The organism is Blautia sp. HCP3S3_B11, from assembly GCF_052064435.1.
Taxonomy (GTDB): domain Bacteria; phylum Bacillota; class Clostridia; order Lachnospirales; family Lachnospiraceae; genus Blautia_A.
Genome location: NZ_JBQHVP010000006.1, coordinates 1 through 192944, shown reverse-complemented (window position 1 = coordinate 192944; position 192944 = coordinate 1). Strand labels below are relative to the sequence as shown.

164 protein-coding genes, 8 tRNA genes, 6 pseudogenes and 3 riboswitches are annotated in these 192944 nt (G+C 42.5%); of the genes and pseudogenes, 41 read left to right on the top strand and 137 right to left on the bottom strand.

Going from position 1 to position 192944, the window contains the following annotated elements; all coding sequences use genetic code 11:
- Positions 1–137: 137 nt before the first annotated feature.
- From rpsI to ACTNC0_RS06500, 13 genes and pseudogenes are all read right to left on the bottom strand, one after another.
- Positions 138–530: a 30S ribosomal protein S9 gene (gene rpsI, locus ACTNC0_RS06560; RefSeq protein ID WP_008705974.1), complete on the bottom strand. Its 393-nt coding sequence runs from the start codon at positions 528–530 to the stop codon at positions 138–140.
- 17 nt (positions 531–547) lie between these two features.
- Positions 548–976 carry a 50S ribosomal protein L13 gene (rplM, locus tag ACTNC0_RS06555; protein WP_008705976.1) on the bottom strand — a complete coding sequence of 143 codons (429 nt, stop codon included), beginning with the start codon at positions 974–976 and terminating at the stop codon, positions 548–550.
- A 326-nt stretch (positions 977–1302) separates the two neighbouring features.
- Positions 1303–2043: a tRNA pseudouridine(38-40) synthase TruA gene (truA, locus tag ACTNC0_RS06550; RefSeq protein ID WP_008705977.1), complete on the bottom strand. Its 741-nt coding sequence runs from the start codon at positions 2041–2043 to the stop codon at positions 1303–1305.
- 111 nt (positions 2044–2154) lie between these two features.
- Positions 2155–2958, bottom strand: a complete 804-nt coding sequence (locus ACTNC0_RS06545) for an energy-coupling factor transporter transmembrane component T family protein (RefSeq protein ID WP_441086765.1) — start codon at positions 2956–2958, stop codon at positions 2155–2157.
- 227 nt (positions 2959–3185) lie between these two features.
- Positions 3186–4031 (bottom strand): annotated as a pseudogene (locus ACTNC0_RS06540) (energy-coupling factor transporter ATPase); the annotation flags it as partial.
- The gene (locus ACTNC0_RS06535) at positions 4022–4867 is read right to left on the bottom strand and encodes an energy-coupling factor transporter ATPase (protein WP_117677277.1); all 846 of its coding nucleotides are present in this window, start codon (positions 4865–4867) and stop codon (positions 4022–4024) included. The pseudogene ACTNC0_RS06540 and the gene ACTNC0_RS06535, both read right to left, overlap by 10 nt.
- Before the next feature lie 125 nt (positions 4868–4992).
- Positions 4993–5598 (bottom strand): ribosome biogenesis GTP-binding protein YihA/YsxC, encoded by a 606-nt coding sequence (gene yihA / locus ACTNC0_RS06530; protein WP_441086764.1) that lies wholly within the window; start codon positions 5596–5598, stop codon positions 4993–4995.
- Positions 5599–5708: 110 nt separating this feature from the next.
- Positions 5709–8024 carry an endopeptidase La gene (gene lon / locus ACTNC0_RS06525; RefSeq protein ID WP_441086762.1) on the bottom strand — a complete coding sequence of 772 codons (2316 nt, stop codon included), beginning with the start codon at positions 8022–8024 and terminating at the stop codon, positions 5709–5711.
- A 20-nt stretch (positions 8025–8044) separates the two neighbouring features.
- On the bottom strand, positions 8045–9364 hold the full coding sequence (gene clpX / locus ACTNC0_RS06520) for an ATP-dependent Clp protease ATP-binding subunit ClpX (protein WP_441086761.1): 1320 nt from the start codon (positions 9362–9364) through the stop codon (positions 8045–8047).
- 214 nt (positions 9365–9578) lie between these two features.
- Positions 9579–10160 carry an ATP-dependent Clp endopeptidase proteolytic subunit ClpP gene (clpP, locus tag ACTNC0_RS06515; RefSeq protein ID WP_008705991.1) on the bottom strand — a complete coding sequence of 194 codons (582 nt, stop codon included), beginning with the start codon at positions 10158–10160 and terminating at the stop codon, positions 9579–9581.
- Positions 10161–10414: 254 nt separating this feature from the next.
- A complete protein-coding gene (tig, locus tag ACTNC0_RS06510) occupies positions 10415–11701 on the bottom strand; it encodes a trigger factor (protein WP_441086760.1) in 1287 nt (428 codons plus the stop codon).
- Positions 11702–12107: 406 nt separating this feature from the next.
- A complete protein-coding gene (locus ACTNC0_RS06505) occupies positions 12108–12668 on the bottom strand; it encodes a DJ-1 family glyoxalase III (RefSeq protein ID WP_117677253.1) in 561 nt (186 codons plus the stop codon).
- Positions 12669–13143: 475 nt separating this feature from the next.
- Positions 13144–14688 carry a M20 family metallopeptidase gene (locus ACTNC0_RS06500; RefSeq protein ID WP_441086757.1) on the bottom strand — a complete coding sequence of 515 codons (1545 nt, stop codon included), beginning with the start codon at positions 14686–14688 and terminating at the stop codon, positions 13144–13146.
- Positions 14689–14990: 302 nt separating this feature from the next.
- Between ACTNC0_RS06500 and ACTNC0_RS06495 the strand changes: the two genes are divergently transcribed.
- Positions 14991–15446 carry a CYTH domain-containing protein gene (locus ACTNC0_RS06495; RefSeq protein ID WP_441086756.1) on the top strand — a complete coding sequence of 152 codons (456 nt, stop codon included), beginning with the start codon at positions 14991–14993 and terminating at the stop codon, positions 15444–15446.
- Between the two features lie 132 nt (positions 15447–15578).
- On the opposite strand, the gene ACTNC0_RS06490 is transcribed toward ACTNC0_RS06495, so the two are convergent.
- The 4 genes from ACTNC0_RS06490 to ACTNC0_RS06475 all read right to left on the bottom strand — a co-directional run bounded on the left by ACTNC0_RS06490 (position 15579) and on the right by ACTNC0_RS06475 (position 19523).
- Positions 15579–16484 carry an ATP-binding protein gene (locus tag ACTNC0_RS06490; protein WP_441086770.1) on the bottom strand — a complete coding sequence of 302 codons (906 nt, stop codon included), beginning with the start codon at positions 16482–16484 and terminating at the stop codon, positions 15579–15581.
- Positions 16485–16650: 166 nt separating this feature from the next.
- The gene (gene proC / locus ACTNC0_RS06485) at positions 16651–17445 is read right to left on the bottom strand and encodes a pyrroline-5-carboxylate reductase (RefSeq protein WP_441086755.1); all 795 of its coding nucleotides are present in this window, start codon (positions 17443–17445) and stop codon (positions 16651–16653) included.
- Positions 17446–17591: 146 nt separating this feature from the next.
- On the bottom strand, positions 17592–18038 hold the full coding sequence (gene dtd / locus ACTNC0_RS06480) for a D-aminoacyl-tRNA deacylase (protein ID WP_441086754.1): 447 nt from the start codon (positions 18036–18038) through the stop codon (positions 17592–17594).
- Positions 18039–18176: 138 nt separating this feature from the next.
- Positions 18177–19523 carry an MATE family efflux transporter gene (locus ACTNC0_RS06475; protein ID WP_441086753.1) on the bottom strand — a complete coding sequence of 449 codons (1347 nt, stop codon included), beginning with the start codon at positions 19521–19523 and terminating at the stop codon, positions 18177–18179.
- A 169-nt stretch (positions 19524–19692) separates the two neighbouring features.
- On the opposite strand from ACTNC0_RS06475, the gene ACTNC0_RS06470 reads away from it, so the two are divergent.
- Positions 19693–20598, top strand: a complete 906-nt coding sequence (locus ACTNC0_RS06470; protein ID WP_441086752.1) for an AraC family transcriptional regulator — start codon at positions 19693–19695, stop codon at positions 20596–20598.
- 224 nt (positions 20599–20822) lie between these two features.
- Here the strand turns inward: ACTNC0_RS06470 and ACTNC0_RS06465 are convergent, their stop codons facing one another.
- Positions 20823–21449 (bottom strand): lactate utilization protein, encoded by a 627-nt coding sequence (locus ACTNC0_RS06465; RefSeq protein WP_173679576.1) that lies wholly within the window; start codon positions 21447–21449, stop codon positions 20823–20825.
- Between the two features lie 362 nt (positions 21450–21811).
- Here ACTNC0_RS06465 and ACTNC0_RS06460 point away from each other — a divergent pair, with 362 nt between their 5' ends.
- Positions 21812–22627, top strand: a complete 816-nt coding sequence (locus ACTNC0_RS06460; protein ID WP_441086751.1) for a hypothetical protein — start codon at positions 21812–21814, stop codon at positions 22625–22627.
- Positions 22628–22703: 76 nt separating this feature from the next.
- Here ACTNC0_RS06460 and ACTNC0_RS06455 read toward each other — a convergent pair whose 3' ends face one another.
- The 4 genes from ACTNC0_RS06455 to ACTNC0_RS06440 all read right to left on the bottom strand — a co-directional run bounded on the left by ACTNC0_RS06455 (position 22704) and on the right by ACTNC0_RS06440 (position 25885).
- Positions 22704–24236: an FtsW/RodA/SpoVE family cell cycle protein gene (locus tag ACTNC0_RS06455; protein ID WP_441086749.1), complete on the bottom strand. Its 1533-nt coding sequence runs from the start codon at positions 24234–24236 to the stop codon at positions 22704–22706.
- A gap of 3 nt (positions 24237–24239) precedes the next feature.
- Positions 24240–24569 (bottom strand): PadR family transcriptional regulator, encoded by a 330-nt coding sequence (locus ACTNC0_RS06450; RefSeq protein ID WP_019160773.1) that lies wholly within the window; start codon positions 24567–24569, stop codon positions 24240–24242.
- A 201-nt stretch (positions 24570–24770) separates the two neighbouring features.
- A complete protein-coding gene (locus ACTNC0_RS06445) occupies positions 24771–25670 on the bottom strand; it encodes a hypothetical protein (RefSeq protein WP_441086747.1) in 900 nt (299 codons plus the stop codon).
- Entirely contained in the window at positions 25670–25885 is a 216-nt protein-coding gene (locus ACTNC0_RS06440; RefSeq protein ID WP_022379879.1) for a hypothetical protein, read from the bottom strand. Before ACTNC0_RS06440 ends, ACTNC0_RS06445 begins: the two co-directional genes overlap by 1 nt.
- Before the next feature lie 157 nt (positions 25886–26042).
- Here ACTNC0_RS06440 and ACTNC0_RS06435 point away from each other — a divergent pair, with 157 nt between their 5' ends.
- Positions 26043–26216, top strand: coding sequence for a hypothetical protein (locus ACTNC0_RS06435; RefSeq protein ID WP_008706056.1), 174 nt, complete (start codon positions 26043–26045; stop codon positions 26214–26216).
- Between the two features lie 106 nt (positions 26217–26322).
- Here the strand turns inward: ACTNC0_RS06435 and ACTNC0_RS06430 are convergent, their stop codons facing one another.
- The 7 genes from ACTNC0_RS06430 to ACTNC0_RS06400 form a co-directional block, all read right to left on the bottom strand.
- Entirely contained in the window at positions 26323–27144 is an 822-nt protein-coding gene (locus ACTNC0_RS06430) for a hypothetical protein (RefSeq protein ID WP_441033952.1), read from the bottom strand.
- Between the two features lie 6 nt (positions 27145–27150).
- The gene (locus tag ACTNC0_RS06425) at positions 27151–27774 is read right to left on the bottom strand and encodes a helix-turn-helix domain-containing protein (protein ID WP_441086746.1); all 624 of its coding nucleotides are present in this window, start codon (positions 27772–27774) and stop codon (positions 27151–27153) included.
- A 156-nt stretch (positions 27775–27930) separates the two neighbouring features.
- On the bottom strand, positions 27931–28485 hold the full coding sequence (locus tag ACTNC0_RS06420) for an alpha/beta hydrolase (RefSeq protein ID WP_441043838.1): 555 nt from the start codon (positions 28483–28485) through the stop codon (positions 27931–27933).
- A 39-nt stretch (positions 28486–28524) separates the two neighbouring features.
- Complete coding sequence (locus ACTNC0_RS06415; RefSeq protein ID WP_441043840.1) at positions 28525–29883, bottom strand: M20 family metallopeptidase; 1359 nt, start codon at positions 29881–29883, stop codon at positions 28525–28527.
- Between the two features lie 136 nt (positions 29884–30019).
- Positions 30020–30670, bottom strand: a complete 651-nt coding sequence (locus tag ACTNC0_RS06410) for an SDR family NAD(P)-dependent oxidoreductase (RefSeq protein ID WP_441043841.1) — start codon at positions 30668–30670, stop codon at positions 30020–30022.
- Positions 30670–31227: an ECF transporter S component gene (locus ACTNC0_RS06405; protein ID WP_008706068.1), complete on the bottom strand. Its 558-nt coding sequence runs from the start codon at positions 31225–31227 to the stop codon at positions 30670–30672. The genes ACTNC0_RS06410 and ACTNC0_RS06405 overlap by 1 nt, the downstream gene beginning before the upstream one ends.
- Positions 31224–32213, bottom strand: a complete 990-nt coding sequence (locus ACTNC0_RS06400) for a nucleoside hydrolase (RefSeq protein ID WP_118411159.1) — start codon at positions 32211–32213, stop codon at positions 31224–31226. Before ACTNC0_RS06400 ends, ACTNC0_RS06405 begins: the two co-directional genes overlap by 4 nt.
- Positions 32214–32325: 112 nt before the next feature.
- Positions 32326–32370: riboswitch (PreQ1 riboswitch) on the bottom strand.
- A gap of 266 nt (positions 32371–32636) precedes the next feature.
- Here ACTNC0_RS06400 and ACTNC0_RS06395 point away from each other — a divergent pair.
- The 3 genes from ACTNC0_RS06395 (at position 32637) to ACTNC0_RS06385 (ending at position 36411) form a co-directional block, all read left to right on the top strand.
- A complete protein-coding gene (locus tag ACTNC0_RS06395) occupies positions 32637–33656 on the top strand; it encodes an ABC transporter substrate-binding protein (protein ID WP_441086745.1) in 1020 nt (339 codons plus the stop codon).
- 404 nt (positions 33657–34060) lie between these two features.
- On the top strand, positions 34061–35173 hold the full coding sequence (locus tag ACTNC0_RS06390) for an ABC transporter ATP-binding protein (protein ID WP_291817702.1): 1113 nt from the start codon (positions 34061–34063) through the stop codon (positions 35171–35173).
- 149 nt (positions 35174–35322) lie between these two features.
- Complete coding sequence (locus ACTNC0_RS06385) at positions 35323–36411, top strand: PucR family transcriptional regulator (RefSeq protein ID WP_118571965.1); 1089 nt, start codon at positions 35323–35325, stop codon at positions 36409–36411.
- 189 nt (positions 36412–36600) lie between these two features.
- On the opposite strand, the gene ACTNC0_RS06380 is transcribed toward ACTNC0_RS06385, so the two are convergent.
- From ACTNC0_RS06380 to modA, 3 genes are read right to left on the bottom strand one after another with little or no spacing between them, the layout of a single operon-like run.
- A complete protein-coding gene (locus ACTNC0_RS06380) occupies positions 36601–37659 on the bottom strand; it encodes a sulfate/molybdate ABC transporter ATP-binding protein (RefSeq protein WP_368197065.1) in 1059 nt (352 codons plus the stop codon).
- On the bottom strand, positions 37659–38354 hold the full coding sequence (modB, locus tag ACTNC0_RS06375; protein ID WP_441086744.1) for a molybdate ABC transporter permease subunit: 696 nt from the start codon (positions 38352–38354) through the stop codon (positions 37659–37661). The genes ACTNC0_RS06380 and modB overlap by 1 nt, the downstream gene beginning before the upstream one ends.
- Before the next feature lie 2 nt (positions 38355–38356).
- Positions 38357–39256, bottom strand: coding sequence for a molybdate ABC transporter substrate-binding protein (modA, locus tag ACTNC0_RS06370; RefSeq protein WP_441086743.1), 900 nt, complete (start codon positions 39254–39256; stop codon positions 38357–38359).
- A 378-nt stretch (positions 39257–39634) separates the two neighbouring features.
- Here modA and ACTNC0_RS06365 point away from each other — a divergent pair, with 378 nt between their 5' ends.
- Entirely contained in the window at positions 39635–39847 is a 213-nt protein-coding gene (locus ACTNC0_RS06365; protein WP_008706085.1) for a TOBE domain-containing protein, read from the top strand.
- Complete coding sequence (locus ACTNC0_RS06360) at positions 39840–40778, top strand: substrate-binding domain-containing protein (RefSeq protein ID WP_441086742.1); 939 nt, start codon at positions 39840–39842, stop codon at positions 40776–40778. Before ACTNC0_RS06365 ends, ACTNC0_RS06360 begins: the two co-directional genes overlap by 8 nt.
- Before the next feature lie 280 nt (positions 40779–41058).
- On the opposite strand, the gene ACTNC0_RS06355 is transcribed toward ACTNC0_RS06360, so the two are convergent.
- The 3 genes from ACTNC0_RS06355 to ACTNC0_RS06345 all read right to left on the bottom strand — a co-directional run bounded on the left by ACTNC0_RS06355 (position 41059) and on the right by ACTNC0_RS06345 (position 46465).
- Entirely contained in the window at positions 41059–41961 is a 903-nt protein-coding gene (locus ACTNC0_RS06355) for an undecaprenyl-diphosphate phosphatase (protein WP_118330630.1), read from the bottom strand.
- A gap of 212 nt (positions 41962–42173) precedes the next feature.
- Positions 42174–45389 (bottom strand): carbamoyl-phosphate synthase large subunit, encoded by a 3216-nt coding sequence (gene carB, locus ACTNC0_RS06350; RefSeq protein ID WP_118136944.1) that lies wholly within the window; start codon positions 45387–45389, stop codon positions 42174–42176.
- Positions 45389–46465 (bottom strand): carbamoyl phosphate synthase small subunit, encoded by a 1077-nt coding sequence (locus ACTNC0_RS06345; protein WP_441086741.1) that lies wholly within the window; start codon positions 46463–46465, stop codon positions 45389–45391. Before ACTNC0_RS06345 ends, carB begins: the two co-directional genes overlap by 1 nt.
- Positions 46466–46874: 409 nt before the next feature.
- Here ACTNC0_RS06345 and ACTNC0_RS06340 point away from each other — a divergent pair.
- Positions 46875–46958 (top strand) — tRNA-Leu (locus ACTNC0_RS06340).
- 193 nt (positions 46959–47151) lie between these two features.
- On the opposite strand, the gene ACTNC0_RS06335 is transcribed toward ACTNC0_RS06340, so the two are convergent.
- The 10 genes from ACTNC0_RS06335 to ACTNC0_RS06290 form a co-directional block, all read right to left on the bottom strand.
- Positions 47152–48291, bottom strand: a complete 1140-nt coding sequence (locus tag ACTNC0_RS06335; RefSeq protein WP_441086740.1) for a hypothetical protein — start codon at positions 48289–48291, stop codon at positions 47152–47154.
- A gap of 193 nt (positions 48292–48484) precedes the next feature.
- Positions 48485–49978: a hypothetical protein gene (locus ACTNC0_RS06330; protein WP_441086739.1), complete on the bottom strand. Its 1494-nt coding sequence runs from the start codon at positions 49976–49978 to the stop codon at positions 48485–48487.
- 307 nt (positions 49979–50285) lie between these two features.
- A complete protein-coding gene (locus ACTNC0_RS06325) occupies positions 50286–50912 on the bottom strand; it encodes a DUF7575 domain-containing protein (RefSeq protein ID WP_441086738.1) in 627 nt (208 codons plus the stop codon).
- A 91-nt stretch (positions 50913–51003) separates the two neighbouring features.
- Positions 51004–52425, bottom strand: coding sequence for an ATP-dependent Clp protease ATP-binding subunit ClpX (gene clpX, locus ACTNC0_RS06320; RefSeq protein WP_441086737.1), 1422 nt, complete (start codon positions 52423–52425; stop codon positions 51004–51006).
- Between the two features lie 212 nt (positions 52426–52637).
- Positions 52638–54053 (bottom strand): S1C family serine protease, encoded by a 1416-nt coding sequence (locus ACTNC0_RS06315; protein WP_441086735.1) that lies wholly within the window; start codon positions 54051–54053, stop codon positions 52638–52640.
- 328 nt (positions 54054–54381) lie between these two features.
- Positions 54382–55302, bottom strand: a complete 921-nt coding sequence (locus tag ACTNC0_RS06310) for a glycosyltransferase family 2 protein (protein ID WP_118609607.1) — start codon at positions 55300–55302, stop codon at positions 54382–54384.
- A gap of 197 nt (positions 55303–55499) precedes the next feature.
- On the bottom strand, positions 55500–56957 hold the full coding sequence (locus tag ACTNC0_RS06305; RefSeq protein ID WP_441086734.1) for an LCP family protein: 1458 nt from the start codon (positions 56955–56957) through the stop codon (positions 55500–55502).
- A 16-nt stretch (positions 56958–56973) separates the two neighbouring features.
- Positions 56974–58377 (bottom strand): undecaprenyl-phosphate glucose phosphotransferase, encoded by a 1404-nt coding sequence (locus tag ACTNC0_RS06300; RefSeq protein WP_441086733.1) that lies wholly within the window; start codon positions 58375–58377, stop codon positions 56974–56976.
- A gap of 163 nt (positions 58378–58540) precedes the next feature.
- On the bottom strand, positions 58541–59497 hold the full coding sequence (locus tag ACTNC0_RS06295) for a glycosyltransferase family 2 protein (RefSeq protein WP_441086732.1): 957 nt from the start codon (positions 59495–59497) through the stop codon (positions 58541–58543).
- The gene (locus ACTNC0_RS06290; protein WP_441086731.1) at positions 59479–61395 is read right to left on the bottom strand and encodes a glycosyltransferase family 2 protein; all 1917 of its coding nucleotides are present in this window, start codon (positions 61393–61395) and stop codon (positions 59479–59481) included. The genes ACTNC0_RS06295 and ACTNC0_RS06290 overlap by 19 nt, the downstream gene beginning before the upstream one ends.
- Positions 61396–61607: 212 nt before the next feature.
- Between ACTNC0_RS06290 and ACTNC0_RS06285 the strand changes: the two genes are divergently transcribed.
- The gene (locus ACTNC0_RS06285; RefSeq protein WP_441086730.1) at positions 61608–62888 is read left to right on the top strand and encodes a D-alanyl-D-alanine carboxypeptidase family protein; all 1281 of its coding nucleotides are present in this window, start codon (positions 61608–61610) and stop codon (positions 62886–62888) included.
- 400 nt (positions 62889–63288) lie between these two features.
- Here the strand turns inward: ACTNC0_RS06285 and ACTNC0_RS06280 are convergent, their stop codons facing one another.
- From ACTNC0_RS06280 to ACTNC0_RS06225, 12 genes are all read right to left on the bottom strand, one after another.
- On the bottom strand, positions 63289–64746 hold the full coding sequence (locus ACTNC0_RS06280; RefSeq protein ID WP_441086729.1) for a hypothetical protein: 1458 nt from the start codon (positions 64744–64746) through the stop codon (positions 63289–63291).
- Between the two features lie 91 nt (positions 64747–64837).
- The gene (locus ACTNC0_RS06275) at positions 64838–67282 is read right to left on the bottom strand and encodes a glycosyltransferase family 2 protein (protein ID WP_441086728.1); all 2445 of its coding nucleotides are present in this window, start codon (positions 67280–67282) and stop codon (positions 64838–64840) included.
- A gap of 1 nt (position 67283) precedes the next feature.
- Positions 67284–69788 carry a glycosyltransferase family 2 protein gene (locus tag ACTNC0_RS06270; protein WP_441086727.1) on the bottom strand — a complete coding sequence of 835 codons (2505 nt, stop codon included), beginning with the start codon at positions 69786–69788 and terminating at the stop codon, positions 67284–67286.
- 2 nt (positions 69789–69790) lie between these two features.
- On the bottom strand, positions 69791–71983 hold the full coding sequence (locus ACTNC0_RS06265) for a class I SAM-dependent methyltransferase (protein WP_441086726.1): 2193 nt from the start codon (positions 71981–71983) through the stop codon (positions 69791–69793).
- Positions 71984–72081: 98 nt separating this feature from the next.
- Positions 72082–73356: an ABC transporter ATP-binding protein gene (locus tag ACTNC0_RS06260; protein WP_441086725.1), complete on the bottom strand. Its 1275-nt coding sequence runs from the start codon at positions 73354–73356 to the stop codon at positions 72082–72084.
- Between the two features lie 120 nt (positions 73357–73476).
- Positions 73477–74292 (bottom strand): ABC transporter permease, encoded by an 816-nt coding sequence (locus tag ACTNC0_RS06255; RefSeq protein ID WP_441086724.1) that lies wholly within the window; start codon positions 74290–74292, stop codon positions 73477–73479.
- Between the two features lie 12 nt (positions 74293–74304).
- Positions 74305–74859 (bottom strand): dTDP-4-dehydrorhamnose 3,5-epimerase, encoded by a 555-nt coding sequence (rfbC, locus tag ACTNC0_RS06250; protein WP_441086723.1) that lies wholly within the window; start codon positions 74857–74859, stop codon positions 74305–74307.
- 20 nt (positions 74860–74879) lie between these two features.
- Positions 74880–76244 carry a D-alanyl-D-alanine carboxypeptidase family protein gene (locus ACTNC0_RS06245; protein ID WP_441086722.1) on the bottom strand — a complete coding sequence of 455 codons (1365 nt, stop codon included), beginning with the start codon at positions 76242–76244 and terminating at the stop codon, positions 74880–74882.
- Between the two features lie 24 nt (positions 76245–76268).
- Complete coding sequence (rffA, locus tag ACTNC0_RS06240; RefSeq protein ID WP_441086721.1) at positions 76269–77399, bottom strand: dTDP-4-amino-4,6-dideoxygalactose transaminase; 1131 nt, start codon at positions 77397–77399, stop codon at positions 76269–76271.
- On the bottom strand, positions 77396–78691 hold the full coding sequence (locus ACTNC0_RS06235; RefSeq protein ID WP_441086720.1) for an ATP-grasp domain-containing protein: 1296 nt from the start codon (positions 78689–78691) through the stop codon (positions 77396–77398). Before ACTNC0_RS06235 ends, rffA begins: the two co-directional genes overlap by 4 nt.
- Positions 78688–79653 carry a hypothetical protein gene (locus ACTNC0_RS06230; RefSeq protein ID WP_441086719.1) on the bottom strand — a complete coding sequence of 322 codons (966 nt, stop codon included), beginning with the start codon at positions 79651–79653 and terminating at the stop codon, positions 78688–78690. The genes ACTNC0_RS06235 and ACTNC0_RS06230 overlap by 4 nt, the downstream gene beginning before the upstream one ends.
- The gene (locus ACTNC0_RS06225; RefSeq protein WP_117676173.1) at positions 79653–80588 is read right to left on the bottom strand and encodes a glycosyltransferase family 2 protein; all 936 of its coding nucleotides are present in this window, start codon (positions 80586–80588) and stop codon (positions 79653–79655) included. The genes ACTNC0_RS06230 and ACTNC0_RS06225 overlap by 1 nt, the downstream gene beginning before the upstream one ends.
- Positions 80589–80869: 281 nt before the next feature.
- Between ACTNC0_RS06225 and ACTNC0_RS06220 the strand changes: the two genes are divergently transcribed.
- Entirely contained in the window at positions 80870–81220 is a 351-nt protein-coding gene (locus ACTNC0_RS06220) for an EamA-like transporter family protein (RefSeq protein WP_441086718.1), read from the top strand.
- Positions 81213–81551: an EamA family transporter gene (locus ACTNC0_RS06215; protein WP_441086717.1), complete on the top strand. Its 339-nt coding sequence runs from the start codon at positions 81213–81215 to the stop codon at positions 81549–81551. The genes ACTNC0_RS06220 and ACTNC0_RS06215 overlap by 8 nt, the downstream gene beginning before the upstream one ends.
- Positions 81552–82009: 458 nt before the next feature.
- Here the strand turns inward: ACTNC0_RS06215 and ACTNC0_RS06210 are convergent, their stop codons facing one another.
- The 13 genes and pseudogenes from ACTNC0_RS06210 to ACTNC0_RS06150 form a co-directional block, all read right to left on the bottom strand.
- Positions 82010–84622, bottom strand: a complete 2613-nt coding sequence (locus ACTNC0_RS06210; protein WP_441086716.1) for a L,D-transpeptidase family protein — start codon at positions 84620–84622, stop codon at positions 82010–82012.
- 89 nt (positions 84623–84711) lie between these two features.
- Positions 84712–84975 carry an HPr family phosphocarrier protein gene (locus tag ACTNC0_RS06205; RefSeq protein WP_441086715.1) on the bottom strand — a complete coding sequence of 88 codons (264 nt, stop codon included), beginning with the start codon at positions 84973–84975 and terminating at the stop codon, positions 84712–84714.
- Positions 84976–85020: 45 nt separating this feature from the next.
- Complete coding sequence (locus ACTNC0_RS06200) at positions 85021–86334, bottom strand: CdaR family protein (protein WP_441086714.1); 1314 nt, start codon at positions 86332–86334, stop codon at positions 85021–85023.
- The gene (cdaA, locus tag ACTNC0_RS06195; protein WP_117676179.1) at positions 86309–87199 is read right to left on the bottom strand and encodes a diadenylate cyclase CdaA; all 891 of its coding nucleotides are present in this window, start codon (positions 87197–87199) and stop codon (positions 86309–86311) included. The genes ACTNC0_RS06200 and cdaA overlap by 26 nt, the downstream gene beginning before the upstream one ends.
- Before the next feature lie 110 nt (positions 87200–87309).
- A complete protein-coding gene (locus tag ACTNC0_RS06190) occupies positions 87310–88407 on the bottom strand; it encodes a hypothetical protein (protein ID WP_441086712.1) in 1098 nt (365 codons plus the stop codon).
- Positions 88404–88838: a hypothetical protein gene (locus ACTNC0_RS06185; protein ID WP_441086711.1), complete on the bottom strand. Its 435-nt coding sequence runs from the start codon at positions 88836–88838 to the stop codon at positions 88404–88406. Before ACTNC0_RS06185 ends, ACTNC0_RS06190 begins: the two co-directional genes overlap by 4 nt.
- 222 nt (positions 88839–89060) lie before the next feature.
- Positions 89061–89756, bottom strand: a complete 696-nt coding sequence (locus ACTNC0_RS06180) for a ComF family protein (protein ID WP_441086710.1) — start codon at positions 89754–89756, stop codon at positions 89061–89063.
- A gap of 79 nt (positions 89757–89835) precedes the next feature.
- Positions 89836–92103, bottom strand: coding sequence for an SF1B family DNA helicase RecD2 (recD2, locus tag ACTNC0_RS06175; RefSeq protein WP_441086709.1), 2268 nt, complete (start codon positions 92101–92103; stop codon positions 89836–89838).
- Positions 92104–92235: 132 nt separating this feature from the next.
- Positions 92236–93225 carry a rod shape-determining protein gene (locus ACTNC0_RS06170; protein ID WP_117676183.1) on the bottom strand — a complete coding sequence of 330 codons (990 nt, stop codon included), beginning with the start codon at positions 93223–93225 and terminating at the stop codon, positions 92236–92238.
- 151 nt (positions 93226–93376) lie between these two features.
- Positions 93377–96220: an excinuclease ABC subunit UvrA gene (uvrA, locus tag ACTNC0_RS06165; RefSeq protein ID WP_441086708.1), complete on the bottom strand. Its 2844-nt coding sequence runs from the start codon at positions 96218–96220 to the stop codon at positions 93377–93379.
- A gap of 234 nt (positions 96221–96454) precedes the next feature.
- The gene (gene hemW, locus ACTNC0_RS06160) at positions 96455–97597 is read right to left on the bottom strand and encodes a radical SAM family heme chaperone HemW (RefSeq protein WP_441086707.1); all 1143 of its coding nucleotides are present in this window, start codon (positions 97595–97597) and stop codon (positions 96455–96457) included.
- Between the two features lie 238 nt (positions 97598–97835).
- The gene (locus tag ACTNC0_RS06155) at positions 97836–98201 is read right to left on the bottom strand and encodes a hypothetical protein (RefSeq protein ID WP_441086771.1); all 366 of its coding nucleotides are present in this window, start codon (positions 98199–98201) and stop codon (positions 97836–97838) included.
- A 69-nt stretch (positions 98202–98270) separates the two neighbouring features.
- Positions 98271–98324 (bottom strand): annotated as a pseudogene (locus ACTNC0_RS06150) (DUF6783 domain-containing protein); the annotation flags it as partial.
- Between ACTNC0_RS06150 and ACTNC0_RS06145 the strand changes: the two are divergent.
- Positions 98301–98483, top strand: a pseudogene (locus ACTNC0_RS06145) (DUF6783 domain-containing protein); the annotation flags it as partial. The pseudogenes ACTNC0_RS06150 and ACTNC0_RS06145 overlap by 24 nt on opposite strands.
- Positions 98484–98501: 18 nt before the next feature.
- On the opposite strand, the gene lepA reads toward ACTNC0_RS06145, so the two are convergent.
- The 3 genes from lepA to gpr form a co-directional block, all read right to left on the bottom strand.
- Positions 98502–100310, bottom strand: a complete 1809-nt coding sequence (gene lepA, locus ACTNC0_RS06140; RefSeq protein WP_117676187.1) for a translation elongation factor 4 — start codon at positions 100308–100310, stop codon at positions 98502–98504.
- A 154-nt stretch (positions 100311–100464) separates the two neighbouring features.
- Positions 100465–101775 carry a stage II sporulation protein P gene (locus tag ACTNC0_RS06135; protein ID WP_441086706.1) on the bottom strand — a complete coding sequence of 437 codons (1311 nt, stop codon included), beginning with the start codon at positions 101773–101775 and terminating at the stop codon, positions 100465–100467.
- A 56-nt stretch (positions 101776–101831) separates the two neighbouring features.
- A complete protein-coding gene (gene gpr, locus ACTNC0_RS06130; RefSeq protein ID WP_441086705.1) occupies positions 101832–102746 on the bottom strand; it encodes a GPR endopeptidase in 915 nt (304 codons plus the stop codon).
- Between the two features lie 338 nt (positions 102747–103084).
- Between gpr and rpsT the strand changes: the two genes are divergently transcribed.
- The gene (rpsT, locus tag ACTNC0_RS06125; RefSeq protein WP_117676189.1) at positions 103085–103363 is read left to right on the top strand and encodes a 30S ribosomal protein S20; all 279 of its coding nucleotides are present in this window, start codon (positions 103085–103087) and stop codon (positions 103361–103363) included.
- A gap of 85 nt (positions 103364–103448) precedes the next feature.
- Here the strand turns inward: rpsT and holA are convergent, their stop codons facing one another.
- From holA to moaA, 10 genes are all read right to left on the bottom strand, one after another.
- Positions 103449–104444 (bottom strand): DNA polymerase III subunit delta, encoded by a 996-nt coding sequence (gene holA / locus ACTNC0_RS06120; protein WP_441086704.1) that lies wholly within the window; start codon positions 104442–104444, stop codon positions 103449–103451.
- Positions 104445–104678: 234 nt separating this feature from the next.
- Positions 104679–105596 carry a quinolinate synthase NadA gene (nadA, locus tag ACTNC0_RS06115; RefSeq protein WP_441086703.1) on the bottom strand — a complete coding sequence of 306 codons (918 nt, stop codon included), beginning with the start codon at positions 105594–105596 and terminating at the stop codon, positions 104679–104681.
- 124 nt (positions 105597–105720) lie between these two features.
- Positions 105721–106263: a transcription repressor NadR gene (locus tag ACTNC0_RS06110; RefSeq protein ID WP_441086702.1), complete on the bottom strand. Its 543-nt coding sequence runs from the start codon at positions 106261–106263 to the stop codon at positions 105721–105723.
- A 4-nt stretch (positions 106264–106267) separates the two neighbouring features.
- A complete protein-coding gene (gene nadC / locus ACTNC0_RS06105) occupies positions 106268–107125 on the bottom strand; it encodes a carboxylating nicotinate-nucleotide diphosphorylase (protein ID WP_441086701.1) in 858 nt (285 codons plus the stop codon).
- On the bottom strand, positions 107118–108407 hold the full coding sequence (locus ACTNC0_RS06100; protein WP_441086699.1) for an L-aspartate oxidase: 1290 nt from the start codon (positions 108405–108407) through the stop codon (positions 107118–107120). Before ACTNC0_RS06100 ends, nadC begins: the two co-directional genes overlap by 8 nt.
- 121 nt (positions 108408–108528) lie before the next feature.
- Positions 108529–110856, bottom strand: a complete 2328-nt coding sequence (locus ACTNC0_RS06095) for a DNA internalization-related competence protein ComEC/Rec2 (RefSeq protein ID WP_441086698.1) — start codon at positions 110854–110856, stop codon at positions 108529–108531.
- Positions 110857–110950: 94 nt separating this feature from the next.
- Positions 110951–111886 (bottom strand): GerMN domain-containing protein, encoded by a 936-nt coding sequence (locus ACTNC0_RS06090; RefSeq protein WP_441086697.1) that lies wholly within the window; start codon positions 111884–111886, stop codon positions 110951–110953.
- Positions 111887–111897: 11 nt separating this feature from the next.
- Positions 111898–113322 (bottom strand): sensor histidine kinase, encoded by a 1425-nt coding sequence (locus tag ACTNC0_RS06085; RefSeq protein WP_441086696.1) that lies wholly within the window; start codon positions 113320–113322, stop codon positions 111898–111900.
- A gap of 198 nt (positions 113323–113520) precedes the next feature.
- A complete protein-coding gene (gene mobA, locus ACTNC0_RS06080) occupies positions 113521–114102 on the bottom strand; it encodes a molybdenum cofactor guanylyltransferase (RefSeq protein ID WP_441086695.1) in 582 nt (193 codons plus the stop codon).
- Positions 114103–114127: 25 nt separating this feature from the next.
- Positions 114128–115102, bottom strand: a complete 975-nt coding sequence (gene moaA, locus ACTNC0_RS06075; RefSeq protein ID WP_441086693.1) for a GTP 3',8-cyclase MoaA — start codon at positions 115100–115102, stop codon at positions 114128–114130.
- A gap of 210 nt (positions 115103–115312) precedes the next feature.
- On the opposite strand from moaA, the gene fdhD reads away from it, so the two are divergent.
- Positions 115313–116131, top strand: coding sequence for a formate dehydrogenase accessory sulfurtransferase FdhD (gene fdhD, locus ACTNC0_RS06070; protein ID WP_441086691.1), 819 nt, complete (start codon positions 115313–115315; stop codon positions 116129–116131).
- Here the strand turns inward: fdhD and mobB are convergent.
- From mobB to ACTNC0_RS06010, 12 genes are all read right to left on the bottom strand, one after another.
- On the bottom strand, positions 116106–116618 hold the full coding sequence (mobB, locus tag ACTNC0_RS06065; protein WP_008706182.1) for a molybdopterin-guanine dinucleotide biosynthesis protein B: 513 nt from the start codon (positions 116616–116618) through the stop codon (positions 116106–116108). The two genes, fdhD and mobB, sit on opposite strands and share 26 nt — an antisense overlap.
- 16 nt (positions 116619–116634) lie before the next feature.
- A complete protein-coding gene (locus ACTNC0_RS06060; RefSeq protein WP_329283296.1) occupies positions 116635–117897 on the bottom strand; it encodes a molybdopterin molybdotransferase MoeA in 1263 nt (420 codons plus the stop codon).
- 228 nt (positions 117898–118125) lie between these two features.
- Entirely contained in the window at positions 118126–118560 is a 435-nt protein-coding gene (locus ACTNC0_RS06055; RefSeq protein WP_020993504.1) for an MOSC domain-containing protein, read from the bottom strand.
- A gap of 63 nt (positions 118561–118623) precedes the next feature.
- Entirely contained in the window at positions 118624–119826 is a 1203-nt protein-coding gene (locus ACTNC0_RS06050) for a PP2C family protein-serine/threonine phosphatase (RefSeq protein ID WP_441086688.1), read from the bottom strand.
- The gene (locus tag ACTNC0_RS06045) at positions 119813–121543 is read right to left on the bottom strand and encodes a [Fe-Fe] hydrogenase large subunit C-terminal domain-containing protein (RefSeq protein WP_441086686.1); all 1731 of its coding nucleotides are present in this window, start codon (positions 121541–121543) and stop codon (positions 119813–119815) included. Before ACTNC0_RS06045 ends, ACTNC0_RS06050 begins: the two co-directional genes overlap by 14 nt.
- Positions 121544–121685: 142 nt before the next feature.
- Complete coding sequence (gene fdhF, locus ACTNC0_RS06040; protein ID WP_441086684.1) at positions 121686–124394, bottom strand: formate dehydrogenase subunit alpha; 2709 nt, start codon at positions 124392–124394, stop codon at positions 121686–121688.
- Positions 124395–124407: 13 nt separating this feature from the next.
- A complete protein-coding gene (locus ACTNC0_RS06035; RefSeq protein WP_441086683.1) occupies positions 124408–126285 on the bottom strand; it encodes an NADH-ubiquinone oxidoreductase-F iron-sulfur binding region domain-containing protein in 1878 nt (625 codons plus the stop codon).
- Positions 126282–126764: a complex I 24 kDa subunit family protein gene (locus ACTNC0_RS06030; protein ID WP_117676206.1), complete on the bottom strand. Its 483-nt coding sequence runs from the start codon at positions 126762–126764 to the stop codon at positions 126282–126284. The genes ACTNC0_RS06035 and ACTNC0_RS06030 overlap by 4 nt, the downstream gene beginning before the upstream one ends.
- A gap of 485 nt (positions 126765–127249) precedes the next feature.
- Entirely contained in the window at positions 127250–127942 is a 693-nt protein-coding gene (locus ACTNC0_RS06025) for a response regulator transcription factor (protein ID WP_117676207.1), read from the bottom strand.
- A gap of 10 nt (positions 127943–127952) precedes the next feature.
- Positions 127953–128783: a helix-hairpin-helix domain-containing protein gene (locus tag ACTNC0_RS06020; RefSeq protein WP_441086682.1), complete on the bottom strand. Its 831-nt coding sequence runs from the start codon at positions 128781–128783 to the stop codon at positions 127953–127955.
- Positions 128784–128879: 96 nt separating this feature from the next.
- Positions 128880–129314: a DMT family transporter gene (locus tag ACTNC0_RS06015; protein WP_055152683.1), complete on the bottom strand. Its 435-nt coding sequence runs from the start codon at positions 129312–129314 to the stop codon at positions 128880–128882.
- 335 nt (positions 129315–129649) lie between these two features.
- Positions 129650–129838, bottom strand: a complete 189-nt coding sequence (locus ACTNC0_RS06010) for a hypothetical protein (protein ID WP_441086681.1) — start codon at positions 129836–129838, stop codon at positions 129650–129652.
- On the opposite strand from ACTNC0_RS06010, the gene ACTNC0_RS06005 reads away from it, so the two are divergent.
- Positions 129823–130302: an ATP-binding protein gene (locus tag ACTNC0_RS06005; protein ID WP_441086680.1), complete on the top strand. Its 480-nt coding sequence runs from the start codon at positions 129823–129825 to the stop codon at positions 130300–130302. The genes ACTNC0_RS06010 and ACTNC0_RS06005 overlap by 16 nt on opposite strands.
- A 226-nt stretch (positions 130303–130528) precedes the next feature.
- Here ACTNC0_RS06005 and ACTNC0_RS06000 read toward each other — a convergent pair whose 3' ends face one another.
- The 4 genes from ACTNC0_RS06000 to argC all read right to left on the bottom strand — a co-directional run bounded on the left by ACTNC0_RS06000 (position 130529) and on the right by argC (position 135065).
- Complete coding sequence (locus tag ACTNC0_RS06000) at positions 130529–131719, bottom strand: aspartate aminotransferase family protein (RefSeq protein ID WP_441086678.1); 1191 nt, start codon at positions 131717–131719, stop codon at positions 130529–130531.
- On the bottom strand, positions 131706–132602 hold the full coding sequence (gene argB / locus ACTNC0_RS05995) for an acetylglutamate kinase (protein WP_020993510.1): 897 nt from the start codon (positions 132600–132602) through the stop codon (positions 131706–131708). The genes ACTNC0_RS06000 and argB overlap by 14 nt, the downstream gene beginning before the upstream one ends.
- Positions 132603–132617: 15 nt before the next feature.
- On the bottom strand, positions 132618–133841 hold the full coding sequence (gene argJ, locus ACTNC0_RS05990; RefSeq protein WP_441086677.1) for a bifunctional glutamate N-acetyltransferase/amino-acid acetyltransferase ArgJ: 1224 nt from the start codon (positions 133839–133841) through the stop codon (positions 132618–132620).
- Positions 133842–134024: 183 nt separating this feature from the next.
- The gene (gene argC / locus ACTNC0_RS05985) at positions 134025–135065 is read right to left on the bottom strand and encodes an N-acetyl-gamma-glutamyl-phosphate reductase (RefSeq protein WP_441086676.1); all 1041 of its coding nucleotides are present in this window, start codon (positions 135063–135065) and stop codon (positions 134025–134027) included.
- A 460-nt stretch (positions 135066–135525) separates the two neighbouring features.
- Here argC and ACTNC0_RS05980 point away from each other — a divergent pair, with 460 nt between their 5' ends.
- The 6 genes from ACTNC0_RS05980 (at position 135526) to ACTNC0_RS05955 (ending at position 141932) form a co-directional block, all read left to right on the top strand.
- Positions 135526–136752: an argininosuccinate synthase gene (locus ACTNC0_RS05980; protein WP_008706208.1), complete on the top strand. Its 1227-nt coding sequence runs from the start codon at positions 135526–135528 to the stop codon at positions 136750–136752.
- A gap of 125 nt (positions 136753–136877) precedes the next feature.
- The gene (locus ACTNC0_RS05975) at positions 136878–137234 is read left to right on the top strand and encodes a hypothetical protein (protein ID WP_441086675.1); all 357 of its coding nucleotides are present in this window, start codon (positions 136878–136880) and stop codon (positions 137232–137234) included.
- A 110-nt stretch (positions 137235–137344) separates the two neighbouring features.
- Positions 137345–137719 carry a BlaI/MecI/CopY family transcriptional regulator gene (locus ACTNC0_RS05970; protein ID WP_441086674.1) on the top strand — a complete coding sequence of 125 codons (375 nt, stop codon included), beginning with the start codon at positions 137345–137347 and terminating at the stop codon, positions 137717–137719.
- 120 nt (positions 137720–137839) lie between these two features.
- Positions 137840–137935: riboswitch (purine riboswitch) on the top strand.
- A 65-nt stretch (positions 137936–138000) separates the two neighbouring features.
- Positions 138001–139284 (top strand): amidohydrolase family protein, encoded by a 1284-nt coding sequence (locus tag ACTNC0_RS05965; RefSeq protein ID WP_441086673.1) that lies wholly within the window; start codon positions 138001–138003, stop codon positions 139282–139284.
- 54 nt (positions 139285–139338) lie between these two features.
- Positions 139339–140715: an NCS2 family permease gene (locus ACTNC0_RS05960; RefSeq protein WP_441086672.1), complete on the top strand. Its 1377-nt coding sequence runs from the start codon at positions 139339–139341 to the stop codon at positions 140713–140715.
- A 290-nt stretch (positions 140716–141005) separates the two neighbouring features.
- Positions 141006–141932 carry a DMT family transporter gene (locus ACTNC0_RS05955; RefSeq protein ID WP_441086769.1) on the top strand — a complete coding sequence of 309 codons (927 nt, stop codon included), beginning with the start codon at positions 141006–141008 and terminating at the stop codon, positions 141930–141932.
- Positions 141933–142119: 187 nt separating this feature from the next.
- Here ACTNC0_RS05955 and ACTNC0_RS05950 read toward each other — a convergent pair whose 3' ends face one another.
- From ACTNC0_RS05950 to ACTNC0_RS05940, 3 genes are all read right to left on the bottom strand, one after another.
- The gene (locus ACTNC0_RS05950) at positions 142120–142500 is read right to left on the bottom strand and encodes a metal-dependent transcriptional regulator (protein WP_441086671.1); all 381 of its coding nucleotides are present in this window, start codon (positions 142498–142500) and stop codon (positions 142120–142122) included.
- Positions 142501–142598: 98 nt separating this feature from the next.
- Positions 142599–143303 (bottom strand): purine-nucleoside phosphorylase, encoded by a 705-nt coding sequence (gene deoD / locus ACTNC0_RS05945; RefSeq protein WP_117677456.1) that lies wholly within the window; start codon positions 143301–143303, stop codon positions 142599–142601.
- A gap of 125 nt (positions 143304–143428) precedes the next feature.
- Positions 143429–144733, bottom strand: a complete 1305-nt coding sequence (locus tag ACTNC0_RS05940; RefSeq protein WP_441086670.1) for an amidohydrolase family protein — start codon at positions 144731–144733, stop codon at positions 143429–143431.
- Positions 144734–144815: 82 nt separating this feature from the next.
- On the opposite strand from ACTNC0_RS05940, the gene ACTNC0_RS05935 reads away from it, so the two are divergent.
- Positions 144816–145715, top strand: coding sequence for a PfkB family carbohydrate kinase (locus ACTNC0_RS05935; RefSeq protein ID WP_441086668.1), 900 nt, complete (start codon positions 144816–144818; stop codon positions 145713–145715).
- Between the two features lie 245 nt (positions 145716–145960).
- Here ACTNC0_RS05935 and ACTNC0_RS05930 read toward each other — a convergent pair whose 3' ends face one another.
- From ACTNC0_RS05930 to ACTNC0_RS05910, 5 genes are all read right to left on the bottom strand, one after another.
- Complete coding sequence (locus ACTNC0_RS05930) at positions 145961–146881, bottom strand: ABC transporter permease (RefSeq protein WP_441086666.1); 921 nt, start codon at positions 146879–146881, stop codon at positions 145961–145963.
- Between the two features lie 2 nt (positions 146882–146883).
- Entirely contained in the window at positions 146884–147948 is a 1065-nt protein-coding gene (locus ACTNC0_RS05925; RefSeq protein ID WP_117677453.1) for an ABC transporter permease, read from the bottom strand.
- A complete protein-coding gene (locus ACTNC0_RS05920) occupies positions 147941–149470 on the bottom strand; it encodes an ABC transporter ATP-binding protein (protein ID WP_441086768.1) in 1530 nt (509 codons plus the stop codon). The genes ACTNC0_RS05925 and ACTNC0_RS05920 overlap by 8 nt, the downstream gene beginning before the upstream one ends.
- 375 nt (positions 149471–149845) lie before the next feature.
- A complete protein-coding gene (locus ACTNC0_RS05915) occupies positions 149846–150976 on the bottom strand; it encodes a BMP family lipoprotein (protein ID WP_441086665.1) in 1131 nt (376 codons plus the stop codon).
- Positions 150976–152394, bottom strand: a complete 1419-nt coding sequence (locus ACTNC0_RS05910) for an ADP-ribosylglycohydrolase family protein (protein WP_441086664.1) — start codon at positions 152392–152394, stop codon at positions 150976–150978. The genes ACTNC0_RS05915 and ACTNC0_RS05910 overlap by 1 nt, the downstream gene beginning before the upstream one ends.
- A 400-nt stretch (positions 152395–152794) precedes the next feature.
- Between ACTNC0_RS05910 and ACTNC0_RS05905 the strand changes: the two genes are divergently transcribed.
- Entirely contained in the window at positions 152795–153217 is a 423-nt protein-coding gene (locus ACTNC0_RS05905; protein ID WP_117677449.1) for a DMT family transporter, read from the top strand.
- A 13-nt stretch (positions 153218–153230) separates the two neighbouring features.
- Positions 153231–153671, top strand: coding sequence for a DMT family transporter (locus ACTNC0_RS05900; RefSeq protein WP_117677448.1), 441 nt, complete (start codon positions 153231–153233; stop codon positions 153669–153671).
- Here the strand turns inward: ACTNC0_RS05900 and udp are convergent.
- The 20 genes from udp to ACTNC0_RS05800 form a co-directional block, all read right to left on the bottom strand.
- The gene (gene udp, locus ACTNC0_RS05895; RefSeq protein WP_441086663.1) at positions 153631–154419 is read right to left on the bottom strand and encodes a uridine phosphorylase; all 789 of its coding nucleotides are present in this window, start codon (positions 154417–154419) and stop codon (positions 153631–153633) included. The genes ACTNC0_RS05900 and udp overlap by 41 nt on opposite strands.
- A 164-nt stretch (positions 154420–154583) precedes the next feature.
- Positions 154584–155189, bottom strand: a complete 606-nt coding sequence (locus ACTNC0_RS05890; RefSeq protein WP_441086661.1) for an NAD(P)H-dependent oxidoreductase — start codon at positions 155187–155189, stop codon at positions 154584–154586.
- Positions 155190–155352: 163 nt separating this feature from the next.
- Positions 155353–156117 (bottom strand): hypothetical protein, encoded by a 765-nt coding sequence (locus ACTNC0_RS05885; RefSeq protein WP_441086660.1) that lies wholly within the window; start codon positions 156115–156117, stop codon positions 155353–155355.
- Between the two features lie 164 nt (positions 156118–156281).
- Positions 156282–156362 (bottom strand) — tRNA-Leu (locus ACTNC0_RS05880).
- Positions 156363–156483: 121 nt separating this feature from the next.
- Positions 156484–156556, bottom strand: a tRNA-Lys gene (locus tag ACTNC0_RS05875).
- A 9-nt stretch (positions 156557–156565) separates the two neighbouring features.
- A tRNA-Gln gene (locus ACTNC0_RS05870) sits at positions 156566–156637 on the bottom strand.
- A gap of 9 nt (positions 156638–156646) precedes the next feature.
- Positions 156647–156720 (bottom strand) — tRNA-His (locus tag ACTNC0_RS05865).
- Positions 156721–156725: 5 nt separating this feature from the next.
- A tRNA-Arg gene (locus tag ACTNC0_RS05860) sits at positions 156726–156799 on the bottom strand.
- A gap of 21 nt (positions 156800–156820) precedes the next feature.
- A tRNA-Gly gene (locus tag ACTNC0_RS05855) sits at positions 156821–156891 on the bottom strand.
- Between the two features lie 35 nt (positions 156892–156926).
- A tRNA-Pro gene (locus ACTNC0_RS05850) sits at positions 156927–157001 on the bottom strand.
- Positions 157002–157085: 84 nt separating this feature from the next.
- Complete coding sequence (locus ACTNC0_RS05845) at positions 157086–157268, bottom strand: hypothetical protein (protein WP_441086659.1); 183 nt, start codon at positions 157266–157268, stop codon at positions 157086–157088.
- A gap of 101 nt (positions 157269–157369) precedes the next feature.
- Complete coding sequence (locus ACTNC0_RS05840; RefSeq protein ID WP_441086658.1) at positions 157370–157849, bottom strand: metallophosphoesterase family protein; 480 nt, start codon at positions 157847–157849, stop codon at positions 157370–157372.
- Positions 157846–158430 carry an XTP/dITP diphosphatase gene (locus ACTNC0_RS05835; protein ID WP_441086657.1) on the bottom strand — a complete coding sequence of 195 codons (585 nt, stop codon included), beginning with the start codon at positions 158428–158430 and terminating at the stop codon, positions 157846–157848. Before ACTNC0_RS05835 ends, ACTNC0_RS05840 begins: the two co-directional genes overlap by 4 nt.
- A 111-nt stretch (positions 158431–158541) precedes the next feature.
- Entirely contained in the window at positions 158542–159690 is a 1149-nt protein-coding gene (locus ACTNC0_RS05830; protein WP_117676758.1) for a THUMP domain-containing class I SAM-dependent RNA methyltransferase, read from the bottom strand.
- Between the two features lie 41 nt (positions 159691–159731).
- Positions 159732–160274 (bottom strand): phosphodiesterase, encoded by a 543-nt coding sequence (yfcE, locus tag ACTNC0_RS05825; protein WP_117845203.1) that lies wholly within the window; start codon positions 160272–160274, stop codon positions 159732–159734.
- A 170-nt stretch (positions 160275–160444) separates the two neighbouring features.
- On the bottom strand, positions 160445–160756 hold the full coding sequence (locus tag ACTNC0_RS05820; RefSeq protein ID WP_118629861.1) for a rhodanese-like domain-containing protein: 312 nt from the start codon (positions 160754–160756) through the stop codon (positions 160445–160447).
- A 516-nt stretch (positions 160757–161272) separates the two neighbouring features.
- Positions 161273–161470, bottom strand: a complete 198-nt coding sequence (locus ACTNC0_RS05815) for a hypothetical protein (protein WP_117676755.1) — start codon at positions 161468–161470, stop codon at positions 161273–161275.
- A gap of 283 nt (positions 161471–161753) precedes the next feature.
- On the bottom strand, positions 161754–161948 hold the full coding sequence (locus tag ACTNC0_RS05810) for a tyrosine-type recombinase/integrase (RefSeq protein ID WP_441086767.1): 195 nt from the start codon (positions 161946–161948) through the stop codon (positions 161754–161756).
- Positions 161949–161982: 34 nt separating this feature from the next.
- Complete coding sequence (locus ACTNC0_RS05805; protein ID WP_441033559.1) at positions 161983–162105, bottom strand: hypothetical protein; 123 nt, start codon at positions 162103–162105, stop codon at positions 161983–161985.
- A 151-nt stretch (positions 162106–162256) separates the two neighbouring features.
- On the bottom strand, positions 162257–166564 hold the full coding sequence (locus tag ACTNC0_RS05800; RefSeq protein WP_441086656.1) for an InlB B-repeat-containing protein: 4308 nt from the start codon (positions 166562–166564) through the stop codon (positions 162257–162259).
- A 1070-nt stretch (positions 166565–167634) separates the two neighbouring features.
- Here ACTNC0_RS05800 and ACTNC0_RS05795 point away from each other — a divergent pair.
- Genes ACTNC0_RS05795 through ACTNC0_RS05780 form a run of 4 tightly spaced genes read left to right on the top strand, consistent with a single transcriptional unit; the run spans position 167635 to position 170740 of the window.
- The gene (locus tag ACTNC0_RS05795) at positions 167635–168381 is read left to right on the top strand and encodes an SDR family NAD(P)-dependent oxidoreductase (protein WP_441086655.1); all 747 of its coding nucleotides are present in this window, start codon (positions 167635–167637) and stop codon (positions 168379–168381) included.
- Between the two features lie 24 nt (positions 168382–168405).
- Positions 168406–168711 (top strand): thioredoxin, encoded by a 306-nt coding sequence (trxA, locus tag ACTNC0_RS05790; RefSeq protein WP_118718022.1) that lies wholly within the window; start codon positions 168406–168408, stop codon positions 168709–168711.
- Between the two features lie 12 nt (positions 168712–168723).
- A complete protein-coding gene (locus ACTNC0_RS05785; RefSeq protein ID WP_154433133.1) occupies positions 168724–169044 on the top strand; it encodes a rhodanese-like domain-containing protein in 321 nt (106 codons plus the stop codon).
- 1 nt (position 169045) lies between these two features.
- On the top strand, positions 169046–170740 hold the full coding sequence (locus ACTNC0_RS05780; protein ID WP_441086654.1) for an FAD-dependent oxidoreductase: 1695 nt from the start codon (positions 169046–169048) through the stop codon (positions 170738–170740).
- 48 nt (positions 170741–170788) lie between these two features.
- Here the strand turns inward: ACTNC0_RS05780 and ACTNC0_RS05775 are convergent, their stop codons facing one another.
- Positions 170789–171448: a Crp/Fnr family transcriptional regulator gene (locus ACTNC0_RS05775; RefSeq protein ID WP_441033547.1), complete on the bottom strand. Its 660-nt coding sequence runs from the start codon at positions 171446–171448 to the stop codon at positions 170789–170791.
- Positions 171449–171583: 135 nt separating this feature from the next.
- On the opposite strand from ACTNC0_RS05775, the gene ACTNC0_RS05770 reads away from it, so the two are divergent.
- The 10 genes and pseudogenes from ACTNC0_RS05770 to ACTNC0_RS05725 all read left to right on the top strand — a co-directional run bounded on the left by ACTNC0_RS05770 (position 171584) and on the right by ACTNC0_RS05725 (position 177659).
- A complete protein-coding gene (locus ACTNC0_RS05770; RefSeq protein ID WP_235254956.1) occupies positions 171584–172354 on the top strand; it encodes a NifB/NifX family molybdenum-iron cluster-binding protein in 771 nt (256 codons plus the stop codon).
- 70 nt (positions 172355–172424) lie between these two features.
- Complete coding sequence (locus tag ACTNC0_RS05765; RefSeq protein ID WP_235249357.1) at positions 172425–173054, top strand: rubredoxin-like domain-containing protein; 630 nt, start codon at positions 172425–172427, stop codon at positions 173052–173054.
- Positions 173055–173056: 2 nt separating this feature from the next.
- Positions 173057–173626, top strand: a pseudogene (locus tag ACTNC0_RS05760) (4Fe-4S binding protein); the annotation flags it as partial.
- Between the two features lie 18 nt (positions 173627–173644).
- Positions 173645–174205 (top strand): rubrerythrin, encoded by a 561-nt coding sequence (gene rbr / locus ACTNC0_RS05755; RefSeq protein WP_441086766.1) that lies wholly within the window; start codon positions 173645–173647, stop codon positions 174203–174205.
- 20 nt (positions 174206–174225) lie between these two features.
- Positions 174226–174315 (top strand): annotated as a pseudogene (locus tag ACTNC0_RS05750) (ferritin); the annotation flags it as partial.
- An 88-nt stretch (positions 174316–174403) separates the two neighbouring features.
- Complete coding sequence (locus ACTNC0_RS05745; protein WP_441086652.1) at positions 174404–175123, top strand: hypothetical protein; 720 nt, start codon at positions 174404–174406, stop codon at positions 175121–175123.
- 5 nt (positions 175124–175128) lie between these two features.
- On the top strand, positions 175129–175440 hold the full coding sequence (locus tag ACTNC0_RS05740; RefSeq protein ID WP_235249360.1) for a hypothetical protein: 312 nt from the start codon (positions 175129–175131) through the stop codon (positions 175438–175440).
- Positions 175441–175538: 98 nt separating this feature from the next.
- Positions 175539–175835 (top strand): annotated as a pseudogene (locus ACTNC0_RS05735) (thioredoxin family protein); the annotation flags it as partial.
- Between the two features lie 63 nt (positions 175836–175898).
- Positions 175899–176804, top strand: coding sequence for a thioredoxin-disulfide reductase (gene trxB, locus ACTNC0_RS05730; protein WP_235249370.1), 906 nt, complete (start codon positions 175899–175901; stop codon positions 176802–176804).
- Between the two features lie 201 nt (positions 176805–177005).
- A complete protein-coding gene (locus tag ACTNC0_RS05725) occupies positions 177006–177659 on the top strand; it encodes a cytochrome c biogenesis CcdA family protein (RefSeq protein ID WP_441086651.1) in 654 nt (217 codons plus the stop codon).
- 28 nt (positions 177660–177687) lie between these two features.
- Here the strand turns inward: ACTNC0_RS05725 and ACTNC0_RS05720 are convergent, their stop codons facing one another.
- The 9 genes from ACTNC0_RS05720 to ACTNC0_RS05680 form a co-directional block, all read right to left on the bottom strand.
- A complete protein-coding gene (locus tag ACTNC0_RS05720) occupies positions 177688–178152 on the bottom strand; it encodes a hypothetical protein (RefSeq protein WP_441033531.1) in 465 nt (154 codons plus the stop codon).
- Positions 178149–178613, bottom strand: coding sequence for a DUF3990 domain-containing protein (locus ACTNC0_RS05715; RefSeq protein ID WP_441086650.1), 465 nt, complete (start codon positions 178611–178613; stop codon positions 178149–178151). Before ACTNC0_RS05715 ends, ACTNC0_RS05720 begins: the two co-directional genes overlap by 4 nt.
- 149 nt (positions 178614–178762) lie before the next feature.
- On the bottom strand, positions 178763–178945 hold the full coding sequence (locus ACTNC0_RS05710) for a hypothetical protein (protein ID WP_441033526.1): 183 nt from the start codon (positions 178943–178945) through the stop codon (positions 178763–178765).
- Between the two features lie 1423 nt (positions 178946–180368).
- Positions 180369–181973 (bottom strand): xylulokinase, encoded by a 1605-nt coding sequence (locus ACTNC0_RS05705; RefSeq protein WP_441086649.1) that lies wholly within the window; start codon positions 181971–181973, stop codon positions 180369–180371.
- Between the two features lie 207 nt (positions 181974–182180).
- Positions 182181–183680: an L-arabinose isomerase gene (gene araA / locus ACTNC0_RS05700; RefSeq protein WP_441086648.1), complete on the bottom strand. Its 1500-nt coding sequence runs from the start codon at positions 183678–183680 to the stop codon at positions 182181–182183.
- Positions 183681–183881: 201 nt separating this feature from the next.
- Positions 183882–184970: a GntR family transcriptional regulator gene (locus tag ACTNC0_RS05695; RefSeq protein WP_441086647.1), complete on the bottom strand. Its 1089-nt coding sequence runs from the start codon at positions 184968–184970 to the stop codon at positions 183882–183884.
- 119 nt (positions 184971–185089) lie between these two features.
- Entirely contained in the window at positions 185090–185992 is a 903-nt protein-coding gene (gene srtB / locus ACTNC0_RS05690) for a class B sortase (RefSeq protein ID WP_441086646.1), read from the bottom strand.
- Positions 185989–190719: an isopeptide-forming domain-containing fimbrial protein gene (locus tag ACTNC0_RS05685; protein WP_441086645.1), complete on the bottom strand. Its 4731-nt coding sequence runs from the start codon at positions 190717–190719 to the stop codon at positions 185989–185991. Before ACTNC0_RS05685 ends, srtB begins: the two co-directional genes overlap by 4 nt.
- 533 nt (positions 190720–191252) lie before the next feature.
- Entirely contained in the window at positions 191253–191714 is a 462-nt protein-coding gene (locus ACTNC0_RS05680; RefSeq protein WP_118630971.1) for a DUF1700 domain-containing protein, read from the bottom strand.
- A gap of 435 nt (positions 191715–192149) precedes the next feature.
- A riboswitch (ZMP/ZTP riboswitch) is annotated at positions 192150–192235 on the top strand.
- Between the two features lie 168 nt (positions 192236–192403).
- Here ACTNC0_RS05680 and ACTNC0_RS05675 point away from each other — a divergent pair.
- Positions 192404–192944, top strand: a 541-nt coding sequence (locus tag ACTNC0_RS05675) for a formate--tetrahydrofolate ligase (protein ID WP_441086644.1), incomplete at its 3' end; no start/stop codon positions are given.

Sequence of the window (192944 nt, the reverse complement as noted above, 5' to 3'; positions counted from 1 at the left end):
AAGTATGCCCATACAAAAAAACAAAAAGCAGGAATCGTAGTTTTATAAATGCTTACGATTTCTGCTTTTTGCTAAAGTTAATGACATTGTGATTTTCCAGGGTTTTGTAAACCTTTTGATATAGTCTGAGCAGTCGATTATCGCTTGCTGAACTGTGGTGCACGACGAGCTGCTTTGAGACCGTATTTCTTACGTTCTTTCATACGTGGGTCACGAGTTAAGAATCCAGCAGCTTTCAGAACTGGTCTGTAGTCGTTGTCTGCCTGAAGAAGGGCTCTTGCAACACCATGTCTGATGGCACCAGCCTGTCCTGTGTATCCACCGCCATGAACGTTAACTAATACGTCAAATTTGCCTTCTGTTTCTGTTGCAGCTAAAGGCTGACGAACGATAACTTTCAGTGTATCTAATCCAAAATATTCATCGATATCTCTTTTATTGATTGTGATCTTACCGGTTCCAGGTACAAGATAAACTCTTGCGATTGATTTTTTTCTTCTTCCTGTTCCGTAGAATTTTGCGCTAGCCAATGTTTTCTACCTCCTAATTAAAATGTTAAAGCTTCTGGTTTCTGAGCTTCATGTTTGTGTTCCGGTCCTGCATATACGAAAAGTTTTGTGTACATGCTTCTTCCTAAAGGTCCTTTTGGAAGCATACCTTTAACTGCGAGCTCGATAACTCTCTCAGGTTTCTTTGCTAACATTTCTTTTAACGTGGTTTCTCTCATTCCACCTACATAATCGGAGTGATTGTAGTAGATTTTCTGCTCTAATTTCTTACCTGTAACTTTGATCTTGTCAGCGTTTACGATGATTACATAATCACCTGTGTCTACGTGTGGTGTAAACTGTGGTTTATTTTTTCCTCTTAAAACGCTTGCTACTCCGGATGCCAGACGGCCAAGAGTACATCCATCAGCGTCAACTACATACCATTTTCTTTCGATTTTATCTGGATTAGCCATATAAGTCTGCATGGTTTTACCTCCTGTTATTTATCAACGATAGTTTAATTAACCGCGGAATTTCCCGCGAATATAAGTTATTGGAAACGCCGGTGCTAAAAATGCGGAAATGTCCGAAACCGCTGATAAATACTTTCGCCTGGGCTATTTGGCTTAAGCATCTCGCACTACGTCACATTTGGTTATTATATTATAAGGGTTCTGTTCTGTCAATAGGTTTTGTGTCGTTTTTTCAACTTTTTTCGTTACTCCCCCGTTTTTTGTTTTTCATCAAAAAAACTGTTGATCAGTTATCCCACCGGCAATTATCGAAACGGATGATTTTCTCCTCCTGACTATCAATCAAAAAATTCAATCCCCATCAGTGTCAGTCCCTGTGCCGGAGCAGTTGGGCCTGCCATTTCGCGGTTGCAGGCTTCCAGAATTGTCTTTACTCTCTCAGGCGGATACTGTCCGTTTCCTACTTCGATCAGAGTTCCGGAGATGATTCGTACCATGTTGTAGAGGAATCCTGTTCCTGTTACACGTATGGTTACGATATCTCCGTCACGCCATACATCAATTCCTGTCACTGTACGGATAGTTGTTTTTACCTGCGCTTTTGCACCGCAAAAAGAAGCAAAATCATGCTGTCCGATCAGGTATGAGGTTGCTGCTTTCATCTTATCTACATCCAGTTTGTAGTGGTAGAAATAGGTGTATAAGCGCTCTGTCGGAACCGGGAATTTGCGATTCAGGATGCGGTATTCGTATGTTTTCTCGCTGTCGCAATAACGGGGATGGAAATCCGGTTCTACTTCTTCAGAGAGCTGAATGCGGATATCTTCCGGAAGACGCTGGTTCAGTGCATAGGAAATCTTTTCCCCGGGAATGCGTGTGTTGGTGTCAAATACTGCCACGTTTCCCATGGCATGAACCCCTGCGTCTGTACGGCTTGCACCGATCGTTTCTATCTTCTCGCCAAGAAGCTCGGACAATGTATCATTTAATACCCCCTGTACAGTAATCCCGTTTGGCTGTGTCTGCCAGCCGCAATAGTTTGTGCCGTCATATGCAACTACAAGACCAATTCTTTTCATCTGTTTTCCTCCATAAAAATTGAAAACTTTTGTTATAACAAAATAAACAATATGCTGTAATCCTTTCCTACCGGATTACAGCATATAAAATATCTTTATAAATTATATTTCTCAGATTCCCACAATTCTGAAAACAATGGCGATTCCCAGATAAGCCCACATCACCACATAGGAAATATAGTCTCTGAACTCATAACGCAATGGCTTCATCTGGGTTCTGTTATCCCCTCCATGATAGCACCTTGCTTCCATGGCCATGGCCAGATCATTTGCTCTTCTGAACGCAGAAATAAACAGCGGAACCAGAAGCGGAATCATATTTTTTGCCTTCTGAATTATATTTCCGGTTTCAAAATCTGCGCCACGTGCAATCTGTGCTTTCATGATCTTATCGGTTTCCTCCATAAGGATTGGGATAAAACGCAGCGCAATAGACATCATCATGGCAATCTCGTGGATTGGCACATGAAGTTTATTTAACGGCCTGAGAAGTCGTTCCAGACCATCTGTAAGTTGATTGGGTGTGGTAGTCAGCGTCATAAGAGAAGAACCGATCACCAGATACGTCAGGCGGATGGCCATTCTTCCGGCCAGCTTCAGGCCCTCCTCTGTCACATGCAGGATTCCCCACTGCCAGAGAACCTTTCCGGGTGTCAGAAATATATTAAATACCACTGTGATCATAAGAAGCATCACGATTGCCTTCAGTCCCTTGAACATAAATTTCACAGGAACTTTGGAAAGAATGATCATCGCTGCCAGAAATATAGTTGCCACTGCATATCCCGGAAATGTATGGAATACAAAGACAGAGATGATGAACACCAGCGTACCCACCAGCTTTGCTCTCGGATCCATTTTGTGCAGAACGGAATCTGCAGGATAATACTGTCCTATTGTAATGTCTCGGATCATACTTCCTGCCCTCCCTCATTCTCTTCTTGTTCTGCAGACTTTTTATCCATTGTTGCCTTCTGAATGCTTAAATCTTCATCAGGCGCATCTGAATGAGACTCTTTCGTCCCATCCTCAGTCAGATCAGCTTCCATCTCACTAATTAAGGTTTCTGCTTTGGCATTTTCTTTTTTCGACTGACTGTCTGAAACAGATTGTCTGTCACCGGACAATTTCCCGGGATTACATTTTCTTAAAACTGCAAGGATATTCTCTTTTGCCTCATCCACCGTTGTAGCAGTTACATCTACATCCAGGCCTTTTTCCTTCAACGCATGCATGATATAAGTAATCTGCGGTGCTGCAAGTCCCATGGCTTCCAGCTCTCTGTAATGAGCAAATACAGCTTTGGGAGCATCGTCATATGCGATTTCTCCGTCATTGACTACGATCAGTCTCTCCGCATATTTTGCAATATCCTCCATGCTGTGGGATACAAGGATAATAGTAATCCCTCTTACTTTATGAAGCTCTGCGATCTGGTCAAGGATATCATCGCGTCCTTTCGGATCAAGACCTGCTGTTGGCTCATCCAGAATAAGAATCTTCGGGTTCATAGCCAGAACTCCGGCGATTGCAACTCGTTTCTTCTGTCCTCCGGAAAGTTCAAACGGAGATTTGCTGTAATTTTTCTCTTTAAATCCTACATGCTGCAAAGCTTTCTTAGCTTCCACTTCTGCTTCTTCTCTGGATAACCCCTGATTCATCGGACCAAAGCAGACATCAGAGAGTACATCATTCTCGAAAAGCTGGTGCTCCGGATACTGAAATACCAAGCCTACCTCACTTCGCAGTGCACGGCGGTCGTATTTCTCTCCCCAGATATCCTCTCCATTGTATGTGATCGTACCGGAAGTCGGACGGATCAGTGCATTAAAATGCTGGATCAGGGTAGACTTTCCGCTTCCTGTATGCCCGATAATTCCAATAAACTGTCCATCCGGAATAGAAAGATTTACATCTTTTAACGCATGGATTTCATAAGCAGTTCCCGGACTGTAAGTGTATGTTACATTCTTTAATTCTATAGACATAAGGCATTCACCAGCTCCTCTGTAGTCAGTATTCCCTCCGGAATATCCACTCCGGCTTTATGAAGTTCATGTGCCAGAAGTGTTACCTGTGGCACATCCAGTCTGTATTCCTTCAGAGTTTCCACCTGAGAAAAAATCTCCTTCGGTGTTCCCTGCATCACCACTTCTCCGCTGTCCATCACATATACTTTGTCTGCGCGTACAACCTCTTCCATATAGTGTGTGATCAGAATTACAGTCACTCCCTCCTGCTTATTAAGATCACTGACTGCCTCCAGAACTTCCTTTCGTCCATTCGGATCAAGCATCGCAGTTGGCTCATCCAGAATGATGCATTTCGGGCGCATTGCCATCACACCGGCAATAGCAACTCTCTGCTTCTGACCTCCGGAAAGCTTATTCGGAGAATGATAACGATAAGAGGTCATGCCTGTCTTTTTCAGGCTCTCATCTACTCGCTCCCAGATTTTCTCTGTCGGCACTCCCATGTTCTCCGGTCCGAAACCTACATCTTCTTCTACCACAGTTCCTATGATCTGATTGTCAGGATTCTGAAAAACCATGCCCGCTTTCTGGCGGACTTTCCATAATTCCGGCTCTTTAGACGTGTCAATCCCATCTACCCATAACGTCCCTTCCGTCGGAATGAGAAGCGCATTCAAATGCTTTGCAAGAGTAGATTTTCCAGAACCATTATGTCCCAGAATAGCCACGAATTGTCCGGCTTCAATGTCCAGGTTTACATCATTGACAGCACGCTGCGTGTCCTGCACGTTACCATCTTCATCATACTTGAGATAGTCAAATCCCAGCTTGAACGCCTTGATAATTCCCATAATATTTTTGTCCTCGTATTTGTATTCACTGTCCATTTTATTCTCAGAAAATGTACTCTGCAATCAACGGACAGCAACTATTTTTTATTACTGTTTCCTTTTTGTTTCAGTAACATTTTATTTTCTCAGGCTTCTTCAGTAGCTGCCAGTCCGGTCAACTCATCGATCAGAGCCCAGATTTCATCTCTTCCCTGCTTTGTTTCAGCGGAAAAAGGAATGATGATGCCATCTTTGCTCAGCTTCAGCCCTTCTTTGATTGCTTTGATATTCTTCTGAACCTGGCTTCGTTTGAGCTTGTCAAGCTTGGTCGCTATAATAATCGGCTCATAACCATTATTCAGGATCCAGTCATACATCATCTTGTCATTTGCAGATGGATCATGACGGATGTCAATGAGAAGAAAAACAGCTTTGAGATCTTTGGATGTATGAAGATATCTCTCGATCATCTTGCCCCATTTTTCTTTCTCAGACTGTGAAACCTTTGCATATCCATAGCCAGGCAGGTCTACCAGATACATAGTTTCATTGATATTGTAAAAGTTAATGGTCTGTGTTTTTCCCGGCTGCGCACTTGTTCTGGCAAGAGATTTCCGATTCATCAGTCCGTTGATCAGAGATGATTTTCCTACATTTGATTTTCCTGCAAATGCAACCTCCGGTCTGTTGGTATCCGGAAGCTTACTGGTGATACCGCAGACGATATCTAATGATACATTCTTAATAACCATTGATTTCCTCGCTTTTATTTTCACAGCAAAGAGTCAGTCATTTCCCAGACTGGCTCTTTGTTTGCTGTTCACTTCGATTCTCAGTAATGCTCTTTATCATTACTGTGTTATCAGGATACAAGTGCTTTATTCAGTACTTCTTTCATAGAACTTACAAATGTGATAGTAAGTCCATCTGTGATTTCTTTATCTAATTCCTGAATATCCGGCTTATTCTCTGCCGGTACTAATACTTCTTTGATCTTCGCATATTTTGCGGCAAGAAGTTTCTCTTTTAAACCACCGATTGGAAGTACTCTTCCTCTCAGTGTAATCTCACCGGTCATGGCAAGGTCTGCTCTTACCGGCTTCTTGATAATAGCGGAAAGAATGGCAGTTGCCATGGTAATACCCGCGGATGGTCCGTCTTTTGGCACTGCTCCCTCCGGAATGTGCACATGAATATCGTTTTCCTGGAAAAATTCCGGTTCTACTTTATAATCTGAAGCAATGGAGCGAATGTAAGTGATTCCCGCCTGTGCAGACTCCTTCATCACATCGCCAAGCTGTCCGGTAAGCATCAGCTCACCTTTTCCTGGCATTACATTGACCTCGATCTGAAGTGTATCTCCACCTACCTGTGTCCATGCAAGACCACGGGAAATACCAATCTCATCTTTCTTATTTGCCATAAGATAATTGAAATGTTCTTTTCCAAGAAAATCTGACAGGTTCTTAGAAGTAACTGTGACTTTTTTCTTATCTTCTTCCATGATCAATCGTGCAGTTTTTCTGCAGATCTGACCAATGGTTCTCTCCAGATTTCGAACTCCGGCTTCTTTTGTATAATTATTGATGATCTTCTTAAGGGCTGCTGTCTGAATCGTCAACTTTCCTTTCTCAATACCATTCTCTTCCATCTGTTTTGGAACCAGATGTTCTTTTGCAATGTGCTCTTTCTCATTCTCTGTGTAGCCCGCGATCTCGATCAGTTCCATACGGTCGAGAAGAGGTCTCGGGATTCCCTGAACATCATTTGCAGTGGCAATAAACAGTACCTCTGAGAGATCCTGTGGAACTTCTATATAATGATCCAGAAATCTGCTGTTCTGCTCCGGATCAAGTACCTCAAGAAGCGCTGCGGAGGTATCTCCTTTGTAATCACTGCTGGTCTTATCGATTTCATCAAGAAGCATCAGCGGATTACTTACGCCTGCCTGCTGTAATGCAGCTGTGATTCTACCTGGCATAGCACCTACATAAGTTTTTCTGTGACCACGGATCTCTGCCTCATCTCGTATACCGCCCAGACAGATGCGTACATATTTCTTATGCATTGCTTCTGCAATGGACTTGGCAATAGATGTCTTACCTGTTCCCGGAGGTCCCACGAGACAGAGAATCGGGCTCTTCCCTTTATGTGTCAGTTTACGGACAGAAAGGAATTCCATCACGCGCTCTTTCACATCTTTTAATCCGTAATGACCATCCTGAAGTACTTTCCAGGCTTCTTTCAGATCATCGGAATCCACAGATTTCTTATCCCATGGAAGAGACAGCATTGTCTCAATATAACCACGGAGTACCGCATTCTCAGAAACATTGGTGTTGGTATTCTTAAATCTCTCGATCTCCTTGCTGATCTTCTCTTTTACTTCATCACTGGCCTGAAGCTCCTGAAGCTTCTTCTTAAACTCCTCTGCATCATCTGCAGTATTGTCTTCTCCCAGTTCTTCACGGATCAGTTTCAGCTGTTCTCTCAGAATATATTCTCTCTGATTCTTATCGACTCTGGCTTTCACTTTTTTCTGAAGATCTCTGCCAATCTGCATGATCTCAATCTCATTACTTAAGATCGCACCCAGAACTTCATAGCGTTCTTCCAGTGTCAGTGCTTCCAGAATCTTCTGTTTATTCTGATAAGACAGCGGAATATTTACCGCGATCTGCTCAACAAGTTCCTCTATATTCTCTATATTTAAAATCTGTGCTACCAGCTCTTTGCTGACTTTTCCATTCTCCATGCAGTATCTGTAAAATAATTCTTTCAGACTCCTGTGCATGGCTTCCATCACTGGCTCAGGCATCTGCATTTCTTCTTCATCAACCGGTATGATCTCTGTTTTAATAAATGGAAATTCCTGCTCAAATTTCACAAGTGTGGCGCGTCCTGTTCCTTCTACAAGTACGCGTAGAAGGTTCTGAGGAAGTTTCACAACCTGCTTGATATAAGCGATAGTTCCTACGCGGTACACACCTGCCAGATCCGGTGTCTCCACCTCAGGATCAATCTGTGTTACCAGAAAAATCTTCTGGTCATGAAGCATGGCTGCTTCAATCGCCTTGACAGAGCGTTCCCTGCTTACGTCAAAATGAACGATCATCCCCGGAAGAATCGTTGTTCCCCTGAGGGCGATCGCCGGCAGCACCATATTCTGATTTGTCATTTATTGTTCAGTCCCTTTCATCAGGCTGTTTCCGGTTTGTCTTTCTTATGTGTCCGGGACGATCTTCTGCTTCCGGCTGTCTTCGCCTTTGCAGGAGCTTCTCCGCGGACGATCTCCGGCTCACCGGTGCCTTCTACTACATCTTTTGTAATTGTGCACTTACGAATTGTATCATCTGACGGAATCTTGTACATCAGATCCATCAGTGAACCTTCCATGATCGCACGAAGTCCTCTGGCTCCGGTCCTACGTTCCAGAGATTTCTTCGCAACAAGCTGCAGTGCATCATCTTCGAAATTAAGTTCAACGCCATCCAGTTCAAATAATTTATGATACTGTTTGGTAAGTGAGTTCTTCGGCTCTTTCAGAATACTGATCAGTGCATTCTCATCAAGCGCATCCAGAGTTACAACTACCGGCACACGTCCGATAAACTCAGGAATCAGACCGAATTTGATGAAGTCTTCCGGCATTACATCCTTCAGAACTTCTCCTACATTTCTCTCTTCTTTTACGGAAACTTCTGCTCCGAAACCGATAGACTTGGTGTCCTGTCTGGACTCAATGATCTTCTCGATTCCGTCAAAAGCACCGCCACAGATGAACAGAATATTGGTCGTATCAATCTGGATGAATTCCTGATGCGGATGCTTACGTCCACCCTGCGGAGGAACGCTTGCAACTGTTCCCTCAAGGATTTTTAAGAGAGCCTGCTGTACACCTTCTCCTGAAACATCACGTGTAATAGATGCATTTTCAGATTTTCTCGTGATCTTATCAATCTCGTCGATATAGATAATTCCATACTGTGCACGCTCAATGTCGTAATCTGCCGCCTGAATGATCTTGAGAAGAATATTCTCAACATCTTCACCTACATAACCGGCCTCTGTCAGTGTTGTGGCATCTGCGATAGCAAATGGTACATTCAGAAGTCTTGCAAGTGTCTGGGCGAGTAATGTCTTACCGGAACCTGTTGGGCCAAGCATCAGAATATTACTCTTCTGAAGCTCTACTTCGGAATTTCTGGATGCAAGAATTCTCTTGTAGTGATTATAAACAGCAACGGCAAGAGCTTTCTTCGCAGCGTCCTGTCCGATTACATAATCATCCAGAACTGCATGGATTTCTTCCGGTTTCAGAAGATTGATATCAGAGTTCATGATTTCACTGTCATCATAAGGATTTAATTCCTCTTCCATGATTTCTGAACAGATTCCAATACATTCATCACAAATGAATGCTTTACCATCCGGACCTGCGATCAGTTTTCTTACCTGGTCTTCTGTCTTCTGGCAAAAGGAACATCTTATTTTTCCTTCTCTCATCTTTTCTGCCATGAATTTATGTCTATCCTTTCTAAATTTGATTTAAAAAAAGAATCCTGCTTTGCAGGATTCTCCGCCTGCGGCGGGTCGCTTTAGCGACATAATTTCTCTCCGCCGCAGTACGATCCTGCCCGGAGGGCTTATTATATCACAGGAACATTACAGAGTAATTTCCTGTGATATAATAAGACTCCTGTGATGATTCACAGGAGTCTTATCTTTCGCATTATTTATGCATGACTACACCGTCAATCAGTCCATATGCCTTTGCTTCTTCAGCAGTCATATAGTTGTCCCGATCTGTATCACGCTCAACAACTTCTATCGGCTGACCGGTATTTGCAGCCAATAATTCATTTAAAGTTCTCTTTGTCTGTGCGATATGATCCGCCACGATCTGGATCTCTGTTGCCTGACCCTGTGCACCACCGGATGGCTGATGGATCATGATTGTAGAATGCGGAAGAGCAAATCTCTTGCCCTTTGCACCTCCTGCCAGAAGAAATGCTCCCATACTGGCAGCCATTCCAAGACAAATGGTAGAAACATCGCATTTGATATACTGCATGGTATCATAAATTGCCATGCCGGCTGTTACGGAACCGCCCGGGCTGTTGATATACAGCTGGATATCTTTACCAGGATCTTCTGCTTCCAGGAAAAGAAGCTGTGATACGATCAGTCCTGCACTCACATCATTTACTTCCTCACCCAGAAAAATAATTCTGTCTTTCAGAAGCCTTGAATAGATGTCGTAGCTTCTCTCTCCCCTGCTTGTCTGTTCAATGACATAAGGTACTAAACTCATATAAACGCCTCCATTTTTCGCGGCTGACTTTTTCCGGGAAGAGAAAACAGCTAAGTCTGTCTCTCTCCAGATAGTCAATCGGATATTCGCAATCCGCTTTCGCTACTTGCTCATAACCGAATAACTGCTTCGCAGTTTATCAGGAGGGGCTTGTACCCCTCCTGATACAAGTAAGTCCCCACCTACTGCTTATTGCTCTTCGCAATTGAAGCAGGGGACTTACTTGATTCGGTAAAAATTCGATTACTATAAAATTAAACTTCCTTAGCAGCGTCAGCAATAACAGTAACTGCTTTCTGAACAGCCATGTCTTTCTTCATCTGCTCAAGTTCACGCTCTCCAAGTAATTCTTTTAACTTGTCAGCTTCCATTTTGTATGCTTCAGCCATCTTGGAGATCTCTTCATTTACTTCTTCCTCTGTTGGCTGAATGTTCTCAACTTCTGCAACTTTCTCAAGAACCAGTCTTGTCTGGATTCTCTTTAATGCCTGTGGTTTCATGTCTTCCATCATCTTCTCAGCTGTCATGCCTGTGAACTGGAAGTACTGATCCATGGATAATCCCTGAGACTGCATTCTTCTGCTGAAGTCATCAAGCATCTGACGGCACTGTGTCTGAAGCATAGCTTCCGGAATATCCATCTGTGCATTTTCGATTGCTTTATCTACTGCTGCATCTTCTTTTGCACGTTTTGCTTCGTTTTCTTTTCTATCTACAAGGTTTGTCTTAACGTGTTCTTTGTACTCTGCAAGTGTATCGAACTCAGAAACATCTTTTGCAAAATCGTCATCCAGTTCCGGAAGTTCTTTTGCTTCGATTTTCTTAACCGCGCATTTGAAGATCGCTTCTTTGCCAGCAAGTTCTTTTGCCTGATATTCTTCAGGGAATGTAACTTTAACATCTACATCATCGCCAACTTTAGCGCCAACAAGCTGATCCTCGAATCCCGGGATGAATGTGTTGGAACCAAGTGTCAGAGGATATTCTGTAGCCTGTCCGCCGTCAAATGGTACTCCGTCTACGGATCCTTCGAAGTCGATTGTTACAACATCCTGTAACTGAGCTCCGCGGTCTTCTACGTTGATTGTTCTGGAGTTTTTCTCCTGCTCTTTCTTGATCTCAGCATCTACGTCTTCATCTGTTACTGTAATCTCTGTCTTCGGTACTTCTACACCTTTGTAGTCACCTAATGTAACTTCCGGTTTAGTAGCTACTTCTGCTGTGAAGATAAATGCTTTTCCTGGCTCAGCCTGTGTGATGTCGATTGTTGGCTGGGAAACGATCTCAAGTTCGCATTCAGCTAAAGCTTTGCTGTAGTGTTCCGGAATCAGAGCGTTAACAGCATCTTCAAGGAATACTCCTTTTCCATACATCTGCTCGATCATTTTTCTTGGAGCTTTTCCTTTACGGAATCCAGGAATGGAGATTCTTCCTTTTGCTTTCTGATATGCGTTCTGCATAGCTTTCTCTAAATCTTCAGCGGCAACTTCGATAGTAAGTTTCGCCATGTTTTTTTCCATTTTTTCCACCTGTAAACTCATGTTACGTGTTCCTCCTTAATTTTCAGGTTATAATTTGCGACTGGTTTTTTCAGCTGCGTTATATCATTCACAGTTTTTACCTATTTCTATATATTCAAGTCTAAGCTCCGCTCCCACCATTTACAGAAGCGGGAGAGTCACTGTTCACTCCGTGCCCAGTAACACGCTTCGCGATGCACAGAATTTATGCTATCGCATAAATTCGCGCGGTATGTCTCGGGTTTTCCGTGAACTCCGTTCACAAAAAACACCTCGCGGAATATTCCCCGTGGACAGTAACGCAAAAGGCCTGTCTATAACTTAATTATATATTTACAGTCATTGTAGCAGTATAGCACAAAAAAACAAAAAGTGCTAGTGTTTTTTCGCAGAAAATTCGCGGAAATACAAGGTTTCTGCGGATTCTTCAGCGTTTGTATACTATGGACTCTGCGATTTCGTCTGCTTTTTCTTTGCTTTCAAGCTGTTCGATGATGGAAAGTGCGAAATCTATGGCTGTTCCAAGACCTCGGCTGGTAGTGATATTTCCATCTGTTACTACACTGTCTTCACTGGTCTGGGCGCCATCTTTGGCAATGACTTCCATGAATGACGGGTAGGATGTGGCTTTTTTGTCTTTGAGGAAACCAAGTCCTGAGAATACGCTTGGAGCTGCGCAGATGGCTGCGATTTTTTTGCCTTTGTTGTTGAAATCTGTCAGGAGGTCGGTGAGTGGTTTGTATGCTGCAAGGTATTTTGTTCCCGGCATTCCACCTGGGAGAACGAGTATATCAGCATCAGTGAAGCTGGTTTCTGTAAATGTTGTGTCGGTGAGCATGGTGATGCCGTGGGATGTCTGGATCTGGGTGGTTTCTTTGATGGATACGGTTTTGATGTCGATTCCGGCGCGGCGGAGAAGGTCTACTACGGTGAGGCCTTCGATGTCTTCGAATCCGTCGGCCAGGAAGATGTATGCTTTTTTGCTCATTTTTTGAGGTACCTCCTGGGTGATTTTTATTGGATTGTTTTATAGCATTTCCTATTTTGTTTCTGAAAGGGATTATAGCATCTTTTATGAAGAGTTACAACGTGGGAATGGAACAGATGAAAAGATATGACTAAGAGACGCGCGAAGCTCTTTGTCTCCTGGGGTTCAGTTTCGTAAGCTTAAGTAACTCTAAGGTCTGGAAAATCTGCTAAAAGCATGAAAAAGAATGCAAAACTCGCTCCGTTGCAAACTTCGCTCAAACACGTTGCTATTCTTTTCCATAACGCAGATTCCCCAGACCTAAGAGTTACTAAGACTCGTCAAATTCACCCCAGGAGACAAAGAGCTTCGCGCTGAGTATATGATCATGTGTTACTTCTGCTGTATGTTTTAGTTTTTTTATTTTTGCATTACAAATTCATTTTCTTTTTATATATTTCATTTTTTGCTTATTCTTCCATAATAATTTTAAAATCTACCAGATTTCTGGATTTAAATCTTTAGGTAAGGGGTTGGGGTATGTTTCGCCATCCAGGGTTTCTACCAGCTCTTTTTTAGCATCTTCTACTAGTTTTGGAGTTTGCAAGAAATCCATAGCGGTGAGAGCCATGATTTTGGCGGCATAGAGCATTCCTTTGTGGGCAATGGTGGATCTGCCCTGGGCGACTGCCTGCCAGGAGTGGAGGGCGGTTCCGGCGGCGAATGTGGGGATGTTAAGGTGGACGGTTGGGACAATCCAGCTTACGTCACCTACGTCGGTGGAGTATTTGAGGTCGCTGTATAAGTTTTGATACGCGATTGGCTCAAAGATTGTTTTTTTCATTGCTTCGGTTGCATTCGGGCCGAAATAATCCCGGGCGATGGCCGGGAGTTGTTTTTTGTCCTGATCTGAGAGGGCTTGCTGGAAATTTTGGGCGTAGGTATATTCTTGTTCGGTATAAGTGATTGGGCCGAGTTTTTCGAGGTATGTGTTCATGTGGTCTGCCAGGATTTTGTTGGAGATCAGGTTGGAATATGCAGCTACCTGGCGGATTTCTACGGTGGTTTCGGTCATGAGGGCGGCACCTTTGGCTATGTTGCAGACACGGTTGTAGAGTTCTTTTACCTGGGTAATCTTTGGGGCACGGATAGCGTAGAGTACCTGGGCTCTGGACTGGACTACGTTTGGCGCGTCTCCACCTGTGTCGGTGATGGCGTAGTGGATTCTGGCTTCGTCTATCATGTGTTCGCGCATGTAGTTTACGCCTACGTCCATCAGCTCTACTGCATCCAATGCGGAACGGCCGAGTTCCGGGCACATGGAGGCGTGAGCGGGGGTTCCGTGGAATGTGAAGAATACCCGGAAGTTTGCTTTGGTGCTTCCGTAGCATGCTCTCCGGCCCTGTTCCGGGTGCCAGCAAAGGGCAAGATCGCAGTCGTTGAAATAACCGTCGCGGACAAGAAATGCTTTGCCGCCGGCGTTTTCTTCTGCGGGACAGCCGTAGTAGCGGATTGTGCCTTTTAAGTTGTGTTTCTGCATGAAATTTTTCAGTGCTATGGCAGATGCAAGGGTTCCGGTACCAATGAGCTGATGACCGCAGCCATGGCCACAATTATTAATGTGAGCATGTACGTTGTTACTAATTTTGTCCGGCCTCTTATGCTTATCATTGGATTCCATGTTCTGAAATTCGTTTTCAGCTTCACAAGATAGCTGTTCTGCCTGCATTCTTTCGGTTGCATCTGCTTTCTGTGAAAGTCCCGGCAGTGCATCGAACTCTCCCAATAATCCTATAACTGGTTTTCCAGATCCGTATTCTGCAATAAATGCAGTTTCCTCACCTGCCAAATTGGATTTGACGGAAAATCCTTCTTTTTTCAGTGCATGTTGTAGTAATTCTGAGGATTTGTATTCCTGAAATCTTGGCTCGGCAAACTCCCAGATTTTGTTGCTGATTTCGGCATAGTATTCTTTTCGGCCGTCGATTTCTTCTGAAATTTCTTTTATATATTCATCTGTATATTTGTCTTCCTGCTCCATTTTATCTCCTGCTTTCTTAGTGAAATACTTCCTGCCGTTACTGTACACTCTATTCTCAGTAATGCATACAAAATTGATTCCAGATTGTCTGCGGCAATGGAATTTTGGCTTGTATGTCTCGGGATTTGTTATATACATACCCGAACATCCCATAAAACAATGACCTGCGAACAGCAATAATGTCATCATTTAGTGTTCTATAAAAGCATATATGATTCTTTCCATATTTTCCTATTTATGCTATCATCAATTATAGCACAAAATAAAATATGACACCATTTTACTCATTGGAGGAACCTGAAATGGAAATCGAACGTAAATTTTTAATTTCTAAAGAAAATCTACCAAAAAACCTTGACTCTTATCCACACCACAAACTGGAACAGGGATACTTATCCACTGCACCGGTGGTTCGTATCCGCAAAGAGGATGATAACTACTATCTCACTTATAAATCTAAGGGACTTATGACTCGTGAGGAATACAATCTTCCTCTTACCAAAGAATCCTATGAACATATGCGTCCCAAAGCCGACGGCATTCTTATCTCAAAAACACGCTATCTGGTTCCTGAAAAAGATGGACTTACCATTGAGCTGGATGTATTTGATGCTCCGTATAAAGGGCTTTATCTTGCAGAAGTGGAGTTTTCTTCTGAAGAGGAAGCACTTAGCTATGCACCACCGGCATGGTTCGGAGAAGATGTCACAAATTCCGGCAAATACCATAACAGCCGTTTAAGTCAGGGAAATCTGTAATTTTTAATTGCCTGGCATATTGAATTTTACAATAATACTTCTTTCCAAAGTAAGGAGACTGCAGTTTTACAAAACACAGTCTCCTCACCTTTTAGCCAAATAAAGTAAGTCATCTATTTTAATTGCGATAATTCACCATTCTTCCATGGTTAAAAACTTTCTGATATTTTTATGTTTAATCCCATTCTGACTCATATCGATTTCATCCATTGTGACAACATATTTAGGAAAATTATCACGTACATAATCATACACGCCAAATTCTCTTTGAATCGTTTCCGGAGCAGCTAACAGATAAGCAACTTGTATATAAATTTTCTGTTCCTGTTTCTGACAGATAAAGTCAATCTCCTTATCTCCCGCTTTTCCCACCGTAACAGAATATCCTCTGCGTAAGCTTTCCATAAACACAATGTTTTCAAGAATCAGATTTATATCCTTCATATTCCCGCCAAAAACAGCTTCCCTCAAGCCATGATCAGCCATATAATATTTTTCATTGGTTGCCAGAATCTGCTTTCCCTGAATATCCTGACGTTTTACCTGGTAAAACAGATATGCATTCATACAGTATTTTATATAATTCATAACTGTATCCGCAGCAACCGCTCTGTGCTCACTCTTCAAAAATTTAACAATAGCATTGGCAGAAAAAGTTGTCCCTACATTACCGATAATATAAGATACTATCCGTCCCAGAAGATCTACATCTCGGATTTTATTTCTCCTTACCACATCTGTCAAAACTACGGAATTGTAAATATCCTTCAGATATTGCTTTCCTGGTTCTTCCATATAACGCAAATTTCCCAGATACGGCATTCCTCCCAGTATCAGATATTTTTGAAACATTTCAACATCTGAAGCCTCAGGAAATACAGAACTATATAATTCTTTAAATTCAGAAAACGAAAATGGATAAATCGTAAATTCGACATATCTGCCTCCAAGAACCGTTGCAAGTTCTCCTGACAACAACTTTGCATTAGAACCCGTAATATAAATATCGCAGTCAAATTCCACACGAAAAGAATTTATACATTTTTCAGCAAACTATATTTCCAATCATCCCAATCAAACTATATCATACAAAAATAAAACAGCTCCGAAATATTATTCTGTTTGTATGCATTTGCAGGAATCGCAGATTCCGAAACCGCATACAAACAGAATAATATTTCGGAGCGTCCCTTTTGAAAGAAATCTACATTTTTTTCCCTTTTTCAGCCGCCCCATTCAAAGCTTCAAAAACAGCGCTTCTAAACCCATTCTTCTCCAGAATCCGTACACCTTCAATAGTCGTACCAGCCGGTGAACATACCATATCTTTCAGTTCTCCCGGATGCATCCCTGTCTCCAGCACCATCCTTGCACTTCCAAGTACAGACTGCGCCGCAAACTGATATGCCTGTTTTCTTGGCATTCCCTGCGCTACCGCAGCATCTGCCATTGCTTCTATAAACATAAAAACATATGCAGGTGAACATCCGCTTACAGCTCCAACCGCATCCATCAGACGTTCCGGAACTACCTCTGTACGTCCAAAGCTGTTGGTAATCTCACAGATCTGTGCCAGCTCTTCTGCAGACACTTTCTCATTGGCACATACGCCTGTCATACCTTCCCCAACCTGAGCTGGAGTATTCGGCATTATTCTCACTACTTTCAAAGGTTGTCCACACTTCTCCTCTAACCATGCGAGAGTTTTCCCCGGTGCAATACCTACGACTGTGTGTTCCGGTGTCAGTTCACCTTTTACTTCATTCAACACTTCTTCATAAAACTGTGGTTTCACTGCCAAGAAAACCAGTTTTGTGTTTTTTACCACCTCATGGTTATCCAGAGTTGTAACCACTCCCAGTTTTTCTTTGCTTCGTTTGCTTCCTTCTTCTGAAAGATTGGAAACAATAATCTCATCTTTTTTATAAAGTCCTTTTTTCAGCATACCACTGATCATGGCAGAAGCCATATTTCCGCATCCGATAAATCCGATTTTCATAAATCTGCTCCTCTCTTGCAATTCCTGTTGCTTTCTGATAATTTATAACTGCTTTTTTCATATCTATATTCATTATCTTTTTCTTGTTATAGATAATGATGACCATCCTGCAATCTGTTGTAAAAATACTGAACCGTTACAGGTGATTATAATTCATTACTGTCCAATATGACTGTAAAAGGACCGTCATTCAAAAGCTCTACTTTCATATCTGCCCCAAATTCTCCCTGCTCAACAACATCAATGTGTTCTTTGCATTTGGCAATTATGTATTTGTACAGATTTTCAGCCATATCAGGGGCTCCTGCTCTTATAAAGGAAGGTCTGTTTCCTCTTTTACAGTCAGCATATAATGTGAACTGGGAAATAAGCAGAAGACTTCCGCCCACCTCCTTCAGACCAAGATTCGTCTTACCGTTTTCATCTTCGAAAATACGCATATTAACCATTTTATGAATCATTTTATCTGCGATTTCAACGGTATCTTCCTCTCCTACTCCGATAAGAACCATAAAGCCCTTGCCTATCTGGCCTCGTACTTCACCATTAATTGTCACTTTTGAACGTGTTACCCTCTGAATTACAAAACGCATAATTCACTCTCCTTAATCAATGAATTTCTGTCTATGGATAGATAGCATAGCACATTTTTATCCATTTTTCCATTGTAAAGTGTCACCTTGCAGCTGTTATCTCAAAATCTTGTGTTACTTGCACTCGTCACTCCATTCTCAGTAATACTGCACAATTCCCTTCATCATTTTATAATAAACCGGGATCAGAAGTGCACAGGCTCCGATCCATGCCATTGGACTGGCAATACATACAGATGTATATCCGATAATTCCGGAAAGACCTACTGTTGCAGCGATTCGCATAACCAGTTCAATCATACAAGCAGCAAAAGGTGCTTTGCCATTCTGCATACTCTGGATGGATGTACGGTATACTGCCAGCAGTCCAAGCACAAAGTAAAAGGGAGCTACAATCGTCAGGTACATATCTGAATAGTGATAGATTTCTTTTGTGGGATCTGAGAGAAACATTCTTACGATCGGATGTCTCAGCAGCAGAATTCCAATACACATGATCAGGTTAAATGCTTCTGTCTGGATCAGACAGGCGCGCACGCCCTGACGGATCCGATCCCATCTGCCTGCACCAAAGTTCTGAGCCACATAATTGGAAATTGCGGTCATCATTGCATTGTTTACCAGTACAGAAAGCTGATCTGCTTTCGATGCTGCGGTATATCCTGCAACTGCTGCAGTACCCAGTGAGTTTACCACTGCCTGCATGGCAAGCTGTCCGATACACATGACAGACATCTGGAATCCCATAGGAAATCCGGTCTTCAGGTGCAGGACTGCCGTGTCTTTTAAATCTGTAAAATCTTCTCTGTGCAGATGCAGAATCGGAAAATTCTTCAGTCCTACAACCAGACTCAGCACTGCGGAAAGGAACTGTGACAGAATAGTCGCCCATGCAGCACCAGCCACCCCCATATGAAACGGTACAATAAACAGAATATCAAGAAAAATATTTAATACAGATGAAAATACCAGGAAATACAATGGTGTTTTACTGTCTCCCAGTGCACGGAGCATATTGGAGATCATGTTATAGAAAACAGTAGCACCTGTACCAAGTAAAACTACAAACATATAGTCATATGCTTCACCGGAAATATCAGATGGGATTTGCATCCAACGCAGGATCTGGTGAGCAAGCAGACAGCAGATCAGTGTCAGAACTACTGTAAATGCAATACTCAGCAATGTGGAAACTGCGACGCTCTTGCGCATTCCTTTTTCATCTTTTGCCCCGCATTTCTGTCCGAGACAGATACCAAAGCCACCGGTGAATCCATTGATAAAGCAGAATACAAAATAGATAATAATACTGGTGGACCCTACTGCTGCCAGGGAAGTTGCCCCCAGTGTTTTACCTACGATCACGGAATCCGCCAGTGTGTAGAAAAGCTGAAACAGATTTCCCAGGATTACAGGAATTGCAAATTTCAGCAGTGACCAGAACGGATTTCCTGTAGTCAGATCCATCTCTTTTGATCTTGCCATGTTTCTTACTCCTCTCCTTGCACGATGTGCACACCAACGTTATAATTGTGGTTATAACAAGCATTGTAAATGAATATATCCTGTGATAAATTGTCAGATCGTATTGATGCTCATACTTCTGTAAGCAATTCATCACAGCGTACATATAATAAAATCGGAGAACTGTAATATGGCTATGCGTAAAATTCTTGTAGATGAAACCAATCGCGAACTTTGTGAACATGGAACTGTCGGTTTTCCCATGACCGTTAATCATGATGATCTGTGGGCATTTGAGGGAAAAAGTGTACCTATCCACTGGCACAATGACCTGGAGATCAGTCTTCCCAGAGAAGGAGAAGCTATCTATCAGGTGTACCGGAAAAGCTACACTGTCAGACCTGGAGATGTTCTTCTTCTGAACCGAAATGTACCTCATAGCTGTCACTCACCTAATAACAGTCATGCCAGATACAGTACCTTTCTGACACGTCCGGATTTCATATACGGCGAATACGGAAGTGATGTGGAACGCAGATGTTTTCGCCCTTTTCTCCAGAATTCTGCTGTCCCTTGCATCCTTCTTACTTCCGGAAACTCATGTACCCGGACTGTGATTCAAAAGCTCAATGAAACAGAAGCACTCTTTGATCAGAAGACCTTCTGTTATGAGTTGAAGATTAAGGGGCTTCTCTGTGAAATTTTCGGTATGATTCTCTGCGAACACCAGAATGATCTTGCAAAATTTATTCCGGCCAACCAGCTGGAACTGGAAAGGCTGGAACAAATGCTGGATTATCTTAATACGCATTTTGAATCCGTAATCTCTCTGCAGGAACTGGCAGACCAGGTTCATCTGTCCAGAGAGGTCTGCTGCCGCCTGTTCAAAAAAATGACCGGCAAGACAATTACCGGCTATCTGGAAGAATATCGTGTCAACCAAAGTCTGCCTCTGGTTCAGAGCTGTCAATATTCTATGATCCAGATTGCAGATATGACAGGCTTCAGCAACGCCAGCCGTTTTGCCCGGGCATTCCGCCGACAATTCGGATGCAATCCCGGTGAATACAATTCTCTTAAGCTGCAAAAGTGCTAACCTGTATCTGCTCTTTTATATGGTTATCCCTCTGCCGCATGGATATTATATTAGAATTCTATGTCAGAAACCATTCTGCTATTGATTTACATGATACAGATATTGATTTTTCAGGACCTATTATTCTCAAAAAAAGAACAGCCCCTCTGACTTATTATGCGTCAATGAGACTGTCCTTTTTTATTATTTGTGTTCAATCGAAGCCGGGGACTTACTTGATTTGGTTACATCCCAAGTGTGTCATTTACCAGAATCACATGGATTCTGTCTTTATGTCTGGAATATCTGGTGATCAGGAACTGACAGCAGATGGTATCCGGGGATTTGCAGTTAAAGCATTTTCCGGTTTCCTTACATGGAGTTTTGATATCAAATCTCTGTGCATTAGCTGTAGCTGCTACATTTCTGGCACGCTTCATTGCGCTGTCAAGATCCGGACAGACTTTGTTTATACCTACAATAAAGATTACTTTTTTCGGGCCCTGGGCAATGCAGGATACACGGTTGGAATTGCCGTCAATATTGACAAGGACGCCATCATCCGTGACTGCATTGGCACTGGATAAAAAGAAATCTGCATCATAGGCTGCCATAAGTCCCTCACGAGGTTCAAGCTTTGCGCGGTCAATATAATTATAATCTCCATCCTGCAAAGCTTTGACCAGACCGATCTCATGTGCACTCATGCATCCGCCCATGGCGATTGTGCTTCCGTTTGGAATCAGTTCCAGTGCCTGCTTTAATGCCGCTTCTTTATCTTGTGCATAATACCCGGACATATTGCGGGATTCCAGTCCCTTGATCACTGTTTTTGCCAAAAGTTCGTTTCTTTTTTTCATGTTTGCATCCATTGTTGTGTCCTCCTTAAACCAGATTTTTATCTACTAACAGGAGCATAACACATCTTCATCTATTTTTCTATTATTATAAATGAACATATCTTTTGTGTAAGTTATCCATATTATTAACTGTCACTTCGCAGTCAGGATATAGACTTATATCTTCCACTTTTTTCAGAGTAGACAATACACTGTCGAAAAGTCAACACGTCTTTTCACAATTTCTGACTGGAGAAATGGAGTGTATTCTGATAAAATAGGCATATAAAGGAGGACAAACGTAAATCCTTACAAATAATAAAAGCAAAAAGAACAGCCGAAGACATTTTCAAGGCACGAATGAGGACTATACTTAACGAATAAGGGAGTACCTTATGGCAAATGCTAAACACGAAGATGCTGTTATGAAGATGGGCTTCGACTATTTTCGGAATACGATTCTTAAGACTCTGGGAATTGATTACCAGTATGAAGAAATCGGACCAACAGAGCTGGTGGAACTGACAATTCAGTCTTTGTATATGGACTTTACCTTTCTGACTACGGGTGGTTTCTATATACATACAGAGTTTCAGACTACAGATAAAAAAGAAGCGGATTTGCGAAGATTCCATGCATATGATGCAGTATATTCCAATAAGACAGGGAAGAAAGTTATTACTTACGTCATTTATTCCGGCGGGATTACGAATGTGAAATCTGAACTGGACTGTGGGTTATATACTTACAGAGTGCAACCGATTTATCTGAAAAATAAGAATGCAGATGAAGTATTCCGGAAATTAAAGCAGAAGCAGGATAACGGTGAAGCTTTTACTGAAGATGATTACGCTGCTCTTTCCCTGACACCATTGATGTCCGGAAAAATGAGCCGCAAGGATATGTTTAAAGAAGCTATTTGTCTGGCAAAGCCCAATATTGAGCTGAGTGCTGAAAAGGCAACCGCCATGTTGTATACACTGGCTGACAAGTTCTTAGATAGAACTGAGTTAGACGAAATTAAGGAGGTAATCAGAATGACCAGACTTGGACAGATGTTAATGGATGAGGGAATGGAACTTAAAGAAACCGACTCCATTAAAAAACTTATGAAAAATATGAACTGGACCATTGACCAGGCAATGAACGCTTTGGAAGTTCCAGAAGATAAACGTGAAAAATATCGCAAGGCAATCATTCCTGACAATTAACAGATAAAAGTACCGCCATATTGACTTATCACAATCAATATGGCGGTATCTTTCTTAATACAGTTTCTTACATTTTCTATCTGTTCATTTCATTGTACTGCACGATCTTTCTCATATTTCCAACCAGAAGCAATGTCAGTACAATGGTTACGATTTTAAACGGAATATTCATATAACTCTTACACAAATCCCAATATATGGCAATGCATATAACAGCAACAGTGCCTCCTGTCCATATGCACATGGACATTTTTGAGACATACAGGGCTTTTCTCGCTTTGGTTTTATCGAATTTGAAACCTATTTTCAGATGCCGTGGATAGATATTTTTATATCTGTATGTACTCAGTACAATCCCCATCAGTCCATAGGAAACTATAATGCAGCTTCCTCCTGCTGATAAAAAGGGAAGAAATGTTACTGATTGTGGAAATACACCCAGATTTTCCAGGATATTTATGAAAAAGTTTATAAGAAATACGATTCCGCATCCACATCCCATCATCATTCCAAGCTGATTCTTCTGTCTCATGGCAGTGTTAAAAACTGCGAAAATCAAAACTGCCAGAACACAGCATAAAAGCACGGCTGCAATTGTTCCATATACAGATGACAGATAGGTCAAAATATAATCCGCATTAAAAGCCGGCAGATTTCCCATTACATCTGATCCACTTTTCCCTATCCATTTATTCTGCTGCCAGAATGAATGTAGCATTCCGGTGAAATAATCTTCCTCTCCACCACCTGAAAAAATAGCCTGTAAACGTGCAATCTGATATTCTGTCAGGCTGCTGCTCAGATACCTGATCAGAAAAGCTGCCACAGGCATAGCCAGAAAACCAGCCCAGATTCCGCAGATGGCTTTCTTTTTTCTCACAGTAAACCAGTTCTTTTGAATTGCAACTGTCAGCATAACCAGCATAGATACCAACATCACACAAGCTGTCATAAGCGCAGGCATGGTATAGACCAATATAACCGGTGCAATCATCCATATGATTGCTCTCATCAAGCCCTTATATCCCCAGCCGTGATATTTATACAAAATTGCTCCATATACGGGAACATAAAACAGCATCAGAGTCTGCATGGATATTCCTCTTCCACCTGGCAGCACAATAAAATATCTTGCTCCATTTAACCGGCAGCCACCCAACAAGGTAACCAGACAGGCAAACAGTAAAATGACGGCAATTATTTTCGAAAATCTTGCCAGTACAGTGTAATCCAGAAGATATAAAATCATCATAACTGCAAGTCCGATCGCAACATGGAACACATATCTGTCCGAACCGGCCGTAGCGTTTTCACTGATTTTTCCGGCAATCCCTGCATGTATCAAAACGCCTGCAATGCTGATAAGAATGATTATTCCCAGAAGTTTCCATGCAACCTGAGGCCTGTGGACACTGTCAAGAGAGATTCCTGTTTCCACAGGATCTCCCATATCCCGGACGGCTTCCCTCTCTGCCTGTTCACGATCCATGCCTGCATGCATATTTGCCTCGATCTGATCTTCTATATGATCCTGAAATTCCTTTTTTACATAAGGCCGCGCTTTCTTACAGCGAATCTGTTCCAGTAATGTTTTCAGATATTCGTCCATAGATCACACCTCCATTACAAGCACGTTGGTCACTGCTGCAGAATACTCTTTCCATTCTTCTACTTTCTTTTCCAGAAATCCCCTTCCCTGTCTGGTCAGGCTGTAATACTTTCTGGTCTTTCCGGCTGCCTCCTGTTCGTATACTGTCAGAAATCCCTTATCCTCCAGACTGTGCAGTAACGGATACAGAGTTCCTGCTTTCAGTTCAAACACGTTCTGAGATTTCTGTCGCAGGGTATCGATCATCTCATATCCATACATATCCTTTTCTGACAGCAATTTCAGTATAAGCATTGTCATACTCCCGGAAACCAGTGATTTTTCAATGGCCATAGTATTCACCTCCTATTGTATAGATTGTCTATATATCGGTTATCTATATAATAAAGGAACCTGTATACTATGTCAACTGTTTCCGGAATAATTTTGACAACTTCACTGCTACGGCAACCGAGTTCTGGTATCTACATACTTTTTCGGACAGAAAAACCACCACATTGTCATATAGTAACACAATGCGGTGGTATAAATCTCTCAAAACAGATCCAGCATACTGTCCAGATAGATTTTTTCTCTGACATGTATCTGGTATTCCGGTCTGGTCATGTAATAGAGCAGAAATTCCAGTATCAGAGCACTTCCGAGTCCTCTTCCTTCTATTTTAAAATTTGAAAATCCCATTGGCAGATAGATATCCCGGATATCATTGATTCCAATGAACCCCGGATTCTCCATAGCTTTTGAAAAAAGATAGCCTCTCGACCCGTCCGGTGCCTTGCAGTAATGCTCCGGGCAGTTTTCACCCAGATTCTTGCGGCTGACCGTTTCATAGCAGGCTTTTCTGTCCCTGCAGCCAAACCAACAGCATTCATTGCAGAGAAATTCTACTTTGTCCTTCTCAGCCTGAGACAATGTATTTAACTTATCAAAAGCCTTGTTTAGCCGGAAATCCGGCACAACATAACGAAAATCTTTTCTCCGGATCTCTTCCTCAAGCTGTGTAAAATCTGTCAGAACCTTGGTAGTGGAGGAAACAAAATAGAGTCCCGGATACTGCTCCTTAAGATATTCCAAAAGCAATTCTGAATAAATGATCACGCCGTTTTGCGGTTCTCTGTTTCTCTCAAACAACCGGCACAGTGCATTGCATTTTCTGTCTGAAAGGTGTTCCTGGCGAAGCAGGGAATTGCTGAAAGTCAGTCGGGCAGAAATCCCATATTCCTGCATCAGTTCAAGAACCTCCTCCGGATCATTCTCTCCGAAGCCTGCCCTGCCTCCACCCCAGACACAGTCTGCCGGAGCACCATATACGGAACCTATTTCGCACCAGTCATAAAAATATTCCCTGTGTTCCCGGAATAAAGTCAGGAACATCCGGTACAGCTCATAAAACTCAAACAGCCCAGGCAGGTGAAAATATGCTTTCTCCCTCATTAATTTTCCAGCACATCCTCTATGGTTTCCGAAGCATCCTCAAGAGCATCCAGGGCTTCGATCAGTTCATCTGCTTTTCCTGTATGTGTCTCCTCTTCTTCATACTCATCAATCAGTGCTGTCAGCTGATCTTTTATCTCTTCCAGACCTTCATAGATTTCCTTTAATTTTTCTTCCCTTTCCATTACGGATGAAAGTTTTACAACTTTAGACATTGTGATACCTCCCATATGCATTTTCTTTAGGAAAAATTATAACACTGCTCTCTTTTTATGTCTATATAATCTGAAGGCACTTGTGATACCCGTTTTCTCTGTGGTATTCTATAGATATGATCATTGCGTTACGCAAAATATAAAGTGGAGGATTTTTATGTTAGTTTGTGATTATATTGTAGAATCTATTGACGGTGACTATGCACATCTTCGCAGAACAGATCTGCCTGAAGAGGAATTAAAGCTCGTAGCGCGGGCACTTCTGCCCTTTGACATCACAGAAGGATGCAGATTACATTATGAAATGATGCAGTATAGTATCATTGACTGATTGGGCAGTCTCCGACTCACAGCTGTTACAAAAATTTACCAGAAAAGGCAGGTAAATGACTTTTTTAACCTTTACCTGCCTGTAACTTCACACACTCTCTGTAATATCATTTTTTCATCAGATACCCATATTTACGCATCTGCCTTCTTAACAGCTGCTCCACACGTCTTATTACTTCCCTGGGATAATTTTCCGAATTTTTCTGTAAGTATATCTGAATATCTTTGAACGTAAATTGGAAACCAATCTGAATGCCATACAGTTCTTCTGCTGCATCCAACTGTATATCAAAATCCGAGCTAAATGGCTTCGCCTCAATTTTTTCCAGACAATATTCCAATGACTGATCAATAGGATAATCCTGATTTATGTCGGCAAACATACAAAGTCCCTGATCAAAAAAAGGACTCAGTTCATATTTCTGTGTTTTTTCATTATAAATGACCGCAATATTGTTGGTATGTCTGTCCTCATTCATGAAAAATGCATCTATTTCCAGCATTGCAGTCAGATATGCTCCAAAATTATCTATTTTTGTAATTTCTTCCACCTGAGTTACCAGGTACTGAATGCGTTCCGAAACATCTGCAAAATATGAGAGCTTTACTGCCAGACTTTCACCTGTATATCGACGATACAATTTTTCCAGCGGAATCAGAATCTGATCTGCTTTCAGAAAATCCAAACTGGAACAGCCCTGAAATATTTTCCCATTATACTCAATTACAGCTGATTCATACTCAACAAAAGGAAAAGGACAAGTACTCTTCTGCAAAAGGTCAGATACAAGAACTTCAGATAAACCTTCATATCCCATATAATCAGCCTTATACCACCTGTCATCAATTTTCCATTTAAGCTGATCTCCCTTGGAAGTATGACCGCTCTTATGCAAGGGAGAATATGCATCAAAATTGCGAATTTCCATTTTTGATCAGCCCTCCTTTTTCAGAATCATAATCCATTGATGATCATCTGACATGCGCCCCTGTGTTTTTTCAATAATTAATAACGGATCATAAAATGGAAGCCCCATCTCTCTCAGAATATCTTTCCTGTGATCGCGTGTTCTGGGAAAACAGCGTTCTTCCAGAAAATATTCAAAATCAGCCCAATCCGGATCAGTTACAACTCCAAATGCCCGGAAAATAATCTGATCTGTGTAGTTTTTAATCTTGATTTTTTCATGCCTGAAATCAATATCTATCGTTGTACACAGATCATCATGATTCATAAAATTCATGCGCATTTTCACATCCGGATCATCAGAAAAATTATAGGCTCGCTTTATCTGACTGTAAATCGTCTGGCGGGAAACATGGTACTGTCTGGCAATATCTGTAATTTTTTCTCCTCGGTTCTGCAATGCCAAAATATGTGCCAGCTGTTCTTCTGTAAACGAATTTTTTCTTCCGGTATTTTTTTTCTTTTCAGAAATAATGCTGTTATTCATATCAGCATTCAAGCATCTGTAATTGTCGGCATCTCTGGATATCTGCTTCAGTTCATGAATATCTGTTGTTCCAAAAATCTGCTGTATCTGGTCTTTAAAATTCATATTAATATCACCACCTTCAAAGAGACATTATGGAAAACACTTTCACACAGAACAGTTTGTGTAATCGAGTATAGCATGGAGCAAAAAGAAGTGTCAAGAAATAGTTTCTTGACACTTCTCTGCACGCATCTACTCAATATGATTATATGCTTTTTCTTATTTCCGCTTCAAAAATCCTTTAGTTTTCCCCATAACATCCTGGAGAATTTTCAGATTTTCCAGTGTATCTGTTGTTTCCAGTGAATGGTTTGCATTTTCATAAGTATACATTGGCACCTGCTGTTTTTGTGAAAGAGCCTGTACTTCAGAAACAATACTCCATGGATCTGAAGTTCCGATAAAGGCAATGGCATCTCTATGAACAAAATTATATGTGTATTTCAATGGTGTGTATAGTATCTGCCGGCATCTGATGCTGTGTTTCTCTGCATATGCGGATGCTATGATCGTGCCTACGCTTTTTGCGACAAATAATATTTCATCATATTTGTCAAAGTCAATGGCAGAAAGACTTTTCTCTGCCTGTTCATAAAGGCTTTCGAATGCCTGCTGCATTTTTTCTTCATTTCCCCGGATATTTCCGCCATCATAAGTATAGCTTAATGCAATTGTTTCTTCATAGCCACATTCCTGCGCCAGCTTTCGTGAATAATATAAAAGCGGCTTGTCACAATGATACCCGATACCAGGGAAAAATACTGCTGACTTCATGTTCTGCTCTCCATTTAATAACTGCTCTATCATTTTTCATCAGATTGCCAGAAGATTCTTGATTGCTTCCATATAAACCAGAACTGCCTCTTCCATGCCGGATACGAGGATAAATTCATCTGCACTATGGATACGATAATCGATTCCAGGTTTCTCAGGTCCAAATGCAATGATATTCTTAAGAGATTTTGCATAAGTTCCACCGCCGATCACCATCGGCTTGTTCTCTGTATCGCCTGTTACATCTGTATAAGCTTTGTATAAAGCATTTACCAGTGGGGATTCTCTTGGGAAGAATAAGGCATCACCAATTCCCAGAATCTCTATACGTCCATTCTCATCCTCAAGTCTGTTCTCACACATCCTGCGGACTTCATCTGATTTCAGTGTTACAGGTACTCTGATATCAATTGTACAGGAGATCACATCATTCTCTGTTTTAATCATACCGTTGCAAAGAGTAAGTTCGCCATACTCATCTGCAAATTTCAGTCCAATGCCTTCACCATCGCAGGATGTGCCGATATGTGTATTATAGAATTCCACAAAATCGTCCTTAAATCCTGCTTTCTCGAGACATTCAAAAGTAACACCTATTGCATTGACGCCAAGAGTCGGAGTGCTGGCATGTGCCGGAACTCCCTTTGCATAAATACTGATCTGTCCATTTTCCTCTGTTAACTTATATTCCTGAAGCTTTGTCTCTGCAAGTACAGCTTCCAGTCTCTCCTTCAGTCCCTCTTCGGCAGGAACAACTATTGTGGAGGAATCACATACTGCGTTAAAAACAAAACCACCATCTGCAGAGATGATTTTCGTGTTCTTGGAATAAGCCATCATCTGCAGAAGTCCCTTTTCGCCATGAATACACGGAAAACTGGCATCCGGGGTAAAGCCACAGGATAATTCTTCTGCCACTTCATTATAATGTTCCATACATTTGGAACCTGTTTCCTCGTTACATCCCATAATGAGACGTACTCTCTTGTTCAGCTTCACACCTGAATCTCGGAGAAGCTTCATTGCATAAAGAGCTTCCAGAACAGGTCCCTTATCATCTGTTGTTCCACGACCGTAAACATAATCACCCTCGCGTGTCAGTTTAAAAGGATCATAACTCCAGTCCCCGCCTACAGGTACGATATCCAGATGTCCGGCAATACCAACAATCTCATCACCCTCGCCCATCTCTGCGTAACCACAGTAATTGTCCAGATTGACTGTCTTAAATCCAAGCTCCTGTGCAATCTTAAGACCTTCCTCTAATGCTTTGGCAGGTCCTTCTCCAAAAGGTTTCCCCTCTGCGGGAGTGCCAAGCTGAGAATCAATGGCAACCAGCCTTCCCAGATTGGTAAGCATCTCCTCTGTTAATCCATGAATCTGTTCTTTGATATCCATAATTTTTGTGCCTCCAGTTAAATACTTTCTCTATCTTTGAAATTTCTTTATCATTATTTTTTCATTTTATCATATTCAGGCACAAAATAACAGCAGATTGCAGGAATGATTTTTTAGATAATTTTTCAGACCCACTCTATGGCCAGATAAAATTACAGTTTCCGGCCTCCAGACCGTCAATGAGAATGTTCTGGCCTGTACAGAAACGGTTTTTTACCGCCATAAAGTAAATCCACTCTGCTGCCTCTTCCACAGACATCCATCGTTTCAGAGGTGTAAGTTCCATGATCTGATCCCAGAGCTTTTCATCCTCCATCACCGGCCGGTTCAGTTCAGTCATTACCCCACCGAAATCCAGACTGTTGCATGTAGCCTGATACGGAGCTATCCTCATGGCCACATTTTTCGTATAGGCAAGGACTCCTCCTTTACTTGCTGCATACTCCGGAAATTCAGAACCTGTATGCCCGCTTGCTGATCCGATCATAATAACAGAATAAATATTAGGATGAATGCCGTAATGTTCTGTAACAGAAATCGTCCCTTTCAAATTTACATCAATATCATCGTCATTCTGAACCCCTGCATTATTGATCAGAATATCTACCGGTCCGATTTCCGGATAAGAGCTTTTGTCTCTGATATCCAGACAGAAATGAGTATATTTCGGATGTTGGATCGAGGATATATTTTTATCAAATCCATAGACTTCATGATTTTCTTTCAGGAAAAATTCTGCACAGCCTTTTCCGATCCCGGATGCTGTGCCTGTGATCAGAACTTTCATCAGGCAAAATTCTCCTTCATACTTTTACGCAACGCTGTAATAAGAACTGCTGCTACTGCAATACACAGAACCCTGTCAATATAATCTGTGATAAACTGAACCACAAAGCAGCTTCCTACCATTCCAAGAGGTGTTTTTGCCAGAAGCTGTACAAGAACGGTGGATCCGGAAGAAGTGATTCCTCCAAATAAAAACGCCGTAATACAGGAACTGATTATGGTAGATGGAAGTGTGATCACAAGAGCAGCCGGAAATATCTGCCACTTTTTCGGCTGGAATTTTCTGTACACCAGACCTGTCACAAAACCAAGAAGAATTCCTACCGGAGCATAATACAGGGAATAAATATCTACAGTCATTCCCATCAGCAGACCGCTGAGCAGATTAGGAAGCATTCCATAAAAGGGTCCCAGGACAGCAGCCACAAATACAGTTCCAATACTGTCCAGATAAATAGGAAGTTTCAGAAATAAAGCAATCTGTCCTCCCACAAAATTAATGCAGATAGCAAAAGCGATCATACAGATCTTCTGTACACTTATTTTTTCAGTTTTCATTTTAAATCTCCTCGTATTAAATCTTGTAAAATATCCAGTTCTTCCGGTTTCTGATCAAGGATCCTTGAAAGAAACATCTGAAAGAATCCATACACATCTACCTCAGTCAGCACCCTTGCATTTGATGCTTTCCGGTAGAAATTCATAGAATCCACAACAGACTGTCCAAGAGAAATCCCCTCTGTTTCAATCTGTACATAGGAATCAAAGCCTTTACAGAGTTCCGGATTGATAAAATATGCCACTGCCAGGGGATCATTGATCACGCAGCCAATGATATGCTCCCATTCCCAGTGGAAATCAAAATAGAATTTCGTAATCTTCTTTACAAATTCCCCTGTTTCCTTGTTCAGACGGCACATATACTCCAGCAGATCAGGCGTGAGTACAATCTTTCTCGTCACATCCAGTCCCACCATATGGATTTTCTGACCATTCTGATGGAGTGTCTCATACACCAGGGAAGCGCCGTCCGGGTCACACCAGTAATTGTATTCTGCAACAGGTGAACAGTTTCCATGACTTTTAAAGCTGCCGCCCATGGAAACAATCTCCTCAATACAGGAAAATGCTTCTTTATCCTTCTGGATCAGTCTGGCAAGATTGGTCATAGGTGCCAGTTCGATTATGGATACTTTCTCTTTTTTCAATACATCAGCAAGAAAATCCACAGCACTGATCTGCTGCTGATAACCGATTACTTCCGGCAGAAAGCTCTCTCCAAGCCCGTCTTCTCCATGAGTGTCCAGAGCATTCACGTAATCCCGCCTTAAGGGAGTGCTTTCCCCAATGTATACGGGAACATCCAGACGATTCATCTGCTTCAGGATTTTCTTTGCATTTCCAAATCCCATCTCCACCGGTGAATTTCCGCACACAATGGTGATTCCGATCACTTCGATTTCCGGTGATTTCAGTGCCAGCATAATCGCAAGACTGTCATCAATCCCCGGATCACAATCAATAATTACTTTTCTTTTTTTCATTTAATTCCTTTCTGTCAAAGTAAAAAATGCTTTTGTTTATCCCTCCAATAAACAAAAGCATCAGAAAACAGACCGCTTATGATAGCTCATAAACGACCGCAATATTTTTTTACTTTGCCTAGTTTTTTATACTGGGAGGGTTTCGAACCAGTTTCGGTGGTTATTTTAACACATATTTTTATGCATGACAACAGCTAGTGTGCCAACAAGTTGATTTCTCGAACAATCTTGCGTCTAAATTTCTTATTTCCGCGTTGTCGTCGGTCGCCGTAGCCACCGCTACGCCTCCTTCCTCCGCCTTGAAATAAAAAAATTTATCCTGCAAGATTGTTTCAAGAATCAACTTGTCGGCACACTAGCGCATACACCATTTGAGATTTGCAGCATATTCTAAGAGCAGAAATCTCTTAAAGGAGTATCTGCATGAAAAATAAAAAGTGGATCGCGCTGGCAGCTGCTGTTGTGCTTGCTGTAACTGCACTTCCTGTGACAGCATTTGCAGAGAAAAAAGACAGCACAGATGATAAGATGCTTACAAAAATCACTTTGAACGAAGTAGCACATTCTATTTTCTATGCTCCGCAGTATGTGGCAATTGAAAAAGGATATTTTAAAGATGAGGGGCTTGATCTGACGCTTATAACTGGATTTGGGGCAGATAAAACTATGACCGCAGTCATATCTGGTGAGGCAGATATCGGATTTATGGGCGCAGAAGCATCTATCTATGCCTATCAGGAAGGAGCTACTGATCCTGTTGTAAACTTTGCACAGCTTACCCAGCGGGCCGGGAATTTTCTTGTGGCAAGAGAAGAAATGCCTGATTTTAAATGGGAAGATCTGAAGGGCAGAAAAGTTCTTGGCGGCCGAAAAGGCGGCATGCCGGAAATGGTATTTGAATATATTCTGAAGCAGAATGGCCTTGACCCTCAGAAAGATCTGTCTATTGACCAGAGCATTGACTTCGGCGCTACTGCGGCTGCTTTTACAGGAGATGATTCGGCAGATTTCACCGTAGAATTTGAGCCGTCTGCTACTGCTCTTGAAAAACAGGGCGCAGGATATGTTGTTGCGTCTCTTGGCGTTGATTCCGGTTATGTGCCTTATACTTCTTACAGCGCCAAAACCAGCTATATGGAAAAAAATCCTGATATCATGCAGAAATTCACCAATGCTCTGCAGAAAGGTATGGACTACGTTCAGAGCCATACTCCAGATGAGATTGCAGAAGTAATCGAGCCTCAGTTCCCTGAAACAGATCTGGATACCATCACAGCCATTGTAAAACGTTATTACGATCAGGACACCTGGAAAGAGAATCTGGTGTTCGGGCAGGATGGTTTTGAACTGCTGCAGAATATCCTGGAAGATGCAGGTGAACTGAAAGAACGTACACCGTATGCAGAACTGGTCAACACAGAATTTGCGCAAAATGCTTCCTGATGATTTGCTTTCTCTGATCCTCCTGTAATTTTAGCCCGATATTCGTGTCTTCTCATCCGTTCCTTCATATTGTCAGAGATTTTTGACTTGATTCAGTCAAACCATAATCTTATATATACTTTGAGTAACAGGTAGTAAAAAGAACCATATTTTAACTCCAATTTTGAGAAACGCAGACAGAATTTCGTCATTTTGTCCTGCGTTTTTCTTATGTCTTTTGACAGTTTGACGGAATCCCCGGATACTGGTTACGGCTTTTCGTCAGAATGTCAAAAAACCAAAAAAATCTTTGTACGATTCTTCCCTAGCCATCCCCCCTCCTTTTCGCTATACTGTCTACAGATGAAAAAACGAGTAATCAATCAGCAAAAACAATATGAAATAATTTTGGAGGAATAATAATCATGGCAAGCTTATCATTACAGCACATTAACAAAACTTACCCAAATGGTTTCCAGGCAGTTAAAGATTTCAATCTGGAGATCGAAGATAAAGAATTCATCATTTTCGTAGGACCTTCAGGATGTGGTAAATCTACTACACTTCGTATGGTTGCCGGTCTGGAAGAAATTTCCAGCGGTACATTAAAGATTGGTGACAAAGTTATGAACGATGTAGAGCCTAAAGACCGTGATATCGCAATGGTATTCCAGAACTACGCTCTGTATCCTCATATGACAGTATATGATAACATGGCATTCGGACTTAAACTTCGTAAAGTTCCGAAAGACCAGATTGACAAAGCAGTTCGTGAAGCTGCAAGAATCCTTGACCTTGAGAAACTTCTTGATCGTAAACCGAAGGCTCTTTCCGGTGGTCAGAGACAGCGTGTTGCTATGGGACGTGCTATCGTACGTAATCCTAAGGTATTCCTTATGGATGAGCCTCTTTCCAACCTGGATGCTAAACTTCGTGTACAGATGCGTATCGAGATTTCCAAGATCCACCAGAGACTGGGTGCTACAATCATCTATGTAACACATGACCAGACAGAGGCTATGACTCTTGGTACCAGAATCGTTGTTATGAAAGACGGTGTTGTTCAGCAGGTAGATACACCTCAGAACCTGTATCAGAAACCAGGCAACTTATTCGTTGCAGGATTCATGGGATCTCCGCAGATGAACTTCCTTGACGCTGTTATCTCCGAAAAAGGTGGCAACCTTATCGCTAAAGTTGGCGAGCATGAACTGGTTATCCCAGCTGCTAAAGCAAAAGCTCTTAAAGATGGCGGCTATGTAGGTAAAACAGTTGTTCTCGGTATCCGTCCGGAAGATATCCATGATTCTCAGATGTTCATCGAAGCTTCTCCAAGCGCACCGATGACATCCGTAGTTAAAGTTTACGAGCTTCTCGGAGCTGAAGTATTCTTATACTTCGATGTAAACGGAACTCAGGTTACAGCACGAGTTGATCCTCGTACAACAGCTAAAACTGGAGATCCGATCAAATTCGCATTTGATATGGAAAAATCTCATTTCTTTGATAAAGAAACAGAACTTACAATCTGCAACTAATTTTAGGAATCTTTTAATAAACCCGGGGAGTTTTCCCCGGGTTTTTATGTTATAATATAGAATTGAATTGGTTGCCTGATTACCTCAATCAGACAATTTACGAGGATTGCTATAAGCTGACTCATACCCCAAAAGAAAGGACTGACCTAATGAAAATACAACAGATTTTACAGAAATGCCTGACAGACTGGAAAAATATCAGCCAGCTTGATTTCTGTCTGCTGGATTCTGATAACCATATCTTTCTCTCTACCTGTGATAAAAAACTTCCTGCAGAATCAAAACTGGAAGAATTTCGCCAAAGCAGTGCCCTGTGTGTTTCCAATACAAGCTGCTGCCTGTATAAGATCATGGAGAACCATTCCATCTCCTATATTCTGATCGTATGGGGAAAAGCAGAAAGTACTGCTACCATCGGAGAGCTGGCCGTATGCCAGGTACAGAGTCTCCTGGCTGCCTATGCAGAGAAAAGCGACAAGAATACCTTTATGCAGAATCTTCTCCTTGGTAGTTATTCTGATGTAGATGCCTTTAACCGCGCCAAGAAACTGCACATTGCAACTTCTGTTCAGCGTGCCGTATTTCTTGTGGAAACCAAACAGACCAAGGATGAGAACGCTCTCGCTACGATCCGGAATATTTTCTCTGCCCGTACCAGAGATTTCATCACAGCTATTGATGATACAGGGATTATCATCATCAGAGAATTACAGTCTACAGAAACTTATGAGGATCTGGAATCAATTGCATATATGCTTGTAGATATGTTAAATACAGAAGCAATGACTTCCGCATGGGTTGCCTACAGTAATCTGGCAGAGGATATTTCCAGGCTTCCAGACGCATACAAGGAAGCACATACAGCCCTTGAAGTAGGCAAGATTTTCTACGCAGATAAAAATGTATTCGGATATAACCAGCTTGGAATCGGCAGACTGATCTACCAGCTTCCTGTTTCCATATGTGAAATGTTTATCGACGAGATCTTCAAAGAGGAAACTCTGGATTCTATTGACGAAGAAACCCTGATCACCATCCGTACCTTCTTTGAAAATAACCTGAATCTCTCCGAAACCTCCAGACAGCTTTATGTACACAGAAATACTCTGGTGTACCGTTTCGAAAAACTCCAGAGAAAATTCGGACTGGATATCCGCGCGTTTGAAGATGCACTGACATTTAAACTGGCGATGATGGTTGTGGACTACATAAAATATTCTAAGAATCATCCGTCATAGATTTCTCAGACAATTTGATAACATCCATCCGCGTGATCAAACCGGCAGACTCTTACAGCTACGTGGCTACGCGATTCTACACCGAATAACTGCTCCGCAGGGACTTACTTGATTCTGTTAAAAAAGCGTTATATCTTCACCAGAAATCTCTGTTGAAAATACAACGCTTTTTATTATTTCTTATATATTCTATTTCGCTTCTTTCAGCAGCATCAGATGCTCTTCCGGAAAATGAATATATTTCGGAACTTTTGCATGCGGATCTTCCTCAAAATTTCCTTTGGGACACATCCACCAGACCGGCTGACAGTCTCCGCCTTTCTTGTTCTTCAGTAAATACTGATGTTCAAAGGTCGTTTCAATATATTCCACAACTTCCACTTCCATGTGGTTCTCTCCGCCTTCAGATGCACCTTTCATCCAGTGACCGCGGATTCCCACATGCGTAACATCATCCGGCACCACATCTTTGGTCTGCAGCATCAGATCCCAGTCCACTGCATAAATACTGTGTTTTCCCATTTTCTGTACAGTTGAGAAATTTTTACACCCTGTCAGTCTGGCTGCCTGCAGAATACCGGGTCGTTCAAAGAGTTTCTTGGTTTCTCCTGTAGTAAGTGCCTGACCGCTGTCCAGAATTGTCAGATGTCCGCAGAACTTGTAAGCCTCATCACGGCTGTGAGTGACCAGAATCATATCACCTGTGTACTCATTAAGAAAGTTCTGCATATCACGCTGCATGATATCTTTCAGATATCCATCCAGTGCTGAGAACGGTTCATCCAGAAGGATGACTTCCGGTTCTCCGATCATCATTCGCGCCAGTGCGACACGCTGCTGCTGACCTCCGGAAAGCTGGCCCGGATAACGCTTCTCCAGCCCGTTAAGCTGATAACGCTCTATGTAATCTGCCACTTTTGCCTTAAGCTGTTTCTTATCCCCTCTGTATCCGCATGCGATATTCTTCTCTACAGTCATGGTAGGAAAAAGTGCATAGTTCTGAAAAAGATAGCCGACCTTCCTCTCCTGCGGTTTAAGATTGATTTTCTTTTCTGAATCAAAAAGAACTTTATCATTTACAACAATTCTTCCTGAGTCCGGTGTCTGGATTCCTGCAATACAGCGCAGAGTCATACTTTTTCCGCTTCCGGATGCTCCAAGGATCCCCATTGGAGAACCATCACTCTCCAGCTTTACTTTCAGAGTGAAGCCATGAAGTTTCTTCTCAATATCCACACTGACTGCCATTACATCCACCTGCCCATCTTCATTCCCTTACCGGAAACGATATTGATCGCCACAACGATCACAAATGAAATGATCAAGATCACAACTACCCAGAAACCGGCCATGCCATAATTTCCTGCCGCAGTCTCCGAAGCAATGGCAACGGAAACGGTTCTGGTCTTGCCAAGAATGTTTCCTGCGAGCATGGATGTAGCACCGTATTCTCCGATTGCTCTGGCAAAGGCAAGGACTGTACCGGATGCGATTCCGGGTCCTGCTGTCGGCATGACAACTGTCCAGAAGATTCTTCTGTCACTCATGCCAAGTGTCTTGCCTGCTGCGATCAGATTCACATCCACCTGTTCAAATGCAGCGCGTGCATTTCGATACATCAGTGGAAACGCAATTACAGATGCTGCGATCACGCAGCCCTTCCAGGTCTGTACGATCTTAATGTCAAAATTATCCAGCAGAAATGCCCCGAACGGACGTCTCAGACTGAACAGCAGAAGCAGAATGAAACCGGCCACTGTTGGGGGAAGTACCAGAGGCATGGTCAGGATACCATCCAGTATGCCTCTGGAAACAGGTTTCATCTTCATCACCAGTCTCGCAAAGAATATTCCCAGAAAGAACGCGATCACAGTAGCCGCGAAACCTGTTTTCAGAGAAATCCATAAAGGACTCCAGTTTATTTCTGCCAGAAATTCACTCATTCTTATTTAGCTTCCTCTGTTGTCTCTGTCTCAGCATTTGTTTCTGTGTCATCTGTTTCTTCTGTTGTTTCTGCATCTTTATCATCTGTTTCGGAAGCATCATCTGCTTTGTATGCTGTAAAGCCATATTTCTCAAACACTTTCATAGCGTCATCAGATTTGATGTACTCAAGAAATGCTTCTGCAGCTGCTGTATCATCTTCAGATGCCTCTTTGTCTTCGATAAGGCCTACCGGATAGCGAACACGTGTCTTCAGTGCATCTGCCGGAGCTTCTGCGATAACGTCTACTTTATCTGCAACGGAAGCTGCATCTGTAGCATAAACGATACCGATCTCATTACTTCCTTCACTTACTGCAGCAAGAACTTCAGATACATTTTTACCTTCATTGATTTCCATCTTATTTACTTCATCTGTAATTCCAAGATTGTCGAAAATTTCTCTGGAATACTGTCCAACAGGAACGCTGTCACCTGCAAGTGCGATGTTGGCTGCATCTGTTATGTTTTCGAATCCTGTAACTTTTGTTTCTCCATCCTTAGGTTTGATCAGAACGACTTTGTTCTCAAGGATATCTTCTACAGTATCTTTCTTAGCCAGATCTTCGTCTACCAGAGCGTCCATCTGCTTGTCAGCTGCTGAAAAGAAGATATCACAGCGTGCGCCTTCTTCGATCTGTGTCTGTAATGTACCTGAGCTGTCTGCATTGTAGAGGATTTCAACATCAGGATATGTCTCATTGAAATCTTTCTGGATTTCCTCCATTGCATTGCTTAAGCTTGCTGCGATGAATGTGTTGACTTCACCTTTTAAGTCTGTATCTGCTGCGAAAACTCCTGTGCTGAACATTCCTGCACTCAGTACTCCTGCCATCATTGCTGCAATTAATTTCTTTCTCATATTTTTACCGCCTTTCATTTAGTTTCGTTTTGTTTTATTCAGTTTTGTTTCCTTTTGTATCTATTGTACAGAACTTTTGTATTCTTGTCAATTTTATTTGTATATGTTATCATGTAAATGATAGCAGATTGAAAGCCTTATTTTTATCGGCAAAAACAACTTTCCGGCCTTTGATCGGGTATCAGATAAATCGTTACTGTTCACTCCGTTCTCAGTAACGCAGCCAAAATTCATTCCAGATTGCCTGTGGCAATGGAATTTTGGCTTGTATGTCTCGGGATTTTGGCATATCCATGCCAAAACACCTCGCGGGATAGTGGAGTGTGAACAGTAACGATAAATCTATAGAAAAAAATAATAAACAGTGAGGTAATTATCATGAAATTAAGCGCACGTAATCAGTTAAAGGGTAAAGTAGTAAGTATTAATAACGGAGCTGTAAACTCCATCGTTTCAATTGATATCGGCGGCGGAAACATTATCACAGCAACCATCTCCTGTGCAGCAGTTGAAGAATTAAACCTGAAAGTAGGTTCTGATGCTTATGCAGTGATCAAGGCTACTAATGTCATGGTAGGTATTGATGAATAAACTTTACACAGCTCAGGAGGTCGCAGATCGTCTGAAGATCAAAAAGACGACGGTCTATGAACTTATCAAGCGCGGTGAGCTGGAATCTTCCAAAATCGGAAAACAACTCAGGGTCAGCGAAGAGCAGTTGACACAGTATCTTAACAGAAGCAGTTCCGGCAATTCCGGAAGCGGGCATGATATTCCATACACTTCTGTTAATTTTGAACCTGAGAGCTCTCTGCTGAAGAGAGATTATCTGCTTCATTCCAGTGGTATCATTTTAGGCGGCCAGACTTCTGCCGCCCTGGAGCTTCTTCTCGGCAAAATGTCCGCTCATCCCGATGGACTTCCTGTCCTGCAGTCTCATATGAATGACTATAACGGACTTTATTCCCTGTATTTCGAAAAGGCACATATCGCTGCTACCAGTCTGGATATAGATGATATCCGTCACCTGGTTCCCGGAATCCCGCTGATACTTCTTTCTTTATATAAATACTCTGTCGGCTTCTATGTACAGGCCGGAAATCCTGAAAAGATTTCTTCTGTGGAGGACCTGACGGATCCGAAAGTTGTTTTTATGAATCGTGAAAAGGGAAGTGCCCGCAGGGTTTATCTGGACCGTCTGTTGAAAGAACGGGGAATCTCTTCTGAAAAAATCAGCGGATACAGAAATGAAGCTGTCTCTGATATGTCATCTGCATCTGCTGTTTTTGAGCACAGAGCGAATGTTGCTTTTGGAGAAGAAATGATCGCACGTTACTTTCCGGGACTTGATTTCGTCCCTGTGACTGATATGCAGATGTATCTGGCAATTCCTGCGGAATCTGTGAGAAAGCCGGGGTTCTCTGCTCTTGTGGAAATTGTACAGTCTGAAGATTTCAAAACTGAGATTCATCATCTGACAGGTTATGATACCTCTTATACCGGCGAAATGATCTGCATATAGGAAACCTGTAACATAATAAAAAGCCCTGCTGTCCGGGATATACGCTTATGACGTACATGCCGCTTATACAGTAAGGCTTTTCTTATGCATTATTTACGAGGACTGCTATAAAAAGGTTACTGTTCACTCCGTTCACAGTAACGTAGCCAAAATTCATTCCAGATTGCCTGCGGCAATGGAATTTTGGCTTGTATGTCTCGGGATTTTGGCATATTCATGCCAAAACACCTCGCGGGATAGTGGTGTGTGAACAGTAACATAAAAAGTTCTTTTTATAACATTAACCAAGAAGTGTTTTTCCGATAAAGTATCCAAGCACCAGAATGCCAAGTGCGATTCTGTACCATCCGAATACCTTGAAGTCATGTTTCTTTATGTATCCCATCAGGAATTTGATCGCGATAATGGAAACTACAAATGCTACTACCATTCCCACAATCAGGATCATTACCTCTGTTCCCGTGAAAGAGAAACCGAATTTCAGGATTTTCAGCAGACTGGCTCCGAACATGACCGGGATTCCCAGGAAGAAGGTAAATTCTGCTGCTACTGTACGGGAGGTTCCTGCAAGAATACCTCCGATAATGGTGGAACCTGAACGGGATGTACCCGGAACTACGGAGAGTACCTGGAATAGACCGATGATGAGTGCAGTCTTAAATGACAGATTTTCCAGATTTGTACAGGTTGGTCTTCTTCTCTTGTTATAATTCTCAATGACAATGAAGAGGATACCATATACGATCAGTGCAATGGCAACTACTACATAGTTATTAAATTTCTCTTCAATGACATCATTAAACGGAAGCGCAATAACAATCGTCGGTATACAGGCTACTATAATTTTAAACCAGAGTACCCATTTCTCTTTATCACAGAACTTCTCCACAAAAGCAAGAATTCCTCTGGACACTGCACCATGCCTGTTAAGCACTGCCTGCTGTTTCTTTGAAATTGGTCTGATATAAAACGGCCACAATTTGTTCCAGTAGAGAACTACAACCGCAAGGATCGCACCAAGCTGGATCACTACGAAAAACAGATTTTTAAAATCCTCTGTCACATTCAGTTTCAGAAACTCATCCACCAGGATCATATGTCCGGTACTGCTGATTGGGAGCCATTCTGTGATTCCCTCCACAATCCCAAGGAAAATGACCTTTAACAGTTCAATAAAATCCATAATCTTTCCTTTCTTACAGCATTCATCTATTTTCTTTTATCTGCTTATATGATTATATTACACACCATGATGCCAGCACAACTGTAATTTGCAATTTTCGTACAATAGCAATTCTCATATAAGATAAAATATGACAGCAGCTGCCATCTTCCACAAAGAAAATGCAACTGCTGTCTTTTCATTTTATACTATATCATTTATCTGCTTTAAAATTATCTTCTTGCGATCGTAGCAATATCAATAAGAGATAAATTATTCAGGTCTGTGTTCTCAAGACTGGTTGCCAGTGCTTCTGCTGTATCCAGAGAAGTAAGGACATTGACACCTGTCTCGATGGCGTTACGTCTGATGACGAAACCATCTTTCTGATGTTCTACACCCTGTGGTGGAGTATCAATGACAACGTCGATCTTATGACCAAGGATAAGGTCCATAAGGTTCGGTGCAGGCTGCTCCAGCTTATTTGTACGGATGACTTTGATTCCGTTTTCTTTGAGGACTTTTGCAGTTCCCAGTGTAGCATAGATTCTGTATCCAAGTGCTTCGAATCTTCTTGCGATAGGGATGATATCCTGTTTGTCTTCGTCTTTAACAGTGATGATCATGTTTTTGTGTTTCGGAAGACGGATACCAGCTCCGATAAATGCTTTGTAAAGCGCTTCATTGAATGTCTCAGCAATACCAAGGCACTCACCTGTTGACTTCATTTCCGGTCCAAGGCTGATATCAGCGCCGCGGATCTTCTCAAATGAGAATACAGGCATCTTGATCGCATAGTGTTTTGCTTCCGGCTGAAGTCCCGGTTCATAGCCCATATCTTTCAGCTTGTATCCAAGGATTACTTTTGTTGCAAGCGGAACGATCGGAATACCGGTTACCTTACTGATGTACGGTACAGTACGGCTGGAACGCGGGTTAACCTCGATTACATATACATCATCTCCAAGAACGATGAACTGGATGTTGATCATACCGATTACATGAAGAGCTCTGGCAAGACGTCTGGTATATTCTGCAATTGTCTCTTTTGCTTTCTCACTGATGGTCTTTGCCGGGTATACAGAGATACTGTCACCGGAATGGATTCCGGCACGTTCGATATGCTCCATGATACCAGGAATCAGGATATCCTCGCCGTCGCATACTGCATCGACTTCGATTTCCTTACCCATCAGATATTTATCAACAAGGATCGGGTGCTCCTGTGCGATCTGGTTGATCACACCGATATACTCTTCTACGTCCTCATCGCTTACAGCGATTCTCATGCCCTGACCACCAAGTACATAGGAAGGACGAACCAGAACAGGATAGCCCAGCTCATTTGCTGCTTTCTTAGCTTCCTCAGCAGTAAATACTGTCTGTCCCTTTGGTCTCGGGATTTCGCATTTCTCAAGGATCTCATCAAAGAGTTCTCTGTCTTCTGCTGCATCTACGTTCTCAGCAGATGTTCCGAGAATCTTAACACCCATCTTTGTAAGTGCTTCTGTAAGCTTGATAGCTGTCTGTCCACCGAACTGTACGACTGCTCCGTCCGGTTTCTCGATATTTACAACGTTCTCAACATCTTCCGGTGTCAGAGGCTCGAAATACAGTTTGTCTGCGATATCAAAGTCTGTACTTACTGTTTCCGGGTTGTTGTTGATGATGATCGTCTCATAGCCTTCTTTTGCAAATGCCCATGTACAGTGTACGGAACAGAAGTCGAACTCGATACCCTGACCGATACGAATCGGACCGGAACCAAGTACCAGGATTTTTTTCTTATCCGGTGTTGCTACCGCTTCATTCTCTGTACCTTCATCACCGTATACTGAGTAATAATATGGTGTTGCTGCTGCAAACTCTGCTGCACAGGTATCAACCATCTTGTATGCTGCCTTGATCTGGTATTCTTCACGAAGAGCTTTAATCTCTTCTTCTGTTTTACCTGTCAGGCGGGCAACGATGTAATCCGGGAATTCCATGCGTTTTGCTTCAAGCAGAAGCTCTTTTGTAAGCTTTCTTGTCTTGAGGGCATTTTCCATTCCGACGAGGATTGCAATCTTATCAATGAACCAGATGTCAATCTGAGTAATGTCATGAAGCATGGACTGTGGCATGCCACGGCGGATTGCTTCTGCAATCTTCCAGATTCTGCGGTCATCTACGATTTCCAGCTCTGCAAGAAGTTCCTCGTCTGTAAGCTGTGTAAAATCGTAGGACATCAGGCTGTCTACGTGCTGCTCAAGAGAACGGATGGCCTTCATCAGGGCACCTTCGAAGTTATGGCAGATACTCATAACCTCACCTGTTGCCTTCATCTGAGTAGTAAGGGTTCTCTTTGCAGTAATAAATTTATCAAATGGAAGTCTCGGGATCTTAACTACGCAGTAGTCAAGCATTGGCTCGAAACTTGCATATGTTTTTCCTGTGATCGCATTCGGAATCTCATCCAGTGTGTAGCCCAGGGCTATCTTTGCTGCAACCTTTGCGATTGGGTAACCGGTTGCTTTACTTGCAAGTGCGGAAGAACGGCTTACACGTGGGTTAACCTCGATTACACAGTATTCAAAGCTGTCCGGTTTCAGAGCGTACTGAACATTACATCCACCTGTGATTCCAAGTTCTGTGATGATGTTCAGGGCTGAAGTACGGAGCATCTGATATTCTTTATCTCCCAGTGTCTGAGATGGAGCAACTACGATAGAGTCACCTGTGTGGACACCAACCGGATCAATGTTCTCCATGTTGCAGACTGTGATGCAGTTTCCTGCGCTGTCACGCATTACTTCATATTCAATCTCTTTCCATCCTGCGATGCAGCGCTCTACCAGAACTTCACCTACACGTGAAAGACGGAGACCGTTTTCCAGAATTTCACGAAGTTCATATTCATTATGAGCGATACCGCCGCCGCTTCCGCCGAGTGTGTAAGCAGGACGGAGAACTACCGGATAACCGATGGTATTCGTAAATGCAAGACCATCTTCTACTGTTGTAACAACCTTGGATGCTGCAATCGGCTCACCGATCTTCTCCATGGTATCTTTAAATTCCTGACGGTCCTCTGCCTTCTTGATGGTCAGAGCTGTGGTACCGATCAGTCTTATATTGTGTTCTTTCAGGAAACCTTTCTCATCCAGCTCCATGGCAAGGTTTAATCCCGCCTGGCCGCCCAGTGTAGGAAGGACGCTGTCCGGTTTCTCTTTCAGGATAAGCTGTTCTACTACTTCTACTGTCAGAGGCTCGATATAAACTCTGTCAGCGATATCTTTATCTGTCATGATGGTTGCAGGGTTGGAGTTAAGAAGAACAACCTCAATGCCTTCTTCTTTAAGGGAACGGCATGCCTGTGTTCCTGCATAGTCAAACTCTGCTGCCTGGCCGATGATAATCGGGCCGGAACCAATTACAAGTACTTTTTTAATGTCTTTATTTCTTGGCATTATTTATTTCCTCCCATCATATCCATAAATCTGTCAAACAGGTAGCTGGAATCCTGCGGTCCCGGGCATGCTTCCGGATGGAACTGTACAGTAAAGATGTTCTTTCCTTCGTATGCCATACCTTCGTTTGTTCCGTCGTTTACATTGATAAATGCAGGTTTTGCAATATTCTTCTCCTCAAGTCCCTTGGCATCTACTACATATCCATGGTTCTGGGAAGAGATATAAACGCGTCCTGTCGCAAGGTCTTTGACCGGATGGTTTCCGCCTCTGTGTCCGTATTTCATCTTATGGGTATCTCCGCCTGTTGCAAGTGCCATCAACTGATGTCCAAGACAGATTGCAAAGATCGGAACATCGGAATCATATAATTTCTTGATTTCTTTAATAATAGAAGTACATTCCTTCGGATCTCCAGGACCGTTACTTAACATAATGCCGTCCGGATTTGCTGCAAGAATCTCTTCTGCCGGTGTCAGTGCCGGATAAATGGTGACTTCGCATCCTCTCTTATTCAGGGAACGTGCGATGTTTCTCTTTGCTCCAAGATCAAGAAGGGCTACTTTCGGACCATCACCTTTTAAGATTTCTTTCTCACGGCATGTTACCTTCTCTACTACCTTACCTGTTGTATATGCTTTTAACTGGGGGATAATTGTATCTAAATCGTAATTTTCATTGACGGTGATCATACCGTTCATGGTACCTTTCTCACGAAGGATCTTCGTTAAGGCTCTGGTATCAATTCCGGCAATACCTGGAATATCATGCTTTGTTAAGAAATGCTGAATCGTGTCCACGCTTCTGAAATTACTTGGGACACGGGATAATTCGCGGACAATAAAGCCGTCCACCCATGGTTTTGATGACTCCTGGTCATCATAACAGATTCCGTAGTTCCCAATGAGGGGATAGGTCATACATACTGCCTGTCCTGCATAGGAAGGGTCGGTCATTACCTCCAGATAACCGGTCATGGAAGTATTAAAGACGATTTCGCTGATAACGTCTCTTGTCGAACCAATGCTTGTACCTTTAAACACATGGCCATCTTCTAATATCAGAAATGCTTTCATACAATCTCCCTTTCTTATCTTTATATTGTGTCTATCACTTATTTTTTCCTAAATCTTCAAGATTGTATCACAGCAAAGTGCTTTTTTCAACCTTATAAGATACTAAAAATAATTAAGTTGATATCAAAAACTTTTTTGTAATTTCAGGCAGATCCGATCACATACATTCACTGCTTTCTCATATCCAACTACCTCTATAATTTAAATCATCCTCTTCTCTGTGCAGCTCTACACCGAATAACAGCTCCGCAGTTTATCAGAAGAAGCTTGCACTTCTACGTAACAAATTGTGCGTTTTGAGGATACTGTAAAAAAAATTAAAAAAATTTTAAAAAAACTATTGACTTTTATCCATACATCGGTTATTATAAATGAGCAGTCGCGAGAGAGCGATTGATAAATAAGAAATGCAGAAGTGGCGGAATTGGCAGACGCGCAGGCTTCAGGTGCCTGTGGTAGCAATATCGTGTGGGTTCAAGTCCCATCTTCTGCATTGTTTTTTATTTATGGGAAGTCTTTTAACAAGACTTCCCATTTTTCTTTTATATACCAGAATATGTTTAAAAAATCATTTCTGCAATCTGTATACTATCTACACCAGAGCATGCCTGAAAAAAGACTTTCTGTAAGATATGCGTCACATTTGCAACAGGTTTGTCTGAATGAAGGCAATATAACAGGTTCTCTCATGATACAAAAGACATCAGATATCTGTATGTCTTCCATGTAGTCTCGTTATCGTAATGCGTTCCATCTGTCGTTCGATATCCATTTTTCTTTAAATAAGAATAGAGATCCAGATATTTCACATTGGCAACTTCATTTTTCATCCTGGAATTAAATTCTTCGATTTCTTCATTTGTCACATAAGGATCCTTAGTCACCTGTCCCACTGCCACAATATACACATTCGCTCCTTTTGCTTTCCACTTTGGTACCTCTTCATTTAGCAGGCTGATATAGTTTGAAATATTATATACATCATTTACACCAAGCCAGATAAAAATGTCCTCATTTCCTTTCATCTGTTCCTGTAGTTCTTTCAGTGCTGTATCTCTGAGCCATTTATATCCCATACCAACTTCACAGATCCATGTGATCTTATCATTCTCAACAACATCTTTCATCATATCTGTTCTTGAATCTCCGATCATGACCGTTGTTCGCTGAACCGCTTTTGCAGAATCACTTGATTCAGAGCATACTACATTTCCCTGATTTTTTACATATGCCCGTATTTTGTAATAATAAGTCTTTCCACAGACAGCTTCTGTGTCAAGATAACTAAATGTACTATTACCGGAAATCACTTTGATTCTCTTATATCCACCATTCATTTTTTCTGATCTGAACACCTGGTATCCCTGTGCTGAATTGATTTTTTTCCACCGCACAGAAACTCCTTCTTCTTTTACTTGTGTCCGGGTAATAACTGGTTTTCCGGGTGCTGTTTTTATCTCTAATATTTTTGAAAACGGGCTATACAAAGTTTCACTGCCCGATTTCAGATAGGAACGTATTTTATATGTATATATTTTATCTGTAGAACCTGTCAGTTTAAAACTCGTGATATTCTTGTCTTTAATTCTGCCCACGCATTTATACTTTCCATAGGCTTTATAGTATAAAAAAATATGATATCCGGAAGCCCGCTTTACTTTATTCCATGTAAGCATTACTTCATTTCCACTGGCCTTTCCACTCAGCACAGGGGTTTCCGGTTTTTTGGCAGCACCATATACTGCTGTTATCATTCCTGTCTGCAGTATCAGCATCATTACAAAACAAATGGTTATTTTATACCCGAATTTAAAAAGTTTCTTCAAAAATATCCCTCCTATTCCCTTCAGCCGGATATCAGTGCTCCGCTTTCGCCGGCTGTCTGAGAGCAGTGTAAGAAACAATCCTGCCCGGAGGGCTTTTTATATCATGGAAATTACTCCGTAATGTTCCTGTGATACAAAAAGCCGGCTCTGTAAAAGATATCTGCTTTCACATCTGCCGGCTCTTAAATGTCATTTATTTAATTTTTATTTTCTTTACAGAACTGTAGTCTGTATATACTTTCTTTCCATTTACAGTTTTGTAAGCGCGTGCTCTGAAATAATAAGTCTTTCCACTTGTAAGTCTCTTGGATGCACTCTTTTTAGTTGTTCCTTTCGCTAATTCTTTTTTAATAGAAGTTTTTGATGTTCCATAATATACATCGTATCCTTCTACATCCGCAGCACTCCAGCTGGCAGTTACATATCCTTTTTTAGATGATTTCACAGTAACTGTTGGTTTCGCTGATGCAGCTTTTGCTTTCACCTCTACTGAGTTAGACCAGGATTTGTCATTTTTATTCTTATCCTGAATCTTTACAGTCGCTGTAAGTTTATATGTATAACTTGTTCCTGCAGTAACTGTTGTGTCATCATAGGTCTCGCCGAATTCAGGATCGTCAAGTTCTCCTTCGCCCCATGTTTTAATCGTTGTATATGCGCCATTTCCTGCTTTTCTCTCAAGCTTATAAGTAGCATCCTCAGAGCTGGAGCCAATACTTAATGATATCTGGTTCCATGATGTGCCTGCTGAAGCTTTCGCCTTAACCATCTTTACTTTAGATGCCACTTTTGAATCACAGCTGAACTGCTGTGGCTCACTGATCCATTCCGGTGTGAAATCTACGGAAGATGTTTTGCTTAATGTATTTCCATCAAGGAAAAGTGATGTTGCCTGACATCCTTCTGTCGCATTGGATAATGCCAATGTAGTGATCTTATTATTTCGCAGATCCAGGATTCCTTTAAATCCGGCACAGTTAAAGGAAGTAATCGCATTGTGAGATGCATCAACCTCTGACAGATTCGGAAGTGCCTCGCTGTCTCCGATATTCAGTCCTGCATTTGCCTGAGTTTTAAATTTGTTGTAACTTGCATCAACATAATCTAAGTTCTTCAGATATTTCTTTGATGGCATTGTTACTTTTGTCAGACTGTTGTTAGAATATCTTACTGTCTGCAGGCTTGTACATTTGCTGAGGTCTAATGTTCCGCTTAAGCTGTTCTTACTCAGATTTATGGCAGTCAGTTTGGTATTCTTTGTCAGACTTACCGTTTTTAACTTATTGCCGGAAGCATACAGTTCTGTAAGAGCTGTAAATCTCTCAATGCCTTTCAGATTCGCAACGCCTAATCCTGTTATATCGATTTTGGTAACAGCGCTGATTTCTGAAGCAGCAAGTTTTTTATCTTTGTTAGTATCAATATTGTCTAAAATATACTGACGGAATTTCGCATCTGGAAAATTTGTAGAATTGACAGCTACTGCGGCAGTTGCCTCTGCTGCATCTGACTGAAATTCAGAAGTATCATCTACATCCGGAGTCTCTTCTCCTGCATCAGTTGTCTGTTCTGCCACTGCAGATGTATTGTCATCAAAATCAGCTGCATTGACACAAACACCTGAAGTCATCATTGTTGCACTGATCACACTTGCGACAAATAACTGATATAATTTTCTGTTTTTCATCTTTACCTCTCCTGTTCCTGATTTTTAGGTTACTGTTTACTTCGTTCCCAGTAACGGTTTTTGTACCCTCTGATACGATATAAGGTTATCATATACCCCTGTCTTTTGCAATACATTTTTAATTATAATGTAATTTTTTTACAATTTTGTAAAATTCAGGTTACTGTGCATTGCGAAGTGTGTTGCCGGACACGGAATGAGCAATAACAGACTCAGGTTACTTAATATTCGCTGTACTTAGGGCACATACGGGAAGCCGCTGTATCGAAATTAATAAATGCATTTCTCTGGCAGCGGCTTTCTTCTGTTATTTATCTGTATCTTCTTCTGTTACTTTTTCTGCTTCCGGTTCTTCCACTGTCTCTTCTTCCACTGTTGATTCTTCCACTGGCTGTTCCTGTGCTGAACCTGCTTCTGCAGACTCTTCTGTTTTTGGCTCTTCTGGCTGTACTTCTTCTGCCTGCGCTTTCTCAGTCCCACAACTCCCATCTTCAGAGTCTTCCTCAGAAGATACCGTGTCACCCTCTACATCCTTTGCCGGTTCCGGAGTCGGACATGGAGTTCCGCAATATGGACAAAAGCTTACATTGATATCAACTTCCCGCTCGCAGGAAGGACAGATCTTCTGCCCTTTTATATTGGCAGCACTGTCTTTGTATTCTCTGACTTTCAGATAGTGCTGGTCGATTTCCTGGCACAAAGCGCTCAGTTCACTGTCAATTCCATCACCCTGAGAGTGTCTTCTGTAAATGACATCACCGATATCCACCTTAATCTTCTCAATAATGCGTTCTTCACCGGCAATCTTATTTCTGATTTTCTGTGCTTCGATGCCCTGTTCTGCGCGGGCGCCTAATTCTTTGGTGGCCTTTCCGATTTCTTTGGTTGTTTTTGAAAGTGTTTTAACCAATCCGTCAATAATTTCTGCTGCCATAATATCTGCCCCTTTCCAAATTAATTTACAGTTGCTTATTCATCTATAATTACCCGTTGTTTCGCGGCTACAGCCAAACGGATATTTACAATCAGTGAACGCCCTCCAGCAGTACAGGTCCCTGACCACGAAGAAGGATTCTCGGACCCCCATTTCCTTCTATGTATTCTTTCGTGATCACTACCTCACCTATGCTGTCATCCTTTGGAATCTCATACATGATATCAAGCATGTATTCCTCCAGAATCGCGCGAAGTGCTCTGGCACCTGTATCTTTCTTTAATGCCTTTGCTGCAATCGCGTGAAGTGCTCCGTCTTCAAACTCCAGTTTTACTTCATCCAGTGCCAGAAGCTTCTGATACTGCTTAAGTATCGCATTCTTAGGCTCTTTCAGAATCTTCACCAGCATATCCTCAGTCAGGCCATCCAGAGTGAAAATAATCGGAAGTCGTCCAATAAATTCCGGTATCATTCCAAAGTTACGGATATCCTCCACGGTTACTTTCTGAAGAATATGTGGATCATTGTCATATTTGTCTTTAAGATCTGCATAGAAGCCAATGGATGCCTGTTTATTCAGTCTTTCCTTGATGATGTTCTCCAGATCCGGGAAAGCGCCGCCACAGATAAACAGAATATTACGTGTATTTACCGTTACAAGCGGCACCATCGCATTTTTGCTGTTTGCTCCTACCGGGACTTCCACTTCACTTCCCTCAAGAAGTTTCAGCATTCCCTGCTGCACAGCCTCACCACTGACATCTCGCTGATTGGTATTCTTTTTCTTCGCGATCTTATCGATCTCATCAATGAAAATAATGCCATGTTCTGCACGCTCCACATCATTGTCTGCCGCCGCCAGCAGCTTGGAAACAACACTCTCTATATCATCACCGATATATCCGGCTTCTGTAAGAGACGTTGCATCAGCGATAGCAAGCGGTACATCAAGAAGTTTCGCGAGTGTCTTTACAAGATAGGTCTTACCGCATCCGGTAGGTCCGATCATCAGCATGTTGGACTTCTCGATTTCGATCTCATCCATAGTGTCCGTCGCCACACGCTTATAATGATTGTAAACAGCCACAGACATTACTTTCTTAGCCTTGTCCTGACCGATCACATACTGGTCAAGAGTTTCTTTGATTTTATGCGGAGCCGGAATATTCTTAAGATCCAGAACCGGCTTCTCCTCTTTCTTTTTTTTCCTGGCCTTCTTCGGCTGCTGAACAGGATTCTGGAAACTGCTCAGATCGATCATACTTACATTAGGCATATTCAGAAGATCTGAATAATTAAATTTTCCGTCATTGAACTGCTGATTCATAGAATTAAAGCTCTTCTGCATACAATCTGTGCAGACGTGGATATTATTCGGCAGTTCAATCATCGGGCCAGCCTTACTCTCCGGTCTGCGGCAAAGGAAACAGAATTTCTCTGCTTTATCTTTCTTCTCTTCTCCATCATCTGTATCGTTATCTATTATTTCATCATCATTATAGTTCTCGCTCATAATGACTCCTTTCTATGCTTATTCACATTCAAAAGCAAATTATACCCAGTTCATTAATAGACACCTGTCCGTGGTTTTGATTTGCTTATATAGGATTATACCATACTCTGTCTCCATCACAAAATAAAACTTTTATAAATAACCAAATTCAGAAAAAGGCACCACCATACGGCGATGCCTTTTTGAATTTTTATATGGATACCATATATTTTTTATTCGTTATCCGGTCTGGTTCCGAGAGTCAGCTCTATTGTACTTTCCTTATACTCTACATTATCCGATCTTGCCACAACAGCTTCTATTTTCTCACCGGATTTATAGTATTGTAATTTATCCAGCAAATCATCACCATCGCTGACTTTCTGGCCATCAAATTTCACAATGATGTCGCCCTTGCAAATACCACTTTCCTCTGCCGGTGAACCTTCTTCTACACCTCTTATGAAAGCACCTGTAGGCATATTATACATCTGAATTGCTTCTGTCGTCAGGTTTGCGAGTACAACTCCCAGATACCCTTTCTCGCTGGTATCAACCTTCTCTCTGGTCTCACGGTTCATCAGATCCTCCAAAATTGGTTTCGCCTTGGAAATTGGAATGGCATATCCCATGCCTTCTACGGAACTGTCTGCATATTTTGCGGAATTGATTCCAATCAGCTGCCCTTTCATATCAAGCAGTGCGCCTCCGCTGTTTCCGGGATTGATTGCTGCATCGGTCTGGATCAGTCCTGTACTGTCTGTTCCATCTTCTGTAGAAATTGTTCTGTTCAATGCACTTACCCATCCGGATGTAACAGACTGTCCATACCCTAATGCATTACCAATAGCAACCACCTGCTGTCCAACTACTAAATCATCCGAACTTCCTATCTGCGCTATCTTAATCTGATTCAGAGTATCCTCCGGAATGTCAGCTTTCTGTACTGCAACTACAGCCAGATCGTTGTCCGCATCGGTACCTTTAATCTTGGCACTGACCGCATCTTCCACATTCAGATCTCCATTATCACCGGCATTCACTGTCTCTGTCTCCGCACTTGACACATCATCTCCGATAAAGCAGACGCTTAACGTTGTCGCACCCTCTACCACATGATTGTTCGTAGCGATCAGGAGTTCATCATCATTATCCCCGACGATAATTCCTGAACCACTTGCTGCGCTTTTATACTGACGTGAACCATACCCAAAGAAACTTGGTATCTCCTGAACACTTACTGTAGTAATCGCAACTACTGAGGGCATGGAAGCCTGTGCTACTGCTGCCACATTTCCGTTCTCAGAAGCAGCTGTCGCAGTCTCATCTGCACTGTCTGTTGTTGCCTCCTGCTGATCTACACTCTCCGTGGTTTTTATCTGGACATCAGATTTGCCTGCATTGAAAAGTCTGTCCGCTGTAAAGTTTGCCGCCTGAAATACTACCGATGCCACCAGCCCGAAAATCACAGCCAGTGCGATCGTGGTTCCTGCTTTTTTCTGAAAAGAATTTCGATTCTTTTTATGATCAGAGGGATCTGGTGCTGTCAACGCCGTCCGGGATTCTGCATGAAATTGATAATGCTGATATCTGGGTGGTTGTTGTCCGGGATTATTCTGCTCTTCACCCCAGTTTGTCTCATCATTCATATAATCCGCTCCCTTCTGTCCCTTTCTATATTACTGTCCGTCAATAAGAACTCCCCAAAATATGTCCGAATATTTTTCCATTCGGCATTTAAAAATCTGAAAAGTAATACTCATAAAATGGTTATCGTTCATTCCGTTCTCAATAATATAAAACAGACAATAATCGTATTTAGATGATACCAGCATCAAAAAGCCATTCATGTTTGCACGATAAAATTTTTGACCCTAACATCATTTAAATTATGGGTTCAGTATAGCAACTAATTGTGTTCAAAATGTGACAATAATCGTAAATTGGCGTGTTCTGCAAGACTATGAATCTCTCCTGTTATTCACTGTCTTTTTTCTTCCAGTAATACGGACTCATCGTACATGCCAGAATCACTTTTTGTGGCAGTTTTTTATATCTTTTTCCCAGAAAATATCCCGCATATTTCATTCCGCTCTGCCAGATCAGCTGTGGAATCAGCCAGATATGTCCTGTTCTGAGCAGATAATTCAGACTCTTTTTAACCAGACGGATTCCCTCTCCTTCGGAAGGTACGCCTTCAAAAATCTCCGGATGTTCTGCCTGAGATACACCAAGATCAAAGTTTCTGTGAAACTGCTGCTTTCCTGAATAATTATGAGAATGATAGACTTTCGCATCTGCCGTATAGGCCACAGAATAACCCTGCTGCACCATTGTTCCGGCATAGATCATATCCTCGTTAAAAATCGCCCGGTTTACAAATCCACCGATTTTTTGATAAATCTCTCTGTCATAGGCTGCGCATACATTGGAGCAAAAGTAAGTTTTGATTCCATACGTTTCAACATCCGACAGCGATTTGACTGAAGACTGTTCCGGATAATTAAACGAACGGGTATAACGTTCCAGAAAACGGCAGTCTGCTTTTGGTAATTGTCTCGCATAGGCCGCACCCGTACCTGAATTCCTGCTGACTGCGCGAACCAGATTTCCGATCATTTTCCGGTCTGCCGGAAGTGCATCCTGTGTCATAAAAACCATAATATCCGCTGTCGAAAGCTCTGCAGCTCTCTTTCTGGTTCCTCCGTGGTCAAAATCTTTCTGATCAAGATGATGAACTTCAAGAAGTGGATAGTTCTCCCATTCACTGTTCCAATATTCTTTTCCTGTATTCATGACAAGAATTCTATTCGGACGGTATTCCTGTTTCTCCAGTCGGTGAAGCAGTTCTCCAAATTCCTTTGCCGGACGATATGTTGGAATGATCACATCTACCATCTTTCTCTCGTTGTCTTCAATATTATTCTCTAAGTTATCCGTTTTATCAGATTTCTGACCATCTGCCCCATTCTTAACTGTCGTATTACCTTTGTTATATTTATCAATATTATCCGTCATCGCTGCTCCTTATCTGAAAAAGAGGACCATCCTCACCGATGGATGGTCCTCTTTTGTAATCTTATTCAGTTTCCTGGTTACTCTTCTGAACTTGTTCCTGAATCTGCGCCTCCGCCGTCATCAAACCCGGTATCGCCACTGGTGTCATCTCCGCCGGTATAATCGCCGCCGCCATCATCACCGCCGCCATCATCACCGCCGGTATTATCACCGCCGGTATTATTATCACCACCGCCATTATCGTAGTCTCCGCCGCCGGTGTTATCGTCATAACCGCCGCCATTATCATAATCTCCACCGCCGGTGTTATCATCATAGCTGCCGCCATTATCATAACTATCATCATAGTCATTATCATAGCTGTAATCGCCACTATAATCTGTACCTCCGGAACTGTTATCGCCAGACCATACAAAGGTATCTGCTGTATTAGTGGTATCCGTCTGCTGGGATGTAGCTGTTGAAGCATCATCCAGCTTACTCTCTCCACCAACGATCTCCAGAATCTTATTACTGCGCGCAACTACCTCTGAAGATGGAGTATAATCCTGATCATTGTACAGAAACTTATGAATTTCAACTACGTTGTTCTCAAGATCTGTAGGAACGATAATACTTCCTTTGATATTTGAGAATTTATACTTCTGCGGGAAACCTGTACTGTCAGTAAATTTATATCCAACCAAAGTAGGAATCAGTCCCAGAATATCCTGCTTGGAAAGAGAAGTCGTTACCATAGGGAACACATCATCCATGATCTTAAAGATAGAAGAAAGACCTGCTATCTTTGCCTTATCAAAAAGCATTCCCAGTACACGTCTCTGACGTTCTGTACGTCCCATATCCAGACTTGCGGTATAACGGATACGGCAGTAAGAAGTTACCTGTACACCATTCAGATGATAAGTTCCAACTGTAGCTTCCTGATCTTCCGGTTTTGGTTCTGGTTTCTCAATCGGTGTGTAATCTTTTCCTGTCAGTTTGGAAGTTTCTACACAATAGTTATTCATATGCTCGATCTCAGCATAAGATAACGGAATATCAAGACCGCCAAGGTCATCTACTACTTCTACAAGCGCAGAGAAATCAGCTGTAGCATAATCAGAGATATCCAGATCCAGGTTTGTATTTAACATGGAAATCGCCTGTTCCGGTCCGCCATATGCATAAGCCGCATTTGCCTTTGTATATGTGTCATCTCCAATATTCAGAAGTGTATCTCTGTATATGGATACCATTCGTACTTCTTTCGTATCATTATTTACACTTACAATGATCATTGTATCACTGTTCTGTGCAGAATACTGAGACCCCCCTCCTCTGGTATCAATACCAAACAGTACATAGGTCTTATATCCTGTCATCTTCGGTGCTTCCTGGTTTACGATTACTTTTTCCTGATCCAGTTCCGGCTGTTCGATCTTATCCAGTCTGGAGGAAATCTGTCCATATACATATAATCCGCCAATGAACAGCAACAGTACGATAATCTCAAGCACAAACAGTACTTTTCTCTTTTTTCCTGGTTTAGCCATACTCTTTCCCCTTATCTTAATATGCATTCTTGTTTATAAATCCCTTGAAAAATGTAAGGAATATGATCTTGATATCCAGTCCGATACTCCAGTTTTCAATATAATAAAGGTCACATTCTATTCTTTTCCTTATGGAAGTATCTCCACGGTACCCATTTACCTGCGCCCATCCGGTAAGTCCCGGACGCACCTGATGTTTGACCATATATCTTGGAATTTCTTCTCTGAATTTCTCCACAAAAAATGGTCGCTCCGGACGTGGTCCCACGAGACTCATATTACCTTTCAGTATATTAAAAAGCTGTGGAAGCTCATCAATGCTTGTGTGACGCATAAACTTTCCGATTGGTGTTACTCTTGGATCATTCTTTACTGTCCATGCCTTCTTCTCTTCCGACTCCGGCTGTACTTCCATAGAACGGAATTTATACATCCAGAAAGTCTGATTGTGAAGTCCGACTCTCTCCTGTTTATAAATCAATGGCCCCGGCGAAGTCAGTTTGATAATCAGACACATCAGAAGCATCAATGGTGAAGTCACAATAATTCCCACGATTGAACCAACAATATCCATAGCGCGCTTGACCAATGCATTGAATGTATTGTTTAACGGCACATAACGGATGTTGATGACCGGAAGTCCCAGAATATCCTCTGTATATGGTTTCGTCGGAATAATCTTATTATAGTCCGGAATAAACTTCGTGTGTACTCCTGACTTTTCACACAATGCCACAATCTCTTCCAGGCGATAATACTCGCTTAACCCCAGAGTGATCGCGATCTCATCCAAACGGTTTTCCGGAAGTATCACATTCAAATTGGCAATTCTTCCAAGAACCTTAATACCTTTGTATTCTGTGCCTGCCGGTATGTTGTCATCAAGTATTCCGCGTATCACGTATCCCCACTGAGGATTTGCAAGAACACGATCAATATATTCCTCTGCTGCACGGCTGTATCCTACACATATCATCTGTTTCTGATTAAGTCCCTTCTCACGCATATCCCGGAGAACGGTAAATATCAGCATTCGGGCACACCACTGAAGTATGATATTAATCACATAGAACATAATATATGTGGAACGTGAGTAATCACTTTCATCAATCATATAAAATGTAAACATGAGAATAAGGAGCCCGAGTGAATTGGCCTTTATAATATTGGCCAGCACAAGTCGGCGCCCCTGCATCCGCATAGGAATGTACAATGTAAATGCCTGATACAGCAACAAATATACAGGTACAATGAGAACCAGCATCAGCATGTACTGCTTAAAACTTCTTGTACGGACTGCCGTTGCCGCCATAGGTCCCACAAAACGAATCAGCCACGCAAGAAAGTAAGATAATACCAGTACGATCGCATCAACAAGCATATGGAGACGACTGAAATTCTTTTCATTGTCTTTTAACAATCTTTTGTCACCTCATTTTTATCAATTCGTAGCCATATCCTCTTTGTCACAGTTGCTATCGCTTCTATATTATAATAGTTGATTTACAAAAGCAATAAAATCTTCTTCTTAATTTTATAAAATTTCTATGAAGCTATTTGTTATTTTTTACTGCTTTTTCTTATCATCCGCGAAAGCGCCGGAAGATATTCACCCATAATTCAAGCTGTATCTTTAAATAGTTCGGTAAATTCCGAAGTTTAAAAGATACTTTTTGATTTTTTCTGCTGATCTGAAAACCGTTTTTAATTCCCGCTATATATTCTCTGCCAAATCCTTTTAATGCGAAAAACAGAATTTTAATTCCAAATCCCACCACAAGGAACGGAAGATTTATAATGATCTGCAAAACCGGCATGTTCTTATAGATCAGGTAAATATTATTTCTGGAAGAATAGCGGATCTTAAATTGATTATACCTGGAACCGCTTGTCCCGCTTCCCACATGATATACCATCGCATCCGGTGCATACCAGTTTTCATATCCGTGGATCCTTGCTCTGTATCCTACATCCATATCTTCGAGATATGCAAAATGTTCTTCATCAAAGTATCCGATCTTATCAAAAATCTTCTTTCTGTAAATAGCCGCACCTGCGCAGGATGCAAAGATCTTCTCTTCTTTCTCGTAAGTATGAATATCTTTTCCCTTTCCTCTGGCATAGGCCCAGCCAAGCGCACAGTAATAATTTCCTGCATCATCCAGTTTGTCTCTGTCATGGAACTGAATCATTCTGGCTGCACATGAGAAAGCCTTCGGGTGTCTTTTAATGGCAAAGATCATTTCCTCTATAAAATTCTCAGTTACTTCTATATCATTATTCAACAGCAGCACATACGGTGCCCTGGATGCCTTTATCCCTTTATTGACCGCTTTACAAAAGCCAAAATTCTCCGGCAGTTCGATCAGATGAACCCATGGATACCTCGCTGCAACAAATGCGCAGCTTCCGTCACTTGATCCATTATCCACCAGAATCACTTCAAAATTATTCACTGACTGGCACTCCAGGCCTGCAAGTACGCCATCCAGATAAGCCATCCCGTTAAAGTTCGGAATAATCACTGATACTTCCTGCATGATTTCCTCCCTGTATTCTCTTTCTTCTGTCCATTTCTTGTTTCGGCAGTCTCCATTCCGGGAATCGGCTTCAGAGAGTAATTCCATTTGGTAAGGGACAGGTTTTTATTATAATAGGGATCTCCGTTTTTAAGGATGTCCATCCAATGACATCGCATATATTCAATTTCCGTCTGAAAACGACGTACTTTCTCTTTACTGTCCTCGGCTCCTCTTGTTTTTGATTCCATATGATAAAGCTTTGCATATGGATCGTATACGATCAGATGATTATTCTTTCGTACTTTCAGACACAGATCAACATCATTAAATGCAACTGCGAGTTCTTCTGTAAATCCTCCGGCCTGCTCAAATACTTCTTTCTTCATCATCAGGCATGCTGCGGTAACTGCACTCATATCCTGAAGCAGAGATGCCTTGTGAAGGTATCCCGTACGGTCTGCCGGCATATCAACAAACATATGCCCTGCGATCCCGCCCATTCCAATCACGCATCCCGCATGCTGAATCGTATTGTCAGGATAAATCAGCTTCGCTCCGACACCGCCGACTTCCGGTCTCTGGCATACGCCAAGCATCTCTTCCATCCAGTCCGGCTCAATAGATTTCACATCATTGTTCAAAAAAAGCAGATATTCTCCTCTGGCATGCGCTACACCAAAGTTATTAATAGCAGAATAATTAAATTCTTTTCCCCAGCGCAGAAGATGTATCTGCTGATCTCTGGAAAGTTCTTTATAGTATTTGAAAATCTCTCCTGTCGTACTGTTATTCTCTATGATTATGATTTCAAAGTTCTGATAGGATGTATTCTTCTTTAATGACTCCAGACAGGTCTGCAGGGTCTCTTTCTCATCTTTATTCGGAATGATCACAGAAACCAGTGGTTCTCCCTGTACCGGATATTTCACCCGGTAAAACCCCAGATCCTGTGTATGGCTTACAGTACCTTTCGTACCCGTTCTCTCAAGATGAGCCTCTATTGCCCTCTTTCCCGCTTCAAAAGCGTACATCTTGCTGGCCGGATTATCTGCTGTGGACGCTTTATGCGTTCTCCAGTGATACAAAATCTCCGGAACATGCAGCACTTCTCTGGCATTCTCTGTGCAGCGGAAAATAAAATCATAATCCTGTGCCCCATCAAACTCTTTTCGGAAACCTCCTGCTTTCTCTACTATGCTTTTGCGTACTACAAAGAAATGGCAGATATAGTTATTTGAACGCAGCAGATCCAGATTAAAGTCCGGCTTCAGATGCGGCTGAAAATGCTCGTCCAGATCTGTCGTTACCTTATCCTCATCTGTATAAAGTGCATCTGCCTGCGGATGATCCTGCAGTGTATTCACGATCTCATACAATGCATTTGGAGCCAACAAGTCATCATGGTCGAGAAGTCCTATAAATTCGCCCTTTGCCATGGCAAAAGCACGGTTTGTATTCTCCGCAATGCCAAGATTTTCTTTCAGGCTACAAAACCTTACCCGGACATCCTTTGCCGAATAATCTGCCAGAACTCTCTGCATCTCTTCATTATCCGGACTTGCATTCGCAATACACAATTCCCATCCTGTGTAAGTCTGGCTGATCAGTGATTCTATCATCTGCTTTAGAAATTCTACGGGAGTCTGATAGGCAGGCACCGCGATACTGATCAGTGGTGCATAGTTGAATTTATGTTTCCTTTGTTTCTCAAGTGCTTCTTCATCCGGAACATAAGCCGCATACCATGGACCATACGGCACTTCTTCCGGTTCAAAGCGTTCATGCAGCCTGATCCAGAATTCTTTCGGACCATAATGCTTCAGATAACGAAACCCTTTCTGAATCGTATACGGAGAAAGTTTCTTCAGCATTTTTGACCACTGGATCTTTCCTCCTGCCGATTGTTTTTTGCTCATATATTAACCTCGATTTTTACTATGATTTTTTATTTTAACATTGTATGATATTTTTTGCAAGAAACACGCTAAATGTGTTATACTGTTACTGTTCACATGCCACCTATCCCGCGAGGTGTTTTGGCATGTATATGCCAAAATCCGAGACATACAAGCCAAAATTCCATTGCCGCAGGCAATCTGGAACTAAAAAACAGGAGTTTTAATATACCATGAAGAAAAAAAGAATTACCGCAGCGCTTCTGGCTCTGGGACTTAGTGCAGTCACTATATGTTCCCAGCTTCCGGTCTTTGCTGCTGAAGAAACAGCACAAGCCACGGATACTGCCGCGCAGCCACAGACCGCCGACCCATCTGTTGTCACTACCAACGGTATTGACGGATGGCCACAGGCTTCCGATATTTCATCCACTGCTGCTATTGTAATGGAAACCTCAACCAATACAGTTCTCTATTCCAAGAACGCCGACCAGGCTCTTTATCCTGCCAGCGCAGTCAAAGTTATGACCTGTCTGGTCGCCCTTGAGAACAGCAGTCTGGATGATCAGGTAACTATGACTGCAACCGGCGTATCCGGTGTTACGGATGGTGGAGCGAATATTTCCTCACAGCTTGATGAAGTTTTCACTGTGGAGCAATGTTTATATGCAATTATGGTCGCATCTGCAAATGATATCGCATTGCAGGTAGCAGAGCACGTCGGAGGTTCTGTAGATGCCTTCGTACAGACAATGAACACACGCGCCCAGGAACTTGGATGTACCAATACAGTCTTTACCAACCCGACCGGGCTTCCTGATGAAAATCAGCATACAACGGCGCATGACATGGCTCTGATCATGGAGGCAGCCATGGCAAACGAGACTTTCAGAACCATTGCCGCAACTACTTCCTATACACTCCCAGCAACCAACGTATCCGGCGGTGAACGTGTACTTACAAACAGTTTTACCATGATCAATAATGCCAGTGACGGTTATTATGAACCATGTATCGGTGGAAAAGAAGGCTATACCGAAGCTTCCGGAAGTACGCTTGTCTGCGAGGCAGCCAAGAATAATATGAAGCTTGTCTGCGTAGTCTTAAATGGCGCATCCGGTGTTACGGACGACGAGGCGATTGCGCTCCTTAATTACGGATTTGACAATTTCTCTCCGTTAACGATTGCTGACACTGACTTCAACCGTCTTTCCGGCGGTACTGTTATTGCTCCTAACGGTGCAACAGAAAATAACCTGACTACAGAGGATACCTCTTCTGACGGACAGATCACACGCCAGTACTACTTTGGCGGAACCCCTGTCGGAACCGCGATCCTTGAAGATACTGAGCAACAGTCAAATGATGCTGCTGTTACCGGCCAGAAGAATATGGAAGCAGCACAGAATTACTCTGCTTCTCATACAACAACACCGTATTATATCATCGGTGCGATCGGAGCTGCATTCCTGTTATTCTTTTTATTCCTGCTGGTCAAAGTAATCCGGTCCTGATTTACAATTCTTATTATCTGACAAAACCTGCCGGTCATTACAAGTCAATCGGATATTCGCAATCCGCTTTCGCTACTTGCTCATAACCGAATAACTGCTCCGCAGTTTATCAGAAGGGGCTTGTACCCCTCCTGATACAAGCAAGTCCCACCCACTGCTTATTGCTCTTCGCAATTGAAGCAGGGGACTTACTTGATTCGGTTAAAACAGGCAAACGTGCAGATAATCGTAACCAAAAAGAGACATAAAAAACAAGGCAGAACTTATTCTTTGTAAAATAACTCCTACCTTGTTTTATGTCTCTTTTTTATTCTAATATATTATAATATCAGGGTCAAAAAGTCATTCGTGCCTGCACGATAAAGTTGTTGAAACGGAACGCCAAATAAACTTTCATCCTTTATTTCGCATAAAACGGTACTATAAGAAATGCCCAGCATGCAAACGGTGAAATGACGAGTAAAGCAGTGATTGCTTTATATATCCAGCCCCTCACTTTTTCATTTTTTATTACCTTAGTCAGAATCTTGTTCCAGCCCAGTGTAACAAAATACATCAGCGGATATAACGCTGGCATCAGATATCTTCCCTGTGCCTGATTATCATTGTAATACACATAATCCATAAATAAAATCACCGGAATAACGATCAGCAAGATCATCATCCAATGGAAGATTCCCTCTACATTACACTTTCCCGACGTCACTTTTGCTTTGATCTTCCAGGTATCACCTGCTACCGTTTTCTTCTGTCGGATATACATTTTCTTTCGGAGGTTAAATATCCCTCTTGTCAGAAAAGCACTTAATATTCCAACTGCAAAAAATACAATGTACATTTTGCTCACAGCATATGGCATATAAATCTCCATCAGCCCAAATGTACCAATAAAGCTTACGCACACAGTCAATGCCCAGTTATGATACCATCCCGGATCCTGATAAAAAATAATGTCTTTCCAGCTCCATTTCAGCTTCTCCGGTGTAGGATAAAGAGATGGTCTGTAGTCCTTCTGCGCATATTTCTCAGCACATTCCGCGCAGGATCTTCTTCCAAGAAAATCACCATTATACAAAACTGCATTACGGATAAACCACCAGCCGCAAAGCAGTATTGTTACTCCTGCAATCACGATTCCCCGGCTAAAAAGGAAACGGATTCTCTGTGGGAAAGGCTCCTCCCTGCCAAGCAGTATTGTAAGGCAGAAAAAGAAAAAACTACAAAGTATCCAGCCATATGCATTGTAATAAGATAACGCACAAACTGCCATTCCCACAGCAAGGACGATGCAGTTCTTCCATGTCCAGTCCTCCCGAAGATAAGAAGCCCACGCGTACAGAATCATTGCTGCTGCCAAAAGTGCCAGAGAATCTGTATTTACATAAGTTCCCAGAAAAATTGCCTGCGGCATAAATCCGGCAAGCGCTGCAAACATCCATCTGACCTCCGGAGAATATTTTTCCTTTGGAAATAATTTGCCGGAAGCTTTTACTACAAAATATACCGCTCCTGTGACAAATAATACATCTGCCATACGCGCGATCTTAAACATAGAATATCCCGGATTTGTAAAAAGTCTGGCTATCCTCATAAATACCGCAGAAACCATATATGACACGATCGGATAATACGCATAGGAAATGCCCCAGACCTTATTTCTGACTTCCGGATCATCGCCCCGCGGGAGTGCTCCATGATACTTGTATATATAATCTGCAACAAGATATCTCATATGCTCATCCGGTCCTGCATCAAATGGCTGCGTCATCGCCCAGACAGTCAAAAGTACAAATGCAAGGAGCACAAAGACCAGTGTCATCGTCTTTTCATTTATCTCTGTTTTCTTTTTCTTTAACATATCTTCTTTCACATTCAATTATTTTTTGAGCGTTACTGTTCCCTTCCATCTCAGAATAACGGCACGTGAACAGCAATTTTTGAGTACTGCCTCAAATTCTTTTTAAAGAAAAGTCCTGGCTTTTCAATGTAAGATTCGGATTATAATACGGATCTCCATTTTTTAAAATATCCGGCCATTTTTTCTCAAAAGCAGCGATTTCCTTATTGAAACGCGCTACCTTCTCCGGAGTATCTTCCAAACCTCTGGACTTGGATTCATAATGATATAACTCCGCATATGGATTATACACGATCAGATATCCTGCCTGTCTCAGTTTCATACAGAAATCAATATCATTAAATGCAACTGCCAGTTCTTCTGAAAGTCCGCCTACTGCATCAAAAGCAGATTTCTTTACCATCATGCAGGCAGCTGTGACCGCACTGTAATCCTGTGCGCAAATAATTCTGTGGCAATATCCTGTCGTACCTCTCTTCTGCTGGACGAAGCAATGGCCTGCGATTCCGCCAAAACCGATCACAACACCGGCATGCTGAATCGTATCATCCTCATAATAAAGTCTGGCGCCTACTGCTCCGACATCTTCACGCATACAATATCCCAGAAGCTCTTCCAGACAATCTGAATTGATGATCTCTGTATCATTATTTAAAAGAAGCAGGTACTCTCCTTTCGCAAAGGATGCTCCGTAATTATTGATTGCAGAATAATTAAAGACTCCATCCCAATATACCATATGCACTTTCGGATTCTCTGCCTCCAGTTTCTTATAATACTCAAAGGTCGCAGGATCTGTGCTGTTATTTTCTACGATAATATATTCATAATTTTTGTAAGTAGAGTTCTTCTCGATTGAATCCATACATCTTTTCAGATCATCAATGTGATCTTTATTTGGAATAATAACAGAGATCAGAGGATCATAATCTCTGATAAACTTCGTTCTGTATAATCCCAGATATTCTCCCTTGAAAACCTCTGCCTTGACACCAATTCTGTTATAGTGCTCCTGAACCGCACGTTTTCCTGCCTCAAAAGCATAAAGCTTACTCTCCGGATTCTCCGCGGTAGAATCCTCATGACAGCGCCAGTGATACAAGATCTTTGGAATATGGCAGATTTCTTCTGGTTTTACTGTTTCCACACAGCGGAACACAAAATCATAATCCTGTGCACCGTCAAACTCGCTTCTGAGCCCACCTGTCTTTTCAATCACTTTATGTGATACTACAAACAGATGGCAGATATAATTTACCGTGCACAAAAGATCCGGGTTGTAATCCGGTTTAAAATGTGGCTGGAAGAATTTATGTCCATCCATTGACATCTTATCTTCATCTGTGTAGATCACCAGTGTTTCCGGTTTGTCATTCAAGGCCTTAACACATTCAAACAGGGCATTCGGTGTCAGCTCATCATCGTGATCTGCAAAGGCAATAAAATCACCTGTGGCAAGTTCTATTGCGCTGTTGGTATTCTCTGATATCTGAAGTGCCTCCTCATGAGAAACATATTTGATTCTCTTCTCTTTCGCAGTCAGCTCTTTTAACAGACCTGTCAGAGGTGACTGTGCACCACTTCCGTCAGAGAAACAAAGTTCCCAGTTTGAATAGGTCTGCTCCTGAAGCGATTCGACCAGCCTTCGCAAATATTTCTCCGGAGTTTTATATAGCGGCACTACAAAAGAAATCTTCGGATTATATGCAAACGTTGTTTTCCTTTGTTTCTCAAGCTCACTCCTGTCCGGCAGATGATGCCTGATCCACTTCTGGTAAACCGGCGGACCCTGACGTACATTTTTGATTTTGGTGACTACTTTCTCAGCTAAAGCCGTTGCTCCCTGAGATTTCCAGTAACGAATACCTTTTTCTACGTATTTGTCTATTTTTTTCGCCAGAATATCTGCTTTTCTCAGTGGAACGACATGTACGGTTTTTTTGTCTCCGGCATAAAAAACTACATACAGGCATTTTCCGGAAACATTCGTAATCTCAGCAAAGAATCCTGTTTTTCCCGGGTTTTTGGCTTCTTCAAACAGCTGGTTTACATCCACTCTGTCTGTTCTCTGAATCTCAGCCGTAACCGGCTTCTTATCTGCGTCAAAAATCCGGATCATTACCGGCTTCTGCGCGATCGCCCATCCTCTGATGCGTACAGTTCCCTGTTCTGCTTTCTCCTCTTCGAAATAAACCTGTGGCCTGTCCCTTTTTTTCCCCAGCTCATGCGTTGTAACAGAAAACCAGGCTGTTTTTTTATCCGCAAATTTCTCATAGATTACCAGTTTATGAAAACTGTTTAAGTCTTCCGGTATCCGGATTTCTGCCGTTACCTGCATTCCTTCCATCTTCTCAGGATCCTGGAAACGCTCCAGCGCACTTACATTATTATTTTCTTTTACAGATACTTCCAGCTTCTTATTGTCCAGATAAACCTCCATGGAAGCTTCTTTGGGCCAGTGTCCCTGAACGATATATAAATTTTTATCAGATAAATGAAATCTCTCTCTTACTACTTCAAATATTTCCTTAGGCATATCAATCTCCATTTCTCTCCAGTTTTCTCAGAGAGCAGTCTGTATTATTCAATGTCAGATTTGGGTTGTAATAAGGATCCCCTTTTAACAGTTCTCTTTCCCATTTTCTGCGGAAACAATTTACCTCTCTGGAGAAACGCAACTGCTTCTCCGGTGTATCTTCCATTCCCCTGGACTTGGATTCATAATGATACAGTTCTGCATACGGCGTAAACAGGATCTTCTCTCCTTTATCTCTTACTTTCATGCAAAGATCAATGTCATTAAACGCCACTTTCAATTCTTCATCAAATCCGCCAACTGCTTTAAAAACAGAAGTCTTTACCATCATGCAGGCGGCTGTAACTGCGCTCATTTCCTGCACGCAGCGCAGTCGTCCCATATATCCTTCTGCATCCCCTGGAAGTTTACATAAAACATGAGCTGCAACACCGCCAAGACCTATCACAACACCGGCATGCTGAATCGTATCATCCGGATAGTACAGTTTCGCACCAACCATTCCGACGCCTTTTAGCTGGCAAAACTGTAACATTTCCTCAAGCCATGAATCCGTGATGATCTCAACATCATTATTGAGGAATAGCAGGTATTCTCCCTGTGCCTCTCTTACGGCAAAATTATTGATTGCTGAGTAATTGAATTCCTTTTTCCACGTAAGAATCCTGACATTTGGATATCTGCTTTTCAGCGTTTCGTAATATACAAATGTCTCCTTCTCTACACTGTTATTCTCTACGATGATAATCTCATAATTTTTCCAGGTCGTTTTTTCTTCTATGGAAGAAACACATAAATCCAGATCATTAATATGATCTTTACTCGGAATAATAATAGAGATCATCGGCTCTGACTGAATTGCCAGATGAGTTCTGTACCATCCTGCTTTATCTGCTGGCTCTGCAACTGCCGGAAGCTGTGTTCTGTTATAATGATCTTCCAGTGCTCTTCTTCCTGCCTCCCAGGCTTTCTGCTGTTTGTGAGATTCTCCGTTTTCATTTTCCATGCAGTGGCAGAGGACTCTTGGAATATGCACGATTTTTTTTACCTGTTCACAGCATCTTAAAATCATGTCAAAATTCTGAGCCCCGTCATATTCCGGACGAAACTTCCCGCTTTGTTCCAGCACGTCCCTCCGGATTGCCCAGAACTGCCCGATGTAATTATTCTCTCTTAATCGGAACAGATTAAAATCCGGTTTGAATTTCGGATCGTAATGATGTTTTCCATCTGTACTTACTTCATCCTCATCTGTATAGATCATATCTGCTTTCTTCTCAGTAACTGCCTTGATCATCCAGAAAAGAGCATCCGGTGCCGGTACTGTTTTCTGATCAGAGAATAAAATATAATCTCCCATTGCGAGTTTCAGCGCTGCATTCAGATTCTCAGAAGCGCCTTTATCTTCTGTGATTTTTTTATAAGATAACCGGATTTCTTTTTTGTACTTCTTCCGCAAAAAGTCTCCGGTTTCTTCTCCCTGATTTACATCCACCAGACACAGCTGCCAGTTACTGTACGTCTGATCCATGTATGCATCGATCACACTGCTCAGAGATTTTACATCTGTATCTGACAGAACGATCACGACGCTCACTAAAGGCATATAAGAAAATATCGCATTTCTCTGTCTTTTCAATTCTTTTCTAAACGCTTCATGGTCTTTCAGCCAGTCCTCGTATTCCTGCTCTCCATCCTTAAGCTGAGAGTTTTTCACATATCGGAAAAATCTTCCAATTCCGTTTTCTTTTATATACGCACAGTTTTTCTGTCTGTTTTCCAGGGACAGAAGTTTCATCTGCTGATAAAAACCTGTATTTTCTCTCTTTAGCTTCTTTACATCTATCTTATATATTTTTTGTATGTCCTGACCACGGAAACAAATGCAGATATTCTGGCTGTGTATATTCTCCAGATTCACTGTGATACAAAAACCGAGATTTCTTTTTTCCGCCTCTGAAATTTCCTTTACCTCTTCCACATCCGGCCGTCTTTGTCTGGTGATCGTACATTCCAGGACTTTTCCATCCGAATTCTGAACAAATACATCATCAGAATCCATCTGATTTACGACCCATCCTTTGATCGTCAGGATATTTCCCTGTGTGATCTGCTCTTCGTCGATATGATACTCGATAAGACTTTCTGTACAAAACTTCTTTATTTCCTGCGCAGATGCTTCCCAGATAACTTCCTTTTCATTTCCTGCCTGCAGTACAAGCTGTAAGCTTTCATGCTCCTGTGCAAGCTGCAGAATCTCCGGTATCTTTATTGTGAAACCTGCGTTTTTTATTTCTTTTATCCCTTTTGTTTCTTTTAGATTATCAGCCACATCTGTTCTTTCATAGCGCGAAAGTTCAGGAAAAGAAATTTCTTTTCCTGAACCATAAAGAGAAAAATTACATATTTTCTGTTCTCTGGCTACGGCCCAGCCGGTAATAGTCAGAGTATGATTTTCTTTATCACTGTATATTCTTTTGTCTACACTCCAAAGTATATTTCCCATAACTAAACCCTTTTTACCGTACGATACAGTTTCCATGCCTTACTGCGTTCTACCTGATCCACCAATGCTTTCTTCTGCTCAAGTTCCTGTCTCAGCTGATCCACTGCTCTTTTCTGTTCTGTATAGATCTTCCAGAATTTCTTTTCTGTTTTCTTCTCATCCAGAATTTCCATTTCAATCTTCATGGATTTTTTGTTTTCAGGAACAGATGGCACGATAATCTGCGGATCATCCCCTCCGAAATAAAATTCTCCATTTTCTACCTCACAGCCATCTGTGTGGAAATCAACAAAATTTCCATCTTCCCAGGTAAGCCTGCTGATTTTGAGTCCTTTCGCCAGTTCTCCCGGATCAAGGCGAAGCATTTTTGTATTTTCAGGAAGTTTAAATTCCACACAAACTTTCCTGTTTTTAAACAGATATCTTACAGAATCTGTCTCATTAAAACTCTTTCCGTTATCCCAGAAAATCTGAAGATTCTCCAGAGTTTCATCCTTCTTCTCTCTGTAGTAATCCTCAATCTCTGCTCTTCCCGGGGAAATCTGAGTATACATATTCCGCATTGCTGTATGTTTTCCCAGAATATATGCCTGTAAATTGTGTTCCATTTCAACATATATTTCTATATCTTCAGGAGTAATTCCTGCTTTTTCATAAAAGTTCAGGTTTCTTAACACTCTGCGTTTATCATTCAGTTCCAGATAATAAAAGATCATGCGGTAAACCAGATACTGAGATGGCACAGGGAATGCAAATGTCCATTCATAGTCAATAACAGATACTTTATCATCTGACAGAATAATGTTTGCAGGGACGAAATCAATGTTGGAAATTTCTGCGCATTTCAAATCAGAACGCAGATTTACATCTCCAAACACCCTGACAAAGCCTTTCGTTTTCACAAAAGGTTTCTTTTCATGAATGTTCTTTACTTTTCCTATATAAGTAAAGAATAATTTCTCAAGCTCCTCTGTTCTGCCCTCTTCCAGAAGATGATCCAGCTTATCTTCCAGTGTGATTCCTGTCAGGTATTCCAGCTCTGCACAGTTATCTTTTAACGAACACTGATTGACCTCAATTCCCTCTTCTTTATACATCTCCGTCAGAGTCTCATAAATGATTCTCAGATTCCTGATATGCTCTACGGCTTTCTTGTGTGCAGGCGCTTTCTTTACAGTCAGTTTTCCGTCTGCTGTTTGATCGATCTTCGTATAAATGGACAGCTTCTGATCTCTTTCGTTGGAAAATTTCACATAAACCGGCGACATCTCCGGCTGTTCTTTTCCGATCACAAGAAGAAATGAATTGGCAAACTGTGGATACATATCATTGCTCAGAAGTGTATCATAGACCCGGGATTCCTGGAAAAGTCCCAGCCGCAGTCTGTCAAAATTGTAATCTTTCATGTGCAGTTCACCACCAGCCGGGAGATGCCTGTCTGAATGAATCATCATTGGAAATTTATAGTCCGGATATGGATAATACCAATCTGCCTTTAAGTTTCCGGCATCCTGCAAAATCCCGTTAAATTCTTTTCTTGAAAAAGTTTTGACACCTTTTGTATTCGGATATCCCTGAATTCCCTCGAACAGAGTTCCGAAATGATCTTCCGTACATCCGGCCCAGTATTTCAGTCCCAGTCTGTTCTCGATGGCCAGAATAATCTTTCCATCCGGTTTCAGATGTCTGGATATGATCTTAAGAAAATCCACATATGGGTTCTCACTCCGGATATAAGATTCCCCATATTCAAACACGCCGATCAGAGTAATATAATCATATTTTTCTGTCAGATTCTTCTCTATCTCCTGAAAGTTTCCCACAAGAATCCGAAGGTTGTCCTGATCCTGATGTCGGTATGCATTGATCTTGCTTCTCTTCATAGAAAGCTCAATACAGGTAACTTCTTTCGCTTTCTCACACAGAGCACCTGTGACGGCCCCACATCCGGAACCGATCTCCAGGACCTTTTCCTCTCCGGTAAATGGAAGCCAGCTTAAAATATTCTCTCTGATATGAGAGAAATGATAAAGAATCGGCCAGCTCTCCCGTTCACTGATCACTCTGTTAAATTCTTCCGGTGCAAAATCTCTGGAAATTGCAAGCATTTCATCTTCTATCGCACCATCACTATATAAATCCTTTCCCGGATAGCACGTAGTATCCAGAATTACTTTTCCGATTTTTTCTTCCATATATTTTCCTCGCGCTGATTTTTATTCACTGCATCGTCCTGAAACGTGTTTCAAACACGCTTTCCTATATCCTGTCACCGGCATCAAAAAGTTACAGGCTATTCCCCACACCGAACTTCCACTTTAGAATCCATGTCATAAAAACCAACTGTATTCTTGCTGGAGATCACCGTAATATTACATGCATCATAAAGTCTGTGGAACACTGTGAAGTCTCCATTCTTATATCCGGTGCAGCCAAATGACAAAAGATATTCGCCACCCTGAAGGTTCATCGTCTGGGTAAATGTTACCGTACATGTATCACCCTTACCAGAACGCTCAACTTTAGCATTCTCATACATGGTATTCGTGCCTGTGATTTCTGTACCCTGGATGTTTTTGAATGTATATGCCATGATCGGTTCCTGAATATCCTCATTGAACCGGACTTTCATGCGGATTTTGAATTCGCTGCCCTTCTCTATCGTATTGGAGCACATTCCCTTGTCATCAATTACTCTGAAATCTGTGATCTCTGCGATACGGCTTCCATATTCCAGCATATTCGGATTCATCTGGAAATCTCCCAACTCCTCGCTGTTCTCCGCCGGAATCTGTTCCTCACTTCCGGATTCATTCTGCTTTACAGGGCTCTGACCTACGAGAAGCTGTTTATAAAGATCGACCATCTGCTTCGGTGAACCTTCATCCAATTTCACGCCTTTGTTCAAAAGCACAACTCTATCACAATATTTTGAAACACTACTGAGGTCATGACTTACAAAGAGGATCGTCTTGCCCTGTTTCTTAAATTCTTCAAATTTATGATAACACTTTGCCTGGAAGAATACATCACCTACTGATAATGCCTCGTCTACGACCAGAATCTCAGGATCAATATTGATTGCAACAGCAAAAGCCAGACGCACGAACATACCGCTGGAATATGTCTTGACAGGCTGATGAATAAAATCTCCAATATCTGCAAATTCCAGAATATCATCCAGTCTGGCATCTATCTCTTCTTTTGAAAAACCGATCATCGTTCCATTCAGATATACGTTCTCAAGTCCGGAATATTCCATATTAAATCCGGCACCTAACTCCAGCAGGGCAGAAATTCTTCCATCTACCTTCACCTCCCCCGAAGTAGGAGTCAGAACACCTGTGATGATCTTTAAGATCGTTGATTTACCGGAACCATTGGTTCCGATAATTCCCACACATTCGCCCTCATAAATATCAAAATTCACATCATGAAGTGCATAATGCTCTTTATAGAGTTTCTTTCTGGTAAGCCCAAGCGCTTCTTTCAATCTGTCTGAAGGCTTATCATATAATTTATACATCTTGGTGAGATCTTTCACCTGAATTACTTTCTTGTTCTCCACATTATTTCCTTTCCGGTCAGGCGGATCATCATCCGCTTCGTTACTTACTTATAACCAAATGGGCACCTGACAGCCTTTTACAGACAAATCAGCTGACAGGTATTCCGGATTTTCAGGTCATTACAAAACATCCGCAAAATGAATGCGCAGACGTTTAAATACCCATCCTCCGAATAAGAAACACAAAATCGTAAACACCCAGAAATAAATGGTCCAGCCTGCATGTTCCCAGAACCAGTTCTTCATCAGAAATGTGTCTCTGTATCCGGAAACAATATAATACATTGGATTCAATTTCAGAATCTTCATAATAATCGGATGTCCCTGTAAAGGAGTGTTCTCAACGATCCACATGATTGGTGTCAGCCAGACACCTACCTGAAGCACAATATTGATAATCTGTGTCAGATCCCTGAAAAAGATTACAATTGCGCTGGTAGCATAGGATAATCCAAGCACCAGAAGGAATACACATCCACTGTAATAAATAATCTGCAGATAATAAAGATCCGGAAACTTCCCGTAAGCTGCATACAGAATAATCGTAAACAATACAAAGAATGCATGTACAAACATCGCAGAAATAATCTTGACCACCGGGAGCACACTGATATTAAAAACTACTTTTTTTACCAGATAATTATATTCCAGCAGAGAGTTCGTTCCGCCGATCAGTGCATCCTGGAAAAAGAACCATGGCACGATACCGGCAACCAGATAGAGAACAAACGGAACTCCCAGATCTCCGGTTCCTGAACGAAAGCCTACAGAGAATACAAACCAATATACAAGAATCGTGATCACAGGCTGAATAAATGCCCATACGATTCCCAGATAAGAACCTGCATATCTTGTCTTAAAATCATTCTTTGCCAGCTTTGCCACAAGCCGTCTGTTTTTATAAATATCCTTTGGTAAAGAAAAAATCGTATCCAATCTCTCGTTCTCCTATTTGCGGTAATCCTTAAAGCTTCCCCATTTTGTATCTTTGTCAGAAAAGCTTAATTCCATTCCTTCCGGAATTGGCCATTCTACTCCGATATCCGGATCATTCCAGATCAGTCCGCCTTCATCGTTTGGATGATAGAAATCAGAGCATTTGTAAACAAACTCCGCATGATCAGAAAGTACAAGGAATCCATGTGCAAATCCCTTAGGAATGAAGAACTGTTTCTTATTCTCAGCAGAAAGTACAACGCCAAACCATTTTCCATAGGTTTCGGAACCCTCACGAAGGTCTACAGCCACATCAAATACTTCTCCATTTACTACACGTACGAGTTTATCCTGTGGGTAATTGATCTGGAAGTGAAGTCCACGGAGCACGCCTTTGTGGGAACTGGACTGATTGTCCTGCACAAATTCAACAGCGATTCCCGCTTCTTTAAAGTCATTGTAGTTGTAAGTTTCCATGAAATATCCTCTGGTATCTCCGAAAACTGTAGGCTCTACTACTTTTAATCCCTTGATTCCACCACATTCTGTTACTTTAATTTTTCCCATTTTGTTTTCCTCTTTTCTGTTTATCTATAATATTTTTTCTCTTTCTTCGACAATGCGATCAGAAGAATAATCAGAAGCAGGATCATCGCAGCACCTATTCCCAGCAGTATTTTTCGCAGCTGCGGTATCCCTGCAGAACTTTTTGAATTCTGAGAACTCTCCTGAACTTCTTCATCTGTACTTTCGGACGTATCCGTTCCCACTGACTGGCCGGCATCAGACGAATCCGCTGTTCCATTCTCCGAAACAGTATCTGCCGCCGGCTCTGGTGTCGGTGTTGCCTCAGGAACCGTTACACTTCCTACCATATAATCTCCATAATAATAATTATCTATGGTTTCTCCATCTGACAGTTCCTCTCTAACAGTCAGGTTATCCACAGTCACGCCATTCGGGACAAGTACTTCTCCACCATTTACCTGAAGCTTTGTGAAATTCTGGTATCCATAATTAAACATCGCTGTGGAATCTGTGCTGGCGATTGCAAGATCTGCCGCCTTCATGGTGACCGCAATATAAGTAGTTCCATTCTTCTCAACAGCCGTTACAAGAGTATTGCCCGCCTCGCTGGTATATCCTGTTTTGCCTCCAATGCATCCGTCATAATAATAGCTGCTCTCCGGTGCAAGCATCGGGTGATGTGTATGCAGCACCCTTGACTCGCTGTTCATGTTTGTCGGTTTGATCGTATAATCTGTAATGCCGATGATCTTGCGGAATTTCTTATTCTTAAGACCTTCCCGCATAATCAGTGCCATATCGTGTGCTGTAGAATAATGATTTGGATCCGGAAGACCGCTTGCATTTGCAAAATGCGTATTCGTGCATCCAATCTCTGCCGCACGCTGATTCATCATATCAATAAAATTCTGTTCCGTACCGCCTACATGTTCCGCGATCTGAGCTGCAACCTCATTTGCCGATCGGATAATAAGTGCGCAAAGGCATGCTTTCATGCTCATTACTTCCCCAACCTGCATTCCGATATTTCCTGAATCCCAGCTGATGTCGCGTGTTCCTGTTTCGGTGAAGACCACATCTTCTTTCATTGAGCAATTCTCCACAGCAAGCAGCAGCGTCATAATCTTCGTGATACTTGCAGGATAACGAATCTCATCTCCGCCTTTGCTATACAGAAGGACTCCGCTGTCCGCATCCATCAGCACGCCTGTCTCTGATGTGATCTCCGGACCTGTCGGCCAGCCGGAAATTTCATTTGTTGAAATAGTTGCCGGAGCTGTTGCCACATCAGCACTCTGTACGCCTGCTTCAGATGTTGTATCCGTCTGTGTCGTTACCTCCGCAGCACTACAGATCTGTACAGATGTCATTGCGATCACACCTGCGAGAATTGCAGCCTTACATAAATGTTTCCATTTTTTCATAATATATCCTCTTGTTGAATAAAATCAAAACTCATCGAATGAAGCAATCGTATCTGTGATATATTTCACATCTTCCATATCCAGATTATAAAACATCGGCAGTCTCAGCAGACGTTCACTCTCTTTTGTAGTATAAATATCTTCCCCGGAAAATCTGCCAAATTTCTGTCCGGCAGGAGCAGAATGAAGCGGTACATAATGGAATACGCTGCAGACTCCTTTTTCCTTCAGATACTTGATCAGACGTGTTCTTACCTGGATATCGCGAACTTTAATATAATACATATGTGCATTATGGCTACATTGTTCCGGCACATATGGCTGTTCAATCTTGCCCTCAGCTGCAAGATGCGCCAGGTTTTTATTATAATAATTGTAGATTTCCATTCTTTTATTGAAAATCTTTTCACGCTCCTCCAGCTGTGCGTACAGATATGCTGCATTCAGTTCACTTGGAAGGTAAGAAGAACCATAGTCCATCCACCGGTATTTATCTACCTGTCCCCGGAAAAATTTACTTCTGTCAGTGCCTTTTTCCCTCAAAATTTCTGCTTTTTCCTGATATTCATCATTATTAAAGAGGATTGCTCCGCCCTCTCCCATGGTATAATTCTTTGTCTCATGGAAACTGTAACAGCCGAAATCTCCAATCGTACCAAGCGCTTTGCCTTTATAAAAGGCGTCCACTCCCTGGGCCGCATCTTCAACAACTTTAAGATTATATTTCTTTGCAATTGCCATGATCGTATCCATCTCACAGGCAACTCCGGCGTAATGAACCGGCACGATCACCTTGGTTTTCTCCGTGACTGCTGCCTCGATCAGTTTCTCATCAATATTCATTGTATCCGGTCTGATATCAACAAATACGATCTTCGCTCCCTTTAATACAAATGCATCCGCCGTTGACACAAATGTATAAGACGGCATGATCACCTCATCTCCCGGTTTGATATCACAAAGATGTGCTGCCATTTCCAGTGCATGTGTACATGATGTTGTTAACATGACATGCTTTATATTAAAATGCTCCATCATCCACTGAGAGCATCTTTTCGTATATTCTCCGTCTCCGCAGAGCATTCCTCTCTGCACTGCATCACGAATGTAGTCAAATTCCCTGCCGGTAAAAGCAGGTCTGTTAAAATCAATCATCTGTTTTCTTTTTCCTTCTCATATTCAGGTATCTTATTTCTGTAGGCTACTTCTTGCCCTTTTGGATCCCGGATACTCATTTCACTGAAAAATTTCCTGGTTTCTTTCTCCAGCTGTCCCCGGGTATCTGCTTCTATATAATATAACGCAAGATACGGATTTGGTCCGTATTCTATCACGTTTTCTCCCTCTTTATAAAAGATCCATGGTTTTACAACGCATCTCTCCTGTGCCAGCTGATGTGCTGCTTTCTGATCGGCAATCTGAAGCTGTCTTCCCTGAAAATACAGCACAGCCCCATATTTCGAAGGAGCGCAAATATCATGCCGTGCAAACATTGTCTGTATCTTATCTTTCTCATAAAGATAATTCAGCAGAAGTTCTTCTATCGAAAATCCATATACCATATCTGTCAGTTCATGCTCATAACCAAAGAAACGCCCCGCAATCTCGCAGACCTGAATTCCTTTATCCGGTTTCCAGAAAAACTGCATAGACAATGCTCCCTCCATCTGTCCTGTATGCCGGATATATTTTTGCAGAACATCTGTGGCATTCTTTTCAACCTCTGACAAAAACCTGGATGGATAGACATTCCGGGTGCTGATTGGAAGCATTCCCTCTTCCACTTCCGTTTTCTCACGGTCTGCAATGCTGATTACATTTACTTCTCCATCCATGACCCATGTCATCATATTAAATTCAAATCCATCATTGTATTCTTCGATCAGAATCTCCTGACAGTTTGTATATTCTGCTGTCTGCAATGCTTTGGTAACAATTTCACCCTGGTCGTGAATGATAAATATTCCCCTTGAGCCATATTTATCCAGTGGTTTACTGATAAGTGGATATTGCAGACCTGAAACAGATTTCTGTATCTCCTCCTCAGAGCCTTGTTTCAGTAAATCTACCGGCACTTTGCGAAATCCCGGTGTCGGCAGCCCAAGCTTATCCAGCACTTCTCTGCACGCAGATTTATCTCTGTACCATGGAAGCTGTTCAGATTTCAGATAACAAGGCAGCCCGGTCTTTGCCGCGATCTTTACCATACATTCTAAAAGCAAATCTGAAAATGATGTAATGATCCCATCTATCTTTTCTTCTCTGCACATCTGAGCAATAGAGTCAATGTCCGTCACAGGGATCGTATAATCCTTATCTGCATATTTCCTCGCAATACCATCCGGATAGCCATCACATACAACAACCTCATAACCTCTTTTTTTCGCTTTCTGAACCAGTTCTGTAAACTCTCCGAGCGTACCCAGAATCAGTACTTTATGTTTCATTCCAATTCCTCACATTCTCTGACAACAGCCGCCATATATTTCATATCCTCTGCATCATAGCGCTGGTCGCATGGCAATGGCAGAATATTGGCCGCCCAGGTATATTCCAGACTGTTTTTCCCACAGTTCTCAATAATATTTTTCCAGTAAGTAGGTACAAATATCTTCTTTGCTGCAAGGCGCCTGCGAAGTTCAGGACCATTCGTATGAAAATATGGATAGGCAAAAGGTCCTTCCGGTATGATTTCATTGAATATATTCTCTGATGGAAGCAATTCTCTCAGAATCTGATAATTCTGCTCTCTTCTTTCTTTCGCACTGTCATAATCCACCGCTTTTAGCAGGTTTTGTGTAAGTCTGGACATCTGCCTGATTTCCATTCCGTCATACTTCGCTGCATTCGCAAGCATATCTTTATAATATGTTCCCGCATCCTGCTCATAGCGTCCCAGAATATGTTTCATACGCTCTGCAGAATAATCCGGTATGTTGTTCTCCGTCAGCTGTGCTTCTGTTGACAGATAAGCCCCGTCACTGACACCCCAGAATTTCCTGCATGAATAAAGCGTATCAATTCCATCTAACGGTTTCTGGAAAAATGCATGGGTGTGATCCACAATAATATTTTCATAAATTCTTTTATATTCCAGAATCTTAGAATCTGTCAGCTGTCCATAATAGTTTACCAGATACAGATACTCCCCGTTCGTAAGCTGCTTCTTGGGATAGATAACCTCCATTTTCTCATTCAGATGATAAAATTCTGTCTGTATCTGATTCTCCTGGCAGGTATGCACTACAGATTCACACAGAAAATAAGGAAGAATAACTTTCTTGCATCTGCGGCTCTGTAACAGCCATAACAAAGCCGTTCTTCCGAGGTTCACCCTATATAAATCAGAATAGTATTCCTTACCCGGCATTTCTTCCAGTTGAAAATATCCACCAATTTCCTTCGCCATTATTCGTCTGTATCCTCCTGACGTATTACATAATGCGGCATTTTCTTTGCTTCGTTAAGAATATTCATCAAGTAAATTCCCATAATTCCGATTGATAACAGGATTAGGCCAAAAAATGCCAACATAACCAGCATTAATGAAGTCCATCCCTGTACAGACACTCCCATGGTAAAATACCTTACCAGATAATAAATCGCCATTATTACACTTGCCAGAAAGCTGACAATTCCGATATTTCTAACCAACAAAAGTGGAAATGCGGTATGTGCAGTGATATCATAAATCAGATCCTTTACCAGTCTCTTAAAAGAATAGCCGCTCTTGCCATAAGCTCTGTCTGCATGCTGAACCGGAACATTGATAATACGGTTCGAGCTTAAGATCAGAAGATTTCCAATCTGCGGAAGGTATGTATTTGTCTTGATCATCGCATCTACAAGAAATCTGCGGATCAGTCGATAGCTGGTGATCTGAAGATCGGGATCTTTCCCAAGCATTTTAGATGTTGCCCATACCGAGAACTTTGTTCCAAGCTTGCGGATCGGACCATGTTTTCTGCCCTCATAGCTTGCGATGATAACGTCCACATCCGGTCTCTCCTGCATGGTTCTTACCATCTTTGGCAGTTCCTCCGGCTGATGTTGAAGGTCATCATCCATAGTTACTACAAATTCTCCCCTTACATGTGCAAATCCGCATAAAAGTGCCGGATGCTGTCCGAAGTTTCGTGCCATCTGTATAATACGGACTCTGTGGTCTTTCTCCCTTAATTCTTTCATTATCTCATAGGATCTGTCCTTAGATCCGTCATCCACAAGAATCAGTTCAAAATCTTCTTTCAGAGTTTCCCGAAATACTTTCTCCAAACGAGTATATAGTTCTCCCAGTGTATGTTCAGAATTATATACAGGAACAACCACTGAATATAAGCTCATATGCATTTCCTCTTTCTTTTTTTCATCTTTTTGCAATCATTTTTATCATATCATTTTCACCATGCCTTTTCAAGTTTCATCCGGTACAAACCTTGACTTCCCGATGTTTTTATGTAAAATAGACTACATATGCAAATTAACCGGTGGTTTATTGGTTTTATTGCTTATTTATAGTATGGTCATATGTATTTACAAATATATTTTGTATATAAGAACACTGATATTAATCGAATCAGAGAAATTCTTTTCTTCAAATTTTATAATTTTATCATGGAGGTATCATGTCAAAGGTAAAAGATTACATACAGCTACATTTAAATATTCTGTTGTTTTCACTGACAAGTGTTTTTTCCAAATTTGCTTCTATTCAATATAACAGGCATGGTCTGAACAGTCCTCTGCTTTATCTTTTTTTATTTCTGATGGTTGCCAACTGTGGAATCTATGCGATCACCTGGCAACAGGTAATCAAGAAATTTTCCTTGTCCACCGCCTATGCAAATAAGAGCGTATATCTTTTATGGTCACAGATCTGGGCAGTTGTGATCTTTCACGAAAATCTTTCTATCCAGAATATTATTGGTATCCTGGTAGTTTTATTCGGAGTATGGACGGTGCAAAGATATGAATAGAACATTTATTTTAATTATGCTGGGAGGAACTTTTTTCTCCGCAGTCTCTCAGCTACTTCTAAAACAAAGCGCAAATATCAAATATGAAAACCGAATCCGGGAATATCTCAATTTCCGGGTAATTCTCTCCTATGCCATATTTATGCTGATCCTTCTGCTGAATACCTGGTGCTATACAAAAGTAGATATGCGCTATGGTCCTGTTATCGATACAGCGGCATATGTGTTTGTTCTTCTTCTCTCTCATTTCATTCTGAAGGAAAAGATTACAAAAGGAAAGATCATCGGAAATCTGATCATCATTGCCGGAATTCTAATCTATACGCTTTAAATTGTTTGTAACTGTTCAGTACCTTCACAGTTACGGGTCAAAATCCAGTCAATCGGATATTCGCAATCCGCTTTCGCTACTTGCTCATAACCGAATAACTGCTCCGCAGTTTATCAGAAGGGGCTTGTACCCCTCCTGATACAAGCAAGTCCCACCCACTGCTTATTGCTCTTCGCAATTGAAGCAGGGGACTTACTTGATTCGGTTAAAAACCGCCTTCGGCGATGGGATTTTGAATTGTATGTCTCGGGATTTTGGCATGTTCATGCCAAAACACCTCGCGGGATAGTAGACTGCTGAATAGTTACAATTGTTTAACAAATATTGCCAGATAAATAGCCCCTTGCTTATTGCTTTTTGCAATTGAAGCAAGGGGCTTATTTAATAACTATCGTAACTGTTCAGTATCTCGCAGGAAGCAGGCTGCCGAATAGTTACTGGCTATTTATATTCTTTTATTATACTGCCGGATCTGTAGGGTCGAAGTTAGCTGCTCCTCTTAATGGTGTCAGTGCCTTCTTTCCAAGCGGTCCCTTTAGTGCATCATCTGCTTTATAGGCTCCATCAAAAATATAAATCCTTGATCCATTACAATTATCATATACCCACTTTGCATCAGCAACACACGCTCTGATACATCCATGAGATGCCGGTGAACCAAGTTTATTATATTCGCCTGCCGGAAGATTATAAGAGTTTGCCTGTCCACACGCTACGGAATGAACAAAGATTCCACCCTGTCCAGCTCCATCTACATGTGTTCCATACTGTCCCCATGATGGTCCCATTAACGGCTGCCATCTGGCACTTCTGCTCAAAGTATAGGAACCCGTAGGAGTTGGGGTACCCGCTAATCCTACAGATACACGAATTGTTTTCACCGGAATTGTTCTTGCCGAGTCAGCAAAAACTGTCATAACTCCATTTACTCTGTCTACCTGTACTGTATACGGACCTCTATATCTGCTGGTAAGATCTGTAATACGATATCCATTCTTATCAAAGTAATACAGGATACCATTCACTCTCATGCTCTTATTTGTTGCAAATCCGTTTCCGGTTGGATCTATGTATCTGACAAGGTTTTTTGTATTACTTACAACTACCCAGCCTGTTGTGTATTTACCATTTGCGTCCAGATAACCATTTACTCCGTTCTTTTTCATAAACTGGTTCGTCTGAACAACATAGTCTTTCAAATAGTAATAATTTCCACTATATTTTTTCCATCCACTTCTATACAGACTTCCTGTAGAAGATGCAATATACCATTTCTTTTTATAGCGCACCATTGTGCTCTTATATAATTTACCTTTATGCTCTGTGGAAGAAGATACTTCAAACAGATATTTCTTTCCATTAACTTCTGTTAAACCACTGGCAAGTTTTCCTGATGATCTGAAATAATATCCTGTGGAAGTCCATTTGTCTGTGTAATGATTTCCATTCGCATCAAAATACAGCCATCCAACATATTTGCCGCTGGCAGTAACCAGTTTCTGCCATCCGTGTTTCTCAACTACACGTCCCGGTGTACTTCCGAAATAATAGTAATGATTTCCTACTTTTGCCCATCTCTTGGTCCATGTAGCTCTCTTTCCGGTTGACTCAAAATAGTATCTGTAGTTCCCGTATTTTACAAGTTTATCTTTATAGATCGCACCATTCTTATCTGTACAATAATAGGAACCATTTGATGCTTTCTTCATAGTTGATTTAAGGACATATCCATTTGCATCCAGCAAATATGTACCTGTTCCCTTTTCAGGAATAACTGTGGCAACTATACCTCTTTTATAATACTTACCAATATCTGCAAGATTTCCGCCCTTTTTGAAATACAGCCAACGCTCTCCATTCGTGGTGTCTGAACGAAGCCATCCATTATGGAACATCTCTCCCGGAATTGTACTTGCCGGATCAAAGTAATATAAATTTGTTTCACCATTAGCTGTAATGGTAATCTCACCTGTCTTTGGCTTACCATTTGCATCAAGGCAATAATATTTTCCATTAATTTCAAAATATCCGGTATATGTACCTGCGGCCTTTTCTTTCTCCTCAAGATAGCTTACTGTCACCAGCTTGCCATTCTCATCATAATACTGGAACTGTGTTCCTGTCCATTTCCAAATGTTCTTCTCCTGCTGACCTACTGTAGATGTGTACGGAGTCACAGATTCTCCCTCACAGCCTGCGTAAACGACAGCTTCCTCTGCTGTTGTAAAATAAGACTGGGAGATTTCTTCCTTAATAATGTTTGGCACATCTTTATCTTCACCCTGAGCTGCTGTATCTGTAACATCCTGATGTACTTCAGCCTGTCCGGTTACAAGGATTCCATTCTCATCAAACAGATAATATCCTGTGTGAGTTTCTCCTTTATACTCAGTGCTGACCTTTACAATTCCATCAGCAGCGCTATAAAACTCATCAGCTGTCACATCCGTTGTATCTGCTGTGGAAGCCGGTTCAGTATCAGAAACATTAACAGCATCTGTGTTATCTGGTGTTTCAGTTCCATCAGCATCCATTTCTGCAGTATCCTGAGATAACTCCTCTGTTTCTCCCTGTACAACTTCTGCGGACTGTCCGCAGTCTGTATAAGATGCAGAAGCATCTTCTGATGCTGTGCTTGAAACTGTAGTCTGGGTTTTTGCAGGTTTTCGAAGTTTAAATCCGTTTTCTGTATTTACCCAGTCTTCTGCCTTTACAACAACAGCATCTGAACTGTCTGTTGTATCTGTTGTTACTGATGGTGTCTCCTCCGGCTGCGATATCACATCGCTTCCTGCTGAGAATACATCTTCTGTCTGATCCTGAGATGGCACATCTGTCGTCTCGTCTCCGGCTGAAAAAATATCTTCTTCTGAGGAAGCCTCCGGATCAGACTGCGCATCTACAGTCTCTGTGTCTGTTTCTGTTTCTGTTTCTGTCTCTGTTTCTGTCTCTGCCTGCACTGCAACAACGGAATTGCCATCAGGTGAAGTAAATGTAGCGGCACCCGCTTCACTGACAGTTGCCATCGTCATTACAAGACTTAATGTAACTGCAACTAATCTTCTTTTCACAATAATGTCCTCCTTTTTTTATTCATGCTACTTTATGATGTTAGGACAAAAATATTTTGTTCCCAACAAGACATTGAACTGATAAATTATCACTCACCAAGTCCGCTGTCAATAGCTGCCACAAGATTCTCAAGAGCTTCCTGCTCGTCAATTCCCTCACAGGCAAGTTCTATTTCATCTCCGCATTTCACACATGCCCCAAGTACACTCAGTACACTCTTGGCATTTGCCATGCCTCCTTCATACGCAAATGTTATCTGCGACTGATATTTCATTGCCTCATTGCACAAAATCCCCGCAGGTCTCAGATGAAGACCTGTGGGATTCTTAACTGTCACTTTCTTACTAACCATTGCATTGTTCCTCTTACTGCTGTCTGTCAGACAAGCAGTGTTTTCCTACTCTTTACTGTCGTCGACTGCTGTTCCTGAGGAGATCACTACTTCTGTAGTCACATCCTCAACTGTCTCATATCCATCTGGCAGAACGACTTTAACAGGGACTTCATAATTTCCCTCTTTCTTACCATCCAGATCTATAGAGAGCTTTATATCTTTCTGCGCATCCAGATCATCCATATTCTTCGTATCTGACTTGATTCGAAGCTCTATCTGTGCTGTCTCAAATGTCACCTGAAGATCATCCGGTTTATTCTTAACCTCTATATTCTTGGTAGGAATATCAAACTCTTTACTTCCGACAGGCAGGATATTTACCGTTACCCATACATCCTCACTGGAGTCACTGGTAAGCTTCACATTATCCGGAAGAAGATTGTTAAGACTGATCTTCTTCTCCACATCTTGCGATTCTCCTGAAATGTCAATGCTGTCTGCTGGTATTGTAATTACGTTATTATTCTCAGCAAGGCTCTCCAGTCCTTCTGTACTGCCAGCAACACTGATAGTATCCGGTACTGTTTTAACAGAACCTACCTCATATCCATCTGCAGGTGTTCCTACATAGCTTGCTGAAATCCCTACTCCCTGACGGATTTTCCATAATCTTGCAGTCACTACAACTTTTGCATTATTTTCGATTCTCAGTGAATTCATTTCAGAATCAGAAAGTGCTTCCTGATTTTTATCAATGATCGTAAGATTTACATCCTGTGTGAAATCCTGTGTATTTCCATCCAGTTCAATCGTAGCATTTACTTTATCTATTTTATTCACCAGAGTCTTAGGACCTGTAATCCTTACTTTTTCCGGATTAGCTGTCAGGCTTCCCACTTCGTAATCTTTGCCGGGTTTTGTGTCGCCTCTGCTGACGTTGACCACAAATTCCTGTGTCTCCTTCTCATCAAGATTTACACTCAGATTCTGTGGGGTAACCTTGATATCATTTGAAGATACTCCCGGAACTGAACAGGTAACTGTAATAGGCACCATGACAGGATCCGTATCCAGGCTTACAGCCTGCTGTAAATCTGCCACTGCTGAGATATCTGTCACCTTGATCTTGTCCCTGATTTTCTTACTCGCCGTAATAGCAATCTTAACCGAATCCTGATTCTGCTCCGGCATACACATCTTTCCGATCGTATCGGAAGATTCCACATATTCTTTGTTGATCAGTTCCACATCATTGATCGTGTAATAATTAGTACCTATCGGATTGTCTATATTTACAACGATCAGCCATAGCACAACAGCTACTGCAACAGACATGATTTTCAGAGGTATATTATCTGTTATTTTTCTCTTCTTCATGCTTCACTCTTCCTTTCAGTAAATGACGAAGTTTGCTGTTGTCTACAATCTGTTTGTTCTGTGCTTTCACAAGAATCTCTCTGAGTCTGGCACTGTTCACTCCCCGAATCAGTCTTCCTCCCTGAGCTACAGATACCTGTCCTGTCTCTTCTGATACAATGATCGTAACAGAATCGGTCTGCTCACTGATTCCAACACCGGCTCTGTGTCTCGTTCCCAGCTGTTTACTCAGTTCCATATTGTCAGACAATGGAAGATAGCACGTTGCTGCTACGATTCTGTTTTCTCTTACAATAACAGCTCCATCGTGAAGGGGTGTATTATGTTCAAATATATTAATGAGAAGCTGACTTGTAAGAATCGCATCCAGATTAATACCAGTTCTGATATAATCGGTCAACAGCTCGTTCTGTTCAATTACGATCAGCGCCCCGGTCTTGACCTCTCCCATATCAAAACACGCCTTTACCAGTTCACTGATTGTTTTATCTGTAAATCGTTCCTTCACTTCTTTACCCGCATCAAACGGTATCAATGAAGCCATGATTCGCTTCTGCCCAAGCTGCTCCAGAACTTTTCTAAGCTCCGGCTGAAAAATAACGATCACGCCAACGATCAGCGTACTCGCCAGATTTGAAAAAATCCAGAGGATCGTATTCATTTTAAAAATATACGCTATCAAAATAAAGAGGAGAACAACCAGTATACCCTTTAACAGTGTATACGCATGGGTATATTTGATCCACACCATAAACTGATATACAAAAAATGCAATCAGTGCAATCTGTATAATATCAATGATCCCGATCTTCGGAAATGCCAGCCTTGATAAGATTTCTATCAGATTTCCTGAGATATTCTGCATACAGTTCTCCTTTCCTTATCATTCTGTGCCGGAGTGATAATTGCTGCTCTTCACTCCATTCTCAGTAACTTAAATTTATAAATTTTTGTAACTGTAAAGCTGCTGAACCGTTACAGATTTTTTAATGACTCTTCCAGTTTCTTTTCAAAGTCAACACTGTCAATATCTTTTTTGCGCTCTACAGGTGCCGCATCTTCTGATGTCTGCACCACTTTCTCCTCACCATGAAAAATAGGATTGGCATAAGACACGATATTATCCTGTGACTGTTTCTCACTTTTTGCAGAATCACCGTTAATTTTCTTTATGCTTCTCTCAGAAGTTGTAACTGTCGCCTTCGGAACAGCCTTCACATAATAGTAGTACTCGTCATCTTCATATTCCAGTCTCTCTGTGCGGGTATAGTCACCGCCAAACACAAAGAATTCCAGCACCAGTCCGACTACTACAGAAATCACAGTATAAATAATCAGTGTGATCACATCAATGCTCACTTCAAAATAAAATCCGCCGGCAAGAACCACCAGAACATATACAACGCCTCCCGCAACAATAGCAACTCTCCATGCATAATCAAAAGAGCGGGTACGGATAAGGTTCACCAGTAAAACCACAGCAACAAAAGCAACAACTGTGATCCACATTCCCCAGTTCTGTACAATTCCATCTGCCAGGAGTTTTAATTTGTCAGCCATGACAATATCTGCATTCTCCAGAATCTTATGCTGCACACGTATAAAACGGATAAAATAATATATGATAACACCACAGCCTGCCGGAAGCGCGGAAAATGCACTGCACAGAAGCCCGCTTCCGATAGGAAGGAGTGCAGGAATACCTATGCCAAAAGAAAGAGGGGTAAATACAAGTACCAGATTATTGCCTGCGCTGAATCTCAGGAACAAAATTGTCATAAACAAAATCAGAACCAGCATAAATCCGGCCACTTCTATTCCAACAGCATAACTATGCGCGATCATTAATAAAAATCCGGCAAAAATCATCACTCCGGAAGGTAATATCGAACAGATCAGTGCAAGGATCAGTACAATAAATATATTATTAAGCTGTGTCATATATCCCATGTTCATATTGATCCATGTAAAATAAACAAATGCCAGAACAAAGCGCAAAACAGGCAGGATATAAATCTCATACTGACTGTACAAATTCTTTATTTTCTGTTTTAATTCAAGTAATGCTGTCATTTCTTATATCCTCCTGAAACTCCTCGGGCTGAGGATTTTTTCTCTTCGCGGCTGTATATTTTATTTAACTGAGTGAGTTCTTCATAATAATTCTTCACACTCTTCTTTGCCTTGTGGTATTTCACAGTATATTGGATGTATGTCAGAACTGAAAAAAATATCAGTACTACTACATAACCCAGAATTGCCTCTACGCCCACTGAGACAAGGTTCATCTTATGGATATTATCTATCAGATATTCTCCAAAATATGCTGCAATACCAGCCAGAACCAGACAATATCCAATCGTAACCAGAAAAAAGTTCTTAATCATGGCAAGTCCGATATAATCACTTCTATAGTACTTGCTGACCGGAAGATACTTTTTTCCCTCACCCTGTTCATACATAGCAAGTTTGTTCATGATTCTTATCTTCTCTTCATTTAACATAAATTACTCCTTACTGTACGCTTTCCCTTTTATTACATATCCTGATACCTGATGATCACTGTTATTGTATCTATCCGCATTGCACGCTGATCCGTATTGGTATCATTATATAATCATACAGATTAATTGTAACATATCTCATTATGTATGAAAAGCATTTTTTCGGTTAGCAGTCGCTCCTGTTTAGCAGCCGCTCCATACCAGTAACTTTTGTTACTATTCTCACGCACGTCCTATACAGACTGTAAGAAAATAAATATTTTTTGCGCCTCTTTTTCGAAGGCATCCTGCCATGGCATCTATAGTACTTCCTGTCGTGTATACATCATCTATCACCAGAATATCTTTCCCTCTGATATTCTTTGTTACGAGAAAAGCTTTCTCCAGATTTTTTCTTCTCTGCATGGCATTCAGCTTCTTCTGCGATTTTGTTTTTACAACTTTCTGTACCAGATCCGTATCCACTGGAATCCCTGTATAGCAGCTAAGTCTCTCTGCCAGATATGCAGCCTGATTAAATCCTCTTAAACGTTCTTTTGACTTATGTATGGGAACCGGCACGATTAGATCCGGCTTCCACTGATTCAGATTTTTCCAGGCATATCGATACATTGCTTTCGCATAAAAATATCCATATTCCCGGCATCCATAATATTTATATCTGGTAACAGACCTTCTCATTATGCCATCATAAACAAAAATACCTCTTCCCTGGTCAAATATATGTGTATGTTTTTGGCAGTCTTTACAGTATTCTCCCTCTTCTATGGGTTTTCCGCATTTGTAACATCTCGGATGTCCAATCGGTTGAAGCTTCTTTTCACATTCAGGACAAATCATCCTTCTCTGATCCTTCAGAATTTTCTGACAGACCGGACAGCATCTCGGGTAAAAAATATCAAGAATTTTTCTCAGCAATCACTTTACTCCTGTTTTTTACTTCTATTTTTCTTTCAATTTTTATTATTTTGTTTTTATCTGTTTTTCGTTACCGTTTTTATTTCGTGAAGTTTCTTTCACCTTCATTCTCCATAGTGTCACTCAGCTCTATAATGCGCTCATCCAGCGCACTGTATCGCTTCTGCTGTTTCTCATTGCGGATCATCTCTGCAAAGGTTTCCTCATTTCCCACCACAGTTACACATTTTCTTGCTCTGGTAACAGCAGTATAAAGGAGATTTCTGTTTAACAGCATTTGCGGTCCGGAAAGCAACGGAAGAATCACTGCCGGATATTCAGATCCCTGGGATTTATGAATTGTAATAGCATACGCAAGTTCCAGTTCTTCTAACTGTTTGAACGAATAAATTGCGAAACGTCCATCCTCAAATTCCACTTCTGCAGTCTCGGCAAATTCATTGATTTCCGTAAGAATCCCGGTATCTCCATTAAATACACCAATACCTTTCTCTATAACAATTCCATATCGCCCCCGAATTTCCCACTCCATCTGGTAATTATTTCTGATCTGCATCACTTTATCACCAGTACGGAACAGGCGGTCGCCGACTGCTTTCTCAGGCTTTCCGTCTTCCGGCGGATTCAGATATCTCTGCAGAATCTGATTCAGACGTTCCACACCTAAGAGTCCCTTTCGCATAGGTGTCAGTACCTGTATCTCAAATGGTTTTGCATCTACATATCGTGGCAATTTTTCCTGAATAAGGGCAATCACTACTCTTATGATGATATCTGCATCATATCTCTTCAAAAAAAAGAAATCACGGCTTTTATTATTGATCTGTACTTGCTCCCCTTTATTTATTTTATGGGCATTCACAACAATATCACTCTCAGAAGCCTGACGGAAAATCTTCGTCAGTTCTACCACCGGAAAACGTCCGCTTCGAATAATATCTCTCAGGACATTACCCGGTCCCACACTTGGAAGCTGATTCTCATCTCCTACCAGAATCAGCCTGGTTCCGGTCGTTACTGCAAGAAGCAGCGAGTGCATCAGATGAATATCCACCATGGACATCTCATCAATAATGATCACATCCGCTTCCAGAGGATTCTGCGCGTTTCTTTCAAATTTGGCAGAATGGCCATCCCGTTCCTCCTCCGGCATTCCATTTAATTCCAGAAGACGGTGAATCGTCTGCGCTTCATATCCGGTAGTTTCTGTCATTCTCTTCGCAGCACGTCCGGTAGGTGCAGCCAGTCGAAGTTCAGCTCCCTCACCTTCAAAGAAACGAATGATTGCATTGATCGTTGTTGTTTTACCTGTACCCGGTCCTCCCGTCAAAACAAACAATCCATGACTCGCAGCCTCCATCACTGCCTTCTTCTGCATCTCATCCAGGACAGTTCCTGTCTCTTTTTCGATCATCAGGATTCTCTTCTGAACAAGCTGCTCATCCTCAGGGCACAAAACATTCAGTTCATTAAGCATACGGGCAGTATTTAATTCCAAATAATAATACTGAGACGGATAAACTATGGTTTCTCCATTCTTTTCTTTAAGCACCAGTTTCCTGTCAATAACCATGTCCATGAGATGCTTCTCCATATAGGACTCGTCAACACCCAGAAGTCTGGCACATCTTGTAAATAGCTGCTCCTTTGGAAGGTATGTATGTCCCTCCCCTGAAGCCTGTAGGAGAGTATACAACATTCCACTTCGGATTCTGTAATCTGAATCTGCATGGATTCCGATCCTTTCCGCAATCTCATCCGCAATTTTAAAACCTACTCCTGAAATATCCTCTGCAAGCCTGTATGGATTTTCCTGCAGAACCGTATAGACAGATTCTTTATATTTCTGATAGATCTTTGCGCCCAGATTCAGAGAAATACCATATTTCTGTAAAAAGATCATAGCCTTTCGCATATCTGCTTTCTCAGTTACCTGGGCTGCGATTTCCCTGGCTTTTTTTTCGCTGATTCCCTTAACTTCGGCCAGTCTTTCCGGTTCTTCTTCTACAATACGAAGTGTATCCTGGCCAAACCTGCGTACGATTCTGGCTGCCAGTGCAGCTCCGATTCCCTTAATGGCTCCCGATCCCAGGTACCTCTCTATGGCATATGTATCTTCCGGCATTTTCTCTACAAAAGAACTGATCTGAAACTGTTTTCCATAGACCGGATGATGCGTGTATACTCCTGTTGCCTCAATCGTGGCTCCCTGTGTAATTGTCGGGAAACTGCCCACACAGGTCAGTTCTTCCTCTTCTTTTGTATCTTTTAATACCATAACGGTATATCCGTTATCTTCATTTCTGAAAATAACATGATCTATGTATCCTGTAACAGTCTCGCTCATGTATTCCTCCTGGTTTCTTCCGAGTCATCTGTTTCCTGCCTAAAGATACTGGAATAAAAGTCTTTTAATCCCTTGGTATCTAAAAAATAACATATAACGCAAAAAGGCACTGCATATGCAGTACCTCCTGCTTTATCCATCAAATCGCGCCATTACCTCTGCATATTTTCCGGTCCCTACCGCAACTACGCTCATTGCATCCTGTACTGTCAGAGTGCTCACTCCTGTTCTCTGTTCAATCAGAGAATCCATACCATGAAGAAGTGCGCCACCACCGGTAAGTACAATTCCTCTGTCCACAATATCAGCAGCCAGTTCCGGCGGAGTCTTCTCCAGAACACCATGGACGGTCTCAACAATCTGTCCTGTAGCATCCTTCAACGCCATACGTATCTCTTCAGAAGTAAGTGTCACCGTCTTTGGCAGACCTGTGATCACATTTCGTCCTTTTACTTCCATGGTTCTCGGATTCGATTCCTCAATAGCAGTTCCGATCTGAATCTTAATCTTCTCTGCCATATCTTCTCCGATAAAAAGGCCATGGTTCTTTCTCACATAATTTAAGATAGCCTGATTAAAAGTATCTCCGGCAACCTTTACGGAGGCAGAAACTACAACTCCCGCCAGAGAAATAACCGCAATATCTGATGTTCCTGCTCCAATATCCACAATCAGATTGCCAAATGGCTTCGTCACATCAACTCCGGCTCCGATTGCTGCTGCAATAGGCTCCTCCACCATGTAAACATCCCTGGCTCCGGCCTGATAAGTTGCCTCCTCTACAGCCTTTCTCTCAATCTCTGTAATTCCACTTGGAACACAGATCGTGATCCTTGGCTTACGAAAGGCTCTTCTGCCTATCGCCCTGGATATAAAATATTTCAGCATTTTCTCTGTAACTGTATAATCAACGATCACACCCTGCCTGATTGGACGGATAATCTCCATATCTGAAGTAATACGTCCCTCCATCATACGGGCTTCTTCACCGATTGCTCTTATCTTTTCTGTATTTTTATCATAAACTACGATCGAAGGTTCGTTTAATACGAGTCCTTTTCCCGTAGAATAGGCCAGACTATTTCTGGTTCCCAGGTCAATTCCAATATCACTTGCCGGCATGGAAATCCCCTTTCTTATTTTTTATCTATGATTGCTCTTAATATTCTCAATCTGCTTCCACTACTTGCTCATAACCGAATAACTGCTCCGCAGTTTATTCGATTAAATCGCTTCTATTATATACAACTTCCAGCCAAAAGAAAAGCCCTGCTTAATTTTCCAGATATTTTTTTACATATTTTCCCGTATAGGAAACCGGTGACTGTGCAACTTCTTCCGGAGTTCCCTGTGCTACTACAGTTCCACCCTTGTCTCCACCTTCCGGGCCAATGTCGATAATGTAATCTGCTGTTTTAATCACATCCAGGTTGTGTTCAATAACAACTACCGTATTACCGCCTTCAGATAATCTCTTCAGAATCTCCACCAGTTTATGCACATCCGCAAAATGAAGTCCTGTCGTTGGCTCATCCAGAATATAGATTGTCTTTCCGGTGCTTCGCTTACTCAGTTCCGCAGCAAGTTTGATTCTCTGTGCCTCTCCTCCGGAAAGTTCTGTAGAAGGCTGTCCCAGACGAATATAGGAAAGCCCGACATCGTACAGTGTCTGTATCTTTCTTTTAATAGAAGGAACATTTTCAAAAAATGTCAATGCTTCCTCTACAGTCATATTCAGTACATCATAAATGCTCTTATCTTTGTATTTTACTTCCAGAGTTTCTCTGTTGTATCTCTTACCTTTGCAGACTTCACAAGGCACATACACATCCGGAAGGAAATGCATTTCTATCTTGATGATACCATCGCCGCTGCATGCCTCGCATCTGCCACCCTTTACGTTAAAGCTGAAACGGCCTTTCTTATATCCTTTTGCTTTGGCGTCTGCTGTTGCGGCAAAGAGATCACGAATCTGATCGAACACACCTGTATAAGTCGCAGGGTTTGAACGCGGTGTACGTCCGATCGGCGACTGGTCAATATTGATCACTTTATCCAACTGGTCTACTCCCAGAATATCCTTATGCTTACCCGGAATCACTCTGGCGCGGTTCAGATCTCTTGCCAGATGCTTATACAGGATCTCATTGATAAGTGAACTCTTACCAGATCCTGAAACACCTGTGATACAGGTCATAATCCCCAGTGGGATCTTCACATCAATATTCTTAAGATTATTCTCTGCTGCCCCCTTGATTGTAAGGAAGCCCGTCGGTTTACGTCTCTCCGTTGGTACCGGAATCTTTAACTTTCCGCTCAGGTAAGCTCCTGTGATAGAATTCTCATTCTTCATCAGGTCCTCTGCTGTTCCCATGGCAACCAGTTGTCCACCATGTTCTCCCGCTCCCGGACCGATATCCACAATACAGTCCGCCGCGCGCATGGTATCCTCGTCATGTTCCACAACGATCAGACTGTTTCCAAGATCTCTCAGTTTCATCAGGGAACTTAACAATCTGTCATTATCTCTCTGATGAATACCGATACTTGGCTCATCTAAAATATATGCAACTCCGACCAGACCGGAACCAATCTGCGTAGCCAGGCGGATTCTCTGCGCCTCTCCTCCGGAAAGTGTGCCCGTCGCACGTCCAAGTGAAAGATAATCCAATCCTACGTCTGACAGGAAGCTTACCCTGGCTTTAATTTCTTTCAGAATCTGTTTTCCAATCAGTAACTGCTGGCTGGAAAGCTGCATATCAGCCAGAAAAGCTTTCAGTTTCTCTATAGAAAGATTCGTGATCTCATAAATATTCTTGTCTGCTACAGTTACAGCCAGAGATTCTTTCTTCAGTCGCTGGCCTTTACAGGTTTTACATGGAGTAATGCGCATAAAAGACTCATATTCCTGTTTCATAGTGTCAGAACCAGTCTCTCTGTATCGCTGCTCCACATTTCGGATCAGTCCCGGGAAAGCTACGTCGTAAACGCCCTCTCCGCGCTGGCCTTTATAATAAACCTTAACAGAATGTCCATTCGTTCCATTAATCAGAATATTCTTTATCTTCTCCGGATAATCCTCGAACGGTGTTGCAAGACTGAAATCATACTCTCTGGAAAGCGCATCCAGAATTGCTCTGGAAAAACTTCCCTCACTTGTGCAGGATTGCCATCCCGTCACCACGATTGCACCTTCCAGGATACTCAACGATTTATCCGGGATCATCAGATCAATGTCAAATTCCATCTTATATCCGAGTCCCAGACAGTCCGGGCAGGCGCCAAATGGATTATTGAATGAGAAGCTTCTCGGCTCGATCTCATCTATGCTCACACCACAATCCGGACAGGAAAAGCTCTGGCTGAAATTATGAATATTTCCATCCATGGTATCTACCATGAGAAGCCCATCCGCCAGATCAAGTACTGTCTCGATGGAATCAGAAAGTCTTTTCTCAATTCCTGGTTTCACGATCAGACGATCAACCACGATCTCAATATTGTGTTTGATATTCTTATCCAGACTGATCTCCTCGGAGAGTTCGTACATATTTCCATCAATCTGCACACGGACATAACCACTTCTCTTCGCATGTTCAAGAAGCTTGGCATGAGTTCCCTTGCGACCTCTTACTACAGGAGCCAACAGCTGAATCTTTGTTCTCTCCGGAAAAGACATGATGCTGTCTACCATCTGATCAACTGTCTGTTTCTTAATCTCTCTGCCGCATTTCGGACAGTGTGGGATTCCGACTCTTGCATACAGCAGTCGGAAATAATCATAAATTTCCGTTACAGTTCCTACTGTGGAACGTGGATTGCGGTTGGTAGATTTCTGATCGATTGAAATCGCAGGCGGCAGTCCTTCGATACTCTCCACATCCGGTTTCTCCATCTGTCCAAGGAACTGCCTTGCATAAGAAGACAGTGATTCCATATATCGTCTCTGTCCTTCTGCATAAATCGTATCAAAAGCCAGCGATGACTTTCCTGACCCGCTTAATCCTGTAAGTACTACAAACCTGTCTCTCGGAATATCCACACTTAAATTCTTAAGATTATTAACATTTGCTCCTCTGATTCTGATAAATTGTTTCTTCGTCGTATCCGCAGCCATCGTCTGCCTCCCGTTTCTTCTATATATAAATACATTTTCTCATTGCCAGATCACAATGTAGCTCTCGCAATCTTCATAAGATCAGCTTTTATTGTGTACAATTCTCCAACTGCTTATTGCCTTTCACAAGTCAGTCAGATATTCGCAATCCGCTTTCGCTACTTGCTCATAACCTACTTGATTCAGTTAAATCTGCACTCAGTATAGCGCAGGAACATGTGTTCGTCAAGGCGTTTAAAGTAAAAAATCAGCCATAACAGAATTACTCACATGAATTCCCTCTCTGCTCAGGAATATTCTTCCATCTTTCTCCAGCAGTAGTCCCATAGCTTCATATTTCTTTAGTACATCACCATATACAGTCTCTATCGCACAGCCAAATTTCTGCCTGAAATCAGTTTTCGCAATTCCCTTTGTCATGCGGAGTCCAAGAAACATAAATTCTGCCATTTCATCCTCTCTGGTAAGAACTGGTTCTCTTTCTCTGATCAATTCCGGGGAGGAACTGTTTTCCAGATATTTCCTCATATCTGCCGTATTGGCAAAACGGTCTTTTCCATAAAGAGAAGAGGCCCCAAGGCCGAATCCCAGATAATCCCGCCTGGTCCAGTAACCCACATTATGCCTGCAGTCTCTGCCTTCTTTTGCATAATTGGAAATTTCATACTGTTCATAGCCATATTCTTTCAGAATACGGGAAGTTGCCTCATACATATTGTATTCTGTATCTTCATCAGGCAGATTCAACTGTCGCGAAGCAAAAGGTGTCCCCTCTTCAATGATCAGGCTATATGCAGAGATATGCTCCGGCTTCAGTTCTGCAACTATTCGCAGATTATTGCACCATTTTTCATAAGTCTGGTCCGGAATTGCACTCATAAGGTCAATATTTATATTCTCAAAACCTGCAGTTCTTGCACCTTTACAGGTTTCCAGAAACTGCTCGTAATTATGAATTCTTCCAAGAATTTTCAGCTCCCGGTCATCTGGGGACTGCAAGCCGATACTCAGACGGTTGATGCCAAATGTTCTGTACGCCTGAAGTTTCTTCTGATCTGCAGTTCCCGGATTTACCTCAATCGTAATCTCTGCATCATTTTCTACCAAAAAATTCTTTCTTGTTTTATTCAGAATTTCTCCAATGAATCTCTCATCCAAAACAGAAGGAGTGCCCCCTCCAATAAATATAGAGGATACACTCCTTCCTTTACCTTCCTTTACTGCATCGATTTCCGCAAGCAGAGCCTGTACATATTCTGCCCGTTCTTTCGGACATGACGGACCTGAAAGGAAGTCACAGTAATCGCATTTTTTTACACAAAATGGAATGTGGATGTAGATTTCCATAGAAGAACCCGTTGCGTTCTCTATTTCCATTTTACTCTCCTGCTATCATATATACGCTTCAAACGCCACTATCTCGTGAAGCGTGTTTCCAAGAACGGCGTGAACAGTGTTACTGTTCACGCCGTTCTCAGTAACACGCTTCGCGATGCACAGAATTTATGCTATTCGCATAAATTCGCGCGGTATGTCTCGGGATTTTGGCATTCTCATGCCAAAACACCTCGCGGGATAGTGGCGTGTGAACAGTAACTGAACAGTAACTCTTTTCTTATTCTTCACTATCCACTGCACTGTTATCTTCCGTATTACTATCTGTTGATGCGTCTGTGCCACCGTCTATACTTGTGTCTGTATTTGTATTATTTCCACTGTCCGAAATTTCAGAAGTGGAAACGTCAGTCGTACTCTGGTCTGCCAGATAATTATTTACCATCGTCAGATTCCCATTTGTGATAACAGCTGCTGAAGCCACCTGATCAGGTGCAGGTGTAGGAGTTGCCTCCACCGGCGCTACACTGATCTGAATCACCTGCGAGGATGCTTCATCTACTGTTTTCTCTTTTCCACAGCCAGAAGTCAAAACGCTCAACAATATCATACATAGTATTGCTATTTTCTTCTTATTTATTTTCATAAATATCTCAACTCTCTGTCTATACTCACTAGAGCGTGTTTGAAAAAGGCTTTCCGCAAGATGTATGTCACAATTTGTGGGAGATTTTGTCTGATTGAGGGCGGCGTAGCGGGCTGCGTCAACCGAAAGAAGGCAAAATATACCGCAAAATGGGGCATGCAGATTGCGGGAATGGTTTTTCAAACACACTCTAGCAATCTGTCTGAAAAATTTCCGTATATTGCAGCAGTAATCTCAGATATCGCTCAAAGCAGACATTATCTGCCAGCAGGTATTATTTAATTACCATTCTCAGTAATATCACTTATCATCAAGTTTCAATACGCTCATAAACGCTTTCTGCGGAATCTCCACATTACCTACCTGGCGCATACGTTTCTTGCCTTCCTTCTGTTTCTCCAGAAGTTTCTTCTTACGGGAAATATCACCGCCGTAACACTTGGCAAGTACGTCCTTACGCATAGCTCTTACAGTTTCTCTCGCGATAATCTTGCTTCCAATCGCAGCCTGAATCGGAATTTCAAAGAGCTGACGCGGAATCTCTTCTTTCAGCTTCTCGCACATCTTACGGCCACGTTCGTAAGCAGTATCTGCATGTACGATAAAGGAAAGAGCATCCACTTCTTCTTTATTTACCAGGATATCCAGTTTCACAAGTTCACTGCGCTCATATCCACAGAGTTCATAGTCCAGAGATGCATAACCTCTGGAACGAGATTTCAGCGCATCAAAGAAATCATAGATAATCTCATTTAATGGCATTTTATATTTCAGAAGCGCACGTGTTTCTTCCATATAATCCATTCCCAGATACTGACCTCTTCTCTCCTGGCAAAGATCCATGATTGCTCCGATAAATTCGGTAGTTACCATGATCTCAGCATTTACCATTGGCTCTTCCATATATTCGATTTCTGACGGATCCGGCAGATTGCTTGGATTAGTCAGGTTAATGACTTCGCCGTTTGTCTTGTGAACTTTATAAATAACACCCGGTGCTGTAGTTACAAGGTCGAGATTGTATTCTCTTTCCAGACGTTCCTGGATGATCTCCAGATGGAGAAGTCCAAGGAAACCACAACGGAAACCAAATCCAAGGGCGATTGATGTCTCCGGCTCATAGAAAAGGGAAGCATCATTAAGCTGTAATTTCTCAAGTGCATCTCTCAAGTCACCATATTTCGCACCATCTGCCGGATATAAACCGCAGTATACCATCGGGTTTACTTTCTTATATCCCGGAAGTGCTTCGGCACACGGTCTTTCCTTGTCTGTAACTGTATCACCTACGCGGGTATCGCCGAGGTTCTTGATACTGGCTGTAATATATCCTACCATACCTGCGGTAAGTTCCTCACATGGGATAAACTGTCCTGCGCCAAAATATCCTACTTCTACAACTTCTGTAGTAAATCCGGTAGCCATCATCTGAATCTGAGTGCCCTTTTTTACACGTCCGTCCATCACACGGCAGAACACGATAACTCCTTTATATGCGTCATAAATAGAGTCAAAGATCAGCGCCTTCAGCGGTGCATCTACATCGCCATGTGGTGCAGGGATCTTTGTCACGATCTGCTCAAGAACTTCCTCTACGTTAAGTCCTGTTTTTGCAGAAATTCTCGGTGCATCATGAGCTTCAAGTCCAATAACGTCCTCAATCTCGTTTACTACACGATCCGGCTCTGCACTTGGCAGGTCGATTTTATTGATGACCGGAAGTACATCCAGGTCATGGTCAAGTGCAAGATATACGTTTGCAAGTGTCTGCGCTTCAATTCCCTGTGCAGCATCTACTACCAGAATCGCACCATCGCAGGCTGCGAGGCTTCGGGAAACTTCATAGTTGAAATCGACATGTCCCGGGGTGTCGATAAGGTTGAAGATATATTCTTCGCCATCTTTGGCTTTATAAACAATACGCACTGCCTGAGATTTGATCGTGATTCCACGCTCTCTCTCAAGTTCCATGTTATCAAGTACCTGTGACTGCATTTCACGCTCTGTCAATGTACCAGTCATTTCGATGATTCGGTCGGCAAGAGTTGATTTGCCATGGTCTATATGTGCAATAATACAGAAATTTCTGATTTTGCTCTGATCTATCATTCAGGAATTCCCTCCTAAGTTCTTTTCATAGTTGTTCATTTGCTAATTTTGTATTATAGCATATCTAGAGCAGCTTTGTCATCTACTTGTGAACAGCTTATAAAAACATTTTTTACGTAAATATAAGCCATCCTGATTTGGATATGACTTTTTTTCATCCCTGCAAAACTTTATTCAGAATATCTGCAAATGGTTCCATGGCATTTTTTACTTCCTGAACAGTGTTTGTCTGAGCCCCGGCTTCTAACAAGATGGAACGCGGGCGAAGGTGGAGATTGTAGCGGTAGCCTGCAAGATAGATTCCGCGGTAAAATTCCGGATAGTATTGAGCGGCCTGATATTCTAACTGGAAAGAGAATGCCAGATTTTGCTGTATGTAGGGATTTGGCAGATAGTCCAGAGAACCTTTTTCTATTGTATAGCTCAGACCATTGTAAAACAGAATCTGAGCCGTCGGCTTTCCATTGATTTCCGTCACGAGGTGGCGGTCTTCGGGAACGCCATCTCTGTGAAGGTCAATGATCACCTGTATGTCCGGGTTTTCCTGCAAGTATGGTTCCAGATAATCCCGGGCATAGTCATAGGCTGAACTACGGTCTAATTCACCGGATGCCATGTCAAACTGTTCTTTCAGATGAACTACCTTATAGCCATAATTTTCTGTGAGAAGCTGTGTCAGGTAATCTCCCACACCTACGATCGTATCTGCTTCCTCCCCTTCTCTGGAATCCGCAAATGTTTCCTGCGAATGGCTGTGATAAATAAGGATCTGTGGGGATTCAGTATCTTTGGAGATTTTAAAGTCCTGATTCAGAAAGTCTTCCGCGCTGATCTGTACAGCATCTGCTTCTGTATTAGAATCTACTATATAAAATTGTCCCAGCAGGTAATCATAGTCTGCAAGTTTTGCCGGGGACAGATCAATTACAGGATGAGGAGCTACTGCTGCTATCGTTTCTGTAGTATCGTGGACATCCGGTTCATTGGTGATTACCGGCTCTGGTGATTCTTTTGATTCTGACTTTTTTTCCTGAATGTACGTTTCATCTGCCACATTTTCCTTTGGTATATCTTCTGGTACAGGCGTGGCTTTTGCTGATTTATTTTCTTTGTCTGGCTTCTTATTGTCTGACTTCTTATTCTTTTTTGTTAAAGCATCCGCTTCTTTTTCTGCCTCAGACGGATTCTTCGATTCTTCCGTCATCAAAGAATGGGTTTCTTCCTTAGCTTCCATCTGTTCAGACTTCGCACGTTCGCCCAGATATTTTCCATTTTCTCCTGCGATTTTTTCATAGGTTTCCTGATCTTCGTAGGAATGTACCTGAGTCTTTTTTTCCAGAAAGCGGTACAGGGGCAGATGCCTGTACACATTTTCTCCTGTAAAAAGTGCCCCCGGCAGCATCGCCAGAGTGGCAAAAAAGCACATGCTCAGCACAATGCAGAACGCTTTCTGAAAATTTGTCACATGGATCACCTCTTGAATTATCCTATGACCCGATCTTTTTGTTTATACACTTATTCTCACTCTGATATTTCCTCAAATGCCATATTTAGTCCCTCTGAAATCGTAAAACTTAAATATTTCACCGTCTCATCCACATCTTTGGGCGTTACAAACATCGTATGAAGATGTGGCGCAATCATCTCTTCCAGAAATTCTTTCTGCTCTGTCTCTTCCAGTGTATCCAGCAGATGCGCCATGGAGTCATGGACAATGGTGGCTGCATCTACCACTGTGGGAACTCCGATGCCAATCACTTTCACCTGAAGATTTTCTTCTGTAAGACCTACCCTGTGATTGCCTACTCCTGATCCCGGATTGATGCCCGTATCTGTGATCTGAATGGTTCGATTGAGACGTCTGGTACTTCTGGCCGCCAGCGCATCGATTGCAATCACTACATCCGGTTTCGTTTCTGCCACGATTCCCTGTATGATCTCGGATGTCTCCATTCCTGTCTGTGCCATAACCCCCGGAATAATTCCACTGGTGCGGTGCATCCTCTCCTTTCCGAGACTCTGCAAGCCGTATTCCCGGATCATATGCCGGGTTATATTAAGATTCTCTACCACATGAGGGCCAAGGGAATCTGCAGTGATTGCAGAATTTCCGAGGCCCACTACCAGAATCGACTGCTCCCGCTCCAGATTTATCAGCTTTTGCAGATGTCTGGCAATCTCTGCTGAAATTTCTCTGTGGTAATCCTCATCATGGACAGAAAGCCCCGGTGCTTCTATGGTAATATAATTTCCCTGTGGACGCCTCATCGTCCGGGCGCCGTTTTCTGTAGTGATTTTTACTACAGTCGTGCGGATATCTTTTTCTTCATTATAATCTTCTGTGACTTCCACACCGCGTACTTCTACATTTTCCTCAGTAAATCGTTCCGTTGCTTCAAGTGCCAGATCTGTTCTTATTCCGTGATTTCCAAGCATTCCTCTTTCCTCCCTTATCTTCGTCATCCATTCTGTATTATAGCTTTACTATCAGACAGATATTTGCCATTCTCTTCCATTCCCACTTATAGCAATTCCAGAAAATACTGTAAATAATCCAGCGCATCAAAATGTGAAGTCCTGCATCATCAAAAACCTCGTTACGGTTCACTCCGTTCTAATAGCAAAACCTCTTACTTTCTATCTATTTTTAGCTTTTTTTATAGAAATATGTATTGACAAGAAAGAATATTTGGGGTAGTATATATAAGCATGTTCATAGAAGCGCCCGTGTCTGTTTCTATGACAGGAGTATAATAATTTTTTATTGAATTAAATTGGAGGTGTACGAATTGGCTAATATTAAATCTGCTAAGAAAAGAATTTTAGTAAACAGAACAAAAGCAGCTAGAAACAAATCTATCAAATCCGCAGTTAAGACTTCTATCAAGAAAGTTGAAGCAGCAGTAGCAAGCAAAGATAAAGCAGCTGCAGAAGTAGCATTAAAAGATGCTGTTTCCACAATCAGCAAAGCTACATCTAAAGGTGTTTATCATAAAAACAACTGTGCAAGAAAAGTTGCTCGTTTAGCTAAAGCTGTTAACAGCATTGACTAATCATATATTTGAATTTTTAATTATAAGCTTATAATTAAAAGGACAGCCATCACCGTCATGTGGCTGTCTTTTTTGTTTGTCTTTTTTAATTTGAAGTACTTACTTTACTGCTATATTTAATAATCAGAAGCTCAACACTCAGTTTATCTTCCAGTCGTCCTGTCTTTACCGATTCCTCAGCATCCACAAAATCCTCTACCGCCTGTTCCAGTTCAGATATGGTATACGCCCTGGCGCATGTTGAGATATTTCGCACAACAAAGCTGGGTACCCCCAGCTTCGAAGCAATTTCTGTCTGGGCAAGTCCTGCTGCCGCAAACTGTTTTGCCTGAAGTAACTGACGGTACTGTTTTGCAAGCAAAAACAGGATTCTCATTGGCGGCTCTTTCAACGTCAGCAAATCATAATAAAGATCCAACGCACGCTTCTGATTCTTCTCGGTTACAGCGCGTACCATATCAAAAATTCTGTTCGTTGTCTGAGTAGTGCAGATTTCCTCGATATCTTCTGCTGTTACTATGTCTCGTCCTTCAGTATAACTGATCAGCTTCTCTAACTCCATTCTGAGATTTCCCATGTCTGTTCCTGTCTTGGTGAGAAAAAGTTCCATATCTCTCTGTGTGATCTTCTTTCCTGCTTTTCCAAGTAGTCCTGCCGCCCAGCGCATCAGTGTTTTCTCATCCTGTCTGGCAAATTCTGCGATCGTTCCGCACGCCTTTACAGCTTTATACATACGATTTCGCTTATCTACTTCAGATTCTGCAAAAACCAGACACAGGTAGTCTGGCAGCTCCTTCATATAATCCGCCAGTTCCTCGCATTTATTCTTAAAAAATCCCGTATCTTCCAGCAGGATCACTCTGCGGTCCGCAAAAAACGGCATGGTTTCGCAAAGATCGATCAGCTGTTTGATGTCAACACCTTTTCCCTCATAATGACTGAAATTCATGGTATCCCCATCCGCATTTAATGCCTTTATGAGATTCTGTTTATATTGCTGCTTCAGATATGCCTCTTCTCCATAGAGCAGATACGCCTGTTTGAAATTTCCTGATTTAATGTCTGCCTGTATATTTTTCAATTCTCTACTCCTGATCTTATTTTATGTTACTGCTCATTCCACGCTTACAAGATGGTGATATATAAACAATAGACTATTCTATTCCTCTTACAGAAAATAATTATGTTAGTAAGTACTATTATATCATTTTTCTATCATGATGATAACAAAAATGATGACAAAGTGATATCACTCTGCCACCATATAATTGTACCAATTTTCTCTTCTAATGACCAGTAGAATTTTATATATATATCAGCCGCCCAGCTCCACCATTCTGTGAATGCATCTTCCGGCGCCTTCCATGACATTCTGTGGCAGGAAAATTTCTTCGCCGCCTCTGCCCTTCAGACAGTTATAAATATCCATCAGAGTGGTCACTTTCATATTCATGCAGGTAAGTTGTACCGTAACCGGATAGAATTTCTTATCCGGACAGGCGAACTGGAGATGTTCTACAATACTATTCTCTGTTCCGATAATAAATTCTTTATGTTCTGACTTTTTGGCAAATTCCATAATTCCCGTTGTTGAGCCTACGAAATCCGCCTGTTCTACTACTTCCTGGCGGCATTCCGGATGTACCAGGAAAAGTGCGTCCGGATGAGCTGCACGGGCTTTTTCCACGTCTTTTGCACTCACTACGATATGTCTCGGACAGCCACCTCTGTAAAATGCAAATGTTTTCTCCGGAAGTTTCTCTGCTACATAATGTCCCAGATTAGGATCCGGGATAAATAAGATTTTATCCTGCTCCAGTTTTTGGCAGATTTCAACTGCTGAAGAGGAGGTTACACATACATCACATTCTGTTTTAAGTTCTGAAGTTGTATTGATATAGGCAACTACTGCATAATCCGGATACTGCGCTTTTAGTTCGCGCAGTCCTTCCAGATCAAGCTGCTCTGCCATCGGGCAGCCTGCTACAGGATTTGCCAGCCATACTCTCTTATCCGGGCTTAAAATCTTACATGTTTCTGCCATAAAACGGACACCACACATAATCACACCGCTGCAGTCTCTTTTGGAAGCCTGTACGCTCAATCCATAAGAATCTCCTGTATAATCTGCAACTTCCAGAATCTCCTGACCCTGGTATGCATGCGCAAGAATGCAAACGTCCTGTTCTTTTTTCATCCGCAGGATTTCCTGCTGAATTTCTGCTATTGTCATTTTTTTATTTCCTTTACTGTACTCAATTTTCCACTACTTATTGCTCTTCACATCTTCACAATCAGGTCAGGAAACTTATTTCTGGTCAATCGGATATCTGAATTTCTCTGCAAATGCCTGTCCACTATTCCTGGTTTTCCACTTCCCATGGCTGGAGTGGTGCAAGAAATCCTGCCTTTTCCAGCTGTTCTCCGATCAGGTCAAGTCTTTCCTGGCTGGCAGCCTCTACCAGATGATAATGATATCCGGAAGTTGCACTGCTTAACACAGTAGAATGGCTGCTGTTGATTGCCTGGACAAATTCATTTACATCCTGTCTGGATCGAATGTCCATTTCCGCACTGACACGCCCATAAACTCTGTGGCTGATACTGATATTTTTTACACGGCCTCCGCAGTCTACGATCAGATTCAGTTCCTCCGCTGCCTGTTCCTGTCCATGGCGGACTTTAAATTCTCTGGTACATGCGCTGTCTTTATCCTGCTGCAATACATACCCTTTTGTAGTAGACAGAATTCCTGGTGCAGAGGCCCTGATTACAGCCATATCCTGCACGATTACCTGTCGGCTCACGCCAAACTGTGCCGCCAGCGCTCTGGCCGCCACCGGTTTCTCTGCCTGATGAAGGAGTTTTAAAATTTCAGTTCTTCTCTGCGCAGTATTCATATCTTTATTCCTCTACCGCATGAAGATTTTTCATTGAAATATCCAGAATCGGTGCGGAATGTGTAAGTGCTCCACTGGAGACAAAATCAACACCGGTTTCCAGAATTTTAGCAATATTTTTTTTTGTAATATTTCCGGAGCATTCTGTCTGTGCACGGCCTGCAATGAAGTCTACTGCCTCTTTCATCATTTCCGGTGTCATGTTATCCAGCATAATGATGTCTGCCCCCGCCTCTACTGCTTCCTCTACCTGTTCCATCGTCTCTACTTCCACTTCGATCTTGCGGACAAATGGTGCATATTCCTTTGCCATCGCTATTGCTTTTGCCACGCTTCCGGCTGCACCGATATGGTTATCTTTCAGAAGTACACCATCTGAAAGGTTATATCTGTGATTGCACCCGCCGCCTACACGCACTGCATATTTTTCAAAAACACGACAGTTTGGTGTGGTCTTTCTGGTATCCAGAAGTGTCACCTTACTTCCTTCAAGGAGCTTTGCGACCTGATTCGTGTAGGTGGCAATTCCACTCATTCTCTGCAGATAATTCAGCGCAACTCTTTCTCCGGAGAGAAGAACGCGGATATCTCCGGTTACTGTTGCAAGAAGCTCTCCCTTCTTTACACTATCTCCGTCTTTGACGTTAAAGCTGATCTCAGTCTTCTCATCCAGAATCTGGAATACTCTTGCGTATACATCCAGTCCGGCAATAATTCCATCTTCCTTTGCCAGAAGTTCTACACTTCCTTTAACTGCGCTGCGCATAACTGCATTTGTGGAAACATCCTCGCTTGTAATGTCCTCCTGAAGTGCCATACGGATCAGTTTATCTGCCTGCATTTTCATCGTAATATTATTCATGACTCTTTTTCATCCTTTCAATTTCGTTTAATACTGCCTTATGATAGCCTTCCAGCAATTCTTCCCTGTTTTCGTACATTTTCATATCGACTGCATCTGCTTTTATATATTCAGGTGCCTGTCCAAATATCATATCATCTGCGGCCTTTCTTGCAAAGACCAAAGATTCCAGCAGAGAGTTGCTTGCCAGACGGTTCCTTCCATGGACTCCATTACAACTTGTTTCTCCACAGGCATAAAGCCCCTTCATAGATGTCTTGCTTCCCAGATTAACTTTAATTCCGCCCATAAAATAATGCTGTGCCGGAACAACCGGGATTGGCTCTTTTCTTGGATCAAATCCTTCTTCCACGCACTGTTCATAAATATGAGGGAAATGCTCCATGATCGTCTTTTCTCCGAGCGGACGCATATCTTCCCACACAAATTCTGTTCCGTCTTTCTCCATCTGCGAAAAAATTTTCTGACTCAGCAGATCTCTTGGCTGTAATTCATTAGTAAAACGCTGTCCGTTTTTATCATACAATAATGCGCCTTCTCCCCTGACGGACTCAGAAACCAGAAATCGTCGTCCCGGTTTGTGAGAATAGAGGGTTGTCGGATGAATCTGTATGTAATCCAGATTTTCCATTTCCACGTGGTGCTTCATGGCAATTCCAATGCCATCTCCTGCTATATGGGAAAAGTTAGTCGAATTTTTGAAAAGCCCTCCGATTCCTCCACAGGCGAGAACCACATACGGAGAATAAACAGCAAATGCCTGCTCCTCCTGATTCATAACGATAATTCCGCAAACTGTATTGTCTTTGGAAATCAAGTCTACCATCGTCATATATTCACAGATTTCTATATTTTCTTTCGTCTTCGCAACATTCAGAAGTGACTGTGTAATTTCTTTTCCCGTGATATCTTCATGGAAAAGGATTCTTGGCTGGGAATGTGCACCCTCTCTGGTAAATGCCAGGTTTCCCAGTCCATCTCTTGCAAAATCTACATGATAACGCAGCAGATCTCTGATAATATCATTGGAACTGCGAATCATCAGATCAACCGCTCTTTTATCATTTTCATAGTGCCCGGCACGCATGGTATCTTCAAAATAATTTTCATAATCATCTTCTCCACGCAGCATGCAGATTCCGCCCTGCGCCAGAAAAGAATCTGACTGATCAGCTTCCTGTTTGGTGATCAGAAGAATTTTCATTTTTTCCGGGAGATTCAGCGCACAGTACAGACCTGCCGCTCCGGTTCCTACAATAATGGCATCATAATGTTCTTTCATTTCTTTTTTTCCTCGCACCGGTATCATACCGGATTTTCTTTTTTGTCTGTGCCATTATACTACCTGACCATTTATGTGTCAAGACACCTAAATATATCACTGTAAATCACCAATCTTTACGTTACTGTGCACACGCTACTATCCCACGAAGTGCGCAGTAACTTTTTACAAAGGTATGTTCTCTCTTCCTATATATCGTAACTGCACCCACATCCTTCGTAATCAGCACCTTACTTCCGCTGTTTTCCAGGCGCTTCAGCGTATCCGGCGAGGGATGACCATATGTGTTTGTCGCAGAACAGGAAATAACGGATAATTCCGGTTTTACAACACTAAGAAATTCTTCTCCTGTGGAATATTTCGAACCATGATGTGCCACTTTCAGAAAATCCACATCCTCCAGAACTCCCTTCTGCAATAATTTGTCTTCCGTATCCTTTCCGATATCTCCTGTAAAAACTCCTTTGAACGCTCCGTTTGTCATTTCAATCACCATGGCATCCTCATTCACTTCTTTTCCGGTCGCTCCTGCCTCCGGCCATAATACTTTCAAGGTAGTCTCTCCGTATCTGACTCTATCTCCGGCATTTACATAAATCACCCGTGTCCCTGCTGCCTTTGCTAATTCTGTCAACTCCTGAAAGTTTTTATTATCCTGAACCTCATCCCAGTCCGGCAGAATCAGATTTTCCACACGTATAATCGTCAGGCCTTTGCTTATATAGTCCAGAATTTCCCTTACGCCACTAATATGATCCTCATCCGTATGAGAAATATAAATTCCATCCAGTCTGGAAATCCCTCTGCTTTTCAGGTACGGAATTAACTGATATTGTCCCAGACTGCTTTTATTCGTACTTCCGCCATCAATCAGAATATTCCACCGGTTCTCCATTTCTATCACAATTCCATCTCCCTGCCCAACATCCAGACAGGCAATTCGAAAATCCTCTTTCGGTTTATATCCGATCAGAAGAATCCCCAGGCATCCCATACCTGCACATAGACATCTGAATTTCCAGATTCCTTTTCTTTTTTTCATCACCGCCGTTTTATTTTCTTTGTATTTTTTCTCCGAAATCCGATACATCCACACTGCACCCGCCAGAATCAGATAATAATCCACAATCTGCCACGTTTCAGGCTTTCCGCCAACCCAGGTGCAAAATGGCAGTTTTCCGATTATAATAACCAGTACCTCATAAATCTTCAAAATGGTTCTTCCCGGAATAGCCACCACAAACGCACCTTTTATACTGATCAACCCCAAAAGTGCGTCTGCCGTTCCACTTCCCAATACAACTCCCACCGTAGGCAGTACCAGAAGATTCAGGAAAATCCCCATCACCGACACTTCTCCATAAAACCACAAAACAATCGGAAGTGTAGTAAACTGTACCACTCCTGATGCCAGAAAAGACCATAGTATCTTCTTTCCTGCGTTATCCTCTTTCTCCAAATTTCCCAATGCTTCCTGAATCACCGGCCACACGCATCCGATTCCGATCACTGACCCAAAGGACAGCCAGAATCCTCCATCCAGCAGATAAGCAGGGTTCTCCACCAGAATCAGAATTGCTGCCACTGCCATCCCCGTAGGCATATCATAAATCCGCCCCGCAATCTTTGCCCCTACAGAAAGCAAAAACATACAAACTGCGCGCATCGTGGAAACGCCTCCGCCGGTCATCATTCCGTATTGCAACATGATTATCAGTGCCAGTAAACCGGCAGGCCAGATACCAAACCCTGCTTTTTTCAGCATATTATACAGCCCCATTCCGAGCAGGCTGATATGCAGACCCGAAATCGCCAGAATATGTATAATTCCTGCCATCTGATAACGCATTTTCAATTCCGGATCCAGATTACTCTTATCTCCAAGCACGATTGCTTCAAATGCTCCTGCCTCAGCTCCACAGGTTTTCTCCAGAATTTCTGCAAATCTCTGGCGCATATTAATCAGAAACTGTCCATATGCCGAATGATTCTGCGACTGTTTTTTTATTTTTCCTTTTTTCATCACATAATAAATATGTTGACAGGCATAATACTGTTTACTGTCAAATTCACCCGGATTTCGTGGACCTTCTATCTCTTCCAGCTTTCCAGACACAAAAACAAGACTTCCTGCCAGAAGTTTATTGTGATTGTCCTTTTTGTCCGTATTATACTTTTTTTGTTGTAAATAAACCTTTACATTATCAATGGAAACTTTTTCAGAATTGTAAATAAGATAAGTATTTTTCAGATATACAGATTGTGTTTCTTCATTCTCCTGACACCTGACCACCTCCCCGCAGATGGTGGATTCCGGGTGCTTATTGATCCATGTCTGCACAGACTCTGGCAGTGGATTTCCCCGTATCAGGGAAAATCCCAGCCAGTCTGTCACACACAGAAAAACAACCAGAAGCAGGCACAGGATACACACCGGGCGTCTCCTCACTCTTGCACCTCTTCTCTTATATTGTTGCTTCGCAACCATTCAGTATACTCACAGTTACAAATCAGAAAGCATTGCGAAGTTGAACTTCTATTTCTTATTCTTTAATGACCAACTTGTCATTTCGTTCATAGAAACGATACAGCGCCATTTTCTCACCAAAGGTATCCAGCTTATCCGTCGTACCAACGGTAATCTGCACTTTGTCTGCCTCAACCGCATCCAGCAGAGAGTTTACTACAGAATACACCGGTATATTTTCCGACACATCTAATGCATAAGAGGAAAATACCCTGTCAAATGCTACATAACAGATTCTGTCTGCTATCGTTACATCCAACACCTCGGTGTTCTCCGGAATCGTCGGGTAATGCCCTTTCTCCAGTGGTCCTTTCATAAGCTGCTCCAGGACGATCCTTTCCTTTGGAATACTACGTTTATACCGCACTGTCCTCTGCTCTTTTACCAGTTTCTGACCTTCTTTGTCCGTAAAATAGAGAGTAAATGTATTGCTACAGTAGGCATCCGGCTCACTTCCCGTAAACTCGGCAAAAGTATCTGCTGTCATATTTCCCACTGCCTGGCCTCTGGAATCTGTCAGGTCTTCATTCTCTATCGTAAACTTCACAGAGCTGATTCCCGGAACCTGCAGGAAAGTTTTGACAACCCCCGCGCGCACAAGCAGTTCTCTTGCACGACTCATATCACTGTACTGACTGTTAAAGTTCACAACCAGTACATCTCCTTCAATACTGTAATTCATCTGCACGCCCTCTGGCAAAAGACCTATTCCATCCGCCGAGTCAGCTTCCTGACTGTTCATCCGCTGCATCATATCTTTCAGCATATACTCCGCAGTTGTCTCCTCTGGAAAATAAGATTCTTTCTGAAGCTGTGTTTCGTCAGCACTGATATCATACAGATAATATACGCTTTTTTGTTTATTTGGATCTTCATGCACCTCTATTGAGCATCCTGCCAATAGGAGGCTCAATATCAACATGGATATGATCATTGTAATTTTTTTTCTCACAACGGCACCTCCTATGACGGTATATATGACAGAGGAATGCGGACTGAGAATGTAGTTCCCTCACCCTCTTTGCTGAATACTTTGATTGCTCCATGGTGCATTGCAATAGAACTTTTGGTGATTGCCAGTCCAAGACCGGTTCCTCCGATCTCTTTCGAATGCGATTTGTCCACACGATAGAAACGTTCAAAGATTCTCTCTATACTGTCCTCCGGAATTCCCATGCCGGAGTCTGCCACTGTTACATAAAAATACTTATGATCCGCATCCAGCGATACACGTACCCAGCCATCATCCACATTATATTTAATGCCATTCTCCACCAGGTTACTAATCGCCAGAGTAAATTTGACCTCATCCACATCTGCCTCTACAGGTCGGAAACAATCCAGAATCAGGTCAATATTCCGCTTATCTGCAATCGGACGCAGACGCTTAAGGATATCCTCAAGAAGCTGATTGATATCCATATGCGTGATATTCACATCCGCAGCTTTCTTGTCCATTTTTACAAGAGAAAGTAAGTCAGTGATAATCTTATTTTCCCTGTCGATCTCGGCAGTGATATCACCCATAAATTCCTGATAAAGTTCCTCCGGAATTCCCTGCTGCCCTACCAGCGAATCTGCCAGGACTTTCATGGATGTCAGCGGTGTTTTCAGCTCATGAGACACATTTGATACAAACTCCTGTCTGGATTCATCCAGAATTCTCATGCGGTTAACCATCTTATTAAAAGCATCTGTGATCAGTTCTGTCTCTGTATAGTCAGGAACACTGATTTCTTCATCCAGCACTCCATCCGTCAGATCCTCGATAGATTTCGTTACTCTGGCTAGTGGTTTTACAAGGATCGTCGATAACAGCCATGCCAGAAATCCTGCAAGAACAATAATGATTCCAATCAGCATAACGCCTCTCTGTTCCAGTTCCGCAAGTGTCTCTGCGATATCAATCGCCGAAACAGTTACAAGCATAACTCCCTGAAACTGCTGAACATCCGGACTCTGGACAGGCACAGCCAGTTCCAGCACTTTATTCTTTGCATCATAATTGCTTGAACTTCCATCCTTCAGACATGATACAGCTAAAGAACTCAGAAGTGTCTTTCCCTCTTCTGTGTGGAACGTATCGCTCACTATCTTAAAATCTCTGTCAGCCAGCAGAACACGTCCATTATACACATTGGAAAACAGCTCCAGCTTGCTGTTTATAGTCTCTGAGTCTGTATCATTGAGATAATTCTCTTTGATGATCAGATTGCACAGGATATCACACTGGTCGCTTACTCTCTCAAAAAGCATTGAAACCGCCCGGTCCTGATAGTTATGGAGTATTGTATAAGTCACAATAACACCTGGCACAATTCCCAGAATGATCAAGATAATCAGAATACGAAAACGCAGACTTCTGAAAAAATTGTTTCTCTTTTTCATCTTTTCAACTCCGTTCTCTTTTTGTATGCACTTTTGCCCATACATTCTTTATCCGCAGAACACATTTTTGTTTCCCGAATCGATATCATCTTATCACATAAGAAAAAGCTTTTCTACCATAAATTTTCTATCATAAACCCAAATCATAAGCTAATCGTTTTTATCTGACATATAAATTTTTCCTTAACCTGAACCCTTTTATTTCTGTCCAAAATGTTTTTCAACTGTCTCTTTATAAATTTCCGGAGCATTAATATTAGAAAAATACCAGTCTTCTGCCTGGCTTTCATAGCATTCATATCCAGTTTTTCTCAGGAAAGCAAATACAGAACCCTTTCTAAGAGTGATTTCCTCCAGCATCGAATCCGCCAGGTCTGTCCTGTAAATTCCCATCAATGGCTCCTCATGACCGCTATGTCTCAGAATTACAGCATCTGACTTTGCTCTATTCACAGTACTAATCAATGCAGACAACTCCTGCACCGGAACCAACGGAACATCTACACCAAGCACCAGACAATATGGGTTCTCCGCCCTGCGCAGGCATGCTTCCAGACCTCCAAGTGGTCCTTTTCCCGGAATGCGGTCTGTCACAACCGGATATTTATATTTCTTTTCTCCATGATAACCAGACAAAATAATATCACTGATTCCAAGCTTTTCTCCTTTTTCTATCTGCATTTCAAGAAACGTCTTTCCATCTATCATAAGATCTGATTTATCACGTCCCATACGGCGGCTTGCACCACCGGCAAGAATTATCATAGATATTCTGTGCATTATTAACTCCCTCTGCCTGTGTAAATCATCCGCCAATCTGCGACATTCCGCGAATCTCATCCTGCTCTGTCTTTGCTTCGTAAAAATTATGGCTGACCGGTTTATTCCAGATCACCTGATAAATTGCTTCTTTCAGTTCCGAATCCATGCAGCCGCCGCGCATAAGCCCCCGCAGGTCTGTACCTTTCTGATACTGGAGGCATCCTTTCATGAATCCTTCGGATGTAAGACGTACTCGGTTGCACTGACTGCAGAATTTGTGAGTCATGGCACTGATAAATCCGATTTTCCCCTTAAATCCTGCAATTTCATAGTAATGGCATGGGCCGTTTCCATAGCGTTCTTTTACCGCATGCATCGGTCCATATGCTTCTTCCAGTACTGTTTTGATGGATTCCTCGTCTTGAAATGGAAATTGTTTTCCATATCCGATTGGCATCATCTCGATAAAGCGCACATGGATTGGATATTTCTGCGCCAGTCCTGCAATCCCGATGAAGTTTTCTTTTTCCTTGATCACCGGAACGCTGTTGATCTTCAGGGAAAGTCCCGGATGTGCAAGTGCTGCTTCGATTCCCTCAAATACCTTTTCCAGTCCGTCACGTCTCGCTACTTTTTTGAACAGTTTCGGATCCAAAGTATCCAGACTGATATTAATGGCGTCAATTCCTGCATCCAGTAATGCATCCAGCTGCTCGGCGAGCAGGATTCCATTTGTTGTTAATGTCACTTTCTCAATTCCCGGGATCGCCTTAATCTGTTTTGCAAGACTTGCACAGCCCTTACGAACAAGAGGCTCACCGCCTGTCAGTTTAATCTTACGGATTCCCAGATCTGCTGCGCACCTGCAGATGCGGAGAATCTCATCGTATGTGAGGATTTCTGCATGAGAAAGGGATTTTACGCCTTCTTCCGGCATACAGTAAATGCATCTCAGATTACATCTGTCTGTCAGGGAAATCCTTAAATAATCTATTTCTCTTCCATATTTGTCTATCATCGGCTCTACCTGCCTTTTACTTTCTAATAATTGATTTTCCTGTTACCGGATACGGGTGAACCGCAACCTTTGTAACCTTTTCTTCTGTTATTCGCCGTCAAAATCACAGGCAATATTTTCTCTCATAATCGTTTGACACTCCATACTCCGCAGTCTATACTTAATGTATCAAGATTATTAAAATCCTTACCGGACGAAAGGAACTGTCCTATGAAAATCAACGAACAATACCACAACCTGAATCTGCTCGAGAATGTTACCTATGAGTTTCTGGGTCGTGACGGAGAAACTCATGAAGAAACGGAACCAATCCTTGTGGAACACATGATGGATGTATATGTAAATGAACGTCTGACCATGAAACTGGTCTGTATCCCACAACATCTGGCTGAACTGGTTCTGGGGCGTCTTTTTACTGAAGGAATCATCTCTTCTGCTGATGACGTTGACCAGATCTACATCTGTGAATTCGGCAAACGTGCCCGCGTGATCCTGAATAAAAATAAATCCGGGCAGTCTCATGAGGAAAATGAAGATTATGTTGCTCCTACTCCGACCTGCTGCACCGGAAATCGTGTTCTTAATGATTATTTTATCACAGATCAGCCAATGACGCCAGTTACACCTGTCCCATGGAAAAAACAGTGGATCTTTGACCTTGCAGACTGTTTCGCCAATGGTACCCCGCTTCACAGCCAGACCTGGGCAACTCACAGCTGTTTTCTTGCCTGTGACGGAGAACTGCTCTTTCAGTGCGAAGATATCGGACGTCATAATGCTCTGGATAAGGCCATCGGTTATGCCCTGCGCCATAATATTGACCTGAAGAAATGCGTGGTTTATTCCAGTGGACGTATCCCTACAGATATGGCGATCAAGGCAATCCGCGCCGGAATACCGGTTCTGGCAAGCAAGGCATCCCCTTCCGCCGAGGCAGTTGCCATGGCCAAAGAATACCACCTTACCCTTATCTGTGCCGCGCGACGTGACCGTATGAAACTCTTTACCGGAAATAATCCGACAGAATAAATTCTGCAATACACTCTGCATTGTCCAGTTCAAAGAATGGAACATTTTCCAGTACAGACAGTGCATCTCTTTCCTCTGCATCCAGGTTTGTGGCGATCGCCATCAGTTTTTCCGGATTGCAGACACTTTCTGCCGAATTTCCCTTACGGATAATTTCAATTTTCGGATAAGTACTGTATTTAAATCCTTCCAGTAAGATCAGATCTGCCTCCGGAAAAAATTCTGCCAGCTCTTTTTCGGAAATCTGCGGCTGCTGTTTTACCAGCATATATTTGCCTGCTGAAAAAACTGCTGTGCCGTAGGCTCCGGACTGAAGCTGACAGTATGTATCCGTTCCCGGTACGTCCGGCACGAAATCATGTCCGTCATGCTTCAGCACCGCCACTTTAAGGCCCTTGTCTTTAAAAATCTCCAAAAGCCTGCAGATCAGAGTTGTTTTCCCTGAATTCTTTACACCGCTGATTGCAAATATTCTTTTTCTTTCCACCTGTATGCTGCTCCTCTCAAAGCAAAATCGCGCCCACTTTATCCCCTGCGTTCAGGCTTCTGCTTTCCTGATTTTCCATGGTTTTTGTATCAATCAGGCAATTGCAGCCGGCCATGGAACTGAGGACTCCGTTAGAGTGAAGACCATTGGGAAGATGAAATTTTCCATTTTCCAGATATGCCCGGATAAAGCGGCGGCCCTTGATTCCTTTTTCAAAGTTATCAGCCATAATGCCATTTACTTCTTTCAGACCGATTGATGGATCCTGCATCATTTTTTCCAGTGCAGGACGAATCAAAAGTTCTATGCTGACTGCAACACCAAAAGGATTTCCGGAGAGACTGATGATCGGAATCTCTCTTTCTGAAGCGCAATGATCTGTTGCAGTTATATCGGAAGTCTTTTTATATGCAGAAAACAGTGTAGGCATTCCCGGTTTCATCTTTACCCTCCAGAAAATCCGCTCTGCCCCCATCAGTCTCAGGGACTCATGCATAATGTCCTTCTTGCCTACAGATACACCTCCCGTAGTGATGATCATATCTGCCGCTTTTGCTGCTTCTTTTAATTTCTCAGACATAACCGTCGGATCATCTTTGACTGCTTCCATATGGAAAGATTCAATTCCCAGTTCACGCAGTCTGGCAGACAGCATGGTCATATTGCTGTTGTAAATTTTTCCTTCCGGCAATGGAATTCCCGGTTCTACCACCTCATCTCCTGTAGTCAGAAGCACAATTCTCGGCTGACGGTAAACCGGCACTTTCGCCACTCCCATTCCGGCCAGAATTGCTGCCTCCACATATCCGATATGTGTTCCTTTTTTCAGAAGTGTAGTTCCTTTTTTGAAATCCTCTCCTGAGAAGCAATAATTACTCCATCGCTTCTGTTCACTGTAAACTTCTACCGTATCTTCTCCATAATCGGTATCCTCCTGATAAATACAGCAGTTGCAGCCATTGGGTATTGCAGCCCCTGTCATAATGCGCACTGCCTGTCCCTGCTGGATTTCTCTTTCCGAATACTGTCCGGCATCAATCTCTTCCATGACTTTCAGCCTCACCGGATGCTCTTTAGTGGCACCTGCAAGGTCCTCTGCCTTACACGCATAGCCATCTACCGGAGAGCGGTCAAAAGGAGGATTGTCAAACCCTGCCACCATATCCTGCGCCAGGACTCTTCCCCCTGCTTTATTCAGTTCTGTTTCTTCTGTCTCGTTTATTACAGGCGTATGCTGCAGAATCTGTTCCACTGCCTGTTCTACACTGATTCCCTCCACGCACTAATTCCTCCTCTTGTATATTACATTTTTTATAGTCTTTTCAATACCTTTATAACCACCGGGTCAATTGACGGATATATTAGTTTTACCCTTTGAACTCTATAGCAATTTCAGAGAATAATATCACTAAGGCACTCCATTAATATAAATCAGATTGTCTTCAGTATTTTGGAAATTGCTATAACATCATAATATTCAGCCCACTGCTGAAGAATTACATATTTTTCATCTCTGTTGGAGGATGATTTCTCCTTCTCTCAGCCTCCCTGCCTCCAGAATCTGACAGAATACAAACCAGGGTTCCATGGGCGTGCATACCTTTTCTCCCTTATAGGCATCTGATGCAGGACCGCCCGCACCGATCCTGACTGCTTCCAGAAGTACATCTCCACAACGAAATCTGTTCCCCTCCGCAATACTGTTCCAGTTAATCCCTTCCACAAGGAGATTTTCTCCAAATCTGCCATATCTGAATTCTTCTTCGGACTGTTCGAAATATTCTTTTACCTTCTCATAAGGAAGAAGACTGACCTGCTTTCTTCCGCCCATTCCATAATGCACATCTCCCACAAGTCCCTGCAGATCAGCTTCGCATTCATGAATATTCTGCGAGCAGGTCTTGCGTTCCTTACTGATGCATACACATAATATCTTCGCCATTTTCTGTCTCATCCTTCCTGATGTCTCTTTATAAAACCACGTACTGCTGTTTTTCCTGCTTTCTCAGATCGCCCAGAATGCAATATTCACATTCTTTCCTGCATTCTGCAGATGCTCCACAAGTTCTTCTGCTGCCTGTTCTTTCCTTTTTTCTGTGATTCCCAGTTCCACGTTACTCTTATTGATAGCACCACCGAAGTAGAAATTAATATCCGTTGCCTGCTCAAACAGCATCACACCAAGCAATGCTGCCGCATCCTTTTTTCGTTTCAGCCTGTTAAAGGACAGCCTGTCCTCCATCCATTCTTCACAATATTCAAGCAAATGCTCAATCGTAAGAAATCCCTCTGTCACCAGCTCTGTACCTTCCAGCTTATAATAGGCAGGAACGTCTCCGCAGGCAGTTTCACTAAGAGAGATCAGCTCTTTATCCAGATACCTGGCAGCACACTGTGCAGTAGTTCCGCCGCAGATTACATGATATCCCTCTGAATCGAAAAAGGACTTCAGATATCGCTCATCATGCTCCTCCTTACTTGGCGGACCGATCATAAGGTTTACCACCTGTTTATGCCGTATCCGCAGAACAATGGCTGTAATATCATCATCCGTTTCATTCAGATTCAGATCCAGGCTGGCCTCTGCCAGATAGCCTGCCATCTCCTGTGCGCTCATCCCTTTATGGTACTTTGCCCTGCAGAAAGCCATTACATCATCTCTTCCCCAGCCGCCATTGGTAGTTTTTCCCATTCCTGCATTGGTGACACCGTCGGACATAATGATCAGCATATCCTCATCTTTCAATTTAAAACAGCTTTTATGGATTTCCTTCTCTTCGATCATACTTGTCTCCACCGGATAATCGAAGAGCCTGCCATCCCGGATCAGAATTGCATCCGGATTATCAAACTGATAAAGGCTTACCTGTTTCCCCTGAAAATTCAGTACTGTAAAGGTGGCATATGCCAGATTTCTCACACTGCACACAGGAAGCGTTTTTGCCACTGCACGCACTGCCTCATCCAGTTCCACCTGATTAATGATCATGGTACTGAGCATCGTAGCCGTCAGCGTGGAAAGAATATTTGCCTTCACCCCGCTGCCCAGACCATCCGAAAGAACCAGCACATGATCTTTGTCATTTTCTTCAATTTTATAGCAGTCTCCACATAAGAATTCTTTCTTCTTATTCAGACTCACGTGACCAAAATCAATGCAAAGTCCGTCAAACTCTACATTCAGTCCCTGATGCCTATTTCTTTTCATTCGGTTCTTCACTCTCCAGAAGTATGGTATTTTTAAGCTTTTCAACAGCAACCTTGGTATCCGCCGCAGTCTCTCCCAGAAGCCCTGCAATCTGCTGAACAATCTTTAGCTGTTCTTCCACCAGTTTATCCGCCATCCGCGCAGCTTCAACCTGCGCATTATGAATCTGATCCTTATGTTTCCGTTCTTTCGTGATGTCCTTCATAATACAGAGTATCATTTTATTCTCTTTATCATTGGTCATTACACGATCCAGATAACACTTCTGATCTTCCAGATAAATCTCATCCTGCATCAGATTCCGGTCAAAAGACAGAATGCTGGCAAGACTGTAATCGTCCATGATCTCTGATACCGGTTTGCCGATCAGCCGCCTTTTTTTCGGTATATTAAACAGCTTCGTTGCAGCCTGATTCATCTGAATAATCTTCAGGTTATAATCAACTGTTACCAGAAGTCCTGGCATGGCATTAAAGACCTTATTAGAATAACTCTCCTGTCTTGCCCGCATATACGGAATACACATGGCAACCTCAGCCTTATTCTGGATAATGGCGATTGCTTTCTCCCTGCAGGTGTTATACCCGCAGGCACCGCAGTTTAATTCATCCTTTGGAGAAAATTTTCCCATTTCCGCCAGCGCATCTCTGATTTCTTCCTCAGAAACCTCATCCTCCGCCTGAACCTGCGCAAGACAATAACCGAAATTCCTTCTCAGCTCAAATTCCGGTAATTCGTAATCTCCCGCTTCTTCGTGAAAACTTTTTCCAAAAGCTGCATTTTTAACCGCAAAAACATCCGCCAGGTAACGTCCTTTTTTCATCTGGAAGGACGGACCGGCCACACAGCCACCGCTGCATGCATACATTTCCAGAAAACAGTTCTCAAAATCCTCCGGATGGAGTTCTTTCAGAACTTCCCTGCACTGCTCCATTCCACTTACGGAAAGCTTACGAATTCCCTTTACTGTTCCCAGAAGATCCGTCAGTCCATCTGCAAGGGCAATCTCTCTTGATCGGTAGGCACTTCGTTCCGGTTCTTCCTCTTTTACGGAAATGCCTTCCTTCTTCAGCCATTCTGCCAGTTCCTCCAACGTGATCACATAGTCTACCTCATTGCCAGGCTCCCGCAGTTCTGACATAACAGAAATGCATGGGCTTACATAAACAATTCTTGCTTTCGGATACTGCTTCTTAAGGTAATTGGCATGAAACTGCATCATAGAAGCAGACTGCACCAGATTTCCCAGAAGATGTGGATAATGTTTCTTTATCAGCTGCACGATTACCGGACAGGCGGAAGAAATCATCACACCCAACTCTTTCTGTTCTGGAAAAAGAGCCCGATACTGCGCTGTCATCAAACTTGCGCCCTCAGCCGCATCTGCCACATCTGCAAATCCCAGTTTCTTCATCGCTTCCCTTATTCCATTGATACCGGTTACCCCGAACCGCGCCAGATATGCCGGATGAAGCGAGGCAATAACCTGTGCTTTATTTTTCATTGCACTGCGAATCGCCGGAATCATATTCTGTTCTTCCTTGGCATCCTGCGGACAGACAAGAATACATTTCTCACAATAAATACATTGACTCTCAATAATTCTCGCCTGATGATCATGGACTCGAATCGCCTTGACCGGGCAGTTTCGGACACATTTATAGCAGTTCTTACAACTGACTTTCTTAAACTGAAGGATTGACTGAAATCTCTGCATGCCACATACTCCTTGTAATAATCTTAGAGCGTGTTAAAAAAGCTCTGGTAAATAAATAAAAAATCATTTCATCTCATTTTATATAAAGGAATATGGAGCTGCCGCCAGGACAGCAGATCCAAGCGACAGCCCCATATAATTTTTATGCTTTCTCAATCTTAACTGCACATACCTTATATTCCGGTATTCTTGCATATTTGTCAAGCGCTGCATTCGTCAGCCAGTTTGCATTTCCATCCGGGAAGTGGAATGGCATCCAGCTCTCACCCGGTGAAGTCTTAGTACCTACACGTGCGGTAGATTCGATAGATCCTCGTCTGGAAGAAACTCTGACTTTATCACCGTTTTTGATACCAAGTTTATCTGCATCTACGATATTCATTTCGATAAATGATTTACCTTCGATTTCCATAAGCTCAGGTGTCTTTCCGGTCATAGCTCTTGTTGTGTAGTGATACAGGATACGTCCTGTCATCAGGATGATTGGATAATCATCATCCGGAAGCTCTGCGGACGGTACATATTTAGCCGGATAGAACCAGCCGAGACCACGGGAGAATTTACCCACATGCATGATCGGTGTTCCCGGATGATCCTTGGAGATACATGGCCACTGAAGTCCCTGTCCGTGAACTTCTTCACTATCGAGACGTTCATGGCTGATACCTGCAAAGCTCGGTGTCAGAGATGCGATCTCGTCCATGATCTGTGCAGATGTCAGATGTGGCTGCGGATATCCCATACGGTTCATCAGATCAATAATGATATCTGTATCCAGTCTCATCTCGCCAGGTACTGTGACAGCCTTGCGGACTCTCTGTACGCGGCGCTCTGTATTGGTAAATGTACCCTCTTTCTCTGCATAGCTTACACCAGGAAGGATAACATCTGCATACTGAGCTGTCTCTGTCATGAAAAGTTCCTGAAGTACAAAGAAATCAAGACTCTTTAATGCTTTGATAATGTGTGTGGTATCCGGATCAGTAACTACCGGGTCCTCACCGTAGATATACAGACCTTTGATCTCGCCTGTGATTGCTTTCGGGAATACATCTGTTGCGTGTGTTCCAATATTCGGATCCAGTTTCACGCCCCATGCTTTCTCAAATTTCTCACGTACTGCAGGATCAGTAACTTTCTGATATCCAGGATATACGTTCGGCTGTGCGCCCATATCGCAGGCACCCTGTACGTTGTTCTGTCCACGAAGCGGGTTAACACCACAGCCTTCACGGCCAAGTTTGCCAACCATCATTGCCATATTGGACATAGACATAACGCCCTCTGTACCTGTGGAATGTTCGGTTACACCAAGGCAGTAGATGATAGGAGCACGGTCAGCTTTTGCATACATGATCGCTGCTTTTCTCAGATCGTCTGCATCAATGTGGCAGATCTCTGCTACTTTCTCAGGTGTGTAATCTTTTACGATTTCTTTTAATTCTTCAAAACCTTCGGTACGCTCTGCGATAAACTTGTCATCCTGAAGTCCCTCTGAAAGAATTACATTCATAATACCATTTGCAAAAGCAACGTTTGTACCAGGTTTCAGTTTCAGATGAATATCTGCTTTCTTTGCAAGACCAATGTCACGCGGGTCAACTACGATCAGCTTGCAGCCTCTCTTGACTGCCTGGCGGATCTGCATACCAACTACAGGATGTGCTTCCTCAGGGTTTGAACCAACCAGCATGATCAGGTCAGCGTTCTTTGTGATATCCCCGATCGGGTTTGTCATGGCACCGGAACCAAGAGTCATTGCAAGACCTGATACGGATGCGGAATGACATACACGGGCACAGTTATCTGTGTTGTTTGTGCCGAAGCAGCAGCGAACCATCTTCTGTACCATGTAGATATCTTCGTTCGGTGATCTGGAACATGCAAAACCTGCAAGGGAATTAGAACCATACTGTTTCTTGATCTCCATAAATTTGGAAGCAACAAGATCCAGTGCCTCATCCCATGTTGCACGTTCAAATTCACCTGTTTCTTTATTCTTGATCAACGGATATTTGATACGCTCCGGTGAATGTACGAAATCGAAGCTTCCGCTGCGGCCTTTAACGCAGAGCAGACCTTTGTTGGATGGTCCGTTTGCAGCCTCTGTATCCACAATCTTTCCGTCTTTTACGAGGAGATAATACTGGCAGCCTGTTGCACAATGTGGACAGGTAGTCAGAACCTTCTTGTCGATCTGGTATGGACGATATTTCTTTCTGCGCTTCATGGTTAACGCACCTGTCGGACAGGCCTGAACACAATTACCACAGGATTCACAGATACCTTCATTCCATTTATGTTTATAATGTGCACCGATCACAGACTGGAAACCACGATCCATGGTATCGATCGCACCTCTTCCTACGATTTCTTTACAGGTATTCACGCAGCGGTGGCAGAGAATACACAGGCTTGGATCATAGGTAAAGAATTTGTTTGTATCATCAATCGGCATATCCTTCATTTCACCAGGATAGCTTGTCTCAGTTACACCATATTCAAAACAGTAGTCCTGTAATTTACAGTCACCATTCGCTTCACATGAGAAACAGTGTACACGATGGTCTGAAAGAAGGAGGTCAAGAGTATCTTTACGATAAGCAACTACCTTCTCTGACATTGTCTGTACTTCATCGCCCTCTGAACAGCGAAGTGTACATGCCGTATCAAATTTGGTTCTGCCATTGTTTGTTACTTCTACCACGCATAAACGGCAGGAACCATCCGGCAATACATTCTCCAGATAGCAGAGTGTAGGAATCTCCACTCCGATCTGTCTGGCAGCCTGCAGAATAGTCGTACCTTTCTCTACCTCTGCAGGAATTCCATCTATTGTCAAATGAATCATCTTTTCACCCTCCTTAATTCACAGAAATTGCACCGAATACACAATTTTCCAGACATGTTCCGCACTTAATACACTTGGAGGTATCAATGCTGTGAGGCTCTTTCTTATTTCCTGTGATAGCACCAACCGGGCAGTTTCTTGCGCACTTGGTACATCCTTTGCATTTTTCAGGATCGATCACATAAGAACGCATTGCCTTACATACATGAGCTGCGCACTTCTTATCTACGATATGTTCTACATATTCATCACGGAAGTTCTTTAAAGTGGAAAGTACCGGAAGCGGTGCACTCTTACCAAGTCCGCAAAGTGAACGGTCTTTGATAAAGTTTCCAAGATGTTCCAGTTTCTCCAGATCTTCCATCTCACCTTTACCATCTACGATCTTCTCAAGGATCTCAAGCATACGTTTCGTACCGATACGGCAAGGTCCGCATTTACCGCAGGATTCTCTCTGAGTAAAGCCCATGAAGAATCGTGCAACCTCTACCATACAGGTATGTTCGTCCATAACTACCAGACCACCGGAACCAACGATCGCTCCGTATTTCTTGACAGAGTCAAAGTCAAGCGGTACATCCAGATGTTCTTCCGTCAGGCATCCGCCGGACGGACCACCAATCTGAACAGCCTTGAATGCAGCGCCGGATTTCAGTCCTCCACCGATATCGAAAATAATCTCTCTTAAAGTTGTTCCCATCGGAACTTCGATCAGACCTGTATTTTCTATAGAACCGGTCAATGAGAAAGTCTTTGTTCCAGGTGAACCCTCTGTACCGATACTTCTGTACCAGTCAGCACCTTTGAGAATGATTTCCGGAATATTTGCATAAGTTTCTACGTTATTAAGAACTGTAGGTTTCGCCCAGAGTCCCTGTTCTACTGTACGAGGCGGTTTTACACGAGGCATACCCCTGCTTCCCTCGATAGAAGCAGTAAGGGCAGAGCCTTCACCACATACGAAAGCACCTGCACCACGGTTGATATGCATATGGAAAGAGAATCCTGTTCCGAGAATATTGTCTCCCAGAAGTCCGTTCTCCTCCAGAACTGCGATTGCATGTTTCAGACGTGCTACAGACTGCGGATATTCTGCACGTACATAAATATATCCATGCTGTGCTCTTACTGCGTAAGCTGCAAGCATCATACCTTCGATCAGACGATACGGATCGCCTTCCATTACGGAGCCATCCATAAATGCTCCCGGGTCACCCTCATCACCATTACATACTACATAATGAACAGGATCAGCCTGACGGGCTACCTGAATCCATTTCTTACCAGCCGGGAAGCCGCCGCCTCCACGTCCGCGGATACCGGATTTATCAACCTGATCGATAACCAGATCCGGATCCATCTCAAACATCGCTTTCTCCAGAGCCTGGAAACCACCGCTTGCTATGTATTCCTGCAGAGATTCCGCATCAAATTTGCCACAGTTTTTCAGAACGATTCGTGTCTGTTTTGCGATAAACGGGATATCCTGTGGTCCGCGGCTTACCTTACCGCCTTTCTGATAAAGCAGTCTCTCGATTGTCTCATTTCCCTGGACACTCTTTTCAAAAATCTCCTGGCAGTCTTCAATCTGAACCTTTGTATACTGGATTACGTCGTTACCCTTCTGGATACGAACCAGCGGTCCAAGTTCACAGACACCCTGACATCCGGTTTTCTTCACACCTACGTGTGCATCTTTGTCATGAGGTCCAAATTCAATACTTACTCCCGGGGCATCCTTGGCGATCTCCAGGAATTTCTCATAAATCTTCTGGGAACCGGTCGCTACACATCCGGTACCTGAACAGACGAGAATACGACAGTCATAAGAATCCAGCACCTTTATGGCTTCTTCTCTGACCTGGTCCAATGCTTCTTTATTCTGGATCATCCCTGTTCGCCCCCTCTCAGTTTATCAATCAGTTCATCTGCTTTCTCCGGTGTCATTCTCGGATGAACATCATCATTGACCATCATTGTCGGCGCAAGTCCGCATGCACCAAGACAGGAAACTGTTTCCACCGTAAACATCATATCGTCTGTCGTCTTTTTTGTCTTGGACAGACCAAGTTTCTTATACAGTTCTTCCAGAACCGGAATAGATTTTCTTACATGACAGGCTGTTCCGTCACAAACCTTGATCACATATTTACCTTTTGCCTCGAATGAAAAGTTCTCATAGAATGTTGCAACACTGAATGCTTTCGCTTCTGTTACTCCGATCTGATCAGCCACATAGGTCAGCAGTTCTCCCGGCAGATATCTGTACACGCCCTGAATATCCTGCATGATCGGAATCAGTGATGCCGGCTTTTTACCATAGAAAGCAATAATCTCGTCCGCTTTCTGATAAAATGATTGATCTAGCATTTCGCACCCTCCTTATACCTTCTTTTTCTCTTTTTATTGCACTCTTTACATATTGTAACGATAATTATAATCCTTTTTCATCATTTTAACAACCTGATTTATAGAAATTTTCTAATTTTATATCATTTTTCTCTATAAATGTTGCTTTTGTTTGTTTAATTTTTATCAAATCAACAAAATTATACACTAAACTGAATAAGGCAAAACCAAAGTGAACATCACATCAAGTTGACAAGATATTCTCGATCCTGTCTGGAGAATTTTTATATCATAGAAATATTACTGAGTAATTTCCTATGATACTGATACAAAAAAGCTGATATTTCATAACCATATAATTTATGAAATATCAGCTTTTTTGTTTTCTGTTATATTGCAGCTATTCCCAATCTTCATAACTGCATTACAATTTCATCTTTAAAATTTTTCCTTGTCAATCGGATATTCGCAATTGAAGAAAGGAACTTACTTGATTCGGTTAAATCTTATTGTGCCTGGAAATAATATCCCACGCCCCATTTGGTGTGCACGTATTTCGGCTCACTCGGATTGGTTTCAATCTTCTCGCGGAGACGGCGGATATGTACATCCACTGTACGCACATCACCCGGATATTCGTATCCCCATACAATATTCAGCAGGTTCTCACGGCTGTAAACTTTATTCGGGTTAAACACGAGAAGTTCCAGTACGTCGAATTCCTTCGCTGTCAGATTGATCTCTCTGCCTGCGATAAACACACGTCTTCCTTCGCAGTCCATACGAAGATCGCCCACCTCGATACTCTTGGCTTTTTCCTTCTCCTCATGGTCACTTCCTGCACGTCGCATGATTGCTTTGATACGCGCTTTCACCTCCAGGATGTTAAATGGCTTGGTGATATAATCATCAGCGCCATATTCAAGACCAAGAATCTTGTCCATATCTTCGCCCTTAGCTGTCAGCATCACGATTGGTACGTTGGAAAATTCGCGAATCTGCTGACACACTTCCAGTCCGTCCATCTTTGGCAGCATCAGATCCAGAAGGATAATATCGTATTTTTTATCTTTTGCTTTCTCTACTGCTTCTTCTCCATCGTAAGCGCAATCCACTTCCATACCATCCTGTTCAAGACTGAAACGGATTCCTTTTACAATCAGCTTCTCATCATCTACTACCAAAACTTTCCTGCTCATTCGGTTCTCCTTATCCTACTACTATCTCATCTTTTATCTTTGCAAAAGTACCTTCTTTGATACCCTGTACATTCATAATCTCTTCTATCGCAGCAAACGGCCCGTTCTCCTGCCGGTAGGCAATAATCGCCTGTGCACGTGTCGCACCGATTCCTGTCAGTGTGGTAAGCTGGGTTTCATCTGCTGTATTTATGTTGATCCTGTTATCCTGCTGAGCCTGAGCAGCTATCCCTGTGTTCTGTCCTGTCCCGGCGCTTCCGTTCATCTGTCCATCTGATGCTCCGGCCATCTCTGCCGGATCCAGCCCCTGCCGCTCCATCTCTTCCTGTGTAAGAATATAAAGCTGCTGTCCGTCTGTCAGAACTCCTGCACGGTTTACACAGGTTAGAGCTGCCTCGGGAAGATATCCTCCCGCCACCTCAATCGCCTGAAACACCCGGCTCCCGGCTGCCAGCTGAAAAACTCCCGGATTCGCAACTGCTCCGCACACATCTACATAAATCATCTCAGGCTGCGTTTCCCCAGTTGAATTTATCTCCGTCCCATTACCTGCATCTGAACCACCTGATTCTGCCTGTTTTTTCCGGGACTCTGCAGAACTGCCATCATCATTCTGTCGGTCTTCTGTATCAGCTTTCTTCTCATCTGTATCTTTCTTCGACTTCTGTCCTGATGTTTTCTCTTCTGATGACTCCGCATCCACCTCTGCCTTTGCTTCCTGCAATCCATCTATCAGAAACTGTGCCTCTCTGCTCTTACATCCTGTCAGTCCTGTAAGAAACAAAGTTCCACACAATATCAGCGTCGCAGCATAACAACATCTGTTTTTTATTTTCATCATAAGGGTCCTCCTCTTATTTCTCAGAGTAAGAGTCCCCCTGTCCATAATGCCACCCTTATTGTAACGAAATCTTAATGATTTTACAATAGTAAACTCTTATTTTTGCCACTTAAATATAACAATTCCGGAAATCGCGATCAGCAATCCAAGGATTTTGCGCCATTCAAAGGGTTCTTTATCTACCCCAAACAATCCAAATAATTCAATTACATAAGCAACTGCCAGCTGCGAAATAACGATCAGCATTGCCGCCCTGGCAGGTCCAAGAGCTCCCATGCTCTGGATTACTGTAATTGTAATAAACGCTCCGATCACACCACCAAGGAGTGTATATTTATTGTCCACCTGCCAGAGCGCAGCCACACTTTCCCGTCCTGTGAAAAGCCAGGCAAGAACACAGACTGCAAAAGCCGACAGCTGCACCCAGCCGGTTGATACCCAGAGACTGGTCTGCTTTGTCACCTCCGTGTTAAAAACACCCTGAATACTCATCAGCGCCCCTGAAATCAATGCCACTATAAATCCCCACATAAATCTGCCCTCCTGGATAATATGATCATTCTGCTTACTCCGGTAATCATTCCTATGCCGAAAAGAGGCACCGCCTTTTAGCAGTACCTCTTGTTTTCTTTAGTATTAGTCTATTCAGTTACGAAAAAAACATACAGTAAATTTCTTCATTGTGGAGTATGGACTGTAAACTCTGGATTTATCCTTGTAGGTCTTATTCCAGGAACGTACTGCACATACCAGGTGCCTTTCTTTACATTTGTAAAGGTTACAGTTACGGTATTTTTGCATTTTGTGTAAATGTCTGACTCATCACTAAAGTAACGAGAATGCGACGCGCAGTTATTCAAATCTGATCAGGCACCCAGAACAGCGGATATCTTAATTTCTTTTTCCGTTTCACTGAGGTCAAAGTCACCGCTATCTTCCACAGTCATGTGTACCTCATACAGTACATCTTCTGTCAGCGTATCCGGTGTTTCACCATCTTCTGTCTGGATATGCCATTTTGTATTTTGGGAGGGGCAGTTTGCTGTGCCCTGCAAATTCCCACCAGATGGTTCCTGTTTCCTCTGCTGCAACCGGCAAAATCTCTGACTATAACCTGCATTTCTGTGAAAATCAGGCTGTTGACAGTGTTTTCGGATATTATTCCACCATTGCAGAAAGAGAAAACATTCCTTTTCATGCACTGGTTTCCCTGCCTGCTGATCTTTCCATAGATGAGATCAATCTGTGCCTTGTGTTCTCCAATCTGCTGGAAAATGCCATCCAGGCAAGTGTGAAAACAGCACCCGCCCGCAGAAAGATTAATGTGGAAGTTTATCCCCACCATAATCATCTCCTTCTGATCCATGTGGAGAATACCTTCGATGGCAAAATACAGCAAAAAAACAATATTTTCCAATCCTCCAAACACTCCGGAAACGGCATAGGAATCGAATCTGTCCGCCACATTATCGACAAAAACGGCGGTGCATGCAGTTTTTTCTGTTCCAACAGCAGCTAACCTGTATTTACTTATACTATCCATACGGGCACTGGAATCAGCCTTTTATTTATACAGCTCCCTTAATCGGGATGCATACAAATGTCAATTTTTATTCGGCTCTGTCCGAGTCAGTTGCAACCGAATAAAATTTTCAAGATTCATATCTTCTGTAAAAAAAGAAGGCCATTGCAAAATGCAACAGCCTTCGAAATTTTCCACTATTTTATTAATTCAACTACCAAAATTATTCCATACACTCATCCAGAATATCAGCCATCTTATCAATGTGTTCTTTTGTGATCACAAGCGGAGGTACGATTCTGAGTACATCACTGCCTGCGGAGATCACCAACAGTCCTTTTGCCAGCGCAGCTTTTACAACTTCTCCAACCGGGCGGCCCTGGATCACGATTCCCTGCATGAAGCCCATGCCTCGTCTTGTTGCAGCGCATTCATGTTTTGCAACAATTTCATCCAGTTTCTGTTCCAGATATGGAGTCATTTCCTGTACATGTTCAATGATCTTATCATTCTCATAAATGTCAAATACTTTGCTGACTGCAGCACATACAAACGGGTTTCCACCGTAAGTGGTACCATGATCACCTGGCTCCAGAGAAGCTTTGGCAGCTTTTTCGCCCAGTACAAACGCACCTACCGGCACACCACATCCAAGAGCCTTGGCACTTGTCATAATATCCGGCTGTACACCGTATGCCTGCCATGCAAAATAATGTCCGGTTCTTCCCATACCGCACTGGATTTCATCGAAGATCAGCATAATATCTTTCTCATCACAGATCTGACGCAGACCTTCCAGAAATTCCTTCTTTGCCGGATAGATACCACCCTCACCCTGAACAACCTCAGTGATAATTGCGCAGGTCTTATCTGTGATCTGAGCCTTTACGCTCTCAAGGTCATTGAAATCCGCAAACTTCACACCGCCCATCAGTGGCTCAAAGGGCTCTCTGTAATGAGCAGTTCCTGTTACGGAAAGTGCTCCGATACTTCTTCCATGGAAGGAATGGTTCATGGCAATGATCTCATGATCTGCATGTCCGTCACGTACATATGCATATTTCTTAGCTGCTTTTAAAGCACCTTCGATTGCTTCTGTACCACTGTTAGTAAAGAATGCCTTGCTCATTTTACTTGCCTTTACCAGCTTCGCACCTGCTTCAATGATCGGCTCATTGTAATATAAGTTGGAAATATGCATCAGCTTATCAATCTGATCTTTTAATGCTTCATCATATCCCGGATAATGATATCCCAGAGAATTTACAGCAATACCTGCTGCAAAATCCAGATATTCCTTTCCTTCGGAATCATATAAATAACATCCCTGTCCCTTTTCAAAAACAACAGGAAAACGATTATAAGTGTGAAGGATACTCTCTTCGGATTCCTTCATCTGTTCATTCATGTTCATTGTAATATTTCTCCCCGTCTTCTCTCAGAATCGCAGTACCAATACCTTTGTTTGTAAAGATCTCCAGCAGTAAGCTGTGAGGAATTCTTCCGTCAAGGATATGGACTCTGTTAACGCCTTCTTCAATGGCATCAATACAGTTTTTCAGCTTCGGAATCATACCTCCGCCTACATAACCGTCATCGATCAGTTTCTGTGCTTCATCTACATGAAGTTCAGAGATCAGGCTGGACGGATCATCCTTGTCTTTATAAACGCCTTCAATATCAGAAAGGAATGCAAGCTTCTCAGCATGAACAGCCTCTGCAATGGCACATGCCGCATCATCCGCATTAATATTATAAGTAGCGAACTCATCGTCATAACCTACCGGGAAAATGATCGGCAGGAAATCTTTCTCCAGAAGATCCTCCAGAATCTTCGGCTCAACCTTTGTAACTTCACCAACAAATCCGATGTCTCCGCCCTCTGTCTGTTTCTTGCGGCATTTCAGCAGACCACCGTCTTTACCGCTGATACCAACAGCATTTACACCAAGAGATTCCACCATGGCAACCAGTTCCTTGTTCACCTTCGCAAGAACCATCTCTGCGATCTCCATAGTATCTTTATCTGTAACACGAAGACCGTTAATAAATTTCGGCTCCATACCAACCTTGCCAACCCAGCGGCTGATTTCCTTACCACCGCCATGAACGATGATCGGTTTGAAACCAACCAGCTTCAGAAGAACAACATCCTTGATCACATTCTTCTTCAGTTCATCATCCAGCATGGCACTTCCACCGTACTTTACAACTACGATTTTACGATTAAATCTCTGAATATAAGGAAGCGCCTCGATCAGCACCTCCGCCTTATCCAAATATTTCTGATTAACCATCTGTATTCTCCTTTATTATGAACGATAATCCGCATTGATTTTTATATAATCATAAGTCAGGTCACAGCCCCATGCAGTTGCTGTGGCATCACCCATCTTCACATCAGCAATTGCTGTAACAGCTTCCTCAGAAAGAATCTTCGTTGCCTCTTCTTCACTGTAATCCACAGCCACACCATTCTCGATAATCTGAATCTTACCAGCCTTACTCTCAAAGAACAGATCCACCTTCTCAGGATCAAACTTCGCACCGGAATATCCCATAGCACACAGAATTCTTCCCCAGTTTGCATCATGTCCGTAGATAGCAGCCTTTGTCAGAGAAGAAGTAACAACAGACTTACTCAGTGTAACCGCCTGCTCCTTAGACTCCGCACCAACAATCTTTACCTCAAACAAGGCAGTCGCACCCTCGCCATCTCCGGCAATCTTCTTCGCCAGAGAAGTATTAATATAATTCAGTGCCGCTTTGAAAGTCTCATAATCCTCGCCCTTCTCCGTAATCTCCGGATTCTCAGCCAAGCCATTTGCCAGAAGAAGAACTGTATCATTCGTAGAAGTATCCCCATCAACAGAAACCATATTGTAGGTATCTTTAACATCCTCACTTAATGCCTCCTGCAGCATCTTCTTGGAAATCTTCGCATCCGTAGTCACAAAACCAAGCATCGTACACATATTCGGATGAATCATACCCGAGCCCTTACACATACCACCAATCGTAACAGTTTTACCACCAATCTCAACCTGAACAGCAACTTCCTTCTTCTTAGTATCAGTAGTCATGATCGCCTTGGCAGCCTCAGTACCCGCTTCCAGAGAACCATCCAGCTTCGGAGCCATCATCTTCACACCATTCTTAATACGGTCAATCGGAACCTGCATACCGATAACACCGGTAGAAGCAACCAGTACGCTGTCCGCAGCCACCCCAAGAACCTCAGCAGCCGCATCTGCAGTCTCCTTACAATAACCATATCCTTCTGCACCAGTACATGCATTGGCAATACCACTGTTACAGATCACCACCTGCGCAGACGGATGATTATAAACAATATCCTGATCCCATTTAACAGGCGCAGCCTTCACCACATTGGTAGTAAAAGTCCCCGCCGCCACACACGGAACCTCACTGTAAACCATAGCCATATCAGTTCTGCCCTTATACTTAATCTCAGCCGCTGCAGCAGCTGCCTGAAACCCCTTAGCCGCCGTAACGCCACCATCTATAATCTTCATAATCAAATCCTCCTTACATATCCACAACTTCCCAGACTGCCGCAGGTCCCCTGCGCAGTCGCCATCCAGTTACTGGAAAAGTCAGCTCCGGAAATTATTTGTTTCTGAACACTTAGAGTTACTAAGCCCCGAAACCGCGTTCAAAAACAAATAATTTCCGGAGCGTCCCTTCCCATTAATCTATCATGGACACATCGGCACCTGCAGCAGTCCCTCAGCCTCCTTAAATCCAAACATCAGATTCATATTCTGCACAGCCTGTCCTGCAGCACCTTTAACCAGATTATCCATAGCCCCCATCATAATAACTCTGTGAGTTCTCGGATCAATCTTAAAGTTCACATCCACATAATTACTTCCTTCCACGCACTTAGTCTGCGGACAAACATCCTTATCCAGCACACGAACGAAAGTCTCATTCTCATAATACTTATCATAAACTGCCTTCACCTCTTCATAAGAAACATCCTTAGTCAGAGAAGCATAAGCAGTCACCAGAATACCACGATTCATAGGAATCAGATGAGGTGTAAAATTAATCAGCACCTCTTTGCCACACGCATAACCAAGCTGATCCTCAATCTCCGGTGTATGTCTGTGACTTGCAACACCATAAGCCTTAATATTCTCATTCACTTCACAGAACAGATTGGCAACCTTCGCTCCACGTCCTGCTCCTGAAGTACCGGACTTCGCATCAATAATAATGGTAGACGGATCGATCAGTCCCTCTTTAATCAGCGGATAAATAGAAAGTGTGGAACATGTAGGATAACATCCCGGATTCGCGATCAATCTTGCCTTCTTAATCTCCTCACGATTAATCTCACATAAACCATAAACCGCCTCATCAATAAACTGCGGAGCCTTATGCTCAATTCCGTACCATTTCTCATATTTCTTCACATCTTTAATACGGAAATCCGCACTCAGATCAATAACTTTCGCCTTGGAAAGAATTCCTTCATTAATTAAAGAAGCACACAGTCCCTGAGGAGTAGCTGTAAAGATCACATCCACTTCATCAGCTAATGCTTCCATATTATCATCCATACATTTCGCATCTACCAGTTTAAAAAAGTTCTGGTAAACATCTGAATATTTCTGGTCAATATAACTTCTTGAACCATACCACGCAATTTCCACATCTTTATGTCCCAGAAGCAGTCTCACGATCTCGTTACCTGCATAGCCTGTGGCACCGATAATTCCTGCTTTAATCATAATAATTTCCTCCATCTTCGCCTCATCCGGCGGTCTTCATTTCATAGTAAAACTTTACTCTATCAGAGTGCTGGACTAATTATACATCTTACCTGCATAATATGCAATAGTCATTTTTCAATGTTTTTACATGGATTTTATTTCAGTTCACGGATTTCCCCCTGTCTTTTCCTATATTATGTTGCATATTTATGCAAAAACAGATAAAACTTTTTTGCATTTTTCTATTGCATATTTATAAAAAAAGGTGTATATTATCACTTGTTAAGCGGAATCACACGAAATCATCTTGTTCCGCATTGAATATTTATTCAAAAATTTCAATCAGAAATTACCGCATTTATTCAAAAATAATGCGCTGAACTCCCGACCTATTCATTTACTTTCGGCAAACGGATATCTCAGGAAATTTTTACAAATCAGGAAAATAATAAAATCCAATTTCAGGAGGAATACAATCATGAAAGAAAAAGTCGTTTTAGCATACTCAGGCGGTCTTGATACCACAGCCTTAATCCCATGGTTAAAAGAAACATTTGATTACGATGTTGTCTGCTGCTGCGTAAACTGCGGTCAGGGAAACGAACTGGACGGACTGGATGAAAGAGCAAAGCTTTCCGGTGCTTCCAAACTATATATCGAAGATATCGTAGATGAATTCTGTGATGACTTCATCGTACCATGTGTACAGGCAGGTGCTGTATACGAACACAAATATCTCCTTGGTACATCCATGGCCCGTCCGGCAATCGCTAAGAAATTAGTTGAGATCGCACGTAAAGAAGGCGCAGTTGCTATCTGCCACGGTGCTACAGGTAAAGGTAATGACCAGATTCGTTTCGAACTTGGCATCAAAGCTCTTGCTCCTGACATCAAAATCATCGCTCCATGGCGTATGACAGACAAATGGACCATGCAGTCACGTGAAGATGAGATCGCATTCTGTAAAGCTCACGGAATCGACCTTCCATTCGATGCAAGCCACAGCTACAGCCGTGACAGAAACTTATGGCATATCAGCCATGAAGGTCTGGAACTGGAAGATCCTTCACAGGCTCCAAATTATGACAATATGCTTGTTTTAGGTGTTACACCTGAGAAAGCCCCTGATAAAGAAACAGAAGTTACCATGACATTCGAGCAGGGTGTTCCGAAAACATTAAACGGCAAAGAAATGAAAGTTTCCGAGATCATCACAGAGCTCAACAAATTAGGCGGCGAGAACGGTATCGGTATCGTTGACATCGTTGAAAACCGTGTTGTTGGTATGAAATCCCGTGGTGTATATGAGACTCCTGGCGGAACAATCCTTATGGCAGCTCATGAACAGCTCGAAGAACTGACACTCGACCGCGAGACAATGGAAACCAAGAAGAAACTCGGCAGCCAGTTTGCTCAGGTTGTATACGAAGGAAAATGGTACACACCGCTTCGTGAAGCAATTCAGGCATTCGTTGAGTCCACACAGAAATATGTAACAGGTGAAGTTAAATTCAAACTGTACAAAGGCAACATCATCAAAGCCGGTACAACTTCTCCATACAGCCTCTATAACGAATCTCTTGCATCCTTCACAACAGGTGACCTCTACGACCACCACGATGCAGACGGATTCATCACACTGTTCGGACTTCCACTGAAAGTTCGCGCAATGATGTTAAAAGAAGTTGAGCAGAACAAAAAATAATTAAACAGAACCTATTACAGCCAGACAGGATTCCAATCCGTCTGGCTGTTTCTTTTTTATAATGTTCAAATTCCCAAAATAAGTCCTCTGTCTGAGCGCAGCGAGTAATCCCGACTTTTCTTCTCATGCTTTTAGCAGATTTCGGATGGCTCATAGCCTTCGCCGTTCTCCTATACCTCGGTGTCCAGAACCTGAACATAGTCATCAGCACCGCCAAAGTCCTCCTCAGCTTTTTATTCCCATTCATCATCGGTTTCGGAATCGCATTCATCCTGAATGTCCCAATGAAATTCATAGAACACCATCTGTTCGGCAAAGCCCTTGAGCAAAAGAAAAAAACGGCCGAAAAATTAGCCCGCCCAATCAGTCTTGTGCTCTCCATCGGCTTTGTCTTTGCCTGCTATGTTCTTCTCCAGAAAGAAAAACTCATGCAGCAGATAAAAAAAGCAACTCGTTTTATGACAAAATTATCAACTGATTGAGATAATTTTGTAAAGGGACTGTAACTCAGTGTAAGGTCTCTGTAATTGTAATTAATCTGATATTTCTTTATTATAGTAATATCTGGTTAAAAATGGAAGGAGATCTTAAGATGGACATCTTAAAAGGTAAACGTTATGATATTATGAATGTGCTTTGGGAAGAAGGAAGACCATTGTCTGCTTTTGAGATCAATGACATTGCACCGGAGCTAAAAATGCCAACTGTACGAAGATGCCTGGAGCTTCTTTTAAAAGAGAACATTATCAAAGTCGCGGGAACTTCTATGAACGGCAAGGTCTATGCAAGAAATTATACCCCTCTTCTTTCAAGAGAGAATTACTTAAAAGGAAATGCCGAAAGCAGAAAGATAAGCCCGGTAGAAATGATGACGGCGCTTCTGGAATCCGATGGAGTCACAGTAGAAGAAATTGAACAGCTCCAGAAACTTCTTGATAAGAAACGTGCGGAGTTAGAAAACAAATAATCATAAAACGCAGTGAGTAAAAACGGCATGGTCATAAAAAAGTAGACCGTGCCGTTTTTTTTAATTAATTTAAATCGTCAAAAGAATTGACAGTTAACTATAAATATTTTATAATCATTTTATAAACAATATAAGTAAACTTATATATGTCCATAATCGGTTGGACGTTTCTACCAACTACCGTAATAGTTGTCTATAAGTTCTCTCCCCAGGGAGAAAGAATGAGGTAAAGGCAGCATCGGTAGATTTTTTTTGCCTTTCCTTAACCACAAAAAGGAGGTATGGTTATGAACGAACGGACTTTTGTTTTAAAGGGAACAATTTGCTACAGTAATTCTCTGACGGAACTTTCCATCACTGAAAATGGATATTTAGTATGTGAAGATGGGCGATGTGCAGGGGTGTTTGATGAGCTTCCTGAGAAATTTGCAGGAATCTCATGTACAGATTTTGGTAATGAGCTGATCATTCCGGGACTGACTGATCTGCATCTTCATGCTCCACAGTATACGTTTCGTGCCTCGGGTATGGATCTTGAGCTGCTGGACTGGCTGAATACTTATACTTTTCCGCAGGAAGCGCGTTATGAAGATACGGAGTTTGCAAAAGAGGCTTATTCTATTTTCGCTGAGGATATGAAGAAGAGTCCGAATACAAGAGCATGTATTTTCGGAACTTTGCATGTCCCCGCTACCGAGATCCTGATGGAACAACTGGATAAAACCGGAATAAAAGCTATGGTCGGCAAGGTAAATATGGACCGCAACGGCTCTCCGCAATTGCAGGAAGAGAGTGCTCAGGTTTCTGCTGATGCTACGGTTCAGTGGATTGAGGATACGCTTGATAAGTTTGAAAATGTAAAGCCAATTCTTACTCCGAGATTTACTCCGTCCTGTTCTGATGCACTGATGGAGAAGCTTTCGGAGATTCAGAAAAAGTATCATCTGCCGATGCAGTCACACCTTTCCGAGAATTTCGGTGAAATCGCCTGGGTGAAGGAGCTTTGTCCGAATACACATTTTTATGGAGAAGCATATAACCAGTTCGATCTTTTTGGCGGTGACTGTCCGACGATCATGGCTCATTGTGTTCACTCTTCAGATGAAGAGATTGCCCTTATGAAGAAGCAGGGCGTTTATATTGCTCATTGTCCGCAGTCTAACACAAATCTCGCCTCAGGTATCTCTCCTGTGAGACGTTATCTGGACGAAGGTTTACACATCGGACTGGGATCTGACATTGCAGGTGGAACTTCCGTTTCTATTCTGCGTGCTATGGCTGATGCTATTCAGGTTTCCAAGCTTTACTGGCGGTTGGTTGATTCTTCTATGAAGCCGCTTACTGTTGAAGAGGCCTTTTATATGGGAACAGAAGGAGGCGGTTCCTTCTTTGGAAAGGTTGGAAGCTTTAAGGAGGGGTATGAATTTGATGCGGTTGTGCTTAATGACAGCACTATTCCAACTCCACTGAAGCTCTCTCCGAATGACAGACTTGAAAGACTGATCTACCTTTCCGATGACCGCAATATTACCGCTAAATATGTAGCCGGAAGAAAGATTCTGTAACTGCAGGAAATACAGAGCCCGACGGCAATTTTAAATTCAAAAGGGGGAAGGATTATGAATCTTGACAAAATGTTTCATCTCAAAGAGAATCACACTGACGTAAAGGCAGAAGTTATGGCAGGTATTACAACCTTCATGACAATGGCCTACATTCTGGCTGTTAACCCAAATATTCTGGAAGCGTCCGGCATGGACAGAGGAGCTGTTTTTACAGCGACCGCACTGTCATCCTTTATTGCCACCTGCCTGATGGCACTGCTTTCTAACTACCCGTTCGTTCTTGCACCGGGCATGGGCTTAAATGCCTACTTTGCATACACAGTTGTTCTCGGCATGGGATACAACTGGCAGCAGGCACTGGCAGCAGTATTTGTAGAAGGTATTATTTTTATCCTTTTATCACTCACCAATGTGCGTGAAGCGATTTTTAACGCTATTCCAATGAACCTGAAACATGCAGTATCCGTCGGTATCGGTCTTTTCATTGCTTTTATCGGACTGCAGAATGCAAAGATCGTAGTTAACAATGACTCTACTCTGGTAAGCGTATTTTCCTTTAAATCTTCCGCATCCGGCGGAACATTTAATACTGAGGGAATCACTGTTCTGCTTGCATTGATCGGACTTCTGATCACCGCCATTCTTCTCGTAAAGAATGTAAAAGGAAATATCCTCTGGGGTATCCTGATCACATGGGGACTTGGAATCATCTGTCAGTTTATCGGACTTTACAAACCGGATGCAGCAGCAGGCTGGTACAGTCTCCTGCCGGATTTCTCAAACGGAATCTCCATTCCAAGCATGGCTCCCACATTTATGAAAATGGACTTCTCCATTGTCTTCACACTTGATTTCGTAGTCATTATGTTTGCATTCCTGTTTGTAGATATGTTCGATACACTTGGAACACTGATCGGTGTTGCTTCCAAAGCTGATATGCTTGACAAAGAAGGCAAACTTCCGAACATCAAAGGCGCTCTTCTTTCTGACGCCGTAGGAACTACAGTAGGTGCTATGTGTGGTACTTCCACAGTTACTACTTTCGTAGAGAGTGCTTCCGGTGTTGCTGAAGGCGGACGTACAGGACTTACTTCCCTGATAGCAGCCATCCTCTTCGGATTATCACTGCTGTTATCCCCGATTTTCCTGGCAATCCCGTCCTTTGCCACAGCACCGGCTCTGATCATCGTTGGATTCCTGATGCTCACATCAGTAACCAAGATTGACTTCAACGACATGACTGAAGCAATCCCGGCATTTATCGCGATCATCGCAATGCCATTCCTGTACAGCATTTCTGAAGGTATCTCCATGGGTGTTATCTCCTATGTGATCATCAACGTTGTTACAGGTAAAGCAAAAGAAAAGAAAATCAGCGCACTGATGTATGTACTGGCTGTACTGTTTATTTTGAAATATATCTTTATCTGATATAAATATCATAATCAAGAGTCAGACGGATAAAAGCATTCACTTTCACCACATGGCTCTACGATCAATACTGCTTTACATTTTATATGATTATATTTTAAATTACACAGAAATAAAAAGAAGTCTCCTGCAGAGACTTCTTTTTATTTCTATAATTGTCTTTCTCTTTTTACATCTATGATATATAATTATGAAAGTGTTTATTCATTTTCAGATCAATGAAACACAGGCGCTCTTAAAAAATATTTGAAATATAAGGAAGGATTACACACATAATGCAAAAACAACAGATTCCATTAAAAAATTCCCTGCTCCTGCTTCTCGCAGCGATCATCTGGGGTATCGCTTTTGTAGCTCAAAGCGTAGGAATGAAATACGTAGGAGGCTTTACTTTTAATGCCGTCCGTTCCCTTATCGGAGCAGTCGTTCTGATTCCACTGATTTTTATTCTGAAAAAGAGAAACTCTCCTTCAGATTCTGCTTCCAAAGCATCTGGCAGATCTGACACCTCAAGTAATACTGTATCCAATATGCAGGAGAAAAAAACTCTGATTATCGGCGGTATCGCCTGCGGTATCTGCCTCTGTCTGGCAAGCAATTTCCAACAGTTTGGCATCAAGTATACAACCGTCGGAAAAGCCGGCTTTATCACTGCCTGTTATATTGTGATCGTCCCTGTCATCGGACTGTTCCTTGGCAAAAAATGCACGAAATTTATCTGGGCTGCCGTTGCAATGGCTCTGATCGGACTTTATCTCCTGTGCATCACAGATGGATTTTCTATCGGAAAAGGAGATCTGCTCGTACTGGTATGCGCATTTCTATTTTCACTGCACATACTGGTCATCGACTACTTTTCTCCAAAAGTAGACGGAGTAAAGCTCTCCTGCATTCAGTTCCTGACATGTGGTATCCTTTCCGGCATTCCCGCTCTGCTCCTTGAGCATCCGGAACTCTCATCCATCCTGGCAGCATGGCAGCCAATCCTCTACGCAGGCGTCATGTCATGCGGAGTAGCTTACACCTTGCAGATTATCGGTCAGAAAAACATGAACCCAACTGTAGCATCCCTGATACTCAGCCTGGAATCCTGCATCTCTGTCCTAGCCGGATGGATCATCCTCGGCCAGCAGTTAAGTGCAAAAGAAATCCTTGGATGCGTCATTATGTTTGCTGCGATCATACTTGCACAGCTTCCACAGAAGCAATCTGCATAATACTTTGAAAGAAACAGGCAATCGAAAGTGAGACTGATTTTTGCAGCCGAAGCCAAAATTTACATTATTTAATACAAACATAAAAATCGGAAAGAAATCTGTTTCTTATTGATTTCTTTCCGGTTTATTATTTAAAAACATACGATATCTTTCCACAGACAACTTTTCATATCGTTTTTCTTATCTGCTACTCAACTTCCCCAATTACCTTGTGAAAGTGCTCTTTTATCTTCGCAAAGCTCTCATCACTCAGATCATGTTCCAGCTTACACGCATCTTCTTTCGCAATCTCCGGACTCACTCCGAGATGCTCCAGCATTTTACTTAATACTGTATGGCGCTCATAAATATGAGTCGCAATCTGAGCCCCTTTATCCAGAAGTATCACTTTGCCATAACGGTCCATTGCAATATAACTATCCTCACGCAACAGCTTCATCGCATGACTCACACTCGGTTTCGATACGCCAAGCATCGTTGCAATATCAATGGAACGAACACCGCCCCCCTGCTTAGACAACACTAAAATTGCCTCCAAATAATCCTCCGCCGATTTTCTAATTTGCATTCAAAATACCTCCCATACTGTTTTGATATTAACACAATATGAGGAATTTTTCAATTGCTCTTCTTGAGAACAGTCGTCATTTAGCGTCTGTATTGAAATTAGATTCCCAATGCAATCTCCATCATCTTATTAAAGGAAGTCTGGCGAGCCTCTGCAGAAATCGCTTCTTCTCTGAACATATGGTCAGAAATAGTAAGAATACCAAGCGCTTCCTTACCAGCTCTTGCGGCATTCATAAACAGCGCTGCGCACTCCATTTCTGCGCAAAGAACACCCATTTTTCTCCATGCCTTAGAAGTCTCTGGGTTATCACTGTAGAACACATCAGAAGATACAACAGTACCTACATGAACCGGAGTTCCCTGTTCCTTTGCAACCTCTACTGCTCTTGCAACCAGATTATAACTTGCAGTCGGTGCAAAAGTTCCCGGTAACTGATACTGGCTTCCATAATTAGAATCTGTGCATGCGCTCATAGCGATTACAACGTCCATTACATTTACATCATCCTGTAAAGCACCGGCAGAACCGATACGGATGATCTTTTCTACATCATAGAAATTGTAAAGCTCATAGCTGTAAATACCCATAGACGGCATACCCATTCCACCGCCCATAACGGATACCTGCTCTCCTTTATATGTTCCGGTATAACCAAACATATTTCTTACTGTATTAAAGCATACAGGATTCTCCAGGTATGTCTCTGCGATATATTTCGCACGCAGCGGATCTCCCGGCATCAGAACTTTCTTTGCAATGTCACCTTTCTTTGCAGTATTGTGTGGTGTTGGAATACACATAGTCATTTCCTCCTTTTTTGTTTTTTATCTCTATAGCAGCATTTAAAATGTTTTAAAAAATAAAATGAACAATCATTTTTCCATAACATAAACATTTTTTCACTGCCATGAAGTACATATTTATTTTAGTAAGTAACCTCCGCTTTTCCCTTGCCTCTGGCCAGAAGATCTTTCTGTAAACGGATTGCTTCTTTTGTCAGTGCCTCTGTATCCATTTTCAGCTTACCATCATATTTCAGGAATTCACCTGCTACCATAGTATATTTTACACTCTGACTGTTGCTGCTGTAAAGGATCGATGAAATCGGATTGTAGAATGGGAATGTATCCGGCTGGTAAAGATCCCAGATAACCAGATCCGCCGGTGCTCCCTCTTTCATTCTTCCGCTTCCAAACGGAAATGCCTGGTGGCTTTCCATCAGATGTTTCCAGATTTCCTCAGCTGTATATGCCGCAGAGTTTCTGTCCTGATACTTTCCAAGCAGTCCAAAAAGTCTCGCCTGCTCCATCGGATTCAGCGTATTAGAGCTTGCCGCTCCATCTGTTCCAAAGCCATAGTTTAACTTCTTATAATGATCAAAGAATCCACCCTTACCAGAAGCCAGCTTCATGTAAGTCTTAGGACAAAATGCAAACCAGGTATCATCTCTTAAATATTTCAGGTCATCCTCTTCGATCCACAGTCCATGTCCAATCAGCACTTTACAGTCAAATCCGCCCGCCTCATGAAGAATTCCAAACGGTGTCATCCCTGTTTCTTTTCTGGCTTTCTCAACCTGTACATCTTCTTCGGATACATGAAGATGAATTGGCAAATCCAGTTCCTTAGCCACGTCAATGATTTCTTTCAGAGTCGGTGACGGGCAGGTATAATTGGCATGTGGTCCCATATGAAATGCGATTTTATCCGAATCATTTCTATGCTCCAGAATAAATTCTTTTACCTGCGCCAGACGCTCGTGAAAACCAGGAGTCATACCAAACAATGTCGGTGCCAGGTCTCCGCGGATTCCTGTCTCTTTTACAGCTTTCAGAACCTGTTCCTCTCCGAAATAGTGATCTGCAAAAACAGTCACACCATTATTGATCATCTCAGAGATTCCCATCAATGTTCCGATATAAACATCATCATCCGTCATCTTGCTCTCATATGGCCAGATCATCTCATTAAACCAGGCATCTGCAGTTACATCCTCTGCAATTCCCTTAAAAATGTTCATAGCGGTATGAGTGTGAAGATTTGCCAGACCTGGGCTCACAAAGTATTTGCTGCAGTCGATCGTCTCATCTGCCACAACAGAATGGTCATCTTCATTCTCTGCAACAATTCTGAGGATTTTTCCATCTTTAATATAAACATTCTGTTTCAGTGTGCATTTCGCTTCTTCATCCAGAAGTCCTGCATTCTGAAGTAAAATTGTTTTCTGCATAAATTCACCCTTTCCATATTGCCAGTAAAATCCATGTGTGGTAGCATATTTCTCATAATTACACCAAAAGGAGTTTTCCATCATGAAAAAAGCACTGATCATTGGTTCTACTGTTGTAGATGTTATTGTAAATCTTGTTGATTCTCTCCCCACAACCGGAGAAGATGTCCACGTCCGCAGCCAGCATATGTCTCTGGGTGGATGCGCTTATAATGTATCTGATTCCGTCCGTCACTTCCAGGTTCCCTATATCCTCTTCTCCCCTGTAGGCACAGGCGTCTATGGATATTTCGTAAGGGAAGAATTAAAGAAAAAAGGAATCTCCAGCCCTATCCCGTCTCCTGACATGGACAATGGCTGCTGTTACTGTTTCGTAGAGAAAAGCGGGGAACGCACCTTCATCTCCTATCATGGCGCAGAATATCTCTTCCAGAAAGACTGGTTTAACCTTATTGATACAGAAGAAATTGATTCTGTATACATCTGTGGTCTTGAAATTGAAGAAACTACCGGAAGTAATGTCGTAGAGTTCCTGGAAAAGAATCCAGAACTTACTGTTTTCTTCGCCCCTGGACCACGACTCACTGTCATTGATCCTGCTCTTGTAAATCGCATTTACAACCTCTCACCGATTCTGCACCTTAATGAGACAGAAGCACTGGAAGTCAGCCAGAAATCATCTGTTTCAGAAGCCGGTGCATATCTCTATAGCAAGACGCATAACACCGTAATCATCACCCTCGGCGAAAAAGGCTGTTACTATTTCGACGGAGCCACCGAAGAAATTGTCCCGCCAGTACCAACCGCTCAGGCAGACACCATCGGAGCAGGTGATTCACACATCGGCTCTGTCATTGCCTGTCTGAAAAAAGGCGACAGTTTACATGATGCTATTGCAAAAGCAAACCGCGTTTCCTCTGCTGTTGTAGCAACTTCGTCTGCAATCCTGCCAGATGAGGAATTTGCGAAACTGGCTTTTTGAAATCAGGCTAATATTCGCAATTAAAATAAACATTTACCGTTCACTCTATCCTTAATAACCCTTAACTCTACTTCTATAATTGATTTTAAAATATAAGAGAAATCTCAAATATCAGCCTCTCACAGATTTGATTATTCTGTATACAAGCATCCCTGCTTTATTGCCATCTGCAATATAAGCAGGGATTTTCTTGTTTAAAGCATTCAGGCGACACATTTTCACCTGTTACTTTATTACTCTTCTTTTTACTTACTGCTCAGACGCTCTTTTTTCTTTTTCTGTCCATAATAGTAAACACCAAGTCCGACCAGAGTTGTCAGATAAGGTACCATCAGGATAATTTCATATGGCATAACGGAGGTAAGCTGCATAACGTTTGCAACCGCCTGCGCAATACCAAATAGCAGGGATACGAGGAAACCACCAATCGGAGTATTTCCACCCATGCTTGCTGCTGCTAGGGCAATAAAGCCTCGGCCGCCCGCCATATCCTTTGTGAACATATTCATATATCCACCGGACAGATAGAAACCACCCATCGCCGCCAGCACACCACTGATGATCAGCGCGATGTACTGAATCTTTCTTGAGCTGATACCTACGGATTCTGCTGCATTCTTATTCTCACCAACTGCACGAATTGCAAGTCCCAGAGGTGTTTTATACAGAAACAGATGAAGCAGGATCACTGCCAGGATAGAAAACCATGTCAGAATATTCTGTCCGGAAAGAACACTTCCGATAAACGGAATCTTCTCAATAAACGGAATCACTACTGACGGTGCAGACACACTTCGGATAGAAGAAGAAACACCTCTGTCTCCGGATACTGCAACCAGAAGTAATACAGTTCCACCAGTCGCCGTCAGGTTGATAGCGATAGCTGCCAGGATCTCATCCGTCTTCAGATTCAGGATAAAAAATGCAAGGATCAGACCGATCAGTCCACCGATCACCATAGTGATCAGAAGTCCCAGCCATGCGCTATGAGTCAATGATGAAAAAATAACTCCGAACAGAGCAGAAAACAGCATGATTCCCTCAAGAGCCATGTTACAGATTCCAGCTTTCGCTGCAACAGCAGCTGCCAGGGTTGCAAACAGGATCGGAGTTGCCGATCTTAAAATCGTTGAAAAAAAGTCAGGGGATAAAATCGCACTCCACATACCTATACCGCCTCCTCATCTTTCAGTGCTGCTTTTGCTTCTTTTGCAATGATCTTATGTTTATACTTGCTCAGGAACTGTTCAGCAACTACAAGCAGGATAATGATACCCTGTGTGATCTGAACGATCTCCAGTGTAACGTCTGTTCTTCGTGCCATGATAGAAGCTCCTGTACGCAGATAAGCAAGGAACAAAGCTGCAAAAGGTGTATACAATGGGTTCTTTTTGGAAAGTGTACAGATAATGATCGCATCCCATCCATATCCCAACAGAGAAGTCCAGGTAAATCTTGCGTAAATCGGGCTGAGCATTTCCACACCACCGCCTAAACCTGCAACAAAACCACCCAGAAGCTGGGAAATCATGATAACTTTCACAATGCTGATTCCTGAGTATCTTGCAAATTCTTCATTTTCACCGGCAAGACGGAGTTCATATCCTGTCTTTGTTCTGTAAAGGAAGAAATATCCAAGAACAGCCACTGCAATTGCAATGATAAAACCTAAATGTACACGAGTTCCCTGGATCAGCACCGGAAGTTCTGCAGCGTCTGCCAGTTTATAAGAAGCAGCACTCGCTTTCGGGTCACCGATTACATTATTTAACATATAGTTTCCAAAATATAACGCCAGATAGTTGATCATCAGGGATGAAACCATCTCAGATGCTGTCGTTGTAATCTTCATAATAGCAGGGATTGCTGTAAACAGTGCACCTACCAGTCCGGCACAAAGAAGTGCCATAAACGGAGATACAAAAGTGGCAGTCAGTTTGATAGCCACACAGGAAGCGATCAGACCACCGATGTGGAATGCACCCTCACCTGCCAGGTTGATCTGGTTTGCAGAAAACATAATGCAGACACCAGTACCTGTGAAGATCAGCGGAATCATGGATTCCACTACGTTACCCATACTTCTCTTGTTTGTAAAAGGACCAATCAGCAAATATTTAATTGCCTCCAGCGGCTGATCACTTACCAGGAAGATAATCACAAAAGAAATGGCAAGTGCGATCAGGACGGAAAAAACGGTCCTCACCATATCAAATCTTTTTGCACTATTCATATAAAACTCCCTCCAGTACATCATCATGCTTGATACCCAGCATATGCTGGCCAAGCTCGTCCTCTGTTACATTCTCCACGTCTGTAAAGAATCCGGCAAATTTGCCCTTATACATAACAGCAAGTCTGTCACTCAGGGAGAAAATCTCTGTAAGGTCTGCTGAGATCAGGATAACTGCACATCCGGCATCTCTAAACTCCAGAAGTCTCTTTCTGATAAATGCAGCGGCGCCTACGTCAATACCACGTGTCGGCTGGTTCGCAATAATAATATCCGGACCTGTAGAAAATTCTCTGGCAACGATAACCTTCTGAATATTTCCACCGGAAAGCATTCCGACGTTCTGCTTTCTGGATTTACATTTAATCATATACTCCTTGATCAGCTCATCACTTCTCTGCTCCATTGCCTTACGTTTCAGCAGAAATCTTCCGGAGAATTTCTTATCCTTATACTGGTTGGAAAATATATTTTCCATGATGCTCAGGTTTCCTGCGCATCCGGAAGTCATACGGTCCTCAGGGATATGTGCAAGTTTCAGTTCTCGGATGTCCTCAATGGAATCCTTCGCGATATCCTCACCCTTGATTTTAACTTCACCACTGTAGTTCTTATTAAGACCTGTCAGTGTATCAATCAGCTCACTCTGTCCATTACCCTCAACTCCGGCGATGCCAAGGATTTCTCCGCCCTTCAGGTCAAAAGAAAGATTGTCTACCTTCAGGACACCCTGTGCATTATGTACAGTCAGATTACGGACTCTCATAAATACATCATCGGTAAGGTGCTGTTCTTTCTTATCAAATTTCAGAGATACTTCTCTTCCCACCATCAGACGTGACATCTCCTGTGTGGAAATATCCTTTACATCGTATGTTCCCATGCTGCGTCCGTTTCTCATGATTGTCGCACGGTCGCAGATTTTCTTGATTTCATCCAGCTTATGGGAAATAAAGATAATCGTATGTCCTTTCTCTCTCAGCTTCATTAACTGAATGAAAAGCTCATCTGTTTCCTGTGGAGTCAGTACGGCTGTCGGCTCATCCAGGATCAGAATCTCCGCACCTCTGTAAAGAGCTTTCAGAATCTCAACTTTCTGTTTGATACCTACCGGAATCTCCTCTACCTTCTGACGGACATCAATGTCAAAGTTATATTCCTTCGCAATGTCCTCTGCAGCCTTGACTGCCTTGTCCATATCAATGAACAGGCCTTTCTTAGGCGCAACTCCCAGGATAATATTCTCGGCAACCGTAAGTGAAGGTACCAGCATGAAATGCTGATGGACCATACCGATCCCCTTGCTGATCGCGTCCTGTGGAGATTTGATCGTTGTCGGCTGTCCCTTAAGAATAATCTCACCCTGATCAGGTGCTTCCAGTCCGAACAGTACCTTCATCAGCGTACTCTTACCGGCACCGTTCTCTCCAAGCATCGCGTGAATCTCCCCCTTACGAAGCTCAAGGGATACATCTTCATTGGCTACCACACCATTACCGTAAATTTTCATGATGTGGTTCATCTGTAATACAGTCTGATTACCCAATCTGTTCACCTCGTTTCTTATTTATTTATCACATATATCAGGTTCAAAAAACTCAAAAACTTTACTTTTGCACGATACGCTTTTGGAACCTGATATCATTGCTCATCTTTGACCAAAACCTTGTATCAGACAAGGGCTTTGTAATCTGCATCTTTACGAACTATAAGCAAATCATTCACTGCAAGACACAGAATGCGCATCATGCGAAACAGCATGACGCGCACCTTTGCTTGTCATCTTGATATATTTGGTGTCTCCATTATCAGACAGTCTAATATATTGCCGGCCCAAGGCCTGGTCGTTTTTTCATTATTCAGTTCAACGATGTTATTGTCAAAAAAACTTTTGCCCTTAGCTTAATTTTGCAGAATCGATCAGTGCCTGAACATCATCCGGGCTCATTGCATCATCGCCAAGAGTAGTCGGAACTGTGATCTTACCATCAATGATATCCTGTTTCAGTTCTTCTACTTTTGTACGGATGTCTTCCGGAACTACTTCTTCATAATGCTCGTCTTCTACAAGCTCAACACCGCCATCTGCAAGTCCGAGGTATTCAAGAGTACCGTATGGAAGCTCCCCGTCTATATCTTCTTTGATTGCACGTACCAGAGAGTTTCCTACGTTCTTAAGAGCAGATGTAGGAATGTTTGCTGCGTAATCCGGAAGAACTGCTGCCTGGTCAGAGTCAACACCAAACGCATATCTCTTAGCATCTACAGCGGCTTCGATCTGTCCGAGACCTGCACTTCCTGCTACGTTGAATCCTATGTCTGCGCCATTCTGATACTGAGTAAGAGCCATATCCTTACCTGCTGCAGAATCATAGAAGTTACCTACATAAGCAAGAGCAACCTGTGTTTCTTCATCGATATCCTTTGCACCCTGGATATATCCAACAAGGAAGTCCTCGATAACAGAGTTGTCCATACCGCCAAGGAATCCGATGATCTTATTGGAAGGATCGATCATATCAAGAGAATCATCTGTAGTCATCATTGCAGCCATAGCGCCCAGAAGATAGGATACTTCGTTCTGTTTGTACATTACGTTGTATACATTGTCCTCACCGCCTGCACTGTAATCAAAAGCTTCATCAAAGAAGATGAATTTCTGATCCGGATAATCATTCGCTGCATTTGTAAGAGCATCCAGCATCTGATAAGTACCGCAGATGATCATATCATAAGAACCGTCATCACAGTAATCATACATTGTAGGCTCCCATTTTGCTTCATCTGCTGATGTAGCTCCCATCTGCTCTACTTTGTAAGTAAACTTGTCTTCTCCAAGTTCTTCCTGCAGTGCTTCCATTCCGGCATTTGCAGAGTCAAAGAAAGATTTGTCACCCAGAGTTCCGTTAAGCAGAAGTGCTACTTTGTATGGCTCACCATCGTCTTTTGCCATAACCGGTACGGTTGCCACTCCCATGGACAGGATCATTGATGCGGTAAGAGTTGCTGCTACTAATTTTTTCTTCATTATTTAGTTCCTCCTTTTCCTTTTGCCTGTTCAGCCTTTTTAACGCTCTTTACTGTTTCCTGAACTAAATCCTGCAGAGAAATGGTTCTGTATTCTCCTCTCATATAGGTGTCCAGCCTGGAAAATGCCGGATGGATCAGTTCAGGGGGAATGGCTTTCATTCCCTGTTGAATTGCCAGAAGCGGCATGATCATTCCCGCATTACAGTCCACATCAACGCCACACATGGTAATGATATGGAGTGTCTTGCGAAAATCGCCGTTTCCATATATTAATGCGATGATCTCACAGCACGCATTAGGGTACGCATGGATCCAGTTATATTTTTTGTATCTGTCCATACATGCATATAATGCATCCTGCCAGTTCTCATAACGTATACAGCAGTCATACGCGTAAGAGATCACCGAATAATATTCACTGTCTTTCGGAATCATCTGTATAGAAGTTCTCACCACGCTGCGGATATCGTCATCCACAAACGCCAGCGAAGTCATTACTGCGTTAAAAACTTCTCCCAGAATCCCGTTATTTGCATGGGAAACTTCTCCGTCCCGCCACGCAAGCATCGCTGCAATATAAGGTCTTCCCGGTGCTGTCATACCACATACACCGGCCCTCATCTGAGCTCCGATCCATTCATTAAACGGATTGCAGTGTGTACCGCTCTCCGGTGGAAAAATACCATTCTTAATATTACGGATAGCAAGTTCCTCGGCAGACCATCCACACGGGATCAGTCCTACCCAGGCAAGTGCAATATCCTCTGATGTGACCTCATATCCTTTTTTTGAAAATGCATCCAGAAATGCAAGTTCAAAGGTTATATCATCATTATATGTATTGGGTTCTCTTAAAAATTCCTCTACATCTCCAAAAGTTTTCTTTAAATTCTCGCTGGTATAGCCTTCTACCATAGTTCCCATTGCGCCGCCAATCAGCTGTGCAAGCCACCCTGCGTGAATTTTCTCTTCAAATTCCGAAGTTGTGCAGTCTACCGTAACCGCCTTCGGAAAAATAACCTGCTCTTCATACTCCTCAAAGGAGTGATAATATCTGTAATTCCAGTATGGTGATGTATCATCTTTTACTGCATTTGCCAGCTCTCTGCGAAGTAAAGCTGAAATCTGATGAAGCTTCACAAAATCTTTCTTTGCATGTGCCAAAAGTCCATCCTGTAAAAGCTGATACCCTTTCTCACTGACCTGATATCCTCTGTTCTCCAAAGCCTGAACCGCAGCTACCATGATTTTCTCCGGTGCTCCTGAACCCGGTACATTACTGCCCCAGTCAAGAGACAGGTTATCATCATAGAAACCAGATACATCTACATTATCTGTCCATGTCTGCTCTTCTTCGCTTCGAATCACAGGCTGTGCGTTCCAGAAAATATTCTGCGCCATCTCCCATGCTTTCATATAATTAAATTCTCCTTTTAAAAAGTACTTGAAAATTTCATTCTGCAATCTGTACTAAAAAGTGGGAGTTTTACCCACATTTTGGTTTAACATACCTATTGTAACGTACTTTTATCAGAATTTCTACCCTTTTTTAGACAAAAGGTGTGCTTTTCCATAATATAGGTTACTATTCACTGCGTTCTCAGTAACACGCTTCGCGATGCAGAAAATATGGACCTCCGATAACAACAACCGATAATTATCAATAAATTTTGTCCAAAAGAACTGGTAAGCGCTATTTTTTTCTTGTATAATAGCGTGATATGATGTTTTGATGGTTACTGTTCTCTTTGTGTCCGGTAACTTTTGATGAGCAAAACTCTCACAACATCCACTATTTAGGAGGAGGAAATTATTTATGTACGCACTTTTTACTCTGTTTGCAGGTGCCTGCCAGTCTGCTATGGGCAGCCTGAACCGTATGCTCACAGATTATGTGGGAATGTTTGGCATGAGTCTTGTCGTTCATGCAGTTGGCGGTATCCTTCTGATCTTATACATGAAACTGTACTGCCATGAGAAATTAAAAATCTCCGGAATGCCATGGTACCTGTATTCTGCCGGATTCTTTGGCATCTTTCTGGTTGTTACTTCCAGTTACTGCATCGGAGCACTCGGAGTTTCCGTAATGACATGTCTCTCCGTCACCGGACAGCTTGTGATCTCTGCAGTGATCGACCACTTCGGCTGGTTCGGCGTTCCAAAAATTCCGTTCAATCTGAAGCGTCTTCCCTGCTTTGCTCTGATCTTAGTCGGTCTGATCATCATCAATCTTTCATGAAAGGAGTTTTATCATGGCATTTGTACTTACTCTGGCATTCGTAAACGGATGTGCAACCGTCATTTCTAAAATGATTAACTACCGCTGTACCAAATACCTGGGAACAAATAATGGTTCTCTTGTTAACTATATCGTTGCCAGCGTGTTATCTTTTATACTCCTGCTGGTATCCTCCAGATTTTCCGTAAATCTGTACTCTTTCAGTCAGGCACCCTGGTGGGCTTACCTTGGAGGTGCATTCGGAATCGTGGCATTTATTATTTCCATGATCACACTCTCTCACCTCAAGGTTATGGAATCCACCATTCTCCTGCTGGTCGGTCAGTTAACCGCAGGCATTCTCTTCGATGCACTGATGTTCCAGAATATCAGTCTTAAAAAGCTTCTCGGTATCGTTCTTGTTGCTGCCGGAATTATCTGGGACAATCGGATTTCGCACGGTCCTGAGCAATAAGCAGTCTCAACGCTCCCACACCCACGCGCACAGCCATGTCTGTGTCGTGGCACTGCGGGTTGTCCATTCCTCTCTTTGCCCTCTCCTGGTTTCCAACCGCCAGGAAAGCTGCTCCACAGCGTACTCTCAGATAATTACCAACTGTGAAAAGCGCCGCTGATTCCATTTCTGACGCAAGACATCCAAGTCTCATCCATGCTTCCCATTTATTCTCAAGTTCATAGCTTACCGGTTTTGTCTGTGGAGAATGCTGTCCATAGAAAGAGTCTTTACTCTGCACCACTCCTGTGTGGTAATTACATCCCATCTCTTTTGCAGAATCTACCAACGCATTCACTATTTCCAGATTCGGCACTGCCGGAAATTCAATCGGTGCATATTCCTTGCTTGTACCTTCCATACGGATAGATCCTGTTGCAACGACAATATCACCGCCTTTTACGCTCAGATCCATTCCACCGCAGGTTCCGACTCTGATAAAAGTATCTGCCCCACACTGTACCAGTTCTTCCAGAGCGATAGCAGTGGACGGTCCGCCGATTCCGGTAGAAGTCACGCTGACTTTCTCTCCGTCCAGATAGCCGGTATAAGTTACAAATTCCCTCTTATCTGCAATCTGTACCGGATCATCAAAGTACTTGGCAATCGCCGCACATCTCTTTGGATCTCCCGGCATAAGAACGTATTTGCCTACCTCTCCCGGCGCTACATCAATGTGAAATGCTCTTCCGTTGTCTGAATAAACCATATCCTGTCCTCTCTTTCCTTTTTGTTTCTGTTATTACTTTTATTAATTTTACCAACTTTCTATATTCCTATATTTAATACGCTTATCCTATATGTCATTGCTGTTCCCAGTAATATCATTCCTGTTCACACGCCACCCACGATGTGTTTTGACAAATAACTGACTCATTCGCAGGAAAGACGCGTACATATTCCCTTTGTCTCTTCTATCGCTTCACGAAGAATCCCTTCTCCATCAAGTTCCTGCACATCAATTCCATCCGCATAGACGCATGCATATTCATCAATTCCAAAGAACTTACACAGTGCCTCCATATAAGTGCTTCCCTGCTCCATATCGCTGTCAGCCCAGATTCCTCCTCTGGTAGTAAGGAAAAGCAGCCATTTCGCCTTGCAGAGGCCATACAATCCACTCTCGTTACATCCAAATGTAATGCCTTCTGCGGAAATATTCTCAATATAAACCTTCAGGACCGCCGGAATGCTCAGATCCCAGAAAGGTGCCGCCACGATTACCCCGTCCGCTTCCCGGAACTGGTTTCCGTATTTAAATACAGGTGCATCGTATTCTTTTTTAGCCAGAAGCTCATCGCGCTCTTTTAATGTCTCTGTTTTCCAGTACATCAAGTCCAGATCCATCAGATTCAGAATTTCCAGATTCCAGTCTGAATGTTCTTTTCTCACTGTATCCAGTGCTGCTTCCAGAAGCTTTTTAGTTCTGGATTCTTCCCTGCGGACACACGCATCAATCACAAGAATTGTTTTTTTCAAAACATTTCCTCCTGTTTTTTCATATTTATTTTTAAGTCTTATTATTTTACATACAATTATACAGGTTTTCAGATTCTTTTACAACTATGAAATACGCGGGAACGCAAAAAAATGTTGGTGTGCTAATTTTTTTTGCATACCAACATTTTCATATAACATCATATTATTTATCATCTCCCGTAAGGCGTAAAACATCACGAATTTCTTCCTCATCCATATCAAGGATGATTGCCAGTTCCTCTACGCTGAACTTAGCACTTTCATCATCGTCACCCTCTGTGAGCTCACGTACCGCTGATTCCAGTTTTTCAACCTTTGCCACCAGATAATCGTCTTCAAACTTTCTCTGTGTCTGTTCTTCGATCGCATTGCGTATTCCCGCACGGATACGTCCAAGCAGCCAGTTTTCATCCTTCCGGGCCGCTTCTTCCTCTCCAAGAGCCATCAGAAGGCTGATATTTGCCTCCTGAATCAGATCAGCGATAAAAATCTCCTCACAGTTCATTTCAACCGCCATTTCGGCTGCTGCGCGCAGATATTTCTGTGACAGTTCTGCCTGTGCCATAGTATCTCCCTGAGAAAGCAGTGCAAAAAGCTCTTCAGCACTTCTTGTTCCCTGCTCCTGTTCCTCTAACCCTTCCAGATATTCTTTCAGATAAACTTTCTCTTCCGGTGTTAAAGGTACTTTCTCTTCGCTCTGTGCAGATTCCTCTTCATGTTCTTCCTGTGGCGCCGCCGAAAGCACCTCTGCACCTTCAATCGTAATGCCTTTTAATTTCAGATACTGTAAAATTTTGATCAGCTGTGATTTATCCAGATCCAGTTCCCCAAAACATTCTTTTATCTGTGCCGGTTTCAGCACTTTCCCATTTTTCTCACCAAGCTCGCAGGCCTCTGTGAGCTTCTGCTGAAATTTCTGTATATCCATACTAGTAATCTCCTTATATCCTTATTCTATCTAACATCTTCAATTCGACTCTGGCATCATTCTATAGTATTCTTTCCCAAAAACACTATGAATTAACTATACAACAAAATATTATCCCTGTAAAACAGAAAAAGTACCGTCTTTAAACGGTACTTTATTCTGAATGCGGATAACAGGACTTGAACCTGCACGGGAAGCCCACTGGTACCTAAAACCAGCGCGTCTGCCAATTCCGCCATATCCGCATCTTTATAAATTGTAGATTACTGCTCCAGCCAATATACCAACAAGTTGATTGTTGATGTACCAGTTTCTACAGAAGCAATAAAATAGCGGAAACCTCTTCATAAGATTTCCGCTATTTAATGAAGCATCGGGGATTCGAACCCCGGACAACTTGATTAAAAGTCAAGTGCTCTACCGACTGAGCTAATGCTCCATATTGAGACTGGGCTAGCTGGATTCGAACCAGCGAATGCAGCAGTCAAAGTGCTGTGCCTTACCGCTTGGCGATAGCCCAAAGGCGAAGGGTGGATACAGGGATTCGAACCCTGGGCCTCCAGAGCCACAATCTGGCGCGCTAACCAACTGCGCTATACCCACCACAGCGTGCCTGAAGGGATTCGAACCCCCGACCCACGGCTTAGAAGGCCGTTGCTCTATCCAGCTGAGCTACAGACACATCTCTCTGTGCATACAGAGAAGCGGGTGATGGGAATCGAACCCACGTATCTAGCTTGGAAGGCTAGTGTTCTACCATTGAACTACACCCGCATTTCGCTGAAACGGTAATGTTGTTGTTACAGCAGTCGGGGTGACAGGATTCGAACCTGCGGCCTCCTGGTCCCAAACCAGGCGCTCTAGCCAAACTGAGCCACACCCCGCTGTTTTTCTTTATTTATTTGTGCTTCGTTGTCCGACGCAAGACATATTATATGGTAAGCCACCCCAAATGTCAACACTTTTTTTCAATTTTTTTTGTTTTTTTTTGAAAAAGTGATTTTTTCGGTTTCAAAAAGTGCCGCAAAGCCGCTAAAATCAAGGCTTTGCGGGCTTTCCACTTTTTTGAAAAAAGTTTCATTTTTTTGCTTAAAAAATGGTTTGCGGGCATGGTTTTTAAGATTTTTTGTAAAAAAATATTTTTTTCGCACAATAAAAAAATCTCAATTTTTTATTACTCTTTTTATTTTAGATGTCTTCATAAATGAGCAAACTCAAAATATATTGTGTCCACAGTTATGGGGACATTATTTCAAAGGTATTTTATTTCTATCTGAGGATATTTTCCCTCTTCGATTTCCATAACTGCATAGCTCGGTCTGCGGCCACGCTGACGCGGATAGGTAAGACTGCCTGGATTAATCACAAGAATTCCGTCCTCTTCTTCGACTACCGGAGTATGGGTATGACCATACATTACGATCTGGCAGTCTTTTGCCTTTGCTTTCTCCACAATCCGGCTATGATCTCTGGACACAAAATAATAGTGTCCATGTGTCACCAGAATTTTATAGCCTTCCAGTGTTATCTCTTCTTCCTGTGGAAGATCTGTGAAAAAGTCATTATTCCCGGCAACAATGCTGCATGGGCATTCTGCCAGAGCTTCAATAAAGATTTCTCTTCCCTCTACATCGCCACAGTGGATCAGATAATCAAAAGGCGCCTCTCTGTACACTGCTTCCTCCAGATTTTCATCCCGTCCATGAGTATCGCTTACGATCAGTACCTTCATCTCAGTTCTTCCTTTATAGCACGCAGAGCTTTGCCACGATGGCTGATCTTATTTTTTTCTTCCATAGACAGTTCCGCAGAAGTACATCCATATTCAGGAAGATAGAAAATCGGATCATATCCAAATCCGTTCTCGCCCTTCTCTTCGTACCCTATACGGCCTTCCATTGTTCCACGTACTGTTTTTACACTTCCATCCGGAAAAGCCGCTGCAACGGCACATACGAACCTTGCAGTACGTTTCTCGTCCGGCACACCATTCAATCTTTCTATCAAATTGGCATTCTTAATGCGATAGGAGGTATCTTCTCCCATATAACGCGCAGAGTATATGCCAGGCTCTTTGTTCAGATAGTCAATCTCCAGGCCAGAATCATCCGCAAGAGTGATCTCCCCTGTCATTTCGCAAATCGTTTTCGCCTTGATTATGGCATTTTCTTCAAAGGTAGAGCCATCTTCTACGATGTCTGCTTGGATTCCTGCTTCTTTCATAGAAACAACTTCCACATCCATATCCGCAAGAATTTCCCGGATTTCTTTCATCTTGTCCTGATTACCGGTAGCAAAAATTATTTTTTTCATAATTCTTTATATCCTCTGTTTTATTTATTTCCATTTACTTCTGTATCCGTTTACTGTTTACGCTGTTCTGAATAACTTTCCAGCACATTCTTTTCAAAATAACTATGCTGCTTACTTATTTTTCTTCGGCGGGCGTGGTCCCAGAAACTGGTAATAATAAGTTTTCAGCATTCCATTATAAATCTTTCGGTTCTTGTCCGCTTTTCTTCCGATATCATTCTCTGCTTTTTCATAAGATGTGATCAGATACATCGACCACTTATCCAGTCTTGCATAACTTTCCCCGATTTCTCTGTAAAGCTGCGCAAGATTCTCTTTTTCTTCCAGTCGTTCGCCGTATGGCGGGTTTGTGATGATAAATCCATATGGCTTCGGATGGCGGAGTTCTTTTACCGGTCTCTGCTGGAAATGGATCAGCTTGTCCACCCCTGCCATTTTTGCATTTGCCCTGGCTGCTTTCAAAGCTTCCGGATCAATGTCAAAGCCCTGGATATCTGTATCAATGTTAAGATTTACCCTGTCCTGCGCTTCCTCATTGGCATCATACCAACATTTTCTCGGAACTAAGTGTTTCCAGTCTTCTGCCAGGAAAGAACGGTTCATTCCCGGCGCAATGTCTGCTGCCATCATCGCAGCCTCGATCGGGAAAGTACCACTGCCGCAGAATGGATCGACCAGGATTCTGTCTTTATTCCATGGTGTGAGCATGATCAGCGCAGAGGCAAGCGTCTCTGTAATCGGAGCTTTTACTGTCATTTTACGATATCCTCTTTTGTGCAGGGATACGCCTGAAGTATCAATACCAATTGTAGCCACATCTTTCATAAATGCCACACGGATCGGAAAGCTTGCTCCGTCCTCCTCAAACCAGGACACCCCGTATACGCCCTTCAGACGCTCTACAATCGCTTTTTTCATAATAGACTGGATATCTGATGGGCTAAAGAGTTTACTTTTAACAGAATTCGCTTTTGCGACCCAGAACTTGCCATCCTTTGGAATGTAGTTTTCCCACGGAAGAGCCTTTGTCTTCTCGAAAAGCTCATCGAACGTTTCCGCCTTTACTTCAGCTACTTTCAGCAGGATTCTCTCCGTGGAACGCAGAAATATGTTAGCATCTGCAATTCCCTGGGCGTCTGCCTCAAATGTCACTTTGCCGTCCTCAACTTTTGTGATCTCGTAGCCAAGATCAAGGATCTCGCGTTTTAATACTGCCTCCATGCCAAAGTGACAAGGTGCGATCAATTCAAATTTTTCCATTCTTTGTCCTTTCTGATAATAATTCTTTCAATATCCGTCGATTAAAGATTTATACTTTTTACAACATTTTTTTCAAAATCTTTGATTGTGAACACGCCATCCTCAAAGATTGCATATGTAGGAGGATTTCCCTCTTTTGGAATGGATACAGAACCCGGATTTAACAATACATATCCCTCTTTCTGTTCTGCCTTAAGTACGTGAGTATGTCCATGAATAAGGATGTCTCCCTCCTGAATCGGCGGCAGGTTATTCTCATTGTAGACATGTCCATGTGTAGCATAGAAAGTTCTTCCATCCAGATTTAAAATGCAGTAATCTGCCATAACAGGGAACTGTAATACCATCTGGTCCACTTCTGCTTCACAGTTTCCGCGCACAGCATAGATTTCTCTTTTCATGTCATTCAGCATGGCAATGACCTCTTTCGGGGCATATTCCTTCGGAAGATCATTTCTCGGGCCATGATAAAGCAGATCGCCCAGCAGTACCAGGCGCTCTGCCTTTTCTTCTTTATAAGCATCCAGCATCTTTCTGCAGTAATATGCAGAACCATGGACATCTGACGCAAACATATATTTCATAGTAAATATTCTCCTCTTTTCAATTAATCTGTATTTTCCTGCATCCAAATAGTACGTCTCTGTTCACTTCATTCCAGGTAACGCAGCCAAAATTCATTCCCGGTTGCCTACGGCAAAGGAATTTTGGCTTGTATTCTTAAGGATTTTAGCATATATACACCTTATCATGCTTATGCCGAAATTACAAGATTTCTTCCCCTATATGCTTCAAAACCACCTATCACAGAACGGGTACGGTAGCCCAGTTTGGCAAGCTGACGGGCAAGAAGAAGGCTTGCACCACCTCTGTCACAATATAATACCAGTGTTTTTCCTTTGGGAAATGTGGTATGTTCATCAATTTCAGCGTATGGCATGTTCACTGCTCCTTTTACATGGCTATGTGCATATGCCTCTCTTTCGCGCAGATCTATAATTAATGCGTCCCTGCGGTCCACATAATAATCCAGCATTTTTGCAGAAATCGTTTCCACTGGAAACATGGCAGACTCCTTTTTGCTATATCATATGTATGTAGAAATAAAATGTTGAATTTTCGTAACTATTCAGCAGTCTACTATCCCGCGAGGTGTTTTGGCATGAACATGCCAAAATCCCGAGACATACAAGTCAAAATCTCATCGCCGAAGGCGATTTTTAATGGATTTTGACTCGTAACTGTGAAGGTACTGAACAGTTACGAATTTTCCTAAAAAGAATCCCGCCTGTATTTTTTTATCTACGGCAAATTGATTTAGCAGCATAATTCCTCCCCGACCTATTTCAATCCTGCCGAAAAGATTTTTATCACAGAATTACCGCAATATAATTACATATATGCATTCAAAAACTGCCAGCAGATTATTCCACTGGCAGTTTTTTTACTTCAGGCAGCTTTTTTTACTTCAGCCTGTTTTGTATTATTTAAGCACAGGCTAAATGCGAATTTTTATCACTAAGTCATCCAACATTCGGCATAGAATTGCGTTGCGAAAACGAATCGCAAATATCCGCTTAACTTAGTATCTGTCCTCTTCTGAGCTATAAGACTGGGAGGTCTTATTTTTCATTTTGTTTTTTGCTTTATCTCTGCTGTCTGTTTCGTTTTTGCTTCTTGCATTGTCAGTATGGTTCATTTCGTTTCCATAGCTGTTTTTGCTTGTTGTGTCTGTGTAATTTCTACTGTTTTTACTCTCAGATTCATAATTTTTTGCCATTATTTTATTCCTCCTGATGCGTTTTATCTATCCGGCTCTTCTGGAAGTCCAAAAGAATCCGGACAGTTTTATGTCGCACTTCATTACTGAATGTGCTTCACATTGACTATTATCCCAAAAACGCGGGGGAATATTCATCAAAATATGTTGCTTTTTTCACCAAGCTATATTATAATCATACCTGTAAAAAGAATTTACCCTTCAAAAATTTTTTTTACATAAACCCCTTATTTAATTATTTATACTCCCCTCGAAACACCCGGTAGCTCCCCTACCGGGTGTTTCACTGTGGATTTATAAGGGGTTCGGGAGGGATGCCCTGTTCCAGTCCTCTTGTGGCAAATGTGTGGCGGAGAACGTGTGGATAAATATGCTCAAACTCCACTCCGGAGGCTTTAATCTTATTTTCTATTTTTTTCATATCATTATTTACAGCAGTATCACTGATATGCCTTCCCCATGGATTTGTAAATACCAGATCAGGGAAATCATGCCAATTTACGGATAAATCTTTAAAAGTCGGAATAAAACACTCTATGTTTTATCCTCATATCTGAGAATATCCATAGACCCCACGGATAACCATTAGCATCCAACATTTTTTCCAGATCAAATCTTATTTCAAGTTCTTCCATTTATGCTTCCGCCTTTATTCAGAAAAAACCGATGGTATGACCTGAACAGTCAATACCATCGGTTTTACTTTTCATTCAATGAAATTTAATAATACACAGCATCCCTGCACAGGAATCATACCGGTTTATCTTACACTCTCAGAGAAAAAGATCATTTTACCACGACCTTCTTTACACCAGACCAGGGACTGAAGACCTTCTTACCGTCTTCACTGGTACGGTTCCAGGAGTGGAGACCTGCATAATAGGTTCCGGGAGTTACATTTCTAAAGGTAACTGTCACCGTATTTCCATTCTTTACTTTCTTTACAAGTGTTCCGTAATTTACAGGACGCTTCTCCTCATTTACTTTTTTGTATTCTTTTCCAAGTACGATATCATATCCTTCTGCATCACTGCATACTGTATATGTCACTGTCACAGTCTGTTTCGATACTTTTACATTTTTGATCTTCGGTGTCTCCGGAGTTACTGCATCCACCCGGAACTCTTTCAATTCTGACCACAGTCCGAAGACTTTCTTTCCGTCAGTTCCCCGTATCCATGCGTGGCAGGCAGCATAATAAGTACCTTTTTCCACATACTGCATCAGAGTCTCGGTACCCAGTTTATTTTTGCTGATTTTATAATACTCTCTGGTCTTGAGCATATCCGCAGACGTTCCGATGACATAATCATAACCGGCGGCTCCCGCTGCTTCCCCTGTAAGTAAGATCGTTATCTTATTTCCAGCTGCGTTTACAAAGTCGACCCATGCCTTCGCCGGACTAAGGTATGTTCCCGCATGGTCCTGAACAGAACCGTCTGTATTATGAACCGTACCGTCCGGCTTATAAACGGTTCCGTCCGGTGCTGTCACCACATTGTCTTTATCTATTACCGGTCTGTTTCCATCTTCGTCCAGCTCAATTCTGATACCGTCCGGAAGAACGATGGTTCCGTCAGGCAGGATCACTGTACCATTCGGTGTCTCAAAGCTTCCATCCGGTTTTGCCTTTGTTCCGTCAGGATACTCCTGTGGAACTATCTTTAAGAAAGATGCAGAAATGGTATGATTGCTTATGACATCTTTAAAAGTATAGGAAGACTGGGCTCCCACACTCTTTCCATCTACCAGTACATCCGCGATCTCATAACCGCTGTCAGGAGTAATGGTGAAGGTCTTATCCAACCACTCCCGGATACTGCAGTTTCCTGACGGCGTGATCGTTCCGCCTGTACCTGCAGAAGCGGTAATCGTATAATAACTGTAGGATGGAACCAGCCATCTGGCATACAGTGTAGTATCTCCCTGAACTGCACTCTTACCAAAATCCCACCTGCTGACAGAAGTAAAAGCAGGGTCACTGTACCATCCGCCAAAGATATATCCTGCTTTGCTCAGAACAGTTCCACTGGGCAGCGGATTGGATACATTCCCACCCTTTACGACAACCTGTGACGGAAGGTTCTGCCCATTATCTGTGTTAAAATCAACAGAATAAAACTGTAGCGAAGATGTCTCTACTTTGATTTCCTCAAGGTTAACTTTTGCTGTAACCTCAGCTTTGTAACTTCCTTTTTCTGTAATGCCAAAGGTATGCATTAATTCATTTTCATTTACAGCACCACCTGACTTCTGCTCATCTTTATATAACTGCACGGAATATTCATTTGCATTCTTTACACTTCCCCATGTAACAGTCGCTTGACCGGGTGTACTGCTGTTCCATGTAGTAATAGGCTTCACCCTAAATTTAGCAGTGAAATTCTCACTTACACTATTACTCTCAGAAACTGTTGAAACTGTAATTGTATTTTCATATATACCAGCATTAAGTCCTAGTTCCGGCTGAACGCTGAAAGACGCAGAATTACCTTCAGAATTACCTGGCTGCAAACGAGTATTTCCATTATTTCCTGATGTCCAAGCAAAATCATAATCATCACTTGATGGAAGCCCTACTTCAACCCCCTTCTCACCGATATTAGTAACTGTGATTTCTTGTGCAGCAGACGAATCATAACCATAAGTTTCTTCACCAAAATCAAGCACCGTCAAGCCAGTTTCTGAATCAGCAGGGGTGAGTTCGATCTCATACATTGCTTTTACTTCTATTTCAATGTTTCCGGTTATTAATTCTTTGGGGATTATCAATTTTGCAGGATTATTGGTTTTATCATAAGTATATCCCTTCACAGTTGAATTAGCAGCAGGAATTGGCTTCGGATTCCCATCAATTCTAACCGAAATCTCCTCGGGTAAATCATACCCCTCTTTCGCACTCAAAGTTGCTGAATAGCCCTGCTGATCATTAGCATAAAGGTTCCCTTCAAAATCAATGTTTTTACTAACTGTTCTATTTACAGAACATATTAACATGACCCCGCTTTTAGATCCTGAACCTGTAATCGAACCACCCCCACGCAAATCAATAGTACCATTACCGCTAATGTCACTTTCGATGATTCCGTTATTTGTTAGCGTAACACCACTTGAAATAATAAGGCTATTCCCTGAGGGTATAGTCATCTTGTAATTCTTCTGAATCGTAAGATCAGTGTTTAATGTCATATTACCATATACCGTACTATTGCCTTTATGGTTGATTATGCATTGCAAAGCACCTGATACCGGAGAATACTTAATGCCACCGCTTTCACATGTAATAATAGCACTACCCAAGACCTCATTATCTTCCGCATCCGAAATAGTTGTTGAAAAAACAGTACTACTATTGCCAATATCAGCAACGTCTGAGCTGAAACTATTTGCTGTTACAATACCGCCATTAATTACTATACTATCTGCCTTAGTCCCTTGTTGAGGATTATATCCATTTCCGGCTCCGATTCCAGCTCCTCCGCCTCCTTGATTAGAAATATGACAACCAGCATTTGCCGTAACTGTTCCTCCTGTAATACTAATTTCTCCTCCGGCTCCACTGGAACCGCCTCCGATTCCGGCTCCATAAGCACCACCTGTCGCAGTTACTGTTCCTCCTGTAATACCAATTTCTCCCCCGTCTCTGATATTACCGCCTCCGATTCCGGCTCCACTGTTGCCGCCTGTCGCAATTACTTTTCCTCCTGTAATACTAATGGATCCCCCGTCTCCATGGTCACCGCCTCCAATTCCAGCTCCACAGTTACCGCCTGTCGCAGTTACTTCTCCTCCTGTAATACTAATGTCTCCCCCGTCTCCACTGGAACCGCCTCCGATTCCAGCTCCTCCTATATAGCCAGAAGAACCAAGGCTTATCGCAATTACTGTTCCTCCTGTAATATTAATGGTTCCTCCGGCTCCTGAACCACCGCCTCCGATTCCGGCTCCATAAACACCGCCTTTCGCAGTTACTGTTCCTCCTTCAATATTAATGATTCCTCCGGCTCCTGAACCACCGCCTCCGATTCCGGCTCCATAAGCATCGCCTTTCGCAGTTACTGTTCCTCCTCCAATACGAATGTCTCCTCCGGTTCCATTGTTACCGCCTCCGATTCCGGCTCCATCGTCACCGCCTATAGCAGTTACTGTTCCTCCATTAATTCTAATATTTCCTACGGCTTTATTCTGACCACCTCCGATTCCGGCTCCATTGTCACCGCCTGTCGCTCGAAGGCTGCCATTTTCTCCACCGATAATATTCAATGTTCCTTCCACCTGTAATCCAGCACATGTCATACCTGATTGTAATACATTTTCACCTTCCAGTGTCAGATTAACAATAGCATTATTCTCAATCAGAAATGCACTAGTCCAATCAGAGGACTGCTGAATATTTACATTATTAAGTATAATATTAACAGTATTACCACCCTCTACCACAATACGATCTTCGGTCTTTGTACCGGAACCGGATATCTTAATCCAACCAGTTCCCGTATCCTTAATTGTCAGAGTATTGTCAGAATACACATAGAAATCTGCATTCCCATTACTCTGAGTTACCGTAAGTCCATTACTCCCCACATTACCAGCAGCACTAACCATCCCATTAAAATAATCAAACAGTTCGTCAAAAGCATCCGTTCCTGTGAGCTGAGATTTTTCTTCCTCTGTCAGAGTCTCATAAGTCTCATATGCATTCTGGAGTTTTTCATATACTTTCTCCTGCTCTTCAAAGCTCATTTCACTGACTTCTTCTTGTGATGGCAGGGCATCTATCAGGTTCTGTACACTTTGCACGGTGATCTCCTCTTCCCCGTCCTGTAATGCTCCTTCATTATCTGCCGTGTCATTGTCTGTAAACAATGCCTCCGCACTTTCCACCGAAGCATCATTATCGGAAAATGTTACTTCCGGATCCTCCTCCGGAGTAACTCCGTTTCCTGTCTCCGGTGATGTAAATTCTGCCGCACTTACTGTAAGTCCGCCATTCGTAATTTTACTGGATAATGCCCCTCCGTCCAGCGGCAGCACGCCTGCCACCACAGCAATTGCAGTAGTAAGGGCTAATATTTTCCTGAATTTTCTTCTCATATAATTTACCTCCTTATCCTGTTTTTCTGCGTATTTCCATACAGTAATATGCATCACTTTGTACCTGTATCCATTGTAAAATTTCCGGTAAGTATTATCAACAAAAACAGATTCACATTTCTTATTCTTTGAACATCCCGTCCAGCCATAAAGCAGGAATCTACAAAAAAGACAGTTCCGCACAAAAATAAGACGAGTATAAAGTATGTACGGTTATTTGCTCCTTTGTATTCTTCTGCCTAAATATCCTTGCAGATTTCAGATTATCCCTGGATGTCTGTATACGGTAGAGTACCAGATCTTTTTTCGTACCTGTTTCCTATTTATGCTGCATCATACAGGATCACTCCCATGATACCAGCTGACAGTTTTTAGTTCCTTTATCTGTTGTTATAGTATGGCATCTCCAAAAATCGTCTTCTCTGTTACCTTTTTAATGACCTGATCTACAAAAGTCCTGTAATCCATGATATTTCTCCTCTCAATCTTTTTTATTCCTGGGCGTTTGCGAAACGCCACAACACCGCATAAATACGGCATTTTTTGTTACCTAAAAACAAATAACTCCTCACTGGACATGGTATAATAGAGTTGACTAAAAACTATAAACCTACATCCAAGAAAGGAGTTATTCTGATACTTATGATACCATATAAACAGCTTTCTTTGGCAGATATTTTTTCAGATTGCCATGAAAAATTTGAAAATGACAAACCTGCTTTTCTTTCTCTATTAGAAACACATATCGATAAGGGATATCAACCACATCAAAGACAATCTCTGTCTTGCAGGACGCCGAACCCAAAATGAGAAGACTCTGCATGCTGATCTGATTCTTGCCGGTATCACCCAACTTATTACTGTTGTTCTCCGGTCAAATCCTCCAGCTTGGTGATAAAGTTCGTGAGTATCTCCTTGGTATCATTTTTAATCGGAGCGTGACTTTGACTTTTTATTTATGCACGGGCATGATTTTTCTATCATTCCTTCTTGGAAAAATGTGATTTTATCACGGAGAGCACCTCCGAAACAGGTTATACTACAAATACAAAACACAAGGAGGTATTCTTATGAGACTGAAAGATAAAGTTGCAATCATCACCGGAGGCAGCCGTGGCATTGGCTACGCCACCGCAGACAAATTTTTGAAGGAAGGTGCTACGGTAATCCTGACCGCAAGCTCACAAGGTTCTGCTGACAAAGCGGTTGCGCAGCTGAAAGAAAAGTACCCTGATGCAACAGTTGCGGGAATCAGTCCCAATCTGTCCAGCTTAGAGTCTGTCCGCACTGCGTTCCGGGAGGCTGCCTCAAAATACGGTTGCATTGATATTCTGGTGAACAATGCCGGTGTATCCGAAAGCACTCCCTTTACCGAATATACGGAGGAAACCTTTGATAAGGTTATGGATCTGAATGTAAAAGGCGTGTTCAATGCCACAAGAGCCGCCAGTGAGTGCATGATTGCAAAAGGTCAAGGTGTTATTCTCTCCACCTCCTCAATGGTCAGCATTTACGGCCAGCCCAGTGGCTTTGCTTATCCCGCATCCAAATTCGCTGTCAATGGCCTGACGGTTTCCCTGGCCCGGGAATTGGGTCCGAAGGGGATTCGAGTGAATGCGGTCGCTCCCGGTATTACCCTGACCGATATGATGAAAGCTGTTCCCAAGGAAGTAATTGATCCGCTCATCAAGCAGATCCCTCTGCGCCGCCTGGGTCAGCCGGAGGATATTGCCAATGCATTTGTGTTCCTGGCATCTGACGAAGCATCCTATATCACAGGTGTTGTGCTCAGTGTAGACGGAATGGCAAGAACATAAAAAAGAAAACAGGAGGACTTAAATATGTCTGCTATCAGTGTTAATAAAAACAATTTCAATCAAGAGGTTTTGAACTCGGACAAGCCCGTCCTGATGGATTTCTGGGCTCCCTGGTGTGGTCCTTGCCGCATGGTAGTTCCTCTGGTAGAGGAGATTGCCAAGGAGCGCTCCGATATCAAGGTTGTTAAAATTAATGTGGATGAGGAACAGGAACTGGCTATGCAGTTCGGTGTGATGAGCATACCCACTCTGGTGGTTATGAAGAACGGAAAGATTGTCAATCAAGTCACCGGTGCCAGACCTAAGGCTCAGATTCTCGCCATGCTGTAAGGAGGTGCAAAGATGAGATTCTTCGATTTCCTGAAAGGCCCTGACATCAATCAGGGTGTCAAAGAATATAGCACTACGGATGGCGCAGTCCTGCTGGATGTTCGCACCCCCGACGAATACCGGCAGGGGCATATCCCCGGCAGTAAAAATGTTCCTTTGCAGTCCATTGACAAAGTGGCTGGCATGATTGACAATAAAGCTACCCCCATCTTTGTACACTGTCTCAGTGGTGCAAGAAGCCGCCAGGCAGCTGCTGTTTTGCAGCAGCTGGGTTATACCAACGTGAAAAACATAGGCGGAATTTCCGCTTATGCAGGAAAGGTGGAACGATAATATGAAAGTTGTCATTGTAGGCGGTGTGGCAGGCGGTGCTACCGCTGCCGCCCGTATTCGCAGACTGAATGAGCAGGCAGAAATCGTAGTTTTTGAGCGCTCGGGGTATATCTCCTATGCCAACTGTGGTCTGCCATACTATATCGGTGATGTGATTACCGATCGGTCGGATCTGACCCTCCAGACCCCGGAAAGCTTCTTCTCCCGGTTCCGTGTGAACATGAAGGTGCGCCATGAGGTCACAGCGATTCATCCTGAAGAAAAAACCGTTTCCGTGAAAAATCTGGAAACCGGTGAGGAGTTTGAGGAGAGCTATGACAAGCTGATTCTCTCTCCCGGAGCCAAGCCTACCCAGCCCCGGCTTCCCGGTGTAGGTCTTGATAAGCTGTTTACCCTGCGCACTGTTGAAGATACCTTCTGCATCAAGGATTACATCAATGCAAACCATCCCAAATCCGCTGTACTGGCAGGTGGTGGCTTCATTGGATTGGAGCTGGCAGAAAACCTGCGAGAGCTGGGGATGGATGTCACCATTGTCCAGCGTCCAAAACAGCTTATGAATCCCTTTGATGCCGATATGGCTTCTTTCATCCATAATGAAATGCGCAAGCACGGTGTAAAGCTGGCACTTGGTCATACCGTAGAAGGGTTTGAGGAAAGGGACGGCGGCGTGGATGTGCTGCTGAAAGACGAACAGCCTCTCCATGCGGATATGGTAATCCTGGCCATTGGTGTTTCTCCCGAAACCACCCTTGCAAAGGATGCCGGGTTGGAACTGGGCATTAAAGGAAGTATTGTGGTCAATGACCGAATGGAAACCTCCATTTCCGACATCTATGCCGTGGGCGATGCGGTGCAGGTGAAGCACTTCGTCACCAGGCAGGATGCTCTGATCTCTTTGGCTGGCCCTGCCAATAAACAGGGACGAATCGCTGCGGACAACATCTGTGGCGGAGACAGCCATTATACCGGCTCCCAAGGCAGCAGTGTCATCAAGATCTTCGGCATGACTGCCGCTACTACCGGCGTAAATGAGACCAACGCCAGAAAAACAGGGCTGGATGTTGATACGGTTATCCTGTCGCCCATGAGCCATGCAGGTTACTACCCCGGCGGGAAAGTCATGACAATGAAGGTGGTCTTTGAAAAGGCGACTTATCGCCTGCTGGGTGCGCAGATCGTAGGCTATGAAGGTGTGGATAAGCGCATTGATGTGCTGGCCACCGCTATCCGGGCAGGAATGAAAGCCACGGAACTGAAGGATCTGGATCTGGCCTACGCACCGCCTTATTCCTCTGCGAAAGACCCGGTAAATATGGCTGGCTTTATGGTTGAGAATATCGCAAACGGTGTTCTGAAACAATGGCATCTGGAAGATGCAGATCGTCTTCCTCGTGACGGAAGCGTAACTCTGTTGGACACCCGCACTGTGGAAGAATTCGCACACGGACACATTGACGGCTTCTTTAACATCCCGGTGGACGAGCTGCGGGAACGGCTGGGTGAGCTGGACAAGCGTAAGCCTGTCTACGTCATCTGTCAGAGCGGTCTGCGCAGCTACATTGCCTGTCGTATCCTGGCCGGAAACGGCTTTGACTGCTATAACTTCTCCGGCGGCTTCCGTTTCTATGATGCTGTGACCAATGATCGCTGTCTCATTGAATCGGCTACGGCCTGCGGAATGGATCGAGCATAAAATCAGGACATCTGCTTGCAACTAATAGCAAGCAGATGTCCTTTTTGCTTAATCATTTTGCAATTGTTCCAGTCTGATTTTGTCTGTAACCTCCACTGTTCCACGAGTCAGCCTGACCATACCCTCGTTCTGGAAATAGCGAAGCATTCGGGTAACTACCTCACGGGCGGTGCCCATGTGGCCCGCAATGGTTTCATGGGTAATCTTGAGGATGTTTGTTTCCTCTAAGCTGCATTCCTCCAGCAGAAATTCTGCCAGCCTTTTATCAAAGCTTTTCCACATGATCTGCTCCATGAGCCAAATAACCTCAGAAAAACGGGTAGCCATAATTTCGTTGGTAAAATTAGCTACCACAGCAGACTCTTTCATAATGCGCTGATAAGTGTCAGCAGAAATAACCCACATCGTGGTATCCTTCTGCGCCTCAATGGTGATCTCAAACTGAATGCTGTTCATCATACAGGAGGCGGAAAACAGGCAAATATCCCGATCAAACAAACGATAGAGGCTAATCTCCCGTCCTTCATCGGAAAGAATATAGGCACGAAGCTGTCCGCTTCTTACCAGCAGAAGACCGGTACACTCCACAGTTCCGTTGTGAATCACAGTCCCTTTGTCCACTTTTCGTAAAACTGCATTTCGCTCCAAAATCTGCTGCTGGGTCGGTGTCAGTTTGTTCCAAATTGGAAAATAGGATGAAAAATCCATGGGTACACCTCCTTGAATACACATAGTATAAAATAAATTATGGCATATGTCAATAATTCCGTTGACATATAGGAAAAGGAGATGTACAATGGTCGTATAAATGGCATATGCCGCAAATAATATGGAGGTGAATCTATGCCAAGACCGAGAAAATGCAGAAAAGTTTGTTGTTTGCCGGATAATGATGGTTTTGTTCCGGTTCGTGGCGGCGAGGAACTGACTCCCATTGTCCTGAATGTGGATGAGTATGAATCCATTCGCCTGATTGACCGTGAAGGTTTTTCTCAGGAGCAATGCGGAGAATATATGCGTATTGCCAGAACAACGGTTCAGCAGATTTATGCAGCTGCCCGCAAAAAACTGGCCGATGCGCTGGTTGAGGGACTTCCTCTGCGAATCGAGGGAGGGGATTTTACACTCTGCAGCGGAAACAGCGCAGCCTACGGGTGCAAAAATTGCTATCAGCAAAAAATCCATCCGATGCACGAAAAACCGAAAGGAGATAATATTATGAGAATTGCAGTCACTTATGAAAACGGAGAAATCTTTCAGCACTTCGGTCACACCGAACAGTTTAAAATCTACGATGTGGAAGATGGAAAAATCATTTCGTCTGAGGTTGTGGATGCTGGCGGCAGCGGACATGGTGCACTGGCAGGAGTCCTGAGTGCACTGAAGGTGGATGCCCTGATCTGCGGCGGTATTGGCGGCGGTGCCCAGATGGCACTGAGCGATGTGGGTATCCGGCTTTATGGTGGTGTTTCCGGCAACGCTGATGCAGCAGCAGAAGCACTGGCAGCAGGCGAGCTGGACTTCAACCCCAATGTCCGGTGTGATCATCACGACCACCATGGGGAAGGTCACTCTTGCGGTTCCCACGGCTGCGGCCATCACTCCTGCGACTGAAATAGGTGATTAAGTCACGGAATATGTGTCGTGATTTGATAAAATATAGATAAAGGAGGCGGTAAAACCTATGAAACAATATGTTTGCGGCATTTGTGGATATATTCACGATGAAGCTGTCGGTGGCAAGTGGGAAGACCTACCTGCCGATTGGAAGTGTCCTGTCTGTAAAGCAGGCAAAGACGCTTTCAAACCCAAAGAAGAAAAAACAGCGTCCCAGGAGGTCCTTGAAAAGCCCCATGTGGACAAGGAACTCTCTCCCATGGAAATGAGCATCATCTGCTCCAATCTGGCCCGTGGCTGCGAAAAGCAGTATCTGCCCCAGCAGGCAGATGATTTCAGAAAACTGGCAGAGTTCTTCAGAAGCAAGGCTGCGCCCGTCGAGGAGGCCAGCACAGCCAAGCTGCTGGAACTCATTGACAAGGATTTGTCTGTAGGGTATCCCTATGGCAATGCTATAGCCGGTGAAAAGCCTGATCGGGGTGGTCTGCGCTGTCAGGTGTGGAGTGAAAAGGTTACCCGAATGCTCCAATCTCTGCTGACTCGATATGAATCTGAGGGAGACAAGATGTTGGAAAACACCGGTGTCTGGGTTTGCACGGTCTGTGGTTTTGTCTATGTTGGTGACATAGCTCCGGAGCTATGTCCAGTGTGTAAGGTTCCCAGTTGGAAATTTGAAAAAATGGAAGGGAGGGCATAACTATGGCTGAAAAATATGCAGTAAGAAATCTTCGCTTGTGTACCAAGGATTGCCTTTGCCTCTATGTCTGCCCAACCGGAGCGACTGATACAGAGAACAGCATCATTGATCCTGAAAAGTGTATCGGCTGCGGTGCCTGTGCCGAAGCCTGTCCATCCTCTGCAATCTCTATGGTTCCAAAAGAACTGCCGCCGCAGCAGCCGAAAGAAGAAAAAGTTGTCGAAGCACTTCGTGGCTTAGTTCAAAGCAAAGCCAATGCAGAGAACATTGCTTCGCAGCTTCCTGATGTCTTGAGCGTCGCTGTGGAAAAATCCTCTCGCCTGATGGCTGAGGATCTGTGCAGAGAAGCCGGCTTTATGCTGCCTCAGAGCAGCAACACCAGATCGTTTCTGGAAAGTATTAAAACGTATCCCGGCATTCCTGTGGATGCTGTGGAATCTCTGTTAAAAAACATTCAATTCAATGAAAAAATGGAGGAAAAGAAAATGGAAAAATGGAAATGCACAGTCTGCGGTTACATTCACGAAGGCCCTATGACACCTGATTTTAAGTGCCCTGTCTGCAAGCAGCCTGCCAACAAGTTTGTGAAGATTGAGGATGCTGCGGCTCCTGCAAAGAATCCCTATGCAGGCACCAAAACCGAGAAAAATCTGTGGGAAGCCTTTGCTGGTGAATCTCAGGCACGCAACAAATATACTTACTTTGCTTCAGTAGCCAAGAAAGCCGGTTACGAGCAGATTGCTGCTCTGTTCCTGCATACTGCACAGAACGAGATGGAGCACGCCAAGTTGTGGTTCAAAGCTCTGGGCGAGCTGGGCGATACTGCCGAGAACCTGCTCCATGCTGCTGAAGGTGAGAACGCCGAGTGGACGGATATGTATGACCGCATGGCTCGTGAAGCTGATGAGGAGGGATTCCATGATCTGGCTGAACAGTTCCGTGGCGTAGCTGCCATTGAGAAGATGCACGAGGAGCGCTACCGCAAGCTTTTGAGCAACGTGGAGGCCATGCAGGTGTTTGAGAAGAGCGGCGTTACCATCTGGGAGTGCCGTAACTGCGGACATATCGTAGTAGGAACCAAGGCTCCTGAGATCTGCCCTGTCTGCAAGCATCCTCAGGCATTCTTCGAAGTGCGCGCGGAAAATTACTAAATAATTTGATTTCCAAAATTGAACTCTTTGGCTCCGATCCCAAGAGCTTGTATATGCTCAATCAGGAATTGGCAGCACGAATTTACTCTGCTCCTTCTTTGGTTCTTTAATCACTATAGCCTATAGATGATGGAAGTATAAAAGGCAGCATGCCGCCTGTCGGTTTCCCGGCAGGCGGTTTTTTACAGGAGGATGCCTATGATTCAAGATAATGCCAGCTTTACCTTTTTACATCGCATAGAGGAAGTAGAACTGAACATTGAGGATGGATGCTGGCAGCTTCGCTGTGAATACCTACACCAGAACAAAGGCTTTGCAAATACTGAGGACAATTCTTCGATTCGTTTTCACCTGGGCGTGAATTGCGGAACCTCAGTTTGTCAACTGGATAGAATTGGTTCTGACAATAGTCTTACGGACATCCGTATCGATATTGAACAGTTTTGCCGAAGAATGTGCCAAGCGGCCAGAGCTTATTATGAAGCAGTACATACAGAAAAAGATTTCAACCTTTATAATACGCCAGTTCTTGATTTTATAAAGGTATCACAAGATGAGCAATCAAATGCCACGATTGCCATTATGTGCAGTGATTCAGCCTATGGGAACGGACTGAGACTGGTGCTGCAGAAGTTATCCAAACATATCCTTGTATTTGAAACCCCGGAAGCTGCAAGAAAAAAGCTTGGAAAGAAAAAGCCTATGCTTTGGGTTGTTACAGAGGCTCTGACAAAACAGCCGGATCAGCCATGGCGGGCGGATAAAAGAACACCCGTAATTCTTCTGTCCAATCAACCGGAATCAGAAATAACGATAGAAAAGAATGCAGGTAAGTTGATCATCTTGTCCATGCCTGTTCTACCAAAAAGTCTCCGTAATGCAGTTAAGGCTTATCTTTTGATAAAGGAGGGAAAGTAATAAGAATGATTATTATTATCCTATCAATCATATTACTACTACTTCTTCTTACTTCTTTCCTCTATATTCAAAAGAAAAAAGTGATGTCGCTTCAACAGCAGATTGGTGATCTCCAAAATAAAATTAGTATTCTTGAGAAACAATATCTTTCAGCTGAACAGTATAACGATTCTCTCAGGCAGGAAGCATACACGGTTCATTTATATGCTTCTCTCTCGCTGGAGGAGGCAAAAAAAACATCCATAAAAGATAAGCAGTCTCAAATCATCCGTTCCAGTGAACATATCCTCGAGTTACTTAATAACGAAAAAGTTTAGTGCTGCAGCAATGTCGCACTATTTTATGTGATCTCATCACCGAAATGTTATTTTAGATTGGCTATACTATAATCAAGCAAAGGAAAGGAGCTGGCAATATGGCAGTTATCAATATTAATAGAAATCAATTTGAAGAAATGGTGCATAGCGGAAAGACTGTTCTGGTGGAGTTTTCAGCCCCTTGGTGCGTATATTGCCGCCGTCTGGCTCCAGCATTGGAAAGCGTTGCTGAGGAATATAAGGATACGCTGGTATTCACTGCTGTCAACATTGATGATGAACCGGAATTGGCTGAGACCGAGGCTATTGAAGTTGTCCCTACTCTGCTAATCTATCACAGCGGACAGACTCTTGGCTCTATCGTCGCTCCGGAATCCAGAGCGCAGCTGGTGGCTTTTATTGAGGAAACCTTACAGCACCGGACTCAGGAAGTAAATAATGCGCAGCATATCTATGACATGATCGTTGTAGGTGGCGGTCCCGGCGGGTATACCGCAGCCCTTTATGCTGCAAGAGCAGGAATGGACACCGTGGTTTTAGAAAAGCTGTCTGCCGGTGGGCAGATGGCTCTGACCGAGCAAATCGACAACTATCCCGGCTTCGAGGATGGCATCGACGGTTTCTCCCTGGGAGAAAAAATGAAGCGAGGAACGGAGCGGTTTGGTGTGGAAACCAAGCTGACTGAGGTGCTGTCTCTGGAACTGTCAGGTTCTGTAAAGAAAGCTGTGACCAGCGAAGGCGCTATGTACGCAAAATCCATCGTATTGGCTACAGGAGCCGGTCCCAGAGAGCTGGGTGTTGATGGGGAACAGGCGTTAATCGGTAAAGGTGTCCATTACTGTGCAGCCTGTGACGGAATGTTCTATCGGAACAAAACGGTTGTCATCGCAGGAGGTGGCAATACCGCTGCGGCGGATGCGCTGATTCTCTCCCGTATCTGCAAAAAAGTCATCGTCGTCCACCGCAGAGGCACCCTAAAAGCAACAAAGATCTACCATGAACCTTTGATGAAAACAGAAAATGTAGAATTTCTCTGGGACAGTGAGATTATAGCTCTGCTCCATAACGAAAAGCTGACCGGTATCCAGATTAGGAACGTGAAAACTGGAGAAGAAAGTACCCTTGCTTGCGATGGTGTATTTGTAAGCGTGGGAAGAAAGCCTTCCACCGAATTGATGAAAGATCAGATTGAGATTGATCCGGCTGGATACATTATTGCAGATGAGAGTACCCGCACCAACATCCCCGGTGTGTTCGCCGTTGGGGATGTCCGCACAAAGGCATTACGGCAGGTCGTAACTGCTGTAGCCGATGGGGCAACTGCTGTTCACTATGCAGAGGAATATTTAGCAGGAGGAATGTGAGATAAAAGAAAAAATTAAAAAATGGCTGAAGCCAGTTCTTTTTACCGCAGGCGGCGCATTAGTTGGCCTTGCATATTACTACTTTGTGGGATGCCCCACTGGAGCTTGTCCGCTGACTTCTAACCCGTTCATCACGATGGCCTATATGGGCTTTATCGGCTGGCTGTTGTCCGGTATTTTCGGAAAGGGGTGCAGCGGTTCATGCAATACGCAGTAGCTTTCCTGGAGGGCATTATCACCTTCATATCACCCTGCCTGCTTCCCATGCTGCCCATCTATATCTCCTATTTTGCAGGTGGTGGAGAACGCAGCATAAAAAAGACCTTGTTGGGAGCGTTGGGATTTGTTAGTGGGTTTACTGTAATCTTTGTGGCAATGGGCACTTTGGCAGGCACCATTGGCAGCTTCCTGCGAGAATACAAAGGTGCAGTGAATTTAATTTCCGGATTGATAGTAATTCTTTTTGGCCTCAATTTTCTGGGCATTTTCAAAATGAATTTGTTCAGAGGCGGCAGTAAAACATTAAACAGTCGTGAGATGGGGTTCTTCCCCGCTATGCTCTTTGGCATAATATTTTCCTTGGGCTGGACACCTTGTGTGGGCGCATTCCTCGGTTCTGCCTTGATGCTGGCCTCTCAGCAGGGTCATGTAATTAAAGGTATGCTGATGCTGCTTTGCTATTCGTTGGGACTTGGCATTCCTTTTCTTCTCAGTGCTATTCTGATCGACTATTTGAAGTCAGCCTTCAACTGGATTAAAAAACACTACCGGATCATCAATACTGTCAGCGGCTGTTTCCTGATATTGGTGGGTATCCTGATGGCAGCAGGAACGCTGGGACATAGCACCATATGAACAGGGTTAAATTATGGCAGATCAAAGCTTACAGCATTTCATTTTCCCTGTAACTCTCATAAATATATGAAGGATTTTCATAGTACACACTGCTGTTGTAATCATCAATTTTCTGGCTGATAAAAGAATTATATACTTTTATCAAAGCATCAATGATGCTGAGTTTTTCCCCCTGCGCCACCTGTTTAATCAGTCTTTTATATACCTTTCCTATGTCCCAATGGGATGGGATTGCATACCTGCACTCTCCGACATTATCAAACGTCCCATTTATGATTTCTGCATCCTCTATGAAGTCATCACTTACTCTGTCAATATTATCACAGTGGTAAACATCCGCCAGATCATATATTTTCTGCAGTCTTTTTTTACCCAGCTTATTAACAACGTCTGTTCGGGTATTTTTTGTTTTTCTGGCAATATAATCAATCAAACTGCAGGTAAAAAACAGGTCGTTATCCTTTTGATTTTCTCTTCCAATCTGATTTGTCATTCTTTCACCTCTTCATATCCTCTATAGGTCAGGCTCTTTAAGGCCTGACTTGTACAAAACGCAATCTGATGTGTAGGATATTTAAACTTCGCCAATACCCAAAACTGCTCCCTTGTAATTACTCCATCCATATAATCTGCAATATAATTATAAATCTGATCATCTGCCATTGCTCCTATCACAATGTCATAATCGTGACTTTCTCCACTCCTGCAGGCAATAATAAAATCAAGCCACTCATCCGTCATTTCCCGGAATTCTTTTATATTTAACTTCGGATCAAGTTTGACTTCATAAACAGAAACAATCTTTGTATTATACCGTTTCGACCATCTTTGTGCCTGTTCTTTTATTATAGTACAGTAAAATCCGGTACCAAAATCTTTCGTATTTCTTCCGGCACGAATCTCCGGCTCTTTTACCGGCTTGTAACCTCCATGATATACTGTCATTTTTGCCATAAAACATCTCCTGTTGTCTTTTCCTTATGTCAACACTTTCCATCAGGCATATTCCTGTTCCATTATCTAGTATTACCTTTTATTGCTTCATTGATAAAGGCAGAGAAAAATCTCTGCCCCGTAATACTTTCTGCATTTATATGAGACCCTCAAGCGAATTCTTTTCGTGAAAGCTCCCGTACTTCCTCAAAAGAGAATCCTGTGTATTCTGCAATCTTCTCCAGTGACAGAAACCCATCCTTTAGCATCCTTTTCGCAGACGCCACACTGGTTTCTTTTATTGTTTCATTCCTCATGTCTTCCATGGCTTTGCACATAACCAAATTATTCACCTGTTTCTTCAACTACACGCTTAATATGATAAACAGGCATCCCCTTTCCCATCACATCATTAGTTATATCTGGACCGTTTCGCATCTGCTCCTTTATAAGAACGCTGGACTTCAATATTATACTCTTTTCCCGAACTGTAATTCTTTTATTCTTATCTTATCACACCCCAATATCTGTTTCAAGAATATCCCACTGTTCTTATTATAATACTATTCTTTTTCCCATTGACTCTGCTATCTTTTTAATCTTATCAACAGAGTAATCCGTATATTTCACTATCTTTTCTATCGGCTCGTTATCTTCCAGCATCAGTATACACATCTATCCCCTTTCTCGCAAGGAACTCATCAATGTCAAGCTTCCAGACTTTTATGAAATTCTTCACTTTTATAGTTGAATAGCTTTATCGCACTGTACTGTTTCAGTTGTCTTACATCCTCCAGCATCTGATACAGATAAGTTTTTCCCGTGGCACCGTCACCTCTCACAAGCGTAATACGGTTGGTAAATTCGAGAAAATATTCAAATGGCTATGCCTGAAACTCAATTTTATGATATATCATCTTCCACTCTCCTTTTATATTCTCTGCTCCACCATTTTTCATATCCATTTTTTCCGGTAACTATTTCCTTGCCATTAAAATACAAATCATTCTTCAAAATCCATTCATCTGAATCTTGCTTCTCCGTATACAGATATATCAAATCGCCCACATCCCTTCCATTGACAATCATAATAAAAGTTATCTATTGAATACAGTATAGCATTCACGTAAAGTAAAAACAAATAAAAAAATAAGTCCTTTCTCTCCCATTACCATGGATTTCCGACACCACTTTGACACCATTTTGACACCACACACTGTAAACCGTTTTATTCCATTTCAAACAATATGCTCCGTTTTTCCTTGATTTATGGGCTTTTCAGACCTCTTTGTTTTTCTTCATACAGTTGCCGAACCAACCCCTTATTTAATTATTTATACTCCCCTCGAAACACCCGGTAGCTCCCCTACTGGGGCTTTCCTTTAGTATTTATGCAGGTTTCCGGATTTTATTAATCCGAATTTTGTTAATACTTTTGTAATATTTATAATTTGTACCCAAATTTTACCCAAAAGCATATTTTCATCCCAAAAAACACTCATAAAAAGCATAAAAAATACAAAAAACAGCATCGCAAGCCTTATTCTATGCGATGCTGCCTTATTCTTTTATATTTCTCTTTTTCCTCTCATTTCATACGCGCCAGCGAACGATTGCATTTTTTTACATTTCTAAAAATCATTGCGTTTCTCCCCGTATGAGTTGATAAGGATATTTTACAATTTTTCTTTAAGTGCTACAATATGTGGCAAAAAATGTGGCGGACTTTTTACGCAACATTTTTGTCAATACATAGATAGAAGTCACCTTGAAACATTACCAGATTTTGGAGTCTACTGCTGCCTTTTCAATAGAAAGACCCTTCATATAGCTGTCCATAAATGCATTGAATCCGGCTACTCCTTCTGGTTTCGGATCCAGTGTGCTGCTTTCCTGATCTGCAAATACTTTATTGTCAAGGAATGCTTCCAGAGTTTCTCCCTCTTCCTTGTTTACAAGATAAGAAGCAAGAAGGGCAATTCCCCATGCTCCGCCTTCACCTGCAGTAGCCATTACAGATACCGGTGCATTTACTGCATCTGCAAGAATCTGCTGTCCGACACCTTTGGTCTTAAATAATCCACCATGTCCAAGAAGACGATCTACTTTTACATTCTCTTGCTCAAACAGAAGGTTCAGACCTACTCTCATAGCGCCAAGGCATGTATACAGATTTGTTCTCATAAAGTTTGCAAGGTTAAATTTGCTCTCAGGAGAACGGACAAATAACGGACGTCCTTCTTCGAATCCTGTCATATGCTCACCTGAGAAATAACAGTAGGAAAGAAGACCGCCACAGTCCGGATCACCTTCCAGTGCTTTATTATAAAGAGTTCCGAAGAGCTTATTCATATCTACTTCCATACCCATAGCTTCTGCAAATTCCTTAAATACATTTACCCATGCATTCAGGTCAGAAGTACAGTTATTGGAATGTGCCATAGCTACCAGATGTCCTGACGGAGTGGTAACCATATCAATTTCTTTATATGGTCTGGAAAGTTCTTTCTCCAGAACGATCATGGCAAATACAGAAGTTCCTGCGGAAACATTACCTGTACGTACTGCGACACTGTTTGTAGCAACCATACCTGTTCCTGCATCACCTTCCGGAGGACACATCGGGATTCCTGCTTTTAATTTACCTGTTACATCGAGAAGTTTCGCACCTTCTTCAGTAAGAACGCCAGCATCCTCACCTGCAACAAGTGCTTTCGGCATAATGTCGCGAAGCTTCCATGAGAATCCATAAGGAGCTACCAGTTCATCAAATTTATCAACCATTTCCTGATTGTAATCTGCCTTTGTTGTGTCGATCGGGAACATACCGGCAGCATCACCGATTCCCAGAACTCTTTTTCCTGTCAGTTTCCAGTGTACATATGCTTCCAGAGTTGCAATATAATCGATGTCCTTTACATGTTCTTCGCCATTAAGGATTGCCTGATACAGATGTGCAATACTCCATCTCTGCGGAATGTTATAATTAAACAGTTCCATCAGTTTCTCGCTTGCTTCTCCGGTAATATTGTTTCTCCATGTACGGAATGGTACAAGAAGTTCTCCTTCTTTGTTAAAAGGCATATAGCCATGCATCATGGCGCTGACACCGAATGCACCTACAGATTCCAGTTCTACGTCATATTTTGCCTTTACATCTTTTGCCATATCCTGATAGCAGTCCTGAATACCTGTCCAGATATCATCCAGACTGTATGTCCAGATACCATTTTCGTAGCGGTTCTCCCACTCGTGTGCGCCGGATGCGATCGGCTGGTTTTTGTCATCTACAAGTACCGCTTTGATTCTGGTAGAACCAAATTCAATCCCAAGTGCTGTTTTGTTTGCGAGAATCGCTGCTTTTGCTTCTGCTACTCCCATTTTTATGTACCTCCCTGTTTCTCTGTCATTTACCATTCATAATAACCAGAAATGTCTTATTAAATCATTATCGCATTTTTCTTGCTGTTTTACAATAGACCTTTTTTACATTTCAGGGCTGCCATATCAGACATATTTCATTTTCAGCCCGATATGACAGCCCTTGTTATCTGTATTCCTTTTATCGCCGCTATTTAAGCGGATATATTATTTTCTGAATGCAAGTTCATTCCATCTCAGCTCGTTCTTGAAGTCGCGGATGTTTGTGTCTTTGTCAATATAGACAGCTTCAATACCCATAGCTGCTGCCCAGTCTCCCATCTGTTCAGCTGTAAGGTCATAACTGAATGCTGTATGATGAGCGCCGCCTGCAAGGATCCATGCTTCTGCACCTGTCTTAAGGTTCGGCTGTGGTGTCCAGAATGCGCTTCCTACAGGAAGTTTCGGCATTGGTTTCTCAACTTTCTTGCACTCTACATCATTGATGATCAGACGGAAACGATCGCCAAGGTCAATCAGAGATGTTGCAATAGCTGGGCCTGTCTTACTTGTAAATACAAGTCTTGCAGGATCTTCTCTGTCTCCCATGGAAAGCGGGCAAACTTTGATTCCGATCTTGCCATCAGCAACAGACGGGCAAACCTCAAGCATATGAGACTGAAGGATTCCCTCTTTTCCAGGTACAAAGTTGTACGTATAGTCTTCCATCATGGAAGTTCCCTTTGCATCTTTCATTCCGGCAGTCATAATCTTCATCAGACGAACCATTGCAGCTGTCTTCCAGTCACCTTCTGCACCGAATCCGTAACCTTTTTCCATAAGTCTCTGAATAGCAAGTCCAGGAAGCTGCTGCAGGGCCCCCAGATCACCAAAATGTGTAACGATTGCCTGATAGTTCTTCTCTTCCAGGAATTTCTCAAATCCAATTTCAATCTGAGCCTGAACTGCTACATGACGTTTAAATTCTTCCGGATCTCTGCCTTCAAGAAGGATGTCATATTTGCTGTAATATTCATCAACTAATGCATCTACATCACCTTTTGCTACATCTTTTACATAATCAGCAATTTCATTTACAGGATAAGCATCAACTTCCCATCCGAATTTAATCTGTGCTTCTACTTTATCGCCTTCTGTAACAGCTACGTTTCTCATGTTATCTGCTACACGGCAAACACGGATATGGCTGCTTTCCATGATACCAACTGCTGTACGCATCCAGGAAGCAAGTCTTTCCTGAACTTCTTTGTCAGCCCAGTGTCCAACGATAACTTTTCTTTCAATTCCCATTCTGGAAACAATGTGGCCATATTCACGTCCACCATGTGCAGACTGGTTTTCATTCATGAAATCCATATCAATGGTGTCATAAGGAATTTCTTCATTAAACTGTGTGTGCAGATGGCACAGAGGTTTTCTATACTCTTTCAGACCAAGGATCCATGATTTGGCCGGTGAAAAAGTATGCATCCATGTGATAACACCTGCGCAGTCCTCATCTGCATTCGCTTCATTGAATGTTTTACGGATCAGTTCGTTTGTGATCAGTGTTGGTTTCCATACTAATTCAAATGGAAGAACACCACTTTTATTTAATTCTTCAACGATAATTCTAGAATGCTCAGCAACCTTTCTTAAGCATTCATCTCCGTAAAGATCCTGTGAACCTGTGCAAAACCAAAACTTATAGTTTCTTCCTGTCTTCATGATAAAATTCCTCCCTGGATTTTTATTTATTTTCAGATTTTAGATACATTGGCTGCCGTAAAAATTACTGATCACTTCGTGCTCAGCAACGTACCAAGCATTAATGTTTTAAAATCTGTATGTTTAATATCATTTTCCTATATAAAATAAGTTTTTCTTAACTCAGAAACTCTTATATCTGAAATCTCAACAGATTTATTTTTATGCCTTTTTACATGAGCCTCTGACAATCAGTTCCGGATGAATCAGTCTTTCGACTTTACTCTCTTCCTCTGGAATTCCATTAATCTTCTCCAGAATAAGCTCTGCAGCCATTTCTCCCAGTTTTTCCTGCGGATGGGCGATTGTTGTGATTCCATTTCCACGCTGTGCATACAGAGAATTATCATAGCCCGTTATCGAAATATCATCAGGAATTTTAATTCCCTGCTTCTCTAATTCTTCCATAACCTGAACAGCAATTTGATCATTATAACAGACAATTCCATCCGGAATCTGTCCACTCTGTACCATTTCTTTTGCCATCAGTGCCGGTTTCACTTTTCTGTCTTCTGTGTGAAACCACACAACATCATCCGGATTATAAGAAATTCCAAATTCCTGCAATGCCCGGACATATCCTTTATGTCGTTCGAGTCCCTGCATATCATCTGCTTTAAAAAAGCCTTTGATTTTCTTATGTCCCAGTTCCAGCAGATATCTGGTTACAAGATAACCACCCTGTGCATCATCCATAAGAATATGCGGTTTATCCCTCATCTCAGAATAAATTCCCTGAATAAACACATACGGTATTTCAAACTTATCCAGATTCTGATAAAGACTCCTGTGTTTGCATACCATCTCACTTTTACTTGGTTCAATGATAAGCCCGTCAATGTCTTTCTTCAAAAGTTCTTCCAGACATCTTGCTTCTTTCTGTCTGCTGTTTGCTGTGTTTTTCAGAATAATACTGTAACCTCTTTCCGAAAGAACATTATCCATTCCCTGTATCAGTCTTGGAAAAATATAATCGGAAATATATGTGGTAACTACTGCAATATTCTTCGATTTCTTTATATGACGCATATTTTCAGAACAATAAGTGCCTTTTCCATGAAACGCTTCCACATATCCATCCTGTTCCAGAATCTCCAGTGCCTTACGGACTGTATGTCTGCTCATGGAATACCTCTGCGAAAGTTCATTTTCTGAAGGAAGCTTTTCTCCCGGCCGGATGGCTCCTGATACAATATCATTCCTGAGCTGCTCCATTAGTGAGAAATATTTAGGCTTTCCATTATCTGTCATGTCTTCTTCCCTCCTGTATCTAGAATACAACTTGTATGCACATACGAACAAGTTGTTTTTTATGCATAAATTATACAAAATCCCAGGAGGTTTTTCATCACTTTTTTCCAAATATTTTTTCAGTTATTCATGTAGTCAATCGGATATTCGCAATCCTCTTCTGTTATTTCATAGCAGATTCCGTGTACTGCCATACGTATCTCTTTATCAAGATGCGAATTGCAGGTAATCAACGTTACCATAGGTTTCGAATCGTATGGCTCTATACCGGTTTCATACATAGAATTCTCTTTCAATGTTGCTAATTGCTGCTTGTATGCAGGACTCGACAAGTCATATCCATATTCAAACGCCGCACTTTGGGAACCCGCCTGCTCTATGGAAAAAATTTTATATAGAAATTTTCTTTCCGGAGTTTTGATTTCAATTTCCGGACATTTTTCCAAAAATTCCGTCTGTTCATAGCGGTTTAAATTGGCAAACATCATATTGCCCTCTATGTTATGACCGTAGAGAATACTGTGAGAACCCATAAAATTCTTTTTGTTATTATGCTCCAGGAAAATACAGCCAAATAAGTCCTCCTCTTTCTTAAAATTATGCTTTAAATAATACTCGTCATCCATCCCCTGGACTACAGGATAAGAAATATCAGCTCCAGGAATGGTAATCCAGGCTGCCACCTCAGAATTGATCTTTCTTAAATTTTCCCAGGAAATCCCGAAGGATTCCCTGATTTTATCTGCGCGATCACTGTGTTTTAAATTGTCCGAAGATTTTCTTTTTTTCTTTTTGTAAACATTCTTATTCGTTTCTGTTAAACAATTCTGCTTCGTCTTTTTCTCATTTTGAAAAGGTTTTTTGTCCTTATCCTGATAACCGGCCATACGTGCTATTTCTTCATAGCTCTGTCTGGCCTGAAGGTTTTGTTCATAGCTTTTTATATAGAATCCCCCACAATATACGAGAAGTCCGATTGCCGCTATGATCATGCTTATCGCAAACGTTTTAAGCTTTCTCATTTCCGTCCGGTACCTTTAAAACTTTTTTTACCGGAAATCGTTTTTCTGTAAATCATTACGCCTCCAGCCAGCAAGCCAAGGCCAAGAAGTCCGACAAGTGTCATTACCTTAAACGGTCTGGTGTCTCCAGTCTTAGAACTTCCTGCCATAGAACCACCCTGATAACTTCCATATCCGCTGGAATATCCTCCTGAGTTTCCATAACTGCTGCTTCCGGTATTTCCATTGCTACTTCCACTGTTATTACCATTATTATAAGCCGATGACGGTGTCTTTGTCGGAGTCGGAGTCAACTTCGGACAGGTTCCCGGCGCAGATGGTGTTGGTGTAGCTTTCGGTATGTCTGTCGGTTCTGGCGCTTTTGTTGGTTTTGGTGGTTCAGTCGGTTTTGGTGTCTCAGTCGGTTTCGGCGTTTCAGTCGGTTTCGGTGTCTCAGTCGGCTTTGGTGGTTCAGTCGGTTTTGGTGCTGTTTTTACATATACTTCCTGCTGTGCAGAGGTTTCCGGTGAGATATCACCTCTTGCCTTCGCTGTATTTACAACTTTTTCAGCCTCTGCACTCTCTGTCTCAAATACAACTTCATAGCAGACTTCAATCTTATCCATATCCGACAATGTCGCACCTGTATTGATTACAAATCCCGTTTCCGTTACCTCTGTCTTAATATCTTTCAGCTCTACGCCGTTTTTCTTTACAAAAATACTGTCTTTTACAATTGTTGCGCCCTTTGTTTCCAGCGCATCTTCAATAACAATATTCTGATCCGTAACATCCTCACGCAGCTGTCTTACTGTCAGCTTATAATATCCTTTTTCACCAGATACATATTCTTTCTTATCTGATTCTTTGACAATCTCCAGAACAGGACTATGTACCTCTGTTTCCGCTTCACCTGTTGCCGGTATTTTTTCATTGCTGTCCGCAACTGCAGTATTATGTACTTTCTGTCCTGCTAATGCGGCATCAATTACTGCTGCCTGATATTCCACAATCATAGTTTTCTGTTGCCGGCAGTCCAGCGGGTTATACATTACCTGCTCAAAAAGTCCGCCTCTGTCATTATCACAAATACTGTATCTCGCATCTTTGATCAATGCTTTTCCCGTTGATAGCAGGAATGTATTATCATCATTAATCTGCACATCTGCATCTGTCACATTTCCATTCTCATCCATCAGAACCACAGAATCCTTTAAAAGGTGGACTCCCTGTGTGTCGATCACATCATGCAACGTAACATTACGCGCTACGCAGCCAGTCTGTTCCTGTGTCAGCGCAATACGGTATGTAATGATATCTCCATATTTATAGAATGGTTTGTCAGTTATTTTCTCTACTTTTAATACAGGTGAATTTACCCAGATCTTTGAAGCATCTTTTACTGCCTGTGCATTATCTGCATATGCCTGTGCTGTGTTTACGATTTCCTGTCCGTTCACACTTTCCTTTGCAGTACAACGGAAATTAACAGTAACAGGTGTCTGGTATGGAAGATCTGAAATTGTCACTATCCAGCCGGTTCCCTGACGTGTAACCTGGCAATTTACAGGTTTTTCCACAGTTTCTTTGTAATTTTCCGGATTAAGTTCATTTCCGGCATCATCAGTTCCTGCTACCGGATTCTGGATAGCTGCCGGTACACCAGTTACCGTAACAGCTCCCTCTTCTTCATCCAGCGCCAGTCCTTCAGGCAGAGAAAGATCACTAATTACAAGATTACGTGCAATCGATCCTTTTTGAAGATTGTTTACTGTAACCTGATAATTTACCTGTTCTCCAATACGGAATTCATTTTCTGCACGCCCGTCACCAACGGCCAGATACGGATTCTGGAAACTTTTATCAATAGAAAGTACCGCCGTATTTACATATACCTCCGCATCATCCTGTGCTGCCGGTGCATTCTGCGCCTGTACATTTGCAACATTAATACTCTCTGCACCGTTTGCATCTTCAGTAACTGTACAGAGGAAAGAAATCATAACCGGAACATTTGCAGGAAGATCTGAAATATTCATTCTCCATCCGGCTCCTTCCTGAACAAATTCATAGCTGACCGGTTTCTCTGATGTCTCATTATAAAATTCCGGGTTCAGCTGGTTTGGAATATCCGGTGTTCCCGCAACATGCTGTGTAATGCTCTGTGGAATGCCACTGACAGATACATTATCTGCTGATTCCAGTGCAAGTCCTGCCGGCATCTCTGTATCCCAGATAGTTACATTTCTGGCTACTGTGCCTTCTTTTTTATTTTCGACCACTACATTATACTGTACCAGCTCTCCCACCTGCCATTCATAATGATCTGCATTTTTCTCAATCCAGAATTCTCCGGAATTTACATAAACTTCGGCATCATCTGATTTTTCTTCAGCGTTGGAGGCTTTTGCCGTTGCGGCATTTACACTTTCATGGCCATTCGCATCTTCTTGTGCAACACAATGGAAAATAATCGTAACCGGCTGACTGTATGGCAGATATGAACAATAAAAAGCAAAACCATTTGCATCTGCATCCATACGGGATTCCACAGGTCTTGCTTCATATGCCTGTCCGGTCTTCTTATCCGGTACAGGATAATTTATCTGCTGCTGAACGCCCAGCACTTCCACACTTTGAGCCCCATCAGCAAGAATCAGTCCCTGTGGCAGACCGATATCTGTAATATTCACATCTTTTGCAATGGTTCCGGCAGTCACATTATTTACCACGATCCGGTAAGCAATCTGCTCTCCTGCCTGCCATTCATACCTGTCTGCTGTTTTATCAATCTCCAGATGCGGGCTGTTCATCCATACCTCTGCCATGTCCTTGCGGGATTCCTGTTCTCCGGTTTCAGGATTAAGCAGATTATCCGCTGTCGCGGCAACAATATTTTCCCACTCCTGACCATTGGAATCCTCCAGCGCCTGGCATTTAAAGTGAATGGTAATCATCTCTCCATATCTTAAAGATGGGCATTCTGCTTTCCAGCCATTGTCTCCCTGTCTGGTGAGTGTACAGCTTTCTGCGCCGTCACTTGTCTGTACTGTATACTGTCCTTCCAGAAGCTGCAGACATGCCGGAATTTCATCCGTAATGACTACATTGACCGCGCGTACATCCGGCTTTGTCTGGGAAACTGAAACTTCATAGTCTACGGTGTCTCCTGTCTTCCATTCATATTGGGATGCATTCTTGACTACTTCAAGTTCCGGAGAAATCACACTCTTTACCCACACTGTTTCTGTATCCATGGTATCTCCGCTTCCATTTGTACGTTCATAGCTCATAGAAGCATGATTCGGGATAAGGATCGTATATCCATCCTCTGCAAGGTATTTTGAAATATTCATTTCTGATTCTGGTTTCCGACGTACTTTCAGAGTAAATGTATAATTCTGATTATCTGTAAAAGTCTCCTCCTGAAGACTTTCCGGTTTCGCACTGCAGGTTATCTTCTGTCCCTCAATATTAATATCAAACTGATCCGTTACTACCTGTCCTATATCATTTGTAATGCTCACTTTAGAAGTATCTTCGATAGAAAGGCAATCCTCAAGTACATCCTCCACTACAAATGATTTCAGTTTATTTGGTGTTACTTCTGCCTGAATCATATACTGGAATTCCTGTCCCTGTCTGACAGTAAAAGACTGATCTTTTGTTGCCACACTCGCCTGTTCCCAACTGCAATTACTCTCTCCGACACGTTTCTCCGGGGCTTTTTTCATCTCAACATTGCCAAAACAATAAGACGTAAAATCGAAATATGCATATGCCTTACAATATTTCTGTCCTTTAAAGGTCGGACAATAAGTATTTCCTGACGGATCCAGATATTTATTTCTTATGTTTTCTGCCCATTTCTCCTGAGATCCCGCCTTCTTAATTCCATCTTCTCGGGTCTTATCCCACTTGTCCAGTCTAAGCTGATGGCAAAATTCTACTGTAAAATTATCTGTATTGTAAAAAAGATTCAACCAGCCTCTCGGATCATCCGGTTCTATGGCACCAATCGGAGAAGTTACCGTATTTCCTTCTACTGTCAGATAATCATTCTCTTTCAGAACATACGCACTGTCCAGTCCGCAATCCGCAGGGATTCTTACGCCTTGCCCCGCATCAACATCACGAATCGTACCATGCCCACTGATTGGCAAAGCCTCATCCGTTCCATGCTTAAGAAACTGGAACTTAACTTTCGCGTACCCTACAGAATAAATAAATACGCCAATGCTGTTTTTGGAAAATCCGACCAGCGGATAGGATTCATTATCTTTCCACGCAAAAGTAGCCCCTTCTTTATTCTGAACAATCGTTTCCACAGTATTCAGTTCATAACGTCGTTCGGCATTCTCTACTCCCATAAGGATAAGACGGACATCTACAATATTTCCGTTTCCATCTTTACCTACATTGTTATAACGCATTCCCGCACTTCCAGCCTTATAATCCGGATACACTCTGACACACTCCGTATCACGTTCGCTTTTCCCATTGTCCGAAAAAGCCTCTCTGTCCAGGTTATCACACCCAAAGGATTCATACGTGGTAATTCCGGGCTGAAATTTCATATCAAAGCGATAACTATAGTCTACCGTCTTATCATTGTCCCAGGTTTCTATGGACAATGAAGCCGCCTGTGTTACGCAGGCAGGTAAAAGCCCCAGAACTGCCTGTACGATAAAAAGCAATGCAAGCAGCAAAGCTCCCAGGCGTTCTCTCAGTTTTAAATTGTGTTTCATTTTCTGTCTCCTTTCCAAAATAAAAAATGACGCCGGGACAAAATATTTCGCCCCTGATTTGAATGAATGTGGGATTTTTCCCTGCACCTGGCAGGATTAGAGAATAGAAACCAACTACGTGATTTAATAAGTTTTCAGAAATTTTATATGTGAATTTTTCGTAACTATTCAGCAGTCTACTATCCCGCGAGGTGTTTTGGCATGAATATGCCAAAATCCCGAGACATACAAGTCAAAATCCCATCGCCGAAGGCGATTTTTAATGGATTTTGACTCGTAACTGTGAAGGTACTGAACAGTTACAATTTTTCTTTAAAGTCAGTCAGATAAATTATCTTCTTGTTATAGACTCAATTTAAACAATCAGATATTCGCAATTGAAACAGGGGACTTACTTGATTCGGTTAAAACAGGGGATTTCTTTGATTCGATTAAGTATTGGAAATATGAGAGATCAGTACAAAGCATCTTTATCAGAGCCCTGTACCGACTTTTTTTGAAAAAGATTGCTGTCTCTGTGATAAGCGACATTTTTACTGGTTATTACGTTTCTTTAACCAGGAAAGAAAATAAAGAATAATTGCCAGAATAATAAAGAATGGAAGAACAGCTCCAATTAACAGCACAAGGAGAATAATAGCAACAGCCGCGGCTACAATAACGATTGCCTTGCCATGCCAGGTAGAAAGATCTAATACCTTCTTCCATTTCTTCTCTGGCTGCGGAGGCGGATCCATTTTACTTCCATAGCTGCTTCCATACGAAGAATATTCCCCATAATCTTCCTGCGCACTTCCATCATCTGTGTCAATCAATGTCTTGGCTATCAGACGCGGATCTCCCAGTTCTTCAAGAACTTCTCTCTCTGGGCGTCCGCCACGTACCTGAGACTGTATATAATCCTCATAATATCTTACATGTGCCGCAGCCTTGCCTTCCTGCATATTTCCGGCAAGCTGTCCTCTGAGGATGTCCAAAAATTCTTTTCTATCCATATCTGCGTCTCCGTTTATCAATGTATCAATGATATCGATATGATTGATCACCCACATCAGGTGATATCGTGTATTTATTCTACCATACTTTCAGTGGATGACAACTAATATAATCATAAAATTTTTATGAAATACTTATAAACTCATTGCTCTTCGCAATTGAAGCAGGGGGCTTACTTGATTCTCTTAAATTTTTTCACTTCTGAACTCCTGTGTCAAAATCCTTTATTTTTCCCAGATTTAATCTTTTCTTGTCTTTTTTTTAACATTCCAGAGTCACGCAGATGAAAATCTCTTTCATCAATCTGCTTTTCTCTCATTATTTATTATTAAAATTACACAATTCATATCCAGATTTTCAATTTTTTTTGACGATTCAGAAAAATTTTCTTGACATTTTTTTCTCAAAATGCTATATTGTATTCATCAATTAAAGGAACCTTCGAGTACTGACGGAAAATGTGGAATACAAACCACGGGGAGTCGGAGGTTTGTAGAAGCCGACCGTCTGGGCAGTATTTGAAGATTTCAGATACTGGCCTTTTTTTATCCCGTAAAAACAGCTTAACAGTTGTTTTTACCTGTAAAACAGACAGTCTGTCCGACACTTCCTTTAATGAAATAAGTTACTGGTCAGAACAGTAACATAAGTTTTTCATGTTATGCGGAGACGAAAGGAGAAAAACATTATGGGATTCAAATCAGACATCGAAATTGCACAGGAGTGCGAAATGCTTCCAATCACTCAGATTGCAGAGAAGGCAGGTATTGATGACAAATATCTGGAGCAGTACGGAAAATATAAAGCAAAAATTGATTACAATCTTCTGAAAGAAAGTGACAAGAAAGATGGAAAATTAATCCTTGTTACAGCAATCAACCCAACTCCTGCAGGTGAAGGTAAAACTACTACTACTGTAGGTCTTGCAGATGGTATGCAGAGACTTGGCAAGAACGTTATGGTAGCTCTTCGTGAGCCATCCTTAGGACCGGTATTCGGTGTTAAAGGTGGTGCAGCCGGTGGCGGATATGCACAGGTTGTTCCTATGGAAGATATCAACCTTCACTTCACAGGTGACTTCCATGCGATCGGCGCAGCAAACAACTTACTTGCAGCTATGATTGATAACCACATCTTCCAGGGCAACGCATTAAACATTGACCCACGTAAGATCACATGGAGAAGATGTGTGGATATGAACGACCGTCAGCTTCGTAACGTAGTAGACG

Excerpts from the sequence above, each read along its gene's own strand:
- ACTNC0_RS05685 (WP_441086645.1), bottom strand. The coding sequence starts at position 190,719 with ATGAAACACAATTTAAAACTGAGAGAACGCCTGGGAGCTTTGCTGCTT.
- ACTNC0_RS06030 (WP_117676206.1), bottom strand. The coding sequence starts at position 126,764 with ATGCTAGATCAATCATTTTATCAGAAAGCGGACGAGATTATTGCTTTC.
- ACTNC0_RS06430 (WP_441033952.1), bottom strand. The coding sequence starts at position 27,144 with ATGGAAATTCGCAATTTTGATGCATATTCTCCCTTGCATAAGAGCGGT.
- rffA (WP_441086721.1), bottom strand. The coding sequence starts at position 77,399 with ATGATTGATTTTAACAGACCTGCTTTTACCGGCAGGGAATTTGACTAC.
- ACTNC0_RS06425 (WP_441086746.1), bottom strand. The coding sequence starts at position 27,774 with ATGAATTTTAAAGACCAGATACAGCAGATTTTTGGAACAACAGATATT.
- ACTNC0_RS06545 (WP_441086765.1), bottom strand. The coding sequence starts at position 2,958 with ATGATCCGAGACATTACAATAGGACAGTATTATCCTGCAGATTCCGTT.
- modA (WP_441086743.1), bottom strand. The coding sequence starts at position 39,256 with ATGAGAAAGAAATTAATTGCAGCAATGATGGCAGGAGTACTGAGTGCA.
- ACTNC0_RS06450 (WP_019160773.1), bottom strand. The coding sequence starts at position 24,569 with ATGGCCATTGAAAAATCACTGGTTTCCGGGAGTATGACAATGCTTATA.
- proC (WP_441086755.1), bottom strand. The coding sequence starts at position 17,445 with ATGAAAATCGGATTTATCGGATGCGGAAATATGGCTTCTGCCATGATC.
- trxA (WP_118718022.1), top strand. The coding sequence starts at position 168,406 with ATGTCTGCTATCAGTGTTAATAAAAACAATTTCAATCAAGAGGTTTTG.
- ACTNC0_RS06475 (WP_441086753.1), bottom strand. The coding sequence starts at position 19,523 with ATGGCAAGATCAAAAGAGATGGATCTGACTACAGGAAATCCGTTCTGG.
- ACTNC0_RS06220 (WP_441086718.1), top strand. The coding sequence starts at position 80,870 with ATGTCAAAGGTAAAAGATTACATACAGCTACATTTAAATATTCTGTTG.
- ACTNC0_RS06365 (WP_008706085.1), top strand. The coding sequence starts at position 39,635 with ATGAAATTAAGCGCACGTAATCAGTTAAAGGGTAAAGTAGTAAGTATT.
- ACTNC0_RS06270 (WP_441086727.1), bottom strand. The coding sequence starts at position 69,788 with ATGGGAAATATACTTTGGAGTGTAGACAAAAGAATATACAGTGATAAA.
- ACTNC0_RS05835 (WP_441086657.1), bottom strand. The coding sequence starts at position 158,430 with ATGAAAAAAATAATTTTTGCTACCGGTAATCAGGACAAGATGAAAGAA.
- argC (WP_441086676.1), bottom strand. The coding sequence starts at position 135,065 with ATGATTAAAGCAGGAATTATCGGTGCCACAGGCTATGCAGGTAACGAG.
- ACTNC0_RS05930 (WP_441086666.1), bottom strand. The coding sequence starts at position 146,881 with ATGTGGAGTGCGATTTTATCCCCTGACTTTTTTTCAACGATTTTAAGA.
- truA (WP_008705977.1), bottom strand. The coding sequence starts at position 2,043 with ATGAAAAGAATTGGTCTTGTAGTTGCATATGACGGCACAAACTATTGC.
- ACTNC0_RS06295 (WP_441086732.1), bottom strand. The coding sequence starts at position 59,497 with ATGCAGGAAGTATCAGTGATTATTCCGAACTTTAACGGGATGGCTTAT.
- ACTNC0_RS06325 (WP_441086738.1), bottom strand. The coding sequence starts at position 50,912 with ATGGCAGCAGAAATTATTGACGGATTGGTTAAAACACTTTCAAAAACA.
- uvrA (WP_441086708.1), bottom strand. The coding sequence starts at position 96,220 with ATGGCTGCGGATACGACGAAGAAACAATTTATCAGAATCAGAGGAGCA.
- udp (WP_441086663.1), bottom strand. The coding sequence starts at position 154,419 with ATGGTTTATTCAGACAACGGAAGAGCATTTCACATTGATGTAGCGCCG.
- ACTNC0_RS06420 (WP_441043838.1), bottom strand. The coding sequence starts at position 28,485 with ATGAAGTCAGCAGTATTTTTCCCTGGTATCGGGTATCATTGTGACAAG.
- ACTNC0_RS05795 (WP_441086655.1), top strand. The coding sequence starts at position 167,635 with ATGAGACTGAAAGATAAAGTTGCAATCATCACCGGAGGCAGCCGTGGC.
- ACTNC0_RS05725 (WP_441086651.1), top strand. The coding sequence starts at position 177,006 with ATGCAATACGCAGTAGCTTTCCTGGAGGGCATTATCACCTTCATATCA.
- clpX (WP_441086761.1), bottom strand. The coding sequence starts at position 9,364 with ATGGCAGAAAAGATGAGAGAAGGAAAAATAAGATGTTCCTTTTGCCAG.
- ACTNC0_RS05840 (WP_441086658.1), bottom strand. The coding sequence starts at position 157,849 with ATGAAGGTACTGATCGTAAGCGATACTCATGGACGGGATGAAAATCTG.
- ACTNC0_RS05975 (WP_441086675.1), top strand. The coding sequence starts at position 136,878 with ATGCTTTTAGCAGATTTCGGATGGCTCATAGCCTTCGCCGTTCTCCTA.
- moaA (WP_441086693.1), bottom strand. The coding sequence starts at position 115,102 with ATGATAGACAAATATGGAAGAGAAATAGATTATTTAAGGATTTCCCTG.
- ACTNC0_RS06285 (WP_441086730.1), top strand. The coding sequence starts at position 61,608 with ATGAAGAAAAAAAGAATTACCGCAGCGCTTCTGGCTCTGGGACTTAGT.
- ACTNC0_RS06415 (WP_441043840.1), bottom strand. The coding sequence starts at position 29,883 with ATGGATATCAAAGAACAGATTCATGGATTAACAGAGGAGATGCTTACC.
- ACTNC0_RS06405 (WP_008706068.1), bottom strand. The coding sequence starts at position 31,227 with ATGAAAACTGAAAAAATAAGTGTACAGAAGATCTGTATGATCGCTTTT.
- ACTNC0_RS06100 (WP_441086699.1), bottom strand. The coding sequence starts at position 108,407 with ATGAAAGAACATTATGATGCCATTATTGTAGGAACCGGAGCGGCAGGT.
- ACTNC0_RS05715 (WP_441086650.1), bottom strand. The coding sequence starts at position 178,613 with ATGGCAAAAATGACAGTATATCATGGAGGTTACAAGCCGGTAAAAGAG.
- ACTNC0_RS06400 (WP_118411159.1), bottom strand. The coding sequence starts at position 32,213 with ATGAAAAAAAGAAAAGTAATTATTGATTGTGATCCGGGGATTGATGAC.
- ACTNC0_RS06495 (WP_441086756.1), top strand. The coding sequence starts at position 14,991 with ATGGAAATCGAACGTAAATTTTTAATTTCTAAAGAAAATCTACCAAAA.
- ACTNC0_RS05775 (WP_441033547.1), bottom strand. The coding sequence starts at position 171,448 with ATGGATTTTTCATCCTATTTTCCAATTTGGAACAAACTGACACCGACC.
- ACTNC0_RS06155 (WP_441086771.1), bottom strand. The coding sequence starts at position 98,201 with ATGAAAATAAATAAGAAGAAAATAGCAATACTATGTATGATATTGTTG.
- ACTNC0_RS05800 (WP_441086656.1), bottom strand. The coding sequence starts at position 166,564 with ATGAGAAGAAAATTCAGGAAAATATTAGCCCTTACTACTGCAATTGCT.
- ACTNC0_RS05820 (WP_118629861.1), bottom strand. The coding sequence starts at position 160,756 with ATGTTTCCAGTGGAAACGATTTCTGCAAAAATGCTGGATTATTATGTG.
- ACTNC0_RS06085 (WP_441086696.1), bottom strand. The coding sequence starts at position 113,322 with ATGAAAAAGAGAAACAATTTTTTCAGAAGTCTGCGTTTTCGTATTCTG.
- ACTNC0_RS06435 (WP_008706056.1), top strand. The coding sequence starts at position 26,043 with ATGTTAGTTTGTGATTATATTGTAGAATCTATTGACGGTGACTATGCA.
- argB (WP_020993510.1), bottom strand. The coding sequence starts at position 132,602 with ATGGTTAATCAGAAATATTTGGATAAGGCGGAGGTGCTGATCGAGGCG.
- modB (WP_441086744.1), bottom strand. The coding sequence starts at position 38,354 with ATGAGTGAATTTCTGGCAGAAATAAACTGGAGTCCTTTATGGATTTCT.
- ACTNC0_RS05780 (WP_441086654.1), top strand. The coding sequence starts at position 169,046 with ATGAAAGTTGTCATTGTAGGCGGTGTGGCAGGCGGTGCTACCGCTGCC.
- ACTNC0_RS06015 (WP_055152683.1), bottom strand. The coding sequence starts at position 129,314 with ATGTGGGGATTTATAGTGGCATTGATTTCAGGGGCGCTGATGAGTATT.
- ACTNC0_RS05905 (WP_117677449.1), top strand. The coding sequence starts at position 152,795 with ATGTACGCACTTTTTACTCTGTTTGCAGGTGCCTGCCAGTCTGCTATG.
- trxB (WP_235249370.1), top strand. The coding sequence starts at position 175,899 with ATGATCGTTGTAGGTGGCGGTCCCGGCGGGTATACCGCAGCCCTTTAT.
- ACTNC0_RS06395 (WP_441086745.1), top strand. The coding sequence starts at position 32,637 with ATGAAAAATAAAAAGTGGATCGCGCTGGCAGCTGCTGTTGTGCTTGCT.
- ACTNC0_RS06205 (WP_441086715.1), bottom strand. The coding sequence starts at position 84,975 with ATGGTTAGTAAGAAAGTGACAGTTAAGAATCCCACAGGTCTTCATCTG.
- mobA (WP_441086695.1), bottom strand. The coding sequence starts at position 114,102 with ATGCACAGAATATCTATGATAATTCTTGCCGGTGGTGCAAGCCGCCGT.
- ACTNC0_RS05940 (WP_441086670.1), bottom strand. The coding sequence starts at position 144,733 with ATGCAGAAAACAATTTTACTTCAGAATGCAGGACTTCTGGATGAAGAA.
- ACTNC0_RS05885 (WP_441086660.1), bottom strand. The coding sequence starts at position 156,117 with ATGGATATACAGAAATTTCAGCAGAAGCTCACAGAGGCCTGCGAGCTT.
- recD2 (WP_441086709.1), bottom strand. The coding sequence starts at position 92,103 with ATGAGCGAGACTGTTACAGGATACATAGATCATGTTATTTTCAGAAAT.
- ACTNC0_RS05965 (WP_441086673.1), top strand. The coding sequence starts at position 138,001 with ATGGTTATGAACGAACGGACTTTTGTTTTAAAGGGAACAATTTGCTAC.
- lon (WP_441086762.1), bottom strand. The coding sequence starts at position 8,024 with ATGACAAATCAGAATATGGTGCTGCCGGCGATCGCCCTCAGGGGAACA.
- ACTNC0_RS06170 (WP_117676183.1), bottom strand. The coding sequence starts at position 93,225 with ATGCCGGCAAGTGATATTGGAATTGACCTGGGAACCAGAAATAGTCTG.
- ACTNC0_RS06500 (WP_441086757.1), bottom strand. The coding sequence starts at position 14,688 with ATGGAGCAGGAAGACAAATATACAGATGAATATATAAAAGAAATTTCA.
- ACTNC0_RS06200 (WP_441086714.1), bottom strand. The coding sequence starts at position 86,334 with ATGAAGAAGAGAAAAATAACAGATAATATACCTCTGAAAATCATGTCT.
- ACTNC0_RS06000 (WP_441086678.1), bottom strand. The coding sequence starts at position 131,719 with ATGAACATGAATGAACAGATGAAGGAATCCGAAGAGAGTATCCTTCAC.
- ACTNC0_RS05830 (WP_117676758.1), bottom strand. The coding sequence starts at position 159,690 with ATGGAAAAATTTGAATTGATCGCACCTTGTCACTTTGGCATGGAGGCA.
- ACTNC0_RS05815 (WP_117676755.1), bottom strand. The coding sequence starts at position 161,470 with ATGGCAAAAAATTATGAATCTGAGAGTAAAAACAGTAGAAATTACACA.
- ACTNC0_RS06020 (WP_441086682.1), bottom strand. The coding sequence starts at position 128,783 with ATGATGAAAATAAAAAACAGATGTTGTTATGCTGCGACGCTGATATTG.
- ACTNC0_RS06465 (WP_173679576.1), bottom strand. The coding sequence starts at position 21,449 with ATGGATGCAAACATGAAAAAAAGAAACGAACTTTTGGCAAAAACAGTG.
- nadC (WP_441086701.1), bottom strand. The coding sequence starts at position 107,125 with ATGAATAATATTACGATGAAAATGCAGGCAGATAAACTGATCCGTATG.
- ACTNC0_RS06390 (WP_291817702.1), top strand. The coding sequence starts at position 34,061 with ATGGCAAGCTTATCATTACAGCACATTAACAAAACTTACCCAAATGGT.
- deoD (WP_117677456.1), bottom strand. The coding sequence starts at position 143,303 with ATGTGTATTCCAACACCACACAATACTGCAAAGAAAGGTGACATTGCA.
- ACTNC0_RS05740 (WP_235249360.1), top strand. The coding sequence starts at position 175,129 with ATGATTATTATTATCCTATCAATCATATTACTACTACTTCTTCTTACT.
- ACTNC0_RS05925 (WP_117677453.1), bottom strand. The coding sequence starts at position 147,948 with ATGAATAGTGCAAAAAGATTTGATATGGTGAGGACCGTTTTTTCCGTC.
- ACTNC0_RS05980 (WP_008706208.1), top strand. The coding sequence starts at position 135,526 with ATGAAAGAAAAAGTCGTTTTAGCATACTCAGGCGGTCTTGATACCACA.
- ACTNC0_RS06445 (WP_441086747.1), bottom strand. The coding sequence starts at position 25,670 with ATGAGGGAGAAAGCATATTTTCACCTGCCTGGGCTGTTTGAGTTTTAT.
- ACTNC0_RS05705 (WP_441086649.1), bottom strand. The coding sequence starts at position 181,973 with ATGGGAGTAGCAGAAGCAAAAGCAGCGATTCTCGCAAACAAAACAGCA.
- ACTNC0_RS06460 (WP_441086751.1), top strand. The coding sequence starts at position 21,812 with ATGGCAAATGCTAAACACGAAGATGCTGTTATGAAGATGGGCTTCGAC.
- nadA (WP_441086703.1), bottom strand. The coding sequence starts at position 105,596 with ATGACAATAGCAGAAATTCAGCAGGAAATCCTGCGGATGAAAAAAGAA.
- ACTNC0_RS06505 (WP_117677253.1), bottom strand. The coding sequence starts at position 12,668 with ATGAGCAAAAAAGCATACATCTTCCTGGCCGACGGATTCGAAGACATC.
- ACTNC0_RS06385 (WP_118571965.1), top strand. The coding sequence starts at position 35,323 with ATGAAAATACAACAGATTTTACAGAAATGCCTGACAGACTGGAAAAAT.
- ACTNC0_RS05960 (WP_441086672.1), top strand. The coding sequence starts at position 139,339 with ATGAATCTTGACAAAATGTTTCATCTCAAAGAGAATCACACTGACGTA.
- ACTNC0_RS06190 (WP_441086712.1), bottom strand. The coding sequence starts at position 88,407 with ATGACAGCATTACTTGAATTAAAACAGAAAATAAAGAATTTGTACAGT.
- ACTNC0_RS06310 (WP_118609607.1), bottom strand. The coding sequence starts at position 55,302 with ATGGTAGATGTGATCATTCCAACATATCGTCCGGCAAAGGAATTTGGA.
- ACTNC0_RS05745 (WP_441086652.1), top strand. The coding sequence starts at position 174,404 with ATGATTCAAGATAATGCCAGCTTTACCTTTTTACATCGCATAGAGGAA.
- ACTNC0_RS06305 (WP_441086734.1), bottom strand. The coding sequence starts at position 56,957 with ATGGCTAAACCAGGAAAAAAGAGAAAAGTACTGTTTGTGCTTGAGATT.
- ACTNC0_RS05970 (WP_441086674.1), top strand. The coding sequence starts at position 137,345 with ATGGACATCTTAAAAGGTAAACGTTATGATATTATGAATGTGCTTTGG.
- fdhF (WP_441086684.1), bottom strand. The coding sequence starts at position 124,394 with ATGATTCATTTGACAATAGATGGAATTCCTGCAGAGGTAGAGAAAGGT.
- ACTNC0_RS06045 (WP_441086686.1), bottom strand. The coding sequence starts at position 121,543 with ATGCAGAGATTTCAGTCAATCCTTCAGTTTAAGAAAGTCAGTTGTAAG.
- clpX (WP_441086737.1), bottom strand. The coding sequence starts at position 52,425 with ATGAGCGAGAACTATAATGATGATGAAATAATAGATAACGATACAGAT.
- ACTNC0_RS05720 (WP_441033531.1), bottom strand. The coding sequence starts at position 178,152 with ATGACAAATCAGATTGGAAGAGAAAATCAAAAGGATAACGACCTGTTT.
- ACTNC0_RS05950 (WP_441086671.1), bottom strand. The coding sequence starts at position 142,500 with ATGCAAATTAGAAAATCGGCGGAGGATTATTTGGAGGCAATTTTAGTG.
- ACTNC0_RS06215 (WP_441086717.1), top strand. The coding sequence starts at position 81,213 with ATGAATAGAACATTTATTTTAATTATGCTGGGAGGAACTTTTTTCTCC.
- ACTNC0_RS05680 (WP_118630971.1), bottom strand. The coding sequence starts at position 191,714 with ATGGATAGAAAAGAATTTTTGGACATCCTCAGAGGACAGCTTGCCGGA.
- ACTNC0_RS06455 (WP_441086749.1), bottom strand. The coding sequence starts at position 24,236 with ATGGACGAATATCTGAAAACATTACTGGAACAGATTCGCTGTAAGAAA.
- dtd (WP_441086754.1), bottom strand. The coding sequence starts at position 18,038 with ATGCGTTTTGTAATTCAGAGGGTAACACGTTCAAAAGTGACAATTAAT.
- ACTNC0_RS06265 (WP_441086726.1), bottom strand. The coding sequence starts at position 71,983 with ATGGAAGAAAAAATCGGAAAAGTAATTCTGGATACTACGTGCTATCCG.
- yfcE (WP_117845203.1), bottom strand. The coding sequence starts at position 160,274 with ATGAAATATATGTTTGCGTCAGATGTCCATGGTTCTGCATATTACTGC.
- ACTNC0_RS05770 (WP_235254956.1), top strand. The coding sequence starts at position 171,584 with ATGCCAAGACCGAGAAAATGCAGAAAAGTTTGTTGTTTGCCGGATAAT.
- srtB (WP_441086646.1), bottom strand. The coding sequence starts at position 185,992 with ATGAGAAAGCTTAAAACGTTTGCGATAAGCATGATCATAGCGGCAATC.
- ACTNC0_RS06410 (WP_441043841.1), bottom strand. The coding sequence starts at position 30,670 with ATGAAAGTTCTGATCACAGGCACAGCATCCGGGATCGGAAAAGGCTGT.
- ACTNC0_RS06185 (WP_441086711.1), bottom strand. The coding sequence starts at position 88,838 with ATGTTAAATGAAGAGAAGATAAGAATCATGAACAAACTTGCTATGTAT.
- rplM (WP_008705976.1), bottom strand. The coding sequence starts at position 976 with ATGCAGACTTATATGGCTAATCCAGATAAAATCGAAAGAAAATGGTAT.
- ACTNC0_RS06275 (WP_441086728.1), bottom strand. The coding sequence starts at position 67,282 with ATGCCTAAGGAAATATTTGAAGTAGTAAGAGAGAGATTTCATTTATCT.
- lepA (WP_117676187.1), bottom strand. The coding sequence starts at position 100,310 with ATGATAGATCAGAGCAAAATCAGAAATTTCTGTATTATTGCACATATA.
- ACTNC0_RS06235 (WP_441086720.1), bottom strand. The coding sequence starts at position 78,691 with ATGAAACATAAAGTACTGATTCTGGGTACGCTCGGAGAGTTTACAGAA.
- ACTNC0_RS05935 (WP_441086668.1), top strand. The coding sequence starts at position 144,816 with ATGAAAAAAGCACTGATCATTGGTTCTACTGTTGTAGATGTTATTGTA.
- ACTNC0_RS05910 (WP_441086664.1), bottom strand. The coding sequence starts at position 152,394 with ATGAAAGCATGGGAGATGGCGCAGAATATTTTCTGGAACGCACAGCCT.
- tig (WP_441086760.1), bottom strand. The coding sequence starts at position 11,701 with ATGAGTTTACAGGTGGAAAAAATGGAAAAAAACATGGCGAAACTTACT.
- cdaA (WP_117676179.1), bottom strand. The coding sequence starts at position 87,199 with ATGCAGAATATCTCAGGAAATCTGATAGAAATCTTATCAAGGCTGGCA.
- hemW (WP_441086707.1), bottom strand. The coding sequence starts at position 97,597 with ATGGAAATAGAGAACGCAACGGGTTCTTCTATGGAAATCTACATCCAC.
- ACTNC0_RS06355 (WP_118330630.1), bottom strand. The coding sequence starts at position 41,961 with ATGGATTTTATTGAACTGTTAAAGGTCATTTTCCTTGGGATTGTGGAG.
- ACTNC0_RS06230 (WP_441086719.1), bottom strand. The coding sequence starts at position 79,653 with ATGGCGAAGGAAATTGGTGGATATTTTCAACTGGAAGAAATGCCGGGT.
- ACTNC0_RS06360 (WP_441086742.1), top strand. The coding sequence starts at position 39,840 with ATGAATAAACTTTACACAGCTCAGGAGGTCGCAGATCGTCTGAAGATC.
- argJ (WP_441086677.1), bottom strand. The coding sequence starts at position 133,841 with ATGAAGATTATAGATGGTGGCGTTACGGCGGCTAAGGGGTTTCAGGCA.
- ACTNC0_RS06380 (WP_368197065.1), bottom strand. The coding sequence starts at position 37,659 with ATGGCAGTCAGTGTGGATATTGAGAAGAAACTTCATGGCTTCACTCTG.
- ACTNC0_RS05765 (WP_235249357.1), top strand. The coding sequence starts at position 172,425 with ATGAAACAATATGTTTGCGGCATTTGTGGATATATTCACGATGAAGCT.
- ACTNC0_RS06110 (WP_441086702.1), bottom strand. The coding sequence starts at position 106,263 with ATGAATACTGCGCAGAGAAGAACTGAAATTTTAAAACTCCTTCATCAG.
- rfbC (WP_441086723.1), bottom strand. The coding sequence starts at position 74,859 with ATGGGAAAAATTAAAGTAACAGAATGTGGTGGAATCAAGGGATTAAAA.
- ACTNC0_RS05900 (WP_117677448.1), top strand. The coding sequence starts at position 153,231 with ATGGCATTTGTACTTACTCTGGCATTCGTAAACGGATGTGCAACCGTC.
- ACTNC0_RS05805 (WP_441033559.1), bottom strand. The coding sequence starts at position 162,105 with ATGGAAGAACTTGAAATAAGATTTGATCTGGAAAAAATGTTGGATGCT.
- carB (WP_118136944.1), bottom strand. The coding sequence starts at position 45,389 with ATGCCAAGAAATAAAGACATTAAAAAAGTACTTGTAATTGGTTCCGGC.
- ACTNC0_RS06330 (WP_441086739.1), bottom strand. The coding sequence starts at position 49,978 with ATGAAAAACAGAAAATTATATCAGTTATTTGTCGCAAGTGTGATCAGT.
- gpr (WP_441086705.1), bottom strand. The coding sequence starts at position 102,746 with ATGCTTGGAAATCACGGAATAAGAACAGATCTGGCACTTGAAGCAACG.
- araA (WP_441086648.1), bottom strand. The coding sequence starts at position 183,680 with ATGAAGACAGGAAGAAACTATAAGTTTTGGTTTTGCACAGGTTCACAG.
- ACTNC0_RS05695 (WP_441086647.1), bottom strand. The coding sequence starts at position 184,970 with ATGACAGATAATGGAAAGCCTAAATATTTCTCACTAATGGAGCAGCTC.
- ACTNC0_RS06470 (WP_441086752.1), top strand. The coding sequence starts at position 19,693 with ATGGCTATGCGTAAAATTCTTGTAGATGAAACCAATCGCGAACTTTGT.
- ACTNC0_RS05915 (WP_441086665.1), bottom strand. The coding sequence starts at position 150,976 with ATGAAGAAAAAATTAGTAGCAGCAACTCTTACCGCATCAATGATCCTG.
- clpP (WP_008705991.1), bottom strand. The coding sequence starts at position 10,160 with ATGAGTTTAGTACCTTATGTCATTGAACAGACAAGCAGGGGAGAGAGA.
- ACTNC0_RS06440 (WP_022379879.1), bottom strand. The coding sequence starts at position 25,885 with ATGTCTAAAGTTGTAAAACTTTCATCCGTAATGGAAAGGGAAGAAAAA.
- ACTNC0_RS05920 (WP_441086768.1), bottom strand. The coding sequence starts at position 149,470 with ATGAACCACATCATGAAAATTTACGGTAATGGTGTGGTAGCCAATGAA.
- ACTNC0_RS06315 (WP_441086735.1), bottom strand. The coding sequence starts at position 54,053 with ATGAATGATGAGACAAACTGGGGTGAAGAGCAGAATAATCCCGGACAA.
- ACTNC0_RS06035 (WP_441086683.1), bottom strand. The coding sequence starts at position 126,285 with ATGATCCAGAATAAAGAAGCATTGGACCAGGTCAGAGAAGAAGCCATA.
- ACTNC0_RS06290 (WP_441086731.1), bottom strand. The coding sequence starts at position 61,395 with ATGAGCAAAAAACAATCGGCAGGAGGAAAGATCCAGTGGTCAAAAATG.
- ACTNC0_RS06225 (WP_117676173.1), bottom strand. The coding sequence starts at position 80,588 with ATGAGCTTATATTCAGTGGTTGTTCCTGTATATAATTCTGAACATACA.
- ACTNC0_RS06025 (WP_117676207.1), bottom strand. The coding sequence starts at position 127,942 with ATGAGCAGGAAAGTTTTGGTAGTAGATGATGAGAAGCTGATTGTAAAA.
- fdhD (WP_441086691.1), top strand. The coding sequence starts at position 115,313 with ATGAAAATCAACGAACAATACCACAACCTGAATCTGCTCGAGAATGTT.
- ACTNC0_RS06050 (WP_441086688.1), bottom strand. The coding sequence starts at position 119,826 with ATGAAAAGAAATAGGCATCAGGGACTGAATGTAGAGTTTGACGGACTT.
- ACTNC0_RS06345 (WP_441086741.1), bottom strand. The coding sequence starts at position 46,465 with ATGAAAGCATTTCTGATATTAGAAGATGGCCATGTGTTTAAAGGTACA.
- yihA (WP_441086764.1), bottom strand. The coding sequence starts at position 5,598 with ATGGTTATTAAGAATGTATCATTAGATATCGTCTGCGGTATCACCAGT.
- ACTNC0_RS06280 (WP_441086729.1), bottom strand. The coding sequence starts at position 64,746 with ATGTTAAAGAAAAAGAAAACAGAGATAAATGAAAAGACGATGACACTG.
- ACTNC0_RS06055 (WP_020993504.1), bottom strand. The coding sequence starts at position 118,560 with ATGGCGAAGATATTATGTGTATGCATCAGTAAGGAACGCAAGACCTGC.
- ACTNC0_RS06535 (WP_117677277.1), bottom strand. The coding sequence starts at position 4,867 with ATGGGAATTATCAAGGCGTTCAAGCTGGGATTTGACTATCTCAAGTAT.
- ACTNC0_RS05785 (WP_154433133.1), top strand. The coding sequence starts at position 168,724 with ATGAGATTCTTCGATTTCCTGAAAGGCCCTGACATCAATCAGGGTGTC.
- ACTNC0_RS06245 (WP_441086722.1), bottom strand. The coding sequence starts at position 76,244 with ATGAAAAAATGGAAACATTTATGTAAGGCTGCAATTCTCGCAGGTGTG.